At 37.2% G+C, this 230,686-nt stretch carries 201 protein-coding genes, 4 tRNA genes and 1 pseudogene (2 of these 206 only partly in view); 69 read left to right on the plus strand and 137 right to left on the minus strand.

Annotated elements, in window-relative coordinates; translation table 11 throughout:
* A protein-coding gene (locus CBG49_RS07880; RefSeq protein WP_088594068.1) for a hybrid sensor histidine kinase/response regulator transcription factor crosses the window boundary here: on the minus strand, window positions 1–1,529 show its 5' end (the start). 2,353 nt of this gene lie to the left of the window's left edge; the window shows 1,529 of its 3,882 coding nt (coding positions 1–1,529); the start codon lies at window positions 1,527–1,529; its stop codon lies beyond the left edge, outside the window.
* Window positions 1,530–1,890: 361 nt separating this feature from the next.
* Here CBG49_RS07880 and CBG49_RS07885 point away from each other — a divergent pair, with 361 nt between their 5' ends.
* From CBG49_RS07885 to lipB, 11 genes are all read left to right on the plus strand, one after another.
* Window positions 1,891–4,809, plus strand: a complete 2,919-nt coding sequence (locus tag CBG49_RS07885; RefSeq protein ID WP_088594069.1) for a SusC/RagA family TonB-linked outer membrane protein — start codon at window positions 1,891–1,893, stop codon at window positions 4,807–4,809.
* 21 nt (window positions 4,810–4,830) lie between these two features.
* On the plus strand, window positions 4,831–6,465 hold the full coding sequence (locus tag CBG49_RS07890; RefSeq protein ID WP_088594070.1) for a RagB/SusD family nutrient uptake outer membrane protein: 1,635 nt from the start codon (window positions 4,831–4,833) through the stop codon (window positions 6,463–6,465).
* Between the two features lie 20 nt (window positions 6,466–6,485).
* A complete protein-coding gene (locus tag CBG49_RS07895) occupies window positions 6,486–7,562 on the plus strand; it encodes a substrate import-associated zinc metallohydrolase lipoprotein (RefSeq protein ID WP_009414217.1) in 1,077 nt (358 codons plus the stop codon).
* Window position 7,563: 1 nt separating this feature from the next.
* Window positions 7,564–8,877: a DUF4302 domain-containing protein gene (locus tag CBG49_RS07900; protein ID WP_088594071.1), complete on the plus strand. Its 1,314-nt coding sequence runs from the start codon at window positions 7,564–7,566 to the stop codon at window positions 8,875–8,877.
* A gap of 385 nt (window positions 8,878–9,262) precedes the next feature.
* The gene (gene pckA, locus CBG49_RS07910; protein ID WP_009414220.1) at window positions 9,263–10,846 is read left to right on the plus strand and encodes a phosphoenolpyruvate carboxykinase (ATP); all 1,584 of its coding nucleotides are present in this window, start codon (window positions 9,263–9,265) and stop codon (window positions 10,844–10,846) included.
* Between the two features lie 274 nt (window positions 10,847–11,120).
* Entirely contained in the window at window positions 11,121–12,002 is an 882-nt protein-coding gene (locus tag CBG49_RS07915) for a hypothetical protein (protein ID WP_088595293.1), read from the plus strand.
* 438 nt (window positions 12,003–12,440) lie between these two features.
* Window positions 12,441–13,856 (plus strand): trypsin-like peptidase domain-containing protein, encoded by a 1,416-nt coding sequence (locus tag CBG49_RS07920; protein ID WP_088594073.1) that lies wholly within the window; start codon window positions 12,441–12,443, stop codon window positions 13,854–13,856.
* Between the two features lie 321 nt (window positions 13,857–14,177).
* Entirely contained in the window at window positions 14,178–14,642 is a 465-nt protein-coding gene (locus CBG49_RS07925; protein WP_088594074.1) for a macro domain-containing protein, read from the plus strand.
* Window positions 14,643–14,657: 15 nt separating this feature from the next.
* A complete protein-coding gene (gene rlmH, locus CBG49_RS07930) occupies window positions 14,658–15,131 on the plus strand; it encodes a 23S rRNA (pseudouridine(1915)-N(3))-methyltransferase RlmH (RefSeq protein WP_088594075.1) in 474 nt (157 codons plus the stop codon).
* Between the two features lie 162 nt (window positions 15,132–15,293).
* Window positions 15,294–16,169 (plus strand): KPN_02809 family neutral zinc metallopeptidase, encoded by an 876-nt coding sequence (gene ypfJ / locus CBG49_RS07935; protein ID WP_088594076.1) that lies wholly within the window; start codon window positions 15,294–15,296, stop codon window positions 16,167–16,169.
* Window positions 16,147–16,845: a lipoyl(octanoyl) transferase LipB gene (gene lipB, locus CBG49_RS07940; RefSeq protein WP_088594077.1), complete on the plus strand. Its 699-nt coding sequence runs from the start codon at window positions 16,147–16,149 to the stop codon at window positions 16,843–16,845. Before ypfJ ends, lipB begins: the two co-directional genes overlap by 23 nt.
* A 426-nt stretch (window positions 16,846–17,271) precedes the next feature.
* Here the strand turns inward: lipB and CBG49_RS07945 are convergent, their stop codons facing one another.
* Together CBG49_RS07945 and CBG49_RS07950 are read right to left on the minus strand one after the other, a co-directional pair.
* The gene (locus CBG49_RS07945) at window positions 17,272–18,183 is read right to left on the minus strand and encodes a phosphatase domain-containing protein (protein ID WP_088594078.1); all 912 of its coding nucleotides are present in this window, start codon (window positions 18,181–18,183) and stop codon (window positions 17,272–17,274) included.
* Complete coding sequence (locus tag CBG49_RS07950; protein WP_088594079.1) at window positions 18,180–19,364, minus strand: glutathione binding-like protein; 1,185 nt, start codon at window positions 19,362–19,364, stop codon at window positions 18,180–18,182. Before CBG49_RS07950 ends, CBG49_RS07945 begins: the two co-directional genes overlap by 4 nt.
* 104 nt (window positions 19,365–19,468) lie before the next feature.
* On the opposite strand from CBG49_RS07950, the gene CBG49_RS07955 reads away from it, so the two are divergent.
* The 3 genes from CBG49_RS07955 to CBG49_RS07965 all read left to right on the plus strand — a co-directional run bounded on the left by CBG49_RS07955 (window position 19,469) and on the right by CBG49_RS07965 (window position 21,853).
* Window positions 19,469–20,389, plus strand: a complete 921-nt coding sequence (locus CBG49_RS07955) for a hypothetical protein (protein WP_088594080.1) — start codon at window positions 19,469–19,471, stop codon at window positions 20,387–20,389.
* Between the two features lie 82 nt (window positions 20,390–20,471).
* Window positions 20,472–20,990 (plus strand): inorganic diphosphatase, encoded by a 519-nt coding sequence (locus CBG49_RS07960; RefSeq protein ID WP_088594081.1) that lies wholly within the window; start codon window positions 20,472–20,474, stop codon window positions 20,988–20,990.
* A gap of 68 nt (window positions 20,991–21,058) precedes the next feature.
* Window positions 21,059–21,853, plus strand: coding sequence for a lysophospholipid acyltransferase family protein (locus CBG49_RS07965; RefSeq protein ID WP_088594082.1), 795 nt, complete (start codon window positions 21,059–21,061; stop codon window positions 21,851–21,853).
* Here CBG49_RS07965 and CBG49_RS07970 read toward each other — a convergent pair.
* From CBG49_RS07970 to ffh, 9 genes are read right to left on the minus strand one after another with little or no spacing between them, the layout of a single operon-like run.
* On the minus strand, window positions 21,806–22,951 hold the full coding sequence (locus CBG49_RS07970) for an MFS transporter (RefSeq protein ID WP_088594083.1): 1,146 nt from the start codon (window positions 22,949–22,951) through the stop codon (window positions 21,806–21,808). The two genes, CBG49_RS07965 and CBG49_RS07970, sit on opposite strands and share 48 nt — an antisense overlap.
* Window positions 22,952–22,976: 25 nt before the next feature.
* Window positions 22,977–24,710 (minus strand): MutS-related protein, encoded by a 1,734-nt coding sequence (locus CBG49_RS07975; RefSeq protein WP_088594084.1) that lies wholly within the window; start codon window positions 24,708–24,710, stop codon window positions 22,977–22,979.
* Window positions 24,711–24,728: 18 nt separating this feature from the next.
* The gene (rodA, locus tag CBG49_RS07980; RefSeq protein ID WP_088594085.1) at window positions 24,729–26,018 is read right to left on the minus strand and encodes a rod shape-determining protein RodA; all 1,290 of its coding nucleotides are present in this window, start codon (window positions 26,016–26,018) and stop codon (window positions 24,729–24,731) included.
* A complete protein-coding gene (locus tag CBG49_RS07985; protein WP_088594086.1) occupies window positions 26,015–26,272 on the minus strand; it encodes a DUF6327 family protein in 258 nt (85 codons plus the stop codon). The genes rodA and CBG49_RS07985 overlap by 4 nt, the downstream gene beginning before the upstream one ends.
* Window positions 26,259–26,627, minus strand: coding sequence for a phage holin family protein (locus CBG49_RS07990; RefSeq protein WP_009412248.1), 369 nt, complete (start codon window positions 26,625–26,627; stop codon window positions 26,259–26,261). The genes CBG49_RS07985 and CBG49_RS07990 overlap by 14 nt, the downstream gene beginning before the upstream one ends.
* A gap of 6 nt (window positions 26,628–26,633) precedes the next feature.
* Complete coding sequence (locus CBG49_RS07995) at window positions 26,634–26,960, minus strand: YtxH domain-containing protein (protein WP_009412249.1); 327 nt, start codon at window positions 26,958–26,960, stop codon at window positions 26,634–26,636.
* A gap of 35 nt (window positions 26,961–26,995) precedes the next feature.
* Window positions 26,996–27,874: a bifunctional methylenetetrahydrofolate dehydrogenase/methenyltetrahydrofolate cyclohydrolase FolD gene (gene folD / locus CBG49_RS08000; RefSeq protein ID WP_088594087.1), complete on the minus strand. Its 879-nt coding sequence runs from the start codon at window positions 27,872–27,874 to the stop codon at window positions 26,996–26,998.
* A 21-nt stretch (window positions 27,875–27,895) separates the two neighbouring features.
* Entirely contained in the window at window positions 27,896–28,351 is a 456-nt protein-coding gene (locus CBG49_RS08005; RefSeq protein ID WP_088594088.1) for a DUF2750 domain-containing protein, read from the minus strand.
* Between the two features lie 12 nt (window positions 28,352–28,363).
* The gene (gene ffh, locus CBG49_RS08010; RefSeq protein ID WP_088594089.1) at window positions 28,364–29,698 is read right to left on the minus strand and encodes a signal recognition particle protein; all 1,335 of its coding nucleotides are present in this window, start codon (window positions 29,696–29,698) and stop codon (window positions 28,364–28,366) included.
* Between the two features lie 136 nt (window positions 29,699–29,834).
* Here ffh and CBG49_RS08015 point away from each other — a divergent pair, with 136 nt between their 5' ends.
* The gene (locus CBG49_RS08015) at window positions 29,835–30,131 is read left to right on the plus strand and encodes a thioredoxin family protein (RefSeq protein WP_009412254.1); all 297 of its coding nucleotides are present in this window, start codon (window positions 29,835–29,837) and stop codon (window positions 30,129–30,131) included.
* A 33-nt stretch (window positions 30,132–30,164) separates the two neighbouring features.
* Here the strand turns inward: CBG49_RS08015 and CBG49_RS08020 are convergent, their stop codons facing one another.
* The 7 genes from CBG49_RS08020 to CBG49_RS08050 form a co-directional block, all read right to left on the minus strand.
* Window positions 30,165–31,217: a DUF3810 domain-containing protein gene (locus CBG49_RS08020; RefSeq protein ID WP_088594090.1), complete on the minus strand. Its 1,053-nt coding sequence runs from the start codon at window positions 31,215–31,217 to the stop codon at window positions 30,165–30,167.
* Window positions 31,217–31,825, minus strand: coding sequence for a DUF2911 domain-containing protein (locus tag CBG49_RS08025; protein ID WP_009412256.1), 609 nt, complete (start codon window positions 31,823–31,825; stop codon window positions 31,217–31,219). Before CBG49_RS08025 ends, CBG49_RS08020 begins: the two co-directional genes overlap by 1 nt.
* Before the next feature lie 2 nt (window positions 31,826–31,827).
* Entirely contained in the window at window positions 31,828–32,550 is a 723-nt protein-coding gene (porT, locus tag CBG49_RS08030; RefSeq protein ID WP_088594091.1) for a type IX secretion/gliding motility protein PorT/SprT, read from the minus strand.
* A 16-nt stretch (window positions 32,551–32,566) separates the two neighbouring features.
* A complete protein-coding gene (gene ubiE, locus CBG49_RS08035) occupies window positions 32,567–33,301 on the minus strand; it encodes a bifunctional demethylmenaquinone methyltransferase/2-methoxy-6-polyprenyl-1,4-benzoquinol methylase UbiE (protein WP_009412259.1) in 735 nt (244 codons plus the stop codon).
* A gap of 61 nt (window positions 33,302–33,362) precedes the next feature.
* Window positions 33,363–33,746 (minus strand): hypothetical protein, encoded by a 384-nt coding sequence (locus CBG49_RS08040; protein ID WP_088594092.1) that lies wholly within the window; start codon window positions 33,744–33,746, stop codon window positions 33,363–33,365.
* Window positions 33,747–33,769: 23 nt separating this feature from the next.
* Complete coding sequence (locus tag CBG49_RS08045; RefSeq protein ID WP_088594093.1) at window positions 33,770–34,585, minus strand: 5'-nucleotidase, lipoprotein e(P4) family; 816 nt, start codon at window positions 34,583–34,585, stop codon at window positions 33,770–33,772.
* A gap of 22 nt (window positions 34,586–34,607) precedes the next feature.
* Complete coding sequence (locus tag CBG49_RS08050; protein ID WP_088595294.1) at window positions 34,608–35,549, minus strand: 2-hydroxyacid dehydrogenase; 942 nt, start codon at window positions 35,547–35,549, stop codon at window positions 34,608–34,610.
* Between the two features lie 176 nt (window positions 35,550–35,725).
* On the opposite strand from CBG49_RS08050, the gene CBG49_RS08055 reads away from it, so the two are divergent.
* On the plus strand, window positions 35,726–36,844 hold the full coding sequence (locus CBG49_RS08055; RefSeq protein ID WP_009412263.1) for a formimidoylglutamase: 1,119 nt from the start codon (window positions 35,726–35,728) through the stop codon (window positions 36,842–36,844).
* On the opposite strand, the gene CBG49_RS08060 is transcribed toward CBG49_RS08055, so the two are convergent.
* Both CBG49_RS08060 and CBG49_RS08065 read right to left on the minus strand, forming a co-directional pair.
* Complete coding sequence (locus CBG49_RS08060) at window positions 36,845–38,707, minus strand: ABC-F family ATP-binding cassette domain-containing protein (protein WP_088594094.1); 1,863 nt, start codon at window positions 38,705–38,707, stop codon at window positions 36,845–36,847. It abuts the gene before it with no gap.
* A complete protein-coding gene (locus CBG49_RS08065) occupies window positions 38,704–39,213 on the minus strand; it encodes a hypothetical protein (RefSeq protein ID WP_088594095.1) in 510 nt (169 codons plus the stop codon). Before CBG49_RS08065 ends, CBG49_RS08060 begins: the two co-directional genes overlap by 4 nt.
* 102 nt (window positions 39,214–39,315) lie before the next feature.
* On the opposite strand from CBG49_RS08065, the gene CBG49_RS08070 reads away from it, so the two are divergent.
* From CBG49_RS08070 to CBG49_RS08080, 3 genes are read left to right on the plus strand one after another with little or no spacing between them, the layout of a single operon-like run.
* Window positions 39,316–39,897 (plus strand): MarC family protein, encoded by a 582-nt coding sequence (locus tag CBG49_RS08070; protein WP_009412266.1) that lies wholly within the window; start codon window positions 39,316–39,318, stop codon window positions 39,895–39,897.
* A 21-nt stretch (window positions 39,898–39,918) separates the two neighbouring features.
* The gene (gene kdsA / locus CBG49_RS08075; protein ID WP_009412267.1) at window positions 39,919–40,710 is read left to right on the plus strand and encodes a 3-deoxy-8-phosphooctulonate synthase; all 792 of its coding nucleotides are present in this window, start codon (window positions 39,919–39,921) and stop codon (window positions 40,708–40,710) included.
* Window positions 40,710–42,119, plus strand: a complete 1,410-nt coding sequence (locus CBG49_RS08080; RefSeq protein WP_088594096.1) for a CCA tRNA nucleotidyltransferase — start codon at window positions 40,710–40,712, stop codon at window positions 42,117–42,119. The genes kdsA and CBG49_RS08080 overlap by 1 nt, the downstream gene beginning before the upstream one ends.
* A gap of 59 nt (window positions 42,120–42,178) precedes the next feature.
* Here CBG49_RS08080 and secDF read toward each other — a convergent pair whose 3' ends face one another.
* On the minus strand, window positions 42,179–45,169 hold the full coding sequence (gene secDF, locus CBG49_RS08085; protein ID WP_088594097.1) for a protein translocase subunit SecDF: 2,991 nt from the start codon (window positions 45,167–45,169) through the stop codon (window positions 42,179–42,181).
* A 245-nt stretch (window positions 45,170–45,414) separates the two neighbouring features.
* On the opposite strand from secDF, the gene CBG49_RS08090 reads away from it, so the two are divergent.
* Complete coding sequence (locus CBG49_RS08090) at window positions 45,415–46,371, plus strand: acyltransferase family protein (RefSeq protein WP_088594098.1); 957 nt, start codon at window positions 45,415–45,417, stop codon at window positions 46,369–46,371.
* Here the strand turns inward: CBG49_RS08090 and CBG49_RS08095 are convergent.
* The 13 genes from CBG49_RS08095 to purE all read right to left on the minus strand — a co-directional run bounded on the left by CBG49_RS08095 (window position 46,368) and on the right by purE (window position 61,049).
* The gene (locus CBG49_RS08095) at window positions 46,368–47,099 is read right to left on the minus strand and encodes a DUF4369 domain-containing protein (RefSeq protein WP_088594099.1); all 732 of its coding nucleotides are present in this window, start codon (window positions 47,097–47,099) and stop codon (window positions 46,368–46,370) included. The two genes, CBG49_RS08090 and CBG49_RS08095, sit on opposite strands and share 4 nt — an antisense overlap.
* Window positions 47,100–47,134: 35 nt before the next feature.
* Window positions 47,135–48,202 carry a chorismate-binding protein gene (locus CBG49_RS08100; RefSeq protein ID WP_088594100.1) on the minus strand — a complete coding sequence of 356 codons (1,068 nt, stop codon included), beginning with the start codon at window positions 48,200–48,202 and terminating at the stop codon, window positions 47,135–47,137.
* Window positions 48,203–48,222: 20 nt separating this feature from the next.
* Window positions 48,223–49,866 (minus strand): ABC transporter ATP-binding protein, encoded by a 1,644-nt coding sequence (locus tag CBG49_RS08105; protein ID WP_418219536.1) that lies wholly within the window; start codon window positions 49,864–49,866, stop codon window positions 48,223–48,225.
* Between the two features lie 188 nt (window positions 49,867–50,054).
* Window positions 50,055–52,505 (minus strand): replication restart helicase PriA, encoded by a 2,451-nt coding sequence (priA, locus tag CBG49_RS08110; protein WP_088594102.1) that lies wholly within the window; start codon window positions 52,503–52,505, stop codon window positions 50,055–50,057.
* The gene (locus tag CBG49_RS08115) at window positions 52,505–53,416 is read right to left on the minus strand and encodes a YihY/virulence factor BrkB family protein (protein ID WP_009413578.1); all 912 of its coding nucleotides are present in this window, start codon (window positions 53,414–53,416) and stop codon (window positions 52,505–52,507) included. The genes priA and CBG49_RS08115 overlap by 1 nt, the downstream gene beginning before the upstream one ends.
* Window positions 53,417–53,422: 6 nt before the next feature.
* Window positions 53,423–53,602, minus strand: coding sequence for a hypothetical protein (locus CBG49_RS08120; RefSeq protein ID WP_002678812.1), 180 nt, complete (start codon window positions 53,600–53,602; stop codon window positions 53,423–53,425).
* Window positions 53,603–53,606: 4 nt separating this feature from the next.
* Window positions 53,607–55,217, minus strand: coding sequence for a hypothetical protein (locus tag CBG49_RS08125; RefSeq protein WP_088594103.1), 1,611 nt, complete (start codon window positions 55,215–55,217; stop codon window positions 53,607–53,609).
* An 11-nt stretch (window positions 55,218–55,228) separates the two neighbouring features.
* Window positions 55,229–55,840 carry a hypothetical protein gene (locus CBG49_RS08130; RefSeq protein ID WP_009413581.1) on the minus strand — a complete coding sequence of 204 codons (612 nt, stop codon included), beginning with the start codon at window positions 55,838–55,840 and terminating at the stop codon, window positions 55,229–55,231.
* A 17-nt stretch (window positions 55,841–55,857) separates the two neighbouring features.
* Window positions 55,858–56,334 (minus strand): SMI1/KNR4 family protein, encoded by a 477-nt coding sequence (locus CBG49_RS08135; RefSeq protein WP_088594104.1) that lies wholly within the window; start codon window positions 56,332–56,334, stop codon window positions 55,858–55,860.
* Window positions 56,335–56,384: 50 nt separating this feature from the next.
* Complete coding sequence (ung, locus tag CBG49_RS08140; protein WP_088594105.1) at window positions 56,385–57,050, minus strand: uracil-DNA glycosylase; 666 nt, start codon at window positions 57,048–57,050, stop codon at window positions 56,385–56,387.
* On the minus strand, window positions 57,050–58,978 hold the full coding sequence (locus CBG49_RS08145) for a LysM peptidoglycan-binding domain-containing protein (RefSeq protein WP_088594106.1): 1,929 nt from the start codon (window positions 58,976–58,978) through the stop codon (window positions 57,050–57,052). Before CBG49_RS08145 ends, ung begins: the two co-directional genes overlap by 1 nt.
* Window positions 58,979–59,023: 45 nt before the next feature.
* Window positions 59,024–60,571, minus strand: a complete 1,548-nt coding sequence (gene guaA / locus CBG49_RS08150; protein WP_088594107.1) for a glutamine-hydrolyzing GMP synthase — start codon at window positions 60,569–60,571, stop codon at window positions 59,024–59,026.
* On the minus strand, window positions 60,564–61,049 hold the full coding sequence (purE, locus tag CBG49_RS08155; RefSeq protein ID WP_009413586.1) for a 5-(carboxyamino)imidazole ribonucleotide mutase: 486 nt from the start codon (window positions 61,047–61,049) through the stop codon (window positions 60,564–60,566). The genes guaA and purE overlap by 8 nt, the downstream gene beginning before the upstream one ends.
* A 198-nt stretch (window positions 61,050–61,247) precedes the next feature.
* On the opposite strand from purE, the gene CBG49_RS08160 reads away from it, so the two are divergent.
* The 4 genes from CBG49_RS08160 to miaA are packed head-to-tail and all read left to right on the plus strand — an operon-like array spanning window position 61,248 to window position 64,926.
* Window positions 61,248–62,495 carry a dihydroorotase gene (locus CBG49_RS08160; RefSeq protein ID WP_088594108.1) on the plus strand — a complete coding sequence of 416 codons (1,248 nt, stop codon included), beginning with the start codon at window positions 61,248–61,250 and terminating at the stop codon, window positions 62,493–62,495.
* A gap of 29 nt (window positions 62,496–62,524) precedes the next feature.
* Window positions 62,525–63,184, plus strand: coding sequence for an alpha/beta hydrolase (locus CBG49_RS08165; RefSeq protein WP_009413588.1), 660 nt, complete (start codon window positions 62,525–62,527; stop codon window positions 63,182–63,184).
* A 1-nt stretch (window position 63,185) separates the two neighbouring features.
* On the plus strand, window positions 63,186–64,031 hold the full coding sequence (locus tag CBG49_RS08170) for an ion transporter (RefSeq protein WP_088594109.1): 846 nt from the start codon (window positions 63,186–63,188) through the stop codon (window positions 64,029–64,031).
* Window positions 64,015–64,926, plus strand: coding sequence for a tRNA (adenosine(37)-N6)-dimethylallyltransferase MiaA (miaA, locus tag CBG49_RS08175; protein WP_193433061.1), 912 nt, complete (start codon window positions 64,015–64,017; stop codon window positions 64,924–64,926). Before CBG49_RS08170 ends, miaA begins: the two co-directional genes overlap by 17 nt.
* Before the next feature lie 61 nt (window positions 64,927–64,987).
* Here the strand turns inward: miaA and CBG49_RS08180 are convergent, their stop codons facing one another.
* The 6 genes from CBG49_RS08180 to CBG49_RS08205 all read right to left on the minus strand — a co-directional run bounded on the left by CBG49_RS08180 (window position 64,988) and on the right by CBG49_RS08205 (window position 70,434).
* Window positions 64,988–65,509, minus strand: coding sequence for a DUF7935 family protein (locus CBG49_RS08180; protein ID WP_009413591.1), 522 nt, complete (start codon window positions 65,507–65,509; stop codon window positions 64,988–64,990).
* 4 nt (window positions 65,510–65,513) lie between these two features.
* Window positions 65,514–66,920 (minus strand): TlpA family protein disulfide reductase, encoded by a 1,407-nt coding sequence (locus CBG49_RS08185; RefSeq protein WP_088594110.1) that lies wholly within the window; start codon window positions 66,918–66,920, stop codon window positions 65,514–65,516.
* Window positions 66,921–67,057: 137 nt separating this feature from the next.
* A complete protein-coding gene (locus tag CBG49_RS08190) occupies window positions 67,058–67,855 on the minus strand; it encodes a rhomboid family intramembrane serine protease (RefSeq protein WP_088594111.1) in 798 nt (265 codons plus the stop codon).
* Window positions 67,852–68,964: a lipid-A-disaccharide synthase gene (gene lpxB, locus CBG49_RS08195; RefSeq protein ID WP_088594112.1), complete on the minus strand. Its 1,113-nt coding sequence runs from the start codon at window positions 68,962–68,964 to the stop codon at window positions 67,852–67,854. The genes CBG49_RS08190 and lpxB overlap by 4 nt, the downstream gene beginning before the upstream one ends.
* 4 nt (window positions 68,965–68,968) lie before the next feature.
* Window positions 68,969–69,664, minus strand: coding sequence for a peptidylprolyl isomerase (locus CBG49_RS08200; protein ID WP_088594113.1), 696 nt, complete (start codon window positions 69,662–69,664; stop codon window positions 68,969–68,971).
* On the minus strand, window positions 69,661–70,434 hold the full coding sequence (locus CBG49_RS08205) for an alpha/beta fold hydrolase (RefSeq protein WP_009413597.1): 774 nt from the start codon (window positions 70,432–70,434) through the stop codon (window positions 69,661–69,663). Before CBG49_RS08205 ends, CBG49_RS08200 begins: the two co-directional genes overlap by 4 nt.
* 95 nt (window positions 70,435–70,529) lie before the next feature.
* Between CBG49_RS08205 and CBG49_RS08210 the strand changes: the two genes are divergently transcribed.
* Window positions 70,530–71,276: a biotin--[acetyl-CoA-carboxylase] ligase gene (locus CBG49_RS08210; protein ID WP_088594114.1), complete on the plus strand. Its 747-nt coding sequence runs from the start codon at window positions 70,530–70,532 to the stop codon at window positions 71,274–71,276.
* A gap of 10 nt (window positions 71,277–71,286) precedes the next feature.
* Here the strand turns inward: CBG49_RS08210 and CBG49_RS08215 are convergent, their stop codons facing one another.
* On the minus strand, window positions 71,287–71,595 hold the full coding sequence (locus CBG49_RS08215) for a hypothetical protein (protein ID WP_009413599.1): 309 nt from the start codon (window positions 71,593–71,595) through the stop codon (window positions 71,287–71,289).
* Window positions 71,595–72,209: a uridine kinase gene (gene udk, locus CBG49_RS08220; protein WP_088594115.1), complete on the minus strand. Its 615-nt coding sequence runs from the start codon at window positions 72,207–72,209 to the stop codon at window positions 71,595–71,597. The genes CBG49_RS08215 and udk overlap by 1 nt, the downstream gene beginning before the upstream one ends.
* Window positions 72,210–72,333: 124 nt before the next feature.
* Here udk and CBG49_RS08225 point away from each other — a divergent pair, with 124 nt between their 5' ends.
* From CBG49_RS08225 to CBG49_RS08285, 13 genes are all read left to right on the plus strand, one after another.
* On the plus strand, window positions 72,334–73,143 hold the full coding sequence (locus CBG49_RS08225) for a M48 family metallopeptidase (protein ID WP_009413601.1): 810 nt from the start codon (window positions 72,334–72,336) through the stop codon (window positions 73,141–73,143).
* Window positions 73,144–73,162: 19 nt separating this feature from the next.
* Window positions 73,163–74,020 (plus strand): GH25 family lysozyme, encoded by an 858-nt coding sequence (locus tag CBG49_RS08230; protein ID WP_088594116.1) that lies wholly within the window; start codon window positions 73,163–73,165, stop codon window positions 74,018–74,020.
* A complete protein-coding gene (locus tag CBG49_RS08235; RefSeq protein WP_088594117.1) occupies window positions 74,017–74,586 on the plus strand; it encodes a 5-formyltetrahydrofolate cyclo-ligase in 570 nt (189 codons plus the stop codon). Before CBG49_RS08230 ends, CBG49_RS08235 begins: the two co-directional genes overlap by 4 nt.
* A gap of 150 nt (window positions 74,587–74,736) precedes the next feature.
* Window positions 74,737–75,444 (plus strand): UMP kinase, encoded by a 708-nt coding sequence (pyrH, locus tag CBG49_RS08240; protein WP_088595296.1) that lies wholly within the window; start codon window positions 74,737–74,739, stop codon window positions 75,442–75,444.
* A gap of 459 nt (window positions 75,445–75,903) precedes the next feature.
* Window positions 75,904–76,623 (plus strand): nitroreductase family protein, encoded by a 720-nt coding sequence (locus CBG49_RS08245; RefSeq protein WP_088594118.1) that lies wholly within the window; start codon window positions 75,904–75,906, stop codon window positions 76,621–76,623.
* 168 nt (window positions 76,624–76,791) lie between these two features.
* Window positions 76,792–76,995: a hypothetical protein gene (locus CBG49_RS08250; RefSeq protein WP_088594119.1), complete on the plus strand. Its 204-nt coding sequence runs from the start codon at window positions 76,792–76,794 to the stop codon at window positions 76,993–76,995.
* Complete coding sequence (locus tag CBG49_RS08255) at window positions 76,995–77,228, plus strand: hypothetical protein (protein WP_002678670.1); 234 nt, start codon at window positions 76,995–76,997, stop codon at window positions 77,226–77,228. Before CBG49_RS08250 ends, CBG49_RS08255 begins: the two co-directional genes overlap by 1 nt.
* 11 nt (window positions 77,229–77,239) lie before the next feature.
* Window positions 77,240–77,794 (plus strand): ribosome recycling factor, encoded by a 555-nt coding sequence (gene frr, locus CBG49_RS08260; protein WP_002678917.1) that lies wholly within the window; start codon window positions 77,240–77,242, stop codon window positions 77,792–77,794.
* Window positions 77,795–77,883: 89 nt separating this feature from the next.
* A protein-coding gene (prfB, locus tag CBG49_RS08265) for a peptide chain release factor 2 (protein WP_157668381.1) occupies window positions 77,884–78,991 on the plus strand; the annotation gives its coding sequence in 2 pieces (ribosomal slippage) (window positions 77,884–77,943 and window positions 77,945–78,991; 1,107 coding nt in all).
* A gap of 12 nt (window positions 78,992–79,003) precedes the next feature.
* On the plus strand, window positions 79,004–80,071 hold the full coding sequence (locus CBG49_RS08270; protein ID WP_157668382.1) for a leucine-rich repeat domain-containing protein: 1,068 nt from the start codon (window positions 79,004–79,006) through the stop codon (window positions 80,069–80,071).
* A gap of 58 nt (window positions 80,072–80,129) precedes the next feature.
* The gene (locus CBG49_RS08275; RefSeq protein WP_088594122.1) at window positions 80,130–80,507 is read left to right on the plus strand and encodes a hypothetical protein; all 378 of its coding nucleotides are present in this window, start codon (window positions 80,130–80,132) and stop codon (window positions 80,505–80,507) included.
* Complete coding sequence (locus tag CBG49_RS08280) at window positions 80,482–80,706, plus strand: hypothetical protein (protein ID WP_088594123.1); 225 nt, start codon at window positions 80,482–80,484, stop codon at window positions 80,704–80,706. The genes CBG49_RS08275 and CBG49_RS08280 overlap by 26 nt, the downstream gene beginning before the upstream one ends.
* Window positions 80,703–82,421 (plus strand): alpha-amylase family glycosyl hydrolase, encoded by a 1,719-nt coding sequence (locus CBG49_RS08285; RefSeq protein WP_088594124.1) that lies wholly within the window; start codon window positions 80,703–80,705, stop codon window positions 82,419–82,421. Before CBG49_RS08280 ends, CBG49_RS08285 begins: the two co-directional genes overlap by 4 nt.
* A gap of 105 nt (window positions 82,422–82,526) precedes the next feature.
* On the opposite strand, the gene CBG49_RS08290 is transcribed toward CBG49_RS08285, so the two are convergent.
* The 3 genes from CBG49_RS08290 to CBG49_RS08300 all read right to left on the minus strand — a co-directional run bounded on the left by CBG49_RS08290 (window position 82,527) and on the right by CBG49_RS08300 (window position 86,313).
* The gene (locus CBG49_RS08290) at window positions 82,527–83,882 is read right to left on the minus strand and encodes a peptidylprolyl isomerase (RefSeq protein WP_034555793.1); all 1,356 of its coding nucleotides are present in this window, start codon (window positions 83,880–83,882) and stop codon (window positions 82,527–82,529) included.
* Between the two features lie 111 nt (window positions 83,883–83,993).
* Window positions 83,994–85,160, minus strand: a complete 1,167-nt coding sequence (locus CBG49_RS08295; protein WP_088594125.1) for a hypothetical protein — start codon at window positions 85,158–85,160, stop codon at window positions 83,994–83,996.
* Window positions 85,141–86,313 carry an AIR synthase related protein gene (locus CBG49_RS08300; RefSeq protein ID WP_088594126.1) on the minus strand — a complete coding sequence of 391 codons (1,173 nt, stop codon included), beginning with the start codon at window positions 86,311–86,313 and terminating at the stop codon, window positions 85,141–85,143. Before CBG49_RS08300 ends, CBG49_RS08295 begins: the two co-directional genes overlap by 20 nt.
* Window positions 86,314–86,407: 94 nt before the next feature.
* On the opposite strand from CBG49_RS08300, the gene CBG49_RS08305 reads away from it, so the two are divergent.
* On the plus strand, window positions 86,408–87,145 hold the full coding sequence (locus CBG49_RS08305) for a shikimate dehydrogenase family protein (RefSeq protein ID WP_088594127.1): 738 nt from the start codon (window positions 86,408–86,410) through the stop codon (window positions 87,143–87,145).
* Window positions 87,146–87,154: 9 nt separating this feature from the next.
* Here the strand turns inward: CBG49_RS08305 and rsmA are convergent, their stop codons facing one another.
* The 13 genes from rsmA to CBG49_RS16315 all read right to left on the minus strand — a co-directional run bounded on the left by rsmA (window position 87,155) and on the right by CBG49_RS16315 (window position 101,883).
* The gene (rsmA, locus tag CBG49_RS08310) at window positions 87,155–87,928 is read right to left on the minus strand and encodes a 16S rRNA (adenine(1518)-N(6)/adenine(1519)-N(6))-dimethyltransferase RsmA (RefSeq protein WP_088594128.1); all 774 of its coding nucleotides are present in this window, start codon (window positions 87,926–87,928) and stop codon (window positions 87,155–87,157) included.
* A 4-nt stretch (window positions 87,929–87,932) separates the two neighbouring features.
* On the minus strand, window positions 87,933–89,009 hold the full coding sequence (locus tag CBG49_RS08315) for an LptF/LptG family permease (RefSeq protein ID WP_088594129.1): 1,077 nt from the start codon (window positions 89,007–89,009) through the stop codon (window positions 87,933–87,935).
* Between the two features lie 97 nt (window positions 89,010–89,106).
* Entirely contained in the window at window positions 89,107–90,237 is a 1,131-nt protein-coding gene (tgt, locus tag CBG49_RS08320) for a tRNA guanosine(34) transglycosylase Tgt (RefSeq protein WP_088594130.1), read from the minus strand.
* A gap of 85 nt (window positions 90,238–90,322) precedes the next feature.
* The gene (locus tag CBG49_RS08325; protein ID WP_088594131.1) at window positions 90,323–91,357 is read right to left on the minus strand and encodes a DUF445 domain-containing protein; all 1,035 of its coding nucleotides are present in this window, start codon (window positions 91,355–91,357) and stop codon (window positions 90,323–90,325) included.
* A 65-nt stretch (window positions 91,358–91,422) separates the two neighbouring features.
* On the minus strand, window positions 91,423–91,770 hold the full coding sequence (locus CBG49_RS08330) for a DUF2853 family protein (protein WP_088594132.1): 348 nt from the start codon (window positions 91,768–91,770) through the stop codon (window positions 91,423–91,425).
* Between the two features lie 39 nt (window positions 91,771–91,809).
* Window positions 91,810–93,483, minus strand: a complete 1,674-nt coding sequence (menD, locus tag CBG49_RS08335; protein WP_088594133.1) for a 2-succinyl-5-enolpyruvyl-6-hydroxy-3-cyclohexene-1-carboxylic-acid synthase — start codon at window positions 93,481–93,483, stop codon at window positions 91,810–91,812.
* Window positions 93,484–95,589, minus strand: a complete 2,106-nt coding sequence (gene ppk1 / locus CBG49_RS08340) for a polyphosphate kinase 1 (protein WP_088594134.1) — start codon at window positions 95,587–95,589, stop codon at window positions 93,484–93,486.
* A 1-nt stretch (window position 95,590) separates the two neighbouring features.
* Window positions 95,591–96,865 (minus strand): ABC transporter permease, encoded by a 1,275-nt coding sequence (locus CBG49_RS08345; RefSeq protein ID WP_088594135.1) that lies wholly within the window; start codon window positions 96,863–96,865, stop codon window positions 95,591–95,593.
* 23 nt (window positions 96,866–96,888) lie between these two features.
* Window positions 96,889–97,818 carry an ABC transporter ATP-binding protein gene (locus tag CBG49_RS08350; RefSeq protein ID WP_088594136.1) on the minus strand — a complete coding sequence of 310 codons (930 nt, stop codon included), beginning with the start codon at window positions 97,816–97,818 and terminating at the stop codon, window positions 96,889–96,891.
* A 143-nt stretch (window positions 97,819–97,961) separates the two neighbouring features.
* Window positions 97,962–99,077 carry a hypothetical protein gene (locus CBG49_RS08355; protein WP_088594137.1) on the minus strand — a complete coding sequence of 372 codons (1,116 nt, stop codon included), beginning with the start codon at window positions 99,075–99,077 and terminating at the stop codon, window positions 97,962–97,964.
* Window positions 99,078–99,290: 213 nt separating this feature from the next.
* The gene (locus CBG49_RS08360) at window positions 99,291–99,641 is read right to left on the minus strand and encodes a WD40/YVTN/BNR-like repeat-containing protein (RefSeq protein WP_088594138.1); all 351 of its coding nucleotides are present in this window, start codon (window positions 99,639–99,641) and stop codon (window positions 99,291–99,293) included.
* 66 nt (window positions 99,642–99,707) lie between these two features.
* Window positions 99,708–100,667, minus strand: a complete 960-nt coding sequence (locus CBG49_RS08365) for a leucine-rich repeat domain-containing protein (protein WP_088594139.1) — start codon at window positions 100,665–100,667, stop codon at window positions 99,708–99,710.
* Window positions 100,668–100,734: 67 nt separating this feature from the next.
* Window positions 100,735–101,883 (minus strand): collagen-like protein, encoded by a 1,149-nt coding sequence (locus tag CBG49_RS16315; RefSeq protein ID WP_088594140.1) that lies wholly within the window; start codon window positions 101,881–101,883, stop codon window positions 100,735–100,737.
* A gap of 195 nt (window positions 101,884–102,078) precedes the next feature.
* Here CBG49_RS16315 and CBG49_RS08375 point away from each other — a divergent pair, with 195 nt between their 5' ends.
* Window positions 102,079–102,441, plus strand: coding sequence for a helix-turn-helix transcriptional regulator (locus tag CBG49_RS08375; RefSeq protein WP_088594141.1), 363 nt, complete (start codon window positions 102,079–102,081; stop codon window positions 102,439–102,441).
* A 72-nt stretch (window positions 102,442–102,513) separates the two neighbouring features.
* Here the strand turns inward: CBG49_RS08375 and rpsA are convergent, their stop codons facing one another.
* The 8 genes from rpsA to CBG49_RS08415 all read right to left on the minus strand — a co-directional run bounded on the left by rpsA (window position 102,514) and on the right by CBG49_RS08415 (window position 112,864).
* A complete protein-coding gene (gene rpsA / locus CBG49_RS08380) occupies window positions 102,514–104,268 on the minus strand; it encodes a 30S ribosomal protein S1 (RefSeq protein WP_088594142.1) in 1,755 nt (584 codons plus the stop codon).
* 208 nt (window positions 104,269–104,476) lie between these two features.
* The gene (locus tag CBG49_RS08385; RefSeq protein WP_088594143.1) at window positions 104,477–105,316 is read right to left on the minus strand and encodes a leucine-rich repeat protein; all 840 of its coding nucleotides are present in this window, start codon (window positions 105,314–105,316) and stop codon (window positions 104,477–104,479) included.
* Between the two features lie 71 nt (window positions 105,317–105,387).
* Window positions 105,388–105,927, minus strand: coding sequence for a DUF4136 domain-containing protein (locus CBG49_RS08390; protein ID WP_088594144.1), 540 nt, complete (start codon window positions 105,925–105,927; stop codon window positions 105,388–105,390).
* 176 nt (window positions 105,928–106,103) lie between these two features.
* On the minus strand, window positions 106,104–106,454 hold the full coding sequence (locus tag CBG49_RS08395) for a heavy-metal-associated domain-containing protein (RefSeq protein ID WP_088594145.1): 351 nt from the start codon (window positions 106,452–106,454) through the stop codon (window positions 106,104–106,106).
* Between the two features lies 1 nt (window position 106,455).
* Window positions 106,456–108,711: a TonB-dependent receptor gene (locus CBG49_RS08400; protein WP_088594146.1), complete on the minus strand. Its 2,256-nt coding sequence runs from the start codon at window positions 108,709–108,711 to the stop codon at window positions 106,456–106,458.
* A gap of 85 nt (window positions 108,712–108,796) precedes the next feature.
* Entirely contained in the window at window positions 108,797–109,261 is a 465-nt protein-coding gene (locus tag CBG49_RS08405; RefSeq protein WP_088594147.1) for an HYC_CC_PP family protein, read from the minus strand.
* Window positions 109,262–109,393: 132 nt separating this feature from the next.
* Complete coding sequence (yidC, locus tag CBG49_RS08410; RefSeq protein WP_088594148.1) at window positions 109,394–111,223, minus strand: membrane protein insertase YidC; 1,830 nt, start codon at window positions 111,221–111,223, stop codon at window positions 109,394–109,396.
* Between the two features lie 21 nt (window positions 111,224–111,244).
* On the minus strand, window positions 111,245–112,864 hold the full coding sequence (locus tag CBG49_RS08415) for a CTP synthase (RefSeq protein WP_088594149.1): 1,620 nt from the start codon (window positions 112,862–112,864) through the stop codon (window positions 111,245–111,247).
* A gap of 180 nt (window positions 112,865–113,044) precedes the next feature.
* On the opposite strand from CBG49_RS08415, the gene CBG49_RS08420 reads away from it, so the two are divergent.
* Window positions 113,045–113,860, plus strand: coding sequence for a M48 family metallopeptidase (locus tag CBG49_RS08420; RefSeq protein ID WP_088594150.1), 816 nt, complete (start codon window positions 113,045–113,047; stop codon window positions 113,858–113,860).
* Between the two features lie 74 nt (window positions 113,861–113,934).
* Window positions 113,935–114,762, plus strand: coding sequence for a purine-nucleoside phosphorylase (locus tag CBG49_RS08425; protein WP_009413640.1), 828 nt, complete (start codon window positions 113,935–113,937; stop codon window positions 114,760–114,762).
* 67 nt (window positions 114,763–114,829) lie between these two features.
* Here the strand turns inward: CBG49_RS08425 and CBG49_RS08430 are convergent, their stop codons facing one another.
* Window positions 114,830–115,246, minus strand: coding sequence for an acyl-CoA thioesterase (locus CBG49_RS08430; RefSeq protein ID WP_088594151.1), 417 nt, complete (start codon window positions 115,244–115,246; stop codon window positions 114,830–114,832).
* Between the two features lie 201 nt (window positions 115,247–115,447).
* Here CBG49_RS08430 and dnaA point away from each other — a divergent pair, with 201 nt between their 5' ends.
* Together dnaA and CBG49_RS08440 are read left to right on the plus strand one after the other, a co-directional pair.
* Window positions 115,448–116,869, plus strand: coding sequence for a chromosomal replication initiator protein DnaA (dnaA, locus tag CBG49_RS08435; protein ID WP_002678805.1), 1,422 nt, complete (start codon window positions 115,448–115,450; stop codon window positions 116,867–116,869).
* On the plus strand, window positions 116,869–118,041 hold the full coding sequence (locus CBG49_RS08440) for an alanine dehydrogenase (RefSeq protein ID WP_088594152.1): 1,173 nt from the start codon (window positions 116,869–116,871) through the stop codon (window positions 118,039–118,041). The genes dnaA and CBG49_RS08440 overlap by 1 nt, the downstream gene beginning before the upstream one ends.
* A gap of 198 nt (window positions 118,042–118,239) precedes the next feature.
* On the opposite strand, the gene recQ is transcribed toward CBG49_RS08440, so the two are convergent.
* From recQ to CBG49_RS08460, 3 genes are all read right to left on the minus strand, one after another.
* A complete protein-coding gene (gene recQ, locus CBG49_RS08445) occupies window positions 118,240–120,429 on the minus strand; it encodes a DNA helicase RecQ (protein ID WP_088594153.1) in 2,190 nt (729 codons plus the stop codon).
* 634 nt (window positions 120,430–121,063) lie between these two features.
* Window positions 121,064–121,717, minus strand: a complete 654-nt coding sequence (locus CBG49_RS08455; RefSeq protein WP_088594155.1) for an SGNH/GDSL hydrolase family protein — start codon at window positions 121,715–121,717, stop codon at window positions 121,064–121,066.
* 152 nt (window positions 121,718–121,869) lie between these two features.
* Entirely contained in the window at window positions 121,870–122,484 is a 615-nt protein-coding gene (locus CBG49_RS08460) for a master DNA invertase Mpi family serine-type recombinase (RefSeq protein WP_088594156.1), read from the minus strand.
* Between the two features lie 188 nt (window positions 122,485–122,672).
* On the opposite strand from CBG49_RS08460, the gene CBG49_RS08465 reads away from it, so the two are divergent.
* Window positions 122,673–122,963 carry a DNA modification methylase gene (locus CBG49_RS08465; protein WP_227002857.1) on the plus strand — a complete coding sequence of 97 codons (291 nt, stop codon included), beginning with the start codon at window positions 122,673–122,675 and terminating at the stop codon, window positions 122,961–122,963.
* On the opposite strand, the gene CBG49_RS08470 is transcribed toward CBG49_RS08465, so the two are convergent.
* From CBG49_RS08470 to CBG49_RS08560, 18 genes are all read right to left on the minus strand, one after another.
* Window positions 122,949–126,710 carry an Eco57I restriction-modification methylase domain-containing protein gene (locus CBG49_RS08470; protein ID WP_088594157.1) on the minus strand — a complete coding sequence of 1,254 codons (3,762 nt, stop codon included), beginning with the start codon at window positions 126,708–126,710 and terminating at the stop codon, window positions 122,949–122,951. The two genes, CBG49_RS08465 and CBG49_RS08470, sit on opposite strands and share 15 nt — an antisense overlap.
* 1 nt (window position 126,711) lies before the next feature.
* On the minus strand, window positions 126,712–130,011 hold the full coding sequence (locus CBG49_RS08475) for a helicase-related protein (protein WP_088594158.1): 3,300 nt from the start codon (window positions 130,009–130,011) through the stop codon (window positions 126,712–126,714).
* Between the two features lie 359 nt (window positions 130,012–130,370).
* On the minus strand, window positions 130,371–130,991 hold the full coding sequence (gene recR / locus CBG49_RS08485; RefSeq protein WP_088594160.1) for a recombination mediator RecR: 621 nt from the start codon (window positions 130,989–130,991) through the stop codon (window positions 130,371–130,373).
* Window positions 130,992–131,006: 15 nt separating this feature from the next.
* A complete protein-coding gene (locus tag CBG49_RS08490) occupies window positions 131,007–131,474 on the minus strand; it encodes a low molecular weight protein-tyrosine-phosphatase (RefSeq protein WP_088594161.1) in 468 nt (155 codons plus the stop codon).
* Window positions 131,475–131,572: 98 nt separating this feature from the next.
* Window positions 131,573–132,157, minus strand: coding sequence for a nicotinate (nicotinamide) nucleotide adenylyltransferase (nadD, locus tag CBG49_RS08495; RefSeq protein WP_088594162.1), 585 nt, complete (start codon window positions 132,155–132,157; stop codon window positions 131,573–131,575).
* On the minus strand, window positions 132,154–132,720 hold the full coding sequence (gene gmk / locus CBG49_RS08500) for a guanylate kinase (RefSeq protein ID WP_088594163.1): 567 nt from the start codon (window positions 132,718–132,720) through the stop codon (window positions 132,154–132,156). The genes nadD and gmk overlap by 4 nt, the downstream gene beginning before the upstream one ends.
* 27 nt (window positions 132,721–132,747) lie before the next feature.
* The gene (locus CBG49_RS08505; RefSeq protein ID WP_009413655.1) at window positions 132,748–133,602 is read right to left on the minus strand and encodes a YicC/YloC family endoribonuclease; all 855 of its coding nucleotides are present in this window, start codon (window positions 133,600–133,602) and stop codon (window positions 132,748–132,750) included.
* A gap of 5 nt (window positions 133,603–133,607) precedes the next feature.
* Window positions 133,608–134,561 carry a transketolase family protein gene (locus CBG49_RS08510; RefSeq protein ID WP_088594164.1) on the minus strand — a complete coding sequence of 318 codons (954 nt, stop codon included), beginning with the start codon at window positions 134,559–134,561 and terminating at the stop codon, window positions 133,608–133,610.
* A gap of 71 nt (window positions 134,562–134,632) precedes the next feature.
* Entirely contained in the window at window positions 134,633–135,163 is a 531-nt protein-coding gene (gene rimM / locus CBG49_RS08515) for a ribosome maturation factor RimM (protein WP_088594165.1), read from the minus strand.
* A gap of 9 nt (window positions 135,164–135,172) precedes the next feature.
* Window positions 135,173–135,706: a 30S ribosomal protein S16 gene (locus CBG49_RS08520; RefSeq protein WP_002678283.1), complete on the minus strand. Its 534-nt coding sequence runs from the start codon at window positions 135,704–135,706 to the stop codon at window positions 135,173–135,175.
* 97 nt (window positions 135,707–135,803) lie between these two features.
* Window positions 135,804–138,320, minus strand: a complete 2,517-nt coding sequence (locus tag CBG49_RS08525; RefSeq protein WP_088594166.1) for a TonB-dependent receptor — start codon at window positions 138,318–138,320, stop codon at window positions 135,804–135,806.
* Between the two features lie 75 nt (window positions 138,321–138,395).
* Entirely contained in the window at window positions 138,396–140,567 is a 2,172-nt protein-coding gene (locus CBG49_RS08530) for an endonuclease MutS2 (RefSeq protein WP_088594167.1), read from the minus strand.
* Window positions 140,568–141,164 (minus strand): lipoprotein signal peptidase, encoded by a 597-nt coding sequence (locus CBG49_RS08535; protein WP_009411097.1) that lies wholly within the window; start codon window positions 141,162–141,164, stop codon window positions 140,568–140,570.
* A 9-nt stretch (window positions 141,165–141,173) separates the two neighbouring features.
* Window positions 141,174–142,196, minus strand: coding sequence for a uroporphyrinogen decarboxylase (hemE, locus tag CBG49_RS08540; protein ID WP_088594168.1), 1,023 nt, complete (start codon window positions 142,194–142,196; stop codon window positions 141,174–141,176).
* A 75-nt stretch (window positions 142,197–142,271) separates the two neighbouring features.
* A complete protein-coding gene (gene tpiA, locus CBG49_RS08545) occupies window positions 142,272–143,021 on the minus strand; it encodes a triose-phosphate isomerase (RefSeq protein WP_009413662.1) in 750 nt (249 codons plus the stop codon).
* A gap of 31 nt (window positions 143,022–143,052) precedes the next feature.
* Window positions 143,053–144,144, minus strand: a complete 1,092-nt coding sequence (gene ychF, locus CBG49_RS08550) for a redox-regulated ATPase YchF (RefSeq protein WP_088594169.1) — start codon at window positions 144,142–144,144, stop codon at window positions 143,053–143,055.
* Between the two features lie 61 nt (window positions 144,145–144,205).
* Window positions 144,206–145,597, minus strand: coding sequence for an MATE family efflux transporter (locus tag CBG49_RS08555; RefSeq protein WP_088594170.1), 1,392 nt, complete (start codon window positions 145,595–145,597; stop codon window positions 144,206–144,208).
* 81 nt (window positions 145,598–145,678) lie between these two features.
* Window positions 145,679–147,814, minus strand: coding sequence for a S46 family peptidase (locus CBG49_RS08560; RefSeq protein ID WP_088594171.1), 2,136 nt, complete (start codon window positions 147,812–147,814; stop codon window positions 145,679–145,681).
* A 260-nt stretch (window positions 147,815–148,074) separates the two neighbouring features.
* Between CBG49_RS08560 and gldA the strand changes: the two genes are divergently transcribed.
* Window positions 148,075–148,974, plus strand: a complete 900-nt coding sequence (gene gldA, locus CBG49_RS08565) for a gliding motility-associated ABC transporter ATP-binding subunit GldA (protein WP_009413666.1) — start codon at window positions 148,075–148,077, stop codon at window positions 148,972–148,974.
* A 41-nt stretch (window positions 148,975–149,015) separates the two neighbouring features.
* Here the strand turns inward: gldA and CBG49_RS08570 are convergent, their stop codons facing one another.
* Window positions 149,016–150,605: a peptide chain release factor 3 gene (locus CBG49_RS08570; protein ID WP_088594172.1), complete on the minus strand. Its 1,590-nt coding sequence runs from the start codon at window positions 150,603–150,605 to the stop codon at window positions 149,016–149,018.
* Between the two features lie 178 nt (window positions 150,606–150,783).
* On the opposite strand from CBG49_RS08570, the gene CBG49_RS08575 reads away from it, so the two are divergent.
* From CBG49_RS08575 to CBG49_RS08590, 4 genes are all read left to right on the plus strand, one after another.
* Window positions 150,784–151,242: a hypothetical protein gene (locus CBG49_RS08575; protein WP_088594173.1), complete on the plus strand. Its 459-nt coding sequence runs from the start codon at window positions 150,784–150,786 to the stop codon at window positions 151,240–151,242.
* A gap of 121 nt (window positions 151,243–151,363) precedes the next feature.
* Window positions 151,364–152,809, plus strand: a complete 1,446-nt coding sequence (locus CBG49_RS08580) for an SWIM zinc finger family protein (protein WP_088594174.1) — start codon at window positions 151,364–151,366, stop codon at window positions 152,807–152,809.
* 134 nt (window positions 152,810–152,943) lie between these two features.
* The gene (locus CBG49_RS08585; RefSeq protein WP_088594175.1) at window positions 152,944–154,773 is read left to right on the plus strand and encodes a HEAT repeat domain-containing protein; all 1,830 of its coding nucleotides are present in this window, start codon (window positions 152,944–152,946) and stop codon (window positions 154,771–154,773) included.
* Between the two features lie 9 nt (window positions 154,774–154,782).
* On the plus strand, window positions 154,783–156,615 hold the full coding sequence (locus CBG49_RS08590) for a HEAT repeat domain-containing protein (protein ID WP_088594176.1): 1,833 nt from the start codon (window positions 154,783–154,785) through the stop codon (window positions 156,613–156,615).
* Window positions 156,616–156,646: 31 nt separating this feature from the next.
* Here CBG49_RS08590 and uvrA read toward each other — a convergent pair whose 3' ends face one another.
* The 3 genes from uvrA to CBG49_RS08605 form a co-directional block, all read right to left on the minus strand.
* The gene (gene uvrA / locus CBG49_RS08595) at window positions 156,647–159,484 is read right to left on the minus strand and encodes an excinuclease ABC subunit UvrA (protein WP_088594177.1); all 2,838 of its coding nucleotides are present in this window, start codon (window positions 159,482–159,484) and stop codon (window positions 156,647–156,649) included.
* A 92-nt stretch (window positions 159,485–159,576) separates the two neighbouring features.
* Complete coding sequence (locus CBG49_RS08600; protein WP_088594178.1) at window positions 159,577–160,548, minus strand: hypothetical protein; 972 nt, start codon at window positions 160,546–160,548, stop codon at window positions 159,577–159,579.
* Between the two features lie 46 nt (window positions 160,549–160,594).
* Window positions 160,595–160,840, minus strand: a complete 246-nt coding sequence (locus CBG49_RS08605) for a hypothetical protein (protein WP_088594179.1) — start codon at window positions 160,838–160,840, stop codon at window positions 160,595–160,597.
* A 156-nt stretch (window positions 160,841–160,996) separates the two neighbouring features.
* Here CBG49_RS08605 and CBG49_RS08610 point away from each other — a divergent pair, with 156 nt between their 5' ends.
* Window positions 160,997–162,619: an IS1182 family transposase gene (locus CBG49_RS08610; protein ID WP_227002858.1), complete on the plus strand. Its 1,623-nt coding sequence runs from the start codon at window positions 160,997–160,999 to the stop codon at window positions 162,617–162,619.
* A gap of 218 nt (window positions 162,620–162,837) precedes the next feature.
* On the opposite strand, the gene CBG49_RS08615 is transcribed toward CBG49_RS08610, so the two are convergent.
* The 3 genes from CBG49_RS08615 to CBG49_RS08625 all read right to left on the minus strand — a co-directional run bounded on the left by CBG49_RS08615 (window position 162,838) and on the right by CBG49_RS08625 (window position 164,299).
* The gene (locus CBG49_RS08615) at window positions 162,838–163,515 is read right to left on the minus strand and encodes an Imm43 family immunity protein (RefSeq protein ID WP_088594180.1); all 678 of its coding nucleotides are present in this window, start codon (window positions 163,513–163,515) and stop codon (window positions 162,838–162,840) included.
* A 92-nt stretch (window positions 163,516–163,607) separates the two neighbouring features.
* Window positions 163,608–164,012, minus strand: a complete 405-nt coding sequence (locus tag CBG49_RS08620) for a hypothetical protein (protein ID WP_227002859.1) — start codon at window positions 164,010–164,012, stop codon at window positions 163,608–163,610.
* A 5-nt stretch (window positions 164,013–164,017) separates the two neighbouring features.
* Window positions 164,018–164,299, minus strand: a complete 282-nt coding sequence (locus CBG49_RS08625) for an Imm17 family immunity protein (protein ID WP_009413179.1) — start codon at window positions 164,297–164,299, stop codon at window positions 164,018–164,020.
* Window positions 164,300–164,423: 124 nt separating this feature from the next.
* On the opposite strand from CBG49_RS08625, the gene CBG49_RS16405 reads away from it, so the two are divergent.
* Both CBG49_RS16405 and CBG49_RS08630 read left to right on the plus strand, forming a co-directional pair.
* Window positions 164,424–164,693 (plus strand): DUF4372 domain-containing protein, encoded by a 270-nt coding sequence (locus CBG49_RS16405; protein ID WP_203136514.1) that lies wholly within the window; start codon window positions 164,424–164,426, stop codon window positions 164,691–164,693.
* Between the two features lie 40 nt (window positions 164,694–164,733).
* Entirely contained in the window at window positions 164,734–165,549 is an 816-nt protein-coding gene (locus tag CBG49_RS08630) for an IS4 family transposase (protein ID WP_236854602.1), read from the plus strand.
* Window positions 165,550–165,790: 241 nt separating this feature from the next.
* Here the strand turns inward: CBG49_RS08630 and mfd are convergent, their stop codons facing one another.
* The 8 genes and pseudogenes from mfd to CBG49_RS08670 all read right to left on the minus strand — a co-directional run bounded on the left by mfd (window position 165,791) and on the right by CBG49_RS08670 (window position 175,179).
* The gene (mfd, locus tag CBG49_RS08635) at window positions 165,791–169,123 is read right to left on the minus strand and encodes a transcription-repair coupling factor (protein WP_088594181.1); all 3,333 of its coding nucleotides are present in this window, start codon (window positions 169,121–169,123) and stop codon (window positions 165,791–165,793) included.
* Window positions 169,124–169,139: 16 nt separating this feature from the next.
* Window positions 169,140–170,042 (minus strand): NifU family protein, encoded by a 903-nt coding sequence (locus CBG49_RS08640; RefSeq protein WP_088594182.1) that lies wholly within the window; start codon window positions 170,040–170,042, stop codon window positions 169,140–169,142.
* Window position 170,043: 1 nt separating this feature from the next.
* A complete protein-coding gene (locus CBG49_RS08645) occupies window positions 170,044–170,685 on the minus strand; it encodes a ribonuclease H1 domain-containing protein (RefSeq protein WP_088594183.1) in 642 nt (213 codons plus the stop codon).
* Between the two features lie 78 nt (window positions 170,686–170,763).
* The gene (gene ettA / locus CBG49_RS08650; RefSeq protein ID WP_088594184.1) at window positions 170,764–172,455 is read right to left on the minus strand and encodes an energy-dependent translational throttle protein EttA; all 1,692 of its coding nucleotides are present in this window, start codon (window positions 172,453–172,455) and stop codon (window positions 170,764–170,766) included.
* A 107-nt stretch (window positions 172,456–172,562) separates the two neighbouring features.
* Window positions 172,563–173,399: pseudogene (locus CBG49_RS08655) on the minus strand (hypothetical protein).
* A gap of 26 nt (window positions 173,400–173,425) precedes the next feature.
* Complete coding sequence (gene queA, locus CBG49_RS08660; RefSeq protein ID WP_009413173.1) at window positions 173,426–174,475, minus strand: tRNA preQ1(34) S-adenosylmethionine ribosyltransferase-isomerase QueA; 1,050 nt, start codon at window positions 174,473–174,475, stop codon at window positions 173,426–173,428.
* Window positions 174,476–174,501: 26 nt separating this feature from the next.
* A complete protein-coding gene (locus CBG49_RS08665) occupies window positions 174,502–175,068 on the minus strand; it encodes a hypothetical protein (protein ID WP_088594185.1) in 567 nt (188 codons plus the stop codon).
* 38 nt (window positions 175,069–175,106) lie between these two features.
* A tRNA-Pro gene (locus CBG49_RS08670) sits at window positions 175,107–175,179 on the minus strand.
* A 263-nt stretch (window positions 175,180–175,442) separates the two neighbouring features.
* On the opposite strand from CBG49_RS08670, the gene mgtE reads away from it, so the two are divergent.
* Complete coding sequence (gene mgtE / locus CBG49_RS08675; protein ID WP_088594186.1) at window positions 175,443–176,798, plus strand: magnesium transporter; 1,356 nt, start codon at window positions 175,443–175,445, stop codon at window positions 176,796–176,798.
* Window positions 176,799–176,839: 41 nt separating this feature from the next.
* On the opposite strand, the gene CBG49_RS08680 is transcribed toward mgtE, so the two are convergent.
* The 8 genes from CBG49_RS08680 to CBG49_RS08715 all read right to left on the minus strand — a co-directional run bounded on the left by CBG49_RS08680 (window position 176,840) and on the right by CBG49_RS08715 (window position 181,447).
* Window positions 176,840–178,054 (minus strand): bifunctional folylpolyglutamate synthase/dihydrofolate synthase, encoded by a 1,215-nt coding sequence (locus CBG49_RS08680; protein ID WP_088594187.1) that lies wholly within the window; start codon window positions 178,052–178,054, stop codon window positions 176,840–176,842.
* A 101-nt stretch (window positions 178,055–178,155) separates the two neighbouring features.
* Window positions 178,156–178,980 (minus strand): energy transducer TonB, encoded by an 825-nt coding sequence (locus CBG49_RS08685; RefSeq protein ID WP_088594188.1) that lies wholly within the window; start codon window positions 178,978–178,980, stop codon window positions 178,156–178,158.
* Window positions 178,981–178,988: 8 nt separating this feature from the next.
* Window positions 178,989–179,375 carry an ExbD/TolR family protein gene (locus CBG49_RS08690; RefSeq protein ID WP_088594189.1) on the minus strand — a complete coding sequence of 129 codons (387 nt, stop codon included), beginning with the start codon at window positions 179,373–179,375 and terminating at the stop codon, window positions 178,989–178,991.
* Window positions 179,376–179,399: 24 nt separating this feature from the next.
* Window positions 179,400–180,098 (minus strand): MotA/TolQ/ExbB proton channel family protein, encoded by a 699-nt coding sequence (locus CBG49_RS08695; protein ID WP_088594190.1) that lies wholly within the window; start codon window positions 180,096–180,098, stop codon window positions 179,400–179,402.
* Window positions 180,099–180,270: 172 nt separating this feature from the next.
* Window positions 180,271–180,345: transfer RNA gene (locus CBG49_RS08700), tRNA-Val, on the minus strand.
* A 42-nt stretch (window positions 180,346–180,387) separates the two neighbouring features.
* Window positions 180,388–180,465 (minus strand) — tRNA-Val (locus CBG49_RS08705).
* A gap of 33 nt (window positions 180,466–180,498) precedes the next feature.
* Window positions 180,499–180,573, minus strand: a tRNA-Val gene (locus CBG49_RS08710).
* A 79-nt stretch (window positions 180,574–180,652) separates the two neighbouring features.
* Complete coding sequence (locus CBG49_RS08715) at window positions 180,653–181,447, minus strand: putative periplasmic lipoprotein (RefSeq protein WP_088594191.1); 795 nt, start codon at window positions 181,445–181,447, stop codon at window positions 180,653–180,655.
* A gap of 296 nt (window positions 181,448–181,743) precedes the next feature.
* Between CBG49_RS08715 and CBG49_RS08720 the strand changes: the two genes are divergently transcribed.
* On the plus strand, window positions 181,744–184,122 hold the full coding sequence (locus CBG49_RS08720) for an alpha-ketoacid dehydrogenase subunit alpha/beta (protein WP_088594192.1): 2,379 nt from the start codon (window positions 181,744–181,746) through the stop codon (window positions 184,120–184,122).
* Between the two features lie 50 nt (window positions 184,123–184,172).
* Here CBG49_RS08720 and CBG49_RS08725 read toward each other — a convergent pair whose 3' ends face one another.
* Entirely contained in the window at window positions 184,173–184,556 is a 384-nt protein-coding gene (locus tag CBG49_RS08725; RefSeq protein ID WP_088594193.1) for an RNA-binding S4 domain-containing protein, read from the minus strand.
* A gap of 86 nt (window positions 184,557–184,642) precedes the next feature.
* On the opposite strand from CBG49_RS08725, the gene CBG49_RS08730 reads away from it, so the two are divergent.
* The gene (locus tag CBG49_RS08730; protein ID WP_088594194.1) at window positions 184,643–185,479 is read left to right on the plus strand and encodes an FKBP-type peptidyl-prolyl cis-trans isomerase; all 837 of its coding nucleotides are present in this window, start codon (window positions 184,643–184,645) and stop codon (window positions 185,477–185,479) included.
* Window position 185,480: 1 nt separating this feature from the next.
* The gene (locus CBG49_RS08735) at window positions 185,481–186,185 is read left to right on the plus strand and encodes a CDP-alcohol phosphatidyltransferase family protein (protein ID WP_034555531.1); all 705 of its coding nucleotides are present in this window, start codon (window positions 185,481–185,483) and stop codon (window positions 186,183–186,185) included.
* Here the strand turns inward: CBG49_RS08735 and CBG49_RS08740 are convergent.
* From CBG49_RS08740 to cdd, 20 genes are all read right to left on the minus strand, one after another.
* Window positions 186,171–188,081, minus strand: coding sequence for a ComEC/Rec2 family competence protein (locus tag CBG49_RS08740; RefSeq protein WP_088594195.1), 1,911 nt, complete (start codon window positions 188,079–188,081; stop codon window positions 186,171–186,173). The two genes, CBG49_RS08735 and CBG49_RS08740, sit on opposite strands and share 15 nt — an antisense overlap.
* Window positions 188,078–188,956, minus strand: a complete 879-nt coding sequence (locus CBG49_RS08745) for a C40 family peptidase (RefSeq protein WP_088594196.1) — start codon at window positions 188,954–188,956, stop codon at window positions 188,078–188,080. The genes CBG49_RS08740 and CBG49_RS08745 overlap by 4 nt, the downstream gene beginning before the upstream one ends.
* 10 nt (window positions 188,957–188,966) lie before the next feature.
* Entirely contained in the window at window positions 188,967–191,510 is a 2,544-nt protein-coding gene (locus CBG49_RS08750; protein WP_009413162.1) for an ATP-dependent Clp protease ATP-binding subunit, read from the minus strand.
* A 98-nt stretch (window positions 191,511–191,608) separates the two neighbouring features.
* Complete coding sequence (locus tag CBG49_RS08755) at window positions 191,609–193,507, minus strand: RecQ family ATP-dependent DNA helicase (RefSeq protein ID WP_088594197.1); 1,899 nt, start codon at window positions 193,505–193,507, stop codon at window positions 191,609–191,611.
* A 4-nt stretch (window positions 193,508–193,511) separates the two neighbouring features.
* A complete protein-coding gene (locus CBG49_RS08760) occupies window positions 193,512–194,282 on the minus strand; it encodes an endonuclease I family protein (protein ID WP_088594198.1) in 771 nt (256 codons plus the stop codon).
* Between the two features lie 49 nt (window positions 194,283–194,331).
* Window positions 194,332–195,375, minus strand: coding sequence for a heparan-alpha-glucosaminide N-acetyltransferase domain-containing protein (locus CBG49_RS08765; RefSeq protein WP_088594199.1), 1,044 nt, complete (start codon window positions 195,373–195,375; stop codon window positions 194,332–194,334).
* Window positions 195,375–197,117: a mechanosensitive ion channel family protein gene (locus tag CBG49_RS08770; RefSeq protein ID WP_088594200.1), complete on the minus strand. Its 1,743-nt coding sequence runs from the start codon at window positions 197,115–197,117 to the stop codon at window positions 195,375–195,377. The genes CBG49_RS08765 and CBG49_RS08770 overlap by 1 nt, the downstream gene beginning before the upstream one ends.
* 128 nt (window positions 197,118–197,245) lie before the next feature.
* On the minus strand, window positions 197,246–199,339 hold the full coding sequence (locus tag CBG49_RS08775) for a carboxy terminal-processing peptidase (RefSeq protein ID WP_034555530.1): 2,094 nt from the start codon (window positions 199,337–199,339) through the stop codon (window positions 197,246–197,248).
* 48 nt (window positions 199,340–199,387) lie between these two features.
* On the minus strand, window positions 199,388–200,338 hold the full coding sequence (locus CBG49_RS08780) for a hydrogen peroxide-inducible genes activator (RefSeq protein WP_088594201.1): 951 nt from the start codon (window positions 200,336–200,338) through the stop codon (window positions 199,388–199,390).
* 11 nt (window positions 200,339–200,349) lie between these two features.
* The gene (locus tag CBG49_RS08785; protein WP_088594202.1) at window positions 200,350–201,417 is read right to left on the minus strand and encodes a YARHG domain-containing protein; all 1,068 of its coding nucleotides are present in this window, start codon (window positions 201,415–201,417) and stop codon (window positions 200,350–200,352) included.
* Between the two features lie 5 nt (window positions 201,418–201,422).
* Entirely contained in the window at window positions 201,423–202,337 is a 915-nt protein-coding gene (locus CBG49_RS08790; protein ID WP_088594203.1) for an LLM class oxidoreductase, read from the minus strand.
* An 84-nt stretch (window positions 202,338–202,421) separates the two neighbouring features.
* Complete coding sequence (locus CBG49_RS08795) at window positions 202,422–203,483, minus strand: nucleoid-associated protein (protein ID WP_009413153.1); 1,062 nt, start codon at window positions 203,481–203,483, stop codon at window positions 202,422–202,424.
* 18 nt (window positions 203,484–203,501) lie between these two features.
* Complete coding sequence (locus tag CBG49_RS08800) at window positions 203,502–204,011, minus strand: IS1096 element passenger TnpR family protein (protein ID WP_009413152.1); 510 nt, start codon at window positions 204,009–204,011, stop codon at window positions 203,502–203,504.
* Between the two features lie 30 nt (window positions 204,012–204,041).
* Window positions 204,042–205,172 carry a peptidylprolyl isomerase gene (locus tag CBG49_RS08805; RefSeq protein WP_088594204.1) on the minus strand — a complete coding sequence of 377 codons (1,131 nt, stop codon included), beginning with the start codon at window positions 205,170–205,172 and terminating at the stop codon, window positions 204,042–204,044.
* Window positions 205,173–205,200: 28 nt separating this feature from the next.
* Window positions 205,201–205,773: a gliding motility-associated peptidyl-prolyl isomerase GldI gene (gene gldI, locus CBG49_RS08810; protein WP_009413150.1), complete on the minus strand. Its 573-nt coding sequence runs from the start codon at window positions 205,771–205,773 to the stop codon at window positions 205,201–205,203.
* A gap of 9 nt (window positions 205,774–205,782) precedes the next feature.
* On the minus strand, window positions 205,783–206,790 hold the full coding sequence (locus tag CBG49_RS08815; protein WP_088594205.1) for a DHH family phosphoesterase: 1,008 nt from the start codon (window positions 206,788–206,790) through the stop codon (window positions 205,783–205,785).
* A gap of 15 nt (window positions 206,791–206,805) precedes the next feature.
* Window positions 206,806–208,218 carry a 23S rRNA (uracil(1939)-C(5))-methyltransferase RlmD gene (gene rlmD / locus CBG49_RS08820; RefSeq protein WP_009413148.1) on the minus strand — a complete coding sequence of 471 codons (1,413 nt, stop codon included), beginning with the start codon at window positions 208,216–208,218 and terminating at the stop codon, window positions 206,806–206,808.
* A gap of 31 nt (window positions 208,219–208,249) precedes the next feature.
* Window positions 208,250–209,425: an alpha-hydroxy acid oxidase gene (locus tag CBG49_RS08825; protein WP_088594206.1), complete on the minus strand. Its 1,176-nt coding sequence runs from the start codon at window positions 209,423–209,425 to the stop codon at window positions 208,250–208,252.
* Window positions 209,426–209,451: 26 nt separating this feature from the next.
* On the minus strand, window positions 209,452–210,414 hold the full coding sequence (locus CBG49_RS08830) for a KpsF/GutQ family sugar-phosphate isomerase (RefSeq protein WP_088594207.1): 963 nt from the start codon (window positions 210,412–210,414) through the stop codon (window positions 209,452–209,454).
* Window positions 210,415–210,440: 26 nt separating this feature from the next.
* Window positions 210,441–210,923, minus strand: a complete 483-nt coding sequence (cdd, locus tag CBG49_RS08835; RefSeq protein ID WP_009413145.1) for a cytidine deaminase — start codon at window positions 210,921–210,923, stop codon at window positions 210,441–210,443.
* A gap of 514 nt (window positions 210,924–211,437) precedes the next feature.
* Between cdd and CBG49_RS08840 the strand changes: the two genes are divergently transcribed.
* From CBG49_RS08840 to CBG49_RS08875, 8 genes are all read left to right on the plus strand, one after another.
* Window positions 211,438–212,385 (plus strand): polyprenyl-phosphate transporter, encoded by a 948-nt coding sequence (locus CBG49_RS08840; RefSeq protein ID WP_009413144.1) that lies wholly within the window; start codon window positions 211,438–211,440, stop codon window positions 212,383–212,385.
* A gap of 3 nt (window positions 212,386–212,388) precedes the next feature.
* Entirely contained in the window at window positions 212,389–213,702 is a 1,314-nt protein-coding gene (locus tag CBG49_RS08845; RefSeq protein ID WP_088594208.1) for an MFS transporter, read from the plus strand.
* A 7-nt stretch (window positions 213,703–213,709) separates the two neighbouring features.
* Entirely contained in the window at window positions 213,710–213,931 is a 222-nt protein-coding gene (locus CBG49_RS08850) for a hypothetical protein (protein WP_009413142.1), read from the plus strand.
* A gap of 155 nt (window positions 213,932–214,086) precedes the next feature.
* Window positions 214,087–215,517: a copper-containing nitrite reductase gene (gene nirK / locus CBG49_RS08855; RefSeq protein ID WP_418219537.1), complete on the plus strand. Its 1,431-nt coding sequence runs from the start codon at window positions 214,087–214,089 to the stop codon at window positions 215,515–215,517.
* An 85-nt stretch (window positions 215,518–215,602) separates the two neighbouring features.
* Complete coding sequence (locus CBG49_RS08860; RefSeq protein WP_418219538.1) at window positions 215,603–216,301, plus strand: formylglycine-generating enzyme family protein; 699 nt, start codon at window positions 215,603–215,605, stop codon at window positions 216,299–216,301.
* 334 nt (window positions 216,302–216,635) lie between these two features.
* Window positions 216,636–217,301 (plus strand): hypothetical protein, encoded by a 666-nt coding sequence (locus CBG49_RS08865; RefSeq protein ID WP_157668383.1) that lies wholly within the window; start codon window positions 216,636–216,638, stop codon window positions 217,299–217,301.
* 55 nt (window positions 217,302–217,356) lie between these two features.
* A complete protein-coding gene (locus CBG49_RS08870) occupies window positions 217,357–217,725 on the plus strand; it encodes a hypothetical protein (protein WP_227002860.1) in 369 nt (122 codons plus the stop codon).
* The gene (locus tag CBG49_RS08875) at window positions 217,725–218,363 is read left to right on the plus strand and encodes an SCO family protein (protein WP_088594213.1); all 639 of its coding nucleotides are present in this window, start codon (window positions 217,725–217,727) and stop codon (window positions 218,361–218,363) included. Before CBG49_RS08870 ends, CBG49_RS08875 begins: the two co-directional genes overlap by 1 nt.
* Before the next feature lie 240 nt (window positions 218,364–218,603).
* Here the strand turns inward: CBG49_RS08875 and typA are convergent, their stop codons facing one another.
* The 4 genes from typA to CBG49_RS08895 all read right to left on the minus strand — a co-directional run bounded on the left by typA (window position 218,604) and on the right by CBG49_RS08895 (window position 223,460).
* Window positions 218,604–220,409 carry a translational GTPase TypA gene (gene typA, locus CBG49_RS08880; protein WP_088594214.1) on the minus strand — a complete coding sequence of 602 codons (1,806 nt, stop codon included), beginning with the start codon at window positions 220,407–220,409 and terminating at the stop codon, window positions 218,604–218,606.
* Between the two features lie 92 nt (window positions 220,410–220,501).
* Entirely contained in the window at window positions 220,502–220,627 is a 126-nt protein-coding gene (locus CBG49_RS08885) for a FeoB-associated Cys-rich membrane protein (RefSeq protein WP_009413135.1), read from the minus strand.
* 7 nt (window positions 220,628–220,634) lie between these two features.
* Window positions 220,635–221,306: an SIMPL domain-containing protein gene (locus CBG49_RS08890; RefSeq protein WP_088594215.1), complete on the minus strand. Its 672-nt coding sequence runs from the start codon at window positions 221,304–221,306 to the stop codon at window positions 220,635–220,637.
* A 105-nt stretch (window positions 221,307–221,411) separates the two neighbouring features.
* Window positions 221,412–223,460 (minus strand): HD family phosphohydrolase, encoded by a 2,049-nt coding sequence (locus CBG49_RS08895; protein WP_193433097.1) that lies wholly within the window; start codon window positions 223,458–223,460, stop codon window positions 221,412–221,414.
* A 541-nt stretch (window positions 223,461–224,001) separates the two neighbouring features.
* Between CBG49_RS08895 and CBG49_RS08900 the strand changes: the two genes are divergently transcribed.
* The 4 genes from CBG49_RS08900 to CBG49_RS08915 all read left to right on the plus strand — a co-directional run.
* Window positions 224,002–226,599, plus strand: coding sequence for a putative LPS assembly protein LptD (locus tag CBG49_RS08900; RefSeq protein WP_418219539.1), 2,598 nt, complete (start codon window positions 224,002–224,004; stop codon window positions 226,597–226,599).
* Window positions 226,600–226,632: 33 nt separating this feature from the next.
* Window positions 226,633–228,624, plus strand: coding sequence for an NAD-dependent DNA ligase LigA (gene ligA / locus CBG49_RS08905; RefSeq protein WP_088594217.1), 1,992 nt, complete (start codon window positions 226,633–226,635; stop codon window positions 228,622–228,624).
* Window positions 228,625–228,698: 74 nt separating this feature from the next.
* On the plus strand, window positions 228,699–229,823 hold the full coding sequence (locus CBG49_RS08910) for an N-acetylmuramoyl-L-alanine amidase family protein (protein ID WP_088594218.1): 1,125 nt from the start codon (window positions 228,699–228,701) through the stop codon (window positions 229,821–229,823).
* Window positions 229,824–229,845: 22 nt separating this feature from the next.
* A protein-coding gene (locus CBG49_RS08915) for an MlaD family protein (protein WP_088594219.1) crosses the window boundary here: on the plus strand, window positions 229,846–230,686 show its 5' portion. 110 nt of this gene lie beyond the right edge of the window; only the first 841 of its 951 coding nucleotides appear in the window; its start codon is at window positions 229,846–229,848; its stop codon lies off the right edge, out of view.

The raw sequence follows: 230,686 nt of genomic DNA on the forward strand, positions 1-230,686 counted from the left end.
GGTTTTAGTTCAGGCTGTTGTACATTCATTTGGTAAAGAGAGTTACCTTTGCTGAGGTAGAGAGTATTGCCTACTTCTGCCTTTAGTTGTAAAGCTATTTTAGGAGCGATATTTTGGGCAAAAGATATTTTAGTAAACTGTTTGTTACTTAGTTGATAGAGATAAGTATTTTTAGCAGTAATAAGTATTAAATCATTGTTAATTCGGTATACAAAAGGAGTAAACCCAGTGTGACATTCTTGCTGGTTAGTCGTTTCATCACGAAGTAGAAAAGGTGTGTACTTACGAGCATTAGTGTTGTATATAAAAAGCCCTTTACTATAGAGAGATACTAAAAGCTCATTAGGTGAAAAGTAGGTGATAGACGATACCTTGTCGGTATAGGTGTTTAAATGATGTGTAAAATGTTCTGTTTGAGGGTTAAAAGCATTGATACCTCCACCATCAGTACCTATCCATAGTATGCCATTAGGGGCTTCATAGAGGCTGATGACTGCGCGTTCCGAAAGTCCATTATTACTACCCAAGGCACTATCAGTATAGGTTTTGATATAGGTTTCTTTAAATAGAAAAACACCATCGCGCACGGTACCCGCCCACATATTGTGATTAGGGTCTTCGTAAAGTACAGTGATAGAGTTTACAGGAATGGAGTGCACATTACCCGCACTGTGTTGTATGTTGAAGAAACGCTGATCAGCAGGATTGAATACTGATACCCCTCCGCCATCAGTGGCAAGCCATATTCTATTTTTATAAGGCTTGATATCTAAAATAATATCATTAGGTAAGGAACTGTTTTGAGTGTGGTAATGCCCTATAAATGCTCCTGAAAGACTATAGCGAAAAAGCCCTTTTTGAAAAACTGAAAACAATACTTCTTTGCGATTAGTGTCGTAATAAAGACTGCTCAACGGACTAGCATTTTCAGTGATAAAAGCCTTTAGCAATTCATTTTTAAAAGAATAAAGATACAAACCATCACTTTCTGTACCCGCTAAAAGTGTATCGCTATCTATAGGAAATAAATGTGTGATGAGACATTCTTTATCTTTAGAGAGAGGGTCTTTGCGCAGAGGTAAACGCTCAATCTTCTTAGTAGCGTAATCATACTGATAGATAGCAGCATAACCTCCAAAGTACACACCTTTTTGGGTAGTACAGATAGAAAATAACTGCTGGTTGATAATAGGAAGAAAAGTATCTTGGTCTGAATTGTAGCGTAATACACCTTTGGGGGTGATAGCCCAAAGGTTTTGTTGAGCATCTTCCAAGAGCTGGTAAACATAATCGTCAATATACTTCTTAAGGTGATTCCTATCCACTCTATTGATTCCTTGCCGAGTGCCTATCCACAAAAGCCCTTTATGGTCGCGAACCATAGTAGTAACCCCCGATTGCGACAAACCGTGTTCTATAGAAATGCGTTTAAAATAGTATTCAGTAGTAGAACTTTGGCTATATCCTACTAATGAAAGGAAGCAACTTAATATGATAAATATAAAAGCTGGTAGTATTCTCATTCTCATCCTCATTTATTTGGAGTGCAAAGATAATAATAATTTGTCAATATACCAATTTAATGCAGAGTCGAACACACAACGAACACACAACGAAGTTTCCCCAAAAACAATATCACAAAAACTATCAAAAATAACACTCCTTGCAATTTTCCGAGATTCTCAAGCCTCTCTCTAACTAAAAAGTCTATTAATATCACCATCTGCCTCGCCCAACTCGTCCGCACTGTCTAATAATCCCATTCCTCCACTTCCGATTATTATTTATTCACAATCTAATTAAAATACATTCCCCCAATTTTTTTAACAAAATATTTGCATCGTTTCGTTTAATGTCGTATATTTGCGACCTCATACCACAAAAAATAATATGAAGGTACTAAAATTTAAAACTCTCTCGCTACTGTGCGTTTTTGTATGGCTAACCCAATGGACTACCGCCCAAACGCAAACAGTAACTACTACTGCTACTACCTCTAAAACCACTACAGCACAAACTCCTATGAACACCATTACGCGCGGGGAAACTTCTATCTCAGGGAATACCAAACCCCTATGGGTGCTCAATGGGGTAATATTGGAAGACGATATAGATTTAAAACCTGAAGATTTAGTCTCCGACGACGCTAAAATGCTCATCGCCGCGGCTATACCTGGCCTTACCGCCGAAAGTATAGAAGGTTTTAAAGTGCTTAAAGACGCTTCAGCTACCGCTATCTATGGCCAGCGAGCTATCGGGGGGGTTGTCGCTATCACCACTAAAAAAGGAAATGTAGGAAGTAGCAACATCACCTATACCAATGAATCTACCTTTCGTTTTATCCCTACCTATGCCGAGTATAATATAATGAACTCGCAAGACCAAGTCGCACTATACAAAGAGTTTTTACAAGCTGGACACTTCAAAGTCGATGATATCTACGCTCAAACGGGCGTGCTCTCGCGAATGTACCAACTGTATAAAATATTAGATGCCAATGGCAACCCTATGGTACCTAATACCGAAGCAGGGCGCGCTGCTTACCTCAGAGCTGCCGGACTTAGGAACACCAATTGGTTCAACGAGCTCTTTCAAACAAGTATAATGCAAAACCACACCCTATCTTTCTCCTCTGGAAATGAAAAATCTACTTATTACGCCGCTTTGAGTGTGCTCAGCGACCCAGGTTGGACGAAAGGAAGCTACTTAAATCAATACTCTGGAAACCTAAATGCTAACTACAACCTCTCTCGAAAAGTACGCCTGAATGTCATCAACGACTTGTCCTATAGAGAACAACTTTCTCCTTATCAAGATTTATATTCTTACGCCCTTAACAACTCCCGTGCCTTAGACCCTAAGGACTACTACACCCAAAAATACACTCCTTACAATATCTTCAACGAAATAGATAATGCCTATCGAAAAAGCTATACCGCCAATTTGCGTTTGCAGGCACAACTCTCTTGGAAAATTACCCCTAAAGTCGAAGCCTCTCTAATGGGCGCTATACGATACCAGTCTTATATCCGCAATACCGACCGCACCGAAAAATCAAACGAGGCAATGTCTTACCGCGAGATGTCCAACTCCTTCATCCGTGATAGCAATAATAATCTCTATAAAGACCCTAACGACCCCTTTGCTCTCCCCAACATCGTATTGCCCGAAGGTGGCTTGCGCTCTAAACGAGAAATGACCACCCGTAGCAACAACTTCCGCGCTACAATAAGTTATAACGACAGCTTTAAAAACGGTTTACACCTCATATCGCTGTTTGGCGGTTTTGAAATGGATAATACACAGCGCAATACCGACTCTAACGACAATTACGGCGTCCTCTATAACTCAGGATATTATAGCTATTACAGCTATCTCCTCTTTAAAAAACGACAAGAAGAAAACAAAAACTATTACAACATCAACAACACCGTGAACAACAACCAAGCCTTCTACGGAAATGTGAGCTATACATTTAAGAAACGTTATACCTTTGATGGAACTCTTCGATATGATGCCTCTAACAAGTTCGGCGAATCGCGTTACATACGATGGATGCCTACTTGGAACACAGGAGTAAAATGGAACGTAACCGAAGAAAAATTCTTCAGCAAACTCAAACCGCTCTCGCTCTTATCGTTTAAAGCCTCTTTTGGAATAACAGCCATTTCCCCTTCTGTGAGCAATTCGCTTTCTCAAATCTATACCGATATGCCTTGGCGAAACTCAACCGAGCGTGAGATAGGCTTATACATAAAAAATGCTGCCAATCACGACCTTACCTATGAAAAAAACCAAGAACTCAACCTCGGTACTCAGTTAGGCTTATTCAACAATCGCATCAACATATCAGCAGAATGGTTCAACCGAAAGAGTTATGACCTCATTGGCGATATTGTAACCCAAGGCGTAGGAGGAACGATTACCAAAAAAGGAAATATGGCTGAAATGCGCATACGAGGCGTAGAACTTGGCTTGGAAACAACCAATATAAAAACAACCGATTTCTCTTGGAAAACTTCTTTCGTCTATTCCCGCGCTACCAACGAGGTAACCAAACTGCTTACTGCCCCTACCATTAGAGATATGATAGGCTACTCTACCACTAGTAGCTCGCCCGCTGGTTTTGCCAAAGAAGGCTACCCCCTCAAATCTATATTCTCTATTCCTTTCAACGGACTGAATGACAAGGGGCTACCCACTTTCTTGGACGCCAATGGCAACACCACAGTCAGTGGTATTCGATTTGATAACCGCAATGTCGATTTCTTGAAATATTCAGGTACACTCATCCCTACCGATAAAGGAAGTTTCAGCAACTCATTTACTTACAAAGGACTTTCGCTCGGCGTTGTCTTTACCTATTCTTACGGCAATGTGGTGCGCTTGCGTAAAATCACCAATGCTTATGCAACCGATTATAGTACCGCACCTAAAGAACTCAACAATCGCTGGTTGAGAGAAGGCGATGAGAAAAACACTACAATGCCCACGCTTTTCACCTCTTATATGTTTGAACAATACCAAAGAGCCAATGTAATACAAGCCTATTACACCTATGATTATTCCGATATCCGCATAGCCAAAGGTGATAACATTCGATTAAAAGAAATCTCTATAGGTTATACTTTTGATAAAGAATTCTTGAAAAGAAACCATATCCGCCAGCTGAGTATGAAACTCCAAGGAACCAATCTCGCCTTGCTATATGCCGATAAACAACTCAACGGCGACGACCCCGATTATCTGGCTAATGGAACTCCTATCCAGCCAAAACGCCTTATATTTACTTTAAGAGTAGGTCTTTAATCTTAAAAAAACAGAAAAACGATGAAAAAGATATATATACTTATAGGTATAGCCGTATACAGCTTGACCGCCTGCAACCAGTTACTCGATGAGTTGCCCGATAACCAAGTGCGCATCGATACCCCCGAAAAAGCACGCCGATTGCTCACAAACGCTTATCCTAAAACAAGCGAAATTGTGATAAGCGAACTCTCCTCCGATAATATTGACGATAACGGTACTATCATATCAGGCGCTAACTACTTGAGCAATGAAGCTAGCTATTGGCAGGTAATACGCGAATATAATAATAGCGACGGACTACAGAATGTTTGGACAGCTCACTACCAAGCAATTAATACGGCTAATACCGTGCTCGAAGCCATTGAAAAAATGAGCGCTTCAGCAGAACTCAACGCTTGTAAAGGAGAAGCCTTAGTAGCGCGCGCCTATGCTCACTTTGTGCTGGTGAACCTTTTTTCTAAACCTTATAATCCCAATAGCAGCAGTACCGATTTGGGTATTCCTTATATGATACAACCTGAAAGCGAACTCAATAGAAAATACGCAAGAGGTACCGTAGCCGAGGTATATGCCAAAATAGATGCCGACCTCACCACAGGTCTACCTCTCATTAATGATAGTTATTACCAAACACCTAAATACCACTTCAACAAAAAAGCAGCTTATGCTTTTGCTGCGCGCTTCTATTTGTATTACCAACAATGGCAAAAAGCCTTAGATGCCGCCAATGTAGTACTCTCCACTAACGATGCTACTACCGAAGGACTCTTGCGCAATTGGAGCGACTTCACCGATGCAAGCAAAACAGGAGGAAAAGTATTCGGTAGGTTTGCCATTTATTACACCAATGAACGAATCAATGCCAATTTGTTGCTCTTGCCTGTGAGTTCCGAAATATCCGAAACTTATTTTACACCCTATACACGTTTTGTACACAACAAACGCACAAACGGCGAGGAAACACTCGTAACTGCAAACTTGTGGTATCCTCAACGCCAACCTAATAACAACTTCTCGTTTGGCTATTACTATTTCGAACCTTTTACCCCTACCAGCGCCCGTGCCGATGGGGTAGTAGTCGATAAATTTCCTAAATTCAATGCTAAAAATGAAGAAGGTACTACCGTCAAAAAAAGCATCGTTGTCCCTTTCACTACCGATGAAACTCTTTTGGTACGTGCCGAAGCTAAAATACACCTGCAACAATATGCAAGTGCGATCAACGACCTCAATATGTGGACAGGTAAATTCATCAAAAAAGATGTTACTATAGGAAGTTATACTTCTAAAAACCAATTCACCCAACAAGAAATTGTAGACTTTTACAACAATTTGGCTTATTCCTCTACCGCTACCGATAATGGAGCAACTCAAAAAAAACGCCTCGCTCCATCTTTTGCCATTGCCAACGATGGTATTCAAGAACCTCTCTTGCACTACCTATTGCAATGCCGCCGTATCCTCACCCTTGGCGAAGGATTGCGCTGGCAAGATATACGCCGTTATAATATAGAGGTCGCCAGATATCAGCGTGACAACAGAAACCGAAACAACTCAACCATCAAAGCCATCTTGCCTCCTGACGATTTGAAACGCACCATACAACTACCCGATGCCGTTATTGGTGCAGGAATGCAAGCAAACCCAAGATAATAAAAATAAAAACTCAACGTATGAAAAAAATACTATATCCCCTTTGTGCAGCTCTTTTCTTCTTAGGTTGTAGCAACCACGATAAACTCAGTGATGATACACCCGAGAGTGACGGTTCTACCTTAAACCCTCAAAATGAGCTGGATAGATATTTAGATAAATATATTGCAACCCCTTATAGTATCGAGATAGTGTATAGGTATGAAGATAACAAGCTCATCAATCGTGAGTACTCCTATACTCCCACCCAATACGATAAGGCTGTACAGTTCGTCAATGTGTTTAAGTACTTATTTGTAGAACCCTATGTAAAAATAACTTCTACAACTTTCTTGAAGGAACATTCCTTCAATATGCTCATCTTGTTGGGGCAACCTGCTTTCAATAGTGATGGCTCTAAGAACGTAGGGCTTGCTAATGTAGGTAGAAAAGTGCACCTCACCGAGATAAACAACATCCAGCCTAATAATATCTACTGGCTGAACGATAACCTGTTGTCTACTCTCTATCACGAAAATTCACATACCTTGCACCAGTCAATACAGTACACTACCGATTACGAGAAAATATCGCTCAACGACTATCAAGGGGGAAACTGCTTTAGCCATTGGGGTAGCACTCGCGACTACCTAAAAGCTGGATTCATCACCGCTTATTCTAGTTACGACCACGACGAAGATTTCGTAGAACTATTAGCCCGTTACATTGTCTATTACAACGCCTCTTTGGATTGCGGTTGTGCCACTACCAATAGCAGCTTAGATACCGATGGTGATGGCTTCGACGATAGTTTGTACACCGCTTGGAAAGCCAAATTTGTGAATTATGGCGATATAACAGGCTACGAATCTGCTAGCGTTTGGGAAGAAGTACTCAAAGAAGCCGACGTAAAAATAAGAGATACCGAAACCTATACCGGCAAACAAAAATTAGAACAAAAGATAGCTATTATGAAAAAATACCTGTCTGAGACTTGGAACATCAATTTAGATGAGTTTAGAGCCGAAATTCGCAGCCGTTATCCTTATGTAGCTGGTAAAACCTTCGATGGCGTAGCCGTGCCTGCAAAAGATTTTTCAATATTAAACAACGATTAAAATGAAAAAATACCTATATATAGCACTATCAACATTGATGCTTATCAGTTGTAGTTACAAAGAAGACGATGTGTTCTCTCAAAAACCTTCCGAACGTAACAATAGCATCCTTCAAAAATACAAAAGCCAATTAGAAGCCCCTAATACCTATTGGGTCTTGAGTAGTTACCCTGGCGAAAGCAATGTAGGCTTTTGGGTATACCCCTATAATCCTACTGTTTTTGCTACCGAAAGAGACTATCCCCGCTTCGACCGCAGTATCGGTGGCTATAACTATATCGTAAAGTTCGCCGATGGAAAGGTAACAGCCTCCTCTGAAGTCTTAAAAGACAATACTGAAGATACCTCTTATTTTAGATATACCATAACAGAAGGTCCTACCTTGAGTTTTGACACCTATAGTAAGGTATTACATCACTTTTCTTTTGTCTCCAACTGCTTTCCTAAGGGAAGAGGTGGCGATATAGATTTTATCTTCCTCAAAGAAGAAAATGGCGTATTTACCTTGCGTGGTCGTACCTCTAACAACCTGATGACACTCAGAAAATTAGAAGGAGACAGAGAAACTTTCTTAAACAAACTGAGAGAAAATACTAATACCCTAAAAAACAAAGCACTGTCTCCTATCAGCGTAAACGGAACAGAAGTAAACCTAAAATTTTTCCCTACTTATAGACAGATAGCCTTCTTGTACAACAACAATCAAAAGTATGAGCAACGCGCTTTCCTAATGACCGAAAAAGGCTTTAAACTCTATGAACCCGTAACCATCAATGGTGTTACTTTCAACGAGTTTTATATCAACAATGCCAAAACAGGACTCACCACCCCCGATGGAACGATTACAACCTCTTTTGTAACCTCCCCTTTCATCCCTACTGATAACACTCATCAAATAAACTTCAGTAGTGGATGGGTATCACCTATTTTGTTAAACTATTTCAATAGAAGAAAAAGAGCCGTTGCACGTGAGTATGGAGCTAATTTTGTTCTGTCCGAGTCGCTTTATTTTATGCCATTGGCTAATGGAAACGATGGCACAAGTGTTTCTCAACTATATGCCGATGTAAGTGGCTATAATTGTTATTACGAAGCCGATTTCGTAGGGGTAGCTGGCGAACCTAATCAAGTCGAAATCCTATTTAGAGACATTGGAGAAGACTATTATAACTACATCTACTTCTTTTCCGATGTAAAAAATCTATTGTTGCAATTAGCAAAATATAGTCCTTATAAGGTAGAAGATCAAAACAATGGTTATTACATCTTCACCAGTGCCCGTAACGACGAAGTCTGGTTTTACATCAAAAAATAACTCTTCCTCTGTATATACCCCCTTTTGCATCACCACACTTTGGCAAAGGTTCTAATAGCTTATCAAGCTATGACCTTTGCCAAAGTTAATTATTCTATTAATCAACACAATCGCCACCCCTCCCACCATTCCCACTATTCCCACCCCTCTCACCGCTCCCATCTCTGCCCGTGCGGCTTGCACCTCCCACCGCTCCGCAATTCTCAGAGTTTCTCCGCGATTCTCCTTCCTCATCATTTTTGCAAAAAAAATGTTAAAAATATTTGTTCATTACATTTTTTTTGCGTACATTTGCAGCGTTTTTCAGAGGAGCTTTCCTACTGTGTAAAACAAAAAAACATAAGTTAGTAAATTATAGAATTTTAAATAAAAAATTTAAGACATTATGAGTAAACCAAAAACACTTTCCGTTGATAAATACGGAATTAAAAACGCTAATGTTCGTTACCAATTGTCTGCTGACGAACTTCACCAAGAAACTTTGGACAAAAAATTAGGCGTTGAAGCTTCTTCTGGAGCTATTGCTATCAACACAGGTAAATTTACAGGTCGTTCTCCTAAAGACCGCTTCATCGTAAAAGATGATATCACCAAAGATCGCGTATGGTGGGGTAGTATCAACATCCCTTTCGAACCCGAAAAATTCGATAAACTATACGAAAAAGTAGTAGCTTATCTTTCAAGTAAAGAAATTTACGTTCACGATGGCTATGTTTGCGCCGACCCTAAATACCGCACCAATATCCGTACTATTACTGAACTTCCTTGGAGCAACCTTTTTGCTTACAATATGTTCTTGCGTATAGATGATAGTGAGCTCCCTTCTTTCAAAGAAGATTGGTTAGTTGTAAACGCTCCTGGTTTTGAAGCTGACCCTGCTGTAGATGGTACTCGTCAAGCTAACTTCGCTATCTTGAACTTCACTAAAAAAATCGCCCTAATCGGTGGTACTGGTTATACCGGCGAAATTAAAAAAGGTATCTTCTCTGCTATGAACTTTGAATTGCCTGTGTTCCGCAACACTATGCCAATGCACTGTTCTGCTAACGTTGGTAAAGACGGTGATACTGCTATCTTCTTCGGCCTTTCTGGTACTGGTAAAACTACCCTTTCTGCCGACCCTAACCGCCACCTCATCGGTGACGACGAACACGGTTGGACTCCTGAAAATACCGTTTTCAACTTCGAAGGTGGTTGCTATGCTAAAGTAGTTGACCTTACCGCTGAAAAAGAACCTGAAATCTTCGGTGCTATCAAAAAAGGCGCTATCCTTGAGAACGTAATTATGGATGATAAAGGTGTTGTTGATTTCTCTCGCACTGATATCACTGAAAACACTCGTGTTTCTTATCCTATTTACCACATCGCTAATATCCAACCAGGTTCAATAGGTCACAATCCTAAAAACATCTTCTTCCTTACTTTCGATGCTTACGGCGTATTGCCTCCAATCTCTAAATTGACTCCTGAACAAGCTGCTTACCAATTCGTTTCTGGTTATACTTCTAAAGTTGCCGGTACTGAGGTAGGTATCACTACTCCTCAAAAAACTTTCTCTGCTTGCTTCGGAGCTGCCTTTATGCCTCTTCACCCAGCTGAATACGGTAAACGTTTGGCTGAAAAAATCAAAGAAACTGGCGTAAACGTATGGTTGGTAAACACTGGTTACAACGGTAAAATGAAAAGATGTAGCTTGAAAGATACCCGTGCTCTTATCACTGCGGCTCTTACCGGCAAACTTAACAACGTTGAATACAAAGAATTGCCTATCTTCGGATTCAAAGTGCCTCAATCTTGCGACGGTGTTTCTGACCAAAGCATCTTGAACCCAGAAAATACTTGGAGTGACAAAGCTCAATTCAGCGCTAAACTCAAAGAATTAGCTGAATCATTTGTACAAAACTTCAAAGATAAAAAATTCGCTGAAGGTGCAAGTGCCGACGTCCTCGCTGGTGCTCCTAAATTGTAATTTGACTTTAAAGGACATAGTTTGAAAAAGGTTGCTTCCCCATCGGAAGCAGCCTTTTTCTATTATTATCTTCTATATTTTGAATATATTTGTTGTTGATTTTATAATGCGAGTTATACTTTATAATTTTGTATGTTAAAAAAATGAAATAGAAAGTGAGTATGGATTTTGAAATTATAAGATAATTTGTTTAGGAATAGTTTTTAAAAAAATAGTATCTTTGCTTTCTCAGAATGAAATTATTAATAAAATGAAAAGAATATTATTTTTATGTATGACAATTATTTTTATAACTTGTCATAAAAGTAATGATGAAGCTCCCCAATCAAACCCTAATCCCCCTACAAATACCTATTTATATGGTATTACTATAGATGACAGTTGGGATAAAACCAGAGTTACTGTTCAACAGATTGTAAATGCTATCAAGGCAATGCCTATAAAACCTACGGTACGTATAGTGATGTCTAAGGGTACAGCGATAGCTAATTACAAACCGCTTTTTTCGGCTGTTCATCAAGTAGCTTATGTGATGGCAACACCTGCCGATTCAGAAGATATGAAAGATTACAAAACTGTGAATAGTTATGTAAAGAGATTTCAGGATTCGTATAAAGAACTATCGGCATATACGGATTTTTGGGAAGTGGGCAATGAAATTAACGGAGAAGGTTGGATGGGTGACGACCCTCAGTTTATTGCCGATAAAGCCTATGGTGCTTATAAGTTTATCCGTAGTAAAAATGCAAAAACAGTACTTGTGAGCTACTATTTTAAACCAGATGACCAAAAGGTGACGATGGAGGATTGGCTAAAAAGATATATTCCCGAAGATATGAAAAAGCAGTTGGATTACGTGTTAGTAAGCTATTACGAAGATGATAACGGCAATTACCAGCCTAATTGGCAAGAGGTATTTAATAATTTAGAGTCTATTTTTCCGAGTGTTAAATTAGGCATAGGGGAGTGTGGCAATAACGATTATAAGAAGTACTCTGTACAGAGTAAAGTGGAAAGAGCTAAGCACTATTATTCGATGCCTAAATATGTAAAGAACTACGTGGGCGGTTATTTTTGGTGGTATTGGGTACAGGACTGTGTGCCTCATCAAAACAGTGAAGTTTTTAAGGCTATCAATAATAGTTTAGTTAAATAATTAATTATATTGATGTGTCTATTTCGCGAAATATAGTAGTAAAAGTTGTTAATCTGTATGTATACAACTAGATAATTGATAATTGAAAAAACGCATTAAAATTAGTGTGAGATTTAATATAAAAATTAGGACGAATATTCTTGAAGAGTTATCCGAAAAGTCTCAAAATAATACTTACTTCACTACATTCTATCGAAGTTTTTTGCTTGTACAGATTATATCTATAAAAAGTTGATTGTATTGATAATCAATTAATTTTAAATTGTATTATGTTAGAGATGTTTTGTACCTTCCTCAAAAAAATACTCTTATTTATTCACAATCTAATTTTGTTTTGAAACATAAAAGATTAAAGAAACTCTTATTATTAGCCATTAAAATGGCACAATTGTTGCCTATTCGTCTTACGATATAAAACAAATTAGTAAAACAAAAAATATGATAAAGAATTACGCAACAATGATAGCTACTGCCTTCCTCGGCGGAGCTATGACCTTAGGAGGGTATAAACTCTTTATAGATAAACACGACGCCAAACAAGAGGCACTTGATTTGCTCTCACGTCCCGCTTTGGTACAAACTAATCACACTACCCCTGAAAGAACGGTAGCAGGCGAAACCAACTTTGTAGAAGCGGCTAACAAAACGGTGAATAGCGTAGTGCACGTAAAGAACACTGTAAAATCACAAGGAGGTGTTACCTCTATCTTCGACCTTTTTTACGGTAATGGGGGAGGCGAACAGACCCAAGTAGGTACAGGCTCTGGCGTTATCATTACCCCCGATGGCTATATAGTAACCAATAATCACGTGATTGCCAATGCTACTACTTTGGAGGTTACCCTTAACAACAATAAAACTTATACAGCTAAACTCATAGGTACAGATGCCGCTTCCGATATTGCCTTACTAAAAATAGAAGCCGACGAAAAACTACCTTTCCTCACTTTTGCGGACTCCGATAATACGCAAGTAGGCGAATGGGTACTCGCAGTAGGGAATCCTTTCAACTTGAATTCTACCGTTACTGCCGGAATCATCAGTGCAAAAGCGCGTAATATCAGCGAGCGCGGTAGCGATAAAATAGAATCGTTTATACAAACCGATGCCGTGGTGAATATGGGAAACAGTGGGGGAGCTTTGGTAAACCTCAATGGCGACCTCATTGGTATCAATACCGCAATCTCATCTACTACAGGGGTATATATGGGCTACTCATTTGCTGTGCCTAGCAATATCGCTAAAAAAGTGGTAGAAGATTTGATAGAATACGGAAATGTACAACGCGGGGTTATGGGCGTACGCGGACAAGGATTAGACTCCGAAGTAGCCAAAAAACTCAACGTCAAAGAAACTGAAGGATTCTATGTAGATTCTGTAGATGATGACTCAGGAGCAGGAGCTGCCGGTCTTAAAAAAGGTGACATTATCAAACAAATCGATAATGTGAAGATACATAAATACTCTGACCTTAGTGGTCACATCGCTTCTAAACGTCCTGGCGATATGCTAAAAGTAACTTATGTACGCGAAGGTAAAGAACGCACTGCCAATATTACCCTCAAGAAAAACACTACTTATGTAATACAATCCTTAGGTTTGGAAGTGAAAAACCTTTCAGAAGCCGACCAAAAACGTTTTAAAACTAAAAATGGAGTGAAGGTTACTGCTGCAGGTCAGTTTTATGAGTACAATAATATCAATATAGTAGGAAAAGTGTTGCTTTCAGTGAATGGAAAAACCATTAAAGATGTAGATGAATTGAAAAATATAATGTCTAATCTTTCTTCACGCAATCGCAACTCGTTAGAATTCCTGAACGAAAGAGGAGAAAAAGAAAGATTCTTCTTCTAATAAATATTCAATGAAGTTGTCCGAAAAGTCTCAAAATCGTATTTGCATCCCTATCTTTGCCAAAGTTTCTTGTCCGTACAGTTCATATTTTTGGCAAAGTTGAATACTCAAATAGTCAATCACTTTTAGAGTCTTTTGAGTAAGAAAGCCAGCAATAGTTGGGTATGTGTTGCAAATGCCCTTACAAATAGAACTTTTCGGACATCCTCATATAATTACCCCTCCTTTAACTCGTCAGCCTTGTCCGACTTGTCCGAGTCTCTCCAAGTTCCTCCGAGATTTCCCAAGTCTCTCCCAAACCTCATAATAAAAAAATCAACAATGATACACTATTTAAAAGCCGATGCTACGGCACCACAAACCGAAGGTAACATTATCATCACCCATATTTGTAATGATATAGGTGCTTGGGGTAAAGGTTTTGTGTTAGCACTTTCCAAACGCTGGAAAACACCTGAAAAACAATACAAACAATGGTATAAACAAGGCGAAGGTTTCGCTTTAGGTGCAGTGCAGTTTGTAAAAGTAGAAAATGATATATGGGTTGCCAATATGATTGGGCAGCATCATATTTATAAAGATGAGAACGGCAATCCCCCTATTCGTTATGAAGCAGTGAAAAAAGCCTTACAACAAGTAGCCAATTTCGCTCTTGAAAACAATGCCAAAGTACAAATGCCTCGCATAGGTTGCGGATTAGCAGGAGGCTCTTGGGATAAAATCGAAGCCATTATCAATGAAACCCTTTTAGAAAAAAATATAGAAGTATTTGTCTGCGACTTATAATTTTTCACTTAACCGATGAATATCAAACTTATAGCCGTAGGAAAAACCGATAATTCAGCCTTACAAGAGCTCATCACCACCTACGAAAAACGACTTTCGTATTACATCAATTTTGAATTGCAACTCTTGCCCGATATTAAGAATAGCAAATCACTATCGGAAGAGCAACAAAAAGCAAAAGAAGGGGAGCTTATCCTCGGCAATGTAGCCTCGTCTCATCACCTGATACTCTTAGACGAACGTGGCAAAGAGTTTACCTCAGTGGCTTTCGCCGATGAATTGCAAAAGAAAATGAATGCCGGCATCAAGCAGCTCACCTTTGTGATTGGGGGACCTTATGGTTTTTCAAAAGAAGTATACGACCGTGCTAATGGCAAGTTGTCACTTTCCAAACTCACCTTTTCACACCAAATGATACGCCTATTTTTTGTAGAACAACTCTACCGTGCTTTTACGATTCTTCGTAATGAGCCCTATCATCATCAGTAATCTAAATTTCACTGCTAGCGCGAGCTTGTAGCTCGTGCCCACCGTGCAAGCTTGCAGCTTGAGCCTCCGGAATTGGCGCATCGCACAATTCTCCCTCGCAAATTGGCAAATTCACAAATTATTACTACATTTGCCCCCGAAAACTCAAAATAAGAAAAAACTATGAAATGGGAAGGAAGACGTCAAAGTAGCAATGTTGACGATCGCCGTGGTATGCGCGGCAAAGGCGGACTTATCGCTGGCGGTGGTATCGTCGGTATCATCGTTGTATTATTGCAACTATTTGGTGGTGAAACAGGACAACAAGTAGCCTCTGTTGTAAACCAAGTAGCAGGTGGTAACCAAACACAACAAGCAGTAGAACGTGTAGAACTCACTGCCGAACAGAAAAAAATAGGCGAATTTACTGCCACAGTACTCGCTGATACCGAAGATGTTTGGGAAAAAGTATTTGCTCAAAATGGATTAGGTACCTATAAAAAACCTACCCTAGTACTCTTCACCGAAAATGTCAGCACCGGTTGCGGTAATGCTACGGCAGCTGTAGGTCCTTTTTATTGCCCTGCCGACCAAAAGCTCTATATGGATATGGACTTTTTTGAAGAACTCAAATCTCGATTCGGAGCTAAAGGCGGCGACTTTGCTATCGCTTATGTGATGGCTCACGAGGTGGGGCATCATATTCAAACGCTCTTGGGTACCTCTCAGCAAGTACGCCAAAAACAACAAGGGCTCTCTAAGGCTGCTGCCAATAAATGGTCAGTAGCTCAAGAGTTGCAAGCCGATTTCTATGCAGGAGTTTGGGCGCACCACAATCAAAAATATTTGGATACCGATGATATCGACGAAGCACTTAGTGCCGCAAATGCTGTAGGTGATGATGCTATACAAAAACGTATGCAAGGACACGTAGTCCCCGATTCCTTTACTCACGGTACTTCCGAACAACGAAAATATTGGTTTACCAAAGGCTATAACACTGGCGACATCCGTCAGGGTAATATTCAAACTATTTATGAACAAACAAGTAATCGTTAGAGATTTAGGCAATAAAGATTATAAGGAAACTTGGGACTACCAAGAAAACCTCTTTCAAAAAATTGTCGAGCAGAAAACAAATAACCGAGCTAATAACACTCACTTACCAACCGATAATTATTTTCTCTTTGTAGAGCATCCTCACGTCTATACCTTGGGTAAAAGCGGACATATAGAAAATTTGCTCATTGATGAAGAAGGATTAAAGAAAAAAGGAGCTACTTTCTATAAAATTAATAGGGGAGGGGATATCACCTATCACGGTCCTGGTCAAATTGTAGGCTATCCTATTTTAGATTTAGATAACTTTTTTACTGATATCCACAAGTACCTTCGCTTTTTAGAAGAAGTGATCATTCGCACTCTTGCCGATTATGGTCTCAAAGCAGAGCGCAGTGAAGGTGAAACAGGCGTTTGGCTTGATGTAGGAACTCCTTTTGCTCGCAAAATTTGTGCAATGGGCGTCCGCTGTTCCCGCTGGGTAACGATGCACGGATTTGCCCTAAATGTAAATACTGATTTGGGATATTTTGATAATATTATCCCTTGTGGAATTCGCGGTAAGGCAGTAACCTCACTAAATGTAGAATTAGCCAAAGATAAAGTGGATATAGCCGAAGTAAAATCGCATATCCTAAAGCATTTCAAAGAAATGTTTGAAGCTGAATTGATATAAAAAAAGCTACCTTAATAACTTGAATGTAGAAGATGTTTTCTCATCAAAAAGGTAGCTTTTGCGTATTGTGAGGCTGTCCGAAAAGTCTCAAAATCGCTTTTGCGGATTGCCCCCTTCCTTCGGAAGGGGGAACGGGGGTAGGCTTGCGTCGCTACACTTTGCCAAAGTTTTAATTGCTCGTCGTGCTACAACCTTTGGCAAAGTTGACTACTCTGATTATCAATAATTTTTTGAAGTATGTTATGTACGGGCGTTTTGCAAACGCCCACTTAAATAAAACTTTTCGGACACCTTCAACGGGGGTAGGCTTTAAAACGCAAATACGGTACATTACCCCTTCTCTGCCCCGTCCGCCTTGTCTGACCTTGTCCAAAAACCCTGCGATTCTCCAAGTTTCTCTGCGATTCTCCCCAAAAAACAATCAACCTAAAAATCCCCGTAATTCACTTGAAAGCAAGGTAAATGCAAATCCTTACGCCACATATCTACCACTTGATTGCGGTCATCTAAAAGAAATTCTACAAAGTATTTTCCTTGTATTTCACCCTCAAAAAGTTCCCTTTTAATGATGTTATCTTTGCGGAAATCGTTAGAGGTGCGCATCAGCAGTAAGTCGTAACCTATTTGGTGTTTATCGAGAAAACGCACTGTAGGTTCGCGGAATTTATCTTCGCGCCCCGAGAGCAAAATCACTTGATAACCTTGTTGTTTAGCCATTTTCAAAGCAGCAGCTACAGGTGCGTTCAGCAAGTCGTTATCACAAGTCGCCGCGTTGTAAGGATCACGACCATTGAGCAAGGAAAGAGTACCATCTAAATCGCAAATCACAGCCTTAGGTAGGTGCTTATCTTGAGTAGCATAGCTGCTAGTTGCCACTTGTACTTTGCGAGGAATAGGAGCAAAATCAAATTTTTCGAGAGTGTGCTTTAGGTTAGCCACATTTCTCTCTACCACACTTTTAGATATGAATTTTCCCGTTTCTTCATAGCGTTTATCACAGCGTTTTACTAATTCGTCTACAGGTAAATCAAATACTTTAAAACTGATATCAGCGTATTCAGTATAAGTGTGAATCATATCCTCAATGGTGCGCAGCGATGTGTTTGTAGCATCGATAATCACATTGGTATCGCTTTTTAGCAAGGTGAGCACCGAGGCTTCTACCATTTTGCTAATGCGCTCTTCATAGAACGGAATCATAAGTGAATCACCAAACTGCATCAAGCGAAAGTCATCGCGATTCACGCGTATCCAATTGTCTTCGGTACGTAAAAAATAACGTGCAAAGGTAGATTTACCCGACCCTGGGGCACCCACCAATATAAGAAGTTTACTCATAGTCTGCTGTCTAATTGATTTTCTACCTCTTCCCCTAAAATGCGGTCGAGTACTAAGTTTTTAAATTCGTAATTCTCCTCGTGAATTTCATTATAAGGCGTTTGCAAAAGTTTGGCATTGATAGCCCAATCGTTGATAGAACATTTCAGCTTACCTTTGATATTGCGTTTAGTGATTTGTTCTTCTAATCGGTCTTGAAAATCCACCCCGTAAATGAGTGTGAGGTAATCGTTGTTGCGCACCTTGAAAGCAGGCGGTATGCCTTGTATAAAAGCCTTACGAGGCTTGATAACTACCCCCTCTTCGTCATTTGCGTTCATTTGGTCTACCCAAGCGCGTATTTCAGGGTATTTGGCTTCAAAGTCAGCAGTATCCGTAAAAGTGTAGTGCAAAAATTCATCGCTGTTAATACGTGCAAAACTGAGGTTGTCATTCACAAAATACTCAGTCCCGTCATCGTAGATTTCCTTTAAAATATTAAAAGGTTTGAAGTAAACAGTTGCGTCTTTGCCAAAGATATCTAATTGTCTTTTAAACAGAGCAATATTCTTCTCATAATGAGGCAAATCGAGTAGCTTCATATCGCGTATCGATTGGTATTGACGAATGATATGGGTAGGGTATTTATCTTTCAGTTCCTTGCCCGAGAGTACTTTGGCATCAGCCACAAAAGCAAGGTATTCAGGCTTTTGCCTGATAGCGTTTATTTTTTCATACAAGTCGCTCTGTTGCAAGTAGTCGCAATGTATTTGATGAGAGATGTAATAAGCCGAAAACTCATTGGTAATAAGTCCTTTACCTAAAGCCGACCACGGCATCAATTCCGATTGGATAATGCGAATAGTCGTATTATCCCAGCTGAACTTAGCGTGCAACTGAGTGAGCGCTGGCACCCATTGTGAACGGTCTAAATGATTGATTTTATAACCATTTCGGCTTACTAAATAACTATCTTCTAAGTTCTTATGTAAGTAAATATCACAATAAGAACCCATATATTTCTTCTGTATTAAAATCTCTTTGATGTCTCTGTCAAAGAACCATCGCAAGCCCTCATAAAGACTTTCAATTTCATTGCGCCCTACCGATTTAGGAGCTGGTGAAATAGTCGGCGAAAAAGCATTGATTTTGTTCTTGCAAAACCAATCAATACGTTTTTTTATAAGTGTTTTATCTTCCATCGCTTAAATTTGTGGCAAAGGTAACAAAATGCACATAATTACACAAATAATTTGCTTAATCAAACAGAATATACTACTTTTGTAGTCACACAATAAGAAAAACGATGAAGACCTATTTCAAACGATTATTCATTTTTACAGCAATTATTTTTAGCTTTCAGGTTGATTGTATTAAAGAAGATGAGGTTTATACGGAACATAAACGTGCTCTGTTACAACACAACTATCTCATTGTAAATACTATCGATGGCACTCCTGCTGAAGTTGAGGTGAGCTATTCAGCTTATATCGCTGGAAATAAAGAAAATACTGTGATAACCGAGCGCAAAACTACTCCTTTTGTGATAGGAGGAGAGAAAGTGATGGCAAAGTACGACAGTATATACGAATCTAATGGTAGAGATAGGTGGCATCTCTACAATCAACCTTATTATGATTATCAGCCTAAAGGGAGCGATTATCTCGTGATAAAAAACACTTCTACTACTACTTTAGAATATGCCGTGGTAGGAACTCAAAAAGTGCGCTATTATGCTCTGCCTGAACTTAATAGAAAACCTCTCATCAGCCGTAAAGAACCTGTAGATATAAACAAAATGCTCAAAGATTACCCTTTGCCTATTTACAAGGGAACGCCCGTGCTGTATCTGTTTAAACCAGAACTCGCTCCGCAAACTGATGTCTTTATTTTTTGGGAAAGCCTTTCGTCAGACGATAATACACGTATAAGTAAAATACCCCTTAAAACACCTACATTTGGAAGTGTAACCCTCAATGCGCCAATGCCTATAACCGATGTCTTAGCTCTTTATAAAGAAGAATTTGAAAAAGGGAATACTTTGTTTGATAGCTATTCTACTTATTACTCTCACCTCTTAGGTGAACCGAATAGAAGTTTAAAAACGCTTAATTGGTATGTGTCTGATGGTCTTTGGTATGGAAAACTCTCTGCAGGACAAGAACTTATAAATAAAGAAGGCAAAATAAACTTTACAAATCTCAATAGCAAACCGAATAGACTATAAAACAAAAAAAGTAGGGTTATGGGGTATATATCACTTTTTTTACTATTTTTGCCCCCCTAAACGCTAATTGAATAAAAAAGAAATGTCAGAAAATAAATCACTATCTTTTGATGTACTCATCGAAATTCCCAAGGGGAGTCGCAATAAATACGAGTATGATTTTAAATTGCACAAAGTGCGTTACGATCGTATGATTTTCTCATCGATGATGTATCCTGCCGATTATGGCTTTGTGCCCGAAACCTTAGCTTTAGATTCCGACCCGTTAGACGTGCTCGTATTAGTAACCGAACCTACTTTCCCTGGCTGTGTAATGGAAGTTAAACCTATAGGAGTATTCCACATGGCTGATGAAAAAGGTCCTGATGAAAAGGTGATTTGCGTACCCGTTTCCGACCCAATATGGAATAAAATGAACGACCTTAGCGATTTGAACCCTCACCTTATCAAAGAAATCGAACACTTTTTTAGCGTATATAAAGATTTAGAAAAGAAGAAAGTAGCGATCAACGGTTGGGGTGATCTAAACGAAGCAGTGAAAATTTATCACGAATGTAAAGAACGCTATGTCAATAGTGGCAAAAATTTTTCAATAAACTAAACTAATGAGGCAATGAGTTGATTTGTACATCAACTCATTGCCTCATTACCTAATCAATAAATTGACCAATGCCTTTATTCAAACAAGACCCTTTCGGACACACCCTTTTCGTAAAGAAATGGCTCATTCGCGTTTTTGGACTCATTACTCACAGTCGTTATGATGGTTTCAATCAACTGAAGATTGAAGGCTCGGATATCATTCGTGAATTGCCTCCACAAAATGTGATGTTCATTTCTAATCACCAAACATATTTCGCCGATGTAACAGCTATGTATCACGTATTCAACGCCAGTTTGAAAGGACGTAAAGATACCTTAGATAATATAGGCTATTTGTGGAATCCCAAACTTAATATTTATTATGTGGCAGCCTCCGAAACAATGAAATCGGGGATATTGCCCAAAATATTAGGGTATGCGGGTGCTATTCCTGTCAATAGAACTTGGCGTGAAAAAGGTAAAGAAGTACACCGTGAAGTACGCCAAGTAGATGTAGAGAATATAGGAATTGCTCTTGCTGATGGCTGGGTGATTACCTTTCCACAAGGTACTACATCTCCTTGGAAACCTATCCGCAAGGGTACGGCACACCTTATCAAGCAATACAAACCTGTAGTAGTGCCTATCGTAATTGATGGATTCCGCCGTTCATTTGATAAAAAAGGTATCAATATCAAAAAGAAAGGGGTTCAACAATCAATGATTATCAAACCCCCTTTGCAGATTGATTATGAAAATGATACAGTTGAAGAAATTGTAGCTCAAATTGAAATGGCTATCGAACAACACGAATCATTCCTCAAAGTAAAAAAATTAGAACTTGAGAATACGCCAAAGGTAGAAAGTCAAGAGCAACCCTAAACTTGCTAAACCTGCACCCATAAGCGACGGGTAATTGGTGCTGAGTCCATAGAGCAGCGGCAATCCTCCTACATAAGCTCCAATAGAATTAGCAGTGTTGAATCCCGCTTGCATAAAAGCGGCTCCCATCATTTCGGATTGAGGAGCACAGCGAAAAATAAGCATATTCAGCGGAGAGCCTAATGACATCGACATCGCTCCACATACAAACGTAAGTACCCACGCTATAGGCTGAATATGTGAGAAAAAGAAGACTAATAGCAATACACTGATGAGCATCAACGAGATGTAAATAGTCGCTTTGATAGGCAATAGGCGGTCAGTAATCCAGCCTCCTAAGAGGTTACCTACTACCATTCCCGCACCTGCTACTACCATCACCACCGATTTCATATCAGGGTTGATATGCGCCGTCTCTATCATCAAGGGTTGTATATAGCTGAACCACGCAAAAAGCCCGCCACAACCTAAGGCAGTAATACCTAAAACTAATAACGACCTTCTATTGAAAAATAAACGTACTTCGCGCTTGATACCAAGGTCTCTTTTGTTTTCTATATTGGGTAAGAAAAAGAATATCGATAGCATTGTAAGCAATCCTAACGACGATACACATCCCATCGCTGTTCGCCAGCCTATCCAAGCTCCTATGTAAGTAAGCAAAGGTACCATTATCAAATTGGCGACAGTAAGCCCTGCAAACATAATTGAAATGGCAAAAGCCTCTTTACCTTTAGGGGCTAACTGCTTGGCTACAATAGCACCTACCCCAAAGAATGCACCGTGGGGTAACCCCGAAAAGAAACGCGCTAAAAGCAAAGTAGTATAATTAGGTGAAAAAACTGAAAGCCCGTTGAAAAGCGTGAAGAGCAACATAAAGAACAATAGTATCTTCTTAGGATTGTATGAGGCTGCCAATGCGATGAGTGTTGGAGCACCTACAACTACACCTATAGCATAAGCCGAAATAAGCCGCCCTGTAATAGCATCTTCTAAAAGCATATCCTCACCTATTACACGTAATAATCCCATTATTAGGAACTCGGTAGCTCCTAAAGCTAAACCTCCTATGGCAAGAGGCCACAGTTTTTTAATCATAAGTTTTCTTTTTTAAGTAATTTCTTTATATAATGCCTAATTTCTTCATCAAGAAGGTAGCGTTTTTGTTTTTGCACACCCCATCTCTCAGTTTGTAATCAAAAGTGAGTTCCCCATTTTCAATGATTGATTCAAAACACTTATTTTGTAATTGCAGCGGATATTGTTCGCTGAGGTTACACACTTCTATATCGTGAGTGGCAAGTACTCCTAAAGCCTGTAAGGAAAGCAAACGTTCTACAATTTTAATAGTGCCGTGCTGTTTATCTTCGGAATTGGTACCGCGTAATACTTCGTCTAAGAGTACAAAGCAACGTTCGCTTTCTAAAGTTTTTACAATTTGCTGTATACGGTTGATTTCGGCAAAGAAATATGATTTACCATCGTTGAGAGAATCAGCGAGACGCATAGAAACGAGTAATCGCAAAGGGTGTACATTGGCTTTACGCGCGCAAACTGGTAAACCTACCAAAGTGAGCAACATATTCACTCCCAAAGTACGCAAAAAAGTACTCTTCCCCGACATATTAGAGCCTGTAAGCAGTATAAAAGCCTGCTCATTGAGAGTAATATCGTTAGTAACGCGGTGTTCAGTAGGAATAAGCGGGTGCCCTACCGCCTCAAAAGCTATTTCGTACTTGTTATTAAGAGTAGGATATACAAAATTAGGGTGATTATAGCTAAAATTAGCAAAACTACACAACACTTCAATCTCTCCCACCGATTGCAACCACTCTTCTATATGGGCTGCATAGCGTGCTTTCCATTGCAAAAGTTGTTGGTAACGATGTATGTGATAGAAAGAAAATGCGTTGAGAGGTATAGAGACTAATATATTGCCTACACTGTCTAAATCGTCTAACAAGCGCGAAAGTTGGGCTATTTTAATGCTGGCTTGCTGGTTTTTCTCAGGAAAACGGGCTTCTACTTGGGCTATACATTCCCTGAAAGCATACAACATTGTATAAGTGCGCTCAAATCCTAATTTTTCTTTGGCGATTCTACCTACAAAACTAAAGAAAATTACTAAATTTATAGTGAGCAGCAACTTTCCTATAGTTTTTAGCAGTTCGTTATCCTCACCATAACCTATTAACAGACATACAACAAGCAGTATAGGTAAAGCTATAAGCGTATAGCGCATAGCATTGCTCAACAGTTTAACAGGGGCTTTTGCCCACGCACTCAGTTTGGTGTAGAACTCCTCACTATCGTCTATTTGTTGGGCATAAGCAGTAAAGGTTTGTCGCCAATCAAGGTCGGGAGTAAGGGTTTGTATTTGTTTTTGAGTATCGAGAATACGCTCTGGAATAGGGCAGAGAAGTCGCTCTGCTAATAGTTTTCTCCCCAAAAAAGTATGCGTGCGATTGAGGTAGTGATAAAGTGAGCGTTCACCTAAAATATCTAAATCATAAGCGTAAGGGTGATTCTCTTGTTGGAAAGCACTACCATTATCAGTGAAGAAAATATGTTGTTCTAAAAAAGCAATTTCCTGCTCATTGAGGCGCATTTTAGTTTTAGCAATTGTGCGACGAGCTCTTATCTTTTTGTGTTTTACAATCAATAAAAAGAAGATGATAATAGCCAATACAGAAAAGAGCCCCATCAGTATAGAGGGGGCTTTGATGAGTTGGTATACTAAGCCAATAATCAGTAACATATCAGTCAATCGTAGCAACCCCATTTGGTTGTATTGCTTGTTGAGTTTTTGATATTGTGCTGTGGCTTCTGTGAGTTTTTCTTTATATGAGTTTGTCATTTTTATTATTCGTAATTATTATCGAATCCAATCATTCAAGCGATTAGCATCTAATCGTAAGAAGATGAAAAGTAGGATAGTAAATGCCCAAAGTCCAGACCCCCCATAGCTAAAGAAAGGCAACGGAATACCAATGGTAGGTATCAAACTAATTACCATACCTATATTGATACAGAAGTGTACAAACAGAATTGAGATTACACAATAACCATAAACCCTATTGAATTTTGTTTTCTGTCGTTCGGCGAGTACAATGAGTCGCAAGAGTAAGAAGGTGAATAGTATTACTACAGTAGCTGTACCAACAAATCCCCATTCTTCGCCTATGGTGGTGAAAATATAATCGGTGTGTTGTTCAGGGATAAAACTTCCTTTGGTACGTGTACCTTCCAAGAATCCTTTTCCTAAAGCACCTCCAGAGGTAATTGCCGATTCCGCCATATTGGTATTATAAGCAAAATCACGCTTCATAGCTGCAATTTTCTGAGGGTCGGTTTCAAGGCGCAACCACAGGTTTAGACGATTGCGATGGTGCTGTTTCAGTACATTATCATACACGGGGTGAGTAGCGAAGGCTGTTAGCAAGCACAATACCGAGAGTATAAAAATATTCTGAAAAGGAATTCGGTTAGTTTTCTTTTTATGCCAAAATCCATAAGCCCCAATACTGATAATAGAGGCTAAAACAGTGAAAGTAGTACCAAATTTCAGCGAAGAGATAAACACTACACCTGATAAAAAGAGATAGAAGAGTAGGGCAGAAGGCATTCCTTCACGGAAGAGTGCAAATGCTAATGAGAAGAATACTAATAAACTCCCTACATCGGGTTGTAACAAGATGAGAAAAGCAGGTATACAAATGATAGCGATAGCGCGTAAGAGATCGGGAGTACGCCGAATATCAGTGTGAATATCACTCACATAGCGAGAAAAAGCAAGAGCCGTAGCTACTTTAGCAAATTCACTGGGTTGTACTGTGATAGAGCCTATAGCATACCACGCTTTGGCGCCATTGGTCTCTTTACCAAAAATAAATAACCCTGCCAATAAAACAATAGCAATGAGATAGAAGAGTACTGCAAAATTAGAGTACACTTTTGGGTCTAAAGCCAAAATAAAAGTAATCAGCAAGAAGCTGAGCCCTATAAAAAGCATCTGTTTCCCATAAAACTGATTGATGTCGAAAATGGAAGTAACATTTAGGTCGCTATAAGTAGTGGAGAAAATAGCAATCCACCCACACATTACTAATAATAAATACAATATTACCGAAATCCAATCCAGATTCTTTATAAGGCTATGTTTCATTGATAGTTATAAGATTTGAGTTTTTTTCTAAAAAGGAAAAATAAGGTGTATTCGATAGCTAAGTTAAGCCATCTTTTTTCGTTGGTCAAGAAAGAAAACCAAGTATTAGCGAGTAGATTTCCAAGAGTGAGACTCTTAGCAGCTACCGATACTTGTTGGGTGAGTGACAAACGATCTATTTCCTTTTCTAAACGCAGTATTTTAAGGTCGTTATCGATTTCTTCAAAAGAGTGATAGATTTTATTCTTCGTCATCGGGTTCTACTTTAAAATAGATTTCGGAGAGTTTTTCTAATAGAGGTCTTTCAATAAGTTTTTTTCGGAAAGCCAATACTATTATAGCAATCAATATATAGAAAGCTCCTACAATAGCAAATCCTAAGGCGTTGCTACCCAATGCTTCGCCTACTGCATAGGCTATAGCAAAGGACAAGAAAAACAATACCAACAAACTAACAAAAGCTACTATAAAAAAAGTGATGAGAGCATAGGATGATTTACCTATGAATCTAAAAATAAATAATTTATAGTAAGCGATTTGCGAATCAAGGGCGGAACTTGCTTTTGTAGGAACTTCCTCAAAAGATTCTTTGATAGAATGGATAGACATAAGTGTTTATTTCTGTAGTTTAGCGTTAGCTTCTTTTAAGGCAGCTAATTTTTTTTCTAAGAAAGTAATCACATCTTCAGCTTTGTAGCTTGATTTAGAAAGTAAAGACTCTACTTTATCTTCTAAAGAACCTTTAAACTCAGCTGATTTTTCTTTTACACTATCGGTTAAGCGTTCAAGCTGTTCTTTTAGTTTTTCAGCTTTATCACTCACAGAGTCTTTAATTTTTTCGCGAGTGTTTTTACCTTTGTCGGGAGCGAAAAGAATGCCTAACCCTACTCCAATGGCAGTACCTGCTGCCAAACCTAATAATACATTTGCTGTTTTTGCCATAATATTCTAAATTTAAATGTTTATTCTTAAAAGTATCAATTTCTATACCATTTGTAAGCTAATAGTGTGTTTCTCAGTAGCATTGCTATGGTCATAGGTCCTACACCACCAGGAACAGGAGTAATGTAGCTCGCTTTTTCTTTTACTTCATTGAAAGCTACATCACCTACTATACGGTATCCTTTAGGGTTGCTATCGTCTTTTAGGCGTGTAATTCCTACGTCTATCACGGTTACGCCTTCTTTTACCATATTGCCTTTTAGAAATTCTGGAATACCTAATGCCATTACCACAATATCTGCCTGACGTGTAAGATCAGCGAGGTTAGGGGTATGACTATGAGTGAGGGTAACGGTTGCATTGCCTTGGGCTCCCTTTTGGCTGAGTAATATGCTGATGGGGCGACCTACGATGTGTGAGCGTCCTACTACTACCACGTGTTTGCCTTTGGTAGGCACTTTGTAGCGTTTTAGCAATTCCATAATACCGAAAGGAGTGGCAGGAATGAAAGCCTCCATATCCAATGCCATTCTACCGAAGTTAGCGGGGTGAAAACCATCTACATCTTTTGTGGGGTCTATGGCTAAAAGTATTTCCTGCTCGTTGATGTGTTTAGGTAGTGGTAATTGCACTATATAGCCGTCAATTTCAGGATTAGCGTTTAACTTTTCAATTTCTTGTAGTAACGCCTCTTCACTGATGTTAGCAGGAAGTTTTACTAAAGTAGACTCAAAGCCTACTTGTTCGCAAGCTTTCACCTTACTCCCCACGTAGGTAAGACTTGCCCCATCGTTGCCTACCAATACAGCTGCTAAATGTGGTACTCTTTTACCTTTAGCTTTCAATTGCTTTACTTCCTCAGCAATTTCTTGTTTGAGGTCTTCAGAAGTTTTTTTCCCGTCTAAAATAGTCATTATTGATTGTGTTTTTAGTGGTTAGAGAGCTTCTTCATCGGTGATATCGAGTTCTATTTGATTTAAGAGTTGTTTTACTTGGGCTAATGATTCGAACGATTCACTAAAAGTAACGGCTGTTTTGGTTCTGTCGATTTCGTCTACCAATGCTTTTACCAAATCAACAGGCACAAGTTCTTCTCCTCCTGATAAATCAGCTTTGAAACCAATACCTACGGCCATTGTTTCTACTTGCATTCCAAAGCAAATTTCGATAAACTCTTCTAAGGTAGCTGATTTTACGATTCCTTTAGCCCATTCGTCGGCTTTGCAAGCGGCAGCATTTTTTTCATCTTCCCAAAAGAGTGCTACAGGAATAGCCTCTTTGGTTTCCTCAATATAGAAAGTTTGTGAGCCACACATTGCAAAGGATTCGTCTACCTCTAAGTAGAACACTTCCTTGTTCTTAACTATGGTTTCAATGAATTTTTTTAACATATTTGTATTAATTTATTTTTGTCTCATTCCTTGCATCATCTGCATCATCTTTCTACCGCCTCCACCTTGCATCATTTTCATCATTTTGCTCATTTGTTCGAACTGTTTCATCAGTTGGTTTACCTCCTGAATATCGCGACCACTACCTTTAGCGATGCGTTTTTTACGGTTCAAATCGATGATAGCAGGGGTGCTGCGTTCTTTTGGAGTCATTGAGTGGATAATAGCTTCAATGTGTTTGAAAGCATCGTCTTTGATATCGAGATCTTTTACAGCTTTACCTACCCCAGGAAGCATACCAAGTAGGTCTTTCATACTACCCATACGCTTGATTTGCTGTATTTGTTCGAGGAAGTCGTCGAAGCCAAATTGGTTTTTAGCAATTTTCTTTTGCAATTTGCGCGCTTGCTCTTCGTCAAACTGCTCTTGAGCGCGTTCTACTAATGATACCACATCGCCCATACCGAGGATACGGTCGGCCATACGTTCAGGGTAGAACACATCAATAGCATCCATTTTTTCACCAGTACCCACAAATTTGATAGGTTTATTCACTACCGATTTGATAGTGATAGCTGCCCCACCGCGGGTGTCACCATCGAGTTTGGTGAGGATAACCCCATCGAAGTTGAGTACATCGTTGAAAGCTTTAGCGGTATTCACGGCGTCTTGCCCCGTCATCGCATCAACTACAAAAAGAGTTTCTTGTGGATTTAGTGCTTTGTGAATGTTGGAAATTTCATTCATCATTTGCTCATCGACAGCCAATCGACCAGCAGTATCTATAATCACGACGTTTAGGTGGTTTTCTTTGGCGTATTGCACTCCTTTTTGGGCGATATCTACGGGGTTGTTGTTGTCTTTATCGGAGAATACGGGTACACCTACTTGTTCACCAACGATGTGTAATTGGTCAATTGCAGCAGGACGATAAACGTCGCAAGCGACGAGTAAAGGTTTTTTATTTTTTTTATTTTTGAGATAGTTAGCTAATTTTCCTGAGAAAGTAGTTTTACCAGAACCTTGCAATCCCGACATTAAGATAATAGTAGGGTTTCCTGATAGGTTTACACCTGCAGCATCACCTCCCATCAGTTGAGTGAGTTCATCTTTTACAATTTTCACCATTAACTGACCAGGTTGTAAGGTGGTGAGTACCTGCTGACCTAAGGCTTTTTCTTTTACGTTGTTTGTAAAATCTTTGGCTATTTTATAATTGACGTCGGCATCAAGTAACGCGCGACGTACTTCTTTTAGCGTTTCAGCGACGTTTATTTCAGTAATTTTTCCGTGTCCCTTTAGGTTATGTAGGGCTTTTTCTAATTTATCACTTAAATTATCAAACATTTTTTTCTGGTTTAAAAACTTGGGCAAAAGTAGTAAAAAAAGTGGAAACTAAAAAGTAAAGAGATAAAAAATAAATAAAATGTGTTTGTAATTCAAAAAAACTTTGTACTTTTGTCGCATTATTAAACACAAAAGTATGAAGAAATTTGGTGATGTCATCAATGTAAATACTCCAGTGCTCCTTTGTTTCTATTCAGAAGGTATAGAGATTTCATTGCATATGAATGCAGTGTTACGCGAAGTGGCTTCAGTACTTAGAGAGCGTGTAAAGGTAGTGAAAATAGATGTAAATAAAAATGCTGAATTGAGCAAAGCTTTGAAGATAAGTGCTTTGCCAACAGTTATTATATTCAATAAACTCAGTCTTATTTGGCGCGCAGAGGGCTTCCAAGACAGCGAAGTGTTACTAATGGAGCTCAATAAATTTCTTTAATATAAAAATAAGAGAGCAACAATCTAAACTCTCTCAACTTCTATAATGAGGTATCAATAGACCTACTACTAAGTCGTAGCTATTGATGCCTTCTTTTTGTTTGTTAGCTTTCAGGAATGCATCGTAACTGGCTTTGAATACGGGTTCAGCTTTGTTCTCGTATTGTTTCCAAAATAAATGTACTTCTTTATAATTTTCAAAAATTCCTTTGTGTACTTGAGAGTGAAGCGTTTGGTACTCAATGGGGGCTACTACAGCTACTTCGTTTAAGAAATAACGGAGAGCAAAGAGTTCAGCGCTATAATCAAAGTAAGGATTTTTTGTTTTTTTAGCTGCTAAATAACCTAAATAATTAGCCTCTTCTTCTGCGGCATATCCCATTTGGTGAGCTATTTCGTGGCAAGCGGTGATAGGGGTACTATAACCTATCATTTTTCCGTTCACTTGAGCTTCATTAGTAAACGGATTTAAATATCCACTATATCCCATATAGGTGAGTACAGTACTATAAATAGAGGGTTTCACACTTTTTATAGCTTTAAAATCACTAATACCTTCCACTGTTAGGGGGTAGCCTTTAGTAGCGATTCGGTATATTTCTTTTTGAGAAAGCCAAAAATCTACTTTGGTACTATCGTTAGGAGCTAATCGAGTATGGAGAGCATTGGCTCTATCAATACACACTTGGGTAGCTTTGAGCAGTTGAGTCTCAGTATATTGTTGGGAAGTGCTTAATGAGTTTTTCAAAGGTACTCTAAAATAGTTAAAGCCCCACAGAAAGAAAAAAACAAAGATTAGACGTACAGTTTTAGAAAATATTTTATCTAAGGTTTTGAGAGGTTCTGTCCATAGTTTTTTGTAGTGTTTTATCACAGTTACTACTATACCTATAATGAGCAAAGTGTACAAAATATCGCCCACAGAAAAAGGTATCCACCCCAATAGAAAGTGTAATACTTTGGCTATATACGGGTAGATACCTTTACTGTAGATATGTTCAGTAACAGAGGGAAAGCAACGAAAAACGAGCCAAATTACTATATAAATAGCTAATATACTATATTTTCGCACTTGTTTTCTTTCCATTATTTTTGTTCTTTACCTTCTAAATCTCTCTCAAATTGTTTTACTTCTTTGAGTTGTTCAATAATTTTATCAATAATTTCTTTCTTGTCAATTTCTATAGGAATTTCTACTTTGGTGTATTCCCAACGGATAATGAGATTCAATTTTTCATTAGAAAGACTCTCGAAAGAAAATTCTAAGGATTCTTGTAAATCTTTAGTTTGTATTACAGGTACTGTAAACTCTATAGCGTTTTCATTAGGGTCATAACTATAAGCACCCCAAGCATCGGCATCGTAGTTTAGTACTATTTTCCATTGGTGTTGTTCGGGAGTGATAAAAATGGCATAATCTCCTTTTTTTACGGATTTTCCACCTACTTTTACAGGTTGTAAGAAGCTTATACTTGTAGCTTGATTAGCTCCTGCGCGCCATACTTTTCCATAAGGAACCAATTCGCCAAAAATCTTTCTACCTCTCACACTAGGGCGACCATAATCAACTGTTATTTGGCTTACAGAGAACTGTTGAGTAATCACTTGTCGCGGGCTTGCCATTGGGTAGCTAAAGTTTTGAGCATAAGAGGTACAACCCATTAGAATACCTATAAAAAATACTATTTTTTTCATACTTATTCAAAATTGAGATTCAACAAGAAACCACGTGTTTTGAGTCCGTTGATATTACCTGTCCATCTACTATTAGCATCTTTATCGGGGACTAATTCGTTGTTTACAGAGAACAAGGCTCTAAGAGAAGGAGATACCCTAAAGTAATGAGTATAGATATCTAAACCTATACCCATTTCGTAGAAAAACACGTTTTTAGTAGCACGGAAAGTTTTCTCGGAGTTATCAATAGTAAGTTTGTCGTTACTACTGAGGTTGAAAACCACAGAAGCTCCCGCGGTTACATAAGGTTTGAAGTTATACCAACGTTTTGCGCTGAATTTTAATAATAAAGGAATATAGATGTAGGTAGATTGAGCATCACGTAGTGCATCTTTACTATCGGAAAAACCAGGGAAGATAAGTACGCGCTTGTTGTATACCAATCCTGGTTCTATGCGCAAATCGAGGAAGTTCACCAAGCGAGCAGAACCCGTAAGCCCCACATTGAACCCCACTTTGCGGTCAGTTTGGATTTCGCGTAAACTTGCGTTTCTATAATTGAGATCTTTGTAATCGATTTTGAAATCGAAAGTATTAGCCCCAAAGTAATACCCCCATTGGTAGCGCTTTTCGTCGAAGTGTTCCAAGTTCATCATAGGTTGTTTAAATTGGGCGTACAAATTAGCAAAACCTATACAAAGGAACAAAAATAAAAGGATTTTTTTAAAGTTTACTTTATTCATTATTTATTAAAAAATTCTATTTATTAGCAATATAGATGGTAGCAACCCCTCCTAAGGTTTTAGGGTAATACTGTGTTCGTTGATAGCCTACTTTATCTAATATCTGTTGGAATTTTTTTCCGTAAGGGAAATGAATTGCCGAGTTAGACAAGTATCGATAGGCTGATCGGTCTTTAGAAAAGAGTTTGCCAATGAGTGGCATCACGTAATTAGTATAGCAATAATACCCTTGTTTGAAAGGAAATTTTTCGGGTACAGAAGTTTCTAAAACCACTAATCGTCCGTTAGGTTTTAGTACTCTTCGTATTTCGGAAAGCCCTTTTTCTAAATCCTCGAAATTGCGTACTCCAAAGCCAACAGTTACAGCATCAAAAGTAGCATTGGCAAAAGGTAATTGTTCGCTGTCGCCTTGCACCAAATCAATGCGGTTTGAGAGTTGTTTTTTTGCAATTTTATCACGCCCTACAGCAAGCATTCCTTCAGAGATGTCTAATCCCGTAATTTTAGCCTCAGGTATAGCGGTAAGCGCAATGGCTAAATCGCCTGTTCCTGTAGCGACATCTAATACTGTAGAAGGATTGATTTCGGCTACTTTTTGGACGACGAATTTACGCCATTTTACGTCTGAACCCCACGAAATTACACGATTCAAACCGTCGTAAGTTTCCGAAATAGTGTTGAACATTTTGGTTACTTGTTGTTTTTTTCCATCTGTTGATCCTTGGTAGGGTGTAACGGTGTTTTCAGACATATATGCTTAATTTTTGGCAAAAATAGTAATTAATTATCAATTAGCAAGTAACAATGAACAATTAAACTGATTTTTCTATTTTCTTCTCAGCTCCTAACTTGTAAATCTTACGTAGAAGATCAAGTATCTCGTTGGTTATTTCTTTTTCGATTGTATCTTTGTTAGGCAAAAGTCCGAAAAATTTTGCCCTCCACTCATCATCTTTAGGTTGTTCACCTGCACCCAACATCTGAATACCGATATAAGAAGTAAAATCTTCTCTTAGTACTATCCTGAACATCAGTGATGTACCCATACCTTCGGAGTCAAAAAGCTGAGCTTGGTAGGTGGTCGTAGGAGCTTCTGTTAAAAGCTCAAAATACAAGCGTTCTTCCAACAATTTATTCACTTCATCTATATCAATAGAAGTTACTTCTCTTTTAGGAATGACAAACTCTTTTTCCATTTCAGTTATTTGTTGGGAGTTACTTATTTAAAAGTCTTTGTATTACTCTTGATAATCGCTTCTTTTTCAGCGGCAGGAATGTTGTATTTATGACCATACGCAGCACCTTCCCAATCACCATAGGAGTAGTTAGGTAGCACAATAAAACGCTTGCCAAACTCTGTTTTGTTTTTATGAACTGCCTCGGAGCGTTGTTGAGGAGTACCCCCATCAAAATCTTTAGAAAAGTCGGAAAGATTATCGCCCATCAAGAGTACGATATCGTAATCTTTGGCGATTTGCAATCGGCGATTTTCTTTACTTTTTTCGGCAGAACGCAAGAAGAGGTGGCTATCAGAAGGTAAAGGGAAGTTGTATTTTTTTAGGTTTTTAGCAGTACCCTCGCGTTCTTTCTCAAGACGATTGGTTACATAAAAAATAGCGACCCCTTTGCTATCGGCGTATTTAAAAAATTCTAAGGCACCTGTTAGAGGTTTAGCTTCGCCTAAAACAGTCCATTCTTCCCATGCTTTTTGTGAATAGCTAATCCCTTGCTTGGCACAATAGGCTTCAAAAGGAGAGTTGTCTAAAAAGGTTTCGTCTATATCGGTAACAATAGCCAAAGGTTTATCTCCTTTTTTAGCAATAGCTTCATCTAATCGCAGTTTAGCAACATTGAAAGCTTGCAAGCATAAGGCTTCGTATTCAGCGGCATTTTGTTGAAAATAAGACGACCACAATTTGCCATTAGCAATTAGGGCACTTTCGCCAGAAGTAGTTTGTGTTGTAGTAGTGTTTTTGGTAGCGTTGCAACTGAGTAATAAAGCGGCTACCCCAATGAGTAAATAATTTTTTTTCATTTCTATTTAATTTGTTGATTTATCAATTTCTAAATTGGCTAATTATTTTGTCTACTATTATTTGTGCGAGTTTTTCTTTGCTTTCAAGTGTCCAGCCAGCGATATGAGGGGTGAGAATTACGTTATCAGCATCTAATAAGTATTTAAAAGATTCAGGCATCTGGCCGTCGCTAAAGAAATCTTCAAAAGAAGCTTTTTCGTATTCTAATACATCTAAACCAGCTCCCAACACTTTGCCATTTTTTAGAGCGTTCACTAAATCATCGGTAACAACACTCTTGCCGCGAGCGGTATTTAGGAACCAAAAACTTTTGGCAAAACTATTGATAAACGCTGTATTAATCATTTTCTCAGTTTGAGGAGTTTGAGGGGTATGCAAACTCACTATATCGGCTTGACGGAAAAAATCTACCAAAGTTACTTGTTTAGCATTCTCATCGCCTTTGTCAGGAAGAATGTCGTAGCAAATTACATTGCAGTCGAAACCTCGTAATTTTTTAGCAAAACTCTTACCCATATTGCCATAGCCTATGATGCCTATGGTCTTGCCATCAAGCTCCCAACCGCGGTTTTCCTCACGCAACCATTTGCCATTTTTAATTTCGTTGTTAGCTTTTTTTAACTTGTTCAAAAGAGCTAAAAGCATACCAAGAGTGTGTTCTCCTACAGCATTGCGGTTGCCTTCAGGAGCAGCAATGAGAGTAATTCCTTTGCTTTCAGCATAATTACAATCTATATTTTCGAGACCAGCACCTACTCTGCCTATGAATTTCAATCGAGTAGCCTTGTCTAAAAAAGTTTTATCTATAGGAAAACGACTGCGGATGATAATGCCATCGTAATCAGCAATTTTAGATTCTATAGCTTCTTTAGTATTAGTGTAATCTTCTTCATTTTCAAAACCTTGTGCAGAGAGTTGAGAAAGCATCAAGGGGTGATTTTTGTCTATATGTAATATCTTCATTTTGAGATAAAAGTATTTTATTTCAAGTATAAGGAACTTGATAAAGGTACTATTTTGGGGCAAAATTAATAAATAATTACAAACTACAAGAGAGGAAAGATAAATAATTTACTAAATCACAAATTTGCTAATTTGCTAATTATCTCCTACCTTTGCCGTCTATTAATAAAAAAATTATGTCATTATCCTATTTACAACCTATAGATGAGTCTTTTACCTTAGATGATTACAAGCCACAACAAGTAGGTTTTCAACTTCATAAACACCTTCCTTCCTTAGGATTGCCAGATCTTACAGATGTAAAAATAGCTTTCTTCTGTATAGAAACGATGGGGCAGTCGTTTTATCGTTTTCGCCAACATTTGTACTCACTTTTTATGGGTAATTGGAATTTCGGTATTGCAGATTTAGGAAACTTGCCTTTAGGAGCTACTGAAGAAGATACGCATTTTGCTATTAAAGAGATTGTAGCTGAATTGATTAAGGAGGGGGTAATTCCTGTAGTGTTAGGAGGATCGCAAGATTTTACCTATTCACTTTATCGTGCTTTTGATAGCCTTGAACAGATGGTAAACCTTGTATGTGTGGATTCTAAATTTGATTTTGGCAATACAGAAGAGTTATTTGTAGAAAGTTCGTATATGAGTAAACTCATATCAGAACCACCTGTAAATCTATTAGATTTTACAAATTTAGGTTATCAATCGTATTATGTAGCCCAAGAAGAATTGGATTTGCTTGAGAAAATGTGTTTTGAGGTGCATCGTTTAGGTAATATAGTGAATGATTTGAAGATTATAGAGCCTGCTATGCGCGATGCTGATATAGTGAGTGTGGATATGACTTCAGTACAAGCAAAGGATATGATGGCTATGGGTAACGTAAATGGATTTAATAGCAGAGAAATATGTGCTATAGCGCGTTATGCAGGTATTAGTAGTAATGTACAAGTAGCGGGTATTTTTGATATTCCTAATACAGATTTAGCTGCCCAATTACTCGCAGAAATGGTTTGGTATTTTTATGAAGGTTTTACCTTCCGCATTAAGGAATTGCCTGTAATCAACGATGAGAATTACACTAAATATATTGTGCCTATAGACGATATACAAATAGAGTTTTTCAAGAGTACCCAAACTGAACGTTGGTGGATGAAACCAGGAGGTGACAAATATTCTTCTCCTCAAAATCACGTGCCTTCAGGACTTGTGCCTTGTTTACCACAAGATTATGAAGAAGCTATTCGCGGTATCGTTCCCGATCGTTGGTGGCGTACTTATCGCAAATCGGTTTAATTATTGTTCTAATTTTTCAGTTAACTCAAACCAGCGTTCTGTTTTTTCCTCTATGGCAGTGAGCGTTTGCTGTAAGGCAATTGATTGGGTTTGTATTTCATCATTGCTAAGTGTTCCTTCGGCAAAAGCTGCTTCAATACTCGCTTTTTGCTCTTCTAATTGGGCGATTTCTTTTTCTAAACGGTTATATTCTTTCTGTTCATTGAACGATAGACCTTTCATTCCGTCTTTGCGCCAAGTGTTTTTGGTGGTTTCTTTTTTAAGAGATTCGTCTACCGGTGGGATACTTTCTTCATATACGCGATAGTCGGTATAGTTGCCAGGGAAATCTTCTACTTCACCCTTGCCTTTGAATACAAAAAGGTGGTCTACGATTTTATCCATAAAATAGCGGTCGTGAGAGACAACAACTAAGCAACCGGGATAGTCTAACAAAAAGTCTTCCAAGACGTTTAGAGTAACGATGTCGAGGTCGTTTGTAGGCTCGTCAAGGATTAGGAAATTAGGGTTTTGTATAAGTACAGTGCAGAGATATAAGCGTTTGAGCTCACCTCCACTGAGTTTTTCTACATAGTCGTATTGCTTTTTACGGTCGAAGAGAAAACGTTCTAATAATTGCCCAGCTGAGAGGGTACGACCTTTGAGTAAGGGGATATAATCGCCGTATTTTTGTATTACTTCTATCACTTTTTGCCCTTGTAATACCTCTATGCCCTCTTGGGTATAGTAGCCAAATTTGATAGTATCGCCTACTATTATTTTACCACTATCGGGAGTGAGCGTTCCTGTGAGGAGGTTTAAGAATGTAGACTTCCCTGTGCCGTTTTTGCCTATAATCCCCACTCGTTCTCCTCGTAGGAAATTGTAGCTAAACTTATTGAGTATGCAGAGCTCATCAAAAGCCTTGCATACGTTGTGAAACTCTACAGTTTTGCTACCTAAGCGTTCCATATTGATTTCTAATTGCACGGAATGCTCTTTGCGTCTTTTGTGAGCTACTTCTTTAATTTTATAGAAGTCGTCGATACGCGATTTAGATTTGGTGGTACGCGCTTTTGGTTGGCGGCGCATCCATTCGAGTTCTTTTACATATAGGTTTTTAGCTTTCTCTACAGAAGCCTGTTCTTGTGCGAGTCGTTGCTCTTTCTTCTCTAAAAAATAAGAATAGTTTCCTTTATAACTGAAGAGTTCACCGTTGTCTAACTCTAATATTTCGTTGCAAACGCGTTCTAAGAAATATCGGTCGTGAGTAACGATAAATAGGGTAAGGTTCTCTTTAGCGAAATATTGTTCGAGCCATTCTATCATCTCTAAATCGAGGTGGTTAGTAGGTTCATCTAATATCAATAAATCAGGTTTACTGATGAGTACATTGGCTAAGGCTAGGCGCTTTTTTTGTCCGCCAGAAAGGTTTTTTACTTTCAAATGGAGGTTATCCAATTTAAGTCGGGAGAGGATTTGTTTGTATTGTGTTTCGAAATCCCACGCGTTATGGCGTTCCATTTGTTCAAAAGCTTTTTGATAGGCATCTTCATTTTCGGGGTGCTGCAAGGCGTGTTCATATTCTCGGATAAGGCGCAAAATGGGGTTATCTGTAGCAAAAATAGTTTCTTCTATCGTTAAATCTTCATTAAAATAAGGATTTTGAGAGAGAAAACCAATGTGTATCCCTTTGCGGAATACCACTTGACCACTATCAGGGAGATCTTTCCCAGCGATAATGTTGAGAAGAGTAGTTTTTCCAGTACCATTTTTGGCTATAAAGGCTATTTTTTGGTCTTTATTGATGCCAAAAGAAATGTTTTCAAGAATTATACGTTCGCCAAAGGCTTTAGATATGTTTTCTACAGATAGTAAGTTCATTTTTTTATGTCAGAATAATTGTGTATAACTTCGTCGTTTATATTAATAGGGTAGGGGGTAAGATATGTTTTTAGCTGATTGTAGTCTCTAAAATTCAGTTGTATATGTATAATAATAATGTTATTATGGTCATAAATATCCAAAAAAGGCCTACACATTTTATCTTTCTTTTCAGATAAATTAAAAAAATGTAATAATTTAATATCTTTTAGAGTTACATCTTTCAGAATTTTATTTTTGTATAGTATTTTTAATTGATTATTGTAAAAATGAAGTGTAAGTAGTGAATATTTGTATTCTTTAAAGGTCATAATAATAGCAAAAAATGCTAAAAAGGCAGTGACTATTCCGAAAATAAATTGGAAAAAGAAAGTAGAAGAATTGAAGTTAAGAGTATAAAGGGTAATAATGGCTATTGGTAGGTTGATAGCTACCAATAGAAGTCTACTTCCCCACTCTTCAGCGGTAAGTTTTCTACCTTTTATGATAAAATCTTCGTTTAGCATAGTCTTATGAGAGGCAAAGGTAACAATAATTTATCAATTACCAAATTTGTCAATTTGTAAATTTGTTAATTAATTTGTACTTTTGCGCAAATTTTTTAAGTTATGAATTTTGATGTAAAGGAGATTATCTCCGCTACTATGGTACTCTTTGCAGTGGTAGATATCATTGGGAGTGTGCCAATTATTATCAACCTACGTAAAAAAGCGGGACGTATACAATCAGAGAAAACAGCTATTGTAGCAGGAAGTTTATTAGTGGTGTTTTTATTTCTTGGTAAGCAATTGCTGAATTTATTTGGGGTAACCGTTGAAGCTTTTGCTGTAGCAGGAGCGTTTATCTTATTTTTTCTCGCCTTAGAGATGATTTTAGGAATTACCCTCTACAAAGGAACAACTCCTGAAAGTGCTTCTATTGTGCCATTAGCGTTCCCTATGGTGGCAGGAGCGGGTGCGCTTACAACAGTACTCTCGCTCAGAGCAAAATTCTATGTAGAGAATATTATTGTAGCGATAATTATCAATATGGTTATTGTTTATATAGTACTAAAATCGTCGGAACGTATAGAAAAATTCTTAGGCAAACAAGGTATTACTGTACTTCACAACCTTTTTGGGGTCATTCTTTTAGCTATTGCTGTAAATTTGTTTACCACTAATATTAGGGCAATGCTTTTTGTTCACTAATACTCTAATAAATTAAATAAAATGTTAAATAAAGCAGATAATTTTTTTCTCTTAGCAGGACCTTGTGCTATAGAAGGAGAAAATATGGCGATGAAAATTGCAGAACGTATAGTGAATATCACTCAAAAACTGAATATTCCATACACTTTTAAAGGGAGTTTTAAGAAAGCCAATCGTAGCCGTGTAGATTCGTTTACGGGTATAGGCGATGAAAAAGCGCTGAAAATACTCCGAAAAGTAGGTCAAACTTTTGGGGTACCTACCGTTACTGATATTCATCAGGTGAGTGATGCCACGATGGCCGCTGAGTATGTAGATGTATTGCAAATACCAGCTTTTTTGGTACGTCAAACAGATTTGGTTGTGGCAGCAGCTGAAACGGGTAAGGTAGTAAACCTCAAAAAAGGTCAGTTTATGAGTCCTGAAAGTATGCAGTTTGCTGTCCAAAAGGTATTTGATAGTGGTAATAAAAAGGCTTTGATTACCGATCGCGGAACGATGTTTGGCTATCAGGATTTGATAGTAGATTTTAGAGGAATTCCTACAATGCGCCAATTTGCTCCTGTTGTGATGGACGTTACCCACTCATTACAGCAGCCTAATCAAACTACTGGGGTAACAGGAGGTCGCCCCGATATGATTGAAACTATTGCTCGTGCAGCCATAGTAAACAATGCCGATGGACTATTTATAGAAACTCATTTTGATCCTGCCAATGCCAAAAGCGATGGGGCTAATATGCTACATCTCGACCTCCTCGAAGGACTTTTAACGCGTTTGGTTGCCATTCGCAAAACAATTAACGAATTTTAATGAACTATACTGAAGCACTCTCTAATCCTATATTTGAACTTATCAGTAATATTTCAGCTGAAATACCGCTTGAAAGTTACGTGATTGGAGGGTTTGTACGCGATTATTTACTAAAGAAAAAACTTCCTAAAGACATTGATATAGTGTCTATTGGTAGTGGTATTTCATTAGCAGAAAAAGTGGCTGAACAATTGCCTAATAATCCTAAGGTATCTATATTCAAAAACTTTGGTACAGCGATGATTAAAGCCGATGGATTAGATATAGAATTTGTAGGAGCACGCCGTGAGAGTTATGAATCAAACTCTCGCAAACCTTATGTAGAGAGTGGCACACTACAAGATGACCAAAATCGCCGTGATTTTACTATCAATGCAATGGCTTTTTCACTAAATAAAGATACTTTTGGTGACCTTATTGACCCTTTTGACGGCTTAGGAGACTTAGAACGGAAACTCATTCGTACACCCTTAGACCCTGATATTACTTATTCAGATGATCCATTACGTATGATGCGTGCAATTAGGTTTGCTACTCAGCTGAATTTTGAGATAGAAGAGCTATCGCTGAAAGCTATTACTGATAATAAAGAACGCTTGAAAATTATTTCTAATGAGCGCATTGTAGAAGAACTGAATAAAATATTAGCATCACCTAAACCTTCTGTAGGACTGAAATTGCTATACGAAACAGGCTTGTTGCACTATATTCTCCCAGAACTTATTGCCTTACAAGGTGTAGAAGAGCAGGATGGACAACGCCACAAAGATAACTTTTGGCATACTTTGGAAGTAGTAGATAATATCTCAGAACATACTGATAACTTATGGTTGCGTTGGGCGGCATTGTTACACGATATTGGTAAAGCCCCTACTAAACGTTTTGATAAGAAGATTGGCTGGACGTTTCACGGACACGAGTTTGTAGGGAGCAAAATGGTATATCACCTTTTCAAACGCTTGCGAATGCCACTGAACGATAAGATGAAATACGTGCAGAAAATCGTAAAAATGAGTTCGCGACCTATTATCATTGCGGAAGATATTGTAACCGATTCGGCAGTACGACGTTTGGTATTTGACTCAGGAGAAGAATTTGAAGATTTGATGACTCTTTGTGAAGCGGATATCACTACTAAAAACCCTAAAAAGTTTAAGAAATATCACGACAATTTTCAAATAGTACGTCAGAAAGTAGTGGAGGTAGAGGAAAAAGATCACATTCGAAATTTTCAACCTCCGGTGAGTGGTGAAGAAATAATGCAAACCTTCAATTTACTTCCTTCGCGACCTGTAGGGGTACTAAAAGAAGCGATAAAAGAAGCAATTTTAGAAGGTAAAATCCCCAATGAGTACGAGGCAGCTAAAGCCTTTATGATGGAGAAAGCAAAGAAAATGAAATTGATATAAAATTAAAAAGGCTGTCCAGATTATTCCGGACAGCCTTTTTTATATTTAGTAATTGAATATTATTTTCTATGTTCTTCTTCTTTAGTATGGTCAGCTTCGTCCTTTACAGTATCGTAAATGAGAGGAGCTGCCACGAAGATAGAAGAGTAAGTGCCGATGAGTACCCCGATAATCATTGCGAACATAAAGCCACGCAAGGTTTCACCACCAAAGATAAAGATAGTAACGAGTACTGCCATAGTGGTAAATGAGGTGTTCAAGGTACGGCTAAGGGTAGTGTTGAGTGCGTGATTGATTTTCTCTCTTGACCAATGAGGCTCACGCATTACTTCCCTGATACGGTCGTAGATAATCACCGTGTCGTTTAGTGAGTAACCTACTACTGTAAGGATAGCTGCGATAAAAGCTTGGTCGATTTCCATATTGAAAGGCATAATGCTATAAGTGAGCGAGTAGATACCGAGTACCATTAGCACGTCGTGCGCTGAAGATACAATCGCACCCATAGAGAACTGCCATCTTCGGAAACGGAATAAGATATATAGACCGATTACAATAAGCGAACCGATAACTGACCAGAACGCACTGCTCTTAATGTCCTCGGCAATAGTAGGTCCTACTTTCATAGATTGCATAATACCAATCTTATCAGTAGAACTAGCTTTAGCAAAACTATCGAATGAAGTTCCTTCGGGTAAGAATTTCTGTAATCCTTTGTACAAGAGTTCTTGTATTTCATTATCTACCTCAGTACTTTCTTCTTGTACTTTGTACTTAGTAGCGATTTTCACTTGGTTAGGAGCACCAAAAGTCTTCACTTCCACATTTCCTAAAGTAGTTTTGAGGGCATCGGCTACTTGGGTAGGATTAACTTCTTTTTCAAAACGAATTTGGTAAGTTCTACCACCTACGAAATCGATACCTTGGTCGAGACCACGAGTAGAGAGAGAAATGATACCTATTATTGATAGGATAATAGAAAAAGCATATCCTATTTTGCGCTTGCCGATGAAGTTGAGATCTACATTTTTGAACCAGTTCTTAGTAATAGGAGTGGTGAAAGTAAGCCTGTGTTTTTTCTCAACGCTATAGTCGATAAACAAGCGAGTAATAAAGATAGCGGTGAACAAAGTAGTTGCAATACCAATGAGCAAGGTAGTTGCAAAACCTTGGATAGGACCACTACCAAAGAACAACAAGATAAGAGCAGTAAGCGCTGTAGTAATGTTAGAGTCTAAGATAGATGATAGGGCGTGTTTGAAACCATCAATCACTGCTTGATTGATGTTTTTACCTTTGCGCAGTTCTTCTTTCGACCGCTCGAATATCAGCACGTTCGAGTCGACTGCCATACCAATGGTAAGCACGATACCCGCAATACCAGGGAGCGTAAGTACAGCTTCTATACTTGCTAACACTCCAAATATGAGGAGTATATTGAATACCAAAGCGAGGTCGGCATAAATACCGGCACGACCGTAGTAGAATATCATCCACGCAAAGATGAAGATAGTAGCGATAAGGAAAGAGTTCATACCGCTATCGATAGCTTCTTGTCCTAAAGAAGGCCCTACGATTTCAGATTGTACGATATCAGCACTTGCAGGTAATTTACCAGCACGGAGTACGTTAGCAAGGTCGACAGCTTCATTTAAAGTAAAATGCCCTGTAATTTCAGAGCGACCTCCTGAAATAGCGCCTGTAGTTACTCCTGGTGCTGAATATACGATGTTATCGAGTACGATAGCAATATTGGTGTTTTGAGTAAATGCTTTACCTGTAAGCGCTTCCCAAATGCGCGCTCCTTTGCCGTCCATTTGCATAGATACGGCGGGCTGGTTGCGAACGTCGTAGGTTTGTTCGGCTTGGGTTACTACGTTACCTGTAAGAGGAGGGGTGTTATCACGGTTACCTTTTAGGGCATAAAGTTCGATAAGGGAGGTCTTTTTATCAGGTTTACCCCAAGCGAATTTTACATACTGCAATGAAGCAGGAATCAAATGTTTTGCTTCAGGAGAATTGATATAGCTATTTACTTGAGCAGTATCTTTTAAACTTACTGTAAAAAGTACAGGAGAACCTTCATAAGAATTAGCTTTGATAAGGTCAAACAAAGGATTGCCTTTTCCTTGTTGAGTAGGAACAGAATCCTTCTTTACATCAGTAAGTAGAGAGTCGATAGCACTGCTACCTGATTGAGTAGCGGCTGTGAGCGTATCTTTTACTTTATCTGTAGTTTTAGCTGTAGATTTAAGTTGCTCGTTGAGGGCTTGTAAATAAGGGAAAACATCAGTATTCTTATAAGTTTCCCAGAACTCAAGCTGAGCGGTACTTTGCAAGAGAGATTGCACACGAGTGATATCTTTAGCACCTGGAAGTTCTACAAGGATACGACCTGAGTTACCAAGGCGCTGAATATTAGGTTGAGAAACGCCAAATTTATCGATACGCTTGCGCAATACCTCGAAAGCAGATACGATAGACTCGTCTACGCGCTTTCTGATGATAGGGCGCACCTCACTATCACTCATTTGGAAGTTGATTTGGTCGCTGAGGGTTTTATTAGCGAACACATCGGGGGAGGCTAATTTACCTCCGTTCTTAGCGTAAGCCTCGAAGAACAAATCTAAGTAGGTTTTGTCGGTTTTGCGGAGCTGTTCATCGGCTTCGGCTAATGATTTGTTAAAGATAGGGTCTTTGGAGTTGTCAGCAAGACCTTTTAAGATGTCTTTTACGGAGATTTGCAGAATTACGTTGATACCGCCTTTAAGGTCGAGACCGCGGTTTAATTCTTTTTCTTTCACTTCAGAGAGAGTGAATTTTGCAATTCCGAGGTTGTAGACCTCTTGCCCCATTTTATCGTCCAAATACTTAGCTTCTATAGCCTCGCGTTTAGCGATATAGTCAGCTTGAGTATTAGGCACTTTAGCCTCGGCAAAAGCTTTGGCTTCATCTTCTACTCTACCTGCCACATAGGTGAATGAGAGTTGATAAATACATATCAGTCCAAACAATATGGCAAATAGTTTTACAAGTCCTTTGTTTTGCATTTTTTAATTGATAATTTACTTGTTTTACTTCTTCAAACGGCAAAAATACATATTTTGTGGGGATTACAAAAATATTCTTAAAAAAAAGATAATATTTTTTGTTAGTATAAAAAATGAGGAGAGTTTTAATTGTTAAAAATCAACCTTTTAAAGTATTTTTATTAAGAAAGAAGAATGCTTTAAACAGAAAGTATTTTTGCTAATTAAAAAAAAGAAAGTATTTTTGCTCCTATAAAGAAATAGGTATGAAAGAACGCAATCCTCTTATTGATGTGCTCAAAGGTTTTACTATCATATTGGTAGTGATGGGACACGCTTCACAATGGTTTTCAGGAGATGACCGTACAAACCCTTTTTATGTAACTATTTACGCTTTTCATATGCCTTTATTTATGTTCCTTTCAGGCTATGTGAACTTTAATGCACGTGGTGAGTTGAACCTCAGTAAACGCTTTCAAGTATTAGTAATTCCTTTCTTCGTTTGGTTTTTAATTTCTGCCACCTATCACGGTTATATCCTCGATATAGAAAAAGTATGGGAACATCTTTGCGTGCTTATTTATAAACCCACACAAGGAATGTGGTTCTTGTGGTTGCTTTTCTGGGAGTGCGTTCTGCTCTATCTTGCTTTGAAAATCAACAAATACCGTGAAATATGGGTAATGATAGGTTTATGGAGTATTCTTGTATTTTTGCATCGAGTTACAGGAGCACAACCTATCTTTTATGGATTACCCGAATTGTGTTGGTATTTCATCTATTTTTCATTAGGTTATGCTACCCATAAATATAAATCTCAAGCCTTAAAAATTTTGCGCCCTATAGGATGGGTAGGGTTTGTGGTCTTTCCACTTTTATTGTTTTTTTCAGTTGATAAATCTCATTATATACTCGATTCTCTTCGTTTGTATGCTTTGGCACTTACGGGTATTGCGGCTTCTTATGTTCTATGGGAAGGGATCTGTCATTCAGAAAATAAAGCAACACAATGTTTGAAGTATTTAGGAAGTATCTCATTAGAAATATATGTTACTCATTACTATATGCGTTTTTTGGTAGATTATATTAAAAAATATATAGGCGATAACTTCTATTTGAACGTAGTAATTTTTACGGTTTTAGCTGTTATCGCCTGTGATATTATACAACGTCTCATACAGCGGGTGAAATGGTTGAGGAGAATACTCTATGGTAGATTTTAATTCTTAATACTCTCATTTTCAGCTTTTCGAGCTATTTCTATATAAGTTTTGAATTCTTTGCCATATTTAGAATTAGCGACATCTTTGTTTAGTTTCCCGTATATAGAATCTAAATATTTTACACGGGTATTAGGAGCATCTGCTAATACTACATAAGGAGTAATGTAAGAATTGGGGTGAGAGAGGGCGTAATTTAACACAAAAAGGTGGCGACGGAAGTTATTCTTCTCGGAAGCAGCGTTTAGTGAATCGACTAAAGAAGTTTTGCCAGCTTTGAAAGCATTTACTTGTTGTTCAAGTAGTTGAGCATTACGCATCCCAAATTGTCGCATAGTGTGTAGGTATTCATTGTATTCCTTTTGTGATTGAGAGCCATTGATATTGGCTCTTACCTCAAACATATCGTAAGCACTATTGATGTTGATAGTGGTAGGTTCACCAAAAAACATCAAGCGGTCACCGAGGTCAGTACCAGCTTGTTTCTTCAAATCGAGATAGATGTAAAAAACTTCAGGACTTTCTAAATGCCGTTTGAAAGTAAATTTACCATCACCATTGGCTACTACTGAGTCGATATTGGTAAGTTTATCATTTACATATTGTTGTAAATAGATAGTTCCCATTTTTAACCCTTCGATATTGCCTTCTACAATCATCGTGTTTTTGTCGTCCTTCTCGCAAGCTACTATCATCAATAGTGCCGACATTGCCATTACTAATCTTTTCATTATAATTTAGTTTTTAGTTATTAAAAAGTGTGATGTTACAGAATTGTTATCATTGTTTGAGCTTTGTTTTGTGTTTCCTCGTACTCTTTTTCGGGTATGGAATCTTTGGTAATGCCCCCTCCTACATATAAAAAGGTTTCGTTGGCAGTGATTTGCATACAGCGTAGATTTACATAGAGCGTTTGGTTATTATTAGATACCCATCCACAATAACCAGTGTAATACTGTCTATTATAAAGTTCATTTTCTATAATAAATTTATGAGCTTTATCAGTAGGATAACCACAGACAGCTGGGGTAGGGTGGAGGCGTTGGATTATTTCAAAAGCTTTATTTTCTTTTATTTTTCCTTTGATTATAGTACATAAGTGCATTACTTTTCCAGCTTGCACGGTTTGAGGGGCTGAAACTTCAATTTTTTCAGCATATCCTTGCAACTGTTGTACAATGGTATTGGTAACTATTTGTTGTTCTTCTTTTTCTTTAGAAAACCAATGAATCTCACCTTCTTTGAAAGGTTGTGTTCCTGCTAAAGCCATTGTTTGAAAATTGTTACCATTACTTTGAAAAAGTGTTTCGGGCGTAGCAGCCAGCCAAGTTCCTACTTTAGGGTGATAAAACAAATAGCAAAATGCCGAAGGGTATCGTGTTACCATATTGGCAAAGCTCTTAAACGGATTTACCACTTCTTTGATAGTTATCTTGCGCGAAAGAACCACTTTCTCAAAATGACCTCTGTGTATCTCATCAATAGCTTTGGTCACTAAACCTATGTGCTTTTGTTTTTCAGCTTCGGTATCTTCTAAAATATCAATATTAGTATTTTCTACAATCGATTGTGTAGGCAAATGGCTTACGGTAACTTTGTTAGCAGTGATGATAACAGCAGGTTCATTAGCATCGAAAGGAGCGAAAACAAATCCCTCTTGTTCTTCTTTATCAGTGTTAAAAAAATGAAGTGTATCATCTTCTTGTTCCAACAATATTACTGAAGTGTGATGAGGGGGCTTGTAGCACACAAAAGGTAAGTGTTCAGCATATTTGTACTGTACTTGTTTTAAAAGTTCTTCAAATGAAATATAATCTTCAGTTTCTATTTTCATAAGTTAAATCACATAACAGCTTATATGGTTTGTGTATCGTAAAAGGCTTTAAAAACACCATTTTGTAGCAATAGCTCATCTTTGGTTCCTTGTTCTACTAATTTTCCTTTGTCGAGCATCAGTATTTTATCGACGTATTTAGTGATAGACACACGATGACTCACTATAATTACGGTTTTGCCTTTTAAGGTATCGCGCAAATTAGTTAAAATCTTCTCTTCGGTATCGGTATCTACGGCTGATAAACAATCGTCTAACAAATAAATTTCGGCTTCTTTGAGCAAGGCTCTTGCGATAGCTACCCGTTGGCGTTGCCCGCCACTGAGTGATACCCCGCGCTCTCCAAGCACCGAGTCGTATTGATGGGTGAACTCTGTAATATTGTTGTGTACCACTGCTTTTTGGCAGGCTTGTATTATCTGTTCTTCGGTAGCATTTTTATTGCCAAAGCGCAGATTGTTGCGAATAGTGTCCGAAAACAAAAAGTTCTCTTGTGGCACTACCGAAATAGCTCTGCGCAAGCTGTGTAGATTCAATTCTCTTACGGGTTTGCCTCCTATCAGTACTTCACCCTGATTTGCATCGTACATACGTGCAATGAGATCTAACAGTGTAGTCTTACCACTACCGGTTTTGCCTATAACGGCTACTGTTTGTCCTGCTTCTATGTGGAAAGATACGTCTTTAAGAGCTTCTATTCCCGTATCTTCATAACGGAAAAATACTTTATCAAATGTAATATCTCCTTTAATAGGCGTAAGCTCCCCTACCTGATTGCGTATCTGAGGTACTTCGGAAAGAAACTCGTTGATGCGCTTTTGCGAGGCTTCCGCTTGTTGTACAATAGAACTTACCCAGCCCACTGTAGCCACAGGCCAAGTGAGCATCATCACGTAAATACTGAACTCTACAATTACTCCAATAGATTGTATTTCACCGGTGTAATAGAGCTTTCCCCCAATAAAGATTACAAAGATAAGGCTCAATCCTATCATCAGTATCATTGTAGGGATAAAGAAAGCCTGTATCTTAGCGAGCTTGATATTTTTCTGACGACCGTCTTCGGCGAGTACTGCTAATTGTGTATCGGTAGCCGCCTCGTTATTATACGATTTTATCACCCCGATACCTGAGAAAGTTTCTTGCGAGAAAGTAGAAAGGTCGGATAGGTAGGCTTGTACCTTCATCGTTTCGATATTAATCTTTTTGCTCATTTTGTAGATAAGCAAAGAGAGAATAGGCAGTGGGATAAGGGTGTAGATAGTAAGTTTGGGAGAGATGATAAACATTAGCGGAATTACGCAAGCAAAAAGTGTAATAGTTTGCACACTATACATAATAGCAGGACCTGCGTACATACGTACTTTCGATACGTCCTCGCTGATACGGTTCATCAGGTCACCTACTCGGTTGCGTTTGTAGAAGCTAAGCGATAGCTGTTCGTATTTTTTAAATATCTCGTTTTTCATATCGTATTCGATGTAACGAGATACATTGATGATAAGCTGACGCATAAAGAACATCAGCACTGCCGATATGATAGTTGTACCGATGATAATAAGCGCGTATTCTATAAGTAAGGAAGTCATTTGTGAGGCATCTTTGTTAGCCGATTTAGCAAAGTCCTCAATGGCTGCAATAGAGTTTTTTACATATCGCGGCATAAAGAGTGAAAACACTCGCGACACTATGGTAATAAGTATCCCAAGTAGTAAGTGGTATTTATATTTATAAAAATATTTACGTATATGTCTCAGATGTGCCATTGGCTTAAATTCTCAATCAGAGTGCAAAAGTAAGAATAATTTGTCAATTAGCCAATTTGTTGATTAGTGAATTGGCAAACTAAAAATTAATCAATCAAATAACTAACTCTTATGGTACGAAAATTACTAATAGACTGAAAACTGGTTTCTATACGTTTGATTTGTTCTTTAGTATGATGTATAGAAAGTTCAGAAGGTTTTACCTTCACTAAAACATCTTTCAAATATTCGTTTCTGATGCGTGAAATTAAGGGAAACTCAGGACCTAAAATTTCTATTCCCTTTTTGGAAGCAAAAGCTTCTTTAAGAGCATTAGCGAACCACTCAGCACCTTCATTTGTACGATTGAAGTTCGTGTGTTTCAGTGTTATTTTAATCATTTGTACAAATGGAGGATACGAGAAAGATTGGCGTTCCTCTATTTGATTTTGATACATCCCCTTGAAATCATTTTGTAATACTTGTTGAATTACAGGGTGTTGAGGATTGTAGGTTTGTATTAAAACTTTTCCTCGTTGAGCACTTCTACCTGCACGCCCTGAGACTTGTAATAACAACTGAAAACTACGTTCATAAGCTCGATAGTCGGGAGAATGAATGAGAGCATCGGCATTCATTACTCCTACTAATCCTATATTTTCAAAATCTAATCCTTTAGAAATCATTTGGGTACCTACCAATATTTGGGTTTCTTGCTGTTCAAATTTGGCTAATATTTTTTCATATCCGTATTTGCCATTGGTAGTATCTTGATCCATTCGGTCGATGGCTACTTGGGGGAAAAGTACTTCTAATTCTTTACTAATCTGTTCAGTACCAAAACCTTTTGTTTTTAAATCTACACTTCCACAAGCAATACAAGTTTTGGGCATAGGTATTGCATAGCCACAATAATGACATCGCAACTGATTGCTACTATGGTGGAAAGTGAGACTCACATCGCAATGTGGGCATTGAGGGACTGTGCCGCAATGCATACACTGTACAATAGGTGCATAACCTCTTCGGTTTTGGAACAAAAGCACTTGTTTTCCTTGTGATAAAGTATTGGTTATTTCTTCAATAAGAATATCGGAAAAATGTCCATTCATACGTTTGCGATGTTGCTTGTCCTTGATGTCGATAAGTTCGATGATAGGGGGGAGGAAATTAGTATAACGTTTTGATAGATAGACAAAGCCATATTTACCTACCTTTACGTTGTGCATACTTTCTATTGAGGGAGTAGCTGTACCTAATAAAGTTTTAGCTTTGAAGATGTTAGCTAGCATAATGGCACTATCACGCGCTTGCAAGCGAGGAGCAGGGTCGAACTGACGATATGAACTATCGTGTTCCTCATCAATTACCACTAATCCTAAATCTTTGAAAGGCAGATATACTGAAGAACGCACCCCTACTACTAATTGTGCTTTGGAGCAATTGTTCAGTACATTGTTCCAAACCTCTACGCGCTCGTTAGTATTGTATTTAGAATGATATACTGATAGATTTTTACCAAAGTGTTTTTTCAATCGATTGATAAGATGAATTGTCAAGGCGATTTCTGGGAGTAAGTAAAGCACTTGTTTACCTTTCTTTAGGTATTGGTCGATAAGTTCAATGTAGATTTCGGTTTTACCAGAAGCCGTAACACCTTGTAAAAGTACTGTATTTTTAGTTTGAAACTGTTCTTGTACTTGATAAAGCGCTTCGTTTTGTATATTGTTGAGTGTTTTTTTTGCTAAAACCTCACTATCAGCGAAACTTACACGATCTTTTTGCAGGTAATATATTTCTAAAATACCTTTTTCTACCACCGATTTGAGTACCGCATTTGAAACCTTAGCTTCTTCTAATAGATTTTCAACTTTTAAAGGTAAAACCTCTCTGTTGATATGATTGAAGTAAGCCATTATCAGTTTTTTTTGCTTTTCACCTTTCAGCAATTCTAAAGCTTTTTGTAGTCCTTCTTGAGATTGGTAGGCTTCCGCTAAACGTATGTATTTTACGAGCTTTGGTACATATTTTTCAAAAATTCTTTCTGAAATACGAGTAGCACCTTTTTCTACCAAACTCTTTATGACCTTCAAAGTCTTCTTTTTAGGAATGATTTTGCTCACTTCACTTCCTTTTAATGCTGTTTTGTAGTGTAGAGCTTCGTACACCTGAAATTCGTCATCGCTAAATAGATAGGGATTGAGGTCTTTTTCAGCAATTTCAATAACAGTTTCACTTTCTAACAAAAAAGCTGATGGTAAAGCCGATTTTATCACCTCACCTAAAGTACACATATAATAATCGGCAATCCATTGCCAATGAGTAATTTGATTAGGAGTAACGATGGGAGTTTCGTCTAGAATGTATTCGATATCTTTAGTTTCATAAGTAGGTTCATTAGTATGCACTTTATGAACTAAAGCTGTATATACTTTTGATTTGCCAAATGAAACAGCTACACGCATTCCCGTTTGCAAGAAATGCGCTTCATCCTCGTTGATACGATAAGTGTACAATTTAGGAAGCGGAAGTGGTAATATGACTTCTACAAAGTACATTAGTCGTGTTTTTTAAGTTTTAAAAGAGACGCATTTAGTTCAAATCCTAACAAGAGAATATTGGCATTAATCCAAATATATAGCAAGAAAATAAGCAGCGCTCCAATAGAGCCATATAGCTGATTATATTGCGAAAAATTTTCGATGTAAATACCAAATAAATAGGTGGTTAAACCAAAAAGTAACACCGTAAGGAGAGAGCCTGCTGAAAAGAATTTACTTTCTTTACCCTCTACTGTGCCAAAATAAAATAACACACCTGTACCAAAGTAGGTAATCAGGGCAACAAATCCGATTTTTGATATTTTGAGAAGCGTTTCGTAATCGGTGATAAAATTGATTTTATCAAGGTAAGGCACTAAATATATTTCGTAGTAAATGAAAGTAACTACCGCAAACAACACTAATAATGACAAGATGATAGCAACCATTAGAGCATAAAGATATTGCTTGATATAAGTGCGTGTGATTTGACGGTGGTACGAAAATTCAAACCCTCCAAAAATAGCCATAATACCATTGGTCATCAAGAAAATAGATAAGAAAAATACAGACGACAATAAACCTCCACGTTTTTTTTCGGCAATATCAAAAAAGATATCAGAAAAGAAATCGTGAGTACCAGGAGGTAGCATATCATCAATAAATCCCCAAAAATCTACTTGAAAATCATCAATGGGAATATATGGGATAAGGTTTAAAATAAACAATAAAAAGGGAAATATAGCTAAAAAGAAGCTGTATGAAATAGCACTCGCACGATATGTGAGAGTACCTTTCATAATCCCTACAATATATAACTCAAGCAAGTCGTACAAAGAAAAAGCATTCTTAGCTAAACGTATTTTTTTTAGAAATCCGACGAATTGCTTGATGATTGGGAGGTTTTGTATTCTTTCTTTCAATGTCATCAGTAGTTAGTTTTGAGAGGAGGAATCTATATTTTTAGTAGATTTTCGTTCTTTGAATCGCTCTTTTATTACTCCTATTAACCAATAAGGGAGTACCGAACACAAAAAGCACAGTAGCCAAAAACCTATCAGGAAAATGACTACAAAAAGGAGAAAACCTATATATTGATTAAAGTTGAAACTCATATTTTTATTTTCGTCGTCTGCTGAAAAAAGCACCTATATTCTCTGCTAAGCGTTTGAACACAGATTTTGGTTTTCTTATCTCATCCATTTCACGTGCAGAAGCTTCTCTTTCAGAGAGGAATTCATCAGTGAGGAGTACTCTTTCGGCACGTTTGAATATAGCAGTTGCTAATTTGTAGAATTTGCTATGTTGAGCATCTACTTTATAAGTACTAAATTCATAACCATTGCCGTCTTGTGTAAATAGGTTGATAGCAGTACCTTCTTTGTTTGGCTCGTAATGATAGAAAACAAACTGGTAATCGCATAATTTATCGTCCCAATATTCTTTAGTAATCGTCATTCGTGAAGAAGTATTACCTTCAGCTTTTCGGAACTGAAAACCATATCGCCCTACATAGAGCACAGCATCAACATCAGTATAATCACTGTAATATTTTTGTACTTCGGGGAGTGAAAGCAACTGGTTATAACGTTCTACTGTTACATTATCTCTAAAGAGTCTTACATAATGCACTACTTCACAATACCTACGCTGGAAGTATTGCCAGCACTCTTGTACAAAATAATATTCACGAGGGTTTTTATGAGCTTCTAAGTATACAAAAGGTGATGCCTCATTAGGTTGCCAAGAGATATGCAACTTTTCACCATCAGTAAATAAATAGAAAACTTGTTCGTTGCAATAGAAATACACGCCTCCTATAGCAGGATTTATTTTAGAAAGTGTAATACGATAGAAGATTTCTCCTTCCCAATATTCATAATATCTCCCCGTTTCATCATCATTGTTTTCAAGTAGGGCAAAATCTTCAGGGTTAATGAAACGTTGTAAGTTTTCTAAATTGATATCGGTACTCTTAAATAAGAAAGTAAAACCATCATTGTTTAAAATCTTTTCTTCGATTTGCTCTTCTTCATAAAGAATTGCACTTCCTTTTTCTAAGGCTTCAAAAAGTTTACCGCGTTTTAACCAAGCTGACCAATCCCATAATTCTATTTTCTCTTCCTCAACCTCTTTTTTAGTGTAGAGGAAAGTTTTAGGGAGTAATGATTTTAATAAATGATTTTTCTTAAATCTATCAGGGTCATCTTTTTTGAGCCAATAACTTACTGTTACCTCATCGGCAGTATCAAAACGCTCAAGGGGATAAATATATTCAGTTTCTATAAATACTCGAATATCTAATGCTTTTTTTGCGGTGAGTTTCCCGATAGCTGTGTCCCCCCAAAAGAAACCTTCTACAAAAAGATTACCTTGTATATATAGTTCTTGTCCACTAACTGCTATATTTTCAGCTGATAGGTTACCCAAAACGATAAGCCCACAAGCCCCTTCACTACGCTGATTAAAGAGGTTGCTCACTACAGCATTGCCTTGTACGAAGATAAAGGTAGGGACATCTAGTTCTTGATAATGATAATCAGGGAAGTGTGTGCTGATATTGTCTAAATTTACAGTACTTTTAGGATACCAATCACCTTGCACTACTACTACATACCTATTTTCATAAAAAATATGGGCATAAGAATAGAACTGGCTATAGCCAGCATATTCGCTATCGTTTGGAATGAGATGTTTGATTTCCTTGACGGTTTTTATTTGGTACTGCATAGTAATTATATCTATTTGAATAATCCTTTGAAGAATGAAACTATTTGTTCAAAAAAGTTTTTATTATCATATACTTGCAAAAAATTATTAGAGGTAGAAGATAGAGATTTTTTTTCAGCATTTCCTATAGTAACTTCATATACACTTATATCCGTTGCTTTAAATATTTTTTGTCCTTCAGCATCACTTTCTAATGTAGTCTCTATTGATAAATATAAAAAATTAGGATTATTAAAATCATCTTCAGCTGACATTTGAACTCCTAAAAAATACTCTCCTAAAACCATAAGATAGTAAAATTGTATTTCTCCATCACAAATATTGATCTTAAGTATGGGGGTTAGATTTTTAAAATCTTCTTCAGTAATTTTTTTTCCTCCTTGCTCTTCTAATTGTTCATTGATTTGTCCTACTTCTATCATTGCAAGAAATGACTTAGCCTTATTGTTTAGTTTCTCTAAATTTGCAAATACAGATTCAGACAGTTTAAAAACTCTATTAAAATCCCATTTTTCGTGTGTAAGAACTATTTCAGCTGTAATTTCTTCATACTCAAATTCAGCTTGATATATGTGATTGTCATTAGGGTCTACTGTAAAATCACTTAGTTGTAATGGTTTCATATTTGATGCAATTAGATTTAGTTACTTTTTTTATCATATTTTTTTGAATCATCTTCCAGTATTATACTAAAAAAATGTTCTAAAAATTCTTGAAAGTTATTGGCATATAGATGCTCTTCATTCATCATATAATCTCGAATGTAAACAGGATATTCATTAGCTTGACCAGCTTCTTCTATTTTAAAGAAATATGTTTCTTCGTCTATCTCTAAGAAAGTTAATTCGTCTTTTTGAAATAGATTGTTTTGCAAATTTACTAGATAAGTATAATAAATATCAATATCAGCATCCTCTTGATATTCAGGTGGCACAATAGTTTTAAAATCGACTCCACAAACAGTGATAAATTCATAGTTTAATAACATCTCTTTATAACTATCAGGTAAAGGAAAACCTAATTTCTTTTCTGTTTGCTCAATCCAAGTTATATTTATGAAGTCTTTGGTTCCTACAGCTATTCTGTCTTTATATTTTTCGATGATGGATTGTATCATTTTCTACAATATTATTACCTTATTATATCTTATCTTTTAATACTATCTAATTACCAGTTTATGGCTTCCTTACCTACAGATGTAAGGTAGGCATTAGCTTTGCTGAAATGTTTGTTACCAAACCAATGTCCTCTATTAGCACTCAAAGGTGAAGGATGGCCAGAAGTGAGTATGCAGTGTTTGGAACTATCAATAAGGTTAGCTTTCTTTTTAGCATAGCTTCCCCATAACATAAATACTACATTATTACAATGTGCTGAAACAGCTTTAATAACAGCATCGGTGAATGTTTCCCAACCTTGATTTTGGTGACTACCTGCTTCGTTGGCTCTTACGGTGAGAGTGGCGTTCAGCAGCAAAACTCCTTGCGATGCCCAGCGCTCCAAATTGCCACTGATAGGGTAGGAGGTACCTAAATCTTGCCCTATTTCCCTAAAAATATTGATAAGTGAAGGTGGGTGGGCAATGCCATCGTGTACTGAAAAACACAAACCGTTTGCCTGCCCTTCGCCGTGATAGGGGTCTTGCCCGATGATAACTACTTTCACCTTGTCCAGCGGACAATGGTCGAAAGCCGAAAATATTTGCTTTCCTTTGGGATAACAGATATTTTCGGCATATTCTTTCTTTACAAAATCGGTGAGCTGACTGAAATATGGCTTATTAAATTCTTCCTGTAATACCGACTTCCAACTTGAATCTATTTGTACATTCATTATTTTACTTCTTTGATTTCCATATTGTCGTACTGAACAATGTAAACGCCTTGGTTTTCATATCCTCCTCCTTTATAAGAGTTTTTGAGGTAGGCAAACTTGTTCTCTAAGAATGAGGTTTCACCTATACGGGTATTGGTACTATTTAAGTTACCAGATACTCCTAAACGCAATACAGCGTCCATAGTTAGATCGAAGCCACGGATAGCATATTTATTAGGTAAAATGCCATAAGTTTTTTGATAGCGGACTGAAAAACTATCACTACCATTAGAGTATTTGTTTACAGTAGGGTAGGTGAAGTGCAAATCGGAAAGTTGATTATTAGACAAACTGTTTGAATCGAATACATTACCTTTTTCTACTGTTGCTAATATAATTTTAGGGTGGGCATTGTTTTTTTTCACTTTCAAAGCGTTGTGTAATAAGCGTACTGCTAATGACACATAACCTATATCGTTAGATTGTAACAATACTACATTTTCTTTGCTGTAGTTCAATGCATTAGCGAATCCATTTGCTGACATTTCTGTTACTACTTTGGCGTTTGGAAATGCACGTTCTAATTTGTCGCGCAAACCTGTGTTTTTGCTATCGGCTAAGATAATCATATTCTCATCAGAATAATTCTTGTTGAGGTAGTTAATCATTTGATTTTGTTGTACTTCGTCAGAAGGTAAGGTTTGATATACATTAGGATTTAACACAATGTTCTTGTTAGCTAAAGGAGCTAATACCGCAGTTTTGTTGTTGGTAATTAGTTCGGCTACAGCATTAAAGGATTTGGTAGTAAAAGGACCTATTACCACTTGTGAGTTTTGTATGTTTGCATTAGAAGTAATCTTTTTGATGTCACCTTCACTATCATAAACATTTACTTTGAACTTGTATCCCATTTTTTGGAGAGAATCCAAAGCGATGAGCGCACCAGAATAAAAATCAGTAGCGACGGGTGTGATTTTATTATCAGTAAGGCGTGCTTTTAGGGCAGCGGCTTTGTTTGTAGATCCTATATCAGCTACTTTGAAAGGTAAGATATAGCTGATTTCTTTTACATTATTAGGAGATGAAGTTGAGCGTAAAGTGTTGTTAGAGTTTTCAAAATCGTAATTAGGGGTACTAGTAAAAGGTGTATTTTTATAGCGATCGTAATTCTCTTTAGGGATCCATATTTGAGCATCGCTTTTTAGACCATCTTTCATCGTAGGGTTTAGTTTTACAATATCAGATTGTGATAAGCCGAATTTGCGTTCTAAGCTGTAAAAACCTTCACCTTTTTCTATGAGGTAAAGCACTAATTCTTTATTGGTTGCAGGACGTGTAGGTACTTCGGGTTCAGAGCTATCTACAGCTGATGCGGGCACCCATATTTCTTGACCTTCTTTTATGTTATTAGGGTTAAATCCTTTTTCTTTTTTGTTGATACGTTCCAATTCTTCAACGCTTACATTGTGGTTTTTAGCAATTTTCCACAAGGTTTCCTGAGGTTTTACCACATAGCGTTTTTGTCCTTGTATACCTTTTTGTACCATATCATTTGTTTTGTTGAAAAGAGGAATAGTGATACGTTCATTTTCTTGAAGTTCGCGTGTGTAAAGGTCTAAATTATAACGTTTCAAATCGTCTATAGAAATGTTGTATTTTTGCGAAAGACCAAAGAAAGTTTCTCCTGATTTCACCAAATGAGAGGTAAAGCCTACGGGGCGCTGGGTGCTGTAGTGCTTTACCTTACTTGTAGGAATGTTGATAGTTACACCTTTCTGGATACCCTCTTTTATTCCAGGATTGAGTTTGAGAATATCGGCAGGTGAAAGGCGATAAATTTTAGCGATGCTTTCAATACTTTCGTAATTACTTGCGGTATGTTTTTGCTGTGCAAAGCTTAAGGTAATGCATAGTAAGGTGGTTAGTGTTAAAAAACGTTTCATAATGGCTTATGATTTAATTATTAATTTGTTTAACTATTAATTGTTTTATTCCCATTCAATAGTGGCGGGCGGTTTGCTACTGATGTCGTACACTACGCGGTTTACGCCTTTCACTTTGTTGATGATATCATTAGATACTTTTTGGAGGAATTTATAAGGCAAATCTACCCAATCAGCAGTCATACCATCTATACTTTCTACAGCGCGCAAGGCTACTACACGTTCGTAAGTACGTTCATCGCCCATTACCCCTACACTATTGATAGGTAAGAGGATTGCTCCTGCTTGCCACACTTTGTTGTAAAGGTTGTACTCTTTTAGTGCATTGATGAATATGGCATCTACTTCTTGCAAAACAGCTACTTTTTCTGCAGTAATGTTGCCTAAAATGCGGATGGCCAAACCAGGACCTGGGAAAGGGTGTCGCCCTAAGAGCTCGTCACTAATACCTAAACTGCGACCTACGCGACGCACCTCGTCTTTGAAGAGCATACGCAAAGGCTCTACTACTTTCAGTTTCATATAATTGGGCAAACCTCCTACATTGTGATGAGATTTGATAGTGGCAGAAGGTCCTTTTACAGATAGAGATTCAATCACATCGGGATAAATAGTGCCTTGTGCTAACCATTGGGCGTCGGTTATTTTGTGTGCTTCATCGTCAAATACTTCAATAAAAACACGTCCGATAGTTTTGCGTTTCTCTTCAGGGTCGGTTTTATCTGCTAAGGCAGAGAGAAAACGAGTTGAAGCATCTACACCTTTTACGTTCAATCCCATACCCTCATATTGTTTCAAAACACTCTCAAACTCATTCTTACGTAAAAGTCCATTATTTACAAATATACAATGCAATTGTTTCCCAATGGCTTTGTTAAGCAATACAGCGGCTACCGTTGAGTCTACCCCTCCCGATAATCCTAAGATAACTTTTTCATTACCTATTTGAGTTTTCAGTTGGGCAACTGTCATTTCTACAAAATTGTCGGATGTCCAATTAGGGATGAATTTTGCTATTTTGAAAAGAAAGTTAGCTAATAGCTTCATACCATCGGCGGAGTGGGTTACTTCGGGGTGAAACTGGATGGCGTAAGTTTCTTCACCCTCTATGCGATAAGCGGCATTTGTTACATCAGGAGTACTTGCTAAACAGATTGCACCAATAGGCAATTGTTTGATAGTGTCACTATGACTCATCCATACAACACTTCCTTCAGCAATTCCTTCAAAAAGAGGTTCTTCAGGTTTTATATAAGAGAGGTGAGCACGACCATATTCTCGTATGTTAGAAGGAGCTACTTCACCACCGCCAAAGTGTGCTAAATACTGAGCTCCATAGCATACAGCTAAAAGTGGCATTTTACCTTTCAATGCTGATAAATCGGGGTGTAAGGCTTCTGCACTTCGCACTGAATAGGGAGAACCAGAGAGTATTACAGCTGAGAAATCGCTTAGATTCTCGGGTAAGTGGTTATAAGGGTGCATTTCGCAATACACATTTAATTCACGCACTCGGCGAGCGATAAGCTGAGTGTATTGTGACCCAAAATCTAATAATAAAAGGCGTGAGCCTTGAAAAGTGTTGTTATTCATCGTTAAGGGTTGCGGCAGCAGTGAGTACTGCTTGTTTCAAACTTTCTTTATAATCAATCATTTTTTGTAAAAGTACAGCATTGGCACTTGCTAATATTTGTACGGCTAATAAGCCTGCATTTTTAGCAGCATTCAAAGCTACAGTAGCAACGGGGACTCCATTTGGCATTTGCAAAATAGAAAGGATAGAGTCCCAACCATCAATAGAGTTGCTGCTCTTTACAGGTACCCCTATTACAGGTAGTGGTGACATAGCGGCGACCATACCAGGCAGATGAGCTGCGCCTCCTGCTCCTGCAATAATTACCTGAATACCATTTTTATGAGCATTTGTGCTGAAATCCATCAGTTTCTGGGGGGTGCGATGTGCTGATACTATATCTACAACTGTTGTAATACCAAAGTTTTTAAGAACATCAATAGCGTCTTGCATTATGGGTAAATCACTTTTGCTTCCCATTACCACAGCTACTTTCATATATTTATATTTTTTCGGGCAAAGATACGAATAATTTGTCAATTAGCAAATTTGTCGATTAGCAAGTTGCATATTAAACTATATGATGAGTTAGATGGTTCATTTAATCTTAATTGTTAAAATTGTTAATTGTTGATTGTTAATTGTTAATTAATTTGTACCTTTGCCATAAAATTTATGAAAGCCTAAAAAGCCACTATGGATATTCTATTAAAATCAGCACGGATTATTGATCCAGAAAGTGCCTATCACAATAAAGTTAGAGATATTCTTATCTCGGGAGGTGTTATTCAGCAAGTTAGTGCATCTATTCCCCTTACTAATGAAATGCAAGTATTAGAGAATATTTATATTTCACAAGGATGGACAGATAGTAGTGTTTGTTTTGGAGAGCCAGGGTTTGAAGAACGAGAAACTTTAGCTAATGGGATGCGTACAGCAGAGAAAAGTGGTTTTACTCATTTGTTAATCAATCCACTCACGCATCCTGTAGTGGATAGTCAGTCGGGGGTAGTATATATAAAGAATAAAACTGCTCATTGTGCTGCAACAGCTCATCCTATTGGGGCACTTACCATAGAGAGTAAAGGCGAGTATCTTGCTGAGCTTTTTGATATGAAAAAAGGAGGAGCAGTGGCTTTTGGCGATTATAAAAAAGCTATTAGCAATAGTAATTTGTTAAAAATAGCCTTACAATATACCCAACCCTTTGGAGGTATTGTAATTTCCTTCCCTAATGATACTAAAATTATGGGCAAAGGAGTGGTGAATGAACATATTGAAGCTACTCGTTTGGGACTGAAAGGAATTCCTGCTTTGGCTGAAGAACTTATGGTTGCACGCGATTTAGCTGTATTAGAATATGCAGGGGGTAAATTGCATATTCCAACAATTTCCACTGCAAAGTCGGTTGCCTTAATTAGAGAAGCCAAAGCTAAAGGATTAGATGTAAGTTGCAGTGTAGCAATACATAACTTGCATTTTACAGATGAAGTGTTAGAGAATTTTAATACTAACTACAAAGTATTACCTCCTTTACGTGATACTGCTAATGTACAAGCACTTAGAGAGGCTTTGAACGAGGGAGTGATAGACTTTGTTACTTCCGACCATAATCCATTAGATATAGAATTGAAATTTAAAGAGTTTGACTGGGCGGCTTTTGGTACAATAGGATTAGAGAATGCTTTTGGAATTCTTACCCAATATACTTCTATAGAACGATCTATACAATTACTTACTTCAGCTCGCAAACGTTTTGGCATTCCTTCTACACCTATTATTGAAGGGACTTCTGCTGATATGACTTTATTTACTCCCGAAGGCTCTTCAGTTTTTACAATAAATGATATTTTGTCGGCTTCTAAAAACAGTGCTTTTATAGGCGAGACAATGAAAGGAAAAGTTATAGGTGTAATAGCTCGTAATCAGTTGGTATTGAATTAGAAACTACAAAAAGAAAACTTATAATTAAAATGAGCAACAACAAAAAAATCCCATTAGAATATATTGTTAGAGAACCTCAAGTGAGGACTAAACGTCCGCCTGTAATCTTTATGTTACACGGCTATGGAAGCAATGAAGAAGATCTTTTTTCTTTTGCCGATGCTCTACCAGCTGAATATATGATTATCTCTTTTAGAGCACCTTATCATTTGGTAACTTTTGGCTATGCTTGGTATATGATTAATTTTGATACTGAACAAGAAAATTTTAGTGATAATGAACAAGCAATAGCTTCACGTGATCTTATTATGCAATGTATAGAAGAGCTTTGCAAGCTATATGATTTAGATAACAAGAATATTACATTATTAGGTTTTAGTCAAGGAAGTATACTCAGTATGGCAATAGCACTTTCTTATCCTAAGAAAATACGCAATGTAATTGCGCTTAGTGGATATGTGAATAAAGAGATTTTAAAGGAAGGTTATGCACGTGAGAATCACTCAGCTACTCGTTTTTATGTATCACACGGTGCGAGCGATCAAGTGATTCCAGTGGAATGGGCACGACAAACTCCCGAATTTTTAAAGAATCTTGGTATTAAATACAAGTACGAAGAATTTCCTATAGGACACGGTGTATCACCACAAAACTTTTATTCTTTCCGTGATTGGCTTACCGAGCAATAGTATGGATAAAAAGATTTTCAACGCTAAATACGAACTTTTCAAACGGAAAGCTTATATCATTATTTATGGCACTAACACACCTTTAGGCAAGTTGTTTGACTTAGTGTTATTGGCTCTGATTGTTATCAGTGTGATAATGGTAATGCTTGAAACGGTGCAAGGAGTAAATGAACACTTGCACGGGGTACTCGTGTTTATGGAGTGGGTGATTACTGTTTTCTTCTCAATGGAATATGTTTTAAGAATTATTACTAACAAAAAACCTTATCGTTATATTTTCAGCCTTTATGGTATTATTGATTTGATTTCTATATTACCTATGTACTTGTCGTTCATTACTTCTGGTGCTAAGGCTATATCGGTAACACGTGCATTGCGTTTGCTTAGAATTTTTCGTATTTTAGATTTGGTGAGCTTTATGAACCAAGGCGAAGAATTGAAAATGGCATTGCGTACTAGTAGAAATAAGATTATTATTTTTATCTATTTTGTATCGGTGATATGTGTGCTTTTGGGGTCACTGATGTATGTGATAGAAGGGCGCGAAAATGGTTTTACAAGTATTCCTCGTAGTATTTATTGGTGTATTGTTACAATGACTACCGTAGGCTATGGCGATATAGCTCCTGCAACTACCTTAGGACAAATATTAGCTTCGCTTATAATGATTCTGGGGTATGGTATCATTGCAGTGCCCACAGGTATTGTTACTGCTGAATATACCAAAATGAAAACCCAGCATCGACGCTGCAAACACTGTAACTTTCAAAATCCTCCTGAAGCAAAATATTGTAACCAATGTGGCTCACCACTGAATGAACCTATAACAGATGCCGATAAAAAATAAGAAAACACTTCTCACTATAATAGGGCCTACAGCCATAGGCAAAACGAGTTTGGCGATAAACTTAGCTTTATACTTTGGTACAGAAATTATTTCTTGTGATTCTCGTCAGTTTTTCAAAGAGATGAGCATAGGTACTGCTGTTCCTTCAGCTGAAGAATTAGCCCAAGTGAAACATCATTTTATACAACACAAATCGATATTTGACCCTTACTCAGTGGGCGATTTTGAACGTGATACTATTACTTTGCTCTCTGAGCTTTTCCAACAACACGATGTAGTGATAATGGTGGGAGGAAGTGGACTTTATGCTGATGCGGTGCTTTATGGATTAGATGATTTTCCTGAAGTTTCTACTGAAATTAGAAAAGAATTGGATGCACACTATCAAGCACAAGGAATTGCCTATTTGCAAACAAAACTCAAGGATTTAGATCCAATTCAATACGGACGAATGGATATTCAAAATCCACAACGAATGATGCGAGCTTTGGAAGTGTGTATAGCATCAGGTAAACCTTATTCATCTTTTTTAAATAGAAAGGAAACTCTTAGAGATTTTACAAATATCACTATTGGACTTACTGCCGAACGAGAAGTCGTGTATAATCGCATCAACGATCGAGTAGAACTAATGCTTGAAAATGGATTATTGATAGAGGCTCAAAGGCTTTTCCCTTATAAGGAACTCAATGCCTTACAAACAGTGGGATATAGAGAATTATTTGATTTTTTTGAAGGAAAAACATTTTTAGATTTTGCTATCGAAGAAATTAAGAAAAATACACGGCGTTTTGCAAAGCGACAATACACTTGGTTTTGTAAGAATAAAGATATTCATTGGTTTGAAATTAGCCAATTAGATAATTTGTCAATTAGTCAATTAGTTGATTTGTAAGAAAAATAGCCAAAGTAAAAAAACTTTGGCTAATTCTATAACGTTTAATTATGTGACAATTTTATCTTAAAAATTGTTTTACTTCTTCTTTTAAGTGGCTTAATGCATTAGCTGATGGAGTTGCTTTTTCGGCAAACTCTTTAAATATACCCTCTACCATTGCTTGTGAATCTTTTAGTTCATCATTATGAGCAGCTTTCCGAATTATATGAATAGTAGCTATTTTAGCTGTTCTGATGATTTGCCACAATTGTCCGCTTAAATATATTTGCTGTGCCAAATTGTGTTCAAACTCTTCATCTATAGAATTCACGAGAAGTATTTCGTACTCTTGTTTAGAAAAGTTGTGGGGAGGGATGCGCAAAAAGAGTTGTTGAGGAGCAATGCGTTCCAAGAAGAGTGTCATACGCTCATAAGCCTGCAAACGGATAGGTAAAGCGTATTTTTGGTTTTCTTGTTGTAGTAAGAAAAAACGTTTTCTATCCTCGTTTTGAATGTGCATTCTAAAGAAATAGAAAGCAATAGCCCCTACAATAAGCGCAGGGATACAATACATAATGAAATTGACAATTTGGTCAGACATAAATTTAAGATGCTTTATACAATAAAATTTTTTCTAAGTTAGGGCTGAATATATCTTCAAAAGCTGATATGATACGCCCGTTTTTATCTATAATTACTGATTTATTGATATTGTTGATAAGGAATTTCTGAGACAAATCCATAAAGTTGATGGAGTGATATTGGTCTGTCCATTGATTTTCAGAAATTCTCTTGCGCCATTGGTTTTTATCTTGCCCTATATCAATACCAACGAATTTTACATTAGGGAATAGACTTTTCAGTTGAGCGATTCTATTAAAAATCAAGTTAGAGAGTTCTCTTTGGTTTACTGACCAAAAGTAGTATATGGTTACTTCGGGTTTTTGTATTGCTGAAAACTTAGTGAGAGAGCCTTTGGTGTCTATCAAATCGAAATCGGGGGGGATTTGTCCAGCTTGCAAAGCGATTACATTTTTAAACACTTTATCTAATTCAGCTTTGTGTTCATTATCCTTATTATACTTTGCAAATTTATCAAAATAATCTTGATATTGAGCATGTTCTTGAATGTTAAAGATATAAGCATAAGCGGCATTTCGATATAGATTATCTCTCAAACTTCCTTTATTAAACAAGCTATCAATAATTTTAATTTTCTCTAAGTGAAAACCTAACTCTCGGTTTAGATCTACTAAGGTACTATTGTTGTGAGTGTACTTTGTGAAGGCTAAGTTATTTACATACATTACCATATAGCTATAATAAGGTCGGTAGTATTCTAAAAAGGAGTTATTATAGTCAATTTGTTTCCTATAGTTGTAGAAATCAGAGGGTAAAAGGTGGTTTGTAAGATTTTTATTCTTATCTTGATATATAAATGGATATATTTCAATCTCTTTATAGAGAGGGAATATACTGCTCACTAAGGCTATATTTTTAGCTTTTTCAGAGAGATAAGGATGATTTTTTATAAAATTATCACACTCTTTTTTCTTTATTATCAAAATGGAATCAATTTTTTCTTTATATGTTATAGGGGGGAGGGAATGATATTTTTTCAATTCATCACTTTGGATATCGATGTTACTTAGCTGTGAAAGCAAAAAGTTATTGATAGCCGATCCTTTTCCTGAAAAAGAAATACTCTCCTCAAAACGCAAAGTATTAGCATAAACCACTAAACTATCCAAAGGTTCTAAAAATACATATTGATATTTTCCTCCTATTTCAAAATTATACAATTTACTTTCTTTGATATTTAAAGAGAAAGTAAAGTTCTTATCTTTGTTCAGGAAGGTGGTGTCAATAGGAGTATCATTAGCATATAAAACCACTAATGAATCTTTAGAGTTTGGAAAGAAACCTGTAAAAAAAGTACTATTTGTAGGTTGTTTTTTACAGCCTACTAAGGTAATGATAAGGGTTAATAATAAAAGTTTTCTCATCATCATAAATCAAAAAATCATTCAACTATTTGTGGCAAAAGTACAAAAACTATCTAATCTAAAAAGTTAAAAGCATGTTAAATAAATAGTCAATGTGAAATATTAACATTGATTAACTTTTATAGATATTTTTTAACATACAATTACTCATTTTCTTTAGTGGCTTGAAAAAGATATTTTTTTTCTTCGTCGGTAAGGCTATCATAGCCACTGGTATTAATTTTGTTGAATAATTTTTGAATTTGGTGTTGTTTAATTCTTTGGTTTTCGGATATATGAGACGTTTGAGGTTCTATAATAGAAGGTGTAGAAAGAGTATTGGGGCTTTTCTTGGGAGAAAAGAGGTGTTTATAACTAAAACCGACTAATATTCCGCTTAAAATTCCTCCAAAATGGGCTATTTTTCCTCCAAAATTATTAGAAATATCTATACAATCAAATAATATAAGGGCGAGAAGGAAAAACAATAATCGGATTCTAAAACTAAAGACATATATTTTATATGAGGGGAAAATAGTAATTACGAAGAACAAAAGACCTATAACAGCTGCCGAAGCTCCTAACAAGGCTTTGTTGTTAGCTATTTCGGGAGTGATATAACCCCATAATAAAAATGCAATACCTCCTCCTATCAAACTAAAAAAATAAACGCTTATGAAAGTTTTAGCTTTGAAAAGACGGAAAAATATGTGTCCAGAGAAGAACAAAAAAAGCATATTCCAAAACAAATGTTCTATATTCACGTGGTAGAAAGCATAACTGAGCAGTGTCCAAGGTCGTTCTAAAAATAGGGATATTTGTTGAGGTACACACAGCCATTGGTTCAGTTGTGATTGAGAGAATATTCCTCCATATACTAACCCTTGGGTGATACCAAAAGCTATTAGTGTGAATATAATCACTTTATTAGCGGTATTGAATTTTTGTGATAAGGAATTCATTGTTGTTGTTTTAGTATGAGTGATGCTGTTTTTTCACTAGCACCTTCACCTCCTAATTTCTCTCTAAGTTGAACATAGTCTTTAAATACTTCATATCGGTGGCGATAGGTAGAGAGTTTATCTAATTCTATCTTCAGGTTCTTTTTAGTAAGGTCTCCTTGAATTAGTTCGGTTACAACCGGTTTATCCATAATGAGATTCACTAATGAGATATATTTTAGTTTGATAATACGTTTAGCGATGTGATAAGAAATCCAATTTCCTTTGTAACATACTACTTCGGGAATGTTCAATAAGGCTGTTTCAAGGGTAGCTGTACCACTGGTTACCAAAGCAGCATACGAAATTGATAGTAAATCGTAGGTTTTTCCGCTTACAAAATGTACGTTTTCCTCTTTGATAAAGCGTTGGTAAAAGTGATAGTCAATAGAAGGAGCGCCTGCAATTACGAATTGATATTGGTGATAGTCGTCTACTATAGAGAGCATTATCTTTAGCATTTTAGCAATTTCTTGTTTCCTACTCCCAGGGAGTAAGGCTATAATAGGACGATGGTCTAAGCCGTTTTCAGCTTTAAAAGTAACCTCATCTACTTCTTGTCGTTGAGCAATGGCATCAAGGAGGGGATGTCCTACAAAATGTACACGGTATTGATGTTCCTTTTCATAGAAGTCTTTTTCAAAAGGCAAAATCACGTACATAGCATCTACATCGCGTTTGATGGCTTTGATGCGATTTTCTTTCCACGCCCATATTTGAGGAGATATATAGTAATGAGTAGGGATGCCTTGCTGTTTAGCCCATTTGGCAATACGCATATTGAACCCAGGATAATCTATAAAAATGAGTATATCGGGTTTAAATTCAGAGATATCTTTCTTACAAAAACTAATGTTTTTGAGGATAGTGCGCAAGTTGAGCAATACCTCTAAAAAACCCATAAAGGCAAGATCTTTGTAGTGTTTTACTAGGGTACCTCCCACGTTTTGCATACGATCGCCTCCCCAAAATCGAAAGTTTGCTTGAGGGTCTTTAGCAAAAAGGGCTTTCATTAAGTTAGCAGCGTGCAAGTCGCCCGATGCTTCTCCAGCGATAATATAGTATTTCATTTGTTTATTTATTAAGGATTATTACTTTCATTTTGATATCTTTAGTAGGCCAATCATCTTTACCTTCGGTAGGTACTTGATTGATTTTATCTACCACGTCCATACCTGCTATTACTTTACCAAAAGCCGTATAGTTATCGTCTAAATGATATGCACCAGGTTTTTGTACTACGATAAAAAACTCATAGGGTGAAGCGAATTGGTGTGGATTGTCGATGTCGCTACTAGGCATAGAAACAATGCCACGATGGTGTTTGAAACCTTTTTTGGTATCTGGAGGTAATAAATAAGACCCTATGGCAGCTCTCCGACGGCTTATTTCCCAAGTTTCGGAATTGCCTCCTTGTATGACAAAATTTTTTACCACTCGGTGAAAAACAGTGCCGTCAAAATATTTTTGCTTGGTGAGAAAGATAAAATTAGCGCGGTGATAGGGAGTTTCGTTAAACAATTCAATGTCGATGTTTCCATAATCGGTAATGATGCGTACAAAACGCTCTTTGTTTTCTTTCTCATATTGATTGAGAAAGGGGATTACATTATCAGTAGTGAGTGTTTCTACAGGAGCTAACTTTTCTTCTGCAACAGTTGTTGTAGTGTCTTTTGAAGTTGTTGTACTACTTTGTGTAGTAGTTGTTTTAGGTGAAGGCTCGTTACAAGCTACAGTCAATATTCCTATCAATAATAAGTATTTTCTCATATTTGTTTCATAAAGTTACGCAATACCTCTATGGTAGCTGCTTCGTTTTCAATATATACCAGATGTCCGCCCTCTAATACAGCACTTTGCATTCCTATAGATTCGCCTAAAACTGTCATTTCTTGGTAGGGAATTAAAGTGTCTTCTTTTCCTAAGATAAAGAGTTTTTTAGCTGAAAGATGTTGAAGTACTGAGGTACGATCGGGGCGCTCTTTCATTCCTAAAGAAGCGGCTACAATCCCCTCATTAGGTGTTGTGATACCAATGTTGATGAGTTGTTGTAGAGCAACTGTCATTGTAGTGCGGTTTTTTTCGCTAAACAAATTAGTAACAGCTGTACGTACAAATAGTTCTTTTTCTTTTTCAATAACTTTCAATACACGGTCGCGATTGGCTTTTTTTTCTTCAGAGTCGGGTAGGGGAGTAGAGTTGAGCAATACTAAACCTTCAATATTTTGTTGGAAACGCTCAGCAAAAGCAAGTGCAACATAGCCTCCCATAGAGTGTCCTACTAAGATACATTTAGAAATGTTCTCATAGTCTAAAACAGCTTTTACTTCATCAGCCATCATTTCCATAGTGTGTACGGGGGCAATAGTAGGGGTTTTTCCGTGTCCTAAAAGGTCTATACATAATATTTTATAAGTATCAGAAAGCGATTTAGAAAGTGCATTCCACACAGTACTATCTTCTAAGAAACCGTGAAGAAATACAAGTGTTTTGTTAGAGAGATTACCTTGTAAAGTATAGTAAGAAATAGGTGTTTTCATTTTAAAAAATTATAGAGAGGACAAAAGTAGTAATATTTTTTTAATTTACTAATAAACAAATTGATAAATTGACAAATTATTTATACTTTTGCGCTATGAATATTATCAAATTAAAAACTATAGATTCTACAAATCGCTATCTTAAAGAGCTCGTACATTCTGAAACCTCTTTACCTAACTTTCTCACTGTGTGGACGCCCCAACAAACGGCAGGGGTAGGACAGTATGGGGCAAAATGGCAAACAGAGCCTTATCAAAATCTTACTTTTAGTACGCTTTTTATCCCTAAAAAGCTATTGTTACAGCACGCTTTTTTGCTAAATATGTCGGTTGTTATAGCTGTGGCGAGGGTAGTAGAAGATGTTTTAAGAGAACATTTATTCACTGAAAAGCCTTGCATCAAATGGCCTAATGATATTTTAATTAATAATAAAAAAATAGGAGGAATACTGATAGAAAATGTATTACAAGGGCAACAAATAGCTAAGAGTGTCATAGGTATAGGGTTGAATGTGAATCAAATAGAGTTTGAAGGCTTGCCTAAAGCTTCTTCATTGAAAAATATTGTCAAGAAGGATTTAGATATAGAACAGCTAATGAAGCGCATTGTTAGTAATTTAGAGAAAAAATTAAGAGTAATAGAGAAAATTTCCTTTGAGGAGATATATAATGTATACAGAAAGTATTTGTTTCGTTTAGAAAAAGTATCAACTTTTAGGTTGCCTGAAGGAATACATTTTATGGGAATTATAAAAGGTGTTACTTCTATGGGAGAGTTGATAGTAGCAACTGAAGAGGTAATTAAAAAATTTTCTCTCAAACAGATAGAATTATTGTACTAATTTCTAACACCTAATTAATGGTGTCATATTCAATGATGAAAACTTCTTCATCGTCATGTTTTAAATAATACACTTCACGTCCTAATTTTTCTTTACCTTCATCAGTATAGAGGGCTTCTAATTCTTTTTTATCTCTTTCAATTTCTTTTTGTAAGAATTGTTTTTGTCGTGTGAGTTTGTCTAATTCACTGTTCATATTCCGATGTACCAAAAAGGAAGCATTGTCAAAAAAAAGCATATAGATAGTAAATACCCCCCCTACGACGAGGTATTTTTTGTATCCTTTGAAAATAGACGAAAAATTAGCTGTTTTTTTCATTATTGTTGAAAAATACGATTGTGAACAAGAGTTTTGAGGATTTCTATAGCTACAGTATTGCGGCGATTGTTAGGAATAATAATATCGGCAAATTCTTTAGCAGGTTCTATAAATTCGAGGTGCATAGGTTTGAGAGTAGTTTGGTAACGGTTGAGTACTTCGCTCACATCTCTGCCGCGTTCAGTAATGTCACGTTTAATACGGCGGATAAGTCGCTCATCGGAGTCGGCATGGACAAAAATTTTAATATCAAATAATTGGCGAATATCAGGATGGGCAAAGATGAGAATGCCTTCTACAATTACCACTTTTGTAGGGTTTACCAAAACAGTTTCGGGAGTGCGGTTGTGTTCTACAAACGAATAGGTAGGACTTTTAATAGATTTACCTTCTTTGAGAGCCAAAAGGTGTTCTTTTAGCAATTCAAAATCTATAGAATTGGGGTGGTCAAAATTTATTTTAGTGCGATCGGCAAACGATAAATGACTCAAGTCTTTATAGTAAGAATCTTGTGAGATAACGGTTACTTCTTCGCCAGAAAGTTCTTTAATTATTTGATTAACAACGGTAGTTTTACCACAACCAGTACCGCCTGTAATTCCTATGATAAGCATTTTTTCAAATTTTGCGGCAAAATTAGTAAAAAAGAGGGGATTAAAAAAATAAAAAAATGAGAAACATTTTGTAGTGTATTAAAAAAGTATTACATTTGTCGCATTAATTAAAAAGAATTTTTCGATGAAAAAAATTATCTTAACTGCGTTATGCGTAGGAGTATTTGGTTTTTGCCAAGCTCAGAAAATTAATTTAGGAAAGGCTGCAAGCGCTGTTTCTAAAGGCGCTCAAGCACTTGCTTTTAGCAACGAAGATGCTAAAAAACTTTCGAAAGAATCGGTAGAATGGATGGATAAGCACAATCCAGTAACCGATAGTAAAAGTCCTTATACCAAGCGTTTAAATCGCCTTTTTGGCAAGCACAAGAGCGAAGATGGACTCAACCTTAATTACAAAGTGTATCACGTGATTGATATCAACGCTTTTGCTTGTGCTGATGGTAGTGTGCGTGTATTCTCTTCATTGATGGATTTGATGACTGATGATGAACTTTTGGCAATCATTGGTCACGAAATAGGTCACGTGAAAAATGAAGATACTAAAGATGCTATTAAATCAGCTTATATGCGTGCAGCAGCCCAAGATGCTGCAGGAGCAGCTTCAGGAGCAGTGAGAGCTTTGAGCGACACCGAACTTGGAGAGATGGCTAATGCTATGCTTGATGCTAAACATAGTAAAAAGCAAGAATCACAAGCTGATGAATACGCTTATAACTTTATGAAAAAACACGGTTATAACGTAGTAGCAGTTTACACTGCATTCAAAAAAATGGCTTTACTTTCAGGGGGTGACACTCGAAGCAAATTTCAGAAAATGATGAGTTCACACCCCGATAGCGAAAAACGTGCTGAAGCTGCTAAAAAACGCGCTATTAAAGATGGTCTTTGGAAAGACCCTGGAGAGGTAACCCTACCTAAAACACCTATAAAATAATAACCTCTCTATCATATAAATGAGAAAAAAACACAGAAAGGCACCTCGTGCCCTCAGAAGAAAAAAGTCTAACGCTTTCAAATACTTAAGTGTATTTTTAGCGTGTCTTTTGTTGTTGGGGGTAGGAGGTGCTTTTTATATTAGAAACTATTATCCAGCCCTTTACCAAAAAATCCTCAATAAACTCACTTCTCGCAAAATGAATTCTACTTATGAGAGTGCGCGTATTGAACGCATAGTGAGTTTGTATTACGACAAAGTATTCGGTATTGACCTTTCTCACTATCAGGAACGCGATGAAATACAATGGGATAGCCTTTACATCAAAAACAAAACAGTTCGTTACCCCTTGCAATTTACTATTTTTAGGGCGACAATGGGCAACGAAGCTACCGATAAAAACTTCATTCACTTTTGGAAGGAAGCTAAAAAACATCAACTGATACGAGGGGCTTATCACTACTATCGTCCCGATGAAGATCCTGTGTTACAAGCTCAATCTTACCTCAAAAACTCTACGCTTGAAAAGGGTGATTTCCTACCTATATTAGATGTAGAACAGTTGCCCAAGAAAAAAACAAAAGAACAATTCCTTAAAGATATACAAACGTGGTTAGACCTCGTTGAAAAACGCTATAAACGCAAACCTATACTTTATACCTATATTAGTTTTTATGAAGATTATTTGTACCCTACTTTTAAGAGTTATCCTCTTTGGGTAGCTAATTACAACAATGTATCAGTGCCTACCTCGGTATTTACTTGGAAGATGTGGCAATTTACTGAAAATGGCATTACCGCAGGGGCTAAAGTGAAGATAGACTTCAATGTTTTCAATGGAGACATTACCGAAATACAATCCCTTTTAATCAAATGACCAAGAAAGAATTACGGCAACTCTACAAACAAAAACGCACAGCCTTATCGGTAGCTGAGCGAGAAATGATGAGCCTACAAATTGCTCAACAACTTTCAATATGCGATATATGGGGGTATAATTGTTATCACCTATTCCTATCTATTAAAGAACTCAATGAGGTTGATACAACTCCTATTCTACAACTTCTTTACCAGAAAAACAAACAAGTAGTGGTGCCAAAAATGAACTCCGAAACGCGAACTCTTACTTCTATACCATTTACTAAAGACACTCTTTTACAAACAAATAGTTGGGGAGTGCCAGAACCTAAAGATGGAATTGCTATTTCTGCACATAAAATAGAAGTAGTGTTTGTCCCTCTTCTCACTTGTGACCTCTATGGTAATCGTATAGGTTACGGAGGAGGCTACTATGACCGATTTTTAGCAGAATGCCGTCCAGAAACTCTTAAAATAGGGCTTTCATTTTTTTTACCTGAAGAGAATTTTTCGTCTATTTTCCTTCCTACAGATGTTCGTCTTACACATATAGCAACCCCAGAAAAAATTATAACAATTAAATGATTATCAGTTGTTTTCGACTTATAGAAGCTTTATTAAAGCTCTAAGTCTTTGACAAAGTGTTCTATAAATCCTCTAAATAATTTGTGTAATACTCTTATTTTCTTTATTTTTGCCCTCAAAATTAGTGAATTAAGTCAATTGTCAATTGAAATGAAATATAAAAGAATTTTACTTAAACTCAGTGGGGAAGCTCTTATGGGGAGTCGCCAGTACGGTATTGACCCTGCTCGATTAAAAGAATACGCTACCGAGATAAAAGAGGTAGTAAAACAAGGAGTAGAAGTAGCTATCGTGATTGGTGGCGGGAATATCTTTCGTGGGGTAGCAGGTGCCAGCAATGGTATGGACAGGGTGCAAGGCGACTATATGGGAATGCTTGCGACTGTTATCAACTCGCTCGCTCTACAAAGTGCGTTGGAAGATGAAAGTATCTTCACCCGTTTGCAAACAGCCATTAAGATGGAAGCTATCGCTGAGCCTTTTATCAAACGTCGTGCTGTACGCCACTTAGAGAAAGGGCGTGTAGTTATCTTTGGGGCAGGAACTGGTAATCCTTACTTTACAACTGACTCGGCAGCCGTACTTCGCGCTATTGAAATCAATGCGGATGTAATCCTCAAAGGGACTCGCGTAGATGGTATCTATACTGCAGACCCTGAGAAAAACCCTGATGCAGTGAAGTTTGATCATATATCTTTTAATGAGTGTATTGATAAAAACCTTAAAGTAATGGATATGACGGCTTTTACTCTTAGCCAAGAGAACCATTTGCCTATTATTGTATTTGATATGAACAAAAAAGGCAATCTCGCTAAAGTAGTAGCAGGGGAAAATGTAGGAACCGTAGTTAATGATTAATGGTTAATGATTAATGGTTAATGATTAATGGTTAATGATTAATGGTTAATGATTAATGGTTAATGATTAATGGTTAATGATTAATGGTTAATGATTAATGGTTAATGGTTAATGGTTAATGGTTAATGGTTAATGATTAATGGTTAATGATTAATGGTTAATGATTAATGGTTAATGATTAATGGTTAATGATTAATGGTTAATGATTAATGGTTAATGGTTAATGATTAATGATTAATGATTAATGATTAATGATTAATGGTTAATGATTAATGGTTAATGGTTAATGATTAATGATTAATGATTAGATTTTGATATAAACTTTGCCAAAGTTTATAATTGCTTGTCGTGCTACGACCTTTGGCAAAGTGTAGTGATAAGTAACTCGGAGCCCCTTATAAAGCTCCAAACCCTATGAGTTTCTCATCATTCTGTAACAACTCACGTTAAATAAACAATATGTTAAAAGACATTTTAGATTTTAGAAGGGCGGTGCGTTATTACGCTCCTACGCCTATTAGTGAAGAGAAGGTGCGGGAGTGCCTTAAATTGGCTACTCTGGCTCCTACCACGTATAATATGCAGTTGTATGAAGTTTATCACATCACCGATAAGGAACTACTCAAAAAACTGGGACACGCTTGCCTTGACCAGCAAACGGCTACTACAGCACAGCAAATGGTAGTATTCGTTACCCGACAAGACAAACACCGTCTGCACGCCAAGAAGGTTTTAGAGTTTGAACGCGGTAATATACAGCGCAATAGTCCGCCAGAGAAACAAGCCAAGCGCATCAAGGAACAAGAGAAGTTTTACAACCAGCTGATGCCTTTTCTCTTTGGCAGGTGTTTTGGTCTTTTGGGTCTTTTGCGCAAGACTTTTGGGGTAGTTAGCAGTTGGTTTCACCCTATGATGCAACTCGTTTCTGAAAGTGATATGCGGGTGAATGTACACAAGAGTTGCGGATTGGTAGCGCAAACCTTTATGCTGGCAATGGCAGAAGCAGGCTATGACACCTGCCCTATAGAAGGCTTTGACAGCCGACGCGTAAAAAAGATATTACACCTGCCTTATGGAGCAGAAGTGAATATGCTCGTATCTTGTGGACTGCGTGAAGATCAAGGCATTCGGGGAGAACGCTTTAGACTGCCTTTTGAAGAAATATACAAGAAGAAATAAGGACAATGATTAATGGTTAATGATTAATGGTTAATGATTAATGATTAATGGTTAATGGTTAATGATTAATGGTTGATGATTAATGGTTGATGATTAATGGTTAATGGTTAATGGTTAATGATTAATGGTTGATAATTAATGGTTAATGATTAATGGTTAAAATGATTAATGAAAGTATTATTCAATTGGTGTTGTGAAGTAATGCAATCATTGGCAAATTTCACAGGGTTTACCTATAAAGAAGTGAATGCTATTGTCTTTATTTTTCTAATGCCTATGGTAAATATTGCTCTTTTGCTACTTTTTGTAGTTAAATACGTGCAATACAGAAAGAAAAAGCGCTTTATTAAACAATTAGAAGCACAATGCTAATGGAACAAAATCTATTACATAGATGTTTTGACCTTGCAGTGGAAGGCTTGTATTTATTAGCAGATTCTTTTGGAACTACTTATGAAGCAGTGAACATCTATTTGTTTGTGATTATACAACCATTATTGACAATTTTATTGATTGTAGGTATTTTCTTCTTTTATAAGAAGAACAATAATCTACAAATGAAAATTAAAAAGTTATTATCTAATAAAACTAATACTAATAAATAAAACAATATACAATGAACGAAGAAATTAATATTATCTTAGACACTACAAACGAGGCGATGCAAGAGGCATTGCAACACTTGGACAAGGCTTTGGGCAATATTCGTGCAGGTAAGGCAAGTCCGCAAATGGTAAGCAGCGTAATGGTAGATTATTACGGAGCGCAAACCCCTCTTAGTCAGGTAGCTAACGTGTCAGCTCCCGACTCACGTACCATTTCTATTCAGCCTTGGGAAAAGAAAATGATTCAACCTATTGAGAAGGCTATCCAGATAGCTAACTTAGGCTTTAACCCAATGAACAATGGCGAAATGGTGATTATCACTGTTCCACCACTTACCGAAGAACGTCGTCGTGAACTTGTAAAACAAGCTAAAGGTGAAGGCGAAGATGCTAAAATCAGTGTGCGCAATGCTCGACAAGATGCCAACAAAGAAATCAAAAAAGTAGAAACTTCTGACGATATCAAGAAAGATGCCGAAGAACGTGTACAAAAACTCACCGATAAATACATCAAAAAGGTAGAGGAAGTATTAGCTGCAAAAGAAGCTGAGATACTGAAAGTTTAGGTTAGGTAAGAGGTAAGAGGTAAGAGGTAAGAGATAAGAGGGGATAGGATTTAGGAGATAGGGTATAGTAATATAATAAGTAATAAGAAATGACAAATAACGAACAAGTTAAGGATTTAGTGAATCGCCTAGGTGCGTTAAGGAGGTATCTTTGACATAGATGCTAAACGTATTGAAATAAGTAACGGAGAAGAGAAGACTTTTGCACCTGACTTTTGGGATAATGCCAAAGAGGCTGAAAAGGTGATGCGTGAACTTCGCACTCAAAAGAAATGGGTAGAAGATTATGAGGAAGCTGAAAGTCTTACCTCGGATGTGGAGGTGTTGCTCGACTTCTTTAAAGAAGGTGAAGCTACAGCCGACGAGGTAGACCAGCAATACGCACAAGCCCTACACGCTATTGAGGCATTGGAATTTCGCAATATGCTCTCTGATGAAGGCGATGCGATGAGTGCTGTACTACAAATTACTGCAGGAGCAGGCGGTACTGAAAGTTGCGACTGGGCTTCAATGCTCTTGCGAATGTACACAATGTGGTGCAACAACCAAAAGTATAAGGTAAAGATGCTCAACTTTCAAGAAGGTGATGTAGCAGGTATTAAAACAGTTACTATTGAAATTGAAGGTGAATATGCTTTTGGTTATCTCAAAGGAGAGAATGGTGTACATCGCTTGGTGCGCATTTCACCTTTTGATAGCAATGCTAAACGCCATACCTCATTTGCCTCGGTATATGTATACCCGCTGGCAGATGATACTATTGAAATAGAAATCAACCCTGCCGATATTACTTTCGAGACAATGCGCTCGAGTGGAGCAGGCGGGCAGAATGTAAACAAAGTAGAGACAGCAGTGCGCTTACGTCACCACCCTACGGGAATTATTATTGAGAACTCCGAGACCCGCAGTCAGCTTGATAATAAAAACAAGGCGTTGCAATTGCTCAAATCGCAGTTGTATGAGATAGAACTCAAAAAGCGTCAGGCTAAACGCGATGAGATAGAGGCAGGCAAGATGAAGATAGAGTGGGGTTCGCAAATACGCAACTATGTGATGCACCCCTATAAACTCGTGAAGGATGTACGCACTAATTACGAATCTACTGATGTAGATAGCGTAATGAACGGCGAACTCGACGAATTTCTTAAAGCCTACTTAATGCTTATGGGCACAAGTCGCACGGGCGATACTGATTAATAGAATATAACTTTGCCAAAGGTTGTAGCACAACAGGCTATAAAACCTTTGGCAAAGTATTTTTTAATAATACATCTATTTATGTACAGCTATTTTACCGACAAATACAATTTAAAAATCATTTATTCCCATCAAGGGTATGACAATTTCATACGATTATACAGAGGAATACCTGTGGAATTATTTTTTATGGATAAGGATATAAAATCATTTGATGATTTTTTGCCTTTTGCTGATACTATAAAAAGTATAAATTTTTTGAGGTGCGCTTTAGATGATTTGAGTGCACTTACTGAATTTAAAAAGCTCAAGGAATTATATATTTCTGATAGCATTATCCAATCAAAGCGATTTTGTCAATTTCTTCAGTTACCTTCTTTAAAAGAATTGACTATTTCTAATCGAAACTATCCAGAAGAAAATCCTTATGTATATTCGTTGGCAGAGGCTCATTTGCCTTCTCTGAGGAGTTTAGCCATAGGAAGTTTTGAAACAGATAGTTTAAAAGATGTATATTTACCTTCTTTACGGGAGTTGGTATTGCCTTATTCAGTTAATAGTTTGAAAGGAGCTTATATTCCTTTGCTTGAGAAATTGGATGCTGAACATCTTAAAGAAATAGATGTTGCATTGCCTAAGCTCAAAAAATTACATATAAAATTGAAAGGTTTTGATTTCTATTCACTCAAAAATACCCCTAATTTGAGAGAATTGTATGCTATTCATACTTATTATGATGATCAACAAACTTTTGATGGCTTGGAGGTATGCAAAAAATTAAAATATATTGAGATGCTATCTTGTCCTTTTAAAAACTTTCTTCCGTTTAGCAAGTTGAAGTCTCTTGAGCATTTGGATGTGAGTTATGGCTCCGAAATAGAAAGTTTAGAAGGCTTAGAGCAATTGCCAAATTTAAAAAAGCTCTGTTTGTTTGACAATGATTTTATCAAAGAAATAGATGATATATCGCTTATTAAGAATTTAAAAGTATTAGAAATAGAAAAACATAAGGTTCTAAAAATAATAGATGAAATAGAGAAACGAGATATTGCACTTTGGATAATACCAGATGAAAGTTGATAATGAACAAAGAAATTCAATTTTATATAGAGGATTTTAAATTAAAACTATTTTAGTGATGCTATATGGAGTTTGTTTTTGGTTGTTGAACAAGAATAAAGACAATATTTTATTAGACAACAGTGGAATAGAAATGTTTGAAGCATTGAATCCGCAAGGAAAGTTATTTACTATCCTTGAAGATTTAAGTACATATTATAAAATATCTTATGGTGATAAAGTATTCATTATACGAAAAGAAGCTATGAAAGTTATAGAAGGTAGTTTTTTAGAAATAGGTACTTTGGTATCGGTAGTAGCCAGTGGAAAACAAGCTATTATAAAAGATCGATATTGGCATTTTAAAGATAGTAAGCCTTTTTATATTTTATTAGGTAGTAGTAGAAGATTTTTTGAGGAAGAATTGCTATATGAAGAAAGAAATATTAATATGTAGCGATTGTAATTATGACAATTTAGTAGCTGAGATTTATATAGATGATAAATATATAGCATTAGTTAGTTATGATGATAATGGTAATTTCTTTGTAGAAACACCTACGGTCAAACCAATTAATGAGGATATGATAACTCATAAGATTGACTATGATGTATTTATTGAGTTATTAGAAGAAGCTAAAAACAGTTTAAAATGAACGAAAAAATAGTAGTTTACCAAGTGTTGACAAGGCTTTTTGGGAATATTAATACTACCAATAAAGCGTGGGGCACTAAGGAAGAAAATGGAGTGGGTAAGTTCTCGGATTTTACTGAGAAGGCTCTATTAGAAATAAAAAAGTTAGGAGCTACACATATATGGTTTACAGGAGTATTACATCACGCACTCACTACTGATTATACAGCTTATGGCATCAGTAATGACTTTCCGGCGGTAGTAAAAGGACGCGCGGGCTCTCCTTATGCCATAAAGGATTATTACACTGTAAACCCAGATCTTGCTGACAATCCCGCACAACGTTTGGAGGAGTGGGAAGCTCTTATTGCACGTACGCACCAGTGCGGACTGAAAGTGATTATGGATATAGTGCCTAATCACGTGGCACGCCGTTATGAGAGTATTGCTAAACCTGAGGGAGTAAGAAGTTTTGGTGAAGATGATGATATTTCGGTAATTTATGCTGTAAACAATAATTTTTATTACAACCCCAACGAGGCTTTTCAGTTACCTGAGGGTATTTATGGCGAATATCACGAGTTTCCTGCTAAATGGACAGGTAATGGGGCGCGTGCTTCTCAGCCCAATCGCAATGATTGGTATGAAACCGTAAAGCTCAACTATGGGGTACGCCCTGATGGTATTAAGGATTTTCCAGAACTACCTATAGGTTTTGAGAGTGAAGATACAGAAGTACATTACCATTTTTGGCAAGACAAAACTGTGCCTAATACTTGGCAAAAGTTCAAAGATATTGCTTTGTATTGGCTTGAGAAAGGTGTAGATGGATTCCGTTATGATATGGCTGAAATGGTACCTGTGGAGTTTTGGAGTTATCTCAATTCGGCTATTAAACATCATAACCCAGAGGCTTTTCTGCTGGCTGAGGTATACAACCCCAATGAATATCGCCCTTACTTGCACTTAGGGAAGATGGATTACTTATACGACAAAGTGCAATTGTATGACACTTTGCGCAATATTGTAGCACACGAACATAGCACTGATGCCATAGCCCCTATACAAAACAACCTCTCTGATATTTCAGACCGTATGTTGCATTTCTTAGAGAACCACGATGAGCAACGTATAGCCTCACCAGAATTTGCAGGCTATGCCGAAAAGGCTAAACCTGCAATGGTAGTTTCTACCCTCATTAGCGAGTCACCGGTGATGGTGTATTTTGGTCAGGAGGTGGGAGAGAGAGCGGCAGAATGGGCAGGTTTTGGCAGTCCGTCGCGTACTTCTATTTTTGATTATATAGGAGTCCCTGCTCATCAACGGTGGGTGAACAACAAACAGTATGACGGAGGTCAGCTTAGTAATTCAGAGCGAGCATTACGTGATTTCTATCAGCGATTACTCAATTTAAAGGTCAATGGTGCTTATATTGATTTGCATCAATACAATCGAGAGCACACCGTTTATTACAACGACAAAGTGTATAGTTTTGCGAGAGGGAATGAAGAAGAGCAATGGGTGATGGTGTGCAATTTTAGTGAACACGAAAGCTATGGTTTTGACTTGCAATTGCCAGCCTATTTGCTAGGCAGTTGGTTCTTGAATGATGGTACATATACCCTTAGCGATGTTCTTTACCACGAAAAGCAAACTACTTTATATATAGAAAATGGCAAAGGAAGATTGCGAGTAGATATAGCCCCTTTGGAGTCTTTAGTGTTTAGAATTTCTTGATAAAGTATTTATATTGGTAATAAAAGAGTGAGAAATGAAACTTATGATAGTTTTGTTCCTCACTTTTTATTTTTTAGATATTTTCCCATTGAAGATAAGAGGAAATTATTTCTTTAGCCAGTTATTTTCAAACTTACAATTTTTATATTCTCCATTTACTGAAATGTAAGTCTTTTCAATGTGTTCTTTCATCCACTTGTTGATAGCTTTTAGTTGTTTTTCTTTGAGAGCTAAATCTTGTATTTTTACGTAGTCTTTTACAAAATCGGCTTGGTGTTCATCAATACGGTTTGTAATTTGGTAAATCTTATAAGTCTTTTTACCTGTTCTGTCTTCATCGAGGAAAGGTACTGACACCTCATTATCTTTTAGGTCTGAAATACGTGCGTAAAGGGTAGGCTCTATACGGGTAAGTTCAAAACGAGTAGAAAGATCTTCAGGGTTGATAAGCTGACCGCCATCGTTACGAGTTTCTTTTTCATCAGAGAAATTACGTGCAGCCTCATCAAAAGTGAGTTCTTTGTTAATGATGCGTTCGCGTATTTTAGCTATTTTTTCTTTAGCTTCGTTGAGAGCTTCCTCAGGGATATCAGGCATTAATAAAATGTGGCGTACACTCACTTCTTTACCACGAATCTTGTCCATTTGGATAATATGCCAACCGAAACTTGACTCAAAAGGTTTAGATATTTCGCCTTCTTGCAAGGAGAAAGCTACATCCTTGAAAGCTTTATCGAAAGCAGAATTACGGTTGAAAGTAAGGACTTGTCCGCCAGTAGCACGATCTTGAGAGTAAAGAATGGCTTTGGTAGAAAAACTCATACCATTTTCCTCTACATCCTTTTTAATATCATTGAGTTGATCTATTACTTTTTGTACTGAACTCTTGGGGGCAACTGGGTTTACCACAATTTGAGCTATTTCTAATTCAGTACCAAAATGCGGACGCTCATCGGCTGGTATAGCATTGAAGAAGGTGCGTATTTCTTCAGGAGTTACTTCTACATCTTTTATAATTTGTTGTTTCATACGCTGAGCGAGCATACTCACCTTTAAAAGGTTGAAAAGTTCGTCGCGCATAGATTGTTCGTCATCTTTTTTGTAGAACTGTAATAGTTTTTTGATGTCACCCCCTAATTGAGCAGTTAAAAACTCAATACGTTGGTTCACTTGGTCGCGTACTTCGCTATCGGTGAGCTTCACACTATCTTGCACAGCTTGGTGAGCATAGAGTTTATCCTCCATCAGTTTGCCTAACATCTGGCAACGGTTGATTTCACGGGTATCTACGTCTTGTTGTTGCAAATCAATATACGCTTTGTCGATATCCGATTCTAAAATTAGATAATCACCTACTACAGCTGCCACGCCATCTACCTTTTTACGCTCGTTGTTTTGGGCAAAAAATGGAGTGGAAAACAACAACATTACAAGAACCGACCAAATTTTTGTTTTATTCATAAACTTTGTTATTAACTTTAAACGTTCTATTACCATATCAAAAGATGTGCCTAATTGCACTAACTAATTTGCAAAAGTAGTATTTATATTGGAAAAATGAAACATTCTACGTTATTTTATTTTAAAACTACCGATGAGCCACCCTATTGCAGGGAAGTAAAAAGGAGCAGTGAATAACCACAAATACTCATAAAAATTGCTAAAAATAGGGTAGTTTCCAATAACTGAAAATCCCTTATAGGTGATTAATCCTTCGGTGGTGATAAAACAAAAGAGAAATAGATAAATAAGCCAACGGTTTACTTTATAAACATCTTCTAAAAACAGCAGAAGACCTATGGTTACAATCCCCAGAAAATTGAAGTGCAAATAACTAATTAACAGGTCGATGTTTTTAAATAAATAGGGGGTAAGCACAGGGAAAGCACCAGTGAACATCATTGCTACTTTGGCAATAAAAAAACTGATAAAAACCGTTGCTAAAAAGCTCTTTGGTTGAGTTTTTAGGTATAGGCGCAATATCATTATTACAGAGGTAAGCCAAATAAGCACAGAAACTCCCCCAACGATATAGTAGATAGGATAACTAAAATAGCCTACCCACGAGATAAAAAGCGACCCTATAATTCCCGCTTGAAATAGGATAAATATGCGCTTGATAAGTTGAGGGTATTGTATATCCCAACCATATTTTTTCACAAAGAGTCCCATTAGGCTACTAAGCATCCATCCATTGTATTGAAAGTGCAAAAAGAAGGCAATGGAACACATATACATTTCAGAAAATTTACCAAATTTTACGATAGTTACAGGCATAAACCATATTCCTAAACTTGATAAAATAAGATAAAAGATACCCATCTTTACAAAAGGGGAGGTTGCATATTTTATAAAGAATCTCGCAAAGAAGTAGGTACAAATGATAAATACTGATGAAAAACTGATAGAAATGGCTCCATATCCTTGAAAAGGGAAGCTACAGAGCATACCTAATATTGAAAATTGGGTGATGTAGAATAGCCAACGGTAGCGTTTGTGTAGTTGATTGTTGAAAGGGATAAAAGTTCGCGCTAAGATAGCCGAAAGTAGTATGTATACAAAACCTAAAAGAGCTAAGTGTGAATGGGTGTGCACAATATTCCGATAATTGAATACAAAAGGATAGTCGGCTACTTGTACTGAGCGCATAAAGATACCCAAGCACACTACTATAACGAAATAGGTAAATGCCCATCGTACATCAGTTCGTATGTTTAATTTAGTATTCAAAAGTACTATATTCGCTTTTTATAGTTAGACATTTTTTATCAGAAGCCTCTACATATCCTATTACTTGAGCCGGTACGCCAAAAGATTCTGAGATAGCTATCAAATCCTCGACAATAGCTTCAGGTACATAGAGTTCCATACGATGACCGCAGTTAAATACTTGGTACATTTCCTTCCAATCGGTTTTAGATTCTTCTTGAATAAGTTGAAAGAGAGGAGGAACGGGGAAGAGATTGTTTTTAACAATATGCAAATTATCTATAAAATGCAATATTTTAGTTTGTGCTCCTCCACTACAATGTACCATTCCACATATTTGGGTATTGTCATATTTTTCTAATATTTTTTTGATAATAGGAGCATAGGTGCGGGTAGGGGAGAGGACAAGTTTTCCAGCGTCTATAGGAGAACCTACAACACTATCAGTGAGGTGTTTAGTTCCTACATATACAAGCTCATCAGGAACTGAAGGATCAAAACTTTCAGGGAATTGATTTGCTAATGATTTGTTGAAAACATCGTGTCGAGCTGAGGTAAGTCCGTTGCTACCCATACCACCATTATAAGAAGTTTCATAAGTAGCTTGCCCATAAGAAGCCAATCCTACAATTACATTGCCTGCTTTGATGTTTGCATTATCAATCACTTCACTACGTTTCATACGTGCTGTTACAGTGGAATCGACAATGATAGTGCGGACTAAATCACCTACATCGGCAGTTTCACCTCCTGTAGAGTGAATATGTACCCCAAAGTTAGCCAATTCATTGATAAGTTCTTCAGTACCATTGATAATTGCTGAAATAACTTCTGCAGGAATGAGGTTTTTGTTGCGCCCTATAGTAGAAGAAAGCATAATGTTATCTACTGCTCCTACACACAATAAATCATCTATGTTCATTATGAGAGCATCTTGAGCAATGCCTTTCCACACACTTAGATCGCCAGTGGTTTTCCAATACATATAAGCTAAAGCGGACTTAGTACCTGCACCATCAGCGTGCATTACAAGGCAATATTGGTCATCACCAGTAAGATAATCGGGGACTATTTTGCAGAAAGCTTTGGGGAACAATCCTTTATTGATATTTTTGATAGCTTTATGCACTTCGTTTTTCGCAGCCGAAACTCCACGTTGTGCATAGCGTTTACTTACTTCCATTATAGTTTAATTTTGAGAGGCAAAGGTAAGAATAATTTGTCAATTAGCAAATTGGCAAATTAATTAATTATCCTTATCTTTGCCAAAAAAAGAAATGAATGACATATATGCATTAGTAGGTAAGAATATAGATTATTCTTTTTCAAGAAATTATTTTACCGAAAAATTTAAACACGAAGATGTGAAAAGCAGTCAGTATGTGAATTTTGACATCCAAAATATTGATGAACTGACAGATTTATTGCGTGCTACACCTAATTTAAGAGGGATGAATGTAACCATTCCTTATAAGCGTGATATTATGAAGTTCCTAATAGCGGTAGATCCTACTGCTTATGATATAGGAGCTGTAAATACCATACAAGTAACGCCTAAAGGACTTATAGGCTACAATACTGATTGTTATGGCTTTCGAGAATCATTACGTCCGCTCTTACAACCCCATCACACTTTTGCTCTTATATTGGGTACAGGAGGGGCTTCAAGTGCTGTAGCGTACGCTCTTAAGCAATTAAGAATTAGAGCTCAATTTATATCCCGTACTCCTAAAGAAGGTCAGTTAGCTTATGATGAACTTACCCCTGAACTTTTTCAAAAGTATACTTTGATTGTAAATTGTACTCCCTTAGGAACTTTTCCAAATATTACAGATTGTCCTCCAATTCCTTATGAATATCTCACTCCACAACACTTGCTCTACGATCTCATCTATAATCCTGCAGAAACTACTTTTTTACAAAAAGGGAAACAGCGAGGGGCTACCATTTGTAATGGTTTGCAGATGTTAGTGTTACAAGCTGAAAAATCGTGGGAGATTTGGCAAAAAAAGTGAGCTAACAAATTAATGTTGCTCACTTATTACTTTAGTAATACGCACAAAATCTTGCCAAGGCAATTGTTCAGGGCGTTTATCAAATATAGAGTCTTGTTTTAAATTCTCATCTATAAGCAGTGATTTTAGACTATTGCGAAGGGTTTTTCGCCTTTGATTAAATGCTGTTTTTACCACCGTAAAGAACAAACTTTCATCACAATCTAAATGAAAGTCAGTTTTGCGTACTAATCGTATCACTCCACTTTTTACTTTTGGAGGAGGGTTGAAAACTCCTTCAGAAACAGTGAATAAGTAGTAAGCATCGTAGAAGGCTTGTACTAAAACTGATAAGATACCATACGTTTTGCTACCTTCGTGTTCACATATACGTTCAGCTACTTCTTTTTGAAACATTCCACTAAACTCAGGAACATACTCTCGCAATTCAAGCAATTTAAAAACAATTTGAGTAGAAATATTGTATGGGAAATTACCAATAATAGCGAAGGGCTCCCCTATATAATCAGTTATATTGTATTTCAAGAAATCATCGGCAATGATTTTTCCTTTGAGCTCAGGGTAATGCGTTTCTAAATAAGCTACTGATTCTTTATCAATTTCAACGATGTGTACATCAACATCTTTTTTGAGTAAAAACTGAGTGAGTACTCCCATTCCTGCCCCTATTTCTATCACTTTATTATAACCTTTTAGTGATAGTGTATCTGCTATTTTTTGAGCGATGTTTAAATCCTTTAAGAAATGTTGCCCTAAATGTTTTTTTGCTTTTACTAATTCCATAAATCTAACTTCTTACTTTTCGGAGTAACAAAATAGCTAAGGTAAGGAAAATAAGGTTAGGCAAGAGGACAGCCATCAAAGGTGATAAGCCTCCTGAGGTTTGGGCAAGGGTTCCAAACACACGGTCGAAGAACACAAAGCTAAACCCTACGACTACTCCCACCATTAGGTTGATTCCCATTCCTCCGCGCTTTTTCACCGATGAAACAGCTACGCCAATAAGCGTAAGGATAAAGGCAGTACTTATTGCGCCCCAACGGCGGTATTTTACCAACAGATACATATTTAAATTGGGTGAACCTTTCATCTTTTCGCGTTCAATAAACTTGTTTAGCTCAAACAAGTTCTTATTTTCCGCTGTATATTCCATCGGCATTAGGTCATCGGGCTTGAAATTGAATATCGTGTCTAACTGGTCGCGTTTCACTATCACATCGTCGCCCTCCCCTATCTTTCTTTTGGAGTAATTGGTAAGCCGATAGGTTTTCGTGCTGTCTATCCACTGAATCGTTTCGGCATTTATCTTTTCCGTCATCTTAATACCATTAAAATGTTCTACTGAAAAGTTATATCCGCGTTTGTCTTGGTAGTTAAACGAGCTTACATAAAGGTAATCGTTGTCAGAAAACTGATTGTAGAGGTCTGAAACGCTTTCCACCTTCGAAGAACGTATATACTTATTCCAAAAATCATTATACACAGTGCTGGCAGCGGGTACAATAAACATTCCCATAAAAAACACTATCACCGAAATGATACTCGCACCCACGATATACGGACGCAAAAAGCGCATATATGATACACCTGAGCTCTGGATAGCGATTATCTCGGTATTATTGGCTAACTTTGATGTAAACCAGATGATAGAGAGGAATAGCAAGATGGGAAACAATATATTGGCAAAATAAACGATAAAACTGAGGTAATACCACAGTATTTCGTTCATCGGAGCGCCCTTTTGTATCATCTTATCTACTTTTTCAGATAAATCTACAATAATTCCGATAGGAATAAAGAGAATTATCATCATAAAGAAGGTAAGAAGATAGCGTTTTAAGATGTACCAGTCGAGTATTTTCATTTTTTTGTTTTTTAAACTTCCCCCTATCTCCCTCCAAAGGGGGAATTAGCGACGCAAAAGCGTTTTTATCAGAAGTATATTAATTAATTTAATTTGTTTAAAGACGATTTGACATATCAGTAACCATTTTTGTCTTCCACGTAAGGAAAGTACCCGCTACAATTTGTCGGCGAGCTTCCCTCACAAGCCATAAATAGAAACCAAGATTGTGAATTGAAGCGATTTGTTTTCCCAAAAACTCGTTAGCAGCGAATAAATGACGTAAATAGGCTTTCGTGTAATAGGTATCTACGTATGTATGCCCATCAGGGTCTATGGGCGAGAAATCATCTTCCCATTTTTTGTTTTTAATATTGATAATTCCTTTTGCAGTAAAGAGCATTCCGTTGCGAGCATTGCGCGTGGGCATTACACAATCCATCATATCCACTCCCAAAGCAATATTTTCCAATATATTAACGGGTGTACCCACTCCCATAAGGTATCGGGGCTTGTCTTTGGGGAGAATATCGCATACAAGTTCGGTTATTTCATACATTTGTTCTACGGGTTCACCTACTGATAGCCCCCCGATAGCGTTTCCGTCGGCATTTTTGCTTGCAATATATTCGGCAGACTGTGTACGAAGGTCTTTATAGACTGACCCTTGTACTATCGGGAATAAACTTTGATGATAACCGTATTTAGGAGGTACTTTTTCGAGGTGAGTAATGCATCTATCGAGCCACCTATGTGTAAGGTGCATTGAACGTTTTGCATAACCATATTCACAAGGGTAAGGCGTGCATTCATCAAAAGCCATCATAATATCAGCGCCTATACTGCGCTCTATTTCCATTACTTTTTCGGGTGAAAAAACGTGAAAAGAGCCATCGATATGGCTTTTGAACTTTACACCTTCTTCTTTTATCTTTCGGTTGGCAGCCAATGAATATACTTGATAACCACCGCTATCAGTAAGTATGTTTCTATCCCAATTAATAAACTTATGTAAGCCTCCTGCTTTTTCCAAAATGGGTGTTTGAGGTCGCAAATAGAGGTGATAGGTGTTTCCCAAGATGATATCGGCATTAATATCGTCTTTCAGTTCGCGTTGGTGCACCCCTTTCACGCTTCCCACCGTTCCCACAGGCATAAAAATGGGGGTTTCAATCACGCCGTGGCTGGTAGTAATCTTCCCAGCACGTGCTTTAGTATGTTCGTCTGTTTTTAGTATTTCAAAATCCATAGTTGAAACATTTTCGGGCGCAAAGGTAGGGAAGAATTAGCAAATTAGCAAATTAGAAAAGTTGACAAATAGGCTAATATCTCTTTCAGAATAACTGAGTAAGGGCGTAAATAGCTAAACCGACTAATCCGCCTACCAAAGTGCCATTGATACGGATAAATTGGAGGTCTTTACCTACTTCCAATTCAAGTTTTTCGCTCAATTCGCGTCCCTCCCAGTTCTCCACCGTATGACTGATGAGTTTTCCCACTTCCTCTTTGTTTTTTAGCACAAACTGATAGGCAGTTTTCTGTACCCAAGCGTCTATTTGGTGTTGCAGCTGGGCATTTTGGCGGAGTTCATCGGTGAGGCACTCCGTAGCGGTGCGCAATAGCTTTGCAAGATGTTGTTCCCACTCAGGAGTATTGAGTTTTTCGGCAAATTCATATAATTGCGCTGTAATTTCAGCCCTGATAGGGTGTGTTTCATCTTCCGAAGCTTTTAAAGCTAATAAGTAAAGTCCATTGGCAACTTTTTTAGCAATTTTGTTTTTTAGAAATGAAGGAGTAAGAGAAGAAAACTGTTCTTTGATTTCTTGATGTATGAGTTCTTCATTTTCAAAGAGATATGTAGCTATTTTCTCAAAAACATATTGGAGAAATTCTTGGTGTTTATTTTCATCTAAAAAGGAAATTAGAGCTTCACTTACTTTTTTATTGAGAGGAATGTCCTTTACAAAAGATTTAATCTTAGTTAGTGTACTTTCTTTTGAAAGTTGTTCTATTATAAAGGTAGAGACTTTAATATTGGTAATATAAGGACGTATTTGTTTAGGTTTCAAAAAGTTCTCCACTACAAAATCACCTAAGTTTTCACCTATATCATTTTTTCGTTCCTCAATGAGGTTAGTATGAGGAATGTTTAATCCTAAAGGCTTGTGAAAGAGCGCTGTTACTGCAAACCAATCGGCAAGCGCTCCTACCATAGCAGCTTCAGAAAAAGCCTTTATATAACCTATAAAAGTGAGTTCGGGATCTTTTTTATGCCATACCACCATTACCATATAAATGATGAGCATCAAAACAAAGAGCCCCGTAGCTATATTCTTGTGGTGTTGTAGTTTTCTTTTTTTATCCTCCATTTATTCTATTACTTGTTATCTGATAAAAAAGGCTGCTCAATAGATGAACAGCCTTTTTTGATTTTTTATTTGTTATAAACGCTTTCTTTTTTGAAGTGTTTAGCTAACAAATAATACACAACTGCACGGTACTTATTTCTGTTAGATTTTCCATACTTTTCAAGTACAGCATCAATAGCTTTGTCTAACTCAGGACCATCTTTCAAGCCTAATTTTTTGATTAGGAAATTTTGTTTTACACGGTCTAACTCAGTTTGGTCAGAGCCAGATACTTTAGAAGCATCGTTGTTGTAGATAGAAGGGCCTAAGCCTACCGTTACTTTTGTTAAGAACTCTACATCTGGGTTCTTTTCACCACATTTTTCTTTCAAATCTTGGGTGTACAAAGCGATTAAATCATCACGTTTACTCATAATTTTTTATATTTAAAATTATTAATGCGGTAAAGGTAGTTATTTTTTCAATACCTCAAAATATTTTAACAAAACTTTATCATTTATTTTTCGTGGTGTATGTACTTCTAAGAGCTTAGGTACATCCGATTTTTCATAAAAATCACTTATTTTTCGTTGTAAATCAGTGATATTGGTAGCTAACTGATAATTGATGTTGTACATTTCACAAAAATGCTCGGCTGTGAGTTTGTGAGGTGTCTCAAAGAAATATTCAAAGTTAGGATCAGTTTTATCACCAGGGAGTATCCTAAAGATACCTCCCCCTTGATTGTTGAGAAGAATTATTCTGAAGTCTTGTGGAATATACTTGTTCCAAAGTGCATTACTATCGTAGAAAAAACTTAAATCACCCGTGATAAAAACGGTAGGCGATGCACTCCCGACAGCAGCCCCAATAGCTGTGCTCATACTACCATCAATACCGCTGGTGCCACGGTTGCAAAACACTTTCCAAGAAGGGTGTGCTTTCATCAGTTGGGCATATCTGATAGCTGAACTATTGCTTATTTGCACAATATAATCATTAGGGATACTCTTAAATACTTCACAATACACTTTTAAATCGGAGAAAGGGGTTTGATTGATATACTCTAAATGAGTTTGTTGTATCTCGTTTTTTACCCCCAACCACTGTTGTTGATAGTTAGAAGACACACTCATTAATTTAGGGGTAACCTCTTTCAGAAAAGTATTGATATCTGCTTTAAAATGAGCTGTTAAACAGAAATATGAATTATAATCTTTGTGTAAATCTACATTATAGTGATAGGCAGGTTGATAAGAACGCAAGAACTGTTTTATCTTTTTGGAAACTACCAGACCCCCAAAAGTAAGTAACAGATCTGGGCGTAAGGCTTCTTTTAGAGTAGGGGCTTTTTCGGTATAAGTGAGCAATTTATCGATATAAGGAATAAAATGCGAATGGTGCAAGTTTGATGTAGTTTCAGTGAGTACTACTACAGACGGGTCTTTGGCAAGCCATTCAACATATTGATATTCTACACTATTGGGTGTTAATACCCCTACTAATACCATTTTTTTAGCCGAAGAGTTCCAATGTTTTACAAAATTAATAGCTTTATCCTCATTAATAATAGGATTTTTGATTTCTGCAACGATGTTCTCAAAAGGATACTGTTCTTCGGTAGTGAGGTATAAGGGTTCTTCAAAAGGCACGTTGATATGTACTGGTAATTGCTCCTCTATAGCTGTATTCAACGCTCTGTTTAGTTCATAAAAGTTGCTTTTATCACTATGCGTTTCATCTGATAGATTGGCATTGTAGGCACTGTGGTTTGTTAGTACATTCACCTGACGTATGGTTTGTCCATCGCCTATATCTATTTTGCTTGATGGGCGGTCGGCAGAGATAACTACCAAAGGGATATTACTGTAAAAAGCCTCTGAAAAAGCAGGGTAGTAATTGAGTAAAGCAGATCCTGAAGTACATACTACTGCCACAGGCTCACGCCGTTGTTGAGCAATGCCTAAGGCAAAGAAAGCGGCACAACGCTCATCAACAATACTATAACAGCTAAAATAAGGATCGTTAGCAAAGCCTATAGTTAGAGGTGCATTGCGCGATCCTGGAGAGATGACGATGTGCTTTATTTGTTTAACTTTACAGGCTTCTATTACGTGTTGAGCTAATTTAATTTGAGGTCTTTTCATCTATTCAGTGAGCTTGTTTTTATGCTGATAATACTCATATAAGGCTACTTGAGAGCGCAAGGTAGGGGTGGTGTGAGGGCGATAAGTATTGTCTTGCGCTTTGTTGATGATACGCGCTTTTACATTATCAGCCCAACTTATTTCGAAGGTATCTATCAACTCTTGCTGTATGGTTTTATCGTAAATAGGGCAACCTACTTCTACTCTGAAAGAAATGTTGCGCGTCATCCAGTCGGCTGAGGAGATATATACTTTAGGGGTACCTCCATTGCCAAATATAAACAAACGTGGGTGTTCTAAGAACTTATCGACGATACTAATTACCTCAATATTCTCGCTCATTCCTTCAATACCAGGTACTAAGCAACAAATGCCGCGTACAATCATTTGTATTTTTACTCCTGCACGGCTGGCTTCGTATAGTTTATCAATCATCTTGTAGCTGGTGATGTTGTTCATCTTTAGCTTGATATATGCCTCTTTGCCCGCTTTAGCATTCTTGATTTCCTCATCTATAAGGTGTTTAAGTTGTTTTTTGGTATAGTGAGGAGAGACTATTAAATGCTTGAATTTTTGCACATTATAGTTGGTATCAAAGAAGTTGAACACTTTGTTTACCTCTTTGAGAATCACTTGATTGGCAGTAAACAGTGTATAATCAGTATAGATTTTAGCTGTACTTTCGTTGAAGTTACCTGTGCTGATAAAACCATAGCGTTTCAGTTCTTTACCTTCTTTGCGTTCAATTACGCATATTTTACTATGCACTTTGAGTCCGCGTACGCCAAAAATGAGTTTTACACCCTCTGCTTTTAGTTGTTCAGCATATCGTATATTTGATTCCTCATCAAAGCGTGCTTGCAGTTCTATCTGAACGGTTACTTGTTTACCGTTTTTCACTGCATTGATGAGTGAATTGACTACTTGTGAGTTCTTTGCCAAACGATAAATGGTTATTTTTACCGACTTCACTTTGGGGTCAAGGGCAGCTTCTCTCAAAAACCATATAATGTTAGAAAAAGTATGGTAAGGTGTGTATTGCAAATAGTCCTTTTCAGCAATTTTCTTTAGTAAACTCTCTTCAGAGGTAAGTCCTTGTACGGGTAGAGGTTGTATAGGAGCATAGGTCAAATCCTTACGGCCTAAGCTGGGAAAGCTCATAAAGTCGCGACGGTTGTGGTAACGCCCTCCAGGTATTACACTATCAGTTTTTGCAATCCCCATCTTCTCGAATAAGAATTGTAAGGTGTCCTTATCAATCATTTTGTCGTATACAAAACGCACTGGTTCCCCTTTGCGCCGGTCTTCCACACTGGTAGAGATTTTTTCGATGAAACTTTTGCTCAAATCATCGTCGATGTCTAATTCGGCATCACGGGTGATTTTAATCATATTTGCTGTAAGCGATTCGTAATTGAAGATGTTGAATATTTTGTACAAACAGAAACGAATTACATCATCCAGCATAATGATATAGTGTTTGTCACCTATCTGAGGTAGTTCTATAAAGCGGTCGAGAGTAGTAGGTAACTCAATCAGTGCATATTGTATTTTTTCTTTGTAGACACGTGATGAAAAGAACTTTTCTACACCTGAAGCTTTCTCGTCCTCTTCCTTTAGTGTCATTTTTACTGCCAAATACGCCACATCATCTTTCAGTTGAGGAAACATCTCCAAATCGTTGAGGATAATAGTAAAGAGGGCAGGGCGCACTTTGTCGTAGAAATACGTATTTACAAAGGCTTCGTGCTCAGGCAATAAGGTCTTTTCATCTACTATAAAAATTTGCTCTTTCTCTAATTCTTTGGTGATAGAGTCAATGATTTTCAAACTTTCATCTTGCAAAAGAATTACCTCTTTAGTAATTTCTTCTAAAAGCTCTTTAGCGTGTACTCCTAATTCTTTGTCGGAAGTTTCGTTCATAGCAACACGTTTCACTGTAGCGTAACGCACTTTGAAAAACTCATCTAAGTTGTTAGAAAAAATACCCGCAAAGCGCAAGCGCTCTAATAGAGGCACGCGTTCATCGGCAGCCTCTTGGAGTACGCGAGCATTGAATCTGAGCCAACTCAATTCGCGGTTGATATATTGATTTTCTGTTTTCATTTTATTTCATTTTAAGCCATTTCCACAGTTCTTTATAAGTAGGTTTTTTGCCGTACATCAAGATTCCAATGCGGTATATTTTGGCTGCCAATTTGATAATTCCGAAGAAAGAAAGATACAGAATAACAAGGGAAATTGCTACTTCCCACCACGCTACTCCAAATGGTATGCGCATTAGCATTACTATAGGTGAAGTAAGAGGAATGTACGAAAATACTACCGAAATGGTGCCGTGGGGCTCTTCGATTACAGAGAACATTCCTACATAGAAGCCTAACATTAAAGGGACTAATATAGGCATCATAAACTGCTGAGTGTCGGTTTCATTATCAACCATTGCGCCAATCATTGCATAAAGCGAACTATATAGCAAGTAGCCTCCTATGAAGAACAAGAGGAAGACTACGAAGGTTTCGGCAAAAGGGAAATGGTATAAAGAATTTACTATATTATTGATATCCGATAAGTTACCTGCTCCTTGTACTGCTTGTGTAGAAGTGTTTACATCAAAAAAAGAAGGAGCTAAGGTTAACAATATCCCCCCTATAGCAACCCATATTACAAATTGAGTGATGCCCGCTAACGAAGTACCTAAAATCTTTCCTAACATCAATTCAAAAGGTTTGACAGATGAAATGATAATTTCTATAATTCGATTGGTTTTTTCCTCTATTACGCTGCGCATAATCATATTGCCATAGATGATGATAAACATAAAAATTAGATAACCAGCAATTCCTCCAATGCTTATTTTCATCACACTATCAAATTCGGAGCTCTTTTCCCCTGTGAAATTCTGTAACTCGATATCAATATGAGCTTTAGCTGCGTCTATTTCCTTTTTATCAATTCCTTTTTGAGTGAGATTATGTTGGAAAAGAGTGCGCTCCATTGCAGCTGTCATCTCATTAGTAAGTGATAAGGAGGGTGATTCTTCACTATAGAAAGCAATATTTTGGTCACCTTTAGCGGGAATGTATAACAATCCATATTGACCTTTTTCTAATACATTAGCTTTGGCATCTTTGAGTGAAATATTATTGAGGTATTGAAACTGAGTTGTCTCGGTATTCTCAAAAGTATTAGCATAGAGTCCGCTTTCATCTACAATCACAATATCCTTAGCCTTGCTCTTTCGGTTCATATCACTTAAAAAGCCAATGATAAAAGCAAACAAAACGAATATAAGTGGACTTACGAACGTCATTATCACAAATGACCTATTACGTATTTTATTTAAGTATTCTCTTTGAATAATAATTCCTAAATGTTTCATAATATGAGCCTCACGGGCAGTTTTTAGTTTGACAATTTATTAATGGTTGAGATAAAAATCTCATCAACGGTAGGGATAGCCTCTACAAAATGAGTTACCTCGGCACGAGTTATAAGGTATTGCAACAAATCGTTAGCGGTTTGTCCTTCTTTTTGCTTGATATGCAGTTTTAATTCGTCGTACAATGTTTTGAAATGCGCTTCACTTAGTTCAAAATGCATTTTCAGTTCGTTCAAGAGAGCAGGTTTCTGGTCTTCAGGCAATTTTAAACCTATTTCGTAAGAATTGTTTTTATAAGCACGTTTGATATCAATAAGTTTACCATCTAATATTTTACGTGATTTATTGATGAGTGCTATATGGTCACACAGTTCCTCTACCGATTCCATTCGGTGAGTAGAGAAGATAATGGTAGCGCCTTGGTCACGCAAGTAGAGAATTTCGTCCTTGATAACATTGGCATTGATGGGGTCGAACCCACTAAAAGGCTCATCAAATATCAGTAGTTTGGGGTTGTGTAATACGGTTACTAAAAACTGTATTTTTTGAGCCATCCCTTTGGAGAGTTCTTGTACTTTTTTGTTCCACCAGTCGCCAATATCAAGGCGATCGAACCAAAATTTAAGTCGTTCCTTAGCTTCAGCTTTGCTCAATCCTTTGAGTTGTGCTAAATACAAGGCTTGTTCGCCCACTTTCATCGATTTATATAAACCGCGTTCTTCGGGCAAATAGCCTATTTGAGCTGTATGCTTGGGTTGCAAAGGTTCGCTGTCAAAAAAAACTTGTCCTGCATCGGGCAGTACAATTTGGTTGATGATACGTATAAGAGAAGTTTTTCCTGCCCCATTAGGTCCGAGCAATCCAAAGATGCTGCCTTTAGGGATGTGTAGCGATACATCGTTGAGTGCAGTGTAGTTGCCGTATTGTTTACTGATATTTTCTATTCTAAGCATTTTGAAAAACGGTTAGTGATAAAATGATTAATGATTAGTTTTCAGAGGGCAAAGATATAGTAAATCAAAAAGAAAAGCAAATAAAAAAAACAGGTTGTTAGGATAACCTGTTTTTTATGGTATTTTTTGATGAAAAGTTATAGCTACAAATTGTTTTCGTGGGCTACTCTAATAAAAATCTGAATATAAGTATCCATTTCACGGGCTATGTTTTCTATGAGTAATTTTCGTCGTTGAGGGTGTTTTAACGATTCAAAACTTGGACTATTTAAATTCCAGAAGTCTAAATTGTATCGTGTTGAATATGTCCAACCGTACCAACTATTACTTTCTTTGAAACCTGCATAAGTTTCTCTAACACATTTTACAAATAACTCACTACTAGGGTTCCCATTTTTATGAAAACCAAAATAATAATCATTTTCTAATTCGATATCAAAGTTAACTTCTTCATTAGTTTGAGTGGTATAAATAGGAATAGTAAATCCAAACCATTTATGTCTGTTCCTAGTTCCCCTGTAATACTTATTTACGTCTTGTTCAAAATTGAATTTTTCAAACTTATAACCTTTTGCTATAAGTTCATTTTGTAGTTCATTCCAAAAGTAGTTTTGCATTTCGTATTTATCTATTTCGCCACCTTCAACGAATAAATTACATTTTTCTAAAATGCTTTTAATATTTTCAGGGGGGATAGGTTTAGAGTCTACTTTGTACAAGTCACTTTTTAGTACAGTGATGATACCAAATAACTCTTGTGAAAAATTAGTATAAAACTCAGCCATTAAGGCTTGTTTGTCATTGCCAGCTGTTTCAAATTCATTCATTCGCTGTATGATATTTGCAATGTGTTTGAAGATTTTATCGGTATTGTCTTCGTGTGTGTGCATTTGAATGTATGAGAGCTGAAAGAGTAGTTCTTTGAGTTCATCTACATTTTCACCTCCTTGTGCATCATCACGCATTGCAATAGTAATTTTACCATCTTGTACTATTTCTTTGAGTTTTTCTAAGAAGTTATGAAATACTTCTTGTTTTTTCTCGAATACAGAAAGATTTCTCTCGCGTTCTTCTTCAGTGGCAGTTTGTCCTTGCAAAAGGAAAACGGTAACAATAGCTGTGAGTATAGCTCCAATAGCTGAGTTATTAATTTCTTCAACAATTTTAGGGAGCTGATTTTGGTAAATAGTATTAAAGATAAAAATACTAAGAGAGATTACAAACAAAGCTCCTAAGGCAATATATATTTTTCTTGACATTTATTTTTTTATTTAGAGAATGAGGGTGTCCAAAAAGTTCTATTGATGTGGGCGTTTGCTGCACATACCCAGCTATCGCTGGCTTTCCTACATAATATACTACAAAAGTTATTGATTATCAGTATAATCAACTTTGCCAAAGTCTGAAACTTTGGCAAAGTGTAGCAACGCAAAAGTGATTTTGAGACTTTTCGGACAGCCTCATTCTGTAGGTTAATTCCTTTTTGACCAACTACGACCTTCGTTTTTAGAAACATAGGTACCTTTAGAGGTGTAGGCAATGAGTTCTGTTCCAATTACTTGGATAGATTCAAATTCCCCACACGATGAACCTGTGTAACGAGAATACCAACTACGTCCTTCACTTTTAGAAGTGTAAATACCTTTAGAAGTAACTGCAAAAATTTCATCGCCAAAAATAGCTAAATCGTAAAAATCACCAGCAGAAGAGCCTTTGTAGCGTGTATGCCAACTTCTTCCATTATTGGTGGAATACTCAATTTTGTTGTCGTCTGTGGGACAAATTCTAAGTAACTCACTTCCTAAATTAATTTCTTGTGCCATCGTTTAAATAATTTAAGTTTTTCCTACTCTGTTATAGGCTTTTCGGGTTCCGCCTTTAGTTTGATTTTAAGGTATAGCTTGAATTTTATCAGCATACTCTTTCCATTTTGAGACATCTTTATACCAAGATATCATATTGTGAGGGACAAAAATAGTTAAAAAACTATTATCTGAATCAAAAACTTGAGAGCCTATTTCAATAAGTGTAGAAGTCTTCAAAGTAACAGTATTTAATGATTTACAATTATAAAAAGCTAAATCATCTATTTTGTAAACTCCTTTTGAAATAGTTATAGAAGATAATCCTGTATTATAAAAAGCGTGTTTCCCTATGATTTTTAAACTATCAGGAATAGTTATGTTTTTTAACTTTTTACAACCTTGAAAAACTCCGTCTTTAATTTCCCATATTCTATACTCAGGGAAAGTAACAGAAGTTAAGTTTTTACATTCAGCAAATGCATAGGGTTCAATTTTTGTTACAGTGTTTTCATTTATTCCTATAGTACGATTGGTAAGAGTTATAGAAGTAACACCACTATTATAAAAAGCAAAAGTTCCAATAGAGTAAACGTCTTTTAAGAAAGTAACAGAACTTAAAGATTTACAATTGTAAAAACTATATTCTGGTATATTAAGACAAGGGATTTCAATGGATTCTAAAGCTTCACATCCACCAAAAGTAAAATGTCCTAAACTCACTAATCCTTTAGGTAAAATAATAGAAGTTAGTTTTTTACAATTTCCAAAGGTTGCTGATATATGAGTCACATTTCTCAAAACTTTATCTGCTTGCATATCAATGATTTTAGCTTCAGTATTAAACCATTGCATTAAGGTTTTACCATCAGGACTCAGTACATAATAGTTAGAAGGAATAGTAGGCTGCTCTTCATTGTTATTTGTTTGGTTATTTGTATTGTTACTCTTTCCTTCATTATCAAAGCTATCATTATTCTCTTTTCCACAACTGTTTAAAGCCAATACATTCAGTACAGCTAATGCTATAAAAACAAGTTTTTTCATTTGTAATTAGTATTAAAAATGTCCCTACTCTGTTATAGGCTTTTCGGGTTCCGCCTTTAGTTTAATTTTAAGGTATAGCTTGAATTTTATTAGCATATTTTTTCCATCCCTCAGCCTTCTTGTAGTTTTCGACACTATTAGCTGGTACATAAATCGTAGGTTCATCACCTGTTGAAAATAATGATGGGAAAGTGTTTACCCTTGGAGGAGTTTCTGCTTTAATAATAAATGTTTTTAAATTAGGACAATCTTCAAAAGAACCACTTGCAAAGAAATTTATACTTTTAGGAAATGTAAGAGTTGTTAAAGCTGTACAACCTCTGAAAACATCATTTGAGATACCCTTTATCTTATTGTTAAAAGTAATATTTTTTAGTTTTTTTAGATGTGAAAAAGCACTGGTTTGAATATTTAAAACATTATCTCCTATGATGATACTTTCTAATTCTGTACAACCATTAAATGAAGAAAACTCAATACTATTTACATTTCTAAATTCAGGGACAGTATTCATATCTAATTTTTTAACACCTTTATTTAGCCATTTCACTAATTTTGATTTGTTTTCACTTAATACATAGTCAGAGTCTCGAATTTCTGAATTTACAGTGAGAGAAATATATTCATTGCTCCAGCCACTTGTTTCTTTAGGTCCATAAAGATGTTTGTTTTGGCTATCGATATACCAATCTCCTACTGCACCTATATTAATAGTAGGGGCTCCTATTCCTGCATAGATTTTAGAGCCATTTTGACCAGGAGTGCCAGGCTCTCCTTTTTCACCTTTTTCTCCAGTGGCACCAGTATCACCTTTTTGTCCAGTAACACCAGTATCACCTTTTTCACCTTTTTGTCCAGCAGCACCGGTATCACCTTTCTCTCCCTTTTGTCCAGTAGCACCAGTATCACCTTTGTCTCCTTTTTGTCCAGTAGCACCGGTATCGCCTTTCTCTCCCTTATCTCCTTGTATACCTTTTAGGCTGATAGGATTTCCCCAACCTTGTGCAGTTTTAGCTCCATAGAGATTGCTATTAGAAAGGTCTAAATAGTAATCACCTACATTTCCAAGAGTTTCTGTAGGCGCTCCTATTCCAGAAAGGATTTGATTGCCTTTTTGAACCTCTACTCTTTCGATAATTGTTTCAGTTTCTTTTCTACAACTGTTTATAGCTAATGCTCCCAGCACTGCTACTGCCATTAAAATTATTTTCTTCATTTGTTTTGATAAAAATTATTGATTGTTATTTACATTACAAAAATACTATGGGTAGAGGACAAAGTGTGTCCTATTACAAGAAAAATTTATACTATTTTTTCTGGGGACAAAGTAACTATATTTTTTGCAAATATTTAGTATACTTTTCTTCTATGTTAGAAATATTTCGTACATTTGCAGAAAAAATATTTCTATATGTATAATTATCACGATAAAATAAGAAGAATTAGAGAAGCTAAAGACTACAAGCAAGAGTTTATGGCAGCGAAACTAAATATTTCTCAACGCGCTTATAGTAGTATTGAGAATGGACAAACACAACTTACTGTAGAACGTTTGTTTGAGATTATAAAGATATTAGATACTTCTTTACCTGAAGTTTTTGAATATGAAGGAGGTAGTGTTTTCAATAATAATTTTAATGATACAACATCTAAAAATCAGGTAGGTAATTTTTATGATACTAAAAATTTTGAAGAAGAGAGGAAGTTGTATGAGCGTATTATTGCTATGAAAGAAGAGGAGATTGCTTTTTTGAGGAGTCAGCTTGCTAAATAAAAAAAGTCGTTACTTCCCAGCAACGACTTTTCCTCATTAAAACAAAAAATTATGAAAAAAACTAAATTACTTCTATTTTTCCATCTTGTCTTTCAACTCTTGTAATACTTCAAGGTCTCCAAGGGTTGATTTTTCAACAGTAGATGAATTGGTGCTTACAGTAGCTTCTTTAGCTATTTTTTCTTCTTCTTCTTTGAAGATAGCGGTGTGAGAAGCTACCACGCGTTTAAATTCTTTGTTGAACTCAATTACTTTGAACTCAGCAGTATCTCCTTTGCCTAATTTTTTTCCGTCTTCTTTTTCTAAGTGACGTGAAGGAACAAAGGCTAAAATATCGTCGTTGAAAGGAACGGTAGCACCTTTATCTACCATTTTAGAAATGGTACCAGTGTGTATAGTACCTACGGCAAATTCAGCTTCGTATTTGTCCCAAGGGTTAGGAGTGGTTTGTTTGTGGCCTAATGACAATTTGTGACCTTCAGCATCCAATTCGAGTACTACTACTTCAATTTTATCACCAGAGTTTACAAATTCTGATGGGTGTTTGATTTTCTTAGTCCAAGAAAGGTCGGTGATGTGGATAAGACCATCAATACCTTCTTCGAGTTCTACGAATACACCAAAGTTAGTGAAGTTACGAACAGTACCTGTGTGTTTAGAACCTACTGGATATTTTTCAGTGATGTTGATCCAAGGATCTGGGGTAAGTTGTTTGATACCCAAAGACATTTTGCGCTCGTTGCGGTCGAGAGTTAAGATAACAGCTTCTACTTCGTCACCAAGTTTTACGAAATCTTGAGCAGAACGCAAGTGAGTACTCCAAGACATTTCAGAAACGTGGATAAGACCTTCAACGCCATCAGCGATTTCTACAAAAGCACCATAATCGGCAATAACAACAACTTTACCTTTTACTTTATCACCCACTTTAAGATCGTCGGCTAAAGCATCCCAAGGATGTTTGCTAAGCTGTTTCAAGCCTAATTGGATACGAGATTTGTTGTCGTCGAAATCGAGGATTACTACGTTCAATTTTTGATCTACAGAAACCACTTCGCTTGGGTGGTTGATACGAGCCCAAGAAAGGTCGGTGATGTGAATCAATCCATCTACGCCACCAAGGTCTACAAATACGCCATAAGAAGTGATGTTTTTCACAACACCTTCGAGTACTTGACCTTTTTCGAGTTGGCTGATGATTTCTTTCTTTTGTTCTTCGATATCTGCTTCGATGAGCGCTTTGTGAGAAACCACTACGTTTTTGAACTCGTGATTTACTTTCACAATCTTGAATTCCATTGTTTTGTTTACGAATTGCTCGTAATCGCGGATAGGTTTCACATCGATTTGTGAACCAGGGAGGAATGCTTCGATGCCAAATACATCTACAATCATACCGCCTTTGGTACGGCTTTTTACGAAACCATTTACGATTTCGCCGTTTTCGTGTGCTAAGTTGATTCTATCCCAAGCCTTAAGCGTACGTGCTTTGCGGTGAGAAAGTACTAACTGACCGTTTTTGTCCTCGCGGATATCAATAAGTACTTCTACTTTGTCACCTACTTTGAGGTTAGGGTTGTAGCGAAACTCGTTGAGAGAGATAACGCCTTCAGATTTAGCGTTGATGTCGATAATTGCCTCTCTATCGGTAATACGAGTTACAACACCTTCTACTACTTCATTGTCTTGAGTGTCAACGAAATTGTTTTTAACCAATTCTTCGAAGTTTTTTAATTGGTCTTCTTGTACGCTGTCAATACCTTCTTGGTATTTTTCCCAGTTGAAGTTTTGTAAAAATTCTTCTGGATTTTGAGTGTTTTCAGCCATTTGCTGATGATAAAATTTGTATTTCCTGATAATAATTAGAGTATTATATAAGGGGATTACTATAGGAAAGAGTTAAACTTAATTGATAAAATAAATACTCTATCTCCCCTAAAATCGGGGCAAATGTAGTGATAATCTTCTAAATAGCCAAAAGTTTTTGTAGAAATATTTCTGTGTAACTTTTTATATATCTGATAATCAGTATGTTTTATTTTATAAGGTGTACATATTTTCTCCAATTTTCACTATTGCGATACAAACTTATATCACTTGTGGCAACATAAATAGCTTGTAGTTTTTCGTCGTTGTAGGAAAAGTCACCTTCTAATCGTGGGGGTATTTCACTTTCAATACTTATAGACTCAATACAATTTTTACCAAAGAGGAATTCACCTATAAAGCTCACACGGCTTGGGAGGCTAAGGTGGCGCAATTGGTCACAATCTTCAAAGGCGGCTTTTTGTATGGTAGTGAGCTGTCCATTGAAGTTTATTTTGCTGAGTTTGTTGCAATTGTAGAAAGCATCTCTGCCTATGGTTGTAACATTTCTCAAAATGGGATCGGCTTGCATATCTATAGCAGTAACTTGAGTATCAAACCATTTTAGTAAAGTTTTACCATCCTCACTGAGAAGATATTGTTGGGTGATTTTCTTCTCGGTATGAACAGATGGAGTTGCTTGTACAGGAGAAAATATAATGGGTGGAGGGGTAGTTGTAGAAGGATTGTTGAAAAATGTGTTATTTACACGTTTTTTAGGATCTTCACCATACACATTTTCTCCTGCACTTCCTTCTTTAAATAACAAAAGAAAAGGGTTATATAAAGGGATCAAAGATAGCCATCCACTTTCACCTATATCGTGACTACGCTTTGCTGATTGTGCAAAATAGAAGATGAAAAGAGGAATAAAAAAGATTAGCGAAAATGAACGATTAAAATTGAACACTTCATCTAAAAAATTAAAAATTATATAGAAAATGATAAGGGAGAGTCCAAATTCAGTACGCCTAATACGTCCATCGAAAGAAAAAGGGGTTTTAAACATAGGTTACAAATTACTATATGAAAAATTAAAACTTTGTCGGGGTCATTAGACTCTGACAAAGTTAATGATTGTTATTTTTTATCTGCTGAAGGAGGATATTGTTCTAATATCTTGTTTACAAAATTTTTGATAGCCTCTTCCTTCTTATCCATCGATTGTGGCAAATAGCCTGTGCCTTTTCCTTGCCATACCAATTCACGCTTCTTCGCATCAATAATCTCAATGTAAAGAGTACCCTCAGTATTTCGGCTTACATTATAAGTGGCGCCTCCCCAAAATGGCCCCCAACCCATTCCCCAGCCCCAATAATAAGGACTGTTGTCATACACATCTACATTCTCTCGGTCACGAGTGAAGATATTTACTAAAAAATCAGGGTTCTCAGAAAGTGTTAGCCCTTTAGCAGTAAGATTTTGCTCTATAGCACGTAAAATACGTTTCTTATCCAAGTCGGATATTTGTACTTTATCAATACCTTCCTTAAAAAAAGCAAAAGATTTCATAGCTGAAAAATCGGCTTGACGATCATAATCAGTAGCTACATAAATGCTCGCACAAGAAGTAAGCCCCAAAGCTACTGCTAACATTAGTAGAATAGTTATCTTTTTCATTTTGTTGTGATTTAGTGTTTCTTTCTTAACAGCAAAATCTATACCGAAATGAGACTATCTAAAAAAGTGATGTTGTAGGAGCGATTTATAAATCCCCTCTACAACATCACTAAAAGTATCTGATTATCAGTATACCTTAATCATATTTTCAAAAAGCTTTTTAGGCTACCCAAATTTTAAGGTAATCTTTCGTATAAACAGCAGGGGGGTAAGTTTTTGTACACTTCATCGTCAGCGCGTTCTTTGCCAGCGTCGTGTCCTACTTTGGCAATAGCTTTCTGCACATCGCTTTCACTGCATTTGCGCTCATCAAAAATAAGGGTCATATTGCCGCTCTTGATATTCCAATTAGCGCTCTTTACGCCCTTTACGCTATAAGCCGCTTTTTCTATACGCGCCTTACATTGTTCACAGTTGCCTCCTACAGCAAACTCTACTTTCTTACTTTTGTTAGGTGCTTGTTGTGCACTTGCGATAGTGAGTCCAAAAAAACTCAAAGCTATCCATAATAAAATACGTGTTTTCATTTTATAATAATTTAAATCTTAATCCTGCATAATACATCTGTCCAAAGGCAGGAGCGTACTGCATTGTACTATCAAAATATGCGCCAAAAGGATTGTTGGCTGCCAAAATACCATTCTCTTGTTTATAATTGGTGATGTTTTCACCTCCTATATATACCTCGAATGTCTTAGAAAATACTTTGGTGATTTGAGCATTGAGTGTAGCAAATGATGGCGCATAATCGTCTAACCTATAGGCTATAGGGTTCGTAGCGGTTGTAGGCAAGCGTTGTTCTCCTAACCAGTTGAAGGTTACATCAAACTTCCATTGAGAATTCTTGTTCTCGTGGCGCTCAGGAGTCTCGTAAGCTACATTGGCAAACCAGCGATGCTTTGGGGTAAGGGTCTTCTCCATTTGTCCTTTAGTAAACTGCGTTTGCACATCATAATACTTATAGGCAGCCTTGAAGTCCAACCCTTTGGCAGGAGTAATACTAAATTCCGCTTGTAGAGAGTTCGCAAAACTATTCCCATTGAGGTTGTAAAACAAGGCTTGTTGGGGTGAGTTATCCAAATCTACTACTACTTGATTGTCAAAATCTGTGCGGTAGAAATCTACTGAAAACTCTGCACTTTTACCGAATACTTTAAACGCTTGCAAAAAGCTCACTCCGTAGTTCCAAGCGATTTCGGGATTCAAACCATAGAGCTTGCCTCCATCACCTCCTATAATGGCAAGCTGACGTGCAGATGCCAAGAGTTGTTGGTTCTCTGCTATCACATTAGCAGCGCGTTTGCCTCGCCCTGCCGATACTCTGAAAGTCGCTTGTTTCCAAGGATTATAACGCAAGTGTAAACGTGGCGTAATGAAGTTTCCTAAATGATTATGACTATCAGCGCGTACTCCTGCCACAAAACTGAAGTTACTCAAATTGTCGTAAGTGTATTCAAAGAAAGCACCTATTGAGCGATCTACACGCGAGAAATCTCCCGCAAGAGCCGAAGTAGTGAGTTCCTCATTATAGTCGTCATAAGTTCCGTTGAGTCCTGTGGCAAATTTGTGTTTGGTATTGGTGATGATAGAATTGTATATCAAATTACCATACCAACTCTTTTGCTGTATATCATAGCGGTTCAACCCAAAATAAGAATCTTGACGATGCGACTGAAAAGAGTTCTGCAACCCTATACTCTTATGAGGTGTGTCAGGAAATACATACCCTATTTTATTTGAAGCACTAAAACGTTCGGAGTTTACTTCACTACCCCACGCATTGGTAGTTCCTTTGTCGGTTAGCCGATTAAAACGCAACTCTCCTGCTTGGCGCTCATCTTTCATATAGTGGAGATTCAAAAAACCTACCCACCCTTTTTCTGCATTCGCATACTGCCAACGATTCAACAAGTTGATTTGATTACCTATGGGGTTATCTATAAAACCATCGTGATTGTGGTCGGCTTTCTGCTGGCGTACATTGCCGTGTGCAAAAAGAGTAGTCGCCCATTTATCAGATAATTTTTGATTGGTATGAGCATTGAGTTCATAACGATTATCTTCTGAAGCATACAAGTTTAAGAAGAAAGGACGACTACTGAGAGGCTTTTCTATCTCATAGTTGATTTGCCCCGAAATACTCTCATACCCATTAATCACACTCCCTGCTCCTTTGGTAATCTGGATACTCTCAATCCACGTGCCAGGTACAAATGAGAGTCCGTAGGCTTGCGAAGCACCACGCATTGTAGGGATATTCTCCTCTGCCATTAGTATGTACGGACTGGTTAACCCCAGCATCTTTATCTGTTTGTTACCCGTAACAGCATCCGAGAAGTTTACATCAATTGATGGATTAGTAGAAAAACTCTCCGATAGGTTGCAACAAGCTGCTTTTAGTAGTTCTCCACTACTCATTGTGTGCACATCAGCTACTTGCCATTGCGATTTCATCGTGTTAGCACGCTTCTGGCTTACTACCACCTCTCCCAAAGCCGCTTCTGGTTCCAATTGAATATGTAAAGACGCATTACCGCTTACTTTTACAGTTTTCTTTTTATAACCAATATAGCTTACTGCCAAAGTATTAGAAGCATCTGTGCGTTTCAGCGTGAAAGCTCCTTCATTATCAGTAGATACACCTATTTCAGTACCCTCCCAATACACATCTGCCCCTATAAGAGGTGCGTTGTTTTCGTCTACCACTTTTCCTTTGCTAAAATGTTGAGCAAAGACAGACAAGGGCAACAACAGCCCTATTAAAAAGATATATTTTTTGTACATTATTGTCTTGTTTTATTCAGTTTAGAAATTAGAATTTAAGGATTGGAAAACAGAGGTAAACTCCTTTCTTATTACCTCTTATCTTTTATTTTTTATCTGAATAAAACATCCTCTGGCAGTACAATTCATACAGAGGAGGCGCATTCAACTGCGAAAAGAAATCTCTCGTGATGGCTTTCTTTACAGTCTGAGGAATACTTACCACTTCCAAAGTAGGAAAAACCAAAGAACTTACTACAAAAGGTTGTAGTTGCAATTCCAACGCTTTTACTACTGAAGTACTATCAGAAATAGAAGATGATATAGCTGTATCGTCACAGCATTTTTTATGTGAAGATTCTGTTTTACTCTCATCACTATCGTCGTCCTCAGAAGCACAACAAGAGTCCATATCAGCACAATCACTTACTTCTTCATCTACAGAAGAAGTGATATATTCTAAAGAAACTGACGATAAGTGGTCTTGACAATAATGAAAAGAAATAGCCCATCCTGAATTAGAGAACAAGATGAGTGCAGATAATAATATGTTGATAAATTTTCTTTTCATAGTTCGAAAATATTAGCAGCAAAAACTATGCCATTATATAGTTTTATATAAAAACTTTGCCAAAGATCGTAGTGCAATAGCAATAGAGAACTTTGGCAAAGTGTATTTGTTTTTTAGTTGTTAATCTATAGACTAACGTTTATTTTGTTGAGCTTTGCGTTGTGCTTCAGCTTGTTCCATCATCTCACGCATTTTAGCTTGGAATTTACTTTCTTTTTTAGGTTTTTTCTTATTTTCTTGTATTTGAGCGTGAATCTTCTTCTCGTCTATAATCCAATACTTGATAGCTAACATAATTCCTATAGTCAATAAGTTAGATATAAAGTAGTACAAACTGAGTCCGCTGGCGTAGTTGTTGAAGAAGAACAACATCATTATAGGAGATAGATAGATGAGGAACTTCATATTAGGCATACCAGGTTGTTGAGGCTGTACAGTTTGAGCCATAGTCATCAATGAATAAACTAATATAGCAATAGAAGCTAACAAAGGGAATAAACTCACGTGACTACCATAGAAAGGTATAGAGAAAGGAAGTTCGAAAATAGCATCGTAAGATGACAAATCGTGAGCCCATAAGAAACTTTTTTGTCTCAATCCAAATTCGGTAGGGAAGAAGTTAAAGAGCGCTAAGAACACAGGCAATTGTAAAAGAGCTGGGATACAACCACTGAGTGGATTTACTCCTGCTTTGCTATACAGAGCCATAGTTTCTTGTTGGCGTTTCATAGGTTCGTCGTATTTTTTATTGATTTCGTCAATCTCAGGGCGTAATACCTTCATTTTAGCTTGAGAAACATACGATTTATAAACGATAGGCGATAGCAATATACGCACGATAAAGGTCATCAATATAATTACTAATCCTACAGAAAAATAATCAGCAAGGAAATTGTAAAGAGGAATGAATAACCATTTGTTCAACCAACCGAAGATACCCCAACCTAATGGAATGAGTTCAGTAAGTTCGTATTTATCGTTATATTGTTTGAGAACGTTGTAATCACTAGGACCGAAATAGAAGTGCAGTGATTCACTCAATTCTCCACTTTTAGCTTTTATAGGTAAAGAAGTAAGAAAGTTTTTAGTGTATTTCACTTCTTTTCCTTCGTTCATAGCAATATTGTGAGAAACGAAATCACCTTTCTCAAACGGATTGTCGGAGATAAGAACTGAAGTAAACAAGTGTTGTTTATAAGCTACCCAACTTACTTTTTCCTCTTTTTGTTCGTCGTTACCAGCTTGGCTCATACGATTGATACGGTCACCTTCATATTGTATAGCAGCTTGAGTGTAACGGTTTTCATAGGTTACACTTTTCTCCATACGGCGAGCTTGCAATTTCCAATCGATGCTCATAGGTTTAGAAGTGTTTACAGCTCCAGCTAAACCTTGAGAACGCACTACTAAGTCGAGCATATATCCCTCTTTAGGCAAGGTGTATACATATTCCAAATAAGTATTTTCGGAAGTTTTAAGCTTCATAGAAAGCACTTGGCTACCATTGTTTTCACTTAGGGTAGGCTCAAAATACAAATCTTTGGTGTTTAATTTTTTGTCCTGAGCAGTAGTAAAGTTAAGACTAAAAGTAGCATTCCAATCTTTTACTAAATAAACGGGCAAAGCATCATAAGTTTTGAATTCTTTGAGCAACACTTCTTTAGGCTGTCCACCGCGGTTACTGATAGTAAGTTTAAGGTCTTTATTTTCTAATACAGTTACCTCATTTTTAGCTGATGGTAAGGTAGTTGAATAGGCAAAGTTTCCTAAATCAGTAGGTTGAACAGTAGAAGCGTTATTTTGAGTATTGGCAGCAGTTTTATTAGCTTGTTGTTCTTGTTGAGCTTTGTGCTTGGCTAATTCTTCTTGAGAAGGTTTATTATTGTTCATAAACCACATTAAGAGTACAAAAATTAAGGCAAAACCTATAATACTCTTTACATCGAATTTTCTTTCGTCCATATAATTGTTTTTATCTGTTGTTTAGTTCTTTTTTAGTTTATTGTTCAAAGCAGCTTTTACAAAAGCCACAAATAGTGGGTGAGGATTGGCAACAGTACTTTTGTATTCAGGGTGGTATTGTACCCCTACAAACCAAGGATGATTAGGTAATTCTACTACCTCCACTAAACCTGTATCAGGATTGATACCAGTGCATTGTAAGCCAGCTTTCTCAAGTTGTTCTTTGTAGTCGTTATTAAATTCATAGCGGTGACGGTGGCGTTCAGAAATATCTTTTTTACCATAGGCTTCGTATATCTTGCTACCTTTGGTGAGTTCACAATCCCAAGCGCCCAAGCGCATAGTACCACCTTTATGAGTAATCTCCTTCTGATTTTCCATCAAACTAATCACAGGGTAAGGCGTTTGTTCGTTCATTTCGGTAGAGTTGGCGTCTTTAAGTCCTGCTACGTGGCGTGCAAATTCAATGACTGCCATTTGCATTCCAAGACAAATACCCAAGAAAGGAATGTTATGCTTGCGTACATACTCAATAGCTTTTATTTTACCTTCAATACCACGACCGCCAAAACCGGGAGCGACGAGTACAGCATCTAAATGACCTAATTTAGCTTCAATATTCTCTTCGTTGAGATGTTCGGAATGAATACTCTCTACATCTACACGCACTTCGTTAGCAGCTCCAGCGTGTATAAAAGCTTCTAAAATAGATTTATAAGCATCTTGTAATTCTACATATTTACCTACTAAACCTACTTTTATGCGGTGTTTAGGATTCTTGTAACGTTGCAAAAAAGTGTTCCATTGGGTGAGGTCGGGTTCGTTTTTACAAGGAAGATCTAATTTCTTGAGAGCTACTTTATCCAAGCCTTCTAAGAGCATTACATTGGGTACATCGTAGATTGTAGGTACATCAATAGATTGGATTACAGCCTCACGTTTTACATTACAGAAGAGCGCTAACTTATAACGAAGGTCATCGGAGAGTTCGTGCTCAGTACGACAAACTAATATATCGGCTTGGATACCGCTTTCCATCAAGGTTTTTACACTGTGTTGCGTAGGTTTGGTTTTGAGTTCACCTGCAGCTGCGAGATAAGGTACTAAAGTGAGATGTATCACGATACCATTATGTTCTCCTAAATCCCATAAAAGTTGACGTACAGACTCTATATAAGGCAAAGATTCTATATCACCCACTGTGCCTCCAATTTCTGTAATTACAATATCATACTCACCCGTTTTGCCAAGTATCTGAATACGTTCTTTAATTTCGTTGGTAATGTGAGGAATTACTTGTACTGTTTTTCCTAAGAACTCACCACGGCGTTCTTTTTCAATTACACTTTGGTAAACGCGTCCAGTAGTTACATTGTTTGCTTGAGAGGTGTGTACGTTTAGGAACCGTTCGTAATGACCTAAGTCGAGGTCAGTTTCAGCTCCGTCTTCAGTTACAAAGCACTCGCCGTGTTCATAAGGGTTGAGAGTACCAGGATCGACATTGATATAAGGGTCGAACTTTTGTATGGTTACCCTATAGCCACGAGCTTGCAAGAGTTTGGCAAGTGAAGCTGCAATGATGCCTTTTCCCAAAGAAGAGGTTACCCCTCCAGTTACAAATATATATTTGGTATTTGCCATTTCTATTTAATTTGCGCGCAAAGGTACGAATTAATTAACAATTAACAAGTAACAATGGACAAAAATTAGGGATTAGGAGATAGGGATAGAGAATTGAATAATTTACAATTTGTTAAATAATGTTAATTGATGATTGTCAGTTATTAATTATTTATTATCTTTGCCCTCAAATAAATTTTTATGAAGAAATTAATCTTAATCACATTACTTTTAATGATCTCTTCTTGTAAAACGAATCCTTTTACAGGGAAGAGTACCCTTAACTTTATGCCTAATAGCAAAGTTTTTCCAATGGCATTTAGTCAATATTCCACCTTTTTAAATTCAAATAAGGTGTTGAAAGGCACTAATGATGCTGCTATGGTAAAGCGAGTGGGCGAACGTATAGCCAAAGCAGCCAAATTATGGCTCGATACCAATGGTTATCAAGGTTATTTAGATGATTATCGCTGGGAGTACAACTTAGTAGATAGTCCTGAAGTAAACGCTTGGTGTATGCCAGGGGGCAAAATTGTAGTTTATACAGGGATTTTACCTGTAACAAAAACCGAAGCAGGTTTAGCTGTGGTTATGGGACACGAGGTTGCACACGCTTTAGCTGATCACGGTGCACAACGTATGAGTGCCTCTACCTTGCAGCAGATAGGAGCTATAGCAGGTTCTATAGCTTTACAAAGCAGCAAATATGCCGCTTATACCGACCAGTTTATGCTGGCTTATGGCTTAGGTTCTAATTTAGGAGTGATGTTGCCTTTCAGCCGTTCCAATGAAACAGAGGCTGATGCTATAGGTATTCAAATTATGGCAATTGCGGGCTATGATCCTTCTGAAGCTCCTGAGTTATGGAAACGTATGGCAGCATTAAAAGGAGGTAAATCAACCAGTTCGTTACTTAGTACGCACCCTTCTGATGCTTCACGGATTAAAAATCTTACCGCCTTAGTGCCTAAAGCAAGAGCAGAAGCTGCTAAATTTGGTGTTACTAATTTTCAATAATTAGTAAATTTATCAATAGTTCCCATTCCTCCAAAGGCAGACAATCTACAAAATCGACAAAAAAATAAAGAAATATGCAACAAATTTACGACAAAATTAACGAGACGGCTCGCATCATACAGTCGTACATTACAGAACACACTCCAGAGTTTGCTATTATTTTAGGGTCTGGACTTCACAAATTAGAAGATGAAGTGGAAGTGATTTCGGAAATTAAATACAACAATATTCCTAACTTTCCTAAATCGACTGTAGCTGGACACAAAGGCAAACTTATCTATGGCAAAATAGAGAACCGTTATGTGTTGATGATGGCAGGGCGTGTGCACTATTACGAAGGCTATACAATGCAAGAGGTAACTTTTCCGATACGTGTGTTTGCACAATTAGGTATCAAGCGTCTCATCGTTTCTAATGCTTCGGGAGGAGTGAATCCTAATTTTTCTATAGGAGATGTAATGGTGATTCGCGATCATATCAATATGTTTCCAGAACACCCTTTGCGTGGTAAGAATTTAGACCAGTTTGGGGCGCGTTTTCCTGATATGAGCAAACCTTATAATCACGCTATGATAGCTGAATTAGAAAAAATAGCTAAAGAGCACAATATCAAACTTCAAAAAGGCGTGTATGTAGGGTTGCAAGGACCTTCGTTTGAAACGCCAGCCGAATATGGTATGGTGCGTATTTTAGGAGGTGATGCAGTAGGGATGAGTACTGTGCCTGAAGTGATTGTAGCACGTCATCAAAATATGGAGGTGTGTGCCCTTTCAGTAATCACCGATTTAGGAGGTCCAGAAATCTCACCGGATGTATCACACGAAGAAGTACTTAACGCAGCAAATATAGCTATGCCTAATGTAATTCTTTTAGTGAAAAATCTCATTAAAAACTACAGATAGTCTTTAGCTTTTTAGTCGTTAGTCGTTAGTAGTGAGATACTAATGACTAACGATTCATTATTAGCGACTAATTACTCATCTTTTCTTCAATTAATTTTAATACCTTTTCAGGACAGCGCACTGGTCTAAAAGTTTTTGCATCTACAAATACTAATATGGTGTTAGCTGTGGAAAGTAACTCTCCTCTTTCATTAAGAATCTCATAATCAAACTCAATTTTTGTAGAAGGCAATTCTTTTAGTTTGGTGCGAATGGTAATCAACTCATCATATAGGGCTGGTTTTTTATATTGAATTTGCAAAGAAACCACAGGCATCATAACACCTTCTTCTTCCATTGCTTTATAGGTAAAACCAATAGAGCGCAACCACTCTACTCTTCCCAATTCGAGATATTGAGGATAATTACCATAGTACACCACCCCCATTTGGTCGGTTTCTGCATAGCGAGTACGCAGTACATAATCGAAGTATAATTCTTTCATAATTAGATAGATATAAACATTAACAAAAGATTAACATCGTTCCCTTATAAAATAAATTCAGAAAAACAAATGTTAAATATTTTTTTTATTCAAAAATTATTCACAATTTTGCTGACTGAAAAAAGAACAGTTTTATCACCGGCAAAATTAGTAAAAAAATCTAATAATCAAATTTTTAGCTAAAAAGTAGCACCCTAAAAAATGAAAGAAGCAGCTGAAAAAGTTTGGAGTAAGTGTCTTGAATTTATAAAAGACAACATCACTGAGCAACAATTTAATACTTGGTTTGTTCCTATTGTCCCTGTTGAATTAGAAGGAAATGCTTTGAAAATCAAAGTTCCAAGTAGATTCTTTTATGAATGGTTAGAAGAAAATTTTATTTCTCTTCTCAAATCGGCAATGACATTTACTTTGGGAGTAAACTCCCGCCTTGTGTATATTGTTGATAATCCACTTACTAAAGAACAACTGCCAAGTACGAATCGTCCGGAATTAGCAAAACAGACTTTGACTTTAGCTACTGAGACCAAAGACCCTGGGCTTAAAAATCCTTTTGTAATACCTGGGATTCGTGAGATAACTGTTGATCCTCAACTCAATTTACATCAAAACTTCGATAATTTTGTAGAAGGTGCTTCTAATCGTTTGGCACGTTCTGCAGGTATGGCAGTAGCCAATAAACCTGGTGGAACGGCTTTTAATCCACTATTTATTTTTGGAGGAGTAGGCTTAGGAAAAACTCACTTAGCTCACGCTATAGGGGTGGATATTAAAGAAAAATACCCCAAGAAAAAAGTACTTTACGTTTCTGCTGAAAAGTTTACTCAACAGTTTATCAGTGCTTCTACAGCTAAAGACAAGGATAAAAATACCCTTAACGACTTCATTCACTTCTATCAGCTCATCGATGTACTTATTGTAGATGATATTCAATTCCTTTCGGGGAAGGTGAAAACTCAAGATGCTTTCTTTCATATCTTTAATCACCTGCACCAAAACGGCAAGCAGGTAATCCTTACTTCAGATAAAGCTCCTGTAGATTTATTCGATATAGAACAACGTCTTCTTTCGCGTTTTAAATGGGGGCTTTCGGCTGAATTACAAACTCCTGACTACGAAACACGTTACAAGATTTTAGAAAATAAATTCTATAATGATGGAGCCGAAATAGGAGAAGATATAATTGCTTATTTGGCTGAAAATATACGTACGAATGTACGTGAGTTAGAAGGAGTGAGCAACTCATTGATTGCACAAGCCGCGTTTAATCGCAAAGAATATTCTATAGAACTCGCACAAAGCATTATCGATAAATCGGTGAAAAATAATAAGAACGATTTGACTATTGACCACATTCAACAAATTATTGCCGATTACTTCAATTTAGATATCGAATCACTACATTCCAAAACTCGTAAACGCAATGTAGTACAAGCTCGACAATTGGCAATGTTTTTCTCGAAGAAATACACCAAAAACTCACTTTCTACCATTGGAAGCCAGATAGGGCAACGCGATCACGCTACGGTGTTACACGCTTGCAAAACAGTGGAAAACTTAATAGAAACTGATCGCGCTTTCAAGAAATATGTGAGTGATTTAGAAACTAAATTCTCGGACTGATGCAAAACATATCTCAACTATTACCACAAGAAGAATGCTTAGCGGTGAGCAATGAGCAACAATCGTTGAAAATAGGACTTCCTAAAGAACGCACTTTTCAAGAGAAACGCATTTGCTTAACGCCTGATGAAGTGGCGGTATTAGTAACTAATGGTCACCAAATTCTTGTAGAGGCTGGGGCAGGTGAAGAAGCTCACTTTCCTGATGCTGATTACAGCGAGGCAGGTGCCGAAATTGTGTATGATACTGAAGCAGTTTTTGCTTGTCCAATGGTACTGAAGGTTGAGCCTCCTACTACTGAAGAACTCGCTTACTTCAATCCTCAAACTGTATTGCTTTCAGCTTTACAACTCAATACACAAGATATAGCCTACTTTGAGATGCTTACACAAAAGCAAATTACTGCTTTAGCTTTTGAATATATCAAAGATGAGGCTGAAAACTATCCTATACAACAATCGGTGGATGAGCTCACGGGTATAGCGGCTGTACTTACCGCTTCAGAACTCATCACAGAAGAAAATCGACTTCTATTTGGAAATATTACAGGAGTACCTCCTATAGAGGTGGTACTTTTGGGAGCTAATAATATCACAGAAGCTGCTGCTAAAGCTGCCTTAGGATTAGGTGCTAATGTAAAGATATTTGCTTCTTCCCTTACCGATTTAAGGGAACTACGTACACATTTACCTTCCTCAGTATATACCGCAACCTTACAACCTCAATTACTTCGTGAATCTTTGAAGCGTTGTAACGTGCTTATAGGTGCTATGACAGGAACTCATCGCTCACCTATAATTGTTACAAAAGATATGGTACAACAGATGCCACGAGGTGCTGTGATTGTAGATACAAGTATAGGCAATGGAGGTTGTGTGGAAACAAGCGGACTTACGACTTTAGAACAACTCACCTTTACTAAATACGAAGTTGTACATTGTGGGGTGCCTAACCTTTCTTCACGTTATGCCCGTACAGCTTCAACGTCGTTGAGTAATATTTTATTGCCTTACCTGCTGAAAATAGGGGAGGAGGGAGGAGTAGAAAACCTCTTACAAATAGATAAAGGTTTTAGAAACGGACTTTATTCTTACCACGGAATCCTTACCCATAGTACTGTTTCAGAATGGTTTGGATTGCCTTGTAAACCACTACATTTATTGTTTTTATAAGATATAAAAAATAGGGTGTCCAAAAAGTTTTATTTATGGGACGTTTGCAAAATGCCCCTACACAACGTACTCTAAAAGTGATTGATTATCAGAGTAATCAACTTTGCCAAAGTCTGAAACTTTGGCAAAGTATAACGATAAAAAAGAGAATTAAGCATTTTTGCCTAATTCTCTTTTTTTATTTTATGTGTACTTCTGTTAATTTGCTACTTCACTGATAAATTTCAATCGGTAGATTCTTAGTTCATCATCTTCGTATTCACCAGCAAATTCTTTAGATGCTAAAGATATTTTGTCACTTTCAGCTTCCATAAAGTATTCGTGAAGCTCTTCTTGTTGTTCTTCATCAAAGATTTCGTTTACCCAATAATCAATATTTAGCTTGGTACCACTGTATACGATTTGTTCCATTTCTTTGAGAAACTCGTCCATTTCCAACCCTTTCGCTTGAGCAATATCAGGCAATGGCAATTTGCGGTCTATATTCTGAATGATAAACAATTTTAAAGCTGAGTTAGACCCTGTAGTTTTTACTATTAAATCCTCAGCACGTACAATATCATTTTCCTCTACATAACGCTCAATGAGTTTCACAAACTCATTACCGTATTTTTTAGCTTTGCCTTCTCCAATCCCGTGTACATTGGTAAGTTCCTGAATGGTAATAGGGTATTTGAGAGCCATATCTTCGAGTGAAGGGTCTTGGAATACCACAAACGGAGGTACCCCTTTCTGTTTGGCTACCTTTTTGCGCAAATCTTTTAGCATATCCAACAATACAGGGTCGGCGGCTACTGCATTAGCACTATTGATATCTTCCGGTTCTTCTTCATAACTGTGGTCTTCAGTCATCATAAATGAAGGCACTTCTTTTAAGAATTCCTTTCCTTTATCGGTGATAAACATTACACCGTAAGTTTCTATATCCTTGCGTATGAGTCCGTTTACCATTACTTGACGAAGGAGAGCCATCCAATAAGCATCGTCTTTATCTTTACCAATGCCAAAGAAGTCTTGTTCATCAATACGATGCGCTTTGATAAGAGCGCTCACTTTACCGATAAGTGTATTTACAATTTCTTTAGCTTTGAACTTCTGTTTGGTAGCAATAATCACGTTGAGCAATTTTACTACATCATCTTTAGCTTCCTTCTTCTCTTTAGGAAAACGCACATTGTCGTCCATATTGGCACCTTCACCATTTACCTCGTCAAACTCTTCGCCAAAGTAATGCAAGATAAATTTACGACGTGAACTAGAAGTTTCGGCGTAAGCTACGATGTCCTGCAAGAGCGCTTGTCCTATTTCCTGCTCGGCTATAGGCTTGCCTATCATAAATTTTTCGAGCTTCTCTACATCTTTATAAGAATAGAAAGCCAAGCAATGCCCTTCACCGCCATCACGACCAGCACGTCCTGTTTCTTGATAGTAACTTTCAATACTTTTTGGGATATCGTGGTGGATTACAAAGCGTACATCGGGTTTATCGATACCCATACCAAAGGCGATGGTTGCTACCACCACATCTACCTCTTCCATCAAGAACATATCTTGGTGTTTGGCGCGTGTTTTGGCATCTAATCCCGCGTGGTAAGGTACCGCAGAAATGCCATTTACTTGTAAGGTTTGAGCAAGGTCTTCTACCTTTTTACGGCTGAGACAGTATATAATTCCTGATTTTTTGCTGTTTTGTTTTACAAAACGGATGATATCGGCATCTACGTTTTTGGTTTTAGGGCGTACTTCATAATAGAGATTAGGACGGTTGAATGATGATTTAAATACATTGGCTTCGAGCATTCCCAAGTTTTTGAGGATATCCTCTTGCACTTTAGGGGTAGCTGTAGCTGTAAGCGCGACGATAGGGATATTGCTGCCCAGACGCTCGATAATGGTTTTGATATTGCGGTACTCAGGGCGGAAATCGTGTCCCCATTCAGAGATGCAATGCGCCTCATCTACAGCGACAAAGGAGATAGGTACGGTTTTGAGAAAGTTAGCATATTCCTCTTTGATGAGGGACTCGGGGGCGACATATAGCAATTTGGTTTTGCCAGCGCTGATATCCTCCATTACCTCGCGGATTTCGTTTTTGGTAAGAGAAGAGTTGAGTACGTGGGCAATACTATCGGTAGATGAAATACCACGCATCGCGTCTACTTGGTTTTTCATCAAGGCGATAAGGGGGGAAATCACAATAGCAGTTCCCTCCAGAACTAAGGCAGGCAATTGGTAGCACAATGATTTACCACCACCTGTGGGCATAATTACAAAGGTATTTTCTTTGTTGATTACGCTGGTAATAATTTCTTCTTGATGCCCTTTGAACGCTTCAAACCCAAAGTAGTGTTTCAGGGCATTGTGTAAATCATTTTTTGTCATTTTCATATTAAATATTCTCCTGTTTTAGTGTTGAGTTTTTCTGTCATCAGATATATTTTACAAATATACGACATTTTTCTAAACCACAAAAATTTTTAATAAAAAAAGTGTTGCCCGCCAATTTCATTGAAGGGAGACAATCTGTAAAGGAGATAACTTGTGATTTAATACAAGTTGCACGGGCAGGTGCGAGCCGAATGGGCAGGGATGGGAGGTGTGGGAGTAATGGGAGCGGTGGGAGTGGTGGGAGGTATGGGATAGCCCCCGATCCCCCGAAGGGGGACAATCTGGAAAAGAGATTGGTAGGAGCAGTGGGAATAATGGGAGAGGTGGGAGTGATGGGAGAAGTATAGTTTTTATCTCCCAAGAATTACACGAATTTGCACGAAATAAGGACTGTAAAAAACTTTTTGCTTTACATTATCTTACGAATTTTTACCTGACGGTGAATTATTTTGTAAATAGATTGTGATACTGTGCTGTAAATCAATATTCTGTTATGTTGAATATATCGAACTCACGTTGAATATAATTGTAAATCAGTGTTTTTGTTATATTGAACTCACGCCGAATAGTAGTTTAACAGAAAATGTAAATTATTTTTTAATATAGACGTTCTATTGTGTTGATATGGAGTTTGTTAAAGATATGGTTTTATAATTTCACTCCACAATAAATATCCCTCGCCAAGCAAATGCAGTCCGTCATTGGTGTAGTTCTTGTTCATTTTATCGGTTCCTTTTTCGAGGAAATGCGAATATAAATCAATATAATTTACCTTATACTCTTGGGCTATATTTTGGTAATGTTGGTTGATTTCTTTAATGAGTTGGGGTTTCTGGTGACCTTTAAACATTTCAAAATCGGGATTTACAGGTAGAATGCTTTGAATATAAATTTTTGTTTTGGGAGATTCGTTTTGTATTTTCTCAACAATTCGCTTCATATTCTGCACAATAGTTTCCACCTCTATCCCACGAGAAATATCATTAATCCCGATGAGGATAAATATTTTAGCAGGCTTACCTTTTACGATAGCCTCTAATCGGTCGTATACTCCTTCGGAAGTATCGCCGCTAATACCTCTGTTCTTTACACGTTTTCGCGGGAAAAGTTCATTCCATTCTGCACCATTGGTAATACTATTGCCAATAAAGACAATATCTTTAGGGGTGATAGACAGTTTGCTGAACAAACTAGCTCGTTGTACATAGAAAGTTGAATATTTTTGAGTTTGAGCCTCGCTAAGTTGAGTGAGTAATACTGCAAAAAGGGTGATTAAAAAGTGTTTCATATCTTTGTAAAGAGTTTAGATAAGAGTTGCAGATGTATTATAAAAAGTTAAATATCCCCTAATAAAGCAGGTACCACACCTACAACCGTTCTTTTACAAAAGTACTTACTGTAAGGTGATGTACTCCTGCTGTACTATACTTTTTGACAAAGCTAATTTTTCTTGTAAATATGTAGTTTTTCCCTTTTGATAAAACGATTTACTGTACCCTTAGAAACTTTTAGTTTTAAGCTAATTTCACGCTGAGACATACCTTGCTTTATATACTTCCGTATTTTATCCTCATTTCCTGTTAGCTTCACTTTTTTTGAAAGACTTCCTTTGGGGCGACCTATAAATACCCCTTCTGCCTTTTTGCGTGCTAAGGCTTCTTTAGTACGTTGACTGATAAGGTTTCGCTCAATTTCTGCGGATAAACCAAAAGCAAAGGCTAATACTTTACTACTAATATCACTCCCTAAGCGGTAATTATCTTTGATTGTCCATACTTGAATGTCGTTTTTCATACATTCATTTAGGATTGCCATTATCATAAGTAAATTACGCCCTAAACGGGAGAGCTCTGAACAAATAAGAATATCTCCTTTTTGCATTTTAGCAAGTAAAGCCCCCAATTTTCGCTTATCTACATCTTTAGTACCACTAATGGTTTCTTCTATCCAAATATCTACTTTTAGAGCTTCTTTCTTACAAAAGTTTTTAATCTCAAAACGTTGGTTTTCTACTGTTTGTCGGTCTGTGCTGACCCTAATATATCCGTACACCATAAAAATTAGTTTTTCTTTTAATATAATAAAATTGTACCAATTATAGTGTCGGATATCTTAAAACTGACCCAAAAGCAAGATATCAAGGCTATCAGTTCTATTTTAGAGAGGGATTTTGTTATTCCGATATTAATACAACGTTTTTAAAATGTCGTATAAAATTAAAGACTATTAATGATGTAAAGAGTATGAGTTTATATTCTCTTGCTAATAGAATACCTGCATTTTATTTTGTTTGTTTAATAAACTCCAATTTTATAAGCTTCTATGTAGATGAGTTCGTTAACAATACTCAGACTTTTCAAATCAATGATGCTCGACAATTACCCATTATTATACCTAATAAAACTACCTTAGATAAATTTGAAGAACTTTTTAAACAAGCTGTCCAAATTAAAAAAGGGTATTCAAATGAGGTTGAACTAGATAACATTCAACAAGAAATAGATATTTTGATAAATGAGTTATATGCTATATAGCTCATTTACTAATTTATTTAATTGAAATTCTTTTCTTTTTATTCTATTTTCAAAGGTAATATCATCAATTATACTATTAAATTCTTGTTTTTTGATTACAATTATTTCATCAAATAATTTCTTATAAATTTGTAATTGTTCTTGTGTGGGAATTATAATAGGCAATTGTCTAATATCATTAATTTGTATATTTACAGTAATATTTAAAAAATCTCTGTAATAATCAAATAGTATATCTGAGTTAAGAAGAATCACAAAATAAAAATCTGGAATTTTGTCAATAATAGAACTTAAAGACATTGAACCTACATCATTTACAGATTTTACTTTTAATTTTGTTTTCAATAATCTTGCTTGTGGATTTAGAACATTAGTCCAACAAAATCCCTCCTTAAAGTAATACTGAGGATTTCTGACTACAGGCATACCTTCCCCTTTTTTACCTGAGTTGGATTTTAAAAAGCCGACATTTTCTTTGCTCCAAGCTATGGCAAAAGGTGTTTCTAAATACCAGCGATTTCCGTCTTTATCACCCTTATCATAAGGTACATAGAACTTCTTAGTAGATTCTATACCATTGTCTTTTTCATCTTGGGTAAGAGTTTCCACATCAGCCATTTCGTCATCTTCTATAAGTCGGTAAATATAGCCTTGCCCAAAAATGTCTCTACCAAATTTCTCCTTTAGTTCATCAAAAAGTATAGCTATTTGCTCTTCTGAAAGAGTAGCTAAATAGTCTTTTGCTTCTTCTTCATTATTAATATTAATAGCTGTTTTATAACGTTTTACTACCTCTAAAAGCTTTTTAGGTCTCGATTCTAATATGTTTTTAGCCCATTTAGTAGATTTCCTTACTGCTATATATTTACCATTATTAGCTGTAGCCAATCCTTGCCCTCCTTCAGTCAAACAACCTAACAGAGCAATATCACCAGGTTGCAAACTTTGTCTATAAGCCTCTAATTCTTTGCTGTACTTAGTAATGTTCTTGCTGGTTGATATTTTATCCCACCACTGCTCATAAAGTTCTTTTACTTTTTTGCCATACAAACTATGAATTTTCATATTGTATTCGGTAGGTTTAAATATCACTGAATTTTGAGTATCTATAAATACTTTTTGGGCTACTTCATAACGCAAAGGATTTTCCAAGTCCTTACTTCCATCTAAGAACAAAAGGGTATTATTTTCAGGTTTTACTTTTGAAAAAGAGGTAATACAAGTATCTACCATAGCCGACTTAAACGGATTACCAGTATCAAAAATATATTCTAATCGCTGAGAAAGCAATAAATCTCGTAAGTTCCTTTTAGTTTGTGTAGTCCAAAAGGTTTTAGAAGTAATAAAAGAAAGTACCCCTTTATCACTTAATATTTGATATCCTTTAAAAAAGAAATGGTTATACAAGTCATCAGAAAAGTTAAATTCATATTCTAATAGAGGTTTATCCTCCTCAGGGACTCCTTTTGTTGAAACATATGGTGGATTCCCAATTACAATATCGAAACCTCCTTTGTCAAAGACTTCTTTAAAGTATAAATGCCAAAGAAAATAAGGACGTTCTATCTTTGTTTGAAAACTTAGTAATTCCTCCTCAATTATATCAAGTTCTGCAAGGCGTTTTTTATTTGCTAAATATTTTTTGTACTCTTTCCCTTTTTCAGATATACTACCTAAATCAACTTTCCTTTTTAAATCTTGTTCAGATTTAAGGGCAAATTTTTTAAAGAATTCTTTAGTCAGAGAAGAAACTTTTTCTTTTTCCAAATAAATTTGGGTATGTATTTTTCCCTCAATAATATTATTTATTTCTTTTAGCTTTGCTTTTTTATTTTCTGTAGTAGCAAAATACTCATTCATTAATTTCTGAATCTGTTCTTTATTGATTTTGCTAAAAACAGCGAGTTGTTTGACTGTTTTATAGCTATCTCCAAAATCAAAACTCATTTGTTCTTCCATAAGTACCTCATCGTCCTCACCTATAAGGCTCAAATCTACTCCCTGATAGCTTTCTAATAAGCTATTCCCTTGCATAATCTTAAAGTCTAAGTTTGGAAGTGGCTGTGGAAGTTGTTCGTCTACTACTAAACTTAACCAAAAGCGCAAACGAGCTATGTCTACTGCACCTGCATCAATATCAACTCCATAGATATTTTTCTCAATAATATGTTTTTTTATCTGAGCATCGGTCTGTTCTGTTGTTATTCCTAATTGTTGCAAGGTAATTTTGATATAGTATATTTCTTGCAAAAGCCCCATAGGGAAGGCTCCAGACCCAATAGCAGGGTCACATATTTTTACGTTTTCTAAAGAGGTAGTAATAACATTCCCTTTTTCTTTTATATATTTTCTTTCCTCTTCATTAAGGGATTGATGCTCTATTATTTTTGTAATAACATCTTTTGCTTTTTCTGATTGATTATTATCTGAAACTATTTTAGAAAGTAAAAAGGTTTTTAGACTTTCTTTACACATATAATGTACAATTTCTTTAGGGGTATAGAAAGCCCCCTTATCCTTATTATCTTCCAAAAGATTTTCAAAGATATGTCCTAACATTTCAGGGTCTACCGCTACAGTATGTTCATTAGGAGCATCTTCATAAACAGTGAAGTTGTAGGAGTTAAAGGTATCAAAAAGTTCAGTAAAAATAGAGTAAGGCAAATTAACCTTATCAAAGTGTTGGTCTTGTGTTTTATCAAATAACCCACCATTAAGATAAGGGAAACGCAAGTCATTTCTTTCACTCTCTGACTTTTTATCTGTAAAACATTCAAAAAATAATGGAACTAAACGTTTTTCATAAAAATAGGGATGGTCTTCTCTAGGTGTTTCTTTATACAATTGGTATAAATAATCATAATTACCTTCTCCCCAATTTTTACCCTTAGGTACTGCTAACCAACCTTTCTTTTGTATAAAGTACAAAAAGACAATCCGTCCCATCATTCGTTTTACAAAATCACGAACAGCTTTTTTATTTCCATTAAAAAGATTAGGATATTCCTTATTTTTAAAAGGTTGTGTTTCACTATCAGGATGTGGCATAGGATAATCTTTATAGTTCTTATAACCATCAAAATTAGGGTGTGGTTCGTGTTTCTTTATCTCAATATATTTTTTTGTTTTTTTATCCATTTCATAACGAACCCCTATAATATGTTGTACAAAATCTTCATAGATATCCTTATATCTATCAAAGAAATCATTATTAAGTGCCTCTACTGCGAAGGCATTTTTAAAATCTTCTAACGAAAGTTCTTTTCCTACTAAAAGTTGAAGTCTATCTGTAGCTGTTTTTGTCTTTTCTCCTTCTCCTAACAAGTAGGTAAAGCGTTTTTCATTCGTAATTTCCTTAATAATCTTACCTTTCTCATCTACTTCTTTTATGATTTCAGAAATATATGACAATCGCCATTTCTTTTCTTGTACAAAAACTACCAACACGCCATCTACATTATATTTGTAGATATTCTTCATCAATTGGCGAAGACCTACTTTGTTGCGATATAGCAACATATCTTCACTAATATTTACTTGGTAAATACCAATAAGCCTCCCTTCGGTAGTTTCATAATTACCTAATTCATAAGCTTCTTTCACTTTTTCACTTTTAGAAAGCTCTATTCTTTGAGGTTTTTGCAATATAACTCCTGTACCTGAATTATGAGCAAAAAGTTCTTTCAAGAAGCTAATCCAATCTTCCTGATGATAAGGAGATGAGAGTATTTGTCTTAAATTTTTCATACTATTTAATAAATGTTTCAGTGATTACTATTTCGGGTAATATATCCAATGCTTTTTCCTTATTATTTTTTATACTATCAAAAGATGATACTGCGTATTTATTAGCTAAATTCAGAATAAGTTGCTGTGCATTTCCAAATGTTATTTTTTGTTTATCTAATTGCTGACGTATCTTTTTTATATCAGTAGGTATATTTGTAAAAGTACCTTTGTCAATAAGTTTGATAAGCTGATCGCAAGCTATTTTTAGTTCTTCATTATTTAAAGTCCCTTTTATATCACGTAAGAATTTTTTAGCTTGCATTGTATTTCCATCTGCTTTATCAGTCGGAGTTACAGTTTCAATATTAGCTTGTATGGTATCATTTTCAAACTTACTTTGTGCCAAATTTACATCTTTATAATGAGATGCTGGTACCTCAAAACCTTTCTCCGAAACAGTAGCTTCAAAGCGTTCGGCTGCTTCCAAAAAGTCAATACTTTCTATTTCTTCTTTTCCATTCACTCTATAAAATTCACTTTTATAAGGTGATTTCATAAAAATGATAGAACCATTTTTTACATCATCAAATGGAGTGTTTTCGTTTTTACGAGCTGTACGGGCTTTGAAAGGAATGTTAGAAATACGTTTAAATTCCTTAGGGTTATTATCCTTAAATTCACGGATAAAGCGTAGATAGTGCAAACGTTTGTCTTCTTCTCCTTCACCTCCTTCTTTGAAAAGCTCAAATTGTTCTACTAATTCTTCTTTAGAGAATACTTGTGCATCTTCTCCAAAAGCAGAATGGAAACCTTGCAGTTTGATATAGGCTTTTTTGTATAATTTAATTTCTTCATCACCTTGTGCTGAAGGGTAAAAAATAAAGTTATACACAATCCCTGCTTCACTTCCTATTCGGTTGATACGTCCAAGTCGTTGCATTAGCTTGGTAGCATTCCAAGGGGTATCATAATTTAACAATACATTGGCACGATGCAAGTTGATACCCTCAGCAAGTACATCGGTAGTAATGAGTATTTGCAAATCATTTCTTCGCTCTTTTGTATAGTTAGCATCAAAGTTAGCTTGAATATCATCAAATATTTTACTTCTATTTTCTGAAGAAACTTTCAATATTTTGTTAGGAGCTAATTTAGTTGAAAGTTTTTCTGTTAAATAATCGGCTGTATCATTACTTTCAGTAAAAATAATTAACTGTTGTGAAGGATTCTTTTCTTTATCAAGTAAAGTACTATTTAGAATGCTAAATAACTTATCTATTTTAGGGTCATTCTTTATTTTTTGCCATTTTTCAAAAAGCGTTTTCAGTGAATTTGCATCTTTTTTTAATCCTTCTAAGAGTGCAGGATCAAAATCATCTGCCGAAAATATATTATTTCTTGCATTTTTTGCATTTTTCTGAAAGATTATTTCTTCTATTTCCTCTTCTGAAAAACCTTTTTCATATAGTGTGTTGATATTTAAGTCAGGCGCGATATAAACTCTATCATTTTCAAACATTTCAATCATCCGTAGGGTTGATCTTAATAAGCTTTCTAATGTTTTCTTAAATGCTATGAAACTACTTTCCAAACGCTTCACCATTAAAGTTTTCATAATACCCGCTAACGATTGAGATACTAATTCAGCTTTTTCATAGTATTCTTCTTGTATCTCTTTGTTCAAAAAGCGAATAGCCTGATAACGATAATAACCTATTTTATCATCATCTGTTAAGTTAAATATTGTTTCATAAAACAGCTTACCAAGAGAGGTGTCTAACTGATATTCTATGGTTTGTAAAGGTGCTATTTCAGGGAAAATAATACCCTGTTCTTTTAAATCATCTAAATACTTAGGATATTTCTTAAGGTCTTTCCGTGTTCTACGCACTGTAATTTCAGCAATTACTTTTTCACGAATTTGCTTATAGATATTCCTTACTTTTCCCATATCAGGAGTGGTAGTATTCATAATATCTTTGTATTCACGAATCAATGGAGCAAAGAAATTTTGCAAATTATTTACTTTTTCCAAAGTACTTGTACGAATATCTTGGAATAGTTGTACTTGATAATAAAGATCTTCCGGACGATTATTAAGAGGAGTTGCTGAAATAAGTATTACTTTTTTCTTATCTCCCTCTATAAGTCCTTCAGCTTTTCGTGGGGTTTTACAAATTCGTTGTAAGTAATCAAAACCTTGCGATCTATGATTGCGGTATTTATGTGCTTCATCTACTAAAATTAAATCATATTCATCTATTTCCCAATAGTTATCCAAATCTTTTTCATCTACTATTTTATTGAGACTACCATTGGTAATAAACTTAGTATTCTTATCTAACCTAAAATCTCTAAAAGTTTGCTTCCAGCTCTTTTCTACTGCTGGAGGAGTAACTACTAATATTTTAGTTTGTGCAAAACCATTAGCTATACAAAAACGTTTGGCTATCATCGAGGCTATAACTGTTTTTCCTAATCCAACCACATCAGCTAAGAAAAAACCATTGTGTTTTTGTAGCATGTCAAATCCTTGGTTTACAGCATCTATTTGATAACTTAATTTTTTGTAGGTTGAAGGTAAGTCGCCTACTGTATTAGGGTCGTAATCTATATTTTTCCCAAAATACTCTATAAGTAGTTTTATAAATATTTCAAAAGGAGTAAACGTTTGCCCAATATAAGTTTTCTTAATTAGTCTGTCTACATCAGCAGGAAGTAATACATCAGAGTCTTCCCATAGTTTATCAAACTCTTTTTTTGCAAATTCTACATCATCAAAATCTTTTAAAGCTATATTCAATTCATAGTTAGGAGCTTTTTTACTACCAATACCTGCATCAGTAAGATTAGAAGAGCCCATTACTACCCAACCATCAGTATATTCACTATGTTCTTTCGGTAAAATAATATAGAATTTAGCGTGAATAGATTGACTATTGTGTACCCTTACTTCAATGCGCTTATCTACAATATCTTGAATAAACTGCAAGATACTTTCTTCTACTTCTTTAGAGTATTGAGCTTCTTTTACATCCTCAATAAACCACTTTTCAAACTCTTCTTTAGTTTTATCCGAATTTTTAAAATAGAGAATTCCTCTTTTTTGAGCATCAGCTATAAGAGTATCTACATTGATACCTACTAATATCTTAACTTCTTCTACTTCTTTTAGCATTTCGCGCATTTTAAAGTAGCCTGAAGAACGAAAATAAGCTGAAACAGCTTTAAAAGCTGCTGGTTTCATTGCTTTAATAATCCCTTCAAACTTCTTGAATAAGGTATTTCCTTCTGTATTAGTAAAAAACTTGGAACTCATAATCAGGTTATTATATCTATATTTTGTATAAAATAAAGATGTCTTTATTTTATACAGTGCGGCAAATGTAGTGTAAAAAAGTTGAATAACCTAATGAAATAAGAATTTTTTAGGGAATTTTTGAAGAGGGGGAGTAAGCCGCACGAGCAGGGATGGGAGTGGTGGGAGGTGCGAGCCGCACGGGCAGAGATGGGAGCGGTGGGAATGGTGTGAGTAATGTGAGTAATGGGAGTGATGGGAGTGATGGGAGTGATGGGAGTAATGGGAGCGGTGGGAGCAGTGGGAGGGGTGGGAATGGTGGGAGGGGTGGGAATGGTGGGAGGTGCGAGCCGCACGGGCAGGTGGTGGGAGGAGTGTGGTTATACTGCTTTGATGGCTTTTTCAAAGGGGATGCGATGGGCGATGCTGCGACCTAAGGTTACTTCATCGGTGTATTCGAGTTCGCTGCCTACAGCTATGCCGCGTGCTATGGTGGAGATAGTGATGTGATAGGGCTCTACTTGTTTGTAGATATAGAAGTTGGTTGTATCACCTTCCATAGTGTTGCTTAGGGCGAGAATGAGTTCGGTTACTTTACCTGCTTTTACTTTTTCTATCAGTGAGGCGATGTGTAGATTGGAGGGGGCAATCCCATCAATGGGGGATATTTTGCCTCCTAAGACGTGATACTGTCCTCTGAATTGCCCTGTGTTCTCTATTGCCATTACATCGCGGAAATCCTCTACAACACAGATGATGCCTGTGTCACGAGTGGGATTGGCACATATTTCACAAAGGTCGACATCGGAGATGTTATGGCAGTTTTTGCAATACTGTATATGGGTGCGCAAAGCTACAATGGCTTGTGCTAACTGCAAGGATTGCTCTTCGGGTTGCTTGAGCAGATGTAAGGCTAAACGCAAGGCGGTGCGCTTGCCTATAGAGGGCAATTGTGCTATTTCGTATACGGCGTTTTCTAAGAGTTTAGATGAGAAATCCATTTTAGGAGATAGTAGTTAGGGGTTAGGAGATAGTTTGTGAGCAACTTTTGTGCAAGCCTCGTCAATGAGCTGATAGACGTTTTCAAAATCGGCTTCTGTACCGTAATAAGGGTCGGGGATTTCACGTTGTGCCATTCCTCCTAAAGCATCGGCTAAAAAATGTACTTTAGCGCGTTCTTTTTCGTTCTTAGCAAGACGGATCACGTTTTGGTAGTTACTTCTGTCCATTACAAAGATATAATCGAAGTGTGAGAAATCTTTGGCAGAAAATTGTCGTCCTCTAAGCATAGAGATATCTATTCCGTGTTGTTTACCAGAAGCAATAGAACGATCATCAGGGGCATCGCCGACGTGATAATTGGCAGTACCAGCTGAATCTACTTCAAAGTTATCGGAAGGGAGTTTGCTTCTCATCACACCTTCGGCTAAGGGTGAACGGCAAATATTGCCTAAGCAAACCATTAGTATTTTTGTTTTTGGCATTTTGTTTTAATTTTATTGATGATCAGATTACTGAAAAATGGAGTTTTTGGAGTATCTCGGAGAGACTTAGAGTGTCTTAGAGAGACATTGATAAATTTTTATCTGTAGAGTCCCAGTTTATCGATATATTGCCATACTTTTTCGGAGAGTAATGGACGTATATTTCGCCCTACTTTGAGTTCTTCACGTATAAAAGTGGCAGAGAGTTCAATAATAGGGGCATTTATACGGGTGATTTGTGGGTGATTGATTAAGGATTGGGGGATATCTCCCTCTGAAATACGAGGATATACATAAATAGGGTAATTAGCTAAAATATACTCGTAGTTTTTCCATTTGTGAAAGCTCTTTAGGTTGTCTTCCCCCATAATTAAGGCAAAGTTAGCTTGAGGGTGTTTTTCTTCCAAATAGGCTAAAGTGTTTACTGTATAATTGGGTTGAGGTAACTGAAATTCGATGTTTGAAGCTCTTAACTTGGGATATTCGTCTATTGCTAAATTTGTCATTTCTAACCTCAAGTGGTTGTCTAACAGCGATTGTTTTTCTTTAAATGGGTTTTGAGGAGTTACGACTAACCACAATTCGTCCATTGCACTGTGTTCTACCAGATGATTAGCAATGATGAGATGCCCTATATGGATAGGGTTGAAAGATCCAAAGAATAAGCCTATTTGTTTTTTCATCGATTGATAAATTCGGTTACTATACGTTCAGCCTCTTGTAGAGCTTGTTGCAAATCGTTATTTTTGATAATTACATCAAATTGATGAGCTGTAGCCATTTCTTGTTCGGCTTTGTTAAGGCGCATTTGTATTTTTTCTTCTGTTTCGGTTTTACGATTGCGCAAACGCTCTTCTAAGGCAACGAGGCTTGGTGGTTCTACAAAAATTGCCAAGGTTTGGTCAGGATATTTTTTTTTCAAGCGGAGACCTCCAGCAACATCAAGGTCAAATACTACATTTTTACCATTTGCCCAAAGACGTTCTACTTCAGATTTTAGGGTGCCATAGTAACAGCCAGCATATACTTCTTCCCATTCCATAAAATCATCGTGCTGTATGCGATTTTTGAACTCATCGGCTGAAAGGAAATAGTATTCTTTGCCGTGTTGTTCCACACCGCGAGGTGCGCGAGAGGTAGCCGAAATAGAAAAGGCTAAGTTAAGATTTTCAAGAGATAACAAGTGTTTTACTATGGTAGTTTTGCCACTCCCTGAGGGGGCTGAGAAAATAATTAGTTTGTTCATTTTAGGTGTCAGGTGATAGGTGTCAGGTTACAAGACGTTTAATACTTGTTCTTTAATTTTTTCGAGTTCGTCTTTCATTTGGACAACTAACTGTTGCATAGGGGCAAAGTTAGCTTTAGATCCTAAGGTATTTACCTCTCGTCCAATTTCTTGTGCGATAAAACTCAGTTTTCGTCCGTTAGACTCTTCGCTATGAAGGGTTTCTAGAAAATAGTCTAAGTGCTTTTTGAGTCGGATTTTTTCTTCGGTAATATCCAATTTTTCTAAGTAGAAAATAAGTTCTTGTTCAAAGCGATTGGCATCTACATTTTGGATATCGGCAACTGCTTTTTCAAGGCGTTCGCGTATCAAAGCTAAGCGCTCTTCGTCAAGACCTTGTACTTCTTGTAATAGGCGGTTGATATTGTTAATTCGCAATACAAAATCTTTTTCTAATACTTTACCTTCCTGAGTGCGGAAGTTTTGCAAATCGGCAATGGCAAGGTTGATATGTTGAAAAATAACAGAAAGTTCTTCTTCAGAAATACTTTCGGAAGTGGTTTGCAAGGCATCAGGCATACGCACTGCCATTTTAAGCAACTCGGTAAGGTCGCCATCCACAATCGCACGCATTTGTTCTATGTACGATTTTACGATGTTAGGATTGATTTTAGAAGGAGTTTGAGTACCTGTATTTTCTATGAAGATGCTAAAATCTACTTTTCCGCGTTGCAATTGTTCAGCAATAAGTTTGCGAAAGTCGAGTTCTTTTTCGCGATATACCTGAGGAATACGCGTGTTGATATCAATACTCTTACTATTTAAAGATTTGATTTCTATACTGATATGTTTATCGGCAAGAGATAACACGCTCTTTCCGAATCCTGTCATTGATTGTATCATACTATTTATTTTCTTTTCAGTACTTTTTGAACTGCTTTTAAAATACCCTCTTTATCTAATCCATATTTTTGCATAAGCTGAGCAGGTGTGCCGCTTTCACCAAAGGTATCATTTACGGCAACAAACTCTTGTGGAGTAGGGTAGTGTTGTGCAAGTACACGAGCTACACTTTCACCCAGACCTCCATAGTAATTATGTTCTTCACAAGTAACGATTGCTTTGGTTTTCTTTACAGAATTGAGGATGATTTCTTCGTCTAAAGGTTTGATAGTATGGATATTAATCACTTCGGCAGAGATGCCTTGTTGTTCTAAGACTTCACAAGCTAAAAGCGCTTCCCAAACTAAATGACCTGTAGCAACGATGGTAACATCAGAACCTTCGTTTAGCAAGATTCCTTTGCCTATTTCAAAAGTTTGGTCTTCGGGAGTGAAGTTAGCCACGGTAGGGCGACCGAAGCGGAGGTATACAGGGCCTACATAATCGGCAATAGCAAGGGTTGCTGCTTTAGTTTGATTGTAGTCACAAGGGTTGATAACCACCATATTAGGCAACATTTTCATCAGTCCGATATCTTCTAATATTTGGTGAGTAGCTCCATCTTCGCCTAAGGTAAGTCCGGCGTGAGAGGCGCATATTTTTACATTTTTATTAGAATAGGCAATTGATTGACGTATTTGGTCATAAACACGACCTGTAGAGAAAGCTGCGAAAGTGCCTGTAAAGGGGATTTTACCACCGATAGTAAGACCAGCAGCAATGCCCATCATATTAGCTTCAGCAATACCTATTTGGAAGAAACGGGTAGGGTTTTCTTCGATAAATTTTTCCATTTTTAGGGAGCCAATCAAGTCGGCACAAAGGGCTACTACGTTAGGGTTTTTGCGACCTAATTCGGCAAGTCCAGCGCCGAAGCCACTTCGGGTATCTTTTTTTCCTGTATCGATATATTTTTTCATTGGAAAAATGAGTGTTAATGTTATTGAGCGACAAAGGTAATGCTTTTTATTAATTTCTCCTAATAAAAAGTTTAATTTACATATAAATCGATAAGACCATCGGGGGTTTTTACGATGATTTTTTGGTTAGGGCGATCTACTTTTTCAATAAACTCATCGTTCATAGGGATGAGAATTTCTTTGCCTTCTTCATTTTCTATTTCGAATAAGGGTTGGAAAGTAGTATCGTTGATACTCACAATTTTACCTACTTTTCCATAGTTTACATCTTTGACTTCAAATCCTATTACTTCGTGGTAATAGAACTTATTACCCGAAAGTTTAGGAAGAGCCGCTAAGGGCAAGTAGATTTTGTGTTTTAGCAAAGCATCGGCATCGGCTTCACTATTAACTTCTTCAAATTTTACACGGAGTAAATCGGATTTGTGCAAAGAGCTTTTTTCAACAAAAAAAGGAACCAGATTATTGCCTAAAGCAATAAAAACTGATTCCAATTCTTCGTACATTTCGGGGTCGTCAGAATCTAATTTGATGAGCACTTCCCCTTTAAAGCTAAACTTTGACACAATTGTTCCTACATAAAAACAATCTTTAATGGTCATATTATGAGTCTATGCTTCAGTTTCGTTGTTTTCCTCGGCAGGAGCTTCAGCTTCAGCTTGTTCAGCGGTAGCTTCGGCAGCAGCCTCAGCAGCTTTAGCAGCAGCGTCGTTTTTACGTTTTTCGTTAGCTTCTTTTTCAGCACTTAACGCTTTAGCTTTAGCATCTGCTTTTTCTTTAGCTAATTTTTGTTCTTTAGAAGATACTTTGTTAGCTTTTTCGTCTAACCAAGCTTTGAATTTAGCTTCAGCTTGTTCTTCGGTAAGGGCACCTTTGGCAACACCGCCTAACAAGTGATATTTAAGCAATACACCTTTGTAAGAAAGGATACGGCGAGCTGTATCACTTGGTTGAGCACCGTTTTTCAACCATTTCACTGCTGCATCTACATCGATTTCGATTTGAGCAGGGTTAGAAACTGGGTTGTAAGTTCCTAATTTTTCAAGGAATTTACCATCTCTTTTTGCACGTGAGTTGGCGGCTACAATCCAATAGAAAGGTTTGCCTTTTTTACCGTGACGTTGTAATCTGATTTTTACTGGCATAAAAAAATTTAATTAGTGAGGTTCACGACCTCGGTTATTAATTCGGGCGCAAAGATACAATCTTTTTTGATATGTACAAAACTAAATTGTAAGATTTTTACCAAGTGTAAGTTATACCACCTACAAAATTGCGTCCGACACCAGGGATAAAGTTTGTTTTATCGACAATGGTGGGGGTAGGTCGCAAGACTCTGTTGCCTACTTTTGCAGGAGGAGGAGTTACTTGGTCTTGAATTAAATAGCTGGATGCATAAACTGTATCGGCTAAATTATTACCTTGGAAGAAGAACGTCCAGTTTCCTTTTTTAAATCCTATTTTAGCGCCTAACAGTTGATAGGCATCTTGGTAATAAGTATTTTTATGGTCGGTAGGGGTATCTTCAGGGAGTGCTTCAACATTGAACTCGGCAAAGAATCCAGAAGGGTGTTTATAGTCTAAAGCGCCATAGATGTAATGTTTAGGGATACCTGCTATTTGGTTACCTTTTAGAGCGCCTCCATCAAAGAAGAAATCGCTGTAATTGTAGTTTACAAAAAGGGTAAAGGCATCACCTCTACTTGAAAATACACGTTTGGCAAAGGTAGATTGCAATGACGCCTCAACTCCTCGGTGGACGGTGGTATAAGGAGCGTTTACAGTAATACCATTGATGCCAATTTCGCCATCGGTGAGGGTAAAAATCTCATCTTTTACCCAAGAGTGATAGGCACTTACATTCCACACGAAAGCATCACCAATATTTCCTTTAGTTCCAATCTCAGCGGTTTGTGCTTTTTGAGCTTTCAATTCAAAGGCTGCAATATTTTTAGCACTGGAATTGGCATTGCTACTATTAGGGAAAATTACTTGTGTACCACTCATTGCAGCACCTCCTGTTAAGCGAATGATTTCAAGGAAGGTAGGGGGCTCATAACTGAAGCTATAATTACCATATACTTGGGCATTATCACTGAACTTATAAATCACACCTGCTTTGGGATTGACAGCGTTGTACGTATACTCATTATCAAGTTTTTTTACAGGAGAAGGGCTTTGAACACGGCGTAAATTTTGACCAGCAAAGAAAGATATAGGTCGGCTACTACCCTCAAATTTATCTTCTACCTTTCGGGTGTCGTAACTACCTTGTACAGCTACATTCACAAGAAATTTATCGGTGATTTTGTATACATCGGAAATGTATGCTACGGCGTGGTTTGACAAGAGGTCTTGTTTGGCAAATAATGCACCGAAACTTCCTCTTTCATTGATATTTCGCAATTGATGCATTTTGCCTTGGCTGAGTTGTACCCCTATTGACAAATCGTTTTTACGGGTATTGTAGTCATAAGTAAGGCGCAAACCATAATCGTTGTTGTAATCGTGACGTATATTGGTGGCTATGGGATATACAAAGGCATCGTCAGCATATTGGTAATACAAAGTAGCAGTGAGCAAACTATGGTTGTTAAATTTATAAGCCAACTTACTACCAAAACGTGCAATTTTGCTTGCTCTATTAGGTTTATCGCGTTGTACATTAGGTCCGAAAGCATAAGGAACTGTGAGTTTAGGAGCTCCGTTTATTTGTTTGCTATCACTTTCGTATTGTTGTTTGGTAAGAGGACCTGGAATATCGAAATACAAATCGGTAAATGAGGCATATAGGCGAGTTTCAAACTTATTGGTAAACTGTCTGCCAATATTGAGCAATGCGTTGAAGCGTTTGGAAGAGTTGTAGGTGCGGTATCCATCGCTTTTGCTATAGGAGGTAGAAATAAAGCCATCGTTTTTGCCAGAAGAAAATCCTGAAGAAAGACTACTGTTGAAGTAATTGAAACTACCCGCTTCCATTTTTACACTAAGAGGAGAGGCGTTATAGCCATTTTTGGTCACGAAGTTCATAGCACCTCCTAAGGTAGCTCCGCCATATTCCATAGCATTAGCTCCGCGGTATACTTCTACTAAATTAGAAGCTTGAGGTTCTAAAACACCTATAATGTACGATCCATCAGCGAAATTAATAGGAATACCATCTTGATATAGGGCAACCCCACGCGATTGTGGATTGCTTTGTATTCCTGAACCTCTGATATTGAGGCGAGGCTGGTCGTTACCACCGAAAAACTCTTGAATAACTACCCCTGGTTGACGCACAAGAGCATCTTTGAGGGTTTGAGAACGCTTTTCGGACAAATCCTTTAAGTTGGCTATATTGGTACCCCCAGGAACTTTATCTAATTTTTTTCGCGATAAACTCTCGGAGTTAGCAATCAAGCTAGGGTTATCACTCACTACTACTTCTTCCAAAGCAATAGCCTCCTTTGGGAGTGTAAAATCTACGTAAGTGACGCGGTTTTCGTTGTTTTGAAGCGTAACAACGATCGTTTGTTTTTCAAACCCTTCTTTGATAATTTCTAAGGTTACCTCTTTGCCATTAGGTGTAAAGCTGAGTGTATACAGACCATTAGCATCGGTTTGAGTGGCAATGTTAGGGTTCGTCTGCAATTGGATAGACACCCCAGCTACAGGGAACTTGTTTTCATCTAAAATAGTTCCTTTGATTTTGTGATGTTGTCCAAATAGTAGGGGACTTATCACGAGCATTACAAATAATATGATGTGTTTGAACATAAAATATAGTTATTAATTTAGAATGATGCAAAATTAGTAATTATATTTTACGTAGCAAATAAAATTTCGATAAAATTATCTTATTTTCTGTACGAGCTCCAATTCGTCCAAAGAAACAGAGGTAGTAAACGCCCCGTAATTTACTATGGCTTTGCCTTTTTCAATCTTATCGATACTTCCCACGCTCCGGCTGTCTTTTATGCGCACACGGTCGCCTACTGAAAGGGCGCGTTGTAGCTTTTCCTTTTCGGCGCGTTCTTGGGCAATGCGCTCTTTCTTCTCTTCTTTGCGTTGCTGGCGGATAGCCTCCATTTGCTTATGAACTTCTTCGGTAGTAGTTTTTTTCTCCTCTTTTTGCTTGGTGCGTTCCTCTTTGCTTATTTGTTTGCGCTTGGCATTTTCCATTTCAATGAGTTTGAGAAATTCGGATACCAAAGGGCGACGTTTACCATCGTAGAAATAACGTTCGGCTATCTGGTCTACCTTACTACCTAAGGTAATCATACGTTGGCTTTGGTCATAGAGCTCTTGATAATTTATGAGCTTGCTTTTTACTTTATCATTGAGTTCCTCCAAGCGTTTGGCTTCTTCGCGGGCTTTGGTTTCCTCATCTTTCAGGGTTTCGGCAGTTTTTTCCATTTTGGAGCGTTCTTTCTGCAATTTGGCGATAGTGGCATCAAAACGCACTTTTCCTTTCTCTATTTTTTTCTTAGCCCGATTGATAAGGCTAAACGGAATGCCGTTTTTCTGCGCTACTTCAAAAGTGAAAGAACTTCCCGCTTCGCCTATTATCAGCTTATAGATGGGCTCTAAGGTTTTATCGTTGAAAAGCATATTGGCATTGCTGGCGTGGGGCAATTCATCTGCCAGCATTTTTAAATTGGTGTAATGGGTGGTAATCACCCCAAAAGCCTTTCGGTGGTAGAACTCTTCTAAGAATATTTCAGCCAAAGCACCTCCTAATTCGGGGTCGCTACCTGTCCCGAACTCATCTATCAAAAACAAGGTGCGGTGGTTACACTTTTTGAGGAAGTAATTCATATTTTTGAGTCGGTAGCTGTATGTGCTAAGGTGGTTTTCAATAGATTGGTTATCGCCGATATCGGTAAGAATGCGTTCAAACAAACACATTTTAGAACGATGATGCACCGGAACGAGCATTCCACTTTGTAACATTAATTGTAATAAGCCAATGGTTTTAAGCGTAATACTCTTTCCGCCCGCATTAGGTCCCGAGATGACGATAATACGATTTTCATCATTCAGTTCTATGGTTTGAGGGAAGGTAGTAACACCTTTTTTGGCATTACTAAGGTATAGTAAAGGGTGGTATGCTTCACGGAGGAATAGTTCGCGCTCCTGAGTGATTTCTGGCAAAAGTGCATTCATTTGGTGAGCGTACTTAGCTTTGGCGCAAATAATATCAACGGCTGTGATGTATCGCTGATAGTCTTTCAGCAGGTCGGCAAACTGACTGATGAAGGCGGTAAGTTCTCTTAATATACGCTGGATTTCCTCTTTTTCGTCATAAAGCAGATTGGAGAGTTCGCGAGAGTAGATTTCGGTTTGTTGCGGTTCTATATACACTATGCTACCCGTTTTTGAGCTCCCCCATACGGTGCCTTGTACTTTTCGGCGGTACATTGCTTTCACTGCCAATACGCGGCGGTTTTCTACTACAGTTTCGCGGATATCATCGAGATAGTCGGCAGTGTTATACTCGGCGAGAGCACGATTGAAACTTTCGTTGAGTTTTCCTTTCAAGGCGCTCAGCTCGCGACGTATATTACCAAGCGTAGGAGAGGCTTCGTTTTTTATCTCGCCGTACTTGTCCAGCACTTTATCGATAGCGTTCAGCAGTTCGGTAGTATACTCGATACTATCAGCGGTTTCGAAAAGGGTAGGGTATAGCGTTTTGAACTTCTTAAAGAAGAGAATTTGGGTGTTTACAACCTCGCTGATACGATGAATCTTCCTAATACTCGACACTTCTAACAAGGCGTTTTCAATAGATAGAAGTTTAATTTCGGAAGTGATAGATTCGCAATAGTGTGAAGGGATTGTGTTGTTATTATCAAAAGACGATAGGTATTCATTGGTTTGATTCAGTGCCAATAACAGGCTCTCCTGATTGTCGAAAGGCTTGATACGTAAGGCGTATTTCTTGCCGAGTTCAGTAAGGCAAAGGTCAGACAAATGAGAGAGTACAATGGGGAACTCTAAGTCTTCAAGTGTTTTTGTATTCATTTAGTTTTTAGGAAATATCTTTTTGTGATATAAAATCATCAGCCCCACTGCTATACATATTGCAGAGTCAGCCACATTGAACACGGGCTCGAAGAAACGAAAGCGTTCGCCTCCCCAAATGGGTACCCAGCTGGGAAGTGTAGTATCGATAATAGGGAAGTAGAACATATCCACCACTTTGCCGTGCAAGAGGGTTCCGTAAGGATTTTCGGCAAATAGGGTAGCAATGTTACCATAACTATGGTCGAAAATTATGCCGTAAAACACCGAATCGATGATATTGCCCAGTGCTCCTGCCAATATCAAAGAAATACAAATGATAAGTATCTTAGGTTGTTGCTTTCTCACTGCCGATACCAGCCAATAACCGATACCTATTACCGCTACAATGCGAAAAAGGGTAAGAATGAGTTTGCCGTATTCGCCGGGGATTTTAGTACCCCAAGCTGCACCTTCGTTTTCTACAAAGTAGATTTGAAACCAACTGAAAACGGTTACGGCTTCGTTGAGGATAAAGTGTGTTTTGATGTATATTTTGCTCCATTGGTCGATGATAAGTACCAACAGAATAATAAGGAATGCGTGTTTTAATTTCATATTTTTTTCTTAATGATATTCTTTTACAGCTTCTACAAAGGCGATAGCGTTTTCAACGGGGACATTAGGCAGGATGCCGTGTCCTAAGTTGGCGATGTAGTGGTCTTTACCAAAAGCATCGATCATTTCTTTTACTTTTTTCTTAATTTGAGTAGGAGGAGCGAGCAATTGTGAAGGGTCGAAGTTACCTTGTAGTACTTTATTGCCACCCGTGAGCTGACGTGCTGTTTTTGGAGCACAAGTCCAGTCGACACCTAAAGCAGCGGCTTTAGAAGTAGCCATTTCGGGGAGGGCATACCAACAACCTTTAGCAAAGACTATCACTTTGGTAAGCGGTGCAAGTGCTTCTACTATTTGGTTAAGGTATTGCCAAGAAAAAGTACGATAGTCGTCAGGGGCTAAAACGCCCCCCCAGCTATCGAACAATTGTACGGCATCGACACCTGCTTTTACTTTTTCTTTGAGGTAGAGAATGGTAGTATCGGTAATTTTTTGCAATAGTTGATGCGCTAACTCAGGTTGCGTGAAGCAAAACTCTTTGGCAGTAGCATAGTCGCGTGAACCAGCCCCTTCGACGGCATAACAGAGTATCGTCCAAGGAGATCCAGCAAAACCGATGAGAGGTACACGATTGTTGAGCATTTGTTTGGTAAGTTTGACAGCTTCTATCACATAACCCAAACGCTCTTGGATATTAGGAATTGTTACTTGCGCTACATCCTTAGCAGTACGAATAGGGTTAGGCAACCAAGGTCCGACACCTTTCTTCATTTCAAAAGGTATGTTCATCGCTTGGGGTACTACCAATATATCAGAAAATAAGATAGCGGCATCTACACCTACTATATCGACAGGTTGTACGGTAATTTCGGCTGCCAACTCAGGGGTTTGGCAACGCGTGAAGAAGTCGTATTTGTCGCGTAAAGCTCTAAATTCAGGTAGATATCTGCCTGCTTGTCGCATCATCCATACGGGAGGACGCTGGGTAGTTTCGCCGTTGAGTACTCTAAGGAATAAGTCGTTTTGTAACATTTTTTAGATTGAAAGCAGTAAACTTTGTCAAAGTCCCAGAGGACTTTGACAAAGTTTGTGTATTAACAATAACAATTAAATACTTTTGATGATAGTAACAAAATCATCGGCTTTGAGGGCAGCGCCTCCGATGAGACCGCCATCAACGTCTTCTTTAGCGAAGATTTCTTTAGCATTATCAGGTTTTACGCTACCACCATACAAGATAGATACTTTATCGGCTACTTCTTTACCATATTTATCGGCAATAGTTTTGCGGATGAAGTGGTGGATTTCTTGCGCTTGTTCTGGGGTTGCAGTTTCGCCTGTACCAATTGCCCATACGGGTTCATAAGCCAATACGATGTGTTGCCAAGCCTCAGCAGGCAAGTGGAACAAGCCGTTTTTGATTTGGCTACCTACAACGTCGAAGTGTTTGTTAGCTTTACGATCGGCTAATTCTTCGCCGATGCAGAATACTACACGCATATTGTGTTTGAGAGCAGTATCTACTTTTTTAGCCAAACTTTCGTCGGTTTCGTTGAAGTAAGCACGGCGTTCGGAGTGACCTAAAATAGTGGTTTTTACGCCAATACTATTTAACATTTCAGCTGAAATCTCACCAGTATAAGCACCGCTTTCAGCAAAGTGCATATTTTGGGCAATCACTTCGATTTTACTACCTTTAGCAGCGTCTACTGCTGGGATAAGGTTTACAAAGGTAGGGGCAATCATTACCTCGGCATCAGTTTGAGGTACTTTTTTCAATAGGTCGGAAATGAGGGCTAACGATTTGTTGAGGTCGTTGTTCATTTTCCAGTTACCTGCTACAATTTTTTTTCTCATATAATGAAATATTTATAATTAGCAATTTTGGTTATACGTTGAAGCGGAAGTGCATAATATCACCATCTTTTACAATATATTCTTTACCTTCAATGCGCATTTTTCCAGCTTCTTTGACTTTAGCTTCACTACCATAGGTGATGAAGTCATCATAGGCGATTACTTCGGCGCGGATGAATCCTTTTTCGAAATCGGTATGGATAACGCCAGCAGCTTGAGGAGCCGTATCTCCTTTGTGGATTGTCCAAGCGCGTACTTCTTTTACTCCTGCGGTGAAGTAAGTTTGCAAGTTTAGCAAATGATAAGCTGCACGAATCAATTTAGAAGCGCCTGGCTCGTCTAATCCTATATCTTCCAAGAACATTTGGCGTTCCTCATAGCTTTCTAATTCGGTAATATCAGCTTCAGTAGCTACAGCTAAGACGATGATTTCGGCTTCTTCATTTTTCACCACTTCTCTTACACGTTCTACATAAGCATTACCATTTTTAGCTGATTTTTCATCGACATTACACACGTATAACACAGGTTTAGCAGTGAGCAATTGAAAGCTCTCTAATAATTCTTTTTCATCGTCGGCTACTTGTACAGCGCGGGCAGAAACGCCAGTGAGCAAAGCGTCTTTCACACGATTGAGCAAGTCCATTTCCTTAGCGGCTTTTTTATCGCCAGCTTTGGCAGCACGGGTTACTTTTTCGAGGCGTTTTTCGACAGTTTCGAGGTCTTTTAGTTGTAGTTCTATATCAATAGTTTCTTTATCGCGGATGGGGTCTACACTGCCATCGACGTGTACGATATTGTCGTTTTCAAAGCAGCGCAACACGTGGATAATAGCATTACACTCACGTATATTTCCTAAAAATTGGTTGCCTAAACCTTCACCTTTGCTCGCACCTTTTACAAGACCTGCGATGTCTACAATTTCTACGGTTGCAGGTAATACACGTTCAGGTTTTACAAGAGTTTCGAGTTTTTCTAAACGGGGATCGGGTACGTTTACTACCCCTAAATTAGGTTCTATAGTGCAAAACGGGAAGTTGGCACTTTGAGCTTTAGCATTTGATAAACAATTAAATAGAGTAGACTTTCCCACGTTGGGCAGTCCAACAATTCCTGCTTTCATATTCGTTTTTTAAATTAAAGAGCGTGCAAAGGTAATAATAATTTGTCAATTAGGCAATTTGTTAATTGGGTAATTTATGACGGTTGGCGATGAGTCGCAAGCTGATATGGTTGAACCTATACAAGAGGCATATAGCAGCAGCAGTGAGTCCTGTGAGTAATCCTATCCAAATACCCATAGTACCTAAAGAAGTGTGAAGTCCTAAAAAACAAAGAATAGGGAAGGCAATGAGCCAATAGGCTATAAAGGTAATGACCATAGGAATTTTGGCATCTTGGACTCCACGCAATGCCCCAAGTGCTGTAACTTGTAATCCATCGGAGATTTGGAAAATAGCAGCAATCAATAATAGATTAGCAGCTTCGCTTATTACAGCTGCATTGGTAGCTGCTTTTTCGATATTGTCCATTTCCAAATACAATGAGGGTAACCAATCGCGTAATAAGGCTAAGAGTCCTGCAAAAAAGACTTGGGTACACAACACTAATAAGAATACAGAAAAAGCTACCCGACGTAAATTGACATAGTTTTTAGCTCCTAACTGATTGCCGACACGTATCATAGCTGTGATGCCTAAGCCGTTAGCAACCATAAAAGTCATACTTGATAGGTTGAGAGCTATTTGGTTAGCTGAGAGTTGGTTTTCGCCCAATACACCGCTTATCCATATAGCAGCAGAGAAAATACCTGTTTCAAAAATCATCTGTAATCCTGTAGGTAGCCCGATGTTGCTTATTTTTCTTATCATTGGTTCAGTTATGTTTTTGAAACTGATATGAGTAACGTATTCTTTAGTTTTAGGTAAATACTTGAGCATATAATAGAGCATTATAGGCATTGCTATACGCGAAATGAGCGTTCCTACTCCAGCACCTAATACGCCTAATTTTGGGCAACCCCAATTGCCATAGATGAAGAGATAATTACCAAATATATTGATAAGGTTTGCCAATAAGGTAACATACATTGCATATTTGGTCATAGAAAGACCATCGGCGAATTGTTTGAAAGTGCTGAATACGCCTAAAGGTATCAATGAAAAGGCAACCAAATGAGTGTAGGGGACTGCTAAAGCGATTACATTTTCACTTTGTCCTGTGATTCTCATCACTGGTTCGACAAAGAACATCAGCAAGAAAAGTACCGTGCTGAGTATGATATTGAGCAGCATACTATGGTTGAGAATGGATTGCACGGTTTGTTTATCGCCAGCTTCATCATTCATTGCTACTAAGGAAGTAGTAGCCACCGAGAAGCCTATAGCGAAGGACATAGCGATAAAGATAGCGGTATTTCCCAAAGCAGCGGCACCGAGCTCGGTAATGCCTACTTTGCCTACCATTACATTATCGACAAAACCTACAAAGGTGTGCCCCAACATTCCTAAAATGACGGGGTAAGCAATCTTGAAGTTGTATTTAAATTCTTTTGTGTAGTTTGATAAGTTAGGCATAAGGGGTCAGGGATCAGGTATCAGGTGTCAGGGGATAGGGATTAACCTATCCTCTAACTCCTAATTTCTAATTTCTACTCTTTATTGTACTGTTTCAATTTCGTTGATGATGTTTTTAGCATTGGCATAAATATCAATTACCCAAAGTACATAGCGGATATCGACATTGATGGTGCGCTGTAGTTGTTTATCAAAAATTACATCGCCTGCCATTGCTTCGATATTACCATCGAAAGCGAGACCTATGAGTTCTCCTTTGCCATTCATCACGGGTGATCCAGAGTTACCGCCAGTAATGTCGTTGTTGGTAAGGAAGTTTACGTGCATAGAGCCATCTTTGTCTATATATCTACCAAACTCTTTCTTTTTATAAAGGTCGAGCATACGTTGAGACATATCGAACTCAGGGTCGCCTTTTTTGTATTTAGCCATTAAAGATTTGAAAGTGGTATAGTAGTTCTTTTTTACATCGGGGTTGCGTTTATCGGCAGCCAATGGACTTACTGTACCATAGGTAAGGCGCAAGGTGGAATTAGCATCAGGATACAAGATTGTGCTAATTTTAGAATCGCGCATTCCTTTTACGAACTTGCGGTACGCTTTGGCATAGCTGTCTTCTAAGTCTATAATCTCTTGAGAAGGTGAACGGAAGTCTTCGACAAGGGCTTCAGCGAGTTGCAATAAAGGGTCTTTTAAGAGTTCTTCTACATCGCGTTGTGTATTAGCTTGTAAGGCTTCTTTACTGCGGTAAATGCTACCTGCTAAGAGTTCATTGACATACTTGAGGAAGTTACCTTTGTATTTGGTTTTAACATCTTTTAGCAAAGCAGGTACATTATTCCCCTTGTTGGCATAGAGTTGCAACATATCAGCAAGGATTTCTTTTTCGACATTAGCGTTTATCTTATCGTAATTAGCAAGGATGTTGTCAATTCTGTTTTGCAAGTTGGTTTCGGGCATACCACCACGTTGGGCGGCAGCGACAGTGTTGATGTATAGGGAAGGTATTTTGATAAAGAAAGAAGCGCGGGACAAGATACTCACGTAGTTCTCATCGGCAGAGCGCAAGTTTGTCTTCTCAAAATATTTAGCCAAAGTGTTGAGCACTTCGCCGTATTCGGCTTTATTTTCGGTTTTGTTAGCCCATTTTCCAAAAATAGCTTCGGTTTTGCGTTTTTCAGCGGCTGTTTTATGGGCTGTAAGGGCATCAATCATACCTTGGCGGTTTTTCCAATAGTTGGCTAATTGAGAGTATAAAGAGGCGTATTGCAAGCGTACGGCATCGTCTTTATCCATATAGCGTTTCATTGCATCCATTGCTGTTTTAGAGGCTTCGACCCAAGCAGGATAAGCATATTTTACTTTTTGATCTACCCAATAAGAGCTTTCCCAACGATTGGTGCGTCCAGGGTATCCCATAATCATCGCAAAGTCCTTATCTTGTACGCCTTTGAGGCTCACTTTAAGGTAACGTTTGGCTTTAAGAGGAATGTTGTTAGGAGAATAGTCGGCGGCATTTCCATCTTTATCAGTGTATACACGGAAGAGAGAGAAGTCACCTGTTTGGCGAGGCCATTCCCAATTGTCAGTATCACCACCGAATTTTCCAATGTTTTCAGGAGGAGTACCTACGAGGCGTACATCTTTGAAGTCTTGATATACAAAGTAATAATATTCATTGCCTTGGAAGAATGAACGCACAGAAACTACATATTTACCACCTTCGCTGTTTTCTTTTTGTATTTTAGACATTTCTTGGTTGAGAGCGGCTTCGCGTTCTTTTTCGCTCATTGAGGGAGTAACAGCTGCTAACATACGGTCGGTTACATTGTCCATACGGACGAAGAAACGGACGAATGATTGTTTAGGGGAGAGTTCTTCGGCGTGAGAACGCGCCCAGAATCCGTTCTTTAAGTGGTTGCTTTCGGGGGTAGAAAGCTGGGCAATATTGCCATAACCACAGTGGTGGTTAGTGAGTACCAATCCATCTTTGGAGATGATACTCGCTGTACAACCTCCATTAAATTGTACGATAGCATCTTTGAGACTGTTGTTATTGATGCTATAAATTTCTTGCGCAGTGAGTTGTAATCCTAACTTCTGCATATCTCTCTGGTTGAGACGTTCGATGAACATCAAAAACCACATTCCTTCATCAGCTCTTGCTACGGGAGTGAGCAATAAGAAAGCTAATATTACAAGTGTTATTTTCTTCATAAAAAAGTGATATAATGATTTATTAGGGGGCAAAGGTACAAAATAATTAACAATTAACAATTGATAATTAACAATTAATATGGGAGCGGTGGGAGGTGCGAGCCGCACGGGCAGGTGGTGGGAGTAGTGGGAGTGGTGGGAGTAGTGGGAGTAGTGGGAGTAGTGGGAGTAGTGGGAGTGGTGGGAGGAATTAAAATATATTTAGAAATAATTTGTTAGAATAAAGAAATATTGTACTTTTGAGCCCAAAATAAAATGAAATGTCAGTAACAGTCAATCAATTAACAAAGATATATGGACAGCAAACGGCTGTAAATGCTATTAGCTTTGAGCTCCAGAAGGGAGAAATTACCGGTTTTTTAGGTCCTAATGGAGCAGGGAAATCTACAACAATGAAGATGATCACGGGGGCTTTGATCCCTACCAGTGGCTCGGTTACTATTAACGGTATTGATATACTTCAGCATCCTATTGAGGCACAGAAGACTATTGGCTATTTGCCTGAACATAATCCTCTGTATACCGAAATGTATGTGAGGGAATATTTGCGCTTCACCGCTGACTTATATTCCAACGTGCCTAAGAGTAGAGTGGAGGAGGTGATTGCCCTTACGGGACTCACACCAGAGAGCAATAAAAAGATAGAGGCACTCTCAAAAGGTTATCGACAACGTGTGGGACTCGCTTCAGCTCTTATTCACGATCCTGAGATACTGATTCTCGATGAGCCGACAACAGGACTTGACCCAAATCAGTTGGTTGAGATACGCCATATCATTAAGGAGCTTGGCAAAGAGAAGACGGTTTTGCTTTCGTCGCATATTATGCAGGAAATTCAGGCGGTTGCCGATAGGGTAATCGTACTGCACCAAGGCAATATAGTGCTTGATAAGAAGATGAGTGAGCTGCAAGGCAAGGAACAAGTGATAGAAGTAGCGTTCGATTTCCGTGTAGAGGAACGCCTTTTACGCGCTTTGCCTAATGTGTCGGCAGCGCAGAATGTATATGATTTCTTATATCAAATCACCTTTGACACTGAGGAAGATATGCGCCCTGTTGTGTTTGACTTTGCTAAGGAGAATGGATTGAAAATCCTCCAAATCAACCATAAACATAGAGACTTGGAGGAAACGTTTATTCAGGTAACAGGGGGTAGGTAATAGGTGTCAGGGGACAGGTGTCAGGGGACAGGTGTCAGGGGTTAGTACTCGGATGTGAAGTGTAGCTTCAGGTTCGGGTATTTTTGTTTTACCATCTCGATAGAGAATGCAGAGTCGGCGAGGAAGACTAATTGGTTCTGTTTGTCGCGTGCTAAGAACTTCTGTTTTACGCGTAGGAAATCGAGATATTCGGGGTCTTTAGGGTTTTCGGGCGCTTCTACCCAGCAGGCTTTGTAGATAGGGAAGTTTTCATAACTACACTTCGCTCCGTATTCGTGTTCCAATCGGTATTGAATGACCTCATATTGAAGCGCTCCTACCGTTCCGATGACCTTGCGACCATTGAAATCTAACTTGAAGAGCTGTGCTACACCTTCGTCCATTAGCTGGTCGATGCCTTTTTCTAACTGTTTGGATTTCAGTGGATCGGCGTTGTTGATGTAACGGAAATGCTCAGGAGAGAAACTCGGTATTCCCTTGAAATGTAGCATTTCGCCTTCGGTAAGTGTATCTCCGATTTTGAAATTTCCTGTATCGTGCAAGCCTACAATATCCCCTGCATAAGATATATCCACTACTTCTTTTTTTTCGGCAAAGAAAGCATTCGGGCTGGAGAACTTTAGCTTCTTGCCAAGGCGCGTGTGTAAATAGGGTTTGTTGCGTTCAAAAGTGCCTGAAACAATCTTTACAAAAGCCAAACGATCGCGGTGGTTAGGGTCCATATTGGCGTGAATCTTGAAGACGAAACCTGTGAATGAAGGTTCATCGGGGTTTACGATGCGCTCTTCGCTGGCTTTGGGGCGTGGTGAAGGGGCGATTTCGACAAAGCAATCGAGTAACTCACGTACGCCAAAATTGTTGAGTGCCGAGCCAAAGAAAACGGGTTGCTGTTCTCCATTGAGGTAGGCTTCACGGTCGAATTTTGGGTATACTTCATATACTAATTCCAAATCGGAACGGAGGTTTGCCGCAGAGCGTTCGGATATTATCTTCTCTAATTCAGGGCTATTGATGTCGTTGAAGGCGATAGTTTCTTCTATATTCTTTCGGCTGTCGCCAGAAAATAGGTTGATATTCTTCTCCCAAATGTTATAAATTCCTTTGAAATCATAGCCTATTCCGATGGGGAAACTCAGTGGTGTTACCTTTAAGCCGAGTTTTTGCTCTACTTCGTCTAAGAGGTCGAAGGCGTCTTTCCCTTCACGGTCTAACTTATTGATGAAGACAATCATAGGGATGTTACGCATACGGCATACTTCGACGAGCTTTTCGGTTTGCTCTTCTACCCCTTTGGCGACGTCGATGACTACGATGACACTATCGACAGCGGTGAGAGTGCGGAAGGTATCTTCAGCGAAATCTTTGTGACCGGGGGTGTCTAAGATGTTTATTTTATGTTCTTTATAATTGAAAGCGAGTACTGAAGTGGCAACGGAAATTCCGCGTTGGCGTTCAATTTCCATAAAGTCGGAGGTAGCTCCTTTTTTTATTTTATTTGATTTTACGGCGCCGGCTTCTTGTATAGCCCCTCCGAAGAGTAGAAGTTTTTCGGTGAGGGTAGTTTTTCCGGCATCGGGGTGAGATATGATGCCAAAGGTACGGCGCTTTTGTATTTCTTGTTGTAAAGACATAGTGTTTATTTGTCGATTTGTATATTAGCTGATTTGTAAATTGGGGGCAAAGGTACAAAATATTTATAAATAGAAAATAAGAAAAAGAGTGAATTTATTGGTAATTTAAGGGTAAAATTTTGTAATTGAAGATTTTATTATATTTTTGTGCACTCTTTTTTAAGTAATAAGTTACATTATGAATAAGGTAAAGATTTTGCTATTACTATGTATTGGTGGTCTTTTTGGCTGTCAATGGTTTGGTAGTCTGGAGGCTAAGGGAGCTGTAGCTGCTGTTGATTCACTTGTTGTGAAAGATACTTCGGCTTATATCAGTTTAGAAGAAGCTGAGGATAGAGTGCTTGCTTTGCCTTTGGCTAAACGAGTGGCTAAGTATATAGAGACGATTTCGGAGGGGAAGAGGGGTATTAGTTATTTTTCGGATGCTGCTACTATTGACGGTGAAGAGTTTTATGAGATAAGGATAGGGTATGATAGTTCTATTCGGTTTGAGACGTATTATATTCTTTATGTAAATAGGAACAATGGCGATGATATCCGGATTATAGAGCCTGTTTCGGGGGATATTATTCCCATTTCATCCTTTAAGGACGATAAGAAATATGATGAAGTACCTGAAGAACATAGAGCTTTATAGGAAGAATTACACTTTAGATGGTTGATTGATATTAGATAGAGTTCAAAAGAGTAATACTTGCTTTTTAGATTGTTTTTAGTATCTTTGCGCTTTAAAGTATATAAAAATCACAATATAAAATATGATAGAAGTAACGCAACAGAAGATTGAAGAGCTTGCCCCCAATGCTGAGGCGGCTAAAAAAGGGCGTGAGTTGGTGAAGAAAAACAAATTCAGCAACTTAAAAATCAACGCAGAAAAGAACCTTATATGGGGTGAATGCGCAGGGAGTGGGAAGAATCCTTACTACTGTTCGGCTGATTATATAGATCCTAATAACCCTGTATTCCGCTGTAACTGTCCGAGTCGTCAGTTTCCGTGTAAACACTCTGTGGGTTTGCTTTACTGTTTTGAAGCGAATGTAAGTCAGTTTACCGAAGGAGAAGTACCTGAGGACATTCTCTCTAAGCGTGAGAAGATAGAGAAGAAACAAGAGAAAAAAGCCCAAGAAAAGGAATCTATCAAAGAGAAAGCCGAGAAGCCTAAGAAGGTGAATAAGGCGGCTTTCACTAAGAAGGTTGATACCCAGCTCACTGGTATCGAAACTGCCCAAAAGCTGTTGCGCGATATGGTGAATACGGGGCTCTCATCAGTGGATGCTAAAATGCGTGCGACCCTCAAAACACAGATAAAAGACTTAGGAAACTACTATATAGGCGGTATTCAAACGGCTTTCAACAATCTGTTGCTTTCTATTGAGGAAGTAAAGAATGAGGAATATACTGCGGTGGTAGACAACTTAAACTATCTTTCGGCTTTGCTTAAAAAAGCTACTGACTACCTCAAGGCGCGCAAGGAAGACCCAGAAGGAACGCCTGAACTGTCTTCAGCAATTGAAGAGCAAATAGGCTATGTATGGAAACTCGTTGAGTTGATGCAATATGGGCAATATGAAGAGAATGCTTCTTTGGTGCAATTGTCATTCAACAGTTATGACAATGAGGCACGCAAAGAGTATGTAGATGAGGGGGTATGGCTCAATCTCAAAACGGGTAAAATCTATAAAACGCTGAACTATCGTCCTTATAAAGCCGCGAAGTATATTAAAGAAGACAATAGTGTGTTCAGTGTGTTGCAACTAAAAGACCTTTACATCTATCCTGGAGATACCAATCCGCGTATTCGTTGGGAGGCTGATGGAGCTTCAGAGCGTCCGCTATCACAAGCTGACCTTGCAACAGTGAAAGGTTTTGCTTCGGGGCAATTTGCCGAGACGATAAAGGCTGTAAAGAACACTATTAAGAATCCGCTAATGGATAAACACCCTGTAGTGCTTTTGGCGTTACATAAGGCTTATAGAGTAGGGGAGGATTTGGTAGTAGAAGATGTTAATGGTTTTGCTATCACCCTAAGAGATATTGAGGAAGGCGCTGTATCACCAACGGGCAATCTGAAGTCGTTTTTGCCAGCGAATGCCAAGGGGCTTTCCCTTGTGGTAATGATGCACAACGATGTAGCTAGCGGATTGCTATCAGCGCAACCACTTTCACTTATCACAGCAGAGAAAGTAATTAGACTACTCTACTAATACTAAATTATACGATAGCTAAAAAGCCCCCGTTCCCCCAAAAGGGGACAATCCGCAAAAGCAAATATTTATTAGCAAATAATTATTTTAATGCGGACTTTGGGTTAATTGTTAATTATCAATTGTCAATTATTATGAAGCCTTTATACGATTTACAACAAGAACTGAACCGCTTGTTTATAGCGGGAAGTAAGTTTGCTAAGAACGACCCACGCTTGCAGAAGCACGTTCCTATACTGAAAAAGTTAGGCGAAAAAGCTCCTGTATTCAATAAATTAGCCCAAGAAGTAGAAGCTTTGCTACAAGTAGAGAGCACACAAGCTGCCGAAAAACTATTGGGTGTTTCTACTTTACTCTATTCAGTGCTCTATACACAAGGCGTTACTGTAGAGGCAGAAGCTACAAAAGAAAGCCAAATCCCTACGATACAATTGGCGGATGTGAATACTACCTATTCCTATTTGCAGCTGAAACCTGTACTACAAGCCCTTACCCAAAGCAACTCTGGACGTTTGGAAATATTGCAAGATGCCTTTGAACGCAAGGTATTTGACGATTCACGCACTTATGGGTACTTGAGTTATGCTTTAGCTGACAAGTATTCAGAGCTTACTTATTACATTGAAAACACAATCATTCCAGCTTGTGGAAAAGCGATGCTCCCTTTCCTCATTGCCGACTTCCGTTTAGAAGACAAAAATGAGAATGTACGCCGATTGTGCTTGTTACATCAATTAGGATATGCAGAAATAGGCACCTTAGTAGACAAAATATTTAGTGAAAATCTCCCCAATCTGCAAGCAGAAGCTATTAATATTATAGCAGACAAGAAGGATGAACAAACCGAAGCATTTATCATCAGTTTGACGGGTGATAAGAACAAAGCCGTACGAGGAGCAGCATATAGTGCCTTAGCAAAACTCGGTACGCAACGCAGTATTGATAAGCTCTACGAATTGTACAACACCAACAAGCAGAAAGGCAATGCAGAGCTCTTGGCAGAAGCTATCGCCAAAGTAGCTGCTCCTGAGTATTTCCTGCCATTTGTGGAGAAAATACAAGAGCGTTATCAGCAGTTATTAACCATAGATGATTCAGATGAGAAAGCGCTTAGCGCAGCTTTTGAACGCTTTGTTATTGATATAGATATTTTGGCAAATAAGGATTGTGAGGGAGTGTATACACTCTTTGCGGAGATGTTGCAGAACAAAGAGTTTAATGCACGACGCAAGAAAGTATTCAAGAATACGTATGACCCTACCGCTACCAATATGATGGGGGTATTAAATACCTTGAACAGCGATAAAGTGCTCGCCTTTTATGATACCCATAAGCAACTTCTCACCTATACCAATGGCTATAGCGATATGTGGATTAACTATTTCTGTAGTGCTTTCAAGAATAAGAACTACAGCAAAGAAAAGCTCTTTGAGGTATTCAGTTCTCAATTGGGAAAATCAGCTGCTACAGATAATATTTTAGAGGCTTTTAGCGGTATTGCAGGAGCTTATGCTTATAATGCTCGCAAAGAATCGGAAGTGAGAGTAGATAGGTTAGACCCTCGCTGGGTGACTACTCTGTACTCTTTCATCAACAGTCTTAAGAAGCTCAACAACAATTATACCTATAGAGCACTCTTTGTACTTGATGCTTTAGAAGGAACCAGTCAAAGATTAGATGATTTACTCTTGAAAGCTCTGTCTCAATCGTATTCAGATGATATGATATGGTTGTTTCACTTGGTATTAAAGCGCAATTTGCCTAATAAGTTTGAGCTGATTTATCATACCTTAGAGAGAGTAAAATCAGGTAATTCTTATTACTATCTTTACTATCTTTCTAATGCAGGTTTCTGGAATCAGTTTCCTAAGGAATATGTAGAAAAGTTTAGAGCTTTGGCAAAGAAGAACAAGCTAAATGTATTTGAAGACATAGCAGATGAGATTGAGAAATCAGTTAAATAGCAGATTAAAATGAAACCCTTATACGATTTACAACAAGAACTGAATCGCTTGTTTATAGCGGGAAGTAAGTTTGCGAAGAATGACCCACGCCTACAGAAGCACGTTCCTATACTGAAAAAGTTAGGCGAAAAAGCTCCTGTATTCAATAAGTTAGCCCAAGAAGTAGAATCTTTGCTACAAGTAGAAAGCACACAAGCTGCCGAAAAGTTATTGAATGTCGCTACTTTGCTCTATTCAGTACTCTACACACAAGGTGTTACTGTAGAGGCTGAAGCCGAAAAGAGCGAGCAGGTTCCCACTATCGCTTTAGCAGATGTGAATACTACCTATTCTTATTTACAGCTGAAACGTGTGTTACAAGCTCTTACTGAGAGCAAGTCGGGACGCTTAGAGGTGCTTAAAGATGCTTTTGAACGCAAGCTGTTTGACGATTCGCGGACTTATGGTTACTTGAGTTATGCTTTAGCAGATAAATACACCGAACTTGCCGATTATGTAGAGGAAACTATTATCCCTACTTGTGGGAAAGCAATGCTCCCCTTTCTTTTATTAGACTTTCGTTTGGAGGACAAAACAGAACACATACGCCGATTGCGTTTGCTACACCAATTAGGTTATGAAGGAATAGATGTTTTGGTAGATAAAATATTTGCTGAAAACCTGCCTAACCTACAAGCTGAAGCAGTCATTATACTTTCAGACAAGAAAGATGAAAAAACAGAAGACTTTATCATCAGTTTGGCAAGTGATAAGAATAAAGTGGTACGAGGAGCAGCTTATAAAGCATTAGCCAAACTCGGTACGCAACGCAGTATTGACAAACTTTACGAATTGTACAGCAACAACAAACAGAAAGGAAATGCGGAACTCTTAGCAAATGCTATTGCTACAGTTCCGCTACCCTCGCACTATCAGTCGTTTGTTCAAAAAGTGCGTGAATACTTTGAAGCATTACTTGCAATGGATGACTCTGACGAGAAAGCCGTAGTAGCAGCTTTTGAACGTTTGCCTATAGAGTTGGAAGTGTTGAAATATAAAGATTACCCTGAGACTTATGCACTTTTGGGAGAAATGTTTGGTAATAAACTCTTCAATGTGATGGCTAAGAAGCGTTCGGTTACTAACTATCATATTATACCGCGTCTTGTAGATGTATTAGATACATTTAAACAAGAGAAAATCATATCTTTTTATGAACAATACACTGATACATTAGTACATAGTGATTGGGCATATCCTCTTTTCACTGATTATTTTTATCGTATTCTTAACGGAGAAGCCGAATATAGCAAAGAGAAAATCTATGAGATTTTTGCTCCTCAATTTGGAAAGGTACTTGCTCATTATGATGCTATAGAAGGATTAGCAGGGACTAAAGGGGGATATGCCGTAGGTTTTTTCTATAAAAAATTACGTCCTATTACACCTGATAAAATAGACTCACGTTGGGCTGATTTATTCTATAATTATCTGTTAAGCCTTAAGAAATGCGATGATAATTACAGTTTAGAAGCTCTTAAAGTTCTTTCTAATTTAGAAGAAAATAGTTCTCGTCTTAACAAACTTATTTTGGAAATACTTCCTAAAGCATCTATTTATAAGAAAGAAATTCTGTACTACCTTATTGCGAAAAGCAATATACCTAACAAGTTTGAAGTGCTATATGAGTCGATAGCAAAGATACCTAAAGGATACCACTATTATTATAATAACATAATAGAAGATGAAAACTTTTGGAAGTCTTTTCCTAAAGAATACGCTAAGAAGTTCCGCGAATTATACGAAAAAACAAAGAACGATTTGTTTGAAAATATAGCGGATCAAATAGAAAAATCTTTATAAAGAAGAGGCGTGCTTTAACAGCACGCCCTTTTTATTTTAGGTACTCGGCAGTGAAACTCTTCTTGTTTTTAGCCACTTCTTCAGGAGTACCAAAGGCTATTACTTCGCCACCTGCTTTACCCCCATCGTGCCCTATATCTATGATATAATCTACTTTTCTGATAACATCGAGGTTGTGCTCTATCACCAGAACAGTATTGCCCTTATCTACTAAACGGTCGAGTACTTCGAGGAGTACTTTCACATCTTCGAAATGGAGTCCTGTGGTGGGTTCATCTAATATATAAAAAGTATTGCCCGTGTCTATTTTAGAAAGCTCTGTAGCTAACTTCACTCGTTGGGCTTCTCCTCCTGAAAGGGTAGTAGATTGTTGCCCTAAAGTGATGTAGCCTAAACCTACCTCTTCAATAGTTTTTAGTTTGCGGTATATTTTAGGGATAGGTTCAAAGAATTTTACTGCTTCACTTATGGTCATATCCAGCACATCGGCAATAGATTTCCCTTTGTATCTCACTTCAAGCGTCTCGCGGTTGAAGCGTTTTCCTTTACAAGTTTCGCAAGGCACATACACATTGGGTAGGAAGTTCATTTCAATCACCTTTAAGCCTGAGCCTTCGCAGGTTTCGCATCTACCGCCTTTCACGTTGAAACTAAATCTACCTGGTTTGTAGCCACGTATTTGTGCTTCGGGTACTTGGGTGAAGAGGTTGCGTATCTCACTGAAAACACCTGTGTAGGTAGCGGGATTTGAACGTGGTGTACGCCCAATAGGTGACTGGTCGATATCGATTACCTTATCAATATGTTCTAAGCCTTCAATACTTTTGTAAGGCATCGGTTTTTTTACGCCATTAAAGAAGTGAGCGTTTAAGATAGGGTACAGAGTCTCGTTAATAAGCGTTGATTTTCCACTTCCCGATACACCTGTTACCCCTATCATTACCCCTAAGGGGAACTTTACGGTTATGTTCTTCAAGTTGTTGCCCGTACAGCCTTTTAAGATGATTTCTTTGCCGTTGCCTTTGCGCCTTTGGGCGGGTATTTCAATCTTCTTTCTCCCACTCATATAGTCGGCGGTGATGGTATTTGCTTTTAGCAACTCTTTAGGCGTTCCTTGAAAGATGATATCCCCTCCATTTACGCCCGCTTTAGGTCCTATATCCACTACATAATCGGCTTCTTGTATCATCTCTTCATCGTGTTCTACCACAATTACTGAGTTGCCAATATCTCTGAGCGATTTCAGCGAGTTGATAAGCCGTTTGTTATCTCGCTGATGCAAACCAATGCTAGGTTCATCGAGTATATAGAGTACCCCTGTGAGTTGAGAACCTATCTGTGTTGCCAGTCTGATACGCTGAGCTTCTCCTCCAGACAATGATTTAGAACTTCTGTTAAGAACTAAATAAGTAAGCCCTACGTCTATGAGGAATTGGAGTCGGGTGGTGATCTCTTTGATAATTTCTTCTGCTATTTTGCGTTGTTTGGTAGAGAGATGCTCAGGTAGAGATCTGAACCACGCCAATAAATCTGCAATATCTAAGGCTGATAGTTCAGCTATATTTTTATCAGCTATTTTAAAGTAAAGCGCCTCTTTACGCAAGCGAGTGCCGTGACATTCCTCGCAAGGAATAGTATCCATAAACTCTTCAGCCCAGCGCTTGATAGCTGCCATATCGGCATTTTCGTGCTGGCTTTTGATGAAGTTGATGATACCTTCAAAATCAATTTCAAAATTGCGCGTAATGCCTAATACATCCGATTTGATAGCGTATTTATCTTTACCACCATAGAGAATAATATCCATTGCTTCTTTAGGAAGCGTTTCAATAGGGTCGGAGAGTTTATGACCGAACTTTTGTACAATGAGCTCTAATTGTTTGAATATCCAAGTATTCTTTTGCTCTCCTACAGCTGTAATCCCGCCGTTCTTGATAGAGATAGAAGGATCAGAGATAATCTTGGAGAGGTTGATTTCTTGCACTTCACCCAACCCATTGCAGTGCGGGCACATTCCTTTAGGAGAATTGAATGAGAAGGTATTAGGTTCAGGAAGAGGATATGAGATGCCCGAAGAAGGACACATCAAATGTCGGCTGAAATAGTGAGCTTTTTTTTGGTCGTGTTCTAAAACCATTAGCACATCGTCGCCGTAGTTCATTGCAATTTTGATACTTTCTTGTAGGCGTTTTTGGGTGTCGTCAGTATCATCAATTAGCATACGGTCGATCACAATTTCAATATCGTGTGTTTTGTAACGGTCGAGCTTCATACCTTTTTCAATATCACGAATTTCGCCATCGGTACGCACCTTTACAAATCCTTGTTTGGCAATCTGCTCAAAGAGCTCGCGGTAATGTCCTTTTCTCGATTGAACCACGGGCGCTAATAGGTTAATGCGTTTGCCTTTGTATTCCTTAGTAATGAGTTCCTGAATTTGGCTATCGGTATAACTTACCATCTTTTCGCCTGTAGCATAGCTATAAGCATCGGAAGCACGGGCAAAAAGCAGGCGCAAGAAGTCGTAGATTTCGGTGATAGTACCCACTGTAGAGCGCGGTGATTTGGAGGTAGTTTTCTGTTCGATAGCAATCACAGGCGAGAGTCCGTCGATTTTATCTACATCGGGGCGCTCTAATCCACCGAGAAACTGGCGAGCATAAGCCGAGAAAGTCTCGATATAACGGCGTTGTCCTTCGGCATAAATAGTATCAAAAGCCAATGAAGACTTGCCACTACCAGAAAGCCCAGTGAAGACAACAAGTTTTTCGCGGGGAATGGAAAGGTCTATATTTTTGAGGTTATGCACCCTTGCGCCTTGAACATCAAGGTTTTCTACAGGGGTGATATTTGTAGTTTTCTTCTTCATTTTGAAATGATGATATTATCGAGGGGCAAAAGTACGGAAAAAATTGGTATAATAAGTATTTTGACAAAAACAAAGGTTTCTCTAAGGTGGGGTTAAAGAATTGTTTTAGCTAAAGAAGGCTGTTTATATATCCAATTATGAGTATTAGCAAATGTTATGAATTTGTCATTTTCTTTTGCATTTTTAAATGTTATATAAGCTACTTTTAAATTAGGAAGTTCCTTTAATCTATAAAAATCTTCAGCTTTAAGTTTCTCTAAATCTGTAATCATCAGATATTTTAGTTGCTTTAATTCAAAAAGAGCTTCTATATTCTCAAGATTCTTTAAATGAACACATTCGAGATGAAATATATTTTCTTTATTTTTAAAAGAAGCAAGCCTTGTAATATGAGGCATATACCTCAATCGCACATCAGAAACCACAGGTAACGAAGCAATATTTTCTATACTAACATCTTTACAGTTCTGTAAAGAAATATATTCTATATTAGCAAATTTCTCAGCAATCAAATCACTATGGATAAACTTACTATCAACAGTAAGTTCTTTAATAGGTAAATTATTGAGTTTAGAAAAATCTATTTCTCGAGCGCTCAAATGCTCCAGCTTTTCAAATGTATTGAGTACAGCGTATTGTTTTATAGTCAATCCAGTATATAAACTTAAAGATGATAAGTTTTTAAACTTAGCCAAAGGAACTAAGGATATACCTTTTTTTACATTATTATATATTGTAAATTCTTCTAAATCATCAATATGCGATAGCTCTGATAAATCCTCTATAAAGCCATTGAATACAATTATTTTTAGTTTCTTTACATTGGTTAAATAGCGTAGTTGTATTAAATTCTCCTGATTCATCTCTGTACTTTTATTTAAAGACAACCAAAGTTTTTTATTGTACTTCTTTAAATAGGAATTAATAGAAGACAAAAGTTCTTCATCACCTAATAGGTTACTAATATACAGATGTTCAGCATTTTTTATAGCTTCCTCTAAATTAGCAGTGTTATTTAGTTCATTGATATTCAATCTCTGATTGTAATGGGTTGTATTTTGCATATTTATGTTTGTTTTGTTTTATACTATGTACAAAATATTCTTTGTTTCAAACACGATCATATTCTATAGCATCTAATAGGTCAGCTATTTTATCAGCTTTATCGCGAGATTCATCATCGTTATTCTCACCTTCTTCATAATACTTCACAAATAAATGTCGCAATGTTGCTTTTATTTCTTTATCAGAAATATTTTCACTCCTTGCTAAAAGTACTAAATCTATCATTAGTAGAGATGATTTAGGCTCTTCTTTTAGACTTAAGGCTTTTTCAAATTCTTCTTCTAATAACATAATCAATTAAGGTTTAAGAATGAGCCTGTCCGAAAAGTTTTAACAGGCTGATTATCAGCAATGAATAAAAAAGAGGCTATCTGGCAAAAGATAGCCTCTTATTATTTGGTGTTTTACCACAAAAGTTGTATCTTTGTGGTTCCTAAAAAAAACACAATGACAAAAGTATCATTTAAATCTGAACCTCACAAATTTTTAACACTTTTCCCCGAGAATATTTTTGATAAGTTAGATAGTAACCACCCTGCTAAATTAGTAGAAATGGTTGTTAATCAGTTAGATATAACTGATATTATTCAAAAATATAAGGGTGGAGGCTGTTCTGCATACCACCCTCGTACAATGATAAAAATAATCTTCTATAGCTATCTTTCTAACATTTATTCTTGCCGCAAAATGGCTATTGCTGTCAAAGAAAATCTCCCCCTTATGTATCTTGCAGGAGGTACAACTCCTGATTTTAGAACAATCAATGACTTTAGAGGTAAAATTTTGAAAGATTCTTTGCAAAAACTTTTTGCTGAAATAGTAAAACTCTTAGTAAAAGAGGGTTATCTAAGCCTTGATGTACAGTATATTGACGGTACAAAAATAGAATCAGCTGCTAACAAATATACTTTTGTGTGGAGAGGTTCTGTAGAGAAGTACAAGGAGAAGTTAGAGGCTAAAATAAATAAAGTGCTCTCTGATATAGAAGATAGCATACAATCAGATAACCAAGAGATTATTAAGCAAGAACTTCCTAAAGAAATTAATACCAAAGAACTTAAAGAGAAATTAGCTGAGATTAATAAAAGGCTAAAAGAACCTACTAAAAAACAAGCTAAGGAGTTAGAAAAACTTCAAAATGAGCATCTTCCAAAGTTAGAAAAATATGAAGAAAGTCTAAAAATAATGGGAGATAGAAATTCTTATAGCAAAACAGATACAGATGCAACTTTTATGCGAATGAAAGATGACCATATGAAAAACGGTCAGCTCAAACCAGCTTATAATGCTCAAATATCCACTGAAAATCAGTTTATTACTCACGTTAGTATACACCAAACACCAGGCGATACCAATACTTTAGAGAGCCACTTAGATGGTTTTGAAAAGAGCTATCAGAAACAAAGCAAAGAGGTATGTGCCGATGCAGGTTATGGTAGTGAAGAGAACTACCAAATGCTGAAAAAGAAAGAAATAGAGGCTTATGTGAAGTACAATTATTTTCATAAAGAGCAGAAGAAAAAACAAAAAGAAGATCCTTTTTTGGTTCAGAATATGTACTATAATCTAAAAGAGGATTATTATGTATGCCCAATGGGACAGAAATTGAGCAATGTAGGGAAAGGAAAACGGACTTCAAGTAATGGATATGAATCAAAAGTTACTTATTATCAAGCACAAAGGTGTGAGGGGTGTCCACTAAGAGGCTTATGTCATAAGGCAAAAGACAACCGAAGGATAGAGGTTAATTATCGATTAAATCACTTAAAAACAGAAGCAAGAACCTTATTAATGAGTGAAAAAGGGCGGTATCATCGCAGTAAGCGACCGATAGAAGTAGAAGCAGTATTTGGTCAACTAAAAAGTAATAATAAGTTCAATCGGTTTACACATAGAGGCAAAGAAAAGGTAGAAATGGAGTTTTTACTAATGGCAGTTGGGCATAATTTTAGAAAATTAGTATCCAATAAGGCGACTACTACCAAAAAAGAAGCAAAAAGCAATGAAAATGTGGTAAAAACACCTCAAAATGCTACTTTTTCATTTTTTTACCTTGCCCAATCTGCTTAGGAACTCTAAAAACAATCTTTTTTTAGCCAACCATAGAGTAATCCTCAAAAAAAAGAGGCTGTCCTTAAAAGTTTAAACTAAACTTTTCGGACAGCCTCTTTAGTTATTTTGTATTTCACTAATTAGTAAGCTGTTGTATCTGATGAAGTTCTCAGAGTAAATACTATTTATACCAAGCTCTATCAGGTTTAGAAAATCCTTTTAATAATAGTTTATCACTACTTTAAACAAGTATTATACACTTCTGGGAACTCACTTACTGAATATATCTCAGGAGCATAGCAGAGCTTTTCTATTTCCTCTTTTAATGATTTTTTAATAACTAAGGCATTTTGATAGCAAAAATAATCATCAGGTAATACATTTCCTAAGACAAAAATATTCCTATCAGTAGGCTCTTTTAAGTGCAAATCAGGATAAAGAAAAGTGTCCTCCCAATCTCTCGCAACTATTTTTAAGTTGTCATTAAAGGCAAATAATTCGTTATCAGCCCTACAGAAACGCAATAAATAATAGGGCTGTTTAGCAATATTGCCCCCTTTAGTATTTACAACATTCAAGGTTGCTTTTTCAAATTGAGGATTTAAGCCATTCTCTATCAGAAGATTTAATAATCTATCAGAGAAAACTCTTATCCCTTCATAATATCCTAAGAAATCAAACAACACTTCTTTCTGGCGTTTTACCACCAAAATCAATTCTTCAGGCAATTTGTATTTCTCTTCTGGAGGAAAGGAGAAATACATAGGAGAGTATTTAATCCATTCTCCTCGTTTGATTTTAGTAGGGTTTTTAGGGTAAAATTCCTCTGTAATAGTTGTCATTACAGTAGCAGGAACTCCTTTAGGTAACGTATTGGGGTTTGAATAAAACCATATAAACAATTCTTCTTTCATAATATTCGTGATAATTTCACTTTATTTTTCATTATAAATATACAAGTTTGAGACAATAGGGAAGTAGGATGGTTAGGAGGTAGAGAGGTGGGTTACCATTTATAAAAATAGGATAGGTCACTTGTTTTTAGAGAAAAAGGTATTTGAACTCTATCATAACTATCAAGAGAAATATTAATGCTGTCTTTTATTCTTTTTTTTGAAATAAGTATTAGGATTTTCTCTTCGTATAAGTCTGTAGCTATAATAGACAAAAAGCAATGTTCTGAAACTATTGTTTTAAAGAATATAGCCTTTATTTCATCTAAATTCTTATCAGAATAATAATCTGATACCAATTTTTCTAATATTTCTATTTTGGAGGAAAAGTCGTCTTGATTTTCTATAAGCATACCCCCTATATTTTGATTGAAAATTCTCAACTTCATTAAACTTTCTAACTCACCCATAGATAAAGTTGTAAAATCGAGGAAAATAGATTCGTTTTTTACATTCATATTGTTTATGCTTTATAGGTAAAAGCTATATAGGAGGAGTAAATTCCTATAATTATAAAGAAAACACCTGTAATAAAACCAATAACACGCGCCATATCACGACCTAAATAACGGCTTATTTGCCCCATAGTCCAATTATTTTGGTAATGTTTATCGGGTTCGTATAGCCAATCCCAATTTTTTAGAGCGCCTATGATGAGGCAAATACCAAAAGCAGCGAGCAAAAGAGCTACAATACCGCCAAATGTAATAGGGTTTTTACCTACCCAATTTTTAAATGTTTCCATCACTTGTGTTTATCAAAATGTGTTAAAATTTATGTTTAAACAATTTGTATTCAATTAATTATAAATAAAAATCTTTGTCCGAGATTTGAAAAAATACTTTTTTTGTATTCAAAGATATAATACAATGAATTCAAAAAAGTACATTTTCTCTCAAGTAACATCATTTCTACCTCAAAAATACTTTAATAGATTAGTTGCCAAGTATGATGATAGAACTAAAAATTGGGTATTTTCACATTGGAATCATATGCTACTTTTAATTCTTGGACAACTTATGGGCTGTATTAGTATTAGAGAACTTGTAAGTACTGTTAATGCTAATTTCAAAAGAATTTATCATTTAGGTATTGGAAAAAATCCGATAGATTTAAAAGACCTTATCTATTGCAAATAAGATCAGAGATATAAGAATATTCGAACAATATGCTTTCTATATGATAAGTATAGCCCAAGAAAAGCAATCCTTTAGTGAATTTTGCTTACACGGAAAATTTTATGCTATAGATTCTACTACTATTGACTTATGCATGTCCGTATTTCAATGGGCTAATTTTAGAAGCACTAAATCTGGAATAAAAATCCATACACAAATTGATTTAGTTACTAAAATTCCTACTTTTTATAGAATTACAAATGCTAATGTCCATGATATTAAAGAAATGGACGCTATAGACTATGAGCATTTAGCTTGTTATGTGTTTGATCGTGGCTATTTTGATTTGAATAGGCTTTATAAAATAAGCCAATATGATGCTTTTTTCATCATTCGTGAGAAAGGCATACCTGCTTATGAAATCATTTCAGGAGAAGACTTTCTTGAAAATAATGATAATGTTCTATTAGACCAAACTATTAGGTTTACAGGAAATAGAAATAAAGGGAATTATCCCTCAGAACTTAGGCGAATTGTTTACTTTGCCCCAGAACTTAAAAGGTCTTTTGTTTATTATACTAACAATTTTCACCTTAAAGCTAGTGAAATTGCTCTTTTATATAAGAATAGATGGCAAATAGAACTATTTTTTAAGTGGATAAAACAACATCTTAAGGTAAAAAACTTTTGGGGAACATCTGAAAATGCTGTTAAAATCCAGATTCATATAGCTATTATCACTATGTCTATAATAGAACTAATGCGTATAGTTGGGAATTCCTCTTTTGTTGATGACCCCATTATGGAGCTTTTAACTCCTATCAAAAGACAAAAAGCACTCAATGATATGCAATTAGAGTTCAATTTTAAATTTTAACATTTCTTTGATAAACACTAATGTGTTTCCATAGTGTTTAATATTATAGACAAACAAAAATAATAAACTTATTTTTAGAGGGCGATTGGCAAATCGCTCCTATAATATGCCAAAAAAGCAAATGATTATCAGTGAATCAATAATAGCCCCCGTTCCCCCGAAGGGGGACAAGCCTCAAAAGAGAGTGTTTATTGGATAAATTATTTTAATGTGAAATCATAGATTAAGTTCAATAATTATATTATGCTTCTATCATTTGCATAACTTTTAGAGCTTGGTATACACTGTTGATGTTTTCAAAAATAAGCAATAAACGCAAGCCGTTGCGGGTTTCTTTCTCTTGCATACGACACTTATCGGGGTAGCGTTGTACAAAGAGCAATAGCTTTTGGAAGCGCGCACTTTGATAGAACGGACTATTTTGGTCGGCAATGAAATAGCCAGTCATCCTTCCGTTTTTCATTACGAGTTTCTCAATTCCCATACGGGTAGCCAACCATTTTACACGTACGCTATTGAGCAAGTCGATAGCTTGAGGGGGTAACTTGCCAAAACGGTCGATGAGGTTGCGTTCATAAACTTGTAAGGCTTCCTCATTAGGCAGATTACTCAGTTCGTTATAAAGATTGAGTCGTTCGGCTACTCTATTGACATAAGTATCAGGGAAGAGTAGTTCAAAGTCAGTATCTATTTGAGTATCGGTGAGGTAAGTTTTGTCTTCTTCGGCGGTGTGGTACAGTTCAGAGAACTCATTTTCTTTGAGTTCTGTTATGGCTTCTTGTAGTATATTTTGATAGGTGTCAAAGCCTATTTCATTGATAAAACCACTTTGCTCTCCCCCCAAGAGGTCGCCAGCCCCTCTAATCTCTAAATCTTTCATAGCGATATTGAGTCCGCTTCCTAAATCGGAGAACTGAGCTATCGCTTCAATACGCTTGCGGGCATCGTCGCTCATCGCTATCAGAGGAGGCGTGATGAAGTAGCAAAAAGCCTTTTTATTACTTCTACCTACGCGACCGCGCATTTGGTGTAAATCGGATAAGCCAAAATTATGTGCATTGTTGATAAAAATAGTATTGGCATTAGGAACATCTAAACCACTTTCAATAATGGTGGTAGCAACCAATACATCATACCTACCTTCCATAAAGGCAAGCATAGTCTCTTCTAATTTCTTTCCGTCCATTTGTCCGTGACCAATGGCGATACGCGCATCGGGGAGCAATCGCTGAATCATTCCAGCCACCTCTTGAATATTTTCAACCCTATTGTGCATAAAGAATACTTGTCCGCCACGCTGAATTTCATAACGGATGCCATCGCGTATTACCTCTTCATTGAAAGGTACTACTTGCGAATCAATAGGGTAGCGGTTAGGAGGAGGGGTATTGATAACCGAAAGGTCGCGGGCAGCCATCAAACTGAATTGTAGTGTGCGTGGGATAGGTGTAGCAGTGAGCGTAAGTACATCGAGGTTTTCTTTAAGGGTTTTGAGCTTATCTTTTACACCTACGCCAAACTTTTGCTCTTCATCAACAATCAGTAATCCTAAATCTTTATAAGTAACCTTTTCGCCTACTATTTGATGTGTGCCGATGATAATATCTAACTGACCTTTAGCTAGTTCTTCTAAGATGATTTTCTTTTCCTTGGCTGTGCGGAATCGGTTGAGATAATCGATGCGCACAGGAAAGTCTTTCATACGCTGGCTAAATGTTTGAAAGTGTTGAAAAGCCAGTACTGTAGTAGGCACAAGTACAGCTACTTGCTTGCCATTATCGACAGCTTTGAAGGCAGCGCGAATGGCTACTTCGGTTTTCCCGAAACCTACATCACCACACACCAATCTATCCATAGGTTTAGAGCTTTCCATATCAGCTTTTACTTCGGCAGTAGCCTTACTTTGGTCGGGAGTATCCTCATACAAGAATGAGGCTTCCAACTCGTTTTGCATATAACTGTCGTGAGCAAAGGCAAATCCTTGGGCTTCCTTTCGTTTGGCATATAACTGAATGAGGTTGAACGCGATTTCTTTTACACGAGCTTTGGTTTTCTGTTTGAGGGCTTTCCACGCTCCTGAACCTAATTTATAAATCTTAGGAGGTTTGCCGTCTTTTCCGTTATATTTAGTAATCTTATGTAGTGCGTGAATGCTAACGAATAATACATCACGGTCTCCATAAATCAGTTTGATAGCTTCTTGTTGTTTGCCTTCTACTTCAATCTTTTGTAAGCCAGCGAACTTCCCAATACCGTGGTCTATATGTGTAACATAATCGCCTACCTCTAATTGCATCAGTTCTTTAAGTGTAATGGCTTGTTTTTTGGCATAACCATTCTTTAGCTGAAATTTATAATAGCGCTCAAAGATTTGATGATCGGTGAATACATTGCATTTTAATTCAGTATCTACAAAGCCAGCGTGTAGTGATAATTGTACCGTTTGGTAAGGTACTTTTTGCTCCATTTCTTCAAAAATATCTTGAAATCGCTTGGCTTGTTGTTCACTCCCACAGAGGATATAGTTTTGAAATCCTTCCTCGTGTTTGTTGTTGAAGTAACTAATAAGGAGTTCAAACTGTTTGTTAAAAGAAGGTTGTGGGGTGGTATGAAAAGAGAACTCCTTTTCGTTTTTAGAAGTGGGAGTTGTAGCATTGATGTTTACTTGTTGAAATCTCTGGATTTGTTTTAATAAATCCATTGCTTGACAATAGAGTTCCTCTGGGGGGGTGCGTTTTACTTCATTGGGGAGCTTTTGATAAATATCGGTAGCTTTAGCAAAGAGTTTCTCAATCTTAGCATCAAAAAATCCCATATCCTTACCAATGAATAATGTTTGCTCACTGATATACTCCAAGAATGACTGTCGTATCTCATCACTTTCTTTGTTTTCTACATTAGGGATAATTGTAATTTTAGATAGTTGAGCAGTAGATAGCTGACTTTCTACATCGAATGTACGGATGCTATCAACTTCATTTCCAAAGAATTCAATGCGATAAGGTTCATTATTTGAAAAAGAAAATACATCTACAATCCCACCACGTACTGAGAACTCACCAGGTTCGGTAACAAAATCAGTGCGGTTGAAGTGGTAGCTGAAAAGCACCTCATTGAGGAAATCAATAGTGAGTGAGTCTCCTTTTTGAATTTTTAGCGTATTTTTTTCTAATTGCTTTCGTGTGATGACCTTCTCAAAAAGAGCTTCGGGGTAGGAGACTATGATCAATGGTTTTGTACTATGACTCAATTGGTTGAGGACTTCTGCACGCAATAACACATTGGCATTATCGGTGTCTTCAATTTGATAGGGGCGACGATAGCTATCGGGAAAGAAAAGTACCTGCTGTTCTCCTACCAAGGTTTCTAAATCATTGAGTATGTAGGCACTTTCTTCTTTATCGGGTAGCAGTACTAATAGAGGTCTATGAACTGTATTGAACAAGTTAGCTATTACTATTGACAAAGAAGCCCCTGCCAATCCCGTAACTTCTGTATTTTCTTTTGTTTGTAGGTGTTTTAATAGGGATTGATAGGTGCTGTTTTCAGTAAATTGTTGTAGGAATGATTTCACAGTAAATTATAAAATATTAAAGTAGTGCTTCAACGTTGATAAGCGGATTGTTTAACTTGTCTTTCAAAATAACTTCAATGCCTTTTTTTAAGGTTTGAGTAGATGACGGACAGCCACTGCAAGCCCCTTGTAAGAGTACTTCTACGTGATGGGTGTCGCGGTTGTAAGAAATGAATTGTATATTACCTCCATCGGATGCCACAGCGGGTTTTACATATTGTTCTATGATAGCTACGATTTGTTGCGATATTTCATCGGTAGTAACCATAGAAAGCAAGCGCGCTTGAGCTTCTTCTTGTCGCCTTTTTATCTCGGCAGGGTTGATGATAGGGCGACCTTCACTTAGGTATTTACGGATATAATCGCGCAAGTCGACAGCTATCATTTCCCATTCTTCCATACCTTTTTTAGTGAGTGATATATAATTATCATCAAAAAAAACTTCTTCAATAAATGGAAAATGCGTTAAGAGAGTTGCTGCCATAGGCGCTTCTGCGGCTTCTTCTATTGATTTATACTCTATTACAGTAGGTACCAAACGCTTGTTGGCGACGAACTTCATCACGGTGGGGTTGGGGGTTGTTTCAGTATATACAGTAATAGCTTCCCCCATAGGTTTTCCAGCTTCGCCTAATAATATATCTTTACCGGATTGCAAATACACTAATACTTGCTGAGCAACCTCTTCCTGAACTTCTTTCCATTCAACAATGGGAAAGCGTTTCAAAGCAATGAAATTACTCGAAATATAAACAGTTTTTACAAAGGGCAAATAAAAGAGCTCCTTAGCTAAAGGAGCGTTTTTAGCTTCATCTACGTTTTTAAACTCATAACTCCCTTTTACCAAAGGTCTGTTAGCTTCGAGTTTGATGATGTCGGGGTTAGCAGTAGGTTGTATTTTCAGGGTAAGGTCTGTCATTTTATTTGTCTTTACGTCCAAAATCGGCAGGATTTTCGCCCCACGCTTGGGTTTCCCATTTCAAAATAGGGTTAGGATAAGTATTGTTGTGTAGCCATTGTTCAGCACGGGCTATCAGTTCAAATATTTTTTCGTTATGAGAGGTGCGTGGCACTTTAGTTTTGCATACCTTTTGGCGCACCCAGCTCATCGCTATTTTGCTATCAGAATAGACCGGTAAGCTGAGGTTGCGTTGCTTCATAAAGGCTAAAGCGTGTACGATAGCCAAAAACTCCCCTATGTTGTTCGTGCCGTCTTTTATTGGTGCAATTCTAAATATTTCAGCTTGAGTTTCGGTATCTACTCCTCGGTATTCCATAATTCCAGGGTTACCGCTGCAAGCAGCATCAACAGCTATAGAAGGCAATATGGGGGAGCCAATACGCTCTAATTCTAAGGGGGATAGGGTAGGAGAGGAGGCTACTCTTTTGCCTTTGTATTGCTCAAAGCTCTCATTGAAGGCTTTTTCAGCCATTGCTTGACTCTCAAAACTCTTAAATTTAGCATACGGATAGCCTTCAACAGCTTTTTTGCACTTATCCCACGAGCTAAAGATACCCGTTTTGTGTCCTTCCCACACTACATAGTATTTCTTTTTTGGCATTTTAAAGGAAGAATATTAAGACTAAAAGAACCATTACGATGGCTATTACTCCGATGATAATATTGTTATCATTTTCTTTCATCGTACCAATTTCTTGTATTTAATCCTTGTAGGCGTTACCTCTTTGCCAAGGCGTTTTTTCTTGTTCTCTTCATATTCTGAGAAGCTACCTTCAAAGAAATAGACTTGTGAGTCACCTTCAAAAGCTAAAATATGAGTGCAGATACGGTCTAAGAACCAACGGTCGTGTGAGATCACTACCGCACAACCTGCAAAGTTTTCTAAACCTTCTTCTAAAGCACGGAGTGTATTTACATCTAAATCGTTGGTAGGCTCGTCCAATAGCAATACGTTGCCTTCTTCTTTTAATGTCATTGCAAGGTGCAAGCGATTGCGTTCACCTCCTGAGAGGGTCGCTACTTTCTTGTTTTGCTCACTACCGCCAAAGTTAAAACGACTTAGGTAAGCGCGAGAGTTCACCTGTCTGCCACCCATCATTATCAGGTCTTGCCCGCCAGAGAAGTTCTCCCAAATAGATTTTTCGGGGTCTATCTGTTTATGAGTTTGGTCTACGTAAGCTATTTTTACGGTTTCTCCTACCAAAAACTCACCGTTATCGGGTTTTTCTTCCCCCATAATCATACGGAAAATAGTAGATTTACCTGCTCCATTAGGTCCTATTACGCCTACAATACCTGCTTGTGGCAATACAAAATTAAGGTCGTCATATAATAATTTATCACCAAAGGCTTTGGCTACGTGTCGTGCTTCTATCACGTTGGTTCCCAAACGAGGTCCGTTAGGGATGTATATTTCAAGTTTTTCTTCTAACTGCTTTTGGTCTTCATTGAGCAATCGGTCGTAGTTTTGCAAACGTGCCTTTTGTTTGGCTTGTCGCCCTTTAGCGCCTTGTCGTACCCATTCAAGCTCGCGCTCCAACACCTTTTGGCGTTTGCTTTCGGTTTTCTGTTCTTGGGCAAGGCGTTTGGCTTTCTGGTCGAGCCAAGACGAATAATTACCTTTCCACGGAATTCCTTCTCCACGGTCAAGCTCCAATATCCAGCCTGCTACATTATCCAAGAAATAACGGTCGTGGGTTACGGCTATCACGGTACCGGCGTACTGTTGCAAGTGTTGTTCTAACCACAATACCGATTCGGCATCGAGGTGGTTCGTAGGTTCATCGAGTAACAAGACATCGGGTTGTTGCAAGAGCAGACGACAGAGTGCTACCCTACGGCGTTCTCCTCCCGAAAGCACTTTGATAGGTGTATCGGGCTCAGGGGTGCGGAGGGCTTCCATAGCTACTTCCAGCTGGTTATCGAGTTCCCAAGCGTTCAAGGCATCTATTTTATCTTGTAGCTCGGCTTGTTTATCCATCAGTTTTTGCATCTTATCGGGGTCAGAATAGTTTTCTTCCAAGCCGAAAAGGTCGTTGATATGGTTAAACTCATCGAGTAGTTTAACTGTTTCGGCTACGCCTTCGCGTACTACTTCTATCACGGTTTTCTCATCATCAAGGTGTGGTTCTTGTTCCAAATACCCTACAGTGTAGTTAGGAGCGAAAACCACTTCGCCCTGATAGTTTTTATCAATTCCTGCTATAATTTTTAGTAAAGAAGACTTACCAGAGCCATTAAGACCTAAAATACCTATTTTAGCTCCATAAAAGAAACTCAAGTAAATGTCTTTTAGAACTTGTTTATTAGTAGATGAATAGGTTTTGCTTACCTTATTCATCGAAAAAATAATCTTTTTATCGTCTGCCATAATGTAATTAGCTAATATAGTGATTAGTAAAATTGGCGCAAAAATAATAAAAAAACTGGTATAGTTCAAAACTACGCCAGTTTTTATTATCTATGTTATGTGAAATTTTAGAATCTAAAGACACCGCCAATACCTAATACAGTTTCAAAGAAGAAGAAATCGTGTTTAGCTTTATCGGCTATATCATAAGTAGTGCGTACGTCGTACATATTGATATAACCACCTTTAAGTTCACCAACTACACGAAAATACTTTAAGAAAGTGAGGTGTAATCCAGCTTTAGCATTTACTCCTACCCCTGCAATGTGAAATTCGTCGTAACGTTCTTTATTGAGGAGTTTTGTATTAGATTTTGGATATAAAGCGCCAAAACCAAGTCCTTCTGTTAAGCTCACTTGTAATATATCAGTGTTACGGATGCCAAACAAACGAGAAATATCATCGATACGAGCCCCTTCCACTACTACATAGTTGAGTCCGTCAGTATGTTCAAAGGTGAGGAAATCCTCGCTGAGCAATTTATTGACATTGTTATATACGCCATCGTGTGAAGTGCCAGAACCATTGATATATCCGTTCATTTTCACAGTTTGACCGTTTTTCATTACATATTTCATATGGTCTACTCCTACAGAAACAGTGTAATGGTCAGAAATGTAATATCCTATGTGAAAATTGGTTTGAGGGATAGTCATTCGCAAAGGATTGATATAGTCGATATGCCAACCTTTAGGACGGTCTACCGCTTCAACATCTTTGATGGTAAAATCGTAGCCATTACCAGTGAAAGTAATATCAGAATTAGAGTACCAGCCGCGATTACCACCCTAGAAGAAGAAAAATTTACCTTTGTTATGAGCAGTGTAAAGTTCTTTAGGTGTTTCTTGCGCAAAAAATGTTAGGGTGCTCATTCCTAACGCCATAGTGATAAAAAATTTTTTCATTAATGATTATTTTTAGTTATTGATTTTTATAAGATTAGCATTGCATCACCATAAGAATAAAACTTGTATTTTTGTTCTACAGCTTCTTTATAGGCACGCATAATGAGATCGTGACCAGCAAAAGCTGATACCATCATCAGTAAAGTTGATTTAGGAGTGTGGAAATTAGTGATCATTGCATTGGCAACACTAAAATCGTAAGGAGGGAAAATAAATTTATTTGTCCATCCATCAAACGGATTTACAAAGCCGTCAGAAGATACAGAACTCTCTAAAACACGCATTACAGTAGTTCCTACAGCACAAACACGTTTTTTATTTTCCTTAGCGGTGTTGATGATTTTTGTTTGACTTTCAGGAATGTGAATCTCTTCGCTATCCATTTTGTGTTTAGAAAGGTCTTCTACCTCCACAGGGTTGAAAGTTCCTAAACCAACGTGTAATGTTACTTCGGCGAAGGTAATACCTTTTATTTCCAAACGTTTCATCAAGTGTTTAGAGAAGTGCAAACCAGCAGTAGGGGCAGCAACGGCACCTTCGTATTTAGCGTAAATAGTTTGATAACGTTCCTCGTCTTCAGGTTCTACGGGACGAGAGATGTATTTAGGTAGTGGAGTTTGTCCAAGTTCAGTGAGATGCTGACGGAACTCTTCATAAGTACCATCATACAAGAAACGAAGTGTACGACCGCGAGATGTGGTATTGTCAATTACCTCGGCTACTAATTCAGCATTTTTGCCAAAGTAGAGTTTGTTGCCTATACGTATTTTGCGAGCAGGATCGACGAGTACATCCCATAAACGTTGTTCGGCGCTCAATTCACGCAATAAAAATACTTCTATTTTTGCTTTAGTTTTTTCTTTATTACCATATAAACGAGCTGGGAATACTTTGGTGTTGTTGAGCACAAACACGTCACCATCGTCAAAATAATCAATTACATCTTTGAACAATTTGTGTTCAATTTCTCCTGTTTTGCGATGTACCACCATTAGGCGAGCTTCATCACGGTTTTCGCTGGGATATTCAGCTAATAACTCTTTAGGAAGATCAAAATTAAAGTTTGAAAGTTTCATATATTTTCTACAAAATTATTGTTAGTTTATAAACGGTATCCTACTCCTATGGCTATGTGTCCATATTTATAATTATCACTTGGGATACCTTCTTTTCTTTTAGCATTAGGAATATAAAAGTTGATATCTACACTACCTATAAATCTTTTCCACTCGCCATAACCACCTAAAAACAAGCGAGCATTCACTCCCTGTGCATCTCCAAAGTTAATATTAGGCCCTATACCTACTTGTAGACCATTAGTTTTGTGCATTCCTCCTAGAATATACAGAAAAGATACTTGATGAATATGATTATAACGGTCGTAATCATCATTTTGTTGAGTTTGTAGGAAAGTATAATCTATACGAGTACTAAATTTAGACAATCGTCCGTACTTTTCAGCATCATATCTATCAGCTTGGATATATACATTTACACGTGGGCGAAAAGATAAAGAAACTGATGAAGAGGAGTTGTTATCAGGTTTTTCTCGGTCGTTATTATATAAAAAAGGAAGTTGTGCTCCTATAACAAAATTGTTTTTAAGAGCTTGTGCCTGAGAAATGAAGGTGAATAGGGAAAATAAAAAAAGAAGATAAACTTTGTTCATTTCTTTATAAAAATAGCTATTGTATAAAAAGAAAAAAGTCGGGATGACTGGACTCGAACCAGCGACCACACGCACCCCATACGTGTACGCTACCAACTGCGCCACATCCCGATTTTTATTTTTCAGTGCGCAAAAGTATCACTTTTTGTTGAAACCACCAAATAAATAAATAGAAATTTTTTATCTATGGAACTTATTTATTTGATAATCTGAACTTATTATCCTAAAATGAACGTATTGAATAACTATTTTAACTACTTTTTCAATACTTAAAAGGCGAATTAAGTACTTAAAAATATAAAATATTTTGAGATTCTTTATTCGGTATTCACAATTATTTTATAATTTTGCAAAAATAGAATTTAGGAGATAATATGACAACTTTTAAAATAACAGATGAGCTCATTGAAAAGATTCAGCAACTGATTGAGGAAAAACAAAATAAAGAACTTACAACCCTTTTAAATGATTTACACTATGCCGATATAGCCGAAATCATTCACGAATTAGATATTGAAGAGGGAGTATATATTATTCGTCTCATTGATGCTCAAAAAACATCGGATGTACTCACCGAATTAGACGATGATTACCGTGAAAATATCTTAAAAAACCTTTCTGCAAAAGAAATTGCCGATGAAATCATCGAGTTAGACACCGATGATGCGGTAGATATCATCTCTGAACTACCCGAAGATAGAAAAACAGAAGTTATTTCGCATATCACGGACGTAGAACACGCTAAAGACATCGTAGAATTACTTCGTTATGACGAAGATACTGCGGGGGGACTAATGGCTAAAGAACTTGTAAAGGTAAATGAGAATTGGAATGTGTTAAAATGCGTAAAAGAAATGCGTGAACAAGCGGCTCACGTTACTCGTGTACATTCTATTTATGTAGTAGATGATAATGATGTGCTTAAAGGACGACTTTCACTTAAAGATTTGCTTACTACTTCCACACGATCAGAAGTAAAAGACATTTATATTCCCAAAGTAGACTACGTATATGTTACTGATACTGCTGAAGAAGTAGCTCACATAATGAGTAAGTATGACTTAGAGGCAATTCCCGTAGTTGATGAGATGAAACGCCTTGTAGGACGCATCACTATTGATGACATAGTGGATGTGATTAAAGAAGAAGCTGAAAAAGATTATCAATTAGCAGCGGGTATCACCAATGATGTAGAGGCAGATGATAATATATGGAAACTCACTAAAGCGCGTTTACCTTGGTTACTTATTGGAATGTTTGGAGGATTAGGAGCAGCGAGTATTATCAATGGTTTTCAGGATACGATGATGATTTACCCTATATTATTGATTTTTATTCCGCTTATTCAAGCTACTGCAGGAAATGTGGGAGTACAATCATCGGCGATAATAGTACAAGGGTTGGCAAATAATTCTATCGACGGCGAACTTATCAAGCGGTTGTTCAAAGAATTTCTATTAGGACTCATCAACGGAGGAACTATTGCAGGAATAGTGATATTAGTAAGCCATTTTGCTTTTCAAGCTGAGTATTTGGTAAGTATTACGGTAGCCATAGCACTCATTACAGTGATTGTAAATGCTGCTGTGATAGGTACTTTTATTCCGATACTTCTCCACAAGCGCGGTATTGACCCAGCAGTTGCTACCGGTCCTTTTATCACTACCAGCAACGATGTTTTAGGTATCTTGATTTACTTTTTTATCGCTAAAATGATATTAGGGTTTTAAAACAACCTTCATTTGCTTTTCTGTATCCGCTTTTTGTTATTTTACAATATTTCCGCAACTACAAACGTGCTTCCACCCACAAAGATAAAGTCAGTGGAAAGCGCTTGTGCTTTAGCAGCATTTAAGGCTTCTGCTACCGAAGAATATCTCTCCCCTTGGAGTCCTTTTGCAGTGGCAATTTCCTTTAATGTATCTACATTAAGTCCTCTTGCAATAGCAGGACTGCAAAAATAATAGGTAGCTTCTTTTGGAAAAAGCTCTAAAACACTATTTACATCTTTTTCTTTTACAAAACCTACTACAATATGAAGATGTGTATACGTTTGCTTTTTGAGTTGTTCCATCACATAAGTAAGTCCGCCCACATTATGTCCTGTATCACATACGATAGTAGGGTAGGAGCCAAGGGTTTGCCAACGACCTTTCAGATTTGTATTGTGCACCACGTGTAAAAGTCCTTGTGCAATATTCTCCGGAGTAATATCCCACCCCTGGTGGATAAGCAATTCGGTAACGGCTATTACTCCTTTGATATTTTTCTCTTGGTAGGCACCTTGAAGATCGGTTGTAAGAGAAGTTTTTATGTGATTGGCAAAAATAATAGGAGCATTCATTTCTTTAGCTTTTGCTGTGAAGACGGGAGCAGTTTCCTCTTGATATTCACTGATTACTACAGGCACATTTTGTTTGATAATACCAGCTTTTTCAAAAGCTATTTTAGGTAAAGTATCTCCTAAAATATCAGTATGGTCTTTAGAGATATTGGTAATAAGAGAAACTTCGGGAGTGATAATATTAGTGGAGTCAAAACGCCCACCTAAGCCTACCTCTATTACAGCAATATCTACTTTTTCTTCAGCAAAATAACAGAAAGCCATTCCTACAGTCATTTCAAAAAATGACAGTGAATGTTCTTCCAAGAAAGATTTGTTTTCGCTTATAAAGTTTATTACATAGTTTTCGGGGATTTCTTTTCCATTAATTTTAATACGTTCGCGGAAGTCTTTGAGGTGTGGAGAGGTGTATAATCCTACCTTATATCCTGCCTCTTGTAGGATAGATGCGAGCATACTGCTGGAAGACCCCTTTCCGTTAGTGCCTGCAATATGCAAACTTTTGAATTTTGTTTGAGGGTTTCCTAACACCGAAGTAAAGGTGAGGATATTATCTAATTTGTTGTTCAAAGCGGTTTTACCTTGTGTTTGAAACATTGGTAAGCGGTTGAACATCCACGAAAGTGTTTCTTGATAATTCAATGTTAAAGATAATTTTTAGTTGTTGTACAATCAAAAATGAGATAATCAGTTATAGTATAACCATTATCTCATCTTGTTATTTATAATTTATAATTGATTTTTTATTCTCCAAGTTTAAAGTTTATAACAATAAAGCCAATTTGACGTGCAGGGGCATTATCATCGGCATTCCAACGGTGCATAGCTGCTGTTTTTCGAGCGGCATCTAATAAACAAGGGGCAGAATTAGTAGTTCCTTTTACACCTGCAGTAGCTTTTACAACTCTACCGCTACGATCTACTTCTATCTGTACAACTACACGTCCTTCTTCATTACAATTTTGAGGAACTTTACCTTGTGAAGCAATGGAGCGCCCATTGAGACCCCAGCCTTTACCAGAACCGCTGCCACCACCAGAACCATAGTAAGAATTAGCATATTGACTACCATCTATTTGCCCCTGATAACCAGGTTGGTTGCCATCTCCTTGTCCTGAGGTACCACTACCACCTGCATTGGCAGCGCCTAAAATGTTAGAAAGTGCATCAGAAGTCTCACGTGAAGGCTTAGGAGCGGGTTTAGGAGTTTCTTTAGTAGGCTCTTTTTTAGGTGTTTCTTTTTTCTTTTCTTGTTTTTTAGGGACTTCGGGTACAGAAACTTCTTCGTTGTTATCTTGAGCCAAAAGGTTTTCCTTTACTTCTTGTGAAGTACTCTGTTCTAGTTGTGTTTGTGGTGTTTGGGTTTCTTCTTGTTTGGCAGCACTTGGGGGAGGAGTACGTTCTCCCATTCCAGTTATATCTACCCCATAGATGACCTCTACTCCATTTTCGGGTGGAGGATCTAAGTACTTCATTCCTGCGAAAAATAGGATAAAGATCACTAAACACATCACAACTGTAGTGAGTGCTAAAGCTTTACGTTTATGTTCTGTATTGAATAAGTTCATATACTTTGCTATTTAGGACGTACAGCTAAAATTACCTTAAATTGATTTTGGTTTGCTACATCCATCACAGTTACCGCATTTTCAATAGGTACACTTTCTTCTACGCGTAAAATAATGGTAGGATTTTCTACTCCTTTTAGTGCTGCTTTGAGTTCTGCGTCGAGATTATCTACAGATATAGGTTTTTTGTCGATGAAAAAATTCAAATCTTTATCAATACTCACTGAAACATTTTGTGTGTTGGTGCTTTTTCCTTTAGCTTTAGGCAATAGCAAATCGAGTGCATTAGGGCTATTAGCAGTAATCATAAAGAATACTAACAGTAAGAACACAATATCCGTCATAGACGACATACTGAACTCAGGACTTACTTTATTTCTACCTTTTAATTTCATAATTGTACAGTAGTTTTTTGAAACCTATAGAGGTTCGTTCAACAAGTCTAAGAATTCGACGGCATTAGCTTCCATTAGGTGTACCACTTTATCAGTTTTTACCACTAAGTGATTGTAACCTACATAAGCGATAATCCCTACGATAAGACCAGCTACAGTAGTAGCCATTGCGGTATAAATACCTCCTGCTAAAGCGCCCATTTCGGCTTGACCACCAGCAGATGCCATTTCGTGGAATGACATAATCATACCAACAACAGTGCCCAAGAATCCAATCATAGGTCCTGCTCCTGCAATAGTAGCGAGAATAGCCGTATTCTTTTCAAGATTGTAGACCTCTAAAGTGCCTGCATTTTCAATAGCTTTATTAATATCTTCAAGAGGTTTACCTATACGAGAAACCCCTTTTTCAATAAGGCGTGCTACAGGAGTATTCGATTGCACACAAAGCATTTTGGCTGCATCCAAACGTCCAGCAGAGATACAATCACGTATTTTATACATAAAAGTTTTATCTACTTTAGAAGCTGCCTTGATAGCAAATAGGCGTTCAAAATAGAGGAAAAGTGCTACAGCGAGCATTACGAATAGAATGCCAATAATCACAATATTAGCAGTGCCACCATCTACAATCATATCCATTATAGAAAGTGTTTTTTCTTGAGCTGGAAGAGTGTCGGTTGCAGTTGTAGCAACATCTACAGAAGTTTGTAATCCTAACATATTATTTTTTCGTTTTCTGTTTAAAAATATCGCAAAAGTAAGAAATAATTATCAATATACAATTATTAATGATTAATTAACAATTATTAAAAATGTAAATATTTGATAATCAATTCTGTATTTAATATATTACTAATAAAAAAAGCTACTCATGGTATTGAGTAGCTTTTAGTGGACTCTACTGGATTCGAACCAGTGACCCTCTGCTTGTAAGGCAGATGCTCTGAACCAGCTGAGCTAAGAATCCTTGTTTTTTTAGATTATAGTAACAACAATAAAATCTTAAATTTGGTGGGTCCTACTGGATTCGAACCAGTGACCCTCTGCTTGTAAGGCAGATGCTCTGAACCAGCTGAGCTAAGAACCCCAAAATAACAATGATAAAAATTTTAAACCTAAGTGGGTCCTACTGGATTCGAACCAGTGACCCTCTGCTTGTAAGGCAGATGCTCTGAACCAGCTGAGCTAAGAACCCTTATGTTTTTAAATCGGGTGCAAAGGTACTACTTTTTTTGAAACCTCCAAATTTTTTTATGAAAAAAGTGAAAAAATATTTATTCTTTTAGCATAAACTCGTACTCTAATCGGTTGAAGTTAGTAATCATATAGGGTACTTTATTCCATTCACTTTCAGGCTTATTATCATTGTAATTCTCGCGTACTGTATAAATGTTTTTGCCATTAAATCTCTTTCGGGTTACTCCTACAAAATAATAAGCGTCGCCGCTCCAACAGCCCTTGATTTTAGGAAAATAGAGTACCAAAGTACGTCGTTTTGTAGGGCAATGGTAAATTACGTGTTTGTGTGTTGTTTTTATAAGCTCATAAACATCACTGAATTGATAATTTTCCATACACCCCGATTGTTCTTCGTGAAAAGGGAGTGAATCGGGGAATATAATATTTTTTTCATTTGTTAGACGAAAACTCACTTCGGTAGTATAACAATCAGGAGCTCCACAATCAAAAGTGTGAAGGTTGAAAGGCAAATGCACTTTGATACTGTCCTTAGTAGTCTTAGCGAATCCTTGTAAGTAAAACTCTTCTAAACAGGTATTTTTTAGAATACTATATTTCATTTGGTGCAAAACTAATTTTCGTACAGCTCTTTGGTAACTTTCGTAGTCCTCACCGTATTTTTCTTGCAAGATTTTTAACAAGCTATCATTTTTTGAGAGTTTAACTTTAGGTTCAGCGGTATTAGTTTTTGCGACAACAGTGCTATCAATAGACATAACTATAGCAGTGTTACTTTGAGTAGTAGTATCCTTCTGTATGCTAATAGTTTTTTGCTGTTGACAATTTGTCAATAATATTACAAAAACGAAAAAAAGAATTGTATGTTTCATTTGGCAAAGATATGAAATAATTGAAAATTAACAATTGACAATTGAGGTCATTATATTATTTTTATATAAGAGCTTTTGTATCAGTGTCTTTTGTGTAGTTAGATAATGATTTCTTTGTAATTTTTCTTTTTGTAGAGCAACACATTAGTATATATAACTATCACTAAAATTGAAAATTAAAATACTTTTCTTTTGTTTACTTTTAAAAAAGTATTACATTTGCGCAATATTTTTATTCAAACAAAAAAACCACTCTATATTAATTTTTTTAAAAACTATTAAAAGAGGATAAACCGATGAAAAAAGAAAATATTTTAGAAGACTATGGCATCGCTGTTCTCAGTAGAGAATGCAGCTTGATGGGAAGAAAAGAAGTGCTTACAGGTAAAGCCAAATTTGGTATTTTTGGAGAAGGGAAAGAAGTGCCTCAAGTAGCTTTGGCAAGAGCTTTTCAAGATGGTGATTTCAGGAGCGGTTATTATCGCGATCAAACACTTATGATGGCTCTCGGCGTGCATACTGTTGAGAATTTCTTTGCAGGGATATATGCACACGCTGACATAGAGGCAGACCCTACCAGTGCTGGACGCCAAATGGGGGGACACTTTGCTACCCATAGTTTAGATAACGAAGGACATTGGAAGGATTTATTAAAACAAAAAAATAGCAGTAGTGATATATCGTGTACTGCTGGTCAAATGCCTCGATTGTTAGGTTTAGCACAAGCCTCTAAAGTTTATCGCAACTTACCTAATGCAGAAAGTAAAGGATTCTCAAACCACGGAAATGAAATAGCTTGGGGGACTATTGGTAATGCGAGTACTAGCGAAGGGCACTTTTTTGAAATCCTTAATGCGGCAGGAGTAATGCAAGTACCCTTAGTAATGTCGGTTTGGGATGATGAGTATGGTATTTCAGTTCCTAAAGAATATCATACTATTAAACAAAGTATTTCAGAAGCGTTAAAAGGTTTTGTGCGCGATAAAAAACACAAAGGTTTTGAGTTATTTGTTGCCAATGGTTGGGATTATCCTACTTTGTACGACATTTACCAAAAGGCAGCTAAGATAGCTCGTGAAGAACACGTGCCTGTATTAGTACACGTGAAAGAGCTTACTCAACCTCAAGGGCACTCAACTTCAGGATCACACGAACGTTACAAAAGTGCTGAACGGCTTCAGTGGGAAAAAGAATTTGACTGTATTACCAAAATGCGCGAATGGATTTTAGCTGAAAAATATGCTACTGAAGAAGAATTGGTAGCTATAGAACAACAAGCTAAGAAACGCGTGAATGAAGGTAAAAAAAGAGCTTGGGAAGCTTATATTAAGCCTATTGAACAAGAAAGAAAAGAACTTGTTGCTCTTCTCTCCTCATTGTTAGCCAATACGAACGATAACACTGTAAAAGAAAGAGTAGAGAGTTTATCAAAATCTCTTTTGGAAGTAGCTTTACCTAATCGTAAAGATGTGTTGAGTAGTGCGAGAAAAGCCTTGAGATTGTTATTACCAGAGGGTGAAAACAAAATACTTCCTTTACAAGAATGGATAAAGATGTATATAAAGGAAAATGAGCCTAAATATAGTCGATTTCTCCACACAGAGAATGAACAAAATCCTATTCACATAGCAGAGGTGCTTCCTACTTATGACGCATCAAAAGAACTTGTAGATGGGCGTATTGTGTTGAGAGAGAATTTCGACGCTTTGCTTACTAAATATCCTAATCTTTTGATATTTGGTGAAGATGTAGGTAATATAGGCGATGTAAATCAAGGGTTAGAAGGTTTGCAAAAGAAACACGGAGCTGTAAAAGTAGCTGATACGAGTATTCGTGAAACAGCTATAGTGGGACAAGGTATAGGTATGGCAATGCGAGGTTTGCGTCCGATTGCTGAAATTCAGTATTTAGACTATATTCTTTATGGATTACAAACACTAAGTGATGATTTAGCCAGTCTGCACTATCGCACTTTTGGTAAGCAAATGGCACCTCTTATTATCAGAACGAGAGGGCATCGTTTACAAGGTATTTGGCACGCGGGTTCACCTATGGGTGTATTGTTAGCTTCTTTAAGAGGGATGTACATTCTCACCCCACGTAATATGGTGAAAGCAGCGGGCTTCTACAATACACTCTTGGAGGGTAATCAACCAGCTGTAGTGGTGGAATGCCTCAATGGTTATCGCTTGAAAGAAGCGTTGCCTAGTAATCTCACTGAGTTTAAGACTCCTATAGGGGTAGTAGAAACGCTTCGTGAAGGAAAAGATATTACTGTAGTATCTTACGGGTCTACTTTGCGTATTGTGTGTGAGGTTGCTGATGAATTGGCTGCCTTGGGTATTGATATTGAAATTATTGATGTACAATCATTAGCGCCATTTGATGTGCGTCACGATATAGTGAAGAGCATACAGAAAACCAACAGATTATTAGTAGTTGATGAAGATATGCCTGGAGCTACTTCGGCATATATTTTGCAGAAAATTTTGGAAGAACAAAATGCTTATCAGTATTTAGATAGTGCACCACAAACTTTGGCGGCAGGTAATCACCGTCCTGCTTATGCAACTGATGGTGATTATTTCTCTAAACCTAATGCTGATAGTATCATTGAGAAGATATACAGTATAATGCACGAAGTTAATCCTGCAAAATACCCTACATTGTTGTAGTATTATATTTTTCACTTTGTCAAAGTTTTAGGACTTTGACAAAGTGAATTTCAATCGTCATCTTCTTGAAAATCATTTAAGAGATTATCAATAGCACGGCGATCTTTTTTAGTAGGGCGACCTTCTCCTTTTTCGCGGTAATAGTCCTGAGCGAGTTTTTGTATTTCGGCTTGCTCAAAAGCTTCAGGAGGTGTGTTATCTTGACGATAAAGGTCTACTAACTTAGCTCCCACACGGCTTTCGGGGATGTCTAAAACCTCTAATTGGTAGTTGATTTGGTTTTTACGCACTACTATTTGGTCGTTTTTATAAATCTCACGTGAAGGTTTTACTATTTCGCCATTTACTTTGATGTGACCTTTTTTACAAGCTTCAGTAGCAATATTACGTGTTTTGAAGTAACGTACACACCATAAATATTTATCAATTCGCATTCTTTTATAATTTTAAAAATAACAATGAGGTGCAAAAGTAAGAAATAATTTGAATCTTGCGCCTCAAAAATAAGACAATATTTTATATGATAAACAAAATTCTATTTAGCATCAGTGTAATAGCTCTGCTATTAACTATAGGTTGTAAGAAAAATGACAGTTCTAATGTAACACCACCAAGAGATGTTACAGAAGTGAGGAATGAAAACAATCAAGCTATTGAAACATTCTTAAAAACACATACTTACACATATTCAGCTACGGCAGCTATTTCGGATGCTGTTACTTTTACAAGTACAACTAATGTTTCACAATCCATTTTTAACAATAGTAATTTGAAGAAAATGGAATTGGATGTATTTGATGCCAATAACAATCGCATTCGTCATACTTTGTACTATATGATATTACAAGAAGGTACTAGTACCCATACCACTTCTATTGCCGACTCAGTATATGTAAACTATAAAGGTCAGTTACTCAACTTAACTGTATTTGATGAAACTACAACTCAATCATCATCTAATTGGATGGATTTACTGGGAAATATTGTTACCAATCGTCCTTCAGGTACTATCAGAGGATTTAGAGAGGGAGTTGCTCAGTTAAATCCTTCAGTGACCAAACTCACACAAAATTCAGATGGTACACTTACCGCTCCTACCGATGGAGGGGTAGGGGTGTTCTTCATTCCATCAGGTTTAGGCTACTTCAATAATAGTCAGGCAAAAATACCAGCTTATTCACCTTTAATTTTTACAGTAAGACTTATTGCTGCTCGTCACGCTGATCACGATCACGATGGCAAACCTTCTAAAGATGAAATCGTACGTGATAACTATGGAGTGGTTACTTATCCTGATTGCGATGAGAAGAAAGACCAATCATATCTTCCAGATTATTTAGATGCCGATTGTAAGTAAAATGAAAAAGCATATCCCTAATTTAATTACTTTAGGAAACCTCTTTTGCGGAACTGTAGCGATTGTTTTTGCCGTGAGAGGGGCACTTGATTGGGCTGCTCTCTTTGTAGCGATAGGTATTTTCCTCGATTTTTTTGATGGTTTTTTTGCCCGTTTGCTACACGTGAAATCAGAAATGGGGTTACAGTTAGATTCTTTAGCTGATATGGTTACCTCAGGAGTAGTACCAGGTGTTGCGATGTTTCAGTTGTTTAACCAAAGTAGTTACGTAGTAGAAAATCCAACAACTTGGGTAGCCTACTTACCTTATATAGGTTTTCTTATCACTTTGGCATCAGCCTATCGATTGGCGAATTTTAATATAGATACGCGGCAAACTTCTGGTTTTATAGGGCTTCCTACTCCAGCTAATACAATGTTTATCCTTTCTCTACCGCTTATAATGCAATACCAATCAACAGAACTATTTGATAGTTTATTGCATAATAGTTGGGTTTTATTAGGAATTACATTGTTGAGTGCATATTTACTGAATGCTGAAATAGCCCTCTTTGCATTGAAGTTCAGTGATTATTCATTTAAGAATAATGCATTGAAGTATGTATTTTTAGCACTTTGTGTTATTCTACTTGTAAGTTTAAAAATGATTGCTATTCCTATAATCATTTTATTGTATATTATTCTTTCCTTACTACCTAAGCGATAAATCACGCTTCATTCTATCTAAATTGATTTTAGGTTTTTGTAAGAAGATAACACTATCAATAACTACTTGCTTGGATTTTGGGTATACTCCTAAACTATCCATTAGTAAGTAGTTTTTTTGTTTGAAGCGCAATATATAGGGCATTTTGTAAAGTGTAATATCACTAATGCCTTTGTTTTTAATGTAGTTGTTTATCATTGGGTTGATAGAAGTTGTATCGACCTGATAGATACTCAGCTTATTACCTTGCCTAATAGTGATTATCTTATCTTTATACTTGCTAAATACTAACATTTCTTCGGTAGTTTCCAATTGGTATTTGTGATAGAAAAGTACTCCCTGAAACAAAAGTACAGAAACGAGAAGAGCCACCAATACTTTATATTTCCTATAATGTACAAAGATGATGAGTATCAGTACTATTACTAAAGAAGAAAGAAGTAGGGGAGTTGTGAAAGGTATATTGCGTATGATAAACATTTCTTGATGTGCGATAAAAGCTACTAAAATGTTCATCAGAGTTATTAATTTTTCTAAGACAAAAATTATAGGGTAAGGTAAAATACCTAAACTTCCCAAACATAGAGCAATGATACCTCCTATAAGTATAGGTTGTAACAAAGGTACTACTACCAAGTTAGCAACAAAGAACAAAATAGGAAATTGATGAAAATAGTACAAACTGATGGGCAAAACAACTATTTGAGCAGATAATCCTACTAAAAATAAAGACCAAATCCATCGGATGTATTTATTTTCAGGTTGCCACCATTTGCGCATTACAGGGTAGAATTTCATTATAGAAAATACAGCTGCATAACTCAACTGGAAGCCTACATCATATAAATAATAAGGATTGATAAGCAACAAAAATAACATTGAGAGCATTAAAGCATCGAATCTCCCTTGTTTTCGGCGTATAAGGGTACCCAACCCTACAAAACTAAACATTATAGTTGCTCTCAATACAGAAGGAGAAGCCCCAGCCATTAAAGCAAAAGTCCACAATCCTGCTAACAAGATGAAGTATCGCAATGGGCGATAAAATCTCAAATTAGGCATTTTTTGTAGTAGTAATAGAAGTATAGCCGTGATAATTCCGACGTGCAAGCCCGAAATAGCTAAAATATGTACTGCACCAGCATCTACATATTGTTGATAAATATTTTCATCTAAATCACTACGTTTTCCTAAGAGTAATGTATTTAAGAGAGCGGCAGACTCGCGATTGAAATTTTGATTGATTATAGCAGTTAGATGAGAACGCATTTTTTCAATATCTCCCATAAAATCTACTGTATTATTTTTAACAATAGAAAACGCTATTACTTCTACCCGACCAAATACCCCTTTTCGTTCCATATATCGTTTATAATTAAATTGATATGGATTTTTAGGGGGAGATAAGGGCGTGTATTTTCCTATAAAAATTAATCTATCGGTTGGAGCTAATGCATTTACATCATCGGTAATTGTTTTAGAAGGGAAAAAACACAAGATTTTTCCTTCGGTATTGTTGTGGTTTGCCGTTAAGAGGTTAGCTTTAAAAGTAGTACCATAATTGGTTTGTGAAATGATTTCTATTACCTCGGCTTCTAAGGTGTAATATTCATTGGTATTTAGTTTTTGTGTGTAATGTTTAGGGTTATAAGTAGGAGTGTGAAGGTACGTTATTAACATACCTACAGCTACAGAAGTGAGACCTATGTGGAATATAATTCCGCGACGAAAAGCATATCGCTTGGTAGCTAATAGGTAATGTATTGTTAGGGTAGCTAACAAACACAGACTACTGCTTATAACAAACAAAAAAGAGGGAGCTATTATATCGGTAATAGCAATCCCTCCTATGAGTCCAAATAATATAGTTAATATGGGAATATTTACGAATCTCACATCACACGTTTTGCCATACGAAAGGCTTTTTTGTAATAAGCATCACTTAATGAAGATATTACGACCCCTCTTTTAGAGGAAGAATGAATGAACTTCACATCACCATCTACATCTACTACCATACCAACGTGAGAAATTCTATTTCGGCGAGTAGTTTTGAAGAATAATAAATCACCTACTTGTACATTTTCTAAGCGTATTTTCCGTCCTTGGGTAGCCATTTCTTGTGAAGAACGAGAGAGAGGTACAGCGATAGATTTGAAAGTAGTACTTACAAAGCCAGAACAGTCCATTCCTTTACGAGAGACTCCTCCGTGGCGGTAAGGAGTTCCTAAGTAAGAAAAAGCAGTGTCGAGCAATATTTTTTGTTGTTTAGTATCAACTTTACTTTTTGATAGAGCAGGAAGAGCGATATCAGTATTATCTACGATTTCTTCTTCATCAAGGAGTTCTTCTTCATCTAAATCATCATCTAAATTTTCTTCAGTAATAGCTATATTTTCAGCGTATTGTTGGCTTATTTTTTTAGGAGTATACCTCTTACTTCTCGAAGCTACTGCACGTCCTCTTACAGAAGTTTTTCTTTTAGCGGCTACTGCTCTTCTGTTTTTTGCTACGGCTTTCTTTTTAGCACTATGGCTTGCTACCCTATGTTTAGGAGGTGTTTTTTTACCTTTAGCAGTAGAGGCTACTACCTTAGTTTTTCCTTTTTTAGGAGGACTATAAGTTTTCTTTTTAGGTTTTTTACTTGCTATCAGAGTATTCTCAGCGCTTACTTTCACAGTAGTACTCTTTTCATTTTTTTGTATGCTTTCTGTAAAAGAAGAAAAGCAAAATAGTAGTGTAAATAGTCCTAAAAGTCTTAAAATGTACATAAATAAGGGGTTATAAAGTTATTAAATTAGTGTTCTTTTCAGTAATAAGGAGGTTTTCACCTTTTTCATCTAAATCGAATATGATGCTGTCACCTGCGTGTATTTGGTTAGATACGATTTCTTCAGCCAAGGGGTCTTCAATATATTTTTGTATAGCGCGTTTTAGAGGGCGTGCTCCATACTGTTTGTCGTAACCTTTATCGGCTATAAAGTTTTTAGCTTTTTCACTCAGTTCTACGTGGTAACCTAAATCGTTGATACGAGAATAAAGTTTAGAGAGTTCAATATCAATAATTTTGAAGATGTCTTCTTTACTGAGAGGGTTGAAAGTGATGACATCGTCGATACGATTGAGGAACTCGGGTGCAAATACTTTTTTCAAGGCATTTTCAACGATTGATTTTTCATTAGCCTCAGATTGAGCCAATCGTGCAGAAGTACCAAAACCGACACCTTGTCCGAATTCTTTTACTTGGCGGGCGCCTATGTTAGATGTCATAATGATGATGGTATTTCTAAAGTCGATTTTTCGTCCTAAGCTATCGGTTAGGAAGCCATCGTCTAACACTTGCAAAAGCATATTGAAAACATCGGGGTGAGCTTTCTCGATTTCGTCTAAGAGTACTACAGAGTAAGGTTTGCGGCGTATTTTTTCGGTAAGTTGTCCACCTTCTTCATATCCGATATATCCTGGAGGTGCTCCTATGAGTCGAGAGATAGAGAATTTTTCCATATACTCACTCATATCGATACGCACCATAGCATCTTCAGAGTCAAAAAGTTCTTTGGAGAGAACTTTGGCAAGTTGAGTTTTTCCAACACCTGTTTGTCCTAAGAAAATAAAGGAACCTATAGGTTTATTAGGATCTTTGAGACCTGTGCGATTGCGTTTAATAGATTTTACGACTTTTTCTATAGCTTCGTCTTGTCCTATGATTTTAGATTTCATAGCGTCAGATAAGCCAGAGAGTTTGTTAATTTCAGTTTGAGCGATTCTATTCACGGGGATGCCACTCATCATAGAAACGACATCGGCGATATGTTCGGCAGTTACAGTGTCGCGGTGTAGTTTAGAATCCTCGTCCCATCGTTTGTTGAGATCTATTAATGATTTTTCGATGTGTTTTTCGTTATCGCGAAGGCGTGCAGCTTCTTCAAACTGTTGACGAGAAACGGCTCTATTTTTGGCTTGTGTAGCTTGTTCTAATCGTTCTTCTACGTCTAAAATATATTGAGGTACTTTTACCTGCATAATATGTATTCGCGCTCCGGCTTCGTCTAAGGCATCAAGAGCTTTATCTGGTAAATAGCGATCGGTGAGATAGCGATTGGTAAGCTTTACGCAAGCTTCGATAGCATCTTCGGTATAAATTACATTGTGGTGTTCTTCGTATTTAGCTTTGATATTTTGAAGAATCTGAATGGTTTCGTCTACACTGGTAGGTTCTACTAATACTTTTTGGAATCGGCGTTCTAAAGCGCCATCTTTTTCGATAGACTGTCGGTATTCGTCTAAGGTAGTAGCTCCAATACATTGTATTTCGCCTCTTGCCAAGGCAGGTTTGAACATATTAGAGGCATCTAAACTTCCTGAAGCTCCTCCAGCGCCCACTAAGGTGTGGATTTCGTCTATAAAAAGAATGATGTCTCTATTTTTTTCGAGTTCATTCATTATTGCTTTGAGGCGTTCTTCAAACTGACCTCGGTATTTTGTACCAGCTACTAAAGAGGCTAAATCGAGAGTTACAACACGTTTGTTATACAATATGCGTGCCACTTTTCTTTGTACGATGCGCAAAGCTAACCCTTCAGCGATAGCACTTTTTCCTACGCCAGGTTCACCGATGAGGATAGGGTTGTTTTTTTTGCGGCGGCTCAATATTTGAGATACGCGTTCTATTTCTTTATCTCGCCCTACGACAGGGTCTAATTGTCCTTGTTCAGCAAGTGTGGTTAGGTCTCTACCGAAATTATCTAATACTGTATTTTTTCGTTGATTGTACTGTCCTTGCCCTTGTAGATTTCTATTGTTTCTACTTTCGTGGGGCAAGCGATAGTCTCTATCGTATTCATCAACCTCATTAGTAGGCATTGTGGGAGTAACAAGTTTTGAATTATTGTCCTCTATAGGTTGAAAGCTGTCGCGTGCTGTTTCGTAGTTTAGGCCTAATTTATTGAAAACTTTTGTAGTAGGGTCATTTTCGTTGCGTAAAATACTCAATAGTAAATGAGCGGTATTTATCACATCAGATTGCATTCTTTTAGCTTCTAAATATGTAGCTTGCATTGCTCTTTCGGCTTGCACGGTAAAGTGAACAGCGTTAAAATTAGGAGGATTGAGACCGCGCGCTGAAGTAAGGGTATGGATGTTTTGCCTAAGTCTTTCCATATCGATATTTAAGTTGTGTAACAAATTGATAGCACTACCTTCATTTTCTTGAAGTATTGCTAATATGAAATGCTCAGTGCCCACAGTAGATTGCCCTAAACGTACTGCTTCTTCTTTGCTATATGTAAATATTCTTTTAACTCTTGGTGAAAAGTTATCGTTCATAGTAAAAATCTTCTTTTGTATTAAAACCAAATAATATGGATAAAACACGGCAAAATTAGTAAATAAATATGATAAAACAAAATCTTATTAAAAATATTTTATTTTAAGTACAATTCATTAAAAATGTTGAACGTTATTTTTTTCATTGCAAAAAGTTCGTCTAAGACAGTGTTAATCTGCTGATCAGAGTAGGGTAGTGTATTTATTAAATCGTTGCAATTAAAAGGTTTAGAAGATAATAATTGAAGGATATCAGCCTCTATTTTTTGTTTATTGGTTTTAGGGGAGTGCATTTGAGTAACACAATTAGAACATATACCACAAGGTTTCCCATTTTTCTCGCCAAAATACTCTAATAAGAATATACTTCGGCAAGTATTTTCATCTTCCAAGTATTGATATACTTTGTTTTGCAATAATCGTTTGGAGTGGTTATACTCTTTGATGTGTTTGCCAATGCTATTGATTGTGCGATCATCGTCACGAGGCACGTTGAAAATGATTTGTATATCGGCAGTTTCACATTTTAAAACGCCTATTCCATCGTTGTGCAGAGTTTCTAAATACCCCATAATTTCTTTGTGAGATTTTTCGGTACGTTCCATCAATTTAGCCATTTCTAACTCTACTGGGAAGTGAAATATCAGTTCGTAGCACCTCATAAGATAAATAGTAATGTTTTTGATATACCGATGAGTAGTTATATACTTCACTAATTGTTCGGGGGTAGCTTTCATTTGGAAAGTAACTTTGTTGTAGAAATGGTGGTTGAAGGAAATGATTGAAAATCTATCTAATACTTGTAAAGCGTTATAAGTTTTTAAAGGCAATAAGTTGTAGCGTTTACAAAAATCGGGGAATAGGAAGCTATAGGTATTTTCGGTACCTTCTCCTATGGCTATTTGGAAGTAACTATTGAGTTTACTGTAAACGATTTTTAGATAAGGAATGTCTATAAGATATTCATTTAGAAGTTTTTCGGCATTTTTTATATCTACCTCATTGTAGAAAACGATGGCCTCAGCGGGGTTACCATCTCTACCTGCTCTACCTGCTTCTTGGAAATAATCTTCTAAGGTTTGAGGGATATCCCAATGAATCACCCAGCGGACATCGGGTTTGTCGATTCCCATACCAAAGGCGTTTGTAGCTACCATTACACGTACGTCGTTTAGCAACCACATACTCAGTTTGTTATTTTTTTCTTCAGCGGGGATCCCGCCGTGAAAATAAGTAGCTGAAATATTGTGGTTTTCTAATAAACGCGCCAATTGAACACAAGCATTTCTACTTCGCAAATATATAATAGCTGTACCTTCGGTTGTTCTTAGCAGTTGTAAAAGGTGATGAAATTTGCTTTTTACTTTATATACTTTGTAAGCTATATTAGGGCGAGCTAAAGAAGTACTGATTACATTTGCTTTCTCGATGCCTAATTGATGTAAAATATCTTGTTGTACTTGAAGAGTAGCAGAAGCAGTGAGAGCTAATAAAGGTATATTAGGGAATTGTTCTTTGAGCCATTTACACTGTAAATAAGCAGGGCGGAAGTCCTTGCCCCAGAGCGATACGCAATGAGCTTCATCTATCACTATTAGATTGATAGGCATTACTTTGAGGTAATTACGCACGACTTCCTGTTGCAGACGTTCAGGAGAAAGGTATAAGAATTTGTATTGCCCATAAAGTGCGTTGTTTAGCAGGCGTTCTAATTCGGGGTAGGGCAGACCTCCGGCTAATGATAATGCACGTATTTCTCTGTTTTTAAGCGCTTCAACTTGGTCGGTCATCAGAGCTATCAATGGAGAGACTACTATACATATACCTTTGCGCATCATAGCGGGTACTTGAAAAGTAATAGATTTTCCTCCACCTGTAGGCAATAAGGCTAAGGTATCATTACCTTCTAAAACTGATTTGATCACGGCTTCTTGAGAGTTGCGAAAATTATCGTACCCCCAATATTTTTTTAGTGTGTATAGAGGTTCATTTTCCATAGTATTACTCTTGGTAATTTTTGTAAGCAGCGCGTGCTAATTGAGGAAAATCGATAAATGGATTGCGGTTGCCTTGAGCTTGTTCAATTACATTGTTGCGTTGACGTTCGAGGTCGGAAACAGGATCATCGTCATTCCATTTTAAAAGTGTTTCGATTCCTCCTATTACAATTTTATTGTCGATTTTATCGTTATAACGCAAATTGATATACATAATCATTCGAGCGACATCACCTTTCCACTCATCGCCAGGATACCAAGCGCTATTGATACGTCCAGCTCTTCCAGAGCCATTGGTAAAAGGTATATTTCCTCTACTGCTATTAAGTTTACTATCACAGGCTTTTAGATGATGTAAATCACCTTTGGCATCTCCATTACTATATTTTGATTGAGGGAAAATATGTTCGGTGTTGAAAGTTTGAGGTTTATAATTATTATTACCACTCTTATATTCTTTCCAATAGCGCTCTTCGCCGGTGTAGACCAATACTACATATTCAGGATTTTTAAGGCTAGCGTCGGCTTTGTAGAGGTACTTATGACGATCATAATAACTTAAGAAATTAGTATGTTTGCTGATGGTAAGTACTGCTAAATCATCGTACAAAGCTTTTCCATTTTTAGTAAAAAGAATTCCTTTGTAATAATTTTGTAGTGCTTTTGGTACTGTAATATTGCTATTAGGAGGGGCAACGGGATGTTCTTGAGCTTGTTCTTTGCTATTGCAAGCTAACAAGAATGTTGTGAATAATAAAATGTAAAGTTTTTTCATTTGTATTTAGTTTTAAGTTATTTATGTAAGAAAGCTTTTAATTTTTCTATCAGTTGTTTTTAGGATATTTTTCTTTTATGTATTTACTAAATTTGTGATAGTAGAACGATACAATGAGCACAGTTATCACAAAGAGAATAGCACCTATTACTGCTTGGGTAGGGTTGAAGCTCTTATGAAAATAATGGTCTAAGTTGAAATATGGAATAAAGTGATAGAGCGCAATACTATGAATGATGTAAATGGAAAGAGTATTTTGCCCGATACGTTGTAAGAATTGCGCAGTAAGTATATTTCGCAAGATTACAAATACTGCAAATGTCCAGAGAGTATCGCCCATCCTCAAGAAAAGAAAACCATTTCGTGCTAAACTTTCAAAGTGATTCCAACCAGTAATGCTATATAGGAAATGGAAAGTGTGATATTGAAAGTGAAAAATAGCTCCGATGCCAATAAGTAGTAGTGTATATACTGTATATAAATGTTTGGCGTTTCTGTAATAGTAAAATAACGATCCCATAAAGCCTCCTAAGGTTACAAAACCTAACCAAGGAAAAATAGTAAAGAAAGTACCGTATTTTGGAGTGAAATAATTAGCTACCACTTGGGGTAACCAAGAGTATTCATATTGGTTATAGGTCTCGTTGAAGGTGAAAAGTAGTAAAGTAATGCTGATGAGCATTGTAGGAAGGAAATGCCTCACGTGATTTCGAGCTAATAAGTAGAGTCCTACCATTATGATGAGGGCTAACCCTATACAATGCAAGATATCTACGAAATAGATGCTTTTCCGCAAAATACACGCTACTGCTATAAGCATTAATCCGCGTTTTGCTCCTTTTTTTACACGAGGGTTCTTAAGTCCTACACCACTGCGTTCGCCTTCACGAATGAGTAAATAGGTAAAAATAAATCCAGAAATAGTAAGGAATACAGGGGCTGTAATACCTGTAAAATAATGCCAAATATGATAGTAAGGGTTATTTTCGTCGCAATATTGTTCAGCGAGTAAGGCAGTGATAAAGTGCCCTTGTAACATCATACAAATGGCATAAGCGCGTATTACATCAATAAATATCAGTCGTTGCTTCATTATGAATTTTGTTTTTTAGTATTTGAAAAGGGAGTTTTAATTTCTACGTATTGTGTTGAGAATATCTCCACATTAGCTTGCCTAAAAGTACTTTGGATATTTTTAGTTAGGTCTGATTTTATAAAATACATATTTTCGGGGTGGAAAGTATAAGCATTGAGCTCATAAATAGCATTTAGTTCATTAAGAGAAATTTGAAAAATGTAAGGATGTGGTTTAGGAGAAATACCATTGGTTTTCAGAGCAGCTTCTATAAGGAGTTCTTCCACTAAATTATCAGAATAATCATAGCGTACTTTTACTTGTACATTTAGCGCTAAGCCTATTTCTTTGCCTATAGAAGTGAAGTTCATAGTTGCACCGCTCAAGATAGCCGAATTAGGGATGGTAATATCTTCGTTATTAATAGTTTTCAATCTTGTTACTAAGGCGTTTTTTTCTATCACAGCTCCTATAATTTCTCCAGATTTAATCCAATCACCTACTTGAAATGGGCGCATATAACTAATTACAATGCCTGCAATGGCATTAGAAATGGCAGAAGAAGATCCTAAAGAAATCAATACCCCTAAGAAGACAGAGATTCCTTTAAAGGCATCACTATCGGAACCAGGGAGGTGAGGGAACATTATTACCAAAGCTAATACCCATAACATCATACGTGCCAGCACATAAGTAGTATGAGCCCATTCGGGGTGAAAGCCTTTTATTTTTAAGATACCTCTTTCTATTTCTAAAGCAAAAAAGCGCAATATTTTCAATACGTAGCGTGTAATGACTACAATAATGACAATATAGAATAAATGAGGCAAATATCCAATAATTGCTATACCGACGTTTTTTATAGGTTCAGAAATCCATTGTACTATAATTTTAGACAAGTATTGAGTAGAAGGGAAGATATCGAAAATCAGAGGTATAATAGTTATTAGCAAGAAAAACAAGAATATGATACGCAATATAGCAAGTAATTTCACTAAAGCTTTTACAACTCCTCGTTTTTTGATAAATTCGTAATTTCTAATTCGGATACCTGTGAGGGAGGGGTGTTCGGAGTTGAGCGTTATTTTTTTTAAGAAATTGAATAATCGGTTGATCGCCCATACAAGTACAAAAGCGATGAAGAGTACTAATAACAACTCAGCCAAGCGGATTAGGATGCTTTTTAGGCTATTTTGTTCTTTATATTTTACAATTGTATTTTTGATTACATTAGCATATCTTTGAGCTAATTCAGTTTGGGAGCTATTTTCCCAGAGCGCATCTACCATTGTAACACGAGTGATGATTTTTTCGTTATACATTACTGATAGGTAGTCGCCATTGGGTTTTATTTTGATAGAATCGGCGGCGAAAGAGGGGTCGTTATATAATTCTTTGAGTTTATTTTCTATATATTTTACGCGAGTATCAATATCATAAGGTCCATAGGAAGTATAGAGATAGTATAAGGTATCTTTTTCAAAAACAATAGGTCGTCCACGCATTTTATTGCGTAGTTTTTCCATTTCTTTTTCATTAGTAGTGGAGGAATTAGTAATTGAAGATGTATGTTTGTCGTTATTTATGAGTAGTTGTATTTCGTTTAAGAGCATTGCAATGCGTACGGAATCTTTCTGGCGGAATTGTTTGATAGCTTCTAACTCTTTGTGAATTTCTTGTTGAGAAAGGCTATCTGGTTGCTGTGCCTGTGTGTACGCAACGCAGAATAGATATATAACAATGAAGATTTTAAAATGCATTTTAATTTGACTAAAGAGTAAGATTGTAGTGCAAAGGTATAACAATTTTCTCATATACCCAAAAATAAAAAAAACATTGGTAAAGGTATTAGCTTTACCAATGTTTTTATAATCTGTTAGTTATTGTTTTATTTGTTCAAATCTTCTAACACTTTTACAGCTTCATCTATATAGACGTCTTTTTCAAGACTTTCGTGCCAACGATCACGACGAAGTTTTAACTCTTCGCTGTTTTTAATTTTAGCTTCATCGGAAGCTACAGAAGAGAATTTTAAGTTAGATTTATAGTCGCTGATAGCTTTAAACTTTTTGGCTTGCTCTTCGTTTTTGTCGATTACTTTTTTGTAGGCTTCATAGTTGAGTGGGAAAACATAATCTTTTTGTTGTTGTTTTACCCATTGAGCATTTTCATCTATCAGTTTTAAATATTCGTTTTCTCTAATACGTTTTTTACTGTTTTCAATAGCCATATTAAAATTGGCATTGTTTGCCCAAGGAGTGTATTTAGCAGGTTCTATTTTATCCCAAGGCATAGCGTTAGGCATATCACGTTCACCTATATCGATATATTTGTATTTATCGGGTACAACAATATCACTTTCAACTCCTTTGAGTTGGGTAGAGCCTCCGTTGATACGGTAGAATTTTTGGATAGTGATTTTCAAAGCTCCAAGGTCGCCGTAATTGTTTTGACGAAGGAACTCATTTAGGTCTACGAAGCTTTGCACGGTACCTTTACCGAAGGTTTGTTTACCGCCTATGATAATAGCGCGTTTATAATCCTGCATAGCAGCTGCTAGGATTTCGGAAGCTGAAGCGGAAAGTTCATTGGTAAGGATTACTAAAGAGCCATCCCATTGAGTTTTAGGGTCGTTGTCGGAGAGAACGTCACGACTACCACGTGATGATTTTACTTGTACGATGGGGCCTTTAGGGATAAATAGACCTCCTATATCGACTACTGTTTTTAGGGAGCCACCGCCATTGGAACGCAAGTCGACAATTAAGCCATCAATATTTTCTTTTTTAAGTTTTTCAATTTCGAGGGCTACATCGGTAGCGGCATTGCGACGGTTTACATCTTCGAAATCAATATAGAATTTAGGTAGATTGATGAGGCCGTAACGTTTGCCATTGGCAGTAATCACAGCTGATTTGGCGTAAGTTTCTTCGATTTCTACTACATCTCGGATGATAGGTACTACTTCGATAGTTCCATCTACACGTTTTACAGTGAGGCGCACTTCGGTACCTTTTGGACCTTTGATAAGTTTAACGGCATCATCTAAGCGCATTCCTACGACATCAACAGGTTCGGCAGCGCCTTGACCTACTTTTAGGATTTGGTCGCCTACTTCCAAGAGTTTACCTTTCCAAACAGGTCCTCCCAAAATCACATTAGTAATAGCTATACCATCAGTTTTCTTTTGTAATTGAGCGCCAATACCTTCGAATTTGCCAGACATATCACGGTCGAAACCTTCTTTGATGTCGGGTGCCATATAGTTAGAGTGAGGGTCAAAAGTTTCGGTTATAGCATTTACGAACATAGCGAACCACTCTTCACGTGTAATATCGTTGTACATACTATACATATCAGCCAATGTTTTTTGAGTAGACTCTATAGATTCTTTTTTGAGTATTTGATTGCTTTTAGGCTGATATTTAGCATCTTTTTCTTTCTTAGTTACTTCTTCTTTTTGTTTAGTAATGTAAGTAGAAAGAGTAGTGAAAATAATCACTTGTTTCCAACGAGTTTGTAAATCGGCTTTACTTTTAACAAAAGGCAATTTATCGTAGTCGGTATTGATAGTTTCATTGCTATTGAGGTCAATAGGTTTAGCGAAGATAGCTTTAGTAATTCCTTCAGCTTCTTTCATACGCTGTTTGAGACGATTATAAGAAAGGTTGAAGAAAGAGATGTCACCTTTTTTTAAATCATCATCTAAACGGTTTTCATATTTTTTGAACTCATTAATATCGGATTGGAGAAAATAGCGTTTTTGTCCGTCGATATTTTTCAGATAGCTATCGAAGACTTTTTTAGAGAAAGAGTCGTCCATTTTCACGGGACTAAAATGAGCATTTTCGAGCACGTGCTCAATAATTTCTAATAGCACAGTGTCCTTATCCTTATTAGGATTGTCAAACTTCTTGCTTGTAAAGCTGCAAGAAGCGAATGAGATAAATAATAAAAATAATGCTGCTGAAATATTTTTCATCATAAAATGGTTTTTTCTATTTTTTTTAATTTTTAACTTCTGTCTTTATCAAATTGTGTGCCTTTCTCTTGTTGGGCTAATAATTTTTACATTTTGGAAAACAATAGCTCCGCGAATTACCCCAGCTATAGTATCGTGTAAAGCTTTTATGATTTGTAATTTTAGTTCATTTTTGTGATAAACTAAGCTAATTTCGCGAGCGGGATAGGGTTCGGCGAAATAGTGAATGCGTTTCTTTTCTTCCTCTTTCAGTTCCAAAGAGTGTAGATAGGGTAACAGGGTCATTCCTAAGCCTTCGTTAGCTAATCGCACTAAAGTTTCAAAACTACCACTTTTTAGTTGGAAGTGTTCTTTAGAATCGATTACATCTTGGTTGCAGATATTGAGTACACTGTCCTTAAAGCAATGACCATCCTCAAGCATTAAAATATCGTTGATATCTAAATCTTCAGAGTAGATAGTTTTAGAGTTTTGGAGGCGGTGGTTTACAGGGATGTAAGCGACAAAAGGTTCATAATATAAGGGACGTTCTACGATTAATGAATTGTGTAGAGGAGTAGCTAAAATACCGGCGTCGTAACTACCATCTTCAATCTTTTTTAAGATATTTTCGGTTGTTTGTTCCTCGATTTTCAGGCAAACTTTAGGATATTTGTTAATAAAATTAGTAAGGAACATAGGCAATAGGGTAGGAGAGACGGTAGGGATAATTCCGACACGGAATTCGCCTCCTATATAGCCTTTTTGTTGAGCGACGATATCGTTCATTCGCCCAGCTTCGTTTACGATTATTTGGGCTTGTTTGATAATTTGTTCACCTATTTCAGTAACCTGTAGAGGTTTTTTACTTCTGTCGAAAATAGTAACTCCCAATTCCTCCTCTAATTTCTGCACTTGCATACTCAAGGTAGGTTGAGTAACGAAACTATGCTCGGCAGCGGTAGTAAAATTTTTGTATTTGGCTACTGCTAAGACATATTGATATTGAGTAATGGTCATAATAAAAGGTGTTATTTAAATGTTTTAATGAGTTGTTTTTCCTCTTCAGTAAGGGCTTCAACTTCGGGTACATAGGAAGGGTTGGGTTGATACCAATCTTCTGTTTTGAAAACATCTTGCAAAGTTTTATCCTTAAATATATACCCACGTCGTGCAAATGGCAGATTCCTGATAATGCGTTTTTCTTCAGGAGTTTTCTCGGTAGGGTTGCCTAATTCTCGGTTTTTTCCTAATGAAAAAATAAACTTTTGATTACTTCCTGCTTCTCGACAGTAGGAACTTTCTTCTTCTACGGAAAGCTCTCCCTTAGGTACAAAGTTTTTCTTTTCGAATACTAAAATACCTTGCTGGATATAAAAATTAGTATAATCAGGATTTTCAGTTATTTTTCCTATTCCGTTGAAAGTCCATTCATTAGTGTTTTTAAAGAAAGTTTTACGAATAGAAGCTGTTTGGAAATCACCCATATCCAAGATTAGGGTAAAATCGTTAATTTGCTTGTTAGCCCAGCGATTGGCTGCCGTAAGTACGTAATTAAAGTCGTAATAATAACATACTCCTCTTGATAGTTTATATCTGTAAGTATGTTTTACAATGTTTTTCCCTTTTTTAAACTTTGCCTTGAAATGATAAACATATTGAAAGTCTAACTCATCACCAATGATATCATTATCAAGAGATTTTGGGTCTATATTTTGTATTTTATGATTTTTAGTATAGGTTGAGTTTTTTACAAAAGCTATTTGATAGGGTAAGAAGTTACCGTTGAGTGATACTGTAAAGTCGAACATATAAGGATGATGCCCATTTATTGGAGAAAATCCAGCATCACCTGAAGGGATACCCGCCTCAAAACCAACTATGATTTCTTTTTCATCTTTAGGATTGAAAAACTCATAATAGACTGATACTTCTGCAAATTCTTCAGTTTTTTTGATATACAAAATTTCTTTTTTTACTGAAATATCAGTTTCGTTGATGGGGACGAGTTGGTTACCTGCCATATAGAAAGCGCCGTCATTGGTATATCCTTCAGTGAAGAATCCATAGAAACACAGTATAAAAAAGAGTCTTTTCATCGTTTTTATTTGAGTTGAGGCAATACTTCTTTTCCGATTTCTTCAAGTACCTCACCAGCTGGGCGGCTGCAATATTTGAGTACCAGCATAATATGATTTATTCCTATTTTTTTGAGTTCTTGGAACATATCGATGAGGTAATTACGCCCGAGGCGGAAGCCTAAGTCCATAGTTTGAGGTTCAAAATTAGGATTTTCCATAAGGTCGATATATACGGGTTGCATATAAGGTTTAGCAGGTTCGCCTTCATTTTTGAGAGCTTCGTGCCAATCTTCTACGATTTTTTTTTGGAAAGAGAAATCACGGGGATAGTAGATCCAGCCATCGGTGTGTTTAGCTATCCAATTGAGGTTTATACCACCGATGTGACCAGTGGCATAGATTGGGATATTTTTATGGATAGGTTTAGGGAGTACATCACCTACTTTGTCCATTAGAGTACCATAATCATTATTATAAGTAGGGAAATCTACACTCCACAATTTTTTAAGAGTTTCGATATGTTCGGTTATGTGTGCGCTACGCAATTCAAAAGGTTTGTTGAAAGCAGGGTATTCGACGGGACGGTCGCCAGAGGCAATTCCCATTACGAAGCGGTTAGGGAACAATACATCGAGACTTGCGGAAGCTTTAGCGACATGTAGAGGGTGGCGTAAAGGTAGAATTACACTTGCTATTCCTATTTTGATAGAGAATGTAAGAGAAGCTATATGAGCTAAATATATCCAAGGGTCAAACATTTGACCTACTTCTTTAAAATCGGGGTTGTAGAGGGGGATGTCGCGTACCCATACAGTATCATACCCTAAGGCTTCTGCGCGTTGGATTAGCTGTATTTGATTTTCCATTTTAGGGATAGCCCCTTGATAAGATTCAATGGGTAATAATATACCTATTGAGAATTTATGTGCGTCAATCATAGTTTTATGTTTTTAAAACGCAAAAGTATAAAAAAAAAGGCATATAAAAAACTATATGCCATTTTATTTTTGATGAGGTTATTTTTATGAACCTTTTTGTTCTTTGTTGAAGTACACTAAATAGTAATACATTTGCTTTTCCTCGTCCCAACCTTTTTCTATGAACTTATCGGCAGATTCGGGATTGATGAAGTCCATACGTATTTGGATATTTGTATCTAAATCGATTACGTTTTTAATTTTCTTACGTACATCGGAGACAGCTTTGTTAGCGATTGGAAAGGTAGATACATCTTCTATTTGATACTTAGGGCCTTTTTCTACTTTGTAGTGTTTGAACTCAGGTATTAATTGAGGATTTTCAAATACTTCATTCATAAATGAGGTTTCTTCGAAATCATCATTTTTAGCGAAGTAGTTGATAGCGCGGTTCATAAAAAGTACTTCTTCTTTTTTATCTTCGGCGGGCAAGATTACATCTTTTGCAAAATCTTGGCTGAACTTGAGGTATTTTTTAGTATAGAAGTTATCGTCGACTAAAGCATCGACGTTTAGAAAGTTTTCTAACCAATATTTAGTATCGTAGCGATTGCTATCAATAGAAAGTATTTTGTAGCCATCTTCTTTATTTACATTGAAAATGATACAACCTTTATCCAAGCGATGGATGTTTACACCTTCTTGGATAATCATTTCTAACTGGTTACCTTGTTCTTCAAACTGTAGAAAGCTATTTTTTACCTCAGATTTAAAAATACCAACAGCTTTTACCTTTTCATTATCCAAATAAGTATCGTGCAAAAGGGCTATGTAGACTTCTCCACTTTTAATATGAGGATGATTAGATTGGTTGTACAAGTGTTGAGCAATTTTCCCTGATTGTTCGTGAATTGTACTTTCGTCCTCAAAAATAGGGGTTACCAGCTGATAAAGAGTATTGAATTCTACATCGGCATCGTGTACAAAATGGAAGTAGTTTTCTTCTTTTTCACGAAAAGGTTTGAAGAAATACTCTTTTAGCAAGCCTATAATTTCGTCGTTTAACGCATAAGGTTTTTCAGAAAAGAAAATAGGTTCCCCTTTACTCAAGTTGCCTACCCTATGGATAGAAAGGGTTTCGATGTTTGTTGTATATAAGTTAAGCATAGATAGATGTTAGCGAAATTAATAGTATTCCTCTTCACTGAAACTACCATAATCGTCTTCATCGAGGTCGAAATCGTTGAACTCGTCTTCAAACTCATCGAAATCATCGGCGATGAAGGATTTTTCGGGGGCTTCGGCAGGGATAGAACCGTGAGCGTGTATCAAAGCAGGGTAGGATACACCAGATTTTTCTTCTTCAATATCTACCAATTCAACGAAGAATGTCCACATTGACATAAAGTCGTACACATACAACAATTTAGGTTCGTCTTCACTTACTACTGATTCGATAGTAGTTTCTTCCATTAAGCGTATTTCGCCACTCTCGGATACATCGAAAAGAGTGATTTCTTCACCTTGATTCCAATCGTCATCTGTAAGGTAGAATGAAGCCATTTCGTTGCCAGCAAATCCAAAAGACTGGTTGATTACATTGTGCAAATCTTCCAAGGTAGCTTCTCCTTGGATTGCGATATCTCTGAAAACGTCTTCTTTAACGTCGAGTATTACTCTAAATTTGTATACCATTTTTAGGTGTTAGGTGTTAGTGGTTAAGGGTTATTTAGCTATGTCGGTGATTTCGATGTCGAAAATGAGGTCGCTATTAGGAGGAATAACATTACCTTCACCTCTTTCGCCATAGCCTAAGGCAGCAGGGATGAATACACGCACTTTGTCACCTACTTTCATTTTTAGAAGAGCTTCCTTAAAACCAGGTATAAGAGGGGCATTAGAACTATATTCCATAGGGAAAGCTTGGTAGCCGCCTTGTTGCTCACGCATTGCATTGTATTTGCCATAAGTTTCTTCTATTTCTTTTACATTAGAATCGAAGAGAGTACCATTTGCCAAATATCCAGCATAGTTAACCATTACTTGTTGAGTGTGGTTAGGCTGTTTGCCTTTACCTTCTACTAAAGTAAATATTTTTACTCCAGAAGGAAGTGCTTTAGCTTGAGGTTCTTGAGTTTTTACCTCTTCTAAGAATTTAGCAGCCGCTGCTTTGGTTTTAGCTTCCTTTTCTTGTTCTTTTTTAGCGATATCTTTGAAATAGTTTTCAAAAACTTTTACAGCATTGAAGTTTTTAGCGTCTTTACCATTAGCAATAATTGTAATTTTATTGATTTTGATATCTTTTTCAGGTTTATAGTTAGCTACAGTTTTAGTATTAGCTATTGCATCGATTACTTCTAAACCTTTCACAGTTTCACCAAAAACAGTATGACGACCATTGAGGTGAGGGGTAGGTACTTGAGTGATGAAAAACTGACTGCCATTCGTATCAGGCCCTGCATTGGCCATTGATAAAATTCCTTTTTTATCGTGTTGCAAAGTAGGGACAAATTCATCTTCAAAACGATATCCCGGATCGCCCATACCTGTACCAGTAGGGTCACCCCCTTGAATCATAAAATCTTTGATCACACGATGGAAGATCGTTCCGTTGTAGAAAGGTTTACCTTTGTATTCGGCTTTTACGAAAGAGTTTTTACCTTCGGCTAAAGTAACAAAGTTAGCTACTGTTATAGGAGTTTCTTTGTAGTTGAGTTTTACAATGATATTTCCTTGAGTAGTTTCGATATCGGCAAATAAGCCATCACCTAAATCTTTGTAGGCTTTTTTTTGCGAATTACAACTGAAAAATACAAACATTGCAGAGAGCAATGCTACAAAATTGAGTCGTCTCATAATATAATAATTAATTAATAATGTTTATTTATTCGGGTCGAGGTTTTACGTCTTCTTGATTTTTTTCAATCTTAAAGACTTCGATTTTAGCTATAATAGGTTGATTGAAAGAAATTTTATCTTTATCGCCGCGATAGCCATAAGCTACACTTGAAGGGAAATAGAAAACGCCACTTTCTTTTTCTTTTAACAATTTTAAAGCAGAACGCAAGCCTTGGAATACTTCTTCTTTATCTACATAATATTTGTATTCACCATCGGGTTTTTCCTGATAAAGCTGGTTACCTTGCAAATCGGAGAGGCTGTAATCATAAGTTACGATATCGCCAAACTGAGCAGTATAATGAGCCTCAGGATTTTGATTTAGATAGTAGAACTTAAATCCGTGTTGAGAGTCGACGAAAGAGTGAAGTGTATCTTTTTTGATGATAGAATCGATTAGCGCTTCTTCGGAGGCCAACAGAGCTTTATTTTTCATAGCTGATTCTTTTAAAAAAGTACTTGTTTTTTTAGTTATAGGATGGCGTGCTTGCCGATCGGCACAACTTACCAAAACTATGCCAATGGCACTTAGAATGATTATTTTTTTAAGTATATTCATTGTATTATTTTACATATTTTTGTGGATAAAATCGGGTAATACTTGTTTGAAATAGGTAACTGCCTCGTCTATAGAGCCGTCGAATCGCCCACCAGCGGCATTGATATGTCCGCCGCCATTGAAACATTTACGAGCGAACAAGTTTACATCGTTATTGCCTTTTGAGCGCAAGGAGATTTTTACAAAATCGCCTTCTTGGATAAAGATGACAGCTAATTTAGTATCTTTAATTGTAAGTCCATAGTTTACAAAACCTTCGGTATCACCTTTTTGATGGTCGCATTTTTGTAATTCCTCAGAAGTGAGTGTAATATAAGCAGTGTCGTACTCCTTGATATACACCAAATTTTTGAGAGCAGTGCTAAGTAATTGCAATTTGTTGTAAGAATTATTATCGAACACATTGCTATTGATTTGGCTATTGTTAGCTCCTTTTTCTATTAAGAAAGCGCCAATTTTGAATGTGTTGCTAGTGGTGGTGGGGTATTTGAAGTTACCTGTATCCGTCATTATTCCTGTATACAAGCAAGTTGCTATTTCTTTATCGATTTGGTTTTTATTGCCCATTGCGTCGATAAAGGTGTAAATCATTTCGCAAGTAGAGCTTGCTTTAGGGTTAGAGAAAGTAACTTTGGCATAGTCGTCGGGGGCTTGATGATGGTCTATCATCACAAAGGTAGCTTTAGAGTTCTCTAATAGAGGAGTGAGTGTATCGGCTCTTTTGAGGGCGTTGAAATCGAGCGTAAAGATAAGTTTAGAGGCTTCGATTTGCTTTGTAGCTTTTTCAGGATTGTTGTCGTAAATAAGAATTTCATCGGCAGCAGGTAGCCATTTGAGAAAATCAGGAAAATCGTTAGGTGAAACTACCGTTACATCACAATGATGTAATTTGAGATAATGGAAAAGCCCTAAGCAGCTACCTATGGCATCGCCATCAGGGCTTTTGTGAGGGATGATACTTATTTTAGGTTGCTTTTCGAGCAATATTTTGGTAGCTTCGATATCGTATATATTCATTTGCTTTTAGAGATTTTAGGAGAGAGTTCTTTTTTCTAAAAGTACTACATTTTCAACGTGATAAGTTTGAGGGAACATATCGACGGGTTGTACTTTTGTCACCTTATACATTTCGTTTAAGAGCGCTAAATCACGGGCTTGGGTAGCGCTATTACAGCTCACATATACTATCTTAGAGGGTGCTATTTGCAGGATTTGCGCTACTACGTCTTTGTGCATTCCATCGCGAGGAGGATCGGTGATGATTACATCGGGGGTACCATTAGCTTCGATAAAAGCATCATTAAAGATGTTTTTCATATCGCCTACATAAAAACTCACATTATCAATGCCGTTTGCCTTAGCATTTGCTTTAGCATCGGCAATGGCTTCGGGTACAGCTTCGACGCCTACTACTTTTTTAGCTTTTTTAGCTACAAACTGAGCGATAGTACCCGTACCAGTATAGAGGTCGTATACCAATTCATCTCCTTTTAAATCGGCGAAGTCACGGGTTACTTGATATAGTTTGTGTGCTTGTTTAGAGTTTGTTTGATAAAAAGATTTTGCATTGATTTTGAAGCGCAAACCTTCCATTTCCTCAAAAATACAATCGGTGCCTTTATAGACTTTTAAATCTTGGTCGTAGATAGCATCGTTTCCTTTGCTGTTGATACAATATTGCAAAGAAGTAATTTGAGGGAACGTTTGGGCGATATGGTCTAACAACCAATAGCCTTTTTTGCTATCGCTAAAGAATTGTATTACCAACATTATTTCGCCTGTAGAAGAGATGCGTATCATCATAGAACGCAAGACACCTGTTTGCTGACGCGGGCTATAGAAAGGTATATTATTTTCTAAAGCAAATCGCTTAATTTCCAATCGTATGGCATTAGAAGGATCTTCTTGTAAGTAACATTTATCGATGTCGAGGATTTTATCCCAAGCGCCAGCGATATGGAAGCCTAAACCGTTGCGTTGTTCAATTGTATTGGCATTTTGAATTTCTTCGGGGGTAAGCCAGCGCATATCGGAGAAGGAGAATTCCATTTTATTTCGATAGAAATAGATATTCTCGGAAGCTACAATAGGCATCAGTTCAGGGATTGTTATTTTTCCTAAACGCACTAAGTTGTTTTCGACTTCTTTTTGTTTGTAGAACAGCTGACTTTCATAGTTCATATCTTGCCATTTGCAGCCACCACAGTAGCCAAAATGGGTACATACGGGAGTTACACGGCGATTAGAATACTCGTGGAATTTAGTAGCGACCCCCTCGTAATAAGCCGATTTTTTTTTGGTAGTTTGTACATCGACTACATCACCAGGGATAGCGTTGTTGATAAAAATAACGCGACCATCAGGAGCTTTAGCAATGCTTTTGCCTTTAGCCCCCGCATCGGTAACGATAACATTTTCTATGGTTATATTTTTCTTTTTACTCATTGCGGGGGCAAAGGTACATTATTTTTTTGAATTATCGATTACTTGGCAGAGGATAAGTACCCTCTACTAAGATACTGCTATCTACATCTTGGAGGTTACGATGACCAGTGAAAGCCATAGTAGTATCCATTTCGTCATAGAGTATCTGCAAAGCGCGGGTTACCCCTTCTTCGCCATAAGCACCGAGCCCATATACAGGAGCACGACCAAGCATAATACCTTTAGCTCCTAAAGCCCAAGCCTTGAGCATGTTTTGACCTGTATAGAAGCCAGAGTCTATCCATACTTCAGTTTGGCTACCTACAGCACTTACGATATCGGGAAGGGCTTTTATAGTTGAAATAGTGTCATCCATCTGGCGACCACCGTGGTTAGAGACGATAATTGCATCAGCGCCGTATTTTACTGCCTCTATAGCATCTTCAGGAGTCATAATTCCTTTTAAGATGATAGGGCCTCCCCAGAGTTCTTTGATTTCGGCAATATCTTTCCAGCTAAGGCTAGGGTCGAATTGTTCTTTTGTCCAAGAAGATAGCGAAGAGAGGTCGGATACGTTTTTAGCGTGTCCAGCAATATTGCGGAAAGTCCAGCGGCGATTACCGAAGATATAGCGCAATCCCCAAGGAATTTTAGTAGAAAGGTTCAACATATTAGGAATGGTGAACTTAGGAGGAGTAGAAAGTCCGTTTTTGATATCGCGGTGGCGGTTACCTAAGACTTGTAAATCGACGGTAATCATCAAGGCAGAGCATTTAGCTTCTTTAGCACGACGGATAAGGTCTTTCATAAACTCGCGGTCGCGCATTACATAGAGCTGAAACCAGAAAGGTTCAACACCAGCTTCTACTAAATCCTCGATAGAGCAGATGGACATAGTAGATAGGGTAAAAGGGATACCGAATTTTTGGGCAGCTTTAGCCATGTGAATTTCACCGTCAGCCCACATCATTCCCATAAAGCCCACAGGAGCCGTCATTGCAGGGAATTTTACTTTTTTGCCAAGGAGTGTACTTTCGAGGGTACGGTTATCCATATCCACTAAGATACGTTGGCGGAATTTGATAGGGTTGAAGTCTGAAACATTTTGTTTGTAGGTTGCTTCAGTCCAAGAGCCGGTGTCTACATACTCGTAGAACATTTTAGGGACGTTGCGTTTACAAACGACACGCAAGTCCTCAATGTTTGTCATTTTGGATAGATCTCTCATTTTTAAATAATTAATATTCTTAGATTTTAAATAAGTCCTTCTTGAATAAGGTTGTGTAGGTGTATAATTCCCACATATTCACCTTGTTTAGTTGCTAATAGTTGTGTAATTTTATTTTTCTCCATTAGGTGTAAGGCATCAATTGCTAAACAATCGACTTCAATAGTTTTAGGGTTAGCGCTCATTATATCTTTAGCGGTAAGCCCTTTGATACTATCCGTTTTACTAAGCATTCGGCGGATATCACCATCAGTTACTATTCCTACTATTTGATGATTGTTGAGTACGGCAGTTACTCCAAGCATTTTTTCGGATATTTCTACAATTACCTTTTTAATATCGGTATCAGGAGAGACCTCAGGTTTTTGGTTATGAGGTACGATATCGGATACTTTTAGATATAAACGTTTTCCTAATGCACCACCAGGATGGTATTTAGCAAAGTCGCTACTGCCAAAGTGTTTCATTTCCAATAGACAAACTGCTAACGCATCGCCTAATACCAATTGAGCTGTGGTGCTAGTCGTAGGGGCTAAATTATTAGGGCAAGCTTCTTTATCAACGTGAGCGTAGAGTACACTATCGGCTTGTTGAGCTAAGACAGAATTTTTATTAGAGGTAATGGCTATCAGCTTATTATTACCCCTTTTGAGCAAAGGCACTAACACTTTTATTTCGGGAGTGTTACCGCTTTTAGAGATACATATTACCACATCATCTTGCTGTATAATACCCAAGTCGCCGTGGATCGCATCGGCAGCGTGCATAAAGATGGCGGGGGTGCCTGTAGAGTTCATTGTAGCTACTATTTTATTAGCAATAATAGCGCTTTTACCTATACCTGTAATCACTACACGACCTTTGGATTGCAATATATATTGTACTGACTTAGTAAAATCGTCGTCGATATAATCAGTTAGTTTAGCAACAGCTTGAGCTTCTTCAGTAATAGTTTGTTTGGCAGAGGTAATAATTTCTTCTGAGTTCATTCGTTATATAGTTTTTAGTTGTTAGTTTACATTAGGCTACCATCGAAAAGGAAAGGCAGGAGGTCTTTAATAGATTCAGTTTGAACGATTTCGCCTTCAGCTCCCATAAAATATACGGGGATAAGTTTTTTTTGTTTGGTTTCGTATTCGGAGAGTGACTGGCGGCAAGCTCCACAAGGCGATACGGGAAAGGCAGTAGGGTCTTGGGCAGATCCAGAGATTGCGATCATTTCGATTTCCTCATCGGGATACTGGGTAGCGGCTTGGTATATAGCGACTCTTTCGGCACAAAGACCTGAGGGGTAGGCAGCATTTTCCTGATTGGAGCCTACGAAAGTTTGTCCGTTTTTAAGTAAAACAGCGGCACCCACTTTGAATTTAGAGTAAGGGGCGTAAGCCTTTTCGCGAGTGGTTATTGCTTGTTTCATCAGGTTTTGAGCTTTTTCAGGTAGGTCGGTTAATTTATTGAAAACATTATATTTTATATGTAATTGATGTTCCGTTTTCATAAGAAAATGCTTTTATTTTGCAAAGATACGAAGTAATTAGCAAATTAACAAATTTGATGGATAGAAAAATTTATTGATTAACTTATTGTAAGGTTTCCTGTTAGGTGTTTTTTTTGGAGAATCTTAGAGTTTTTTAAGACGAGTAAAGTAGATGTAAATACGATTTTGAGACTTTTAGCCCCTCTTACAATGTAACTTAAGGTAAGTTCGGTGTAAGTAATTATTTAACAATCAGTAAAATATTTTTAATCTCCCACGAATTTTCACCTGACGGTGAATTATTTTGTGAATATATTATGTTACAAAGCTGTAAATCAATGTTCTGTTATATCGAACTGACGTTAACTTAATGAGAGTTAGACGTAAAGAATATATATTATGGCAGCAAACGCTACTGGAATTACACGGATAGTATAGAACGAAAAATTTGCAAATCAATACTGATAGACTATTAATTAGCAAAATATTATTATCTTTGCGCCGTTTAAGTTAGAAAGAGACATTATAAATTGTTATGAAACGCAATTTTTTAGATTATTTATTTATTACTTCCAAAGGAATGGCAATGGGAGCAGCCGATGTTGTACCAGGAGTTTCTGGGGGTACCATAGCCTTTATATCGGGGATTTATGAAGAGCTTGTAGGGTCTATTAGCAAGATCAATTTACAAGCATTTAAGCTTTTATTCAGCAAAGGGATTGTAGCTTTTTGGAAACATATTAATGGTAATTTTTTTATAGCACTCTTGGCAGGGATAGGGGTTAGCATCATATCGCTTGCCAAAGGGATGAAATGGCTTTTAGAAAATGAACCTATAATGATATGGGCTTTTTTCTTTGGATTGATGATAGCCAGCGTACTTTTTTTGATAAAAGAAATCAAGCGTTGGAATTTAGCTACAATACTCGTGATGCTCATATCGGGGGGAGTTGCTTATTTTATTACGGTTATTCCACCCTTAGTGAATGGTGGTAACCAGAATTTGATATTTATTTTCTTCTGTGGAGCTTTGGCTATTTGCGCGATGATATTACCAGGGATTTCAGGAGCTTTTATATTGGTGCTGTTAGGAGCTTATCACACAGTTTTAGACGCTTTGAGTTCGTGGAATTTTAAACTCATAAGTGTTTTTGGGGTAGGAGCAATCACGGGTATTTTAAGTTTTTCTAAGGCGCTGAAATGGTTGTTTGCTAAATATCGGACTCTTACTTTTGCAGGGTTGACTGGTTTTATCGTGGGGTCGCTAAACAAAGTATGGCCTTGGAAAGAGGTTTTGAAATGGGATACAGATGCTCAAGGCAATGCTGTGGCAGTGTGGGAAAAGAGCATATCGCCTTGTACTTTTAAAGAAGTCACCCATACAGAACCTCAAATATTCATTGCTGTACTATTAGCAATAGCAGGTTTTTTAGTGATTTATCTACTCGAAAAATGGAGTAACAAACGCAGTAAAAAACACTAAACTATGAACAGATTAGAAAGAGGCAATAAAAAACTACTCAACGCTTGGGCGTTTTATGACTGGGCGAACTCAGTATATTCACTTACCATCGTTTCCACTGTTTTTCCTATTTTTTACGGACTATTATTTCGCACTGCAGGGCTTACCCATATAGCCCTTTTTGGGATGATAATCAAAAGTACATCGGTAATCGCTTTTGTAACCGCTTTGGCTTTTGCTGTGGTGGTGGTACTCTCGCCTATTTTGAGTGGTATAGCCGACTATTTAGGCAACAAAAAAACATTTATGCGCTTTTTTTGCTATATTGGAGCAATTTCGTGTATAGGATTGTACTGGTTTTCGTTAGAATACATCTATTTTAGTTTATTTTGTTATTTTTGTGGGGTAGTAGGTTTTTGGGGAAGTATAGTGTTTTACAATTCCTATTTGCCAGATATTGCTCTGCCTGAACAATACGATGCAGTAAGTGCTAAAGGTTATAGTTTAGGCTACGCGGGGAGTGTGTTGCTATTGATTTTCAATTTGATAATGGTGATGAAACCCGAATGGATAGGTTTTACTACTACTGATACCGAAACGACACTCACGACGATGCGGATTTCGTTTATCACAGTAGGAGTATGGTGGATAGGGTTCAGTAGTATTCCTTTTTACTACCTTCCATCACATAAGAAAAATGGAGCTAAAGTTACCAAGAGTATTTTTTTTAATGGATTTAAGGAATTACGGAAAGTATGGCTACAACTCACTACCTCGCCACGATTGAAATGGTATCTCATTGCTTTTTTTGTATATAGTATGGGAGTGCAAACCGTAATGCTGGTAGCTACCTATTTTGGAGAACAAGAAATACAATGGGCGAGTGCTGAAGAAAGTACTATAGGACTAATAGTGAGTGTGCTCATAATTCAATTGGTAGCTATAGTAGGAGCACGACTCACAGTTATTGCAGTGCGCAAATGGGGAAATATTTGGGTGTTAATAGGACTCAATGCTATATGGGTAGGAATTTGCTTACTTTCATATTACGTGTATAAACCGATACAATTCTACATCATAGCTACCTTAGTGGGACTTGTAATGGGGGGCATACAAACGCTTTCTCGCTCCACTTATTCGGCTTATTTGCCTGATACTAAAGATACAACTTCTTTCTTCAGTTTTTACGATGTGACTGAAAAAATAGGGATAGTAATAGGAATGGGGGTTTATGGACTCATAGACCAATTTACGAATAATATGCGTAATGCGACTATCTCATTGATTATTTTCTTCGGAGTTGGCATAATTCTACTTTTTAAGACAAGCAAACAATGAGTAACAAATGATTTCAAAGGTTAGATTTTTTTTAGAGAAATATGGCTTTGCAGTATCGGCACGATTGGCTGAGAAATTAGGTGTACGCGCTAAAGATGTGCGTATTTTCTTCATTTATGGCACCTTTGCTACTTTAGGGGCTGGTTTTGGTGTATATCTATTATTGGCTTCTTTGTTGAGAATTAAGGATGTGTTTTTTGTGAAACGGACTTCAGTGTTTGACCTTTAGTGGTGGGAGCCGCACGGGCAGTTTTAATGGGAGCTGTGGGAGTTGTGGGAGTAATGGGAACTAAAAAGATATATTGGGATAGAGATTATTAGACAAAAAAGTATTATATTTGCCCCCGTATTTTAATTGCTTCTATATAATTTGGTACTATAATGATGAGAAAAGATTTTATGAAATACAATTTATTACTATTGAGTGCTTCTTTATTGTTAAGTGCTTGTAATGAACAAACTACTTATACTTCTACCACTGATATTCCCGTAGAGGGAGAAATGGTAGCCCAACTTACTTCACCACCTTTTGTACCAGCGCCAGTAGGCAATCGGAAGGCTACAAAACTAAGTGTTACTCTTGAAATCATAGAAAAAGAAGGCGAATTAACAGATGGTACTAAATACCTTTTTTGGACATTTGGCGGTACGGTGCCAGGGAGTTTTATTCGAGCTCGTGTAGGAGATGAAGTATCGTTTACACTTAAAAATCACCCAGATAACAAATTGGCACACAATATCGACCTTCACGCTGTAACGGGTACAGGAGGAGGTGCTGATGCGTCGTTAGTAGCCCCAGGACAGCAACGTACCTTCACCTTTAAATGTTTGAACCCGGGACTTTTTGTATATCATTGTGCTCAAGCGCCCGTGCCTTTGCATATCGCCAATGGGATGTATGGGCTTATATTGGTAGAACCCGAAGGCGGTTTGCCCCCAGTAGATATGGAATACTATGTGATGCAAGGCGATTTCTATACCGAAGGAGCTTATGGAGCTGAAGGTTTGCAAGCCTTCAGCCAAGAGAAAGCCCTTGCGGAAAAGCCTGATTATGTGCTTTTCAACGGGAAAGTAGGAGCTATTGCAGGCGATAAAGCCCTTACTGTAAACGCTGGTGAAACGGTGCGTCTTTTTGTAGGAAATGGAGGTCCTAACCTCATTTCTTCTTTCCACGTGATAGGAGAAATCTTTGACCGAGTGCAGGTGGAAGGGGGCAAGCTCGTAAATGAAAACGTACAAACAACTGTTATTCCGGCAGGTGGGGCAGCTATAGTAGAATTTAAGGTAGAAGTACCAGGTTCTTATACTTTGGTAGACCACGCTATTTTCCGTGCTTTCAATAAAGGTGCACTAGGACAGCTCATTGCTCAAGGGCGTGAAAATCCAGTTATTTATGGCAAGCAAGAGGCAGTGCCTTATCAGGTGTCAGTGGTTAAGTCTCAGGTGACAGGAGATAGGAGGCAGGAGTCAGGGAATAAGACTTTGGCACAACAGATGGAAGACGGGAAGAAAGTGTATCAGCGCACTTGTGTGGCTTGTCATCAGGCACAAGGGCAGGGGTTGGAAGGAGCTTTTCCGCCTTTGGCAAAAGCCGACTACCTGAATGCTAATGTAGACAGAGCAATAGAGACCGTACTGAAAGGGCATACGGGAGGGATTACTGTGAATGGCAAACAGTACAACAGTATGATGCCTCCTCAACCACTTACCCCTGAGCAAATAGCCGATGTGCTCACCTACGTATATCACAACTGGGAGAACAATAAAACCGTAGTAAGCCCTGAAAGAGTAAAGAAAGTAAGAGAAAAACGTTAATTGGGTGATAATGATGAAAAAATACCTTATTAACATAATAACTTTATGCTTTTGTGGATGGCTACTAGGACAAACTTCTACTCCTATGGTAACGATTAAAGGAGGAAGTTATGTGCCTTTGTATGGAGTGAAAGGGGAGAATAAAGCGATAAAGCCCGTAAATGTAAAGAGCTTTCAGTTAGATATATACCCAGTGACCAATGCACAATACAAAGCTTTTTTGGAGAAACATCCCGAGTGGCAACGCTCTCGTGTGAAGGGAATCTTTGCGCAGAAGAGTTATCTTTCGCACTGGAAGAGCGACTTAGATTTTAGTCCGCTAGAAGCACAAGCCCCTGTAACCCACATTTCGTGGTTTGCTGCCAAGAAATATTGTGAGTGTGAAGGAAAGCGACTACCGACAACCGACGAGTGGGAGTACGTAGCCCAAGCCGATGCCCAAAGTATAGATGCCCGCAAGAAGAAACATTATCAAGAGTATATAGTGCGGAGCATGCAAACGCCCAAGACCTACCTACAGAAAGTAGGCAGTACGCCCAAGAACTATTGGGGTGTATATGATATGCACGGCTTGGTATGGGAATGGGTGTCGGACTTCAACAGTGTGCTTCTCTCGGGGGACTCGCGCAAAGACAAGCAAGGAGACGATGCTCTTTTTTGTGGCGGGAGTGCGCTCAATGCTTCCGACCTTACTAACTATGGAGCTTTTATGCGGTATGCGCTGAGAGGTAGCCTCAAAGCGAACTATACGATGCTGAATATGGGGTTTAGATGTGCTTTATAAATTACGAAATACGAGGGACGAATGACGAGATAGCCCCCGAACCCCCGAAGGGGGACAAGCCGCAAAAGCGATTGCTATTTGTCTTAATGGGAATAAATGACGAATTACGAAAAATTATCACATAATTAATTTGAGTTCGATATAAATAATTGTTTAACAATCAGCGAAACATTTTAAATCTCCCACAAAGCCAGCGAGGGCTCACAGCTGGGTATGTGAACAGGAAGTTTTACCTGACGGTGAATTATTTTGTAAATAGATTGTGATACAGTGCTGTAAATCAATACCATAGAATATTATTTTAAATGCGAAAACCTTGAAAATCAATTAACAAATGAAGATTATTAATATATTTATTTGTGTTTTTGCCATAATAATGCTCTTGTTGTGTTTGGGTGTAGTGATTTATAGCACCTTTATAAACTATACTTTGTGGTATATTCCGGTAATATTTAGTATTCCGTTGGTAGTAGCTTTACTATTTGTATTAGGATACTATTTTGATTTTTCAGGAGATACGACAGATGCAGATAAAAGTAGTATTATTTATGGTGATAAGGGATTTACAATAGATATTCCGTTATTTGATGAAACCAATTTTATCGCTTGGGATAGTATAAAGAAGATAATCTATAGTGATGGTTCGTCAGAGGAAGAGCGTATGTTTGTTGTTTACTTGACTCGACCTTTGGTAGCAACTCTTAAAGAACGACCCCATTGGATTAATAAATATACCTTCAAATGGAGTAATAGCAAGCCTATTATGGAAGTAAGGATTAAAGCCTCGACGATAGGCTTTCGAGACTTTGCGAAGGAAATAAGTGAGTATTTGGACAATGTACAAATACCTAATATGGACAGAAGAAGAAATGGTGTTTTGGTAAACAGAACCGAAAAAAATACGGCTCATACAAGAGAAGTAACAGAGCTGTGGAAAGCGCAAGAGTGGGAGGGAACGCAAGTGGTATATCGCGATGAAAGATATTGTAACAAAATATAGAGATGTTATAGAAGATTGTGAGTTGTTATTAGGCGATAATAACAACTTAAAGAATATGTCATATAACGATATAGACGAAATCTGTAATTATGTGATAGTAGAGGTGTATAAACAATCGGCTGAGCTAACGATTATAGCGTTGGTGAATATCTATATTAAGGCTATGATTGTAGAAGCTAATGCAGATTATGATATATTGAAAGAATATGTACAAGAATTTCTATACTATGATGGGACAACAAGCTCGTATGGATATATAAGAGCTAAATTGAAAGAAATAAGAGGGATTATGGAACAAGGAATTGACGATAAATATCTTTATGAGAATTATGAAGATGTAGCCGATGTTTTGGAGGGATTTTTAGAAGATTTAGAAGCAAAATATGATAAAATGAAGATAAACCTTAGAAAAAATTACTATTAATGAAGACACTATATTTTATTTTACTGAGTTTGTTATTGCTCAATTGTAATAACCACAATAGCAACACAGCTAGAACAGATACAAAAGCAGTGGCAGATAGTACCACTGCAAAGGCAACGGATAGTTTTTCAGATTTATCAGTATATCACTTGCCAGCGGTATGGACGACCCAAAATGGGGATAACATAGAGCTCAAAGACCTCAAAGGGAATGTATTGGTGGTGGTGATGATCTACACCTCTTGTAAGACCGCTTGTCCTATCCTTATTAAAGATATGCGCGAAATACGCAAGCGCGTAGATGAACAAGCAGGAGACAAACGCAAGCAAGTGAAATACCTTTTGGTAAGTATAGACCCCGAGACGGATACACCAGAGCATTTAAAAGCCTTTGCCAAAGAAAGACAAATGGACGACGAGCAGTGGCTATTCCTTCGTTCTAATGAAGAACAAACACGAGAGTTTGCTGCAGTACTTGCTGTGAACTACAAGCAAATATCACCAGTGGATTTCTCACATTCTAATATCATCAGTGTGTTTAACAAAAAAGGTGAATTGGTATCACAACAAGAAGGTTTAGGGATTGATTATGATAAGACTGTGGAGGAAACAATAAAACAATTAACAATTAATAATTAATAACTGATAATTAACAGTTTACAATTAAAAAGAGCCTATCCGAAAAGTTTTATTTATATGGGGATTTGCAGCACATACCAGCTATCGCTGGCTTTCCTACATAACATACTCTAAAAGTGATTGATTATCAGATTTATAGACTTTGGCGAAGTTTTGGGACTTTGACAAAGTTTATGACAATTAAAAAGAGGTTACTCAATATTGGGCAACCTCTTTTGTTTTTAGAAAATATTTGCTTAATTATTTAAACTCTTTTTCGTGGCGTTTGCGTTCATTTTCATCTAAGTAGATTTTACGCAAGCGCATATTTTTTGGTGTTACTTCAACGTATTCGTCTTTTTGGATATATTCCAAAGCTTCTTCTAATGAAAACTTAATAGGTGGTGCTAACTTCACTTTTTCATCAGAGCCAGCAGCTCGTACGTTTGTAAGTTTTTTAGTCTTCGTAACATTCACGACGATATCTCCACTACGAGAATTTTCGCCAATTACTTGCCCTGTATAGATTTCTTCGCCAGGGAAAATGAAGAATTTACCGCGGTCTTGCAATTTATCGAGAGAGTAGGGGATAGCAGTTCCTTGTTCCATAGAGATGAGCGACCCATTGATACGACCTGCGATTTCACCTTTGAAAGGTTGGAATTCCAAGAAACGGTGGTGGATAATCGCCTCACCAGCGGTAGCCGTGAGCAATTGGTTACGCAAGCCAATGATACCGCGAGAAGGAATGATGAACTTGATAATCATACGTTCACCTTTAGGTTCCATACTTAGCATTTCACCTTTACGAAGGGTTACCAAATCGACTGCTTTACCACTTACGTTTTCAGGTAAATCGATAGTGAGTTCTTCTACAGGTTCACATTTTACGCCATCGATTTCTTTGATGATAACTTGAGGCTGACCTATTTGTAATTCATAACCTTCACGGCGCATTGTTTCAATAAGCACTGAGAGGTGTAATACCCCACGACCATAAACAATAAACTTATCGGCACTATCGGTAGGTTCTACTCGTAAAGCGAGGTTTTTTTCTAATTCGCGTTCCAAACGTTCTTTGATATGGCGAGAGGTTACGAACTTACCGTCCTTACCGAAGAAAGGAGAATCGTTGATAGTGAAGAGCATACTCATTGTAGGTTCATCGATAGCAATAGTAGGAAGTGCTTCGGGGTTTTCATAATCGGCGATGGTATCACCAATTTCAAAGCCTTCTAAGCCAGCAATCGCACAGATGTCGCCTGCTTGTACTTCCTCTACTTTTTTACGACCTAAACCATCAAATAGGTGTAGTTCTTTAATTTTAGATTTTACGATAGTCCCATCACGTTTCACTAATGAAATATTCATACCAGCTTTTAGGGTACCACGGTGCAAGCGACCGATAGCTATACGACCTGTAAAGGTAGAATAATCAAGAGAAGTGATGAGCATTTGCAAGCTACCTTCCTCAATTTGAGGAGCAGGGATGTGCTCTACCACCATATCGAGTAGGGGAGCGATGCTATCTGTTTTTTTATGCCAATCTTCGGACATCCAGTTTTGTTTTGCTGAACCGTAGACAGTAGGAAAATCGAGTTGCCAATCTTCGGCACCGAGTTCAAACATCAGGTCGAATACAGCTTCGTGTACCTCATCAGGTGTACAGTTTTCTTTATCGACTTTGTTGATTACCACAATAGGTTTCAACTTCATTTCGATAGCTTTTTGGAGTACAAATCGCGTTTGAGGCATAGGACCTTCAAAGGCATCTACTAATAGAAGTACGCCATCAGCCATATTGAGGACACGTTCAACCTCACCACCAAAGTCGGCGTGGCCAGGGGTATCGATGATGTTGATTTTGATGTCTTTATAAACAACAGATACGTTTTTAGAGAGGATGGTAATACCGCGTTCGCGTTCGAGGTCGTTATTATCTAATATCAGTTCGCCAGAATCTTGATTGTCGCGAAAGAGTGCGCAGTGGTGCAAGATTTTATCAACAAGGGTAGTTTTTCCGTGGTCAACGTGGGCAATAATAGCTATATTTCTAATAGCGGTCATAGATATAATTTGTAATTTTTAAAATTGAGGGCGCAAAGGTACGAATAATTTGTCAATTAGCAAATTTGTGAATTGGCATTTTTTTTAATTATTTAGTGTCCGCAGTTGCAATTAGCGCCTCCAGAACAGCCTTTCTTTTTGTTAAAAAACAGTTTTTTCACTAAGAAAAAAGCTGCTATTGCTACTAAAATATAGGCTATAATTTCTTGTGTTCCCATAGTGAATTTATTTTAAAAGTTCGAATGCTACATTTACTTGAGCTTCGATAGCTATTTTACCTACGGCTAAAGTATTATCATTTCCGGTACTTCCTAAACTCATTTTGCTCATTCTTTCAACGGGTTGTATATCGTTGAAATGAGAGTTTACTTCCTTGATTTGGATAGCTTTACCAATGTTTTGATCTAAGCTTACGGCATAGAGTAACGCTTTTTTACGAGCATCGTCGATAGCGGCGATACGTGCTTCTTGTAAGAGTTTTTCTTTGTTTTTTACTCCAAAGCTGATGCCGTCAATTCGGTTTACTCCTGTATCGAAAATAGCATTCATCAAATTGTCGTACTTGCTGATATCTTCTAATTTGATATTGATATTTTGCACGACACGATATTTGTTCAGTTTGTTATAATCGTCTTTATAAAGAGATACATAGCTGGTTTGGAAATTCTCCATAGGGAGTTCCTTACTCAAAAGTTGTAATACTTGAGCCACAGCTTCGCCGTTCTTTTGTCGGAGGTTCTTCAAATCAAGCCCTTCTTTTTCGATACTGATAGAGATATTTACCATATCGGGGGTTGCATATACGATGCCTTCACCTGTAACTTCGACGGTAGGCGTTTGGTTTTGTGCTATTGCCATTGTTGATATTAGCGAAAATAATACAAAGTAGTGTTTCATATTTTTTGATGTTTATTTTAGATTTTTGAGAATCTCGGAGAGACTTGGAGAATCTTGGAGAATCTTGGAGAATCTTGGAGAATCGGATGTCAATAAGTGTGCCAATTACTCGGGATATTCGATACGCACGTGGTAGATATTGGTGAGTTTGTTTTTAAATATGCGTTTGATAGCTTCGATTTCTTTGAAAGATATATCGGAATTAGCAAATTGATTGTCATCTAATTGTTTTTTGATGATGCGATCGACAAACTCGTTAAGAGCTTCAAAAGTAGGGTTTTTAAGACTTTTGGTAGCGGCTTCCACTGAATCAGCCATCATCAGTATAGCTGTTTCTTTGGAGAAAGGAATAGGACCTGGGTAGCGGAAATCTTCTTCTTTAGTGCCTTCGGGATTTAAGTCTAAGGCTTTGCGATAGAAATAATAAGTAAGACTGCGTCCGTGATGAGTTTTGATGAAATCGATGATGCGTTTAGGCAGTTTATTTTTATGAGCAAGTTCAACACCATCGGCAACGTGTTTGATAATCACCTTAGCACTTTGTTCAGGAGTGAGCTGGTCGTGAGGGTTGAGGCTTGTTTTTTGGTTTTCAGTAAAATAAATAGGATTTTCCATCTTACCAATGTCGTGATATAGTGCTCCTACGCGTACCAATAGCGTATTAGCGCCAATTTCGGCGGCAGCAGCTTCGGCAAGATTTGCCACCTGCATAGAGTGTTGGAAAGTACCAGGAGCTTTTTCGGAGAGTTGGCGTAAAAGTTTGGTGTTCGTGTCGGAAAGTTCCAAGAGAGAGACATCGGATACTAAGCCAAAAGTACGTTCATAGATATAGGTAAAAGGTTGTGAAAATAGGATTCCTATACCATTGAGAATGAAAAGAGTGAGTAAGGAAATGTCTAGTCCTTTGAGTGTTCCTTCGGTAATGGTATGGAAAGCGATATAAATAATTAAATAGGCAGCGGTGATGAGTCCCGCCGATACAAAACTGCTCAATCGGTAGTGCATTCCCTTAGGAGTGAGGATGATAGCCATAGCAGATACAATTTGTATGAACACAAACTGGAAGCTATTGGGCACAATGAAGCCTGTGATGAGTATGGTGCTGATATACACAAAGAGGACGGTGCGCAGATCGAAAAACGACTTGAGAATGAGCACCATCATTCCTACGGGGACAATATAGATATAATCGGGAAAATAGCGAGAAATGAGTCCGACGAAAAGAATCATCGTGAGCATATTGAGCAAGATAACACTCAATTTGACATTGCTTTTGTATATTTTCTTTTCGTATATTTTTAAGTATAACACCATTAGTATCAATACTATAGCAACTAATGTGTAATAGCCTGATAGCGACCAATTATAGTTATTTTGACTCCACGTTTGGGTTTCATATTCTTCTTTGAGAGATAAGAGAGTGTTTAGTTTTTCACCTTCGACTAATTCACCTTTGGCGATGATAAGTTTTCCTTTGTTCACCCATCCACGCGTATAGACAATCTCTTTGAGGTTTTGATTTAAGGCTTTTTGGGTAAAATTTTGGTCGATTACAAGATTAGGGGTGAGGATATCAAAGAAAAGGTCGTAGTAATTTTTAAGATATTCGTTGTAAGGAGCGGTATTGAAATAGTTTTTAATGGCATTATTTAGCTGTTGAAGGTATAATACACGAGAGGCAGAGACTTCAACAATTTGGTTGTTTTGCTTGATAATTGCGATTTCGGAAGTTTTGAACACAGGAGGGTTGAGCATTATCCCATTGTGATAGCTTTCAGTTAAAAATGTTTCAGCTTTGTGGAGTAAGAGCTCTTTTTTGTCTTTAGACAATTGATTGAAATAGCTATTTTTTTTCTGTTCAAACTTCTGTTTAGCACTTATAAAGGCAGTTGTATCTTGTTTGTAATAAACGGTAGATTGATTGGTAATTTGTTGTTTTTCAGAGTTTATTTGTTGATCTGTTTTTTTTAGGGGGAAATCAAAAGGAGCATATAGATTATCGTGTTGCCAAAGTTCACCCTTGCGAAATTCGTATTTAAACTTCGCTTTTTCGGGAAATACTTGCAAGATAAGCACTAAGGCTATGGCAAAGGCTAAAATCTTGAAAACAAGGGATTTTTTAATAAAAACTTTGATATTTTTGAGAGTCATCATCATTTACTTCGTTAAAGTAAGGGCAAAAGTACAAAATAATTAGGAATTACGAATGAAGGGAGAGAGATTTTTTTAGGTGATAGGTAATAAAACAAGTAGTGTTCAAATATTTTTAGTTTTACATTATTCTCAATGATTTGTTCAATTCGTTAAGTATTCGTCAATAAGTAAAGTATGTATTTTCTTCGTTTATTGTTCGTTCTTTCTTCGTTTATTATTCGTTATTACAGTTATTGCGGAAAATTCAAGAAAAAGGCGATTTCGTTATGAATATGATAATTTAAGTAAAAGAGAGTAATAAATGGTAGTTTTGGAGGCTAGTAGATCCATTTCCAATAGTAAGTTGCGATATAGTTCTTGGCATTTCAAAAAAAAGTTGTATTTTTGTCGCCTCAATAAAACTATATTCGGAAAAACTTTGTTACAGTATAAACGTCAACTCTCTTTTATTATCAGCTTGTTAGTAGTAAGCTGTTGCTTTTGGTATGCTGAATCATTTGCCTTTAGGACAGGTGGTTTTAACTATACAACTCCGTGGGCAGTGCGCGATACTATCAAAAAAGATACAGTAGAGTCTAAAAACGACCGCCGTGGGCGACGTATCAAGCCTAAGAAACCTTCGGAAAAAGCTAAAGATTCCCTTAAAAACGATACGATTAAAAAACCTAAGAATGCCTTGGAAGACATCGTGAAATACAAGGCTAAGGACAGTATTGTATTCAACAAGGTGAAGAACGAAATCATTTTGTACAATGAGACTAATGTACAATATACTGATATTGACATTACAGCGGGCGTAGATGTGATTAATTATGAAAAGGGAGAGGTGTATGCTGGACGTTTGAAAGATAGTTTAGGAGAATATAGTCAGCACCCTGTATTTAAGCAAGGTAGTGATGTGATAGAGCCTGATTCGATACGTTTTAATTACCGCAACCAGAAGGCGATTATCCGCAATGCTTATACCAAGCAGGACGAAAATAATATAAAAGGTGAGATCATAAAAAAGGAGAATGACTCTACTTACTTTATGAGAAATGCAATTATTACTACTGCTGAAGACCTTGACGATCCTGATTATTATATCAAAGTACGCAAAGCGAAATTCGTACCTAAGAAAAAAATTATTGCGGGTTTTAGCAATATGTATATAGTGGATATTCCTACCCCTTTGGCTATTCCGTTTGCTTATTATCCTATGGTATCAGGACGTTCTTCCGGACTTATTTTTCCTACCTTTGGAGAAGTGAATAACCGTGGCTATTTTTTGCAGAACATAGGTTATTACTTTGTAATTAGCGACAATTTTGACCTTTCGCTTACAGGTGACTATTATACCAATGGTAGCTATGGGCTTAGGGCACAATCGGCTTATGTGAAGCGCTACAAGTATTCCGGAAGTTTTAATCTTTCGTTTGAGAATAACATATACAGTATGAGGGGTTTACCTGACTATTCAGGTAGCCGTATGTACAATATCCAGTGGTCGCATTCCAAAGATGGCAAAGCCAACCCTAATTCCAACTTTTCGGCTTCGGTGAACCTATCGAGCAACAGTAGATATTATCAAGAATCCTACAATCAAGCGAACACGTCGAACTTTTTGAACAACACGATGATGTCGTCTATCTCGTATTCCAAGACATTCCCAGCGTATCCTTCGATTAACTTATCGCTATCGGCATCGCATTCACAAAATACGAATACGAAAAGTATTGATATGACACTCCCTTCGATGCGTGCGAGTATGGAGCGCATTTATCCTTTTGCCCGTGAAGGACAAACGAAGAAAGGACTTATCAAGAGTTTGAATTTCCAGTACAGTATGCAAGCTGATAATCGTTTTTCGACCTATGACAGTCTGTTTTTTAGTAAAAAGATGTTCGATGAGGCGAGAAACGGGGTGCGACACTCTATACCGGTAAGTACAACTGCTAAGCTATTTAAATACGTTACCTTAGGGTTGAACTCTTCAGTAAACGAGACGTGGCAATTTAAGACAATTCGCCGTAAGGACTTTAACAGTAATACGGGCAAGGTGGGCATTGACACCCTCAGCGGTTTTGACCGTTTTATGACGTACAACCTCGGGGCGAGTCTCGGTACGACTATCTACGGTACTTTCCGTTTTGGCAAGAATGCAAAAATACAAGCTATTCGCCACGTAATGCGACCCTCGGTGAGTTATGGTTATAATCCTTCTTTTGACCAGTATTACGATTATTACATTTCGGACGCTTATGGCAACCGCTCACAATACACCCGTTTTGAGGGGGGTATCTACGGTACGCCAAGTTTGGGTGAGTCGCAATCGATAGGGTTCTCTTTGGCGAACACCTTTGAAGCCAAAGTGAAACAAAAAGATAGTACTGATGCTGAGCCGAAAAAGGTAATGCTCTTGAACAGTCTCAATTTCAGTTCTAACTACAACGTGATTACCAAGCAGTTTAGTCCGCTGAACATTACGGGGGGTACTTCGTTCTTCAACGGGAAGCTCGGGGTGAACTTTGGGGCAACACTCAACCCTTATGCAATAGACAACAACGGACGACAAATGGAGAAATGGAATATAGACAACGGCGGTAGTCTTTTTAGGCTTACTAACGCCAATATTTCTACTAACTATTCATTCTCGAACAAAGATAAAAAAGACAAGAATAAAGACAAACAGACGGGTAACGTAGCGGGAGGACGTACTGATGACCTCTTTGGGTCGTCGAAACCACTAAGCGAAGTGCAGGATATGGATAAGAACCGCAAAGAAGACGAGGATAAAGATGAGAAGAAGACCTTTTACAAGGCAGTTATTCCTTGGGACATAACCTTAGCACACTCGCTTACTTATAGCAATCAGGCACGCGAAAATAAGATATCCAACAACTCGCTAATGTTCTCAGGCAACGTATCGCTCACGCCCAAATGGCAAGTAGGAGTTTCGAGCGGTTATGACTTTGTAAACCAAGGATTCACCTATACCCAATTACGTTTTGAGCGCGATTTGAGCAGTTTCCGTATGAGTTTTCAGTTTACTCCGTTCGGTTATCGCAGTTCGTGGTATTTCTTTATCGGCATCAAAGCCTCAATGCTTTCAGACCTAAAATGGGAGAAGAACAAAGAGCCGGATAGGGTTTTGAGGTAAAAAGGTAAGAGGTAAAAGGTAACAAGGAAAATTATGAAAGAAAAGATACAACAACTTCGGGAGGAACTCAATGAGCACAATTATAACTACTATGTGCTGGACAATCCTACGATTTCGGATTATGAGTTCGACCAAAAGCTTAAAGAACTACAAGCCTTAGAGCAAGCATACCCAGAGTTTTACGATGAGAATTCGCCTACTGTACGCGTGGGAGGTTCTGTTACTAAAAGTTTTCCAACCGTAGTACACGAATACCGTATGTACTCGTTAGATAACTCTTATTCTAAGGAAGACTTAGAGGAATGGGAACAGCGTATTATCAAGACGTTGGGCAATGACCAAATTAACTTTACTTGCGAATTGAAATACGACGGTGCTTCTATAGATTTGTTGTACGAAAACGGCAAACTTAAACAAGCTACTACTCGTGGCGATGGTATTCAAGGTGACGATATTACCGCCAATGTGCGTACGATTCGTTCAGTACCCTTGCAACTAAAAGGCGATTACTCTGAACGTTTTTACATTCGCGGGGAGATAGTAATGCCTAAAAAAGCCTTTGAAAACCTCAATAAGGAACGTATAGCAGCTGGTGAAGACCCTTTTATGAATCCTCGTAACACCGCCAGCGGTAGTCTCAAATTGCAAGATACTGCCGAGGTTGCTAAACGAGGTTTGGATTGCTTGTTGTACTTTTTGGTAGGGAACACAGGTATAAAGAGTCAGTTTGAGAGTTTAGAAAAAGCGCGCGAATGGGGCTTTAAAGTACCTAATATTTCCAAATTGTGCCATTCTACTGCCGAAGTTATGGACTTTATCAATGAATGGGATACCAAACGCCACACTTTGCCTTATGAAACTGATGGGGTAGTGGTAAAGGTAGATAGTATTGCCCAGCAAGAAGAGTTAGGATATACTTCAAAATCGCCGCGTTGGGCAATGGCTTACAAGTTCAAAGCAGAACAAGTAGACACTGTTTTAGAGAGTATTTCCTACCAAGTGGGACGTACAGGAGCTATTACTCCGGTGGCAAATCTCAAACCCGTGTTATTAGCGGGAACCGTAGTAAAACGGGCTTCATTGCATAATGCTGACCAGATTGAAAAGCTCGATATTCGCATAGGCGACTCGGTATATGTAGAAAAAGGCGGGGAGATTATCCCTAAAATTGTAGGCGTGAACTTAGATAAGCGCGAAGCAGATGCTCAGCCCGTGCAATATATCACCCATTGTCCTGAATGTGGTACTGAATTGGTTCGTAACGAAGGCGAAGCACAACACTACTGTCCTAATGCTTATGGCTGTCCGCCCCAGATTACAGGTAAGATTCAGCATTTTATCTCACGCAAGGCAATGGATATAGAAGGCTTAGGTGAAGAAACAGTAGAACAACTCTTCCGTGCCGGTATTATCCATACTTATGCTGACCTCTACGAGGTAACCGTAGAGAAATTGCTTCCCTTAGAGCGTATGGCACAAAAGAGTGCTGAGAATATTGTTAAAGGTATTCAGAAATCAAAAGAAATACCTTTTGAACGCGTGCTTTTTGCTTTGGGGATTAGGTATGTAGGAGAGACTGTTGCCAAGAAGCTGGCACGCCACTACAAAACGATTGAAGCCCTAGAAAATGCCACTGTCGAACAGTTGGTGGAGGTAGATGAAATAGGCAACCAAATAGCTACCAGTGTAGTAAATTTCTTTGCAGACGACTATAATCGTAAACTCATCGATAGGCTCAAAGGCTATGGCTTGCAGTTTTCGATTAATGAACAAGCCACCGAAGGACAAACAGATACCCTTAAAGGACTTACTTTTGTAGTTTCTGGAGTCTTTCACTTATATTCTCGCGATGAACTCAAAGCCCTCATTGAACAACACGGGGGTAAAGTAGGGTCATCTATCTCATCAAAAACTAATTACGTGATAATAGGCGATAATATGGGACCTAGCAAAAAAGAGAAAGCTGAACAATTAGGAGTGAAAATGATTAGTGAAGAAGAATTTCAATCGTTAATAATCAGTTAAATATCTGTTCAATTTTGGTGTATTAAGGTAAAAATCTTACCTTTGCCGCCTATTAAATGAAAATGTAAGAATTGATGAAATTTGTCCAGTATATCTTCTTATGCGTACTATGTGCATTACCAATGTTGGGACTATCTCAAAAAACACCTGTATTTAAAGTAGTTTTAGATGCTGGACACGGAGGTAAAGACCCTGGCAAGGTAGTAAACAAAAACATTTATGAAAAAGATGTAGTACTGAAAATAGTATTATTAGTAGGCAAAAAGTTAGAAGCCTATCCTGATATAAAGGTTATCTACACACGTAAAACTGATGAGTTGATTGACCTTTATGAGCGTGGTGCTATTGCTAATAGAAATAAGGCTGATGTATTTGTTTCTGTACATTGTAATGCTCACGAAACTCAAGTAGATGGAGCTGAAACCTATGTATTAGGGCTACACGCCAATGAGCAAAACTTTGAGGTTGCTAAAGCCGAAAACTCAGTAATTTATTTAGAAGAAGATTACAAAAAGAAATACGCCAAATACAACATCAACTCTCCAGAATCAGTGATAGGTGTTTCTATTATGCAAGAGGAATTTTTAGAACAGAGTATTCAGCTGGCTAAAATAGTACAAAATCAACTTACAGGAGTAATGAAACGCACTAATCGTGGGGTTCGCCAAGCAGGTTTTATCGTCTTACATCAAACCTATATGCCTAGTATCCTAATAGAAACTGCTTTTTTGACTAATAATGAAGAACGCAAGTTTCTCACTTCGGCTAAAGGACAAGAAGAGTTCGCTGAAAATATAGCGGAAGCGATTCTCGCTTATAAAAAATGGGTACAAGGAAAAAGTTCGTATGTAGCTCCTGATGATAGTATTTCTCAAGCGAGGGGAAGAGGGCGTAACTCTAAACAAACTGATGTTTCTAATAATAAAACAAACAATAACGAATTGAGTTATAAAATACAAATATCATCAAGCCCAAAACGTTTAGAAACTAAGTCTTTTAATTTTAAAGGACTCTCGCCTATATCAGCTGAAAAAGACAACAATGTGTATGTATATTATTATGGGAATACTTCTAAACACCGAGAAGCCCTTGAACTACTGAATAAAGCAAAAAAAAAAGGCTATAAAGATGCCTATATCGTAGCATTTTATCAAAAAAAACGTATTACAGTAGAAAAAGCTAAACAATTAGAAAAATAAACCTTATTCAAAATAGAAACAAATGAAATTATCCAGAGAAATAAAAACAGCAATTATAGTAGTAGCGGGAATTGTCGCTTTCTATGTTGGCTTCAACTTCTTGAAGTCTAAGTCGTTATTTCATAAAACGAATACTTATTACGCTTATTTTCCTCATTCAGGTGGATTGAAAACTGGTACACAAATCACTGTGAATGGAGTGAAAGTGGGAAGCGTGGAAGCAGTAGACTTAGAAGAGAAAAGTGCTAAGATAAAAATTACTATGGAGTGTTCAGATGATTTCAAATTCTCTAAAAATAGTGTAGCTGAACTCTACAATAGTTTACTTGGAGGAGCAGGATTACAAATTATTCCTGCTTTTGATAACGCACCCACAGCTGTATCAGGTGATGTATTAGAAGCACGTGTACAAGAAGATATGTTAGCTTCTCTCTCATCGTCAATCAAACCTACACAAGATAAACTCAATCACCTTTTAGGGCAAGCTGATACTACCCTTACAGGAGTTAATAGTATTTTAGATGCTAAAACTACTAACGATTTAAAAAATGCAATAGCTGAACTCGGTGCAACTATGCGCAATCTCAATCAAGCCTCAGCTACCCTCAACAAAATGTTAGTTGCTAATCAAACTAATTTGAATACTACTTTAACCAATGCTAATAAAATCACTACCGATTTATCAAAAGTATCAGGACAGCTTTCAGAAGCTGAACTCAACAAAGTAATTACCAATGCTCAAACTACACTTACTAATCTCAACACTCTTTTAGCTGATGTAGAAGGAGGTAAAGGCACTATTGGTAAACTACTAAAAGATGAGGCTCTCTATAAAGATTTGGATAAATCGGCTAAACAGCTTG

The sequence above is a fragment of the Capnocytophaga endodontalis genome (genome assembly GCF_002209445.1).
Lineage (GTDB): Bacteria > Bacteroidota > Bacteroidia > Flavobacteriales > Flavobacteriaceae > Capnocytophaga > Capnocytophaga periodontitidis.

Coding starts and splice junctions, on each gene's coding strand:
- CBG49_RS08205 (WP_009413597.1), bottom strand. CDS start 70,434: ATGAAAACACCTATTTCTTACTATACTTTACAAGGTAATCTCTCTAAC.
- CBG49_RS08770 (WP_088594200.1), bottom strand. CDS start 197,117: ATGCATTTTAAAATCTTCATTGTTATATATCTATTCTGCGTTGCGTAC.
- CBG49_RS08585 (WP_088594175.1), top strand. CDS start 152,944: ATGAAGCCTTTATACGATTTACAACAAGAACTGAACCGCTTGTTTATA.
- CBG49_RS08395 (WP_088594145.1), bottom strand. CDS start 106,454: ATGAAAACACGTATTTTATTATGGATAGCTTTGAGTTTTTTTGGACTC.
- nadD (WP_088594162.1), bottom strand. CDS start 132,157: ATGAAAAAACAAATAGGCTTATTCTTTGGATCTTTCAACCCTATCCAT.
- CBG49_RS08520 (WP_002678283.1), bottom strand. CDS start 135,706: ATGCCAGTAAAAATCAGATTACAACGTCACGGTAAAAAAGGCAAACCT.
- CBG49_RS08210 (WP_088594114.1), top strand. CDS start 70,530: ATGAATATTATCAAATTAAAAACTATAGATTCTACAAATCGCTATCTT.
- CBG49_RS08640 (WP_088594182.1), bottom strand. CDS start 170,042: ATGACAGACCTTACCCTGAAAATACAACCTACTGCTAACCCCGACATC.
- CBG49_RS07950 (WP_088594079.1), bottom strand. CDS start 19,364: ATGGAAGATAAAACACTTATAAAAAAACGTATTGATTGGTTTTGCAAG.
- CBG49_RS08230 (WP_088594116.1), top strand. CDS start 73,163: ATGAGAAAAAAACACAGAAAGGCACCTCGTGCCCTCAGAAGAAAAAAG.
- CBG49_RS08625 (WP_009413179.1), bottom strand. CDS start 164,299: ATGGAAACATTTAAAAATTGGGTAGGTAAAAACCCTATTACATTTGGC.
- rsmA (WP_088594128.1), bottom strand. CDS start 87,928: ATGGAATTAGTAAAAGCAAAAAAACATTTAGGGCAACATTTCTTAAAG.
- CBG49_RS08200 (WP_088594113.1), bottom strand. CDS start 69,664: ATGAGAAAATACTTATTATTGATAGGAATATTGACTGTAGCTTGTAAC.
- CBG49_RS07895 (WP_009414217.1), top strand. CDS start 6,486: ATGAAAAAAATACTATATCCCCTTTGTGCAGCTCTTTTCTTCTTAGGT.
- CBG49_RS08800 (WP_009413152.1), bottom strand. CDS start 204,011: ATGGTATACAAATTTAGAGTAATACTCGACGTTAAAGAAGACGTTTTC.
- CBG49_RS08420 (WP_088594150.1), top strand. CDS start 113,045: ATGAAGAAATTAATCTTAATCACATTACTTTTAATGATCTCTTCTTGT.
- CBG49_RS08250 (WP_088594119.1), top strand. CDS start 76,792: ATGAAAGTATTATTCAATTGGTGTTGTGAAGTAATGCAATCATTGGCA.
- CBG49_RS08025 (WP_009412256.1), bottom strand. CDS start 31,825: ATGAAAAAAATAGTATTTTTTATAGGTATTCTAATGGGTTGTACCTCT.
- CBG49_RS08215 (WP_009413599.1), bottom strand. CDS start 71,595: ATGAAAAAAACAGCTAATTTTTCGTCTATTTTCAAAGGATACAAAAAA.
- CBG49_RS08355 (WP_088594137.1), bottom strand. CDS start 99,077: ATGTCAAGAAAAATATATATTGCCTTAGGAGCTTTGTTTGTAATCTCT.
- CBG49_RS08895 (WP_193433097.1), bottom strand. CDS start 223,460: ATGATGACTCTCAAAAATATCAAAGTTTTTATTAAAAAATCCCTTGTT.
- recQ (WP_088594153.1), bottom strand. CDS start 120,429: ATGAAAATGACAAAAAATGATTTACACAATGCCCTGAAACACTACTTT.
- CBG49_RS08475 (WP_088594158.1), bottom strand. CDS start 130,011: ATGAGTTCCAAGTTTTTTACTAATACAGAAGGAAATACCTTATTCAAG.
- CBG49_RS08300 (WP_088594126.1), bottom strand. CDS start 86,313: ATGGAAGTAAGTAAACGCTATGCACAACGTGGAGTTTCGGCTGCGAAA.
- CBG49_RS08115 (WP_009413578.1), bottom strand. CDS start 53,416: ATGACATTGAAAGAAAGAATACAAAACCTCCCAATCATCAAGCAATTC.
- purE (WP_009413586.1), bottom strand. CDS start 61,049: ATGAAAGTAGCTGTGGTAATGGGAAGCAAAAGTGATTTACCCATAATG.
- CBG49_RS08805 (WP_088594204.1), bottom strand. CDS start 205,172: ATGAGACGACTCAATTTTGTAGCATTGCTCTCTGCAATGTTTGTATTT.
- CBG49_RS08235 (WP_088594117.1), top strand. CDS start 74,017: ATGACCAAGAAAGAATTACGGCAACTCTACAAACAAAAACGCACAGCC.
- CBG49_RS08095 (WP_088594099.1), bottom strand. CDS start 47,099: ATGAAAAGATTAGTAATGGCAATGTCGGCACTATTGATGATAGTAGCT.
- CBG49_RS08405 (WP_088594147.1), bottom strand. CDS start 109,261: ATGAAAAGAAAATTTATCAACATATTATTATCTGCACTCATCTTGTTC.
- CBG49_RS08850 (WP_009413142.1), top strand. CDS start 213,710: ATGATTTCAAAGGTTAGATTTTTTTTAGAGAAATATGGCTTTGCAGTA.
- dnaA (WP_002678805.1), top strand. CDS start 115,448: ATGAAAGAAGCAGCTGAAAAAGTTTGGAGTAAGTGTCTTGAATTTATA.
- CBG49_RS08865 (WP_157668383.1), top strand. CDS start 216,636: ATGAAGATTATTAATATATTTATTTGTGTTTTTGCCATAATAATGCTC.
- CBG49_RS08470 (WP_088594157.1), bottom strand. CDS start 126,710: ATGAAAAATTTAAGACAAATACTCTCATCTCCTTATCATCAGGAAGAT.
- CBG49_RS08135 (WP_088594104.1), bottom strand. CDS start 56,334: ATGATACAATCCATCATCGAAAAATATAAAGACAGAATAGCTGTAGGA.
- CBG49_RS08415 (WP_088594149.1), bottom strand. CDS start 112,864: ATGGCAAATACCAAATATATATTTGTAACTGGAGGGGTAACCTCTTCT.
- CBG49_RS08275 (WP_088594122.1), top strand. CDS start 80,130: ATGCTATATGGAGTTTGTTTTTGGTTGTTGAACAAGAATAAAGACAAT.
- pckA (WP_009414220.1), top strand. CDS start 9,263: ATGAGTAAACCAAAAACACTTTCCGTTGATAAATACGGAATTAAAAAC.
- CBG49_RS07975 (WP_088594084.1), bottom strand. CDS start 24,710: ATGACAAACTCATATAAAGAAAAACTCACAGAAGCCACAGCACAATAT.
- CBG49_RS08570 (WP_088594172.1), bottom strand. CDS start 150,605: ATGTCTTTACAACAAGAAATACAAAAGCGCCGTACCTTTGGCATCATA.
- CBG49_RS08305 (WP_088594127.1), top strand. CDS start 86,408: ATGAATGACATATATGCATTAGTAGGTAAGAATATAGATTATTCTTTT.
- gldA (WP_009413666.1), top strand. CDS start 148,075: ATGTCAGTAACAGTCAATCAATTAACAAAGATATATGGACAGCAAACG.
- tgt (WP_088594130.1), bottom strand. CDS start 90,237: ATGGATTTTGAAATACTAAAAACAGACGAACATACTAAAGCACGTGCT.
- ychF (WP_088594169.1), bottom strand. CDS start 144,144: ATGAAAGCAGGAATTGTTGGACTGCCCAACGTGGGAAAGTCTACTCTA.
- CBG49_RS08695 (WP_088594190.1), bottom strand. CDS start 180,098: ATGTTAGGATTACAAACTTCTGTAGATGTTGCTACAACTGCAACCGAC.
- CBG49_RS08165 (WP_009413588.1), top strand. CDS start 62,525: ATGAGCAACAACAAAAAAATCCCATTAGAATATATTGTTAGAGAACCT.
- yidC (WP_088594148.1), bottom strand. CDS start 111,223: ATGGACGAAAGAAAATTCGATGTAAAGAGTATTATAGGTTTTGCCTTA.
- ypfJ (WP_088594076.1), top strand. CDS start 15,294: ATGAAATGGGAAGGAAGACGTCAAAGTAGCAATGTTGACGATCGCCGT.
- udk (WP_088594115.1), bottom strand. CDS start 72,209: ATGCTTATCATAGGAATTACAGGCGGTACTGGTTGTGGTAAAACTACC.
- CBG49_RS08910 (WP_088594218.1), top strand. CDS start 228,699: ATGAAATTTGTCCAGTATATCTTCTTATGCGTACTATGTGCATTACCA.
- CBG49_RS07965 (WP_088594082.1), top strand. CDS start 21,059: ATGCCTTTATTCAAACAAGACCCTTTCGGACACACCCTTTTCGTAAAG.
- CBG49_RS08315 (WP_088594129.1), bottom strand. CDS start 89,009: ATGAAAATACTCGACTGGTACATCTTAAAACGCTATCTTCTTACCTTC.
- CBG49_RS08390 (WP_088594144.1), bottom strand. CDS start 105,927: ATGAAAAAGATAACTATTCTACTAATGTTAGCAGTAGCTTTGGGGCTT.
- CBG49_RS08525 (WP_088594166.1), bottom strand. CDS start 138,320: ATGTTCAAACACATCATATTATTTGTAATGCTCGTGATAAGTCCCCTA.
- CBG49_RS08860 (WP_418219538.1), top strand. CDS start 215,603: ATGGTAACGATTAAAGGAGGAAGTTATGTGCCTTTGTATGGAGTGAAA.
- CBG49_RS08290 (WP_034555793.1), bottom strand. CDS start 83,882: ATGAATAAAACAAAAATTTGGTCGGTTCTTGTAATGTTGTTGTTTTCC.
- CBG49_RS08560 (WP_088594171.1), bottom strand. CDS start 147,814: ATGAAGAAAATAACACTTGTAATATTAGCTTTCTTATTGCTCACTCCC.
- CBG49_RS07890 (WP_088594070.1), top strand. CDS start 4,831: ATGAAAAAGATATATATACTTATAGGTATAGCCGTATACAGCTTGACC.
- gmk (WP_088594163.1), bottom strand. CDS start 132,720: ATGAACAAACTAATTATTTTCTCAGCCCCCTCAGGGAGTGGCAAAACT.
- CBG49_RS08375 (WP_088594141.1), top strand. CDS start 102,079: ATGTATAATTATCACGATAAAATAAGAAGAATTAGAGAAGCTAAAGAC.
- porT (WP_088594091.1), bottom strand. CDS start 32,550: ATGAATAAAGTAAACTTTAAAAAAATCCTTTTATTTTTGTTCCTTTGT.
- CBG49_RS08885 (WP_009413135.1), bottom strand. CDS start 220,627: ATGGGAACACAAGAAATTATAGCCTATATTTTAGTAGCAATAGCAGCT.
- CBG49_RS08225 (WP_009413601.1), top strand. CDS start 72,334: ATGAAAAAAATTATCTTAACTGCGTTATGCGTAGGAGTATTTGGTTTT.
- CBG49_RS07900 (WP_088594071.1), top strand. CDS start 7,564: ATGAAAAAATACCTATATATAGCACTATCAACATTGATGCTTATCAGT.
- CBG49_RS07925 (WP_088594074.1), top strand. CDS start 14,178: ATGATACACTATTTAAAAGCCGATGCTACGGCACCACAAACCGAAGGT.
- CBG49_RS08530 (WP_088594167.1), bottom strand. CDS start 140,567: ATGAATACAAAAACACTTGAAGACTTAGAGTTCCCCATTGTACTCTCT.
- CBG49_RS08100 (WP_088594100.1), bottom strand. CDS start 48,202: ATGAAAATAGAAACTGAAGATTATATTTCATTTGAAGAACTTTTAAAA.
- CBG49_RS08055 (WP_009412263.1), top strand. CDS start 35,726: ATGTCATTATCCTATTTACAACCTATAGATGAGTCTTTTACCTTAGAT.
- CBG49_RS08600 (WP_088594178.1), bottom strand. CDS start 160,548: ATGCAAAATACAACCCATTACAATCAGAGATTGAATATCAATGAACTA.
- CBG49_RS08620 (WP_227002859.1), bottom strand. CDS start 164,012: ATGAATGTAAAAAACGAATCTATTTTCCTCGATTTTACAACTTTATCT.
- CBG49_RS08070 (WP_009412266.1), top strand. CDS start 39,316: ATGAATTTTGATGTAAAGGAGATTATCTCCGCTACTATGGTACTCTTT.
- CBG49_RS08255 (WP_002678670.1), top strand. CDS start 76,995: ATGGAACAAAATCTATTACATAGATGTTTTGACCTTGCAGTGGAAGGC.
- queA (WP_009413173.1), bottom strand. CDS start 174,475: ATGAAACTTTCAAACTTTAATTTTGATCTTCCTAAAGAGTTATTAGCT.
- secDF (WP_088594097.1), bottom strand. CDS start 45,169: ATGCAAAACAAAGGACTTGTAAAACTATTTGCCATATTGTTTGGACTG.
- CBG49_RS07960 (WP_088594081.1), top strand. CDS start 20,472: ATGTCAGAAAATAAATCACTATCTTTTGATGTACTCATCGAAATTCCC.
- CBG49_RS08720 (WP_088594192.1), top strand. CDS start 181,744: ATGAAAAAAGAAAATATTTTAGAAGACTATGGCATCGCTGTTCTCAGT.
- CBG49_RS08840 (WP_009413144.1), top strand. CDS start 211,438: ATGAAACGCAATTTTTTAGATTATTTATTTATTACTTCCAAAGGAATG.
- CBG49_RS08685 (WP_088594188.1), bottom strand. CDS start 178,980: ATGAACTTATTCAATACAGAACATAAACGTAAAGCTTTAGCACTCACT.
- CBG49_RS08350 (WP_088594136.1), bottom strand. CDS start 97,818: ATGCTTAGAATAGAAAATATCAGTAAACAATACGGCAACTACACTGCA.
- CBG49_RS08775 (WP_034555530.1), bottom strand. CDS start 199,339: ATGAAAAATATTTCAGCAGCATTATTTTTATTATTTATCTCATTCGCT.
- CBG49_RS08645 (WP_088594183.1), bottom strand. CDS start 170,685: ATGCCAAAAAAGAAATACTATGTAGTGTGGGAAGGACACAAAACGGGT.
- CBG49_RS07920 (WP_088594073.1), top strand. CDS start 12,441: ATGATAAAGAATTACGCAACAATGATAGCTACTGCCTTCCTCGGCGGA.
- typA (WP_088594214.1), bottom strand. CDS start 220,409: ATGACCGCTATTAGAAATATAGCTATTATTGCCCACGTTGACCACGGA.
- CBG49_RS08750 (WP_009413162.1), bottom strand. CDS start 191,510: ATGAACGATAACTTTTCACCAAGAGTTAAAAGAATATTTACATATAGC.
- gldI (WP_009413150.1), bottom strand. CDS start 205,773: ATGAATATACTTAAAAAAATAATCATTCTAAGTGCCATTGGCATAGTT.
- CBG49_RS08440 (WP_088594152.1), top strand. CDS start 116,869: ATGCAAAACATATCTCAACTATTACCACAAGAAGAATGCTTAGCGGTG.
- CBG49_RS08280 (WP_088594123.1), top strand. CDS start 80,482: ATGAAGAAAGAAATATTAATATGTAGCGATTGTAATTATGACAATTTA.
- CBG49_RS08400 (WP_088594146.1), bottom strand. CDS start 108,711: ATGTACAAAAAATATATCTTTTTAATAGGGCTGTTGTTGCCCTTGTCT.
- pyrH (WP_088595296.1), top strand. CDS start 74,737: ATGAAATATAAAAGAATTTTACTTAAACTCAGTGGGGAAGCTCTTATG.
- CBG49_RS08535 (WP_009411097.1), bottom strand. CDS start 141,164: ATGAAATTAAAACACGCATTCCTTATTATTCTGTTGGTACTTATCATC.
- CBG49_RS08330 (WP_088594132.1), bottom strand. CDS start 91,770: ATGAGTAAACGTGATGATTTAATCGCTTTGTACACCCAAGATTTGAAA.
- CBG49_RS08455 (WP_088594155.1), bottom strand. CDS start 121,717: ATGAAACACTTTTTAATCACCCTTTTTGCAGTATTACTCACTCAACTT.
- CBG49_RS08020 (WP_088594090.1), bottom strand. CDS start 31,217: ATGGAAAGAAAACAAGTGCGAAAATATAGTATATTAGCTATTTATATA.
- CBG49_RS08245 (WP_088594118.1), top strand. CDS start 75,904: ATGTTAAAAGACATTTTAGATTTTAGAAGGGCGGTGCGTTATTACGCT.
- CBG49_RS08505 (WP_009413655.1), bottom strand. CDS start 133,602: ATGATACAATCAATGACAGGATTCGGAAAGAGCGTGTTATCTCTTGCC.
- CBG49_RS08815 (WP_088594205.1), bottom strand. CDS start 206,790: ATGAATATATACGATATCGAAGCTACCAAAATATTGCTCGAAAAGCAA.
- CBG49_RS08090 (WP_088594098.1), top strand. CDS start 45,415: ATGAAAGAACGCAATCCTCTTATTGATGTGCTCAAAGGTTTTACTATC.
- CBG49_RS08145 (WP_088594106.1), bottom strand. CDS start 58,978: ATGAAACGTTTTTTAACACTAACCACCTTACTATGCATTACCTTAAGC.
- CBG49_RS08105 (WP_418219536.1), bottom strand. CDS start 49,866: ATGCCGCGATATGTAAAAAACTCTATTGCAGCCATTGAGGACTTTGCT.
- CBG49_RS08385 (WP_088594143.1), bottom strand. CDS start 105,316: ATGTTTAAAACCCCTTTTTCTTTCGATGGACGTATTAGGCGTACTGAA.
- CBG49_RS08060 (WP_088594094.1), bottom strand. CDS start 38,707: ATGAACTTACTATCTGTAGAAAACATATCTAAAGCCTTTGGCGAACGT.
- CBG49_RS07945 (WP_088594078.1), bottom strand. CDS start 18,183: ATGAGTAAACTTCTTATATTGGTGGGTGCCCCAGGGTCGGGTAAATCT.
- CBG49_RS08760 (WP_088594198.1), bottom strand. CDS start 194,282: ATGAAAAAACTTTACATTTTATTATTCACAACATTCTTGTTAGCTTGC.
- CBG49_RS08555 (WP_088594170.1), bottom strand. CDS start 145,597: ATGCCTAACTTATCAAACTACACAAAAGAATTTAAATACAACTTCAAG.
- CBG49_RS08590 (WP_088594176.1), top strand. CDS start 154,783: ATGAAACCCTTATACGATTTACAACAAGAACTGAATCGCTTGTTTATA.
- kdsA (WP_009412267.1), top strand. CDS start 39,919: ATGTTAAATAAAGCAGATAATTTTTTTCTCTTAGCAGGACCTTGTGCT.
- nirK (WP_418219537.1), top strand. CDS start 214,087: ATGAGAAAAGATTTTATGAAATACAATTTATTACTATTGAGTGCTTCT.
- lipB (WP_088594077.1), top strand. CDS start 16,147: ATGAACAAACAAGTAATCGTTAGAGATTTAGGCAATAAAGATTATAAG.
- CBG49_RS07970 (WP_088594083.1), bottom strand. CDS start 22,951: ATGATTAAAAAACTGTGGCCTCTTGCCATAGGAGGTTTAGCTTTAGGA.
- CBG49_RS08725 (WP_088594193.1), bottom strand. CDS start 184,556: ATGCGAATTGATAAATATTTATGGTGTGTACGTTACTTCAAAACACGT.
- CBG49_RS08605 (WP_088594179.1), bottom strand. CDS start 160,840: ATGTTATTAGAAGAAGAATTTGAAAAAGCCTTAAGTCTAAAAGAAGAG.
- CBG49_RS08045 (WP_088594093.1), bottom strand. CDS start 34,585: ATGAAAAAAAATTATTTACTCATTGGGGTAGCCGCTTTATTACTCAGT.
- CBG49_RS08180 (WP_009413591.1), bottom strand. CDS start 65,509: ATGTCTGACCAAATTGTCAATTTCATTATGTATTGTATCCCTGCGCTT.
- CBG49_RS08325 (WP_088594131.1), bottom strand. CDS start 91,357: ATGGAGGATAAAAAAAGAAAACTACAACACCACAAGAATATAGCTACG.
- CBG49_RS16405 (WP_203136514.1), top strand. CDS start 164,424: ATGAATTCAAAAAAGTACATTTTCTCTCAAGTAACATCATTTCTACCT.
- CBG49_RS08780 (WP_088594201.1), bottom strand. CDS start 200,338: ATGACCATTACTCAATATCAATATGTCTTAGCAGTAGCCAAATACAAA.
- CBG49_RS08285 (WP_088594124.1), top strand. CDS start 80,703: ATGAACGAAAAAATAGTAGTTTACCAAGTGTTGACAAGGCTTTTTGGG.
- rpsA (WP_088594142.1), bottom strand. CDS start 104,268: ATGGCTGAAAACACTCAAAATCCAGAAGAATTTTTACAAAACTTCAAC.
- CBG49_RS08825 (WP_088594206.1), bottom strand. CDS start 209,425: ATGAGAGATCTATCCAAAATGACAAACATTGAGGACTTGCGTGTCGTT.
- recR (WP_088594160.1), bottom strand. CDS start 130,991: ATGGATTTCTCATCTAAACTCTTAGAAAACGCCGTATACGAAATAGCA.
- CBG49_RS07995 (WP_009412249.1), bottom strand. CDS start 26,960: ATGGCAAAAACAGCAAATGTATTATTAGGTTTGGCAGCAGGTACTGCC.
- CBG49_RS08615 (WP_088594180.1), bottom strand. CDS start 163,515: ATGAAAGAAGAATTGTTTATATGGTTTTATTCAAACCCCAATACGTTA.
- CBG49_RS08120 (WP_002678812.1), bottom strand. CDS start 53,602: ATGAGTTTCAACTTTAATCAATATATAGGTTTTCTCCTTTTTGTAGTC.
- CBG49_RS08890 (WP_088594215.1), bottom strand. CDS start 221,306: ATGAAACACTACTTTGTATTATTTTCGCTAATATCAACAATGGCAATA.
- mgtE (WP_088594186.1), top strand. CDS start 175,443: ATGACAACTTTTAAAATAACAGATGAGCTCATTGAAAAGATTCAGCAA.
- CBG49_RS08575 (WP_088594173.1), top strand. CDS start 150,784: ATGAATAAGGTAAAGATTTTGCTATTACTATGTATTGGTGGTCTTTTT.
- CBG49_RS08580 (WP_088594174.1), top strand. CDS start 151,364: ATGATAGAAGTAACGCAACAGAAGATTGAAGAGCTTGCCCCCAATGCT.
- CBG49_RS08170 (WP_088594109.1), top strand. CDS start 63,186: ATGGATAAAAAGATTTTCAACGCTAAATACGAACTTTTCAAACGGAAA.
- rlmH (WP_088594075.1), top strand. CDS start 14,658: ATGAATATCAAACTTATAGCCGTAGGAAAAACCGATAATTCAGCCTTA.
- CBG49_RS08790 (WP_088594203.1), bottom strand. CDS start 202,337: ATGATTGACGCACATAAATTCTCAATAGGTATATTATTACCCATTGAA.
- CBG49_RS16315 (WP_088594140.1), bottom strand. CDS start 101,883: ATGAAGAAAATAATTTTAATGGCAGTAGCAGTGCTGGGAGCATTAGCT.
- CBG49_RS07915 (WP_088595293.1), top strand. CDS start 11,121: ATGACAATTATTTTTATAACTTGTCATAAAAGTAATGATGAAGCTCCC.
- CBG49_RS07955 (WP_088594080.1), top strand. CDS start 19,469: ATGAAGACCTATTTCAAACGATTATTCATTTTTACAGCAATTATTTTT.
- CBG49_RS08610 (WP_227002858.1), top strand. CDS start 160,997: ATGACAAAAGTATCATTTAAATCTGAACCTCACAAATTTTTAACACTT.
- CBG49_RS08490 (WP_088594161.1), bottom strand. CDS start 131,474: ATGCCAAAAACAAAAATACTAATGGTTTGCTTAGGCAATATTTGCCGT.
- CBG49_RS08795 (WP_009413153.1), bottom strand. CDS start 203,483: ATGCTTAACTTATATACAACAAACATCGAAACCCTTTCTATCCATAGG.
- CBG49_RS08185 (WP_088594110.1), bottom strand. CDS start 66,920: ATGATGATGAGAAAACTTTTATTATTAACCCTTATCATTACCTTAGTA.
- CBG49_RS08765 (WP_088594199.1), bottom strand. CDS start 195,375: ATGAAGCAACGACTGATATTTATTGATGTAATACGCGCTTATGCCATT.
- lpxB (WP_088594112.1), bottom strand. CDS start 68,964: ATGAAATACTATATTATCGCTGGAGAAGCATCGGGCGACTTGCACGCT.
- CBG49_RS08360 (WP_088594138.1), bottom strand. CDS start 99,641: ATGGCACAAGAAATTAATTTAGGAAGTGAGTTACTTAGAATTTGTCCC.
- CBG49_RS08745 (WP_088594196.1), bottom strand. CDS start 188,956: ATGTACATTTTAAGACTTTTAGGACTATTTACACTACTATTTTGCTTT.
- CBG49_RS08040 (WP_088594092.1), bottom strand. CDS start 33,746: ATGGAAAAAGAGTTTGTCATTCCTAAAAGAGAAGTAACTTCTATTGAT.
- CBG49_RS08785 (WP_088594202.1), bottom strand. CDS start 201,417: ATGAAAAGACTCTTTTTTATACTGTGTTTCTATGGATTCTTCACTGAA.
- CBG49_RS07990 (WP_009412248.1), bottom strand. CDS start 26,627: ATGTCTATCCATTCTATCAAAGAATCTTTTGAGGAAGTTCCTACAAAA.
- CBG49_RS08755 (WP_088594197.1), bottom strand. CDS start 193,507: ATGGAAAATGAACCTCTATACACACTAAAAAAATATTGGGGGTACGAT.
- CBG49_RS08465 (WP_227002857.1), top strand. CDS start 122,673: ATGAGTTTATATTCTCTTGCTAATAGAATACCTGCATTTTATTTTGTT.
- CBG49_RS08730 (WP_088594194.1), top strand. CDS start 184,643: ATGATAAACAAAATTCTATTTAGCATCAGTGTAATAGCTCTGCTATTA.
- CBG49_RS08015 (WP_009412254.1), top strand. CDS start 29,835: ATGAAGAAATTTGGTGATGTCATCAATGTAAATACTCCAGTGCTCCTT.
- CBG49_RS08665 (WP_088594185.1), bottom strand. CDS start 175,068: ATGAACAAAGTTTATCTTCTTTTTTTATTTTCCCTATTCACCTTCATT.
- CBG49_RS08460 (WP_088594156.1), bottom strand. CDS start 122,484: ATGGTGTACGGATATATTAGGGTCAGCACAGACCGACAAACAGTAGAA.
- CBG49_RS08050 (WP_088595294.1), bottom strand. CDS start 35,549: ATGAAGATATTACATATAGACAAAAATCACCCCTTGATGCTTTCTCAA.
- CBG49_RS08845 (WP_088594208.1), top strand. CDS start 212,389: ATGAACAGATTAGAAAGAGGCAATAAAAAACTACTCAACGCTTGGGCG.
- rlmD (WP_009413148.1), bottom strand. CDS start 208,218: ATGAGTAAAAAGAAAAATATAACCATAGAAAATGTTATCGTTACCGAT.
- CBG49_RS08735 (WP_034555531.1), top strand. CDS start 185,481: ATGAAAAAGCATATCCCTAATTTAATTACTTTAGGAAACCTCTTTTGC.
- CBG49_RS08875 (WP_088594213.1), top strand. CDS start 217,725: ATGAAGACACTATATTTTATTTTACTGAGTTTGTTATTGCTCAATTGT.
- ligA (WP_088594217.1), top strand. CDS start 226,633: ATGAAAGAAAAGATACAACAACTTCGGGAGGAACTCAATGAGCACAAT.
- CBG49_RS08005 (WP_088594088.1), bottom strand. CDS start 28,351: ATGTTAAAAAAATTCATTGAAACCATAGTTAAGAACAAGGAAGTGTTC.
- rimM (WP_088594165.1), bottom strand. CDS start 135,163: ATGACCATTAAAGATTGTTTTTATGTAGGAACAATTGTGTCAAAGTTT.
- CBG49_RS08425 (WP_009413640.1), top strand. CDS start 113,935: ATGCAACAAATTTACGACAAAATTAACGAGACGGCTCGCATCATACAG.
- CBG49_RS08125 (WP_088594103.1), bottom strand. CDS start 55,217: ATGCAGTACCAAATAAAAACCGTCAAGGAAATCAAACATCTCATTCCA.
- uvrA (WP_088594177.1), bottom strand. CDS start 159,484: ATGAAGAAGAAAACTACAAATATCACCCCTGTAGAAAACCTTGATGTT.
- CBG49_RS08080 (WP_088594096.1), top strand. CDS start 40,710: ATGAACTATACTGAAGCACTCTCTAATCCTATATTTGAACTTATCAGT.
- frr (WP_002678917.1), top strand. CDS start 77,240: ATGAACGAAGAAATTAATATTATCTTAGACACTACAAACGAGGCGATG.
- CBG49_RS08830 (WP_088594207.1), bottom strand. CDS start 210,414: ATGAACTCAGAAGAAATTATTACCTCTGCCAAACAAACTATTACTGAA.
- CBG49_RS07985 (WP_088594086.1), bottom strand. CDS start 26,272: ATGACGAAGAATAAAATCTATCACTCTTTTGAAGAAATCGATAACGAC.
- ettA (WP_088594184.1), bottom strand. CDS start 172,455: ATGGCAGACGATAAAAAGATTATTTTTTCGATGAATAAGGTAAGCAAA.
- ffh (WP_088594089.1), bottom strand. CDS start 29,698: ATGTTTGATAATTTAAGTGATAAATTAGAAAAAGCCCTACATAACCTA.
- CBG49_RS08715 (WP_088594191.1), bottom strand. CDS start 181,447: ATGAAACATACAATTCTTTTTTTCGTTTTTGTAATATTATTGACAAAT.
- miaA (WP_193433061.1), top strand. CDS start 64,015: ATGCCGATAAAAAATAAGAAAACACTTCTCACTATAATAGGGCCTACA.
- CBG49_RS08690 (WP_088594189.1), bottom strand. CDS start 179,375: ATGAAATTAAAAGGTAGAAATAAAGTAAGTCCTGAGTTCAGTATGTCG.
- hemE (WP_088594168.1), bottom strand. CDS start 142,196: ATGTTACAAAACGACTTATTCCTTAGAGTACTCAACGGCGAAACTACC.
- folD (WP_088594087.1), bottom strand. CDS start 27,874: ATGACTATTTTAGACGGGAAAAAAACTTCTGAAGACCTCAAACAAGAA.
- CBG49_RS08870 (WP_227002860.1), top strand. CDS start 217,357: ATGTCATATAACGATATAGACGAAATCTGTAATTATGTGATAGTAGAG.
- CBG49_RS08510 (WP_088594164.1), bottom strand. CDS start 134,561: ATGAAAAAATATATCGATACAGGAAAAAAAGATACCCGAAGTGGCTTC.
- CBG49_RS08630 (WP_236854602.1), top strand. CDS start 164,734: ATGATAAGTATAGCCCAAGAAAAGCAATCCTTTAGTGAATTTTGCTTA.
- CBG49_RS08345 (WP_088594135.1), bottom strand. CDS start 96,865: ATGAAACATTTAGGAATTATTATTCAAAGAGAATACTTAAATAAAATA.
- ppk1 (WP_088594134.1), bottom strand. CDS start 95,589: ATGAAAACAGAAAATCAATATATCAACCGCGAATTGAGTTGGCTCAGA.
- CBG49_RS08365 (WP_088594139.1), bottom strand. CDS start 100,667: ATGAAAAAACTTGTTTTTATAGCATTAGCTGTACTGAATGTATTGGCT.
- CBG49_RS08160 (WP_088594108.1), top strand. CDS start 61,248: ATGGATATTCTATTAAAATCAGCACGGATTATTGATCCAGAAAGTGCC.
- menD (WP_088594133.1), bottom strand. CDS start 93,483: ATGAAAAGACCTCAAATTAAATTAGCTCAACACGTAATAGAAGCCTGT.
- cdd (WP_009413145.1), bottom strand. CDS start 210,923: ATGAAAACGGAACATCAATTACATATAAAATATAATGTTTTCAATAAA.
- CBG49_RS08430 (WP_088594151.1), bottom strand. CDS start 115,246: ATGAAAGAATTATACTTCGATTATGTACTGCGTACTCGCTATGCAGAA.
- tpiA (WP_009413662.1), bottom strand. CDS start 143,021: ATGAGAAAAAAAATTGTAGCAGGTAACTGGAAAATGAACAACGACCTC.
- ubiE (WP_009412259.1), bottom strand. CDS start 33,301: ATGTCTGAAAACACCGTTACACCCTACCAAGGATCAACAGATGGAAAA.
- rodA (WP_088594085.1), bottom strand. CDS start 26,018: ATGAAACATAGCCTTATAAAGAATCTGGATTGGATTTCGGTAATATTG.
- CBG49_RS08065 (WP_088594095.1), bottom strand. CDS start 39,213: ATGCTAAACGAAGATTTTATCATAAAAGGTAGAAAACTTACCGCTGAA.
- guaA (WP_088594107.1), bottom strand. CDS start 60,571: ATGAATAACAACACTTTTCAAGGCTCACGCCTTTTATTATTAGATTTT.
- priA (WP_088594102.1), bottom strand. CDS start 52,505: ATGTACTTTGTAGAAGTCATATTACCACTTCCGCTTCCTAAATTGTAC.
- CBG49_RS07885 (WP_088594069.1), top strand. CDS start 1,891: ATGAAGGTACTAAAATTTAAAACTCTCTCGCTACTGTGCGTTTTTGTA.
- CBG49_RS08190 (WP_088594111.1), bottom strand. CDS start 67,855: ATGAATTCCTTATCACAAAAATTCAATACCGCTAATAAAGTGATTATA.
- ung (WP_088594105.1), bottom strand. CDS start 57,050: ATGAATGTACAAATAGATTCAAGTTGGAAGTCGGTATTACAGGAAGAA.
- CBG49_RS08130 (WP_009413581.1), bottom strand. CDS start 55,840: ATGAAACCATTACAACTAAGTGATTTTACAGTAGACCCTAATGACAAT.